The sequence below is a fragment of the Pseudoalteromonas sp. c7(2019) genome, from assembly GCF_011378625.1.
In the GTDB taxonomy this organism is placed as follows: Bacteria; Pseudomonadota; Gammaproteobacteria; order Enterobacterales; family Alteromonadaceae; genus Pseudoalteromonas; species Pseudoalteromonas arctica.
Genome location: NZ_WTKS01000001.1, coordinates 115,344 through 346,029 on the forward strand (window position 1 = coordinate 115,344; position 230,686 = coordinate 346,029).

The following is a 230,686-nucleotide window of genomic DNA, read 5'->3' on the forward strand; positions in this document are numbered from 1 at the left end:
GGCTGGCTTCGTACTTGTGCTTGCGGCGTCTGCGTTGAGATACTTTAATACCTAGCAGTTCTTGCTCGGTAATAATAGAAAGGCTTGGTTTAGTACCAAGTACTACACTTTGTTCAAGCGGGCTTACTATTAAACCTACATCACTCGCGCTTTTTGTAAATTGTTCGAGTGTTTCAAATTCTTTAAATTTTAAACCGCTTGGTTTTAGAATGCTCAGTAATGATTCGCGACGACCATCGGATTCAACACTGAGTAATATGCGGCCTTTTTTCTTTTTTTGCTCTGCTACATAATTTATAAACGCGGCATAAGGTTCATGCTGCTTATGATCAATTCTAATCGCTGGCAGCTCGCTAACGCTTAAGTTTTTATTGCCCGCTTTAGTACCAAGCTTTGCAAGAGATAAACGAATACGTGCAAAATTGCCTAAATTAGAAAACAGCTCTTCAATAGGCTGATAAAGCGCATTGGGTTCAAGTAATGGACGAAGTGGGTCAACTCTGCGGTTCTCATAGCGTACATTTACATCGTGCCAAAAGGTGTCTGCCGCGTGCTCTAAATCACCCAGCTGCATAACAGTTGTCGTATCTGGCAAGTAGTCAAAAATAGTCGCTAGCTTTTCAAAAAACAACGGCATGTAGTATTCGATACCAGCAGGCCAGTTACCTTTGCTTACTTGCATGTATACAGAGTCTTGCTGCGAGCTTGCACCAAATTTTTCGCGGTAGCTTATTCTAAAACGTTCAATATCAGCGTCGTTAGTAGGAAATTCATGCGCTGGAAGTAGCTCAATTTTATCTACTTTTTCATCAGAACGCTGCGTTTCTACATCAAATAAGCGAATTGTGTCGAGTTCGTCATCAAAAAAGTCGAGTCTAAATGGGTGCGGGTTACCCATTGGGTATAAGTCAACGATAGAGCCGCGTATAGCGTATTCGCCGTGCTCCATTACTTGTTGAACATTTAAATAACCGGCTTGCTCTAAATTGTCACGAAAGTTATGCGTGTCTAGTTTGTCGCCTACTTTAAAGTTTATTGTTGAACCGTAAATAAATGAGGCCGGGGCTGTGCGCAACATTAAAGTAGACACAGGCACAATTAACACACTTTGTTGTTCTTTTTTTAAGGTGTTTAAAGTGGCCAAACGGGCTGAAATAATATCTTGATGGGGAGAAAAGTGATCGTATGGCAGAGTTTCCCAATCAGGAAATACCATTACTGGGTTATCGGGTAATAAATATTCTAATTCTGTTTCAAGGCGCAGTGCGCTTGGTGTATCAGGCGTAACAATCAATACTAAGTTGTCTTGTTGTTTAACGCCTTCAGCAATGGCAATACTTAAACCACTTCCGCTTAGCTGGCCCCATTGAATTTTATCTTTTTGAGATTTTACCCAAGGCAAGGCTGCCCATTGCTCAAACGCCATTTATTACTCCATTTATAGTTGGCTCTTAGCAAGTAAGAGCCATCTTGAGTTAAGATTACCTAGTCTCGGTATATTTTTGTTAGGTCTTTATAGTGATCTATTCTACGGTCACGCAAGAACGGCCAGATACGTCTTACGTTTTCTGAGCGTTTTTGATCAATTTCAACCACTAAAATTTGCTCATCAGTATTATTAGCCTCAGCTAATAATTCACCTTGTGGGCCTGCAATGAACGAATTCCCCCAAAACGCAATACCATCGCTTTGCGCACTTGGGTCACTTTCATGGCCGACACGGTTACAGCTAATTACTGGTACACCATTGGCAACAGCATGGGCACGCTGACTAATAACCCACGCATCTTTTTGACGAGTTTGCTCAGCAATGTCGTCGTTAGGATCCCAACCAATAGCGGTTGGGTAAATTAACACTTCAGCGCCTGCCATTGCCATTAAGCGGGCAGCTTCAGGAAACCATTGATCCCAACATACTAGCACGCCTAATTTACCCACCGAGGTTTGAATAGGCTCAAAACCGATATCACCAGGGGTAAAGTAGAATTTTTCGTAAAAACCTGGATCATCAGGAATATGCATTTTGCGGTATTTACCCGCAATACTGCCATCTTGTTCTAATACAACCGCGGTGTTGTGATAAAGGCCCGTAGCGCGTTTTTCAAATAAAGAGGCCACAATAACAATGCTTAGCTCTTTAGCAAGCTCACCTAAGGCGTTACTGCTAGGGCCTGGAATGGTTTCGGCTAAATCAAATACGTCAACATTTTCGGTTTGGCAAAAATAGAGGCTTCGGTGTAGCTCTTGAAGTACAACCAGTTTTGCACCTTTTTGAGCGGCTTCACGAATGGCACTCATTGATTTTGCCATATTGTGCTGAGCGTTATCGGTATTGCTTTGTTGCACTAACGCAACGGTTAATTTTGCAGGGCTTGTCATTGTGCTGCTCCAGCTAAAAATCCACGAGGTAATTGCATTGTAATACAGTGCAGGCTGCCAAATTGTTCAATAATTGGTTGGCAATTAACGCCAATAATAGTGTGTTGTGGGTATGCTTTTTGAACTTGTGCTAGAGCACGTTCATCATTGGCATCATTATACGTTGGCACAAGCACAGCATTATTAATAATTAAGTAGTTAGCGTAGGTAGCCGGTAAGCGTGTTTGCTCATCGTCATACGCGGCTTTTGGCCACGGTAACTCAATTAAGTTATATGGGGTGTTATCGGCAGTTTTAAAGGCTTTTAGTTGTTTTTCCATTGCATCAAGTGCGCTAAAGTGCTCATCAGTTTTATCGTCACACTGCACATATACAAGGGTATTATTTGGCGCAAAACGCACTAAAGTATCAATGTGGCTGTCGGTGTCATCACCCGCTAAATAGCCATGATCAACCCATAAAAAACGTGTTGCTCCCAAGTGCTCTTTTAAAAGTATTTCTATGTCAGCAGGGTTTAAATCTGGGTTACGGTTTTTGTTAAGCAAACATTCGCTGGTTGTTAGCAACACACCATGCTCGTTTATTTCAATACCGCCACCTTCAAGTACCATATCGAGCGCTTGATATTGGTTGTTTGTGCTACTTAGCTCTTTTACCAAAGTACGATTAATTTGATTGTCTAATGCGCTTTCAAATTTATTGCCCCAACCATTGAAAGTAAAATCGTATACTTTTAACTGCTCTGGTGAATCAATAGCGGCGCAAGTAAGCGGACCATGATCGCGCGCCCAGGTATCGTTGGTAGGCGTTACTACAAAATGAACACGATTAAGAGAGATGTTAGCGCTATTTAGCAATTCTGTAATATGCATTTTTAAGGCACTGTTATGCGCCACAATAACAAGCTGTTGCTGCGTTGTTATATGCTTAGCAAGCTCAATATATACAGGTTCTACACGTGCTAAATTATCAGCCCAATCTGTGTCTTTATGAGGCCATGTAAGCATAACAGCGTCTTGCTCGGCCCATTCTGGTAAAAGTCTAAAGTTCATGAATTTTATATACTAATTAAGATGACGCTAGTTTAGCATTTTACATAAAGATGTCAGCTAATTATCACTGTTTAGATCGGCTTGGTTTTGATCAAGTTCTTGACGTTTTTTAAGTTGGCGGGTTTGAGCATGTAAACTTGCTCTAACAATAAGTTCTTGGTCAGTGGTTCTAATTGCGGTAAAGAGCATGGTGTATTGATAATGCTCGCTATCTTGTTTTTCTACTGCCACAACTTCGGTGTAACAATAAACCGCAGAGGCTTCGTGGTGCAAAAACAGTTTTGTTCTAAACGCTTGGCCAATTGAGTGTACTTCGGGTGATGTAAAGCGAATACCGCCACCGCCGTAGCTATCACATTGTATTGCATTATCTTGGGCTTGTTCTGAGGCCAAAATATGGCTCATTATTAAATCTATTTTACGTGACTGCGCTTGTAAAAATGTAGCTAGCTCTTGTGCTATATCGCCCAAGTTACGCAGTGGTCGTAACGAGCTTTGCTCAAGTTCACTTACTTCATTTGCTAATCTAAATAGTGGGGGGATATCGTCTTCTAGCTCAAGCTGCGATTTAGGAACTTGTCCGTTCGATACGGCGAATAAATTCACTCTTATACTTTCATTAATTTGAAAGTACTGTTCAAACTCACCTAATCTTTCACTATTCATTATGTTCTCCACCACGTATTTATTTAATAGTAGCGTTGTGAGTACTAAATTGCTAGCAGATAAAATAACTCATAGTGGGCTAAATGCTTTGTTTACATTCAATTTTTAACATACTGATTATGAAAATAAATACACTAAGACATATTTAGGGGTAGTTATAAAAAAGCGGCCAATGTCATCCTAACATTGGCCGCTTGGGTATTGATTCATCAGCGCATACTTATTTAAGTAGAGCGGCTAATTCATGTAAATCTTTCACAACGTGATCTGGTTTTTTAGCTAATGGGTAAAGTGCTTTACCTGGGCGTGCAATGAAAGTGGTTTGTAAGCCTGCTTCTTTTGCGCCAGCAACATCCCAGCCATGGGCTGCAACCATCATAGCTTCATTTGGTGCTACATTTAGCTTTTTAAGTACCCATTCATAAGCACGTAAGTCTGGTTTGTAAATTTTAATATCTTCAATGCTGTAACGTGCATCAAAGTAAGACATTAAACCAGCGCTTTCAAACTGTGCCTTTACACCTTTGTTTGAAGAATTTGTAAGGCTTACTAATTTATAGCCCTGAGCTCTAAGTTTTGCCAGTCCTTCTTTAACATCGCTGTGTGGAGGAAGAGTTAAAAGAGGCGTAACAATAGCTGTTTTAGCTTGTTCACTTGTAATATCAATATTGTTGTTTTGAGCAACCATAAGAAGTGATGCCACCCCAATTTGCCCAAAGTCGTGATAACTACCGCTTACTGTATCTACTAATGAATGGTGCAGCATAGTCGAAAACCATAGTGGTAATAAATCTTCACGCCCGCCTAGTGCTTTACCAATAGAGGTACGCATTGACGTTAAATCAAGTAGGGTTTCGTTTACATCAAAAATAAGCACTTTGGGCTTTACTTGTTCTTTTGGTTCATCAGCGACTGCATAACCAGATACAAGGCTTGTGCCTACAAGTAGTGAAAGAGTAAGTGTTTTTAACGATTTTAAAATAGACATTAGTTATTCTCCGATTCAAGTGCTGCCATAATATCAGTAGGTTCTGCGCGTAGGGTGTAGTCTTCGTTTAAAAATGCGTATGTAATAACACCTTCTTGGTTTATCACATAAGTAGCCGGTAGCGGCAATTTAAAGCTTTTATCGCCGTAGTAGTGTTCAAAATCAATACCAAATTGTGTGTATAACGCTTGAATACGCTCATCAAGTGTAAACAATAAACCAAATTGCTCAGCTACTTTATTACTAACATCTGAAAGCACGTCAAACTCAAGATCGTTTTTTTGTGCAGTTGAGAGAGTTTCATCAGGCAGTTGTGGTGATATTGCGACTAACTGAGCATTTTGAGTTTTAAATTGCGGTAAGTAGTCATTAAGTGCTTTTAGCTCTAAATTACAATATGGGCACCAGCCACCACGATAAAAGCTAATAATTACCGGGCCTTTTTTTAATAAATCCGCAAGCTCAATGTTTTCGCCGTTATGGTTGGCTAGGCTGAAGTTTTCTACCTTTTGACCAATTTGCAACGCATTGTCTTTAATATGCTGTGCAATAAGCTCTTCGTTTGTAGTGTTCATTAATGCTAAAACGTCAGCCGGTAACTTGGCATCTTTTTGTACGTTATAGGCATCTATTTGCGCTTTTAAACTCATGATTGAACCTCAATAATTAGACTATTTGCAATTATAGTGTTTTACATATTTAAATAAACATTGCAAAACTGAAAGCTTCATTCGAAAATGTTAAACATTGAAAAGTGCACAATGGCATCTTTATGTATAATTTAAGCGACCTAGAAACATTTATAGCAGTAGTTGAAAATAAAGGGGTGCTTGCTGCTGCGCGCGAGCAGCGTTTATCGCCTGCAACGGTAAGCCATCGCTTAAGTAAATTAGAACGTGAGCTTGCAACAGTACTTGTTTTTAGAGATAGCCGACGAGTACGGTTATCTCCCGCAGGTGAAATATTTTATACGCGAGTTGGCGCTATAATGGAGGCGCTGCACGACGCTGAGCATAGTATTGGTGCGCGTAGTTCATCTGTGAGTGGTTTATTACGCGTGACTATGCCCCCTTGGATTTTTTCAAAATACGTAATGCCAAGACTTAATGAGTTAGAGCAGGCCTATCCTGAACTAAAACTTGATTTTTTAATTACTGATCATTTTGTAAATGTGGTTGATGACGCACAAGATGTGGCAATTCGTGTAGGACAATTAAATGATTCCGGTTTACTGTCACGAAAAATAGTAAACAACAAACGTATACTTTGCGCAGCTCCTAGCTACATAAAAAAATATGGCATGCCTAAAAGCTTAGCTCAATTGAGCGAACACTATTGGGTTTGCCTGCCGTGGCAGCGCCAATTAAAGCTTTTTGATGAACAAGGTAAAACACATACTTTTAATGCAAGAACACGCTTTACTATTTCTAATTCCGACAATATGACTCAAGCAGCCATTGCAGGTCATGGCATTGCAATTAAATCAATGATAGCTATTCATGAAGATATTAAAAATGGCATTTTAGTTGAAGTTATGCCCGGTGTAATGGCACAAGATGATGCACCAGTTTGGTTTTTGCGTCCGCAAAATAGCTTAACTACCCGCAAAACCGATGTATTTTATGACTTTATGAAATCACTATTTTTGAGCTGCGAATAAGCGTTTAAATGAGCGTTTTACTCCAGTTAAAAACAAATAACCAGTAAGCTCGGCAAGTAAGGCAACTATAATAGCTGCAACAATGGCGGCTATAATAGAATCTTTTTTTAAAATGATTTGACCTTCAAAGCGTTGCCACACTTGTTGCTTTACATCGCTCATGCCACTGATCATAGTAAAAATATATGGAGATTGCGCAAACCTATTTACAGCGATTTGTAAGTCTTGTTGTCGTGTGTAAAGTGTACTGATATTACTTGCACCTTTATTCACAATCCCATCATCAATATTTTTATAGTGTTTAATTAGCTTATTTAAATCATTATTAAAATACTTAGCTGCATCGCTTTTAAAAGGCGCAATGGCATTATTAGCTTCAATTAATTGGGCTGATAATGCTTGGCCAAAATCGCTTACAAATGCAGGAATTTGCACTCCAAGTAGTAAACCGAATGCAAAGAAACTAAGTCGGATATAATCTAAAAATTTACTCATTTATCTTCCTATCCATTTAAATAACCCAGAATTAACATTTGAGCTTGTTTTTATATCAAAAACTCGTAATCTAATGGGGCGTGTTGACCTTTGTGGATTGAAATTTGTTCAATCTAGGTACGATTTAATCGCGGCGCGAGGTTTGTAACCTAGCGGGCTAAGTCAAAACCGAGCAACAAAGAGTTAATCGTCCCTAGAAAGAACCCAACGGGCAGCGCATGTTTGGCATTTATGCTGCGTTATCACCTATTTATGGGGAATAACCACACTACATAGGCTCTGCCTTGCCTAAATACCAAACGTACTGCTGCAAATTCAACCACGAAAGGCCAACACGCCCTAATAATAAAAATAACAACAGGTGGATGTTAAGGATGACGAAAAAAGTAAAGTTCACGTCAACATTTGTTGATATTTCTAAACAGCTCAAACGTTTTGTATCGCGCATAGTTCAACCCGACGATGTAGAAGATATTGTGCAAGAAACCTTTGTAAAAAGCTATGAAGCTGATTTAAAGCAAGACATTCAGTTTACCCGCAGTTATATGCTTAAAACAGCTAAACACCTAGCACTAAACCATATAGCAAAGTGGGACAACAAATTTAATGATTCGTTAGAAAATGATAACGAATTACCCGTACTACTCAAATCAATGAAGCTTGAAGATGAATACACATCTAAAGAGCGCTTCTTACTTTTTTGTAGAGCTACTGAGCAACTAAACTCATCAATTCGTAAATGCTTTATATTAAAAAAAGTTTATGGCATGAGCCAAAAAGAGATCGCAGATCAAATGCAGTTAAGCCAAAGCACTGTTGAAAAACACATTGCAAAAGGATTATTACAAACCATGTTGTACATGCGTGAACATGAGCAAAGCTCTCAAATACATCCTAAAGCTCAAGCACACCCTATATCAGTTAAGAGGGTCGCAGAATGAGTAATGTTCATCAATTTAATTCAAAAGATTTAATTTTAGAAAAGTCATGTGAATGGATAAGCGCAATTGATCGTGGTTTAACTGATGATGAAAAAGAGCAATTTAAATTATGGATGATGCAAAGCACCGCCCATCAAGACTCTATATATGAGCTTGCTCAGCTTTGGGATGAACTTTCGGTATTAAATGAATTAAGTCATTTATTTCCTCAGCGTAACAATACTAAAGCAACAAAAAATAAGTGGATGTTTTCTTACTCAATTGCAGCGAGCTTATTTGCAGCGTTAATGGTATGCAGCTACTTATTAATTAATTTAGAAAATGGCTATAACCAAGAGCTTGCAAAAGTTAATTACACTAAAATTTACAAAACAAAAGTAGGCGAGCAAGCAACGTATGTGTTGCCAGATGGCACCATAGTGCAGCTTAATACTAATAGCTTGCTAGAAGTTGCTTATAGCAAAGGCCGCAGGCAGTTATTACTTAGTCGTGGAGAAGGGCGCTTTAATGTAGCAAAAGATGCCACGCGTCCGTTTAGTGTTATGGCAGGCGACAAAAGCTTTACCGCACTCGGTACCGTATTCAATGTACAGCGTAATACCTCATCAGATTTAGAGCTTGTTGTTACCGAAGGCAAAGTGATGATCACCGACCCTAGTGTAGCGGTTGATGCAAATGACTTTAAAGATTATCAACTTGCAGATAACAGCACGCAAAAAATTCGTCAAATTAATGCCAACATTGTTACCTCAGGCGAAAAGGTAGTTATAGAGCAGAGTGTTACAAAGCCAATTACCCAACTATCAATGAACGACGTACAACGCGATTTGGCATGGCAAAATGGCATGCTTATTTTTAACGGAGAAGAGCTCAGCGATGCTTTAAATGAAGTAAGTCGTTATACCGCGACACGTTTTGAGCTTTCTTCAGCCGAGCTTGCCAGTATTAAAGTAGCTGGGGTATTTAAAGCGGGTGACGTTGAAGGTTTACTAGAAAGTTTACAAACTAATTTTTCGATTGATCATGAGCGTTTAGGTGAGCATGTAGTAACGCTAAAACACCATACAGAATCATAAGTAGACGTTATGCAAATCAAACTAATGTTAGATAAAGTTGCATCAATAAAGATTGAACGTAAAAAAAACATTAAAAAAAAGAGACAAAGCCATAGAGGATTTTTGTTTGTCAGCTGTTTATATAAGTTGCGCAGTAACCAAACGCATTTATTGAGTGGATTTAGTGTGCTTGCACCGGCTATTTTTAGCTTGAGTGTACAAGCAGCAACTCAAACCACTGGGCAAATGGTGCAATTTGATATAAAAGCGCAGCGAGCAGACAAAGCCTTAATTGAATATGCTAAACAAACAGAGCAAACCGTGGTGTTTTCTTATGAGTTGGCAAAGCAGTATGACGCAAATTCAGTTTATGGATTTTACACTCAACTAGATGCCCTAGAGGCATTACTAGGTGGGACAGAGCTCGATGCGGTTGTTGATCAAAATGGTTTACTGAGTATAAAACTCAAACAAATCAACAGGAATGATAACAACATGATGAAGCTTTCAGCGGTCAGTGCAGCAGTATTACCAGCCTTACTTGCAGTTAATTCGCAAGGTGTAAACGCAGCAGAAGAAGTCGCTCAAGAAAAAATTGAAAAAATTGCTATTGTCGGTAGCCGTGTAGCAGGACGTTCAGTTGAAGATTTACCCGTTCCAGTAGATATCTTAAGTGCAGAAGCGCTTGAAAATACAGGCCAAACAGAAGTTGGTCGTATGCTACAGTCTATCGCTCCTTCATTTAACTTTTCAAGCTCTGCAATTAGTGACGGTACTGATGCTTTAAGACCTGCAACACTTCGCGGTTTAGGCCCCGACCAAACATTGGTGTTAATTAACGGCAAACGTCGTCACCAAGCAAGTATTATTCATATTAATGGCTCTGTTGGGCGTGGTACTGCAGGTACTGATATGAATGCAATTCCAGCCTCTGCAATTAAACGCATTGAAGTATTACGTGATGGCGCTGCTGCTCAGTATGGTTCTGATGCGATTGCTGGTGTTATTAATATTGTACTTAAAGATGGTAGCGAAGGCGGTAAAGCGGCTATTAACTACGGCCAATATTCAGAAGGTGATGGCGAAACCATCAACCTTGATTTTAATAAAGGCTTTGCGCTAGGCGATGACGGTTATTTAAATACAACTATCAATTACCGTGACCGTGCACCGACTAACCGTGCAGGTTTACATGGCTCTTGTCAGTTTTATGGTTGTACAGAGTTAAGTGACGGTACTTTACTTGCTGGCGATCCGCGTGAACTGACAGCCGATCGTGATACTTTTAGAATTGGTGATGCTGATTCTCAGCAGTTTGGTTTAACAATTAATACCGGTTACGAGTTAGGTGATGGCGAGCTTTACGGCTTTATTACTTACTCAACACGTGAAAATGAGTCGGCTGCATTTTTCCGTCATAATGCAAATGCAGGTGGCAACCCAGTACTACAAGATAACGATGCAACGATTCCATTAGGTTTCTTACCAAAAATTAATACAACTATCGACGATATCTCGTACAACTTTGGTTATAAAACTGAGTTTGATAACGATGCAAGCCTTGATTTATCTTACACCTATGGTGAAAACAGCATTGATTACACGACAAGTGACACTATCAATGCCTCATACGCTAACTTTTTACGTTATGATCAAGGTCTAAGTGCTGCTGATATTCGTACAACCATCCCACGTGAAGCATACGCTTACGGCATGGAATTATCACTACAAACAATCAATATTGATTTTACGCAAAACTTTGATGATTATTCTTTAGCAATGGGTGCAGAAATCCGTACTGACGAATATCGCATTTTAGAAGGTAATGAGTACGCATACCGCGATTACGATACAACCAACGGTGTAAGTATTTACAACGGCTTAAGTGGTGGTGTTGGTTCTGAAGATGCATCAGGTGGTTCACAAGGTTTTGGTGGTTCAGCTCCTGCGTCATCAGTTGATGAATCGCGTGATGTAATTTCATTTTACATAGATGCAGAAGCTTATGTGATTGAAGATGTAATTTTATCGGGTGCACTTCGCTACGATAACTACAAAGGCTTTGGTGATACAGTAAACTTTAAGCTTGCTGGTAACTGGTCTGTAACCGACGATATTTCACTACGTGGTGCATTAAGCTCAGGTTTTAGAGCGCCTTCAATGCAGCAGCTTTACTTTAATAACGTAAGTACGCAATTTGTTGTTGGTACTAATGGTAATTTAGTTGCAGAAGAGGTTGGTACATTTAGAAATGATTCAACACTTGCGCAAAGCTTAGGTATTCCAAAGCTTAAAGAAGAAAAATCACAAAACCGTAGTTTAGGTATTGTATATAACGTTACAGATAATATTAATGTAACCGTTGATTACTACTCAATTGATATTGACGACCGTATTGTAATTAGTGACCGCTTAGGTAAAGGTTTATCTACAAGCCTTGATGCTGCACTAAATAGTGCGGGTGCTGGCGTAGGTCAGTTTTTCTTAAATGGTGCTGATACAGAAACCCGTGGTGTTGATTTTGTAGCAATGTGGAACACTGAAGGTTTAGGCGGCACGCTTGATTTTACACTTGCAGCTAACTTTACCAAAACAGATGTTGTATCGTTATTTTCGCCTGCTGGCTCAAGCCTTGAGACAGTAAACGTAGAAGATATATTTTCAGCTGAAGACATCTCTATTATTGAAGAGTGGCAACCAGAGGATCGTATTAACTTAAGTGCACTTTATCAACGTGATGATTGGACAGTTAACCTGTCACTTAATCGCTTTGGTGAGTACACAGTAGAAGATGGTGGTCGTCAAACGTATGGCGCAGAAATTTTAACTGACGTTAAAGTTAACTACTTCGTTACTGAAGATTTATCGGTAAATATTGGTGCAAATAACTTGTTTGATGTTTACCCAGATAAAAACGAAATAGGTAACTCTCGCTCAGGTACTATTGTGGATGCTAGTGGCAACACAGTAATAAGTAGCTCAGGTGTGTTTGACTACTCACGTCGTTCTGCTCCATTTGGATTTAACGGTGCTTACTACTACATAGGCGCAGAATACCGTTTTTAATTAATAACCTCCCTTTCGTTATTTAACTCAAAGGGCCGTAAGGCCCTTTTTTTGGTTTTATATTGGGCTGTTTTATTTAGAAATCAAACTTATTGAATAATCATCGTATTGCTTAATATTATTCATTACACTCATTAAAGTATTATGTGTACTGTTTTCGTCTGCGGTTATAAGTACCGAACTTATTTCATATTTAGCCGCGAACATCGCTAAATTAGTCGCAACTTGCTCTAAATCAATTAACCTCCCTGAAAAATATACTGCGTTACTTTCATCAATTCTAAATAAAGCATTTTTAACAGGCTTATCTATTTGAGGGCTGTCGAGTGGTCGGTTTAATTCAATAGCCACAGGTTTTACAAAAGATGTAGTTACAATAAAGAAAATTAGTAATATGAACACTATGTCTAACATCGGGGTCATATCTACATCAGCATTATTTTGCAGTTTAGTTAGGGCGTGTGAATCTTTGTGGATTGAAATTTGTTCAATCTAGGGGCGATTAAATCACGGCGCGATGTTTGTAACCTAGTGGGCTAAGTAAAAACCGAGCAACAAAGAGTTAATCGTCCCTAGAAAGAACCCAAAGGGCAGCGCATGTTTGGCCTTTATGCTGCGTTATCGCCTATTTATGGGGAATAACCACACTACATAGGCTCTGCCTTGCCTAAAAACCAAACATACTGATGCAAATTCAACCACCAGAGATCAACACGCCCTAGCTTACTTTTCATATTGGACCTTATTTTTAATTAAATGCTGCGGCGCCACAGCAAGGTTTTAGGTACCTAATAACAAAATTAGCACAGCAAAAATAAAGCGTGGTTAAATAAACATTCTAATAACATTAAATTTTTGTATTTATTATGTATTTAAAATGTGGCGAAATAAGGTGGTGTTTATAGCAATCTGCTTATATATGGGGTCTATTTAGCATCGTTATAGAGTAATTTAATTCGTTAAATTGCTTAAGGATTTATACAGATTGGTATTAGAGGCAATAAAAAACCCAGCGCTAGGCTGGGTTGTATTTATGCGTTATGTAAGCTTACTGCTTTTGCATACGGCTCATTTCTGCATGGCAGCTTTGCATTGTTAATAATGTTTTAGCCAGTGCAGCTTCGCAATCAGCCGGTTGTGGTTTATCCATAGCGGCTTTAATTTCTACAAGCGTTTTATCTTCTACTTCTTCAAGCTCTTTTACATACGTGCTGTCGTTATGTGAGGTGAATGTAGTAAGTAAGGCTGTGTATGCACGTCGTGCTTCAACTGCGAAAGATGAACCATCTTCGCGTTCGCCTTTTTCATTAATTGCATATGGCTGCAAGCGCTCAACACTCACTTTTCGGGCATCTATCATACGCTGAAAAAGTGCGCCAATAGCAGGGTCTTCAACTTTTTCCTGTGCTTTTTGATAAAAGTCGATGCCGCTGTTCATAACTTGAATGATGTCAGTAATATGATTTACTTCTGATCCTTGATGGGTGTTCATAATGACCTCTTTTATTAAATGAATGTATAGTTCAATTTAATAAAAGCAATGTATGTTCCATGTTTTTATTTTCATGTAGTCATTTGATTTTATTGGTTTAATTTTATTACAGGAAGGGGCTAAGTTAATGAGGAAAGTATTAACCTAGCAATTTTTACATTATATTGTGTAATAAAGTTATTTTAGCTCTTCAGCTACTTCAGCTACTTTTTGGCGTAACCAGATATGGCTCGCATCGCGATGTAACAGTGGGCTCCAAATCATATCAAGCTCAAAAGGAGGAATTGGAAACGGTGGCTCTAAAATTTTAAGCCCCGGATCATCTAAGTATATATTTGCGGCTTTTGAAGGAAGGGTCGCAATCAAATTTTTCTCTTTAGCTAAATGAATCGCTACATGGTAGTTACGCGTAAAAGTGGCAATATTACGATGTTTACCAAAGTGGGCAAGTGCTTCGTCAACCCAACCAAGTTTTTGCACATCTTTAGGGTCCATGCCCACGCCTACACCAAAACCTGTTTTACTCACCCATATATGGCGTGCTTTTAAGTAGCTGTCGAGGCTAAAGTTTTCAATAATAGGGTTGTCGGCCTTAACTAAGCAGCAAAAACTGTCTTTCCAAATACGTTTATGATGAAAAGACTGAGGTAAGTTTTCAAAACGGTTGATTGCCATATCTACTTTACCGTTTTCTACATCATGAAAGGTTACATCACTTGGTGTGAGTATATCTAAAGTAGTATCGGGGGCTTCTTCGTGTAGTTTACTTAAGAGCTTTGGCGCTAACGTACTTGCAGCGTAATCACTGGCCATTATTCTAAATACACGTTTACTCTGGCTTGCCTCAAATTCTCGATTAGGTGCTAGGGTTTCTTCAAGCGTCATTAATATGCCGCGAATAACGGGTTGTAACTCTAAAGCGCGCTCTGTCGGGACCATACCATCGCTGGTACGAACTAAAATAGGGTCGTTAAATAAGTTACGAAGACGTTTAAGGCCATTACTCATTGCGGGCTGCGTAATACTCAATTGATTAGCAGCGCGTGTTACGTTGCATTCTCGAAGCAATGTATCGAGATAAACGAGTAAATTTAAATCTATTTTACTTATATTCATTGTGTGTCCTTTGCGTCTACCAGTGATGGATAAATCGCTGTGCTGTCGGGTAAGGGTAAATATGACTTACCTGCCCATTTTTTATATTTTGTTGCGCCTGCTTCCAAAAGCTAACATCTATAAGCTCTGGATGAGTGCTGAGAAAAAACTTTTTATACATAGGATTAGGCATTACAAATGTACATAACTGCTCTGGGAATACATCTTGTGGTGCAACAGAGTAACTTTGTTCATCCATTAAATAATCGTCGTAGCTCTTTGCTTTTGGTAATGCTCTAAAGTTCATATCGGTTAGGTATTGAACTTCATCGTAATCGTAAAAAATAATACGTTTGTGCTTACTTACACCAAAGTTTTTTAAGAGCATATCGCCAGGAAATATATTAACGGCAATCATTTCTTTTAGAGCTTGCCCGTATTCTTCAATCGCGTCTGCGGCACTTTCTTCATCAGCATTTTCTAAAAATAAATTGAGTGGTGTCATGCGCCGTTCAATATATAAATGCTTGATGATCAACCATTCGCCTTCAATTACCATTGATGAGCCAATTGTTTTATGTAATTGCGCAAGTAAATTACTATCAAAACGCGCCAAAGGAAATACGACGTTAGAATACTCTATGGTATCGGCCATTCTGCCAACGCGATCATGGTTTTTTACTAGTTGATAACGCTTTAATACGGTATCACGGCCGAAGGGCTTACTTTCACCAAATTTGTCTTTTATTACTTTAAAAACATAACCAAATGAGGGAAGGGTAAATACCATCATCACCATACCGGGAGTACCCGGTGCAATTGTAAACTCATCACTAGAGTGAGATAAGTGATTTAAAAACTCTCGATAAAACTCAGTTTTACCCTGCTTATGAAAACCCACTGCGTTATAGAGCTCAGCAAGTGTTTTGTTTGGCATAAGCTGATTCAAAAACCGGACAAGTGCTGAAGGTGCATGAGTCTCTACCATAAAGTAGGCACGGGCAAAGCCAAAAATGACACGCATTTGAGATGATTTAGTTAAAAGTGCATCTAAATATAATCCGTTATCTTCATCGTGTAACACGGCGATTATAAAAGGCTGAACCCCACTTTTTGAAACAACACGACCAACAATATAAGCTGCTTTATTACGATAAAAAGGTGTGTGTAAAATATCAAAGCGCATTTGCCAAGGTTGATGATGTGTATCGGGGGCTTGTTTATAAAATGCTTTAACAAGAAGGCGAATATCACGCTCTAAATTTACAAATGGGGCTTTAAAATCAAAATGATTAATAATGCGCTTTATTGTTGGCTTTAGGCCATCAACTACTGGAAAGTATGTCCTATATTCGGCCTCAACAGGTACTGAAGGAGCATCTTTCAAAGTTGCTTCTACAAATATAAAGTCATTATGAAAATAGCGCCTATGGTACAGCCGGCAAAATACAGAGTTATAAAAGGTTTCGGCGAGTTCTGCTTGAGGGTGGAAACATAAAAAATGCTGATATATCTTTTTAACTTCGAGCCATAGGCTTTCATCTAATTGCTCTGTTGGGGTTTCTTTTTTTAGCGCTTGTGTGGTTTCGTTAACACGATCATCATAATAGCTGATACGCAAACGGCTGATATCATTAATTGCTTGCCAATCTTTTTTTGCAAAGGCGAGAGGGGCTTTGGCCGTTGTTTTTTGAAATAGCTGATAGTGCCTTTTAAAACCCGTTAAAATTAATTCAGCAATATGGCGAGGCTGCATTTGCACTCCTTAATAGTCCCTAGAGCTTATACTCTATTGTGTTAAGGGTATGTTATTTTAAGTTTAAAACCAAGATAAATATTACTTGCTAATTAAGAGTGATTTATTTGTATTGAGCTATCTTTTTTTCGAGAATTTTAATTTGTTTAGTAATAATCAATACATCTTTTTTGTACTCTTTATTAATTATTTTTAATTTTTTAGTAATGTCTTTGGTAATACGCTTTTTATCATCAATGGCTAGAATATGATTTAACCGTTCTTGTTGTTTATATTCAGCACGCTCTTTATTACGATCAAGTATTGTTAGTTTATGGTTATTACTGCGAAGCTCTGCCTGTAAGCCAGATAGAAGCCTTTCACGCTCAAGTTCGTTTAGTTGTTTAGTGTAGTCAACCTTAGGACCTGAATACTGATTACCCGTTGTGTTAACTTTATAAGTCGTTGCTTCGTCGTCACACGGCAGTTGAGAGAAGATTGTGCCTTTTTCTGTTACACATTTGTAGTAAGTGGTATCGCTAAAGCTAAAAAAACTGATAAGTAAAAAGCTAGAATGGAGAATATAACGAGAAGTTTTAAACATACATGTCATCCTTGGTTTTTATATCTAACAACAATATAAAACTATAACCTAGCTTGGTGGTATATCAAGCTAGGTTAGGATAACTGTTATTGGGTAAAGGTTTTGAGCTTTTTAATACTCTGTACTAAAAATGGTATATCTAAACCTTGTTCAATAGAAAAACCTTCAGCGGCGGAAATGTTTTTAAAGTTACCATCTGAATCTATTAAGGTAATCCTATCTTTTTTATAGGCTATAACGACACCCTGAGAGTAGTTAACGCCCATATCATCTTTTTTCTTGTATAAATTAACGCCCAGCATTGTTTGCTTAGCAATGGCTTTACAATTTAAATATTGGCCAACACTTGTTGCAATTAAATCGCTAGGTTGAATAAGTCCATCTACTTTAGAAATACGTTTGTCGGAGCTATATAAAGTTGATGTTGTTACTACTTCTTGCTTGTTATTGGCAAGACTAAAAGCAAAAACCTGTGTTTTATCATCTCGTACAACGGCGTTATCGCTACTTTTAATAACTCTAATTGCGCTAGAACTATGTGCTTGATCATTTATAAAACTAAGTTCTTCCACGCCGGTTACTTCAATGCTGCGGCGCTGACTTTGCCATGCGGGAAGAGTTTGATCTCTTAAAATTGCTGCTTTATAAAAAGCTGGCAAACCATACACTAAGCTAAATAGCATATCGTCGTGATTAGTTGGCTGTAAAAACTGCTCTGTTTTGTGTAAGTTTTTATTATCGGCAACAAATTTAGCGAGTTGTTGCTGGGTTTCAAATACAAAAATATCTACATTGGCTTGTGTGTAGTCTTCACACTTATCAAGCGGGCTTGGCATTTGATAACTAATGTTTTGGTTATTAATTTTTACGTTATGTGCTTGCTTATAGCTTTCTATATCAAGCAGGTCATTTTTAGCCAATAAACTTTTAGCGGTAGTAGGGTATGACAGTGGTAGTACATTATCTTGCTTCGTTACGTCAAAGTTTAAATTTGCGTCGGCCCAAATATGAATACTGTGACTAAGTGAAAAACACACTATTAAAAATGAAATTGCGTAACGTGCAAATTTATATTGTTTTAAGCGCTCAAGGTGTTGCCATGTGTAATTACTCACAAGTAGCTGAAAGCCTAAAATAAGTAATACAATCCCACTGGCTAAAATGGTTGTTAAAGCAGGTGAACTGGTTAAACGATGCCACAGTAGAGAAATAATCTCAGGTAAGGCAGATATACTTAGATGATAACCCAAATTAACGTAAACATAAGCATCAAGGGTAAGCAGTGAAGCGCCTAGTGTGGCTATAACAGCCGCCATGCCTCGTATATGTCGTGGGTAGGGGAATATTAAACTAAGCGGAAATACCGTCAGCACAAACGCTAAAAAGGCGATAAAACTAGTGTGGCTTAACCACGTTACTAGCATATAAGTAATGCCCATAAAGCTTGTTGGTGGCGAGTCGGCAAATAAGTAGCTTAAGCTAATAAATAGCGCCAAGCCAATATTGGCAAAAGTAAACCAATGGCCCCAGCTTAATAGCTGACTCGCTTTTGATGAAAACTGATTGTGCTGCGATAAATTCATAGAGTTTATTTAACCGACTGTGATAGAGCTTTTGCAAAGTTCTCAGTTACGGCTTGTCTTTTCCCTGTTGGTACATGCTCTTTTAAGATATGCGTGATAGAATTTCCTAAACACATAAGGCTTAAATCTACCGGCGCATTGTGTTTAGTTAGCACATCAATAAGCTGATCGACGATTTGTTCTACTTCTTCATTAGAGTATTTTGATAAGATTGGCATCAGTTGGTTCAATAAAATAGTTATATTCTCGTATTTTAACACTAGAGGCGTGAAAAACAAAGATGACAACAGACGTTAAAAAATTAGTCGTTCATTATGTAGACAAAAAAGACGGCGATACGCAAATTCACCTTCGAAATGATGAGATGGTAATTAACGATAAAGTAGCCGTTTTTATCGAACAATTACATCATGCATACAATGGTAAGCCAGGTAAAGGTTACTGTGCTTTCAGTGGTGATAAAAACAGTGTTGTAGCATCTGCAATGCAAAGCTACCGTAACGATGAGCTAGGCTTTTGGCATATGACCGAGCAAGCCTCAACGGTTTTAAAAGAAGAACTTGATAAGTATGCATTTAGTGAAACAGGCTATTTAGTATTTTGTCATTATCAGTATGTTGCTACCGATTACATGTTAATTGCGATGATTAACATTAAAGAGCATTACTCTATGACGTCTGAGCTTGATTTAGCGGCTTCTCGCCATTTAGACATATCTCGCATGCAACTCGCTGCTCGTATCGATTTAACAGCGTGGGATACGCAAGCAGAAGATAATCGTTATATTTCGTTTATCAAAGGACGTGCGGGTCGTAAAGTTGCTGACTTTTTCTTAGACTTTTTAGGCTGTGAAGAGGGTATTGATTCAAAACAGCAAAGCCAAGTAATGCTTAGCGCAGTAGAGGATTATTTATCAGAGCAACAGTTTGATAAATCAGAAAAAGACGATTTACGTAAACAAGTATTTGATTACTGTAATGATTGCGTAACCACAGGCGAAGATGCAAGTGTGAGCGATCTATCTGCAACGCTTACAAAAGGCGATGACAGCCCGTTTGATAGTTTTTGCAAAGAGCAAAGCTATGACTTGGAAGAAACTTTCCCCGTTGATAAAAAAACAGTAACCAGTATGGTTAAGTTTTCAGGTCTTGGTGGTGGTGTAAGTGTCAGTTTTGAACGTAAACACTTAGGTGAGCGCGTAACGTACAACGAAGCAACCGATACACTAGTGATTAAAGGTATTCCGCCAAACTTAAAAGATCAGCTACAACGTTTTATGGAAAATGAAAAAGAGTAAACTCATTTGAGCGAGTTGAAAGTTGATTCAAGAGCGCGATATTTATATTGCGCTTTTTTTTACTGGTATCGAAATTCATTGAATCGGAACAGAGCCACTTAAAGATCTATTTCACAAAGAGAAGTGAAAGAAGAGTAAGTGAGAAACACAAGCTAATCTTATTCACGGTGTTAAATTTCGGCTGTAGGCGTGAAGCTTGCTTACGCAAAAAGCACCGCTTCTGTTTACTTAATTTCTTTGCTAACAAAACCACTTAAAGATCTATTTCACAAAGAGAAGTGAAAGAGGAGTAAATGAGAAAAAACAAGCGATGGTTTATTAGCGGAGCTCTTTCAATTTAGCTTTATTGTTACCTCTAAAAGCGCAGCGTCTTTTAACCTCTTTGTGAACAAATCGCTTATTACGGACGTTACTCGTCACGACAATAAGTTGTGCTTCTACAGGTTAATTTGTACTGGATATTTAATTCCGGCTGTAGGCGTGAAGTTTGCTTACGCAAAAAGCACCGCTTCTGTTTATTTAATTTCTTTGCTAACAAAACCACTTAAAGATCTATTTCACAAAGAGAAGTGAAAGAGGAGTAAATGAGAAAACACAAGCGATGGTTTATTAGCGGAGCTTTTTCAATTTAGCTTTATTGTTACCTCTAAAAGCGCAGCGTCTTTTAACCTCTTTGTGAACAAATCGCTTATTACGGACGTTACTCGTCACGACAATAAGTTGTGCTTCTACAGGTTAATTTGTACTGGATATTTAATTCCGGCTGTAGGCGTGAAGCTTGCTTACGCAAGAAGCACCGCTTCTGTTTATTTAATTTCTTTGCTAACAAAACCACTTAAAGATCTATTTCACAAAGAGAAGTGAAAGAGGAGTAAATGAGAAAACACAAGCCATGCTTTATTAGCAAGACTTAGCCTTATTACTACCTCTAAAAGCGCAGCGTCTCTTAATCTCTTTGTGAATAAATCGCTTATTATGGGCGTGAAGAAACTTTAATAATTATTCAAAGTATGTAAACAAAAAAGCCCCGCTATTTATTAAATAGCGGGGCTTTTAAATAAGTGTTAGTAATTAATCAACACTCAATGTTTTAGTCATTGCAGAACTTGCACGACCAGCAGGTTTGATAGAACCCGCACGTAAACCACTGTCTGGTACTAGGTCACGTTTATCGTGAGCCATTGCTACAGATGTGTGTTTTACTTCGCTATCAGCTACAGGAGTAGGCTGTGCCATTGGCGCACTTGCAGACCCTTGAGTAACCGCTGTTTTAACATGCGGTGCTGATTTTTCAGTTTTCACTTTTGCTTCAACTTTAGCTGGCTCTTCAGTTACTACTGGAGTTTCAACTTTAGCTGGTTCTTCAGTTACTACTGGCGCTTCAACTTTAGCTGGCTCTTCAGTCACTACTGGCGTTTCAACTTTAGCTGGCTCTTCAGTTACTACTGGCGTTTCAACTTTAGCTGGCTCTTCAGTTGCTACTGGCGCTTCAACTTTAGCTGGCTCTTCAGTTACTACAGGAGTTTCAACTTTAGCTGGCTCTTCAGTTGCTACTGGAGTTTCAACTTTAGCTGGCTCTTCAGTTGCTACTGGAGTTTCAACTTTAGCTGGCTCTTCAGTTACTACAGGCGCTCCAACTTTAGCTGGCTCTTCTACAGCTTCAACTTTTGCTAAGTCTTCAACTGCAACGGCTTGTTCAATTTGCTGCGCTGCATCCACAGGTGTTTCTTCAGATTTAGCTTTAAGTTCTGCTTCATATTCTGCAGCAGCTTGATCAGCTACTGGAACAAATGCAGGGGCTTCGTCAGATTTAACTTCTGCTTCACCTTCAGGACGTCGACGACGTTGACCTGATGCACGAAGATGACGAGGAGAACGGCGTGAACGTGTACGTGTTTGCTCTTGCTCGTCTTCAGTAGTTGCTGCTTCATCGTTAGAATCAACAACGTCAACTTTCTCTTCTTTAATGTGAGCTGTTTTTTCTGCCGGAGTTTGTGTTTGCTTTTCTACAACAGGCGCTTGCTCTTGAACTTGTGGAGTATCAATAACTACAGCTTGTTCAGGTGTTTGCTCTGTTGAGTTAGCTTGCTCAGCGTTTTCATCTTGCAGACGTACTTTTTTACGTATGTTACGACGTTGACGGCGAACCTTAGGCTTTTGCTCTTTAGGCTCTACAGCTTGAGCTGGCTTAGAATCAGTTTCTACTTCTACTTCTGCTTTTACAGGGGCTTCAGTTTTAACTTGATCTTTTTCTTCGCTTTTATGCTCTGGGCGCTTACGAGAGTTAGGGTTACGACGACGCTTATTGCGGTTCTCGTTTCTCTCTTGAGTCTCGGTGCTTGTTGCTGCTGGTGAGTCTGTTTTAACTTCCTCTTCAGCTGCAGGACGCTCATTGCGTGGTTTATTAGTGCGCGGGTTATTATTACGACGACGTTGGTTGTTATTACGACGACGATTATCGTTACCACGGCGAGCGTTATTACGCGCTTCTTGCTGCTCTTTTTCTACAGCTTCTTTTTTCTCTTCTACTGTTTCGCTTGCAAATAACGATTTAAACCATTTAGTGATTGCTTCAAACAAGCCACCTTCAGTTTTAGTCTCTGTTACTACAGGCTGAACTACTGGTGTAGGCGTTGCTTGTGGAGCCGGTGTAGAAGGCATTACAACACCTTTTAGCATTGGCTCTTCACGTACTGGTGCACTTGGTGATTTTGACATCTCAAATGCTTCAGGTTCTGGCGCAACAACTTGTCCGTAACTTACCGTTTCAAGTGTTTCGTCTTTACGTAAACGCATAACTTCGTAATGTGGTGTTTCCATATGTTGATTAGGAATAATCACTACGTCACATTTATGATGTTTTTCAATGCGATGAACACTACGACGTTGCTCATTTAATAAATAAGCAGCAACGGCAACAGGCACTTGTGCATTTACTTGTGCTGTGTTGTCTTTAATTGCTTCTTCTTCAATTAAACGAAGAATAGAAAGCGCAATTGATTCGTTTGAACGAATAGTACCTTGTCCACTACAACGTGGGCATGGGCCTTGGCTTGCTTCACCTAATGAAGGACGCAAACGCTGACGCGACATTTCAAGTAAACCAAAGCGCGAGATTTTACCAATTTGAACACGAGCACGATCTGGACGAGCAGCATCTTTTAAACGATTCTCTACTTCACGTTGATGGCGTGGAGGCGTCATATCGATAAAGTCGATAACAATTAAACCACCTAAGTCACGAAGACGTAATTGACGTGCAATTTCATCGGCTGCTTCTAAGTTAGTATTAAGTGCTGTTTCTTCAATATCGCCGCCTTTAGTTGCTTTAGACGAGTTGATATCGATAGACGTTAGTGCTTCAGTTGGGTCAATTACAATTGAACCACCAGAAGGCAAACGTACTTCACGCTGGAACGCAGACTCAATTTGGCTTTCAATTTGGTAATGCGTAAATAAAGGAGTGTCGCCTTGATAAAGCTTAACACGGCTCATAAAGTCAGGACGAAAACGCTCAATGTGCGCTTTAGCTTCTTCAAAAACACGTGGTTTATCAATTAAAATTTCGCCAATATCACGACGTAAATAATCGCGTATCGCACGGAATATTACATTGCTTTCTTGGTGTATTAAAAATGGCGCTTTAGCACTATCGGCTGCTTGTCTAATTGCTTCCCAATGTACTAATAATGCTTTTAAATCGTAGTTTAATTCTTCAAACGATTTACCAACACCCGCTGTACGAACAATTAAGCCCATACCTTTAGGAAGTTCTAAACGACCCAATGCTTCTTTAAGTTCAGTACGTTCATCACCTTCAATGCGACGAGAAATACCGCCAGCACGAGGGTTGTTAGGCATAAGCACTAAGTAGCTACCAGCAACACTGATAAAAGTAGTTAACGCAGCGCCTTTTTGGCCACGCTCTTCTTTATCAACTTGTACTATAACTTCTTGACCTTCTTTTATTACGTCGCGGATGTTAGGGCGACCATGAAAAGTGTAACCTGCAGGGAAGTAAGTACGGGCAATTTCTTTTAAAGGAAGGAAACCATGGCGGTCAGCACCGTAATCAACAAATGCTGCTTCAAGAGATGGTTCAATGCGAGTGATTTTGCCTTTATAAATATTGGCTTTTTTCTGTTCGTGACCTGGGCTTTCGATATCTAAATCATAAAGGCGCTGGCCATCAACCAGTGCTACGCGCATTTCTTCTTGCTGCGTTGCATTGATTAGCATACGTTTCATATTGTTACTCTACTTATTTATGTCGCTGACATGACGATGTTTTTCTCGCCTGTTCAGTTGTCCCTATTTTTAGAATGTGCAGCCTCACGACTGGGTCTTTAACGGAACGGCTCTGTTTCTCGTATGCAGTATTTTAAATGCTGGCAAACAATAGCAATTATTATCGCTATTAAATTCTTAATGGTGCTAAAACTGTCGGCTTTTCAGCTACGTTTACAAGTTTTACCCAGAAGTCGGCCTGTCATATTAATCTTACTAAATATCATTCATATTAGGCGCGTAAGGCTCATTAAGTTGGTGAGCAATACATACTGATGTATCGCTAATATCCGTTTTAAGAGCAAAAATCGCTGCCGATGTTAATGAACGCTTATTTATTAGATTTTTTTAGTTCTAAATAAGCTGCTATACGTTACTACAATAATTGAGCTAGTGCTGAACGACGTTTTTTACGTCGTCACTATCAGACAAATTATCTGTTCATTGCTTTCTCTAGCACGTTAAAAGTCGCTTCATGTTCAAACTTAACCAGCAATATATTACGCGCATTGCCGTTAATTGATCGCACGTGTTAACTGAGGAGGCATAAAAGCTTTGGAAAACTTAACTCGGATCTGTATGATCGGCTACCCAGAATGTGCATCACGAAAGTTTTAATGTGTTAAAAAGCACCGTTGTTATTTGCAAATACTAAATATTTGCGCTGCTGATTATCCCACTATTATTACAGTGTTAGCAACTAAATTATTTTACTTAAATTAGTGATTAGGCAATGTCAGAAAAAAACGACTTACAAGTAACTTATGTCACGATCAACGAAGACCATTTAGGTCAGCGTATTGATAACTTTCTTATTACCCATTTAAAAGGGGTGCCTAAAAGCGCTATTTATAAACTTTTGCGCAAAGGTGAGGTACGCGTTAATAAAAAGCGTATTAAGCCTGTATATAAACTACAGCTTGAAGATGTACTTCGTATTGCACCTATCAGGGTTGCTGAGCGTGAAGAATTTGTTCCATCAAAATTAGACAAAGTAACTCGCCTAGAAAACGATATTTTATTTGAAGATAAATACCTTATCGTAATAAATAAACCATCAGGTATGGCTGTTCATGGCGGCAGTGGTTTAAGTTATGGCTTGATTGAAGCTTTGCGAGCACTTCGCCCAGAGGAACGTAGCCTTGAGCTAGTTCATAGGCTTGACCGTGATACATCAGGTTGTTTACTTATAGCGAAGCGTCGTTCGGTGTTAACAGCGTTGCATGAACAACTTCGTGAAAAAACAATGGAAAAAAATTACTGGGCACTTGTAGAAGGGCAGTGGGACTCTAAAACTAAAAACGTAACCGAAGGGCTGCGTAAAAATACACTTAAATCGGGCGAGCGCGTAGTACGCGTAGATAACACTGAGGGAAAACCTTCACATACGCGTTTTAAAGTACTTGAACGTTTTAACGATTGCTCACTTGTACAAGCATCGCCTGTTACAGGGCGTACGCACCAAATTCGTGTGCATACGCAATGTAAAGGTCACCCAATAGCGTGCGACGATAAATATGGCGATCAGGGTTTCGACGATTCTATGCGTAAAGTTGGGTTAAACCGATTGTTTTTACACGCACATGATTTAAGTTTTTATCACCCTAAAAACGAAACAACTATGCGTATTGAAGCACCGCTAGATAAAACGCTTAAAAATACATTACTAAAATTACGAGATGCAAAACTGTGATTGCAGTGACTCCAATTAAAAAATATAAGCTCGTCATTTTTGATTGGGACGGCACTGTTATGGATTCAGTCACTAAAATAGTTAACTGTATTCGTAGTAGCGCCGAGTCACTTAATTTAGTGCCACCTAGTGACGAAGCCATTAAAAACATTATTGGTATGTCGCTTGAAAAAGCAATTGACGTTTTATTTCCTGATAATGTAGCGCAGCACCAAGCGTTAATTTCAGGTTATAAATATCAATACAGTGTGGATACTACTCCCACGCCTGTATTTGCTAATGTTGTCAGCGTTTTAAATGCCTTAAAAGAGCAGGGCATTGTTTTAGCGGTTGCAACAGGTAAAGGTAGAGGTGGATTAGAGCGTTTGCTTGATCAAAGCCAACTTAGACATTTTTTTAGTGCAACACGTACAAGCGATGAGGCACTGTCCAAACCGTCTCCAGATATGTTGTATCAATTGCTTGAAGAACTCGGCATAAGCGCTCAAGACGCTGTAATGATTGGTGACACTCAAATAGACATGACCATGGCAAAAGCTGCTGGCATGGATAGAATCGGCGTAACAATGGGTGTACACAACGCACACCAGCTAAATAAGCTTAGCCCTGTTGCAACAGTAGATAATTATCTGCAACTGCAACAGGTTTTGCTTGGCTAATTTATTTAACTAAAACTTGTTTTGAGCAGTAAGTACATCAATACCAAACTCAGCCAGTAGCTGGCTGAGTTTAATTAATGGTAATCCAATTAAGCTATTAGGATCGTCTCCGCTTAGTTTTTCAAATAAACAGATACCCAACCCTTCACTCTTAAAGCTGCCAGCACAGTTATAAGGCTGCTCAGCATCGCAATAAGCGCTAATTTGTGCATCACTGAGTGTTTTAAACGACACATTAAAAGGTTCTACGCAGGTTTTTTTAGTGCCAGTTACAATATCGTAAACACAAAGCCCTGTTAAAAATGTTACAGTATTACCGCTAAATAAATTTAGTTGTTTTACGGCATTTTGTTTATTATGTGGTTTACCTAAAATTTGATTATTAAACACAGCGACTTGGTCTGATCCAATAGCTAACCCTTTGTTAAAGTGTTTATTAGCCGCTGAGGCTTTTAATTCACTTAAGCGCTTAACCAGTTCGGTAGGTGTTTCGCATTCAAGTGCTGATTCGTCAACATCTGGTGAAAACGTATCAAATGGTAAATTAAATTTTTGTAATAAAGACTGCCTAAAAGGCGAGCTTGACGCTAAAATGAGTGGATGCTTCACGGACTGTTTTCCTACGATAATTCAGATTGAGTTAGGATAAATCAGATCCGAGAGTAAAACACGTTAAAAACCAAGTAAAAATGGTTTTTTACTTTGACTAACAAACTAACTATCTATATGATGCAGCCCCTATGCAAAAGGTGAAAATTCCCATCACTCTTCATCCAGGCAAAGCAGCGCAGCACCGTTTAAAGTATGACGGAATTGTACCGCTTGAAAAACTTACTCGTTTAGAGAAAGTTGTGCAGGAAGAAGTAGGTGAAATAGCGGTAAAAATACATTGCAAAAACGATGATCAAGGTTTCGCTGTGATTAGAGGCAATTTGTCCACACACGTTACTGTCATTTGTCAACGTTGTAATGGTGATTTAGGGTTGGATTTGGTTCAAGACTTTGCATATTCACCAGTAGGTGAAGATACAGAGTTAGATATTTTTCCAGAAGACTACGATGAAGTAGCGCTTGATGAAAATGGTGAAGTTAACGTTTTTAATTTAATTGAAGACGAACTAATTTTAGCAATTCCATTAGTGGCTACCCACAACGAAGCTTCATGCAGTTATTCAGCAAAGCCTGCCAGCTTTGGTGTATTAAAGGCGGAAGATGATAAACCTAATCCATTTGATATTTTGAAACAACTTAAGAAAGATTCTTAGGAGAAGACTATGGCTGTACAAAAAAGCAAAAAGTCTCGTGCAAGACGCGGCATGCGCCGTTCACACGATGCGATCAGTGGTCCAACTTTAACTGTAGATCAAACATCTGGTGAGACTCATCGTCGTCACCATGTGACTGCAGATGGTTACTACAAAGGCGTTCAAGTAATTTCTAAATAAGAGATTACTTATATGCTGAAAGATCTAACCATAGCGTTAGATATGATGGGGGGCGATTACGGCCCCCGTTCATCTATTCCTGCTGCCGTTTGTGCAGTAAATGCTCATGCCAATTTAACTCTCATTTTATGTGGCAATGAACATGTTATATCTAAAGAACTCGAATCCCTCGATTCTCTACCTCATCCTAGACTCATAATTCGTCACTGTAGTGAAATAGTCACCAATGCCTGTGAACCTGCAATTGCTGTGCGTTCAAAAAAAGATTCATCTATGCGTGTTGCCCTAGATTTAGTTAAATCGGGCGAGGCTCAAGCATGTGTTAGCTCAGGTAATACCGGCGCTCTATTTTTTATGGCTCACTATGTATTAAAAATGCTGCCAGGTGTTAAACGTGCCGCACTCATTTCATCTGTTCCTACAGAGCTTAAAAACCCAGTATATTTACTCGACTTAGGTGCTAATGTGCATTGTGATGCGCAAATGCTCTATCAGTTTGGCATTATGGGCTCTATTGTTGCTGGACAAGCACTTGGTTTGGATAATCCTCGCGTTAGTCTATTAAATATTGGCGCTGAGGACATTAAAGGCCACGACGACATTAAACAAGCTGCACAATTAATGCAGCAAAGCCCACATATAAATTATATTGGTTACAGCGAAGGAAGTGATATTTTTTCGGGTAAGGCTGATGTCATAGTATGCGAAGGATTTGTGGGTAACGTGGCACTTAAAACATGTGAAGGCATTGCCAAGCTTATTATGAATAAGTTTACAACCGCGCTCGAAAAGCACCTTTTATATAAATGTATGGCGTTTATATTGCGCCCAATAATAAAAAAACTCTATAAAAGGGTGAACCCCGACCAGTATAACGGTGCTTCTCTGGTAGGATTGCGCGGTATTGTCGTTAAAAGTCATGGAAATGCGTCAGCTAAAGCATTTCAAGCAGCAATTGATGAAGCGGTAAAAGAGGTTGAACGTCAACTTCCTGATAAAATAGCCGCTATTTTCGAAAAAACACATTCTAAAGACACGGCGGTTAATCAATAATTGATGTGCCGTGTATTTCATTATTTATTTGTTTAATTAAAAAGAGCAAAGTATGGCACAAAAAATTGCACTTCTATTCCCAGGTCAAGGCTCGCAAAGCGTTGGTATGTTACAAGAACTACTAGAGAGTTCTGACATTGTTAAAGCAACATTTGCAGAAGCGTCAAATGCACTGGGTTACGACTTAGCAGAGCTAGTTCTTAATGGCCCAGAAGAAAAATTAAATCAAACCCACCGCACACAACCTGCATTACTAACTGCAAGTGTTGCTATTTACCGTGATTGGTTAGCAGCTAACCCTGATGCAGACGTTATTATGGCGGGTCACAGCTTAGGTGAATACTCAGCGTTAGTATGTAGCGATGTATTAAGTTTGAGCGAAGCCGTAAAGCTTGTTGAAAACCGTGGTTTATACATGCAAGAAGCCGTGCCAGCAGGCGTAGGTTCAATGGCTGCTATTATTGGCTTAGGCGATGAAGAAATTAAAGCGGCTTGTGCTGCTTCAGCGCAAGGTGAGGTTGTATCTCCAGTTAACTACAACTCTCCTGGTCAAGTTGTTATCGCAGGCCATAAAGCAGCAGTAGATAGAGCATCGCAAGCATGTAAAGATGCCGGTGCTAAACGTGCATTACCACTTTCTGTTAGCGTACCTTCACATTGTGAGTTAATGAAGCCAGCAGCTGACAAGCTAGCAGCTGACTTAGCCGCTTTAACATTTAATACACCTAAGTGTGATGTAATTAATAATGTTGATGTAAAAGCTGAAACGTCAGCTGATGCAATTAAAGACGCACTAGTACGTCAGCTATACAGCCCAGTTCGCTGGACAGAAACAGTACAAGCCTTGGTTGCGCAAGATGTAACACAAAGCTACGAATTTGGTCCTGGTAAAGTATTAACAGGACTTGCTAAACGAATTGATAAAGCAATGATCTGTGGCTCAGTAAACGACGCCGCTTCAATTGATGCAGCTAAATAAGAGTATATAAAATGTCTAATTTATTTTCATTAGAGGGCAAAGTTGTCCTAATTACTGGTGCCAGCCGTGGTATTGGTAAAGCAATTGCAACAACATTAGTTGCACAAGGTGCAAAAGTTGCAGGTACTGCGACAAGTGAGTCGGGCGCTGCTAAAATCAGTGAATACCTAGGTGACAATGGTAAAGGTTATGCATTAAACGTAACCGATCCTGCATCTATTGAAGCAACACTTGCTGCAATAAAAGCTGATTTAGGCGATATTGACGTACTTGTAAATAACGCAGGTATTACACGCGATAACTTATTAATGCGTATGAAAGAAACTGAGTGGGACGATATTATCGACACTAATTTAAGCTCAGTTTTCCGTTTATCTAAAGCGGTACTTCGTCCAATGATGAAGAAAAAGAAAGGCCGTATTATTAACATTGGCTCAGTAGTGGGTACTATGGGTAATGCAGGTCAAGCTAATTATGCAGCGGCTAAAGCGGGTGTAATTGGTTTTTCTAAGTCACTTGCGCGCGAAGTTGCATCACGTGGTATTACAGTTAACGTAATCGCACCTGGTTTTATTCAAACAGACATGACTGATAATTTAACTGATGAGCAAAAAGCAGCAACACTTGCAAATGTTCCAGCAGGGCGTTTAGGCCAACCAGACGAAATTGCTGCTGCAGTATGTTATTTAGCATCTGACGCGGCTGCGTATGTATCAGGCGAAACTTTGCATGTAAATGGCGCGATGTACATGGTTTAATCGCCATTGTACCTAGATTGCTACTTGATAAAGTTAAGTAAGTTACCTCAAAAACATTGAATTATTTGTGAACTTGCTTTAAACATACTTGAAATCGCTGCGAAAATAAGCGATAAAAGACAAAACAGACACTCAGAGGTTTGACCAGACAATTATTTATGGTCAAATCATTGAATCAGAGAATTATGCGGCGTAAACTACGCCGCAATCTGAAAATAACGCATTGGCGTTTTTAATAAAGGAAAGAAGAATGAGCGATATCCAAGAACGCGTAAAGAAAATTATCATTGAACAACTAGGTGTTAAAGAAGAAGAAGTTAAAAATGAATCTTCTTTCGTAGATGACCTAGGTGCAGATTCTCTTGATACTGTTGAACTAGTAATGGCTCTTGAAGAAGAGTTTGATACTGAGATCCCAGATGAAGAAGCTGAGAAGATCACTACAGTACAAACTGCTATCGATTACGTTACAGCACACGCTGAGTAATTAATCGCACGTTAAAGGCAGCATCCGCTGCCTTTAATTTTTTATATCCAAACCACCTCAAAGTTCGTGATTCAAAACTTAAATCTCTATGCTCAATTTTAGCTAAAAAATAATTTTGATTGTGTTATGCGTTTTTAATCTATTTTGGGACTAGCACTTTGAGGTAGCTTGGGTATGATCATCCCCTTGTAAAATATCCCTTATTGGAGGCAAACCGTGGCTAAACGTCGAGTCGTCGTAACTGGCTTAGGAATGTTGACGCCGCTAGGTAATGATGTTCAATCAACCTGGCAAGGCTTATTAGATGGTAAAAGTGGCATTCAAACAATAACGCACTTTGATACATCAAAATTTGGTACTAAATTCGCTGGTTTAATAAATGATTTTGATGCAACTGCATACATGTCAGCGAAAGATACTAAAAAAATGGACTTGTTTATTCAGTACGGCATTGCAGCGGGTGTTCAAGCCTTTAAAGATTCAGGCCTTGAAATCACTGAGCAAAACGCAGCACGCATTGGTGTAGCTGTAGGTTCAGGTATTGGTGGGCTTACGTTAATTGAAGAAAACCATATTAAGCTATTAAATAGTGGTCCGCGCAAGTTATCGCCATTTTATGTGCCGTCTACCATTATTAATATGATCTCAGGTCATTTATCAATGATGCATGGACTTCGTGGTCCAAATATTTCAATTGTAACTGCCTGTACTACTGGTTTGCATAATATTGGCCATGCAGCGCGCATGATTGCCTACGGTGATGCAGACGCAATGGTTGCTGGCGGTGCAGAAAAAGCGTGTACCCCAATTGGTATGGGTGGCTTTAATGCTGCGCGTGCACTTTCAACCCGCAATGACGATCCACAAGCGGCTTCTCGCCCTTGGGATAAAGACCGCGATGGCTTTGTGCTTTCTGACGGCGCTGGTGTTGTTGTAGTTGAAGAGTACGAACATGCTAAAGCACGTGGCGCTAAAATTTATGCTGAGCTTGTAGGCTTTGGTATGAGTGGCGATGCGTACCACATGACATCACCACCAGAAGATGGTGCGGGTGCTGCACTTGCAATGCAAAACGCACTAAACGATGCGCAAGTAAACGCTGAGCAAATTGGTTACATTAACGCACACGGTACATCTACAAATGCAGGCGACAAAGCAGAAACTGCCGCTGTTAAGTCTATTTTTGGTAATGCAGCTAAAGATGTAATGGTAGGCTCGTCTAAATCGATGATGGGTCACTTGTTAGGTGCTGCAGGTTCAGTTGAATCGATTATTTCGATTTTATCGCTGACAGATCAAAAAGTGTCGCCAACTATCAACCTTGATAATCCAGACGAAGGGTGTGACTTAGATTATATTGCTCACACTGCACGTGATGCAAAGTTAGACTTTGCACTGTGTAACTCGTTCGGTTTTGGTGGTACTAATGGCTCGTTGCTATTTAAAAAGGTATAATCTTTTTTAACAACGAATCAAATTATAAGAGCTCAGTTGTTTAACTGGGCTTTTTTTATATGCCAAACAAAATGCAAACAATAATAGCAGTAGATCAAAACAGCACTTTAAGCACGCGTGACAGGGGCTTAAATTACGGTGATGGCTTTTTTACAACCGCTAAGGTTGTTGATGGGCAAGTACAGCATTGGGCTCATCATAAAGCGCGTTTGATTGAATGCGCACAGCGTTTGGGTTTTCCTGAGTTAGACTTTAATAGCCTTGAAAATCAAATTGCTTTGCATATAAACGCTGCACCACTAAACGTGCTTAAAATACTTGTAACGCGAGGCGAAGGCGGACGTGGTTATGGGCTGCCAAGTGAGTGTAATGTCACTATTTTATTGAGCGTGTTGGACTACCCTAGTAATTACGAAGCGCTTACTAAAAAGGGTGTAAATCTCGAAATAAGCCCGATTAAATTAGCGGCACAGCCTTATTTAGCGGGCCTTAAAACATTAAATCGACTTGAACAAGTGCTAATTAAAAAAGCGATGCAAACGCAAAACTGCGATGATGTGTTAGTGCTTGATTACAATAACAATGTAATTGAAGCTTCAGCAGCTAATATTTTTGCGATTAAAAATAAGTGTGTGTTTACGCCATTGCTTGATGAGTGCGGAATAAAGGGCGTTTATCTACAATCGTTATGTGATAAATTGCCTGTTGAATTTAAACGCGTGAAAGTAGAAGATTTAATCCAAGCAGACGCCGTATTTGTGTGTAATAGCTTAATGGGAGCAGTACCTGTTAAAAGTATTGAGCAACAGGTATTTAATACAGACGACAGCCACGCATTACTAACTAGATTATTAGCCAAGGAGGCTGAGTGTTAAAAGTTATTTTATCGGTACTTTTTTTAGCTGTTATAACCACTGCTATTGGTTACCAGCAATTACAAGCAACAATAAATAGCCCGCTAAAAGTAGCACAAAACACACAATTTGAAGTTAAGCATGGCACTGGCTTTAATAAGTTATGTCAGCAGTGGCAAGCTAATAACTGGGTGGAAGGCTGCTGGCGTTATCAAGTAATTGCCAAATTAGATCCCACACTTACCGACTTAAAAGCGGGCCTTTACGAGCTAACAGCCGATAGCGTTATCAACAACGTAAAAAAAATTAATCAAGGCCAGCAAATCAACTTTAGTTTTACCATAATCGAAGGGCAAAACTTACGTGAAGTACTAAGTGCTATTAAAAAAGCTGATAATTTACAAAACGATTTAAAAACTGACGAACTAAGTACTCAAATACTGGGTAATGACACGCACTTAGAAGGCTGGTTATTCCCCGACACTTACCATTATCATAATAACGATACTGCAAGCAGTGTATTAAAACGAGCAGCGCAAAAAATGCAGCAAACGTTAGACGGTGCTTGGCAGCAGCGCGCAGCTGAGCTCCCTTACAAAACAGCATACGAAGCACTTATAATGGCTTCAATTATTGAAAAAGAAACAGGCCTTGCCAGCGAGCGTCCGTTAATTGCATCAGCGTTTGTTAATCGATTAAACACCAATATGCGCCTACAGACCGATCCAACCGTAATATACGGATTAGGCGCTGATTTTGATGGCGATATTAAACGCAAAGATTTACGCGATTATACGCCTTACAATACGTATCGTATTAATGGTTTACCACCAACACCGATTGCAATGCCATCAAAAGCCGCTATTTTAGCTGCAGTTAATCCGCCACAAAGTGAATACGTTTACTTTGTATCAAAAGGCGATGGTAGCCACCAGTTTTCAACCACGTTAAAGCAGCATAACGCGGCAGTTAAAACGTATATATTAAATAAAAAGAATTAATTTTTATGAAATCAAAATTTATAGTAATAGAAGGGCTAGAAGGCGCGGGTAAATCAACCGCTATTTCGTTATGCCAAGACTTTTTAAACAAACAAAAAATAGACTTCATTAACGTCCGCGAACCTGGCGGCACACCGCTTGCTGAATCGCTTCGTACGCTTGTAAAAGCAGAGCACGAAGAAGAAATTGCCTTTGAAACCGAGTTGCTTATTATGTACGCAGCACGTTCGCAATTAATGCACAATGTTATTACCCCAGCGCTTGATAAAGGTCAATGGGTACTTGCCGATCGTCATGACTTATCGTCTCAGGCGTATCAAGGTGGTGGGCGTGGTATTAGCTCAAATACATTAGCTTCACTTTCGTCAATGGTATTAAAGGGCTTAAAGCCTGATTTAACTATTTACCTTGATATTGATCCAGTGATAGGCCTTGAACGTGCAAAAGGGCGTGGTGAGCTTGACCGTATTGAACAAGAAGCCATTGAGTTTTTTCAGCGTACACGTATGCGTTATGTTGAACTTGCTAATGACGACAACACAATTAAAACGGTTGATGCAAACCAAAGTATTGATAAAGTACATCGCGATATAACCAATGTACTGCATTCATTTTTTGAAGGCCTAAAATAATATGCCATTGCCGTGGCTACATGATACCCAAGCACGTTTAGCGCAAAGTTATCGTGCAGAGCGTTTTCATCATGCGCAATTATTTTGTGGGCCTGTTGGCGTAGGTAAGTTTGAGTTAAGTGATGAGCTTGGTAATGCTTTGTTATGCCAAAATATAGCTAAGCAGGTAGCTGCGCAAAACAGTATGCTAAAACCTTGCGGGCATTGTAAAAGCTGTTTACTTACTCTTGCGGGTACTCATCCCGACAAGCGTTTAACGCAAGTCGACGGGCAAAGCATAGGCGTAGATGATATACGCGGCATTAGTGATTTTATGAATCACTCAGCAGCGCAAAATGGTAATAAAGTAGCGATAATCGAAAATTGCGAAAAAATGACTACTGCAGCAGCTAACGCATTATTAAAAACACTTGAAGAGCCAACTAATAGCCGTTTTCTAATATTAACTACAAGCCAACCAGCACAGCTCCCTGCAACTATTTTAAGTCGATGCGCTAAAAGTGACGTAAAAATAACAAATACAGCCCTTGCTCAGCAATGGTTAGAGACATTAGATATTCCTAACTATAGTTGGTTAGCACTATTTTATAACCAACCGCTGCAAGTAAAGCATTGGCAACAGCAAGACCAGCTGAAAAATATTGATACACTGTATAAGTTTGCAACTGAGTTTAAACAAAGTCATAATTTTAAAGCGTTAGTCGATATAATAAATAAACAGCCTGAACTTGTTCGTATATTTACTTTGTTTTTAAGCGTGCAACTAAAGCATCAATTGCTGCAAGGTATGAGTTTTGACGCTTATCAAAGTGCGCAAAATGCATTAGGCGAGTTTTTACAAAATAACACACAAGTACTTGGCCTTAATTTACCGCTAGCTGTATCACGATTAGCATACACATTGCGAAATTCTTAAAAGGATTAATCATGCAAGAACTACTAGTAGACATAGACGATTTAGACGAGTTATACCGTTGTTATATGCCTTACTTAAAAAAAGGTGGCTTATTTGTACGTACTAATATGCGCTACGAAGCAGGGCATTCATTAGCCCTTAGAGTTACCTTGCCCGATGCCTTAGAAGATGATGTAGTAACTGGTAAAGTGTCGTGGATCACGCCACAAGGGGCACAAAGCTCTAACCCTCCAGGTATTGGTATTAGCTTTTTAGACGATAAAACAAACCTAAACGCTAAAATCGAAAAGCTCCTTGGGACTATGTTAAACTCAGGCGATCAAACATATACCATGTAGTTATAGGGTCGGTTTTTCATTGAGATTAACGCGCCCTATATTGGGTTCTTTTAATTGCTAACATAATAAATTAAACGAACAAATTTAAACCCTGAACATAATACAGGCCTTATAGTGATTGTAGATTCTCATTGCCATTTAGACCGTCTTGATTTTGATAAATTAGACTTAAACCTTGACCAAGTTCTTGATAAAGCGCGTGCAAAGCAAATAGAGCATTTTTTATGTGTAAGCGTAACGCTTGATCAGTTTCCAAGCATGCTTGATAAAATTAAGCATTATGACGATGTATCAGCCTCATGTGGTGTACATCCACTTGATCAAAAAGACGCCCTTAATAAACAGCAATTAATCGACTTAGCCTCACACGAAAAAGTTGTTGCCATTGGCGAAACGGGCCTTGATTACTACTATTCAAAAGATACTCACGCAGTGCAGCAAGCAAGTTTTGTTGGGCATATTGAAGTAGCTAACGAATTACAAAAACCGTTAATTATTCATACTCGTGATGCTCGCGCCGACACCATTAATTTAATGCGTGAGCACAAAGCCGAAAACTGCGGTGGTGTACTACATTGCTTTACTGAAGACTGGGATATGGCTAAAAAAGCGATAGACATGGGCTTTTATATTTCTATTTCGGGCATTGTTACCTTTAAAAATGCATTAGAGCTAAAAGAAGTAGTAAAACAAATCCCGCTAGATAGATTACTAATAGAAACCGACTCGCCTTATTTAGCGCCGGTACCGCATCGTGGGCAAACAAATCAGCCAGCGTACGTAGAAGATGTTGCTTATTACATTAGCGAACTTAAAGGCATTAGCTTTAATGAACTTGCTAAAGCGACTACCGAGAACTTTTATTCTTTATTTAAATTAGCAGCTAAAGGCTAAATACATGATTACTCACACGGCAAACCTTCCTATTTTACTAATGGGGCCAATGGTGCGCCGTGCAGAGCAAACTGGAGTTTGTATTCAGTTTGCTACCTCCAAGCCTGCAAACTGCCAAATAACACTTATAAATTACGAATGTTATAGCGATCAACACACTGTTTCTTTAGGGGAACATTTGTACCTGCATTTCGTGATTATAAAGCCAGTAAATAATAAACTTCCTGTAGATAGCTTATTAAGCTATGAACTTATAATTGACGATACAGCAATCGATTTATCGCCGTGGTGCTATAGCAATCAAACAACGCCTGCATTTGTAATTCCCAATAAACTCAGTGATATTTTGCATGGCTCGTGCCGTAATGCACATCATCCAGCAAAAGACAGCTTAGTGTCTGCAAGTCACTGGCAAAATACTCAGCGTGGTAATAATAACCAGGGCGCACAATTGCTATTACTCAGTGGTGATCAGGTGTATGCCGACGACGTAGCAGGGCCCATGTTGCTAGCTGTTCATCAGTTAATTAAAGCCTTAGGTATTTATAAAGAGCAACCACTTGCCATTGAGCTACCTGATGATATAAATGAGCAACTTTATAATCGCCATTTGTTTTTACCAAAAACGCCTTGGCAAAAACGCTCAAAGTTAGGTGTTGGTTACTGGCTAAAAAAAGACGAACCTCATTTTTCAAGCGTAAAAGCCTACAATCACCTTATCCATTTTGAAGAATATATAGCACTGTATTTATTAAATTTTAGTGCTGCTGCTTGGCAATGCGTTGATATACAAAACACAACGTATTCAGGTCAAAACAAGCAAAACAAAACTATTTTTGACGCTGAAAAAACAGCACTGATTGATTATGCAAAAGGCTTAAGTGAAGTAGAGCGATTGTTTGCCAATGTATCTACATTAATGATGTTTGACGATCATGATGTAACTGATGATTGGAACCTCACCGCTGGGTGGGAGCAAGCTATAAATGAAAATCCAAGTAGTAAACGGATCATCAATAACGGCTTAATTAGTTATTGGCTTTTTCAAGGAATGGGGAACGATGCACTAAATAAAACAGGCGAGTTACTAACACCTTTTAAGCAAAGCCGTACTGCTAATAATTTATGGCAGTTTAAAGCATTTGATAAACCACTAAACGATTTTAGTTTTTGGCATTATGAGTTAACTACAACCCCAAAAGTAGTGGTGCTAGATACACGTACGCACCGTTGGCGAAATGAGCAAAACTTTAATGAGTCTTCAGGTCTACTTGATTGGGAGCGTTTAACAGAGCTTGAAGAAAGCCTATTAAGCCACGATCAGGTTATTATTGTATCGCCAGCCCCTGTATTTGGTGTTAAATCAATAGAAGCCATTCAAGCCATGTTTAACATATGTGGCCAACCGCTCATGGTTGACGTAGAAAACTGGATGGCGCACGAAGGATCAGCCAAAAAGCTACTCGATACCTTTAGACGAACCGACACCCCAAACGAAACGCTTATTTTATCGGGAGACGTACATTACTCATTTTGCTTTTCGGTGCAAAAACGTTTTGGCGATCACCCCAATCGAATTTGGCAACTTACCGCCAGCGGTATTAAAAATGAGTTCCCGCGTAAATTAATAAACATACTCGATAAGCTCGACTCAATTCTATACGGCCCAAAAAGCCCATTAAACTTTTTTACCAAACGCAGGCATATGGAAGTAGATAAACACCAAACAATAGGTGAAGGGCAAAAATACTTAGTAAGCGACTCTGCTATTAGTTTAATAACACTAGAGCAAGGGAATTTAGCCCGCTACCAGTTAATACACGGTGAAGGGCATTTAACCGAGTTTGATTTAGAAGAACAGTAATTCTTAATCAATTGCTAAATTAAAGGCCTATTTGCACAAAGAGAAACAAAAGAGGAGTAAATGAGAAAACATAATGCCAATCAGGATATATTATCGGTTTTATTTCTTCTCTAAAAGCGCAGCGCCTGATATCACTCTTAGTGAATAAATTACTTATAACGGGTACGCTTGTTACGAAAGTCACGCTTAAATTATTTAATCCATTCACCAATAAATCAATTAAAGATCTATTTTCACAAAGAGAAGCGAAAGAGGAGTAAATGAGAAGACACGATGCCAATCAGAATACAGTTTCGGTGTTTATTTTCTTCTCTAAAAGCGCAGCGCCTCATAAACTCTTTTTGAATAAATTACTTATTACGGAGTAAGGTTGTTAAGAAAGCAACGCTTAATTTATTTAAAAACCAGCTAAAAACCTATTTGCACAAAGAGAAGCGAAAGAGGAGTAAATGAGAGACATAATGCCAATCAGGATATATTATCGGTTTTATTTCTTCTCTAAAAGCGCAGCGCCTCATACCCTCTTAGTGAATAAATTACTTACACGGGGTAAGGTTGTTACGAAAGCAACGCTTAATTTATTTAAAAATCAGCTAAAAATCTATTTGCACAAAGAGAAGCGAAAGAGGAGTAAATGAGAAGACATAATGCCAATCAGGATATATTATCGGTTTTATTTCTTCTCTAAAAGCGCAGCGCCTCATACCCTCTTAGTGAATAAATTACTTATACGGAGTAAGGTTGTTACGAAAGCAACGCTTAATTTATTTAAAAATCAGCTAAAAACCTAAGTAAATAATTTTTATGAATTAAAGCGCTTTATGCCATCGACTAGCTTTAGAACATTGAAGTTTATTAGTAAACCAGTACTTATTTCTGCAAGTTTCATATAAGTTATTAATTGTGCGGAGTGAATTGGAATAAGCTTATCAACCGCCTTTAGTTCAATTATTAATTTATTAGGCAATAAAATATCTAACCGGTAACCTGTATTTATATATTGATCTTTATAATATATAGGTAGCTCAACTTGGTTTTTAGCAGATAAGCCAATTTTATTTAATTCATATATTAAGCAAGCTTCGTAACTTGATTCTAATAACCCAGGCCCTAAATTCCTGTGTACTTCTATAGCGCAACCTATTACTGTTTTTGTTAATGTATCAGTATCCATAGGTATCCTTTTGCTTAATCTACAAGCATTTAATTAACTAAGAAACAGTTTTAAAATAAGAATTAAGTGTAGTACAAATAAAATAGCAAAATTGAAGACTTGTAGGCTATATGAAGCAATCTATTAAGTTGTCACTCGTTTGTTGATCTATTTACTAATAAAATCAATCAAAGGTCTATTTGCACAAAGAGAAACGAAAGAGGAGTAAATGAGAAAACATAATACCAATCAGGATATAGTTTCTGTTTTATTTATTCCTCCAAAAGCGCAGCGCCTCTTAACCTCTTAGTGAAAAATCACTAATTACAGGCGCTGCTGTTACAAAGCAATGCTTAAAATTATTCAATTTATTTAAAAACCAGCTAAAGAACTATTTGCACAAAGAGAAACGAAAGAGGAGTAAATGAGAATACATAATACCAATCAGGATATAGTTTCGGTTTTATTACTTCCTCTAAAAGCGCAGCGCCTCTTAACCTCTTAGTGAAAAAATCTCTTATAATGGGTACGATTGTTACGAAAGCCACGCTTAAATTATTTAATCCATTCACCAATAAATCAATTAAAAATCTATTTGCACAAAGAGAAACGAAAGAGGTGTAAAGGAGAAGACATAATGTTAATCAAAACTGTGTTTTATGTTCATTCCCTTCTCTAAAAGCGCAGCGCCTCATAACCTCTTAGTGAATAAATTACTTATAACGGGTACGCTTGTTACGAAAGTCACGCTTAAATTATTTAATCCATTCACCAATAAATCAATTAAAGATCTATTTGCACAAAGAGAAGCTAAAGAGGAGTAAATGAGAAGACATAATATTAATAAAAAATGCGTTTGGTTTTATTTCCTTCTCTAAAAGCGCAGCGTCTCTTACCTCTTAGTGCATAAATCACTTATAACGGGTACGCTTGTTACGCCAACAAGCGGAGTTTTTCAAGTTAACCGTGAATTGTTGGCGTAGACGCTGAGCTTGCTCGCGTGAGAAGCGCAGCTTCTAATCACTCTATATTAGGTAATTGCTTGGCTTTGTATTTAACCATGCTCTTTTCGACTTCGTTTAGACGCGGGTAATTTACTACTTAATATTGCCAAGCATAAAATAGCCATAAACAACATTGAGTTTGCACCCGCTTGTAAAGAGTAATCTACCAACGAATGCAGCAGCATATCTATAATTGCAATGGCACAGCCAAAAGCAACGCCCTGAAACAACGCTGTTTTACGCTTTCGCATAGTCGCTATACATAACCATAAACAATAAAGTATAAGTGAGCCCAGTGCAGCTGTAGTGGGTATACCCAGCTCTACTGCAAACTGTATGTAATCGTTATGGGCGTTATCGTAGTAACCTGAATAAGGCTCAGACTGATACGCCGGAAACGCAGTATAAAATGTACCCCCACCAGAGCCCAACAAAGGCTTATCTAAAATAAGGGGTATTGAATCACGTACAACTTCGTCACGGGTTTCTGATGAAATACTGGTTTCGCTAATACGCTGTTTAACTTTTTCTACATCAAATATAGCACCAATGATAATCAAATCGATTATAAAAAAACTTATTATAAGTAGTTTAAACGCTTTAGGTTTTTGCTTGTAAATAAAAAACGCGAGTAAGCTAACAACCATTAATGCAATAAAAAACGCCGAGTTACCCATACGGCTACGGGTTAAAATTAACGCCACAATAATAATAATTAACGAAATACGTAAAATTATTTTTGAGCTCAAAAGTATTTCAGTCCACGCACGAAGTGTTTGTTTTAATGTTTGTTTATAATCGCTAGTTGAGCGTTTTAGCTCGCTCACTAAAACACCAATACCTAAACATAAACATAAAGCTAAAAAGTTAGCTAAAAAGTTAGAGTAGGTAAATGTACCAATAGCACGTTCGGTATGTTTATAGCCAAATAGCGGGCTAATTATATCTGGCGATAGGTTTAAATAAGTGGCATACAAAGCTTGAAAAACGGCTGCACTTATAATTGCATATATTAAATTTTTAATACGCTTTTCAGTATTACAATAAATAAATAATAGCCAACAAAATAAAATCATAAAACTTGTTTTTATAAGCATTTGTTTTGTTTGAAACGGGTCAAGGCTAACGCTAAATATTTGTATAAAGCAAATTAAAACAACAGCACCAAGTGCAACAAATAACGGCCAGGAATACAATGGAGGATAGAGGGGCTGCTTATTATTTATAGCGCTATTAATTAAATGAACTAAAAAAGTGGCACCAATCAACAAACCAATAGCTAAAATAGCCCAAGGGCGGTAGCTACCTAAGGGAATAGGTAGTAAAAAAAGTATTGCGCATAGCAACAAAAATATAAAACGATTCAATGTAAACTCATAAAGTAAAAACGCAGCCATAGGCTGCGTTTGTATTATATTTTAGAAGAGTGTTTAGTTACCAACTTCAGATATACCAGCATCACCACCAGTACCACCCGTACCAGGCGGTACAGTAACTGTAGGTAAAACTACAACAGGCGGGGCTGCAACCGGAGTACCATCAGTAGGACCCGCAGCAGTAGCTTCAGATGCAACGGTGGCATCTATACCAGCAGTGATTGCAGCAATAGTTACCGCATCACTATCAGCACCAGCAGTTACTAAGGCTGCTAAAAAGTCAGAAATTAACGCATTATCTGCACCTAAAGAGGCAACAACCGCGTTAATTAATATATCAAGTTGTTCAGCAGAACACGTGCCGTTTGCAATAGGCGAATCAAGGTCAATAGGCCCCATATTTTGACAAAATTGCTCAATAGCAGCAACTAACTCTCTTTGTAATTCTTCTGGCGTAATATCATCAGGAGCATTATTTAAAATATTAAGTAAATTAGTAAGGCTGTCAGATTGTACTACAACGTCAGAATCTGCTTGTGAGTAAACTGGTGAAACGGTAAAAGCCATTGCACCTATTAATAAACTCTTTAAAAAAATTGATTTCATCTTGTGTCCCTTTAAGTGAGTATCTAATTACAGAATTTTAGCGTGTCTGCGCAAAAAGTAAACTCTTTATTAACGTTACCACGGTTCTTATTTGTAAGTACTTTAGAAGGCTCCATAATTAAATTACCTTGTACACCATCACAGCCTAAATTTTCAAGCATTTTTAATGTTTCGGGTTTTTCAATTAAGCATGCCAACACCTTAATACCAAAGCCATGACAAATATTATTAACGGTTTGAATAAAAAATTGGCTTTGAGAATTATCTAACAAGTCTTGAATATAACTGCCATCAATTTTTACATATTCAATATCAAGGCCTTGTAAATACCTAAACGACGTTAAGCTCGTTCCAAAGTGTTCTATACACACATTAATGCCAATATCTTTAATTGCATCTATATGTTTTGAGGCTATGTGTACATTATAAAGTAAACTAATTTCATGTAACTCAAATATAAGGTTAGTTTTAATAACAGGTTTAGTGTGGGCATAAAGAGTAAGCCATTGTATAAAATCAGCCGAATATAAAGACGCCTTACTTACGTTTAAAGCAAATACGTCATCAGGGTATTGTTCTTTAACGTTTACAAAGTTACGAATTATTTTTTTGTCTAACTCTTCGGTTAAATTAAGCTTTTCGGCCATAGCAAATAAATGGCCATTGTTTACCTTTTCACCTTCATGGGTAAAGTGGGCAAAAGCCTCAAAGTAACACTGCTTATTTTTTGAGTTAGCGCGTTTAACTGGCTGCACCGAAAAGCTTACCTCACCAGAGTCAATAATCGACTGAATAAGTGTACGCCATTGTTTAACACTAAATAGCGTGTCTTTATCTATTTTGTTAGTTTCTATTGTATCGCCAATAGTACTACCTGTATCTAAAGCAGATAAAACACTACCAATAGACGAGCCTTTATTCACTTCTAATATTGCAAAATTAGCAAACCCATTAACGTGTAAGCTATTTTTTTGTTTACTAAAAGCATCGGTAATTTCTAAGCGAGTTCTATTTAAAAACTGCGTATCGTAAGGTATAAGGGCAATAAAAGTACTACCATTTAACCTAAATATTTTAGAGTTAGTAAGGTTACCAATAATTTTAGTAAGAATAACGCTCACATCTTTTACATGCGCGTCACCATCTTGATAGCTAACAGTTTGGTTTATATTAGTAAGTGAAGGTAGGGTAATCATCATTGCAGTAAGTGGCGCATCGGTGGTTATTGTATCAACAACCGAGCTAAAGTGATTTTCAAACAACTTTCGATTACCTAACCCTGTTAAAGAATCAATATAAACTTCTTCTGTTAAGGCTTGGGTTTGTTTAGTTAAAGAATCAAAAGTACTTTGTAAGTTAATAACCATATTATTTATAGCTTTGGTTACAGTGCGCAGCTCTCGTGCAACAGGTATTTCTTCGTTTAACGTAAAGCGCTTACGAGTAACAAGGTGAGCTTGATGCTCAACTGCTTTTAAAGGCTTAAATACTTCGCGTAATATTAAAAAGGCAACTGCAAGCGAGGCAATTAGTATTAAAAAAGAACCATAAAAACTGCGTTTTGTATGCTCCCACAACGTAACATAAGACTGCCCAGTATGGCTTGTAACCTCAAGTATACCCGCCATAATCCAACCATTATTTAGCTCAGACTGCATAGTGGGTGCTTTTAAACTACTTAAAGCAATAAACCAATTAGGCACAGACTCAACACGCTTAGGATTTTCCAGATCAAATACAACCTGACTTTGTGAATTTGTAAATTTAATTTCTTTGTAGTAACCAGAATCAAAAATAGCGGTAGCCATTGTTTCAGCTATTACTAAGTTTTCTGGATCTAAATAAGGCGAAATAGAAAGCCCTAAGCTGGTAGCTGTGTCTTGGGCATGGCTTCCCATTTGGGTTTGTAAGTAATCGCGAGTAGTTTCAACATCTGTAACTACTCGAACCACAAATGAAACAACCGAAATAACGATTATTAAACCATAAACTTGGGTTTTAAGACTCAATCCATTTTTAAAAAGTCGAGACATAACTGGTAGTTCCTTTAATGTTACTTTTAATGGGAGCAAGCTCACCTTGTTCAATTCGCTCTAGCATAGTATTCCAAGCCGACACACCACGGCTATTTTTTACTTTATTGCCTAACCCTTTCGATTTAGCTAACCAAAGCCCTTGACCATTAAAACTGTAAATAGGCGTTAAATCGGGGCGTTTATTAGCGGGCAGCAGTTTAGTATTAAAGTTACCTAAAACAAAGGGAATTCTGTTTGGATCTTCTATATATATAAGTACCATGTGGGGTTGGTTTACTGTGCGCTGTCGTACATACATTAAACGTATTTTATCCTCCGGAACACCTAGCGCTATTAACGTAAAGTATTTAGCAATAACGTAATCTTCGCAATCACCCATACCAACACCTAAGCTCTCTAGCGGGGTAGCCCAGTAATCTTTTTGCTGCCAAAGATCTTCATCGCTTTTGTATTTAATGTGTTTATTAAAAAAATCGTTAACAAGGTGAATTTTTTTCCATTCGCTTTCACCAGCCGAGTCATCAATAAAATTAAGCCAATCTTTAATTCGTTTATGGCCTTCGTTGCCATACTGTTGCTGTGCACGGGTAATAATATCGCTATTACGCAAATACAAAAGCATATCTTGTGCACATACAAAAAACGACACAATAAATAAAATGCAAAGCCCTAAGCGCACAAATGTTCCTTAAGTTAGTAATCCTTAATAAATAACTATACCAGTATAGTATTATTACTTTTAAAAAGGTAGATCATCAAAAAGAATTAGATGCCCCAATGTAACTCACCCTGACTAGTTTGGTGCAACATAAAATTAACAGAAAAACAATCTAAAAGGATGCTTTATTTATTGAGTCAAACATTATGGTGTGTATAATAATGCTAACACAAGGTATGTGAAGCACGTTATATGGAAGTTAACTTTAGTTTCTTCTTTATATATTTACAAAATAATAATGAAAGGAATTAAAGTGAAAGTTTTAAAAGCCGTATTACCTGTAGCTGGTCTTGGAACACGTATGTTACCAGCCACAAAAGCCATTCCAAAAGAAATGCTGCCTCTAGTAGACAAACCACTAATTCAATATGTAGTTAACGAAGCCGTACAAGCAGGTATTAAAGAAATAATACTTGTTACTCACGCTTCAAAAAACTCAATCGAAAACCATTTTGATACCAGCTTTGAGCTAGAAGCCACACTAGAAGCACGTGTAAAGCGTAGCCTACTAGAAGAAGTTCGCTCAATAGTACCAAAAGACGTAACCGTAATTTCGGTTCGTCAATCTGCACCTTTAGGCCTGGGCCACGCAGTACTTGCCGCCAAGCCAATAGTAGGCAACAACCCATTTGCAGTAATGTTACCTGACGTAATTATTGATAAATACAAATCAAATCCAAAAACCGATAATTTAAGCCAAATGATCGACCGATTCGACCAAACAGGCCACAACCAAGTAATGGTAGAGCCAGTACCAAAAGAACAAGTACATCAATATGGTGTGGTTGACCTAGCCGGTATAAAAATTAACGCGGGCGAAAACGCAATAATTAAAAACATGGTAGAAAAACCAAATACCGATGAAGCACCAAGCAACTTAGCTATTACGGGCCGTTATGTTGTATCGCCTACTATTTGGGATTTACTAGAGTACACACCTCCTGGTGCCGGTGGCGAAATACAACTTACCGATGCATTACTGCAATTACGCCACCTAGAAACACTTGAAGCATACCATTTAAAAGGCCAGTCGCACGATTGTGGTTCTAAATTAGGCTATATGCTTGCCAACGTAGAATATGCAATGCAATCAAGCCATATGGGTGAAGAGTTTACTAAAGCCGTTAAAAAATTGGTTTCGTAACTTACTTATATAAATCACAACCAAATTTAAAGGATTCTTACAAATGAAATATCTTGTAACTGGTGCCGCAGGGTTTATCGGTAACTTTGTAGCTGAACGCTTATGTAACGATGGCCACGAAGTAATAGGGCTAGATAACCTAAACGACTATTACGATCCGGCATTAAAACATGCAAGGCTTGAGCGTATTAAACACCTTACTCAATTTCGTTTTGTAAAAATGGATTTAGCCGACAGAGACGGCATAGCAAATTTATTTAAAGATGAAAAGTTTGACCGCGTAATACACCTAGCAGCACAAGCTGGCGTGCGTTACTCAATAGAAAATCCAATGGCATACATTGATTCTAATTTAGTGGGCACTGCTACTATTTTAGAAGGTTGTCGTCATAATAAAGTACAGCATTTAGTATATGCATCATCAAGCTCTGTTTATGGTATGAACGAAAAAATGCCCTTTTCGACTGACGATGCAGTAGATCACCCGGTATCGCTGTATGCAGCAACTAAAAAATCAAATGAGTTGATGGCGCATAGCTATAGCCATTTATACGACCTGCCAACAACAGGGCTGCGCTTTTTCACAGTGTATGGCCCTTGGGGTCGTCCAGATATGGCCCCTTACTTATTTACCGACGCAATATTAAATAACCGTGAAATTAAAGTATTTAATAACGGAAAAATGAAACGCGACTTTACCTACATAGACGACATTGTAGAGGGTATTATTCGCATTCAAGACGTAGTTCCAAAAAGAGATCCTAACAATAGCAATACCTCCCCAGAGTCAAGTAAAGCACCATATCGAGTGTTTAATATTGGTAATAACGAACCTATCGCTTTAATGACCTTTATTGAATCAATTGAAAAAGCAGCAGGTAAAGTGGCTGATAAAAACTATATGCCAATGCAAGCAGGAGATGTTCCAGCAACATTTGCAGATATAGATAGCTTACAAAAAGAAGTTGGCTTTAAACCTAACACAAACATTGCATATGGTATGCAACAGTTTGTTGATTGGTACCGGAGTTATAACTCTGGGAAGTAATCATGAAATGTATATTTATTGGTGGGGCAGATAGAAGCGGTACAACAATGCTTGCTTCTCTGCTTTCTACTATTGACCAAAGTGTTGTAACCCCTGAGTCTTTATTTAAAAATGAAGTTTTAGCTGAACAACCATTTTGTACAAAAATATACTGTGATTTATTGGAAAATAACGAGAGGTTTAAATCTTGGGCACTAGATATTACTTCTCTCAAAAAGGTAGAACATAGTTCGGTTGAAGATTTTTATAGCGACTTAATTGATTTGTATAATGAGAGAAGAGGTGCTCAGTACTGGATTGACCATTCACCTAATAACTTAGTTTATTCTAAATGGCTAAATGATGTTTTTAGTGAATGTTACTTTATACATATAGTTCGTGATGGGCGTGCGGTGGCGCAATCACAAGTCCCACTCGAATGGGGGGCAAATACTTATTTAGACGCATCTAGAGCTTGGAACAACAAAATATTATATGGGTTTATTACTCAAACTTTATTCCCTAATAAAACTATTTTAGTAAAGTATGAAGATGTACTCCATAACGAAGTAAATGAAATAACCAGAATTATGAATTTTTTAAATAACCCAAATATAATTGAATTAACTAACATCAAGAATGAATTTTTACCCGAATTTACTAAATCTCAACATGCTTTAGTCGGGAAAGCGCCTGATGCTAGCCGAGCAAGCGCATGGAAGGGGAAAATGACAAAACAAAACATAGCAGACTTTCAATACTACGCTAAAGATACTTTAAATTTACTTGATTATAAATTAATAGAAACTGATGGTTTTAAAGTAACTAAATTACACTTAATTAAAGAGTATTTAAAAGAAATCTGGTTCAAAAAATTTGTTAACCCAAAAAAATATACAGATAAAAGAAACAAATGACATTAAAAAATAAAATTGTTAGTGGCTCCTTATGGAGTTTTATAGGTAATGTTTCATTTCAATTATCTGGGTTAGTAATATTCATAATTCTATCACGTATATTATCTCCTGTTGATTTTGGTACTGCAGCATTAGCTGTCGTTTTTGTTGAGCTAACAAACACAATTGTTAAGTACGGATTAGTAGAAGTAGTTGTACGTAGTAAAAATAACTTAAATGTAGAGAATAGTATTTTCTTCGCCACTTTAATAATTGGAATAGGTTCGGCTCTATTTTTTATTTTTGCATCTACTTATTTAGAAGTGCTATTTGAAGCTCCAGGCCTTGCAATATCATTACAAATACTTTCAATCGTACCTGTAATGCAAGCATTATCTACAGTACCAGAAGGGTTACTAAAACGTGATTTTAAATTTAAAGCACTTGCTATAAGATTATTATTTTCGTCATTATTTTCCGGTGCTGTAGCTATTTACCTTGCGTATGCAAGCTATGGTTTTTACAGTTTAATAATCCAGAAGATTTTATCAATTTTTTTATCATTATTACTTGTGTGGAAGGCAATTTGCTGGAGGCCTGTATTAAGTTTATCCGTAGGTGGTATTTTAAATACATTAAAACAAGGCCAACCTATATTATTAAGTTCACTGGTTGGGCAGGGAATATTTAGATTTGTTGAACTTATAATAGGTTTTTTTCTAGGAGTAGTTGCATTAGGTTACTTTAAAATTGCAGGTAAATTGCTCGACGTTATTGTGCAATTTACAATAAGACCAATTGTAGATGTCTCTTTTTCAGCATTTGCTACCTTACAAAGCGATAGTAGTGAGTTAGAAGCTTGTTTTATTAAATTTATTACTACAACTGCATTATTTTCGTTACCTATATTTATTGGTGGTTTTATTATTGGTGACGAAATGGTGTACTTAGTTTTTGGCGATAAATGGTCTGAAAGTGGAGTGATATTTTCTATATTATGTTTAAGTGGCTTTAGTGCATCATTTAATTATTTTTTTGCACCACTCTGTCACGCAACTCATAATTCAAACATCCCATTTAAGTTAAGAGTTGTAGAATTTATTATTACGATCTCCGTTGTTAGTTTTTTTTCTCAATACTCAATTTTTCATGTGGTTTTTTCTAATGTTGTTATTGCAAGTATTTTAACTACGAGTATGTTATTTATCTTAGGAAATAAATTTTCTTTTTCTATTAAATCCATGATAATAAGTTTGTCACCAACGATAGTGTCTTCTTTCATTATGGGAGGAGTATTATACCTTGTAGATTATTTTATTTTATTTGAAGAGCAAGCGTTAGTTAAAGTGGTTTTAATTATTCCAATGGGACTGTTGTTTTATTTTGTATTTTACAGGCTTGTATTCCCTGAAGTAGTGTTGGAAATAATAGATAATATTAAAAATTTAAAGAATAAAAAATAGTTTTTTTACAATGCTGGATTTGATTTTTAAGTGGGTTAGTTTAAGTAATTTGAAATCTTAATTTTATAAAATGGAGTTTAAGATGTTTTTTTTAAATCTCGATAGATTCAACGAAAATGTTGCTATAATAAGCGGGTCAGAAGAGATTACATATAGAGAGCTTGCAGAAAAAATAAATAATAATAGTGCTTTGAAAGTTCCTTTTAAGTCATTAGTATTTATAAGGGCAAGTAATGACTTGGAAACAATTATTGCTTATTTAAGTAATTTAGTAGCGGGTAATATTATATATCTATATGACAGTAACAATAAATCAGTAGTTAATAATTTAATTGATATTTATAACCCTAACTATCTATTTGAAAATGGCGAATATACAACACTGCATAGCGACAAGTTATCTTTGCACTCCGAAACTTTACTGCTACTTTCTACTTCTGGCAGTACTGGAACTCCAAAGTTTGTTAGATTAACCGGTTCAAATATTGATAGTAATGCTGAAGCTATTGCTGATTATTTAGAACTAAGACCCTCAGATAGAGCTCTGTTGCATTTAAAGTTACATTACTCTTTTGGGTTGTCAATACTGAATTCGTACATGTCAGTTGGAGCCTCAGTAGTTCTTACAAATAACACTGCTATGGATGAAAGCTTTGGTAAGCTTATAAATAAACATAATATAACTAGTTTTTCAGGCGTTCCATTTATATTTCAGACACTTGATAAGATTTCCTTTGATTTGAGCCAGTACCCTTCTTTAAGGCAAATAACCCAAGCTGGCGGGAAGATGTTTAAAGATGATGTACTAAGATGGAGTAAAGAATCTAATAAAAACGAAATAGAATTTTTTGTTATGTATGGGCAAACTGAAGCTGCACCAAGAATATCTTATTTACCTCCTAAGTATGTAGAACAGTACCCAGATTCTATAGGGTTTGCAATTCCCAATGGAGAAATTTTACTAGTTGATGATAAAAAGAATATTATCAGAGAGCCTAATGTTGAAGGGGAACTTGTCTATCGTGGTCCAAATGTTATGCAAGGCTATGCTTCATCTCTAGATGACTTGAGCAAAGACAAGGTTGTTTCAGAATTATATACTGGTGATATAGCGAAGTTTAATGATTTAGGGTTGTTTACTATAGTAGGGAGGAGTTCACGATTTGTTAAGTTATTTGGTATCCGCATAAACTTGGACGATTTAGAAGAGTATTTTAATAGCCTAGGTCAGGATGTTGTTTGTACCGGAGATGATACTAAAATTATAATAGCACATACAGGAGTGCCAAACCCAAATGCTGCTATAAGTAAGCTTTCAAAAAAAATAAACATACCTGAAACATGTTTTCAAAATATGCAACTAAAAGAAATGCCAATCTTGTCTAATGGTAAGGTGGATTACAAATCTATTAAATCTTTAGCGCATAAAAATAACAAAAATCATTTTAGAATATTTAAATTTATTTTTACTAAGTCTTTTTGGAAAGATTACTTTAAAGAACTTTTCACTACACTAGGGTTTCTAGATAAAAGCTTAACTGTTAAAAAACTTTTTTTTCGCGAATTCCCAGATAACACTAGTGAAACAGCTTCATTTAAAGACCTAGGCGGTGATTCTATGACATATGTGACAATAAGCATGGAATTAGATGAAATAATTGGTTTTCTTCCAGAGCACTGGGAATCATTAAGTATCAAAGATTTAATCGAACTTGAAGCTAGGGGAGGTGAGCTATGAAAACAATGGATGTGAACTTATTTATAAGAGCTCTAGCAATTATTTCTGTTGTTTTTAATCATGCTTATATAGATAGGTACTATGAAGCTTATGGTTCAGTTGAAGAAATATTTTTTGGTCTATCTTTAGCTGGAGGAGCTAATGTTTTATTACTAATTTCAGGCTTTAACTTTGCTGAATTTATAATGAGTAAAAGTGATGTTTCATCCTTAAAAATTTCACTGGTTAGGTTTGCAAAAAAAATAGCAATACCTTCTTTACTTTTAACTGTTTTTTTCTTTGTTATTTTATCGAAATTCAATATATATGAATTATTATTTATTAGAAATTTCGTAGATAATGATAGGATTTCTAAGTTCCCAATATGGTATCCGCAGGTGATGCTGCAGATGCTTTTAGTTCTTTACCTTGTTTTACCATTGGTATTTGGATCTATTAAGAGCAAACCTTGGGTTTTATCCTTGTTATTTTTAATGACGACTATTTCCTCAGCTTTAATTGGTATTTATATATTTGAGTTAGATATGCTTGAATATAAAGTCCCACAATTGTACGCATGGGTTTTTGTTATGGGGTGGGTTTTTTATTATGCAAAAGTTAGTGAGTCACTCTTAAAGAAGGTCTTTGCTTTTATGATATTAACTTTTTCCTGCTTATTAATCATAGGCCCATACGACCTTAATTTTTATTGGCTCTGTTCCGCAGGGTATCTATTAATTTTTTATAAAACCATTGTTATTGGTAAGCATTTTAAAAAAATACTTACGTTAGTAGCTCAAGCAACTTTTATAATTTTCTTATTTCATCGATTTTTCTTTGAAGTATTAGAAAAGTTATCTCCCTTTAGTTATGGATATTTAACTTTATTCTTTTTTAGTATCGGTGCAACTATAATGTTGTGGGCATCAGCTACCTCATTTAGTAGGGTTTATAAGAAAAACTTAGAGAGCGTTGGGTAATTAATGAAAATACTAATGTTAACATGTCAGTACATGCCAGATGTATTTGGTGGAGCTGAAAAACAATGCGGGCGAGTTTCTAAAGGAATCCAAACTGAGGGAGTTGATGTTCACATATTAACATCACGTCAAAAGTTTAAAGGCAAAGCAAAGGAGGTAATGAACGAAGTACCAGTAACGCGTTTATATTCGCCCATAGCACCTGACTTACTTGGTCGCTGGTTACCCTTTTCGGTATATTGGTTAATACGGGTATTAATTTGGGGTATGTCTAATAATAAAAGCTTTGATGTAATACATTGTCACCAAGGTAAGTTTGGTGCTTTTGTAGGTTGCTGCTTGGCACGTTTATTTAAAAAGCCAATATTAATTAAGGTAGGTAACTCTAACCAGTTCATGGATTTCAAAGCATTAAAAGCTAAAAAAGTTATTGGGCCAATAATGGCTGATTTTGTATTAAAAACAAACCCTACAATAGTCGCAATATCGGGTGTTATCGCCCAAAACTGTAAAGAGTTTGGCTTTAAAAATATTATTAATATACCAAATAGCATTGATAAAAGCTTAATTAATGTTGATAGCCCAGTTTTAAAGGATAAAAATGATTCTGTAATAAATCTTTTTTATCATGGTAGGTTAGAGCAAATTAAAAAAGTAGATGTATTAATGGAGGCGTTTGCATTGCTTACTAAGAAGCATGATCAAGTGCATTTTCATTTAATAGGCAGTGGTAGTGTACTACCTAGAGCAAAAAAATATATTGAGATAAATAACCTGCAACACAAAATAACATTTTATGGTGAGGTTGACGACCCGGTAAACTTTATTAAGCAATTTGATATTTTTGTAAATGCCTCGGAGGCTGAAGGATTTTCGAACTCATTACTTGAGGCTTTGTTAGCTGGAAAGGTATTAGTGTCGACACCTGTAAGTGGAGCAAGCGATGCCATTTTTACAGATAAAAACGGTTATATTGCAACTGGCTTTAGTGCAGTTGAAATTGCTAAAAGTACAGAAGATGGCATTGCATTACATTATAAAAATAATGGTGAAGTGCAAGCTTTTTCTGAGCAATTAATAGCATCTAACTTTACAGTAGATGTAATAGCTAAAGAATACGTAAAGCTTTATAAAAAATTACTTGGAGCTTCATAGATGAAGGTTTTAATAGGGATGACGCGTTCGGATACTATTGTATCTGGTTCATTTAAACATATTTGCCAAATTGGCGAAAAGTTTAGAGACGAAGGTGCAGAGGTTGTATATGCACTAGGTGGCGACGGCGATGCGATAACTAAATTGCGAGCAGCTGGTTTTAAAGTGCATGCTTTAACTAATTTAAAAAGAGATTTAAGCCCGCTGAGCGACATTTGGTCATTGTTAAAATTAATATGGTTAATTATTTCAGAAAACCCACAAGTTTGTTCTTGGCATACAGCTAAAATAGGTGCGCTTGGGCGTATAGCTGCAATGCTTACTTTTAAACGCTCTTATTATGTTCCTCATGGTGTGCCTTTTGTTAATACACCCGAAAATAAGGGCTTTAAAAAATATGAGCGACTTGAAAAGTTACTATCTTATTTACCTTCAAAAATAATAGGTGTGTGCGAGTTCGATAAAAATGAATATTTACGAATAGGCGTGCCCGACAAAAAGTTGTTAGTGATACGTAACGGTATGCTCGGCAAATTTAACGATACGTGGGAGCTAACCGACAAACCCGTTAATTTTATAACTGCGGCTCGTTTTGAAGATCAAAAAGACTACACTACGCTCGCTCAAGCGTGTGGTTCTTTATTAAGCCAAGGTAAACCCTTTACTTTAAGCATATATGGCGATGGTCAGTACGAAGCTAAAGTAAAGCAGTTGTTTTCTCATTTTCCTGAGGAAGTAATAAACTTTTGTGGCGTGGTTGACAACTTTGCTGAAAAACTAACTCAAGCTGATGTATTTATACTTTCTAGCTTTTGGGAAGGCTTACCACGAAGTATTATTGAAGCAATGGCATGTAAAAAAGCAGTAATTGCATCTGATGTTGGTGGCTGCTCTGAGCTAATAACAGAGGGCGAATCGGGCTATTTAATCCCTATTCGTGATGCATCTACAATGACCAATGCTATGAGTGAATACATTAATAACAAAGCCAAAACAGTGTCACATGGTGATGTTGCTTATGAATTGTATAAACAAAAATACTCGCTACCTGTAATGCTAGAGAGCTACGCAAAAGAATATGGCGTAATAAAAAATGGTGTAAATAATTAATATGCCTATTAAATTATCACTTATATGCCCTGTTTATAAAGTGGCTGAATTTATACCTGACTTAATGCAAAGCTTACTGCAAGGTGTTAATAGCGATCAAGTTGAGATTATTTTTGTTGACGATTGCTGCCCCGAAAATTCAATAAGCCTGTGCGAAAGCTTTATTTTAGAGCATAAATCAAACATAAAATTTAATTCAACAATAATTAAGCAACCCATTAATAAAGGCCAAGCTGCTGCTCGCAATGCCGCATTGCTAATTGCAGAAGGCGAATATATTGGCTTTATAGATTCTGACGATGCAATTGCATTCAATTATTGGGATGTACTCTCATCTTATGTAACAGTCGGGGCAAAGGATATAATTGAGTTCGCTTTTGAAGAGTTTAACTCTGTTTTACCGTTAAGTGTTAGCAATACAGTTATTGAGACTGAGTCCACTAATACAGTGTTATTTGACACTGGTTTTTTTGTTTGGACAAGGTTATATAAGAAAGAAATGCTCAAAGGTCTTAAATTTCCAGAGGGTGTAATCTATGAAGATATTTATTACAACATTTATGCATTTTCTATGGCTGAATCAATATTGAGACTTTCTAATACTCTTGTTTATTATCGAAAAAGAGCAGGTTCTACCACAAGTAGTAGAACATCATCGTACTCTAATTTATTGCTTAATATGACGAACGCAGTTAAAGCAACATTAAATAGCTTTGATAATAAAAAAGAGGTTGTTGCTCAAGTTGCAAGATACTCTCTGCTAGTGAGTTTAAAAGGGTATACGATTAAAGATCGCCTAGACCGAAAATTATTTTTTAAAAACTGTAAACATATAAACGCAGCTTTTAAAAATACTTTTAACAAATACAATAATTCGCTAGTAGCAAAGCTTAAGTTTATAGCTTCTAGATTTATTTGTTATGTGGGAAGGTTTCTATAATGAATTTATCGCAAATAAAAATTTTAGTTAAGTCTGACTTATATAGATACACGAAAAAAACAAACAAAAAAGTATTTATTAAATACTTAATAAAAAACAGCTATTTTAGATTTCAAGTGTATTTAAGGATGTCTAAAATAAACGGTACTATATTACCTTTTGTATTTAGGTTACTTAAAGCAGGCTTGGGGAAAAAAGTTAATATACAGCTAAATTGTAATGTACCTATAGGCTACGGTTTGTACATACCCCATGGTAATGTTGTTATTAACTCTCAAGCAACAATAGGAAACAATTGCAGTTTGTTACAGTTTGTATCTGTTGGTGCAATACATAATGGCAAGTCTGCAACTATTGGTAATAACGTTTATGTAGGACCTAATGTAAATTTAGTTGGAGATATTTGCGTTGGAGATAATTCTGTTTTGGGTGCAGGCGCTGTAGCAGTAAAAAGCATCGACAGTAGTAAAGTTGTTGTTGGAGCGCCATGTAAGGTTATTAAAGATGTAATTGATATAAACATGTACTGCGATAACTTATGTGATGATACTTGGGCAAGGAAGCTATAAAAATGAAAAAAATAGTACACATTACAAACGATCTACAGCGTTTAGGCGGTGTGCAGCGCTTGCTTGTTGATTTAATGACGCTACAAAACAGTGACTTTAAGTTTGAAGTGATTTTAACACGTGGTAAAAACGAATACGTTGATGAGTTAAAAACTTTAGGGGTAGAGGTATTCCATAAAAACGACTTAGGTTTTTTTGGTGTTATAAAGCGCTTAAATACAGCGGATTTAGTGCATACCCATTTATACCCATCAATCTATATTGCGTACTTTACAAATACGCCAACAATAGTTACAGAGCATAACCCACATTACAGGCGCCGAGATTTACCTTTTATAAAAACCCTTGAAAGCGTTATTTATAAAAAGTTTAAAAAAATCATTTGTATATCTGAAGGTGTTAAAACTAAATTTTTAGAAAGCATTAAAGTTAGTAGCTCAAAAGCTTATGTTATAAATAATGGCGTTAATTTAGAGCGATTTTCTCAAACGGCTAAAACACTAAGTGCTGACTCAAAAGTTATTAATATAGGTATGGTTGGACGATTTGCACCACAAAAAGATATTAAAACCTTACTAAAATTAATGACTCTGCTTGATGATCGGTTTGTACTTAATTTAGCGGGCGATGGCGAACTAAGGTCTGAGTATGAAGCTTTCGCTTTAAGCCTAGGTGTAAGTAATAAAGTTAAATTTTTAGGCCAAGTTAACGATATACCCACTTTTTTAGATTCACTAGATGTATATATACAATCTTCCCACTGGGAAGGGTTTGGTATTGCAGTAGTAGAGGCAATGGCAGCCGGGCTCCCATCATTTGCCACTAATGTTAAAGGTTTAAATAATGTAGTTGTTGAGCAAGGATTGTTTGAAGTAGGCGATGCACATACATTAGCTGCTAAAATAAACACGTTGGTTGATGATACTAATTATTATAATGAACAATCTGTAGCAGCGCTTAAAAAGGCTGCGAGTTTTTCAATTAAAAATACAGCTATTGAGTACACTAAAATTTACAGAAGTGTATTAAACAATGTTTAGTATTAAAGTTAAAAGCCTTGAATATGTACTTTTTGTGATTAGTGCCATGGTAATACCATTGTACTTTACTGACTTTAGGTTAGACGCTGGTGGTCTTATTGTAAGGCTATCTGATATTTTAGCCTTATTTTCGATTTCTATTTTTTTATTACTATTATTAAAAAATAAAATAGCAATTAAGTATCCCGTTGGTTTTAACTATATATGTATTTTTGTAATCTATTGTTTTTTTAATGCGCTAGCGCAGGTGGGTTTAACTAAGGCCATTATTGCTACTGTACAGTGGATGCTAATTCTTTTTACTTTAGTTGTGGTATATACAAATGCGGTGAAAAACCCAGAAAAGTTTAGAGCGATTTTTATAAAAACTTTACTAGTTATATGTTTTGTTACGCTGGTTTATCACTTAATGCACGGTCACTTAACAAGCTATAAGTTTTTAGGTGACGCTAGATATTCTTTTGCATTGACTGGGGTTATACTTTTAAGCTGTGCTTATTATTTTGACGATAAAAGCTACTTAAAGCCATTGATGTTTTTATACCCAGTGATATTGCTCTCTCTAGAGCGAAAAGGGATTTTGGCATTTCACCTGGTTGCCTTTTTTTATATTTTTATTAGTTTAAAGCCATTATTAAAATTTGTTATGTTAGCGTTGTGTAGTTTAACTTTATTGCTGTTGGCGTTATTTTACGATTTGTCGTTTTTAAATACATTTACTTTTTTTGAATATTCAGATCTCGAAATGCTCTACCTAGATGAAGAGCAAGCTTTATGGATATCTAACCTGCACAGACAATCTTTAGTTACAAATGGCTGGGATATATTTACCACGCATTTTATTTTTGGTGTAGGGCCAAAAATGCTACCAGTGTATATGGGAGAATTTTATATAAATCAAGGGCTTGCCCTTTATACGCACAATGTTTTTTTAGATACATTAATCGAGCAAGGATCAGTTGGATTATTTTTATTAATTTTGCCTTATTTCATTTATGTTGTTCATGGTCCCAGTCTAAAAAAACCAAAAGATAAAGCGATGTTTTTTGCTTTATGCTTATACTCTGTTTTTATGTTGTTTTTTATGTCTGGCGGTGCGCCTTCAATGATTATTTTTTACTTACCTATTTTTAAAGGCTTTATTGCTAATAAGGCGAGCAATTAAATTGTTGCATTTAATTAAATATTTAACAGAGTGGAATAGTTAATGCCTACTTTATCTGAAGACCCAGCGATAAGAAGCTTACTAAATAGAATGCCCAAAGGTGTGCAAAATAGCTTTACTGAAGAGCAGTTGTCTCACCTAAAAATAGCTATTGGCGCTAGGCAGTGGGGTGCTCATACAGTTGATTGCAGAGGCGTTGTTAGATTATTTAAATACAGATATTACTTTGTATTATTAGCGGGTCGTAATAGGCGGCAATTAAGTGCTACCGAAAAAAAAGCCTCTGCTATAGCCCAAGCCACAGTAGTTACTTTAGGGTTTTTTATACTGCTACTCTTAATTTATTTATTAAAATCGGCGTTAGGTATTAACCTGTTTGAAGGTTTTTCATTAGGTATATGGAGTTATGTTAAAAGTTTATTTTTATAGTTTAAATATAAACAAAATTTAAATGTTTATATTTGTTTATATTTTATCATTCATAGGTTAATTTGGCTGCGGACTGTTACACTAATTTAAGTTTTTAGAGCGGCATTATTGAATACAGATAAGTAATACGTTAATATTAATTTATAACTATGTGGATATTTATTCACTGTACTTTACTTAGGGACTAAAAGTATGAAGTCGTCAAGGACGTTTAAGCCTAATAGCTCATCCGATGCTAGTTTTTATCGTTTATTCGATATATTTGCTTTATTTTTAGCCTTTCAATGCTCTGCGCTCTTTTATAGTTTTGAGCTGACAGCTCATTATATGGTGGCGGTTTTAACTGTTGCATTAAGCTTTTTATACTGCGCCGAAATATTTTCTGCTTATCGCTCTTGGCGTGCTGGTAAATTTAAAACTATGGTCTTATGTGCTTGGGGCTCTTTATTTGTTGCCTTTAGTATTCTATTTATTATATCTTTTATGTTTAAGTTTACCGAATCGCTTTCGCGTATTGGCTTAGGTTTATGGTTTTTACTTAGTGTGGTTTATTTGTATATATGGCGCTTTGGGGTGCAATTATATAAACGAAATCGCCGTAGTTTAGGCATGAACTTACGTAACGTTGCAATAGTAGGTGCTACAGAGTCTGCGGTTTATTTGTATGACGAGATAGAAAAAAACGATGAGCTTGGTTTTAAGTTTTTAGGCTTTTTTGATGACCGTAAACCAGAGCGACTATTTAATAATGTTAAAACGTACGAAATATCCGGAACTATTCAAAACGCTATATGTGCTGCCCGCGAAGGCAAAATTGACATACTTTATATAGCACTCCCAATGAAAGCCGATAAGCGTATAGCCGATTTGTTATTGCAGCTTGGCGACACCACGGTAGACGTACACTTTATACCTGACTTTTTACTCTCAAACTTAATACATGCCCGTGTTGAACACGTTGGCGATGTAGACACACTAAGCGTTTTTGAATCTCCTTTTATTGGTGCTCGTGAGTTTATTAAACGCACCGAAGACATAATCGTGTCGTCCATTATTTTACTGCTTATATCTCCTATGCTTATTGCTATAGCGTTTGCTGTTAAGTTTACTTCAAAAGGGCCTGTAATATTTAAGCAAGACCGTTATGGGCTTGATGGGCGTAAAATTAAAGTATGGAAATTTCGCTCAATGTCGGTAACCGAAAATAGTGCAGTGGTGACTCAAGCCACCAAAAACGATGCCCGTATTACAAAGTTGGGTGGGTTTTTACGCCGTACTAGCCTTGATGAGTTACCACAATTTATAAATGTGTTAAAAGGCGATATGTCGATAGTAGGCCCTCGCCCACATGCAGTTGCCCACAACGAAGAGTATCGCAAAAAAGTTGAGTTTTACATGTTTAGGCATAAAGCTAAACCAGGCATAACCGGATGGGCACAAATTAATGGTTGGCGCGGCGAAACCGATACGCTTGATAAAATGGAAAAACGTGTTGAATACGATTTACATTACATAAAGCATTGGTCTTTATGGTTAGATGTTAAAATAATTTTTATGACAATTTTTAAGGGATTTAAAAATGCAAATGCATACTAAAAAATCAGTTATACCTTGTGCTGTAGTTTTATTTTCGGCAACGTTGTCTGCTCCTGCATTGGCCGAATTTACGCCAGGCAGCTTTATGACCAAAGATGGTGCCGAAATTACTCCGGTTTTGCAAACAGGCTTAAGCATTAACGATAACATTTTTAATACACCAACCGACGAAGAGTCACGCGTAATTTGGACTATTTCGCCAGGGGTTGCAGCTGTAATAGACGATGGCCCCGACAGTTATAAATTAAACGTCGGTACCAGTAGCTCTTTATATAATAAAGATTCTGTTGATAACTTTACGCAAGTTAATTTGGGTGCTGGTGTACATAAAGAGCTTACCAGCCGACACATTTTTGATATAAACGGCACAGCTGATTGGTTGTATGAGCCACGTGGCGCTGGTTTAACGCAGGGCTTGGGCGATATTGTTGACGAGCTAATAAAATACCAACAGCAAGATATTACCGGTACTTATCAGTTTGGTTCGCAAACATCTAAAGCACAATTAGAGTTGGTTTCTGGCTTTTACAGTAAAAAATATCAAAATTTTAGAGCTACATCACAATATCGTGATTACGATAAAACGTTAGTTGGTGCAAAAGGGTATTATAACACGCAAGCTGCAACACGAATGTTTGTAGAGGTAACCCGCGATGACTACCGTTACGACGTTTTAGAGTCTAATGGTGTTTCACGTAACTCTGACGATATTAAAGTACTTTTTGGTTTGGAGTGGGAAGCAACGTCACTTACCTCAGGGTCATTTAAGTTTGGTTACCAGAACAAAGACTTTGACGATAACCAACGTGAGAGCTTTAGTGGCTTAAGCTGGGAGGCTGGCATTACTTGGCAACCTTTAACCTATTCTACGTTTGACTTTACAACCAGTAGAGCGGCAACCGATCCACTGCTTGAAGGCGATTACATTAAAGAAAGCACTTACGGCGTTAAATGGAAGCACGATTGGAGTGATTACTTAGCCTCTGTAGCAAGTGTGAGCTATATAGATGAGCAATACACTGGCGATATTGGGCGCAACGATGATACAAAAAGCGCTCGACTTGGCTTAAATTATCAAGCTAATAACTTTGGCTTAATCTCGACTTATGTTGACTTTGTTGATAAAAACTCAAACCAACCATTAATTGAGTTTGACCGAGTAATAGTAGGTATTAATTTTACATTTGCTTTAAAGGCTAATTAATGAATTGTAAATTTTTTTTTAGTGCTGTTTACTTATTTTTAAGCGCAACTTGTTTTGCACAAACGGCGCAAGACTATGTATTAGGCCCAGGTGACAAGGTAGAAATAAAAGTATTTGGTGAGCCCGATTTAGAGGTAACTGCGCTACTAGGTAATAGTGGAGAGGTTAATTACCCATTTTTAGGGGCGCTTAAACTTGCCGGGCTAACTACCTTTGAGGTTGAAAAGTCAATTGTTAATGGTTTGCAGCCTGATTATTTAAAAACCCCAAGTGTATATGTTCAGGTTGTTGAGTATAGGCCTTTTTATATACATGGTGAGGTTAAATCTCCAGGTGCTTACCCTTACCAGCCAGCTATGACAGTTAACCAAGCTGTTGCATTAGCGGGTGGCTTAACTGAGCGGGCATCAACCGATAAAATTTATATTTTTAAAGAGCAAACTAAGCAGCAGCAACAAAAAGGCACTCTTAACAGCCAAATTGCAGCAGGCGATACAATAAAAATAGAACAACGCTTGTTTTAAGCAGTTTTAAAGGCAGTAAATAATGAATAAGTTTGAGAATAATTCAATTGATAGTGAAGATGTTATTGATTTCACTGTTTATCTAAAAGTTATACAGCGTGCTAAATGGCGTATTATTGGCTTTTCGGTAGTCGTTACGTTGTTAACAATAATGTTTGCTTTAACACTTGTGCCGCAATATACGGCGTCTGCTACTTTACTTATTGAATCAGAGCAATCTAAAGCGGTTAGTTTTGAAGAAATTTATGGTCTTGATACCACAAAAAAAGAGTATTACCTAACGCAGTTTGAAATACTTAAGTCTGACAGTATTGGCCGAGAAGTAATTACTAAGCTTAATTTAGAAGAACATGGTGATTTTATTCCTAAGCCTAGCTTAATGGGCGAAGTTAAAGGCTATGTGAAAGGCTTACTGCCTTTTTTAAATAAAAACGAAGAAAGATATTTATCTGCAGAAGAAAAAGCAGAGCAAAAAATGCTTTTTTTACTGAGTATTTATAAATCTAAGCTAGGTATTGAACCAATCAGAAATACCCAACTAGTAAATATAAGCTTTGAGTCGAGCGATCCCGCGTTAGCCGCTTTAGTTACCAATGCTGTAGGCGATATATACATAGAAAGCCAAATGCGTGCCAAAATGGGAATAACTCAACAGGCTTCCAGTTGGTTAAACTCGCGGTTATCGCAACTTCGTATTCAGCTAGATGACTCAGAAGAGCGCTTACAAAACTTTAGAGAGGATCAGCACCTTATTGATATTGAAGGTATAGCAGGCCTTGCAACACAAGAGCTTGAGCAAATATCGGCTCAGCTAATTGAAGCGCGCAACGAAAAAAACAAGCTTGAGAGCATTAACAGAGTTATAACTGAATACGGTAACAATAATCTTGAGTTATTAGGTAGTATGCCTGAAATAACATCGCATAATGTTATTCAAAACGTAAAACGTGACGTGGTTATCGTTGAGCGTAAATTAAGCGAGTTAAGTGAAGTTTATGGCCCTAAACACCCTAAAATAATATCGGCTAGTGCTGAGCTTATTACCGTTAAAAATAATCTTAATAAACAAATTAAAGGCCTAATTACGGGTATTGAAAAAGAGCTCAATAGGGTTACAAGAACCGTAAGTGCCCTTGAAAATGATTTGAGTAATATTAGAGCGCGTTACCAAGATATTACCCGTAAAGAAACTCAATATAACCAGCTAAAACGTGAAGTAGAAACAAACCGCAATATATTTAATACGTTTTTATCACGATCTAAAGAAACCGAAGTAACAAGCGATTTTACCTCTGCTGCAGCGCGTTTTACCGACCGAGCTTATGCACCAAATAACCCAAGTAAACCTAATAAAAAGCTTATTGTTGTGCTTGCATTTGTAGCGAGCTTTATTTTTGCAATAGTTATGAGCTTTATTTTTGATGCCCTTAACGATACCGTTAAAACTAAACCTGATGTTGAAAGCAAGTTAGCTCAACGAATGCTTGGCTTATTACCGCAGGTAAATTTACCTAAAAAAAGCGTTTTGCCTATGCATGCATATCTTGACGAAACGTATAGGCGCTTTGCAGAGTCAGTACGAACATTTCGTACCAGTTTACTTTTAACTCAGCTTGATAAACAGCATAAAATAATTGCGGTTACTTCCACAGCACCAGGTGAAGGTAAAACAACTACATCTTCTAATTTGGCAATATCTTTAGCTCAAATGGGTAAAGTATTGCTAATTGATGGTGACTTACGTAAACCAACTATCGCTAAGCGATTTGAAATACCGGTTTATCATCCTGGTTTAACAAATTTAATAGTGGGTACAGAAGAGCTTAGTGAATGTGTTCACATTGATGAAAAATCAGGTGTAGTAATAATGCCAAGCGGGCAAATACCAAGTAACCCACTTGAGTTATTATCAAACATTAAATTTGCACAGTTGATTGAACACCTTAAAACTCAGTACGACCACATAATTATTGATACACCACCAACACAAGCTGTGAGTGATGCATTAGTAATAGCTCAAAGTGCTGATTCGGTAATATATGTTGTAAAATCAGACGTTACACGTATAAAACCAATTAAGGCAGGCCTTGAGCGGTTATTTGAGGTAAAAGCGCACGTAGCGGGTGTGGTGCTAAATCAGGTGGATATGAGTAAGTCTAACGATGAGCATAGCTATGGTTATTACGACTACCACGATTATTCTAAAAAACCTGAACCAGAAAATACTTAACCGGCCTATTACATTGTGATTGATATACACTCACATATTTTGCCAGGCATTGATGATGGCGCTAAAGACTTAAACGAGTCTTTAGCGCTATTAAAAATGGCGCAAAGCGACGGTATAACACATATTGTTGCAACCCCACATATTCATTTAGGCCGATATAATAATTCGGCTCCCCAACTTTTTAATGATTTAGCCCTATTAAAAGCAGCTTGCTTAGCTCAAAATATTAATATAAATATTGCACTAGCTGCTGAGGCTCGCCTTGATGTTGAGTTAATGCCGCTTGTATTAACTAATAAACTACCGTTTATTGGCAAAAAAAATGGCTTTAATTATTTATTGTTAGAACTACCTCATTCACATGTGCCTCAAGGGTACGACAAATTTATTACTTGGCTCGCTAAACAAAATATAAAAGTGGTTATTCCGCACCCAGAGCGAAATCGTGATATTCAATCAAACTTATTTTACATCGAAAAACTAACACAGTTAGGATGTGAGTTTCAGTTAACAGCGTCTAGTATTGAAGGCCTTTGGGGAGAGAAAGCTCAATACATTAGTGAGCATATGCTTAAAGCTGATTTAGTGAGCTATATTGCAACTGACGCTCATTCGGTTAATCGCAGGCCACCTATTTTAAGTAAGGCAAAAAAACGAGTAACCGATATGCTTGGTGAAAGCAAGTCGCATGCACTGTTTGTTACAAATCCTAAGTGTTTAACTGAGGTGTTGTTTAATGATTGAACAGCTGGTTATTAAGCGATTACAACTTGCTCTGTTGGCAATAGTTACAATCATTATTTGTTATTTTAGTTTACAAAGCATGCGCGCTAATGCCTGGTATTTTAGCTCACTAAATACAGTACAAGAGCTCAGTAACACCTCACCCATTGATTCACCTGAGGTTTATAATAATGAGCTCAACAAAGCCCAAAATGCTATTAAGTTAGCCATAGAGCTTGAGCCCGAACATGCCCATTATTTACATTTTTTAGCGTATATTAAGCTTCTAGCTTTAGCTAACACCGATCAAGCTCAAACTGAGCAAAGTAAGCTAGATACTGAATATAAAGGGATACAATCGCTTTTACTTCATTCTACCCAGATTAGAAGTTCATGGGCTGAAACTTGGATTGAGCTAGCTAAAGTTACTAGTTACCAAGAGGGTCCAAGTAAACAAGTTTTAAAGTATATTGATCAGGCTAAAAAAGTAGGCCCATACAAACTTGAGGTGCATTTAGGTATTATAGAAATCTCGTTAGCAAATTGGCAGCACTTACCTCCTGAATATAAAGCATTGTACGTAAACTCTCTAAGCATGGCTGCCCAATATGGTTATCGGTTTAACCGTATTTACACTATTGCTAAACAATTAAACCAATTACCTACTTTGTGTATGTCACTACAATTTGGCGCTGCATACAAAAAACTTAAACAGCGTTATATTTACAAACAAACCTGCAAATAAAAATGCCCAGAGGTTAAAAGCCTCTGGGCTGTAAAGTGACTCTAAATTGAGTCTAGCGTTAACTAAAACACTTTCTAGGTTCATTAGGGAGAAGAAAGTATTTTAAGTGTAGTAAAAGTTCATAATTAAACATAACTAATTTTTTAATATAGTTATGTTTATTGATAAAGCTTTAGTTAGGGCGTGAAGCTTCAGCTGACCTTTGGTTGAAAACCCTTTCATTTTATCTAATTACAAATATATTATGCTGAGGATAATATTTTGCATTTTAGAAAAGATATAAATGGTTTAAGGGCTGTAGCTGTAATAGGGGTAGTATTATTCCATTTTAACTCATCTTGGATGCCTGGAGGATTTGCTGGGGTTGATATTTTTTTTGTTATATCGGGCTTTTTAATGACCGGTATAATATTTAAAGGAATAGAGCAAAAAAACTTTTCTATAATGCGCTTTTATGTTGCGAGAGCTAATAGGATAATTCCAGCACTAGCGGTACTTTGCTTCGTTATGCTTCTTTTCGGTTGGCTTTATTTACCCCCTTTAGATTATCAACTTCTTGGTAAACATGCTTTAAGTAGCATTAGTTTTTTATCTAATATTACATACTGGACTGAAGCAGGTTATTTTGATGCTGCATCTCACGAAAAGTGGTTGCTACATACCTGGTCACTTTCAGTTGAGTGGCAATTTTATATAATTTATCCACTAGTATTGGTGTTTATTCATAAGTTCACAACTATTAAATTAATGAACTACTCAATTGTAGCTGCAACTTTTTTAGGCTTTGTATTTTGTGTTTTTGCTAGCTTTAATTGGCCGAATGCTGCTTACTATTTATTACCTACTCGAGCGTGGGAAATGATGATAGGCGGTGTAGCTTATTTATTTCCAATAGTGATCAGCAATAAAAAGAAAATACTTTTAGAGCGATTAGGTTTGGCGTTAATTGTGGGTTCTTACTTTATAGTTACTAAAGAAGATATATGGCCAGGTTATGCTGCTTTGTTCCCAGTTTTGGGTGCCTTTTTTGTGATTCTGGCTGCTCGTGATGGGAGCTTCGTTACAGGAAATGTAGTTTTTCAGAAGATAGGTGCATGGTCATACTCAATTTATTTATGGCATTGGCCGTTAGTTGTTGGTATTTACTACTACACATTAGACGATAAGTATATCTACTTAGGGATAGCACTTTCTCTGTTTTTAGGCTTTTTAAGTAACAAGTACATAGAGCAAATAAGATTCAAAAAAGATTTCGGTCAAATTAAAGCTTATTTAAAGTGTAAGCCTATCTATATTGCTTTAGGAATTTCAGTACTTTCATTAGTTATTTTTGGCAAGACAAGATATTTTTATAATATGCCAGATGATATATATAATGCTGTTACTGTTAAGCCGACAACCGATAATAGCGATTATACCTTTGATAAGTTGAGAGAGTTAGAGGGTAAGACAACTTTTAAGGATGTTAAATACAAATTTTTAATTATTGGAGATTCGCAATCTGGAGATTTTGTAAATTCGTTGTATGAAACAGGCTTGAGTAATAATGTTGATGTAATTTCAAGAATAGTAGCAGCGAGGTGTCAGGTATTTGCGCTTGACGAAGAAATGCTTAATAGATCTTTCAAGGTTAACGATAATATTTCCAATGGGTATATTTCTAAAAAAAGGTGTCAAAAACAAATATCTAAAATACAGGCTGATGAAGCTTTAGAAAAAGCCGACGTTATTTTAGTTTCGATGTTCTGGAAAGATCAAAGTTTACCTTATGTTTTTAAATCCATTGAAAATATAAGAAGTAGAAACAAAAGCGCGAAAATTTACGTTGTTGGTGGTAAATCTTTCAATAAATCAGCACAAGATATCATTTATAAATCGTACTATGAAAATACTGATATTAGTGCGGCTGCCTATAAAGAAATCGCAAATAACGACAGTGCTAAAATAGATTTTCAGAAAAGTGAATTTATTAAATATCAAAAAACATTGGATTTTAAATTTTTGAATATAATAGACTTCTTTTGCTCTGGTGGTGAGTGTACTATTTTAAATAGTAAAAATCAGCCTTTATACTTTGATGGTACACATACAACTCAGTTTGGGGCTAAGTACTTGGGGGTTAAAGTTAAGAATAGTAATTATTTTCCTAAGGATTTTTATCAATAAAAATAAACCTAAAAATTTAGGAATGAATAGTAATGATAAATTGTAGCCTAGGTATTTTAATTTACTTTTAGAGTATATCTTGTAATTTACATTCTTGAATTACAAGATATTTTACCATGGGGTTGAACAATTTTGACATTAAGTTTTTTAAAATTATAAATTTAACCCCAACTTATTAACTGCGTATTTTGCACTAAATCTCGTGGTAGTGAATTTTTGATCTTATTTTTTTGCCATTTACCTAAACCAATAGGGCAGCCGCACAGCGTTAATACCACTTCACCTATTGTTTGAGTTGCCTCAGTTAAGCGTATATCTTTACCTTGAAAATAATCATTGGCTTGCTCGTTATTTAAAGCAAATACATTGGTTTTACACTCATTGCCAAATACGGTTGCAAACTCGTGCGTTAGCCTTACGCCGTTTTTATGAATAATTCCAATTTGAATGCCTAAACGTGCGTATTTAATTTTATTTTGCACGGCTTCAAACCCTTGTGGAAATAACCACAGCTCTTTATCGCGCTGCATTAACTTGCCAGGTAGATTAGTTAACCCAAAGTGCTTTTTAAGCGATTGCATAAACGCGGCACTTTGTTTTTTATCAAACTCGTTAAACGGAAATGCGCCTTTTTTAACTGTCTGATTTGGGTTGTTGCAACTTGCGTGCTTTTTAAATTTAGCAATAAAAAAGCCTTCGCTATCGTATGTTTGCGGCCAAACATGCAAATAGCCTTCACTTGTTGTTGCTTTACTTGCACCTTCAAATAAATCACTTAGTGATTGTGGGGCAATATAGTCACCAAACTCACTCAGTAAATAATCACACACTTGTTGGTTTTCGAGCGGGGTAAGTGTGCAGGTTGAATACACTAATGTGCCACCTGGCTTTAATGCGTAAAATGCACTTTTAATTAAGTCTTTTTGTACTTGGGCTATTTGTATGTTTGATTCTATTGACCAATTTTTTAGTGCGTCGGCGTCTTTACGTACTGTGCCTTCGCCAGAGCATGGCGCGTCTAGGAGTATGCTATCAAAGCATTCAAACATGTAGTTGCCAAATATAACGCCATCAAAGTGCGAAAGTGCACAGTTACCAACCCCCATGCGTTTTAATGTAGCGCTGAGTACCTTTAAACGAGATGACGAAAGCTCATTTGCAACAAGCACGCCTTGGTTATCCATAATAGCTGCTAGCTGCGATGTTTTAGAACCTGGCGCTGATGCCATATCAAGTATGGTGTTATTTTGAGAGTCTGCGAGTTTAATACTTTGTTTTAATGCGACAGGGGGCAGCATTGAACTTGCTTCTTGTACGTACATCGCACCGCTTAAATGCAAGTCGGTATTACCTAGGGCTAGGTTTTGCTCTTCATCGCTTGGGCGCTCTAACCAAAAACCTTCACTGCACCATGGGATTGGGGTTAGCAGCCAATTTTTTTCAGTTGCACGTTTTACAAATTCTTCAATGCTAATTTTTAAAGTATTAACGCGGATAGATTTTCTGAGCGGCCTGCGACACGCATTTAAAAAGTCATCTAAGTTTAGATGCGCTGGTAAATAGGTTTTTACGTCATCAATAAAGTGCTCAGGAATAAAAGTGTTGGCGTTCACGCGTTAGCTCATACTATAAAAATAAAGCGCGATAATAACATTTATATAACGCATTTTCAGCGCTTAAAAACGTAACATCCAATTTATTACTATGTCGACACTTTATTGGTTCGGCCTATTTTAAAGCGTACTTTATACGACTTTAGATTAATAGTGTCGACAATGGGTGTGTTTTTTAGTCGTTTTGATAGGTTTAAGGGTTGACATGATTTTTTAATAAGCCCATAGTAACCACATTAATTGTCGACAATCTAAAAAATAACTTATGACACATACATTTTTAAACGAAGCGCCTATAACTACCGCATCAGATCAAGTATTTGTAGATATGCGCCGTGAGATTGTTGAGGGCAGCATAGTTCAAGGCAGTAAAATATCAGAACCTGAGCTTGCCAAACGCTATGGTGTAAGCCGTGCAACGCTTAGAGAGGCGTTAAATCGCCTAGAAAGTTGTTACCTTGTTGAGCGTAAAGCTAACGTAGGTTGCCGAGTAGTTGCTCTTACCGCTGAGCGCTTGATTGAAGTGTACCAAGTTCGCAGCTCACTTGAAGGCTTAGCATGTAGGCTTGCTGCCGACAATATGGAACCCGAAGAAGTAAAAGGCTTAAAGCAATTACTTAATCAACACCTACAAACACAACGTGTTAAAGAGGGCGAATCTTATTATCAAGAAGCCGGCGATTTAGATTTTCATTATCGTATTATTCAAGGCAGTAAAAACGCGCATTTAATTCATTTACTGTGTAATGAGCTTTATCAATTAATACGCATGTACCGTGTACAAATGGGCATGGTGGGGCCGCGTGTATCAAAAGCGTTTGATGAGCATTTAGCTATTATTAACGCCATTGAAAACCACGACGGCGAACTGGCCGAAATGTTAATGAAGCGCCACATCAGTGCATCGCAAGCAAATATTCAAACCAAATTTGATTTATTAACTGCTAAAAGCTAGCAAGAGCAGTTAAACAGTCACAATTACATATTAAAACTATAAGTTACTCCACGTAGCAACCGTTCAAAGTGAGGAGAAAGTAATGTCAGCAGGATTAAAGTTTAAACACGCTATTGCCAATAACCGCCCGTTACAAGTGGTAGGTACTATTAACGCCTACACAGCGATGATGGCAGAAAAAATGGGCCACCAAGCTATTTATCTCTCAGGTGCCGGTGTTGCAAATGCCTCGTTTGGTATGCCTGATTTGGGTATGACAAGCCTTGATAACGTGCTTGAAGATATTCGTCGTATTACAGGTGCGAGCGATTTACCGCTGTTAGTTGATGCCGATACCGGTTGGGGCGGCGCGTTTAATATTGCACGCACAGTAAAAGAAATGACTAAAGCGGGTGCAGCTGGTTTTCATATAGAAGACCAAGTAGCCCAAAAGCGCTGTGGCCATCGTCCTAATAAAGAAATTGTAAGCCAAGGTGAAATGGTTGACCGCATTAAAGCGGCGGTTGATGCAAAAACCGATAGCGATTTTTATATTATGGCCCGTACTGATGCATTTCAAAAAGAAGGTTTAAATGCTGCTATTGACCGTGCAGCTGCCTGTGTTGAAGCCGGTGCTGACGCTATTTTTGCAGAAGCCGTACACGACCTTGCTGATTACCAAGCATTTGCAAAAGCGATTAACGTTCCAATTTTGGCAAACATTACTGAGTTTGGCCAAACACCTATTTACACAAAAGAGCAGCTAAATGATGTAGGTGTTGAAATGGTGCTTTACCCATTAAGTGCATTTAGAGCTATGAACAAAGCGGCACTTAACGTGTATTCAGCAATTTTGAATGAAGGCTCGCAACAAAGCCAAATTGAAAATATGCAAACGCGTTCTGAGCTCTACGACTTTTTAGATTACCACACGTACGAGAACACACTCGATACCCTTTTTTCATCAAAATCTGACAAATAATAACTATTAAAATAGATACCACACACAAATTATAGATAGGAGAAGATCATGGTAGATAAAGCATTAGGCGGCGCGGGCTTACGCGGACAAGTTGCTGGTCAAACAGCATTGTGTACTGTTGGGCAAAGTGGTTCTGGTTTAACGTATTGTGGTTACGATATTAGCGAACTTGCCGAAAAAGCGCAGTTTGAAGAAGTGTCTTTTTTACTTTCACGCGGTGAGTTACCTACAACAAACGAACTGGCTGAGTATAAAGCTAAACTTAAAAGCTTACGCGGCTTACCAGATGCACTTAAAACTGTGCTTGAAAATATTCCTAAAGACGCGCATCCAATGGATGTAATGCGCACGGGCTGCTCAATGTTGGGTAACCTTGAGATGGAGCTTGATTTTAACCAAGCCAACGACGCAATCGACCGTATGATTGCAGTGTTCCCAAGTATTATTTGTTACTGGTACCGCTTTACACACGATGGCGTACGCATTGAAACACAAACAGATGATGACTCAGTTGGCGCACATTTTTTAACGCTGTTACACGACAAAGCACCTAGCGAGTTATTTGCACAAGTGATGAACGTATCACTAATTTTATACGCAGAGCACGAGTTTAATGCTTCTACATTTGCGGGTCGTGTGTGTGCATCAACGCTTTCTGATATTCACTCTTGTGTAACAGGTGCGATTGGTACGCTACGTGGTCCATTACATGGTGGTGCTAACGAAGCCGCTATGGATATGATTCAAGGCTTTACAAGTGCTGAGCATGCTGAGCAAGAAGTAATGGGTATGCTTGAACGTAAAGATAAAATAATGGGCTTTGGTCATGCTATTTATCGCGAGTCTGATCCACGCAATGTAATTATTAAAAAATGGTCTGAAAAACTAGCGGCAGAGGTGGGCGATACCGTGCTTTATCCTGTGTCTGTTCGTTGTGAAGAGATTATGTGGCGCGAGAAAAAGCTGTTTTGTAATGCTGATTTTTTCCATGCATCTGCTTATCACTTTATGGATATTCCGACTAAGTTATTTACGCCAATATTTGTAATGAGCCGTGTTACTGGTTGGACTGCGCATGTAAAAGAGCAACGCGCTAACAACCGTATTATTCGCCCAAGTGCCGATTACACAGGGCCTGATGCACGTAGTTACACACCAATCGAATCAAGAAGTTAATTATTTTTAACTAAGGTGAGCCAATGGCTCACCTTTTACGGCTTTAATGCTTTATATAATAAAAACAACTACAAACCTAAAGCCTTTCTTGAAAAATACCAATTGCACCCTCCATAAAATTGGTATTACATCCGTCACCAAATTAGCGAACCCTTATTATGACCATAATTAATAATACCCAATACCGTAAACCTCTACCGGGCTCAAATGTCGACTATTACGATACCCAAGAAGCCGTAGATGCAATTAAGCCAGGTGCATACGCCACGCTACCTTATTCATCACGTGTATTTGCCGAAAACCTAGTACGCCGATGCGACCCTGCTATGTTAACCGATGCACTTAACCAGCTAATTGAGCGCAAACAAGATTTAGATTTTCCGTGGTATCCGGCGCGTGTGGTCTGCCATGATATTTTAGGCCAAACAGCGCTTGTTGATTTAGCTGGGCTTCGTGATGCAATTGCAGCCAAAGGCGGCGACCCCGCAAAAGTGAATCCGGTAGTACCTACGCAGCTAATTGTTGATCATTCACTAGCGGTAGAGCATGCCGGTTTTGATCCTGATGCGTTTGAAAAAAACCGCGCCATCGAAGACAGACGAAATGATGACCGTTTTCATTTTATAAACTGGACAAAAACTGCGTTTAAAAATATTGACGTAATTCCACCGGGTAACGGCATTATGCATCAAATTAACCTTGAAAAAATGTCGCCGGTTATTCAAAACCGAGATGGCATTGCATTCCCAGATACACTAGTTGGCACCGACAGCCACACGCCACATGTCGATGCGCTAGGTGTTATTGCTGTGGGCGTAGGCGGGCTTGAAGCTGAAAGCGTAATGCTTGGCCGTGCTTCTTATATTCGTTTGCCTGATATTGTCGGTGTTGAATTAACAGGTAAGCGCCAACCCGGTATTACCGCAACCGATATTGTGTTGGCCATTACTGAATTTTTACGTGAGCAACGTGTTGTTTCTACTTATTTAGAGTTTTACGGTGAAGGTGCCGACGCGCTTACACTTGGCGACAGAGCAACCATTTCGAACATGACGCCTGAATTTGGTGCAACCGCAGCCATGTTTTATATCGATGATAAAACAATAGATTACTTGCGATTAACAGGCCGTGAAGAAGAACAAATTGCTCTTGTAGAAAACTACGCAAAAACGGCAGGCCTTTGGAGCGATAGCTTAAAAACCGCAAAATACGAGCGCGTACTTAAGTTTGATTTATCAAGTGTGGGGCGCAATATTGCGGGTCCATCTAATCCGCACCGCCGTGTATCGACAAGCGATTTAGCTAAAGAAGGTATTTCGGGCGTTGTTGAAAATGAAGAAGGCTTAATGCCAGACGGCGCATGTATTATTGCCGCGATTACTAGCTGTACTAATACTAGTAATCCACGCAATGTAATTGCCGCTGCACTACTTGCCCGTAACGCAAATGCTAAGGGTTTAATGCGCAAACCTTGGGTTAAAACCTCATTAGCACCAGGCTCAAAAGCGGTGCAATCATACCTTGAAGATGCAAACCTACTAACAGAGCTTGAGCAACTTGGCTTTGGCATTGTTGGTTTTGCGTGTACTACCTGTAATGGTATGAGCGGTGCCCTTGACCCTGTTATTCAAAAAGAAGTAATTGATCGCGATTTATACACTACAGCGGTGCTTTCGGGCAATCGTAACTTTGATGGGCGGATTCATCCTTACGCTAAGCAAGCATTTTTAGCGTCACCTCCTTTAGTCGTTGCGTACGCTATTGCAGGTACTATTCGCTTTGATATTGAAAAAGGGATACTAGGGCAAGATCAACAAGGCAACGATATTACGCTTAAAGATTTATGGCCATCAGACGAAGAAATTGATGCAGTTATTAAGCAAAGCGTTAAGCCAGAGCAATTTAGAAAAGTATACGAGCCGATGTTTAATTTAACCGTAGATTACGGTGAAGATAACGACCCACTTTATGACTGGCGCCCAGAAAGCACCTACATTCGTCGCCCTCCTTATTGGGAAGGTGCACTTGCTGGTGAGCGCACAATGACCGGTATGCGTGCGCTTGCAGTACTTGGCGATAACATTACAACGGATCATTTATCGCCATCAAACGCGATTATGGCCAGCAGTGCCGCTGGCGAATACCTGACCAAAATGAACGTCCCAGAAGAAGACTACAACTCGTATGCAACGCACCGGGGCGATCATTTAACAGCGCAGCGCGCAACCTTTGCAAATCCAAAGCTGCTAAATGAAATGGTACTTGACGAAAACGGCGCAGTTAAACAAGGTTCTTACGCACGGTTAGAGCCACAAGGTACTAATACCCGTATGTGGGAAGCAATCGAAGCCTACATGGAGCGTAAGCAACCGCTTATTATTGTCGCCGGTGCCGATTACGGGCAAGGTTCGTCGCGCGATTGGGCTGCAAAAGGCGTAAGACTTGCAGGCGTTGAAGTAATAGCAGCTGAAGGTTTTGAGCGTATTCACCGTACTAACCTAATTGGTATGGGTGTTTTACCGCTTGAGTTTAAAGCAGGCACAACGCGTAAAACTCTAAAGCTGGATGGCAGTGAAACGTACGATGTAGCAGGCGATTTAAAACCAGGTGCCACCGTTAATTTAAGTATTACCCGTAAAGATGGTGAAGTACTCATTGTGCCTATGAAGTGCCGTATTGATACGCAAGAAGAGCTTTCTATTTACGCGGCTGGTGGTGTGTTACAACGCTTTGCACAAGACTTTTTAGAAGCAACGCAATCTGCATAAGGGCAAGCATTATGTTTAAACCGCAAATTAAAGTGCCTGCAACCTATATGCGTGGCGGCACCAGTAAAGGTGTATTTTTTAATTTAACTGACTTGCCAAAGCCTGCTCAAGTAGCAGGCGAGGCGCGCGATAATTTATTACTGCGCGTTATTGGCAGCCCCGATCCGTATGCTAAGCAAACGGATGGCATGGGTGGTGCTACATCAAGTACCAGTAAAACTGTAATTTTAAGTAAAAGTGAGCAAACTGACCACGATGTAGATTATTTATTTGGTCAAGTGGCGATAGATAAACCTTTTGTAGATTGGAGCGGAAACTGCGGCAATTTAACGTCAGCAGTCGGTGCTTTTGCCATTAGTAATGGTTTGGTCGATAAAAACCGAGTACCTAATAACGGTGTTGCTATCGTGCGTGTGTGGCAGGCTAATATTAAAAAAAGCATATTAGTGCATGTCCCCATGACAAATGGCGAAGTACAAGAAACCGGCGACTTTGAGCTCGATGGCGTTACATTTGCAGCAGCTGAAGTAAAACTTGAATTTATTGACCCCGCTGATGGCGATGGCGCGTTATTTCCAACAGGTAACGTAGTTGATGACTTAGAGGTTCCAGGTGTTGGTACTTTAAAAGCAACAATGATAAATGCAGGTATTCCTACTATATTTATTAACGCCACAGATATTGGTTATACTGGCACAGAGCTGCAAGACGATATAAATAACGATGTTGCAGCGCTTGAAAAGCTTGAAACCATTCGTGCTTATGGCGCCGTTAAAATGGGCTTAATCACTAACATTAGTGAAGCGCAAGCTCGCCAACATACGCCTAAAGTTGCGTTTGTTGCATTACCTTTAGATTACAAAGCATCTAGCGGAAAGCTTATTGAAGCTGCAAATATCAACTTGTTAGTACGTGCTATGTCGATGGGTAAACTGCACCATGCCATGATGGGCACAGCTGCTGTTGCTATTGGCACGGCTGCAGCAATCGAAGGCACACTCGTAAATATAGCCGCTGGTGGCGGCGCATTGAGTGAAGTTAACTTTGGTCATCCGTCGGGCACGCTAAAAGTAGGTGCTGAGGCTAAAAATAATGCTGGCAACTGGCTAGTTACCAAAGCAAGTATGAGCCGAAGTGCACGCGTATTAATGGAAGGGGTTGTAAGAGTCCCTCAGTAATTACTAAACATTTACTTTAGGTAAGTAAACAAGTTTTATAAACGTTTGCTTAGCTAAAGTAAAACCTACTAACATTCATTATAAACAATCCTTTTTCATTAATTTTTCGAATTATCCTCTTTTTTAGCTCTCATCCATCGCATTTACTTGAAGAATATAATTAACAAACTAGATTGTATGTAATATTCATTTAATAAAGTGAATATATTGTATCAATATGTGCTGGTTCTTTATGAGTGTCTATAGGTTATTGAATAATAGAGATGCTGATAAAGAAGTAGCTCATAGAATAAAGATAAATACTTCTATAAAACGTATAAATATGTAGCATAACTATATAGCTTAATGGTATTTTTAATGTTCTGGTAACAAAGGTTATGATTGTGTACTTTTTTAATGCTTTTTAAACATAAAAGCTTACACAAGCCACTATCAACTAAACTAATTTCTGATACTCATTCCAGGCTATCAAGGAGAAATAAATGGTAAAGCGTACGATCAAATTTACACCTATTGCAGCTTCAGTTGCACTTACATTAGGCTTAACAGCATGTGGTTCGGACAATGACAGAAACATTCCTGTTACACCTGTAGAATCTTTTACTGCAACAGGTGATGCACAGTTCAACATTGAAGTAACTGGTAAAGCAGTTAAAGGTTCAATGAAAAGTGCAGTAGTAACTGTAATGACTTTAGATGCATCTGGTCAAAGCGTTCCTGTTGCGTTTCGCTCAGCTGCTTCAGCAGAAGCAGAGTCTTTTTCTGAAGAAGCATTATCACAAAGTGCTGCTGATGCTGCAGTAGAAGCAAGTAAAATTGCTGCTAACCCTGAAGTATTAACTGATGAAAGCGGCCGTTACAGCATCTACTTAGATGATGACTTTACTGGACCAGTTTACATTACTGTTAAAACGTCTGCAGAAGGCGATGATAGCTTTTTACGTTGTGATGCTTACGTAGGTTGTGGCGATTACGATGTAGCGCCAGAAGAAGATGACGTAAATGATGGCGATACTGCGATTGAGTTTGGCGAATGGTACAAAACTGACCTAGAGCTTTCAGTTGTTAAATTTGTTCCAGCTGTTGAAGCAGATACATCTGGAGTAAGTGGTTCTGCAGGCGATGCTAATGTAGAAGCTTCTTATAAAGCTAATGTTACTTTCTTAACATCGTTAGTGGCGGCTCTTCTTCTTGACTCAGGTTCAAGTGTAGATGAAGACGCAATTGCTAAAGCAAGCTTAGATACTGTTGTACAAGTAATGGGTCAAGACGCTGCACTTTTACTTTCAGCTATTATTGGTGATTTATCTAACGGCGGCGCTGTAGATTTAAGTGATGTTGATGGCGAAGAAGAACTTACTGACGGTATTTTAGCAATTGCACAGCTTTCATCTTCAATTCAAGGTTTACCTTCAATTGGTGATGTAATGAGCAGCATTAAAGCTGGTATTAAATCAGGCCAGTTTAAAGGTAATGCTGATGCTAGCATTGCAGCAATAGCGATAATGTTACAAACAGCTATTACAAATACTGCAAATGTTTTTGTTGCCATTGCTACTGGTACTGAAGATGACATTAAAACTGCATTAGAAGCCGCTTTCGCAGCAAAAATTCCAGCTCCTACTGCTGGTGAGATAGTTGCATTTGCTGCTAACTCAGCTGATGTTGCTAAAAAAGCAAAAGCTGCTAAAGATAAAGCTGTTAAAAATGGTGCAGCAACTGATGCTGGTCTTGCAGCCGCTGCAGTGAAAATTAAAAAAGCACTAGAAGTAATTGGTTGTACTGGCGCAGAATGTACAGTTGGAGATGACTTTTATACAGCTCTAGCAGCTGCTTTAACATTAGAAGTTACTGCTTCTCAAACTGCACTTACTGCATTAGAAATGAACATTGAAACAGCTCAAAGCTCACTTGTAGATGTTCAAGCAATGGGTGGCGATGCTCTTACAGCTGATAACGCAGCTGCATTTGTAAGCGCTGTTACATTACTGAAAAATGAAGCTACTACGGCTGATTTAACAGCTAAAGCAGACTCTATTTTTGTTAAATCACAAGGCTATGTAACTGCTGCAAAAGCGTTAGTTACTCAAAGCTCTGATTACCAACAAGTTCTTGATTCTGCAACATCGTTGCAAACAGATGCATCTGTTGCTGTAACTGACACCGCTGCATACGACGCGGCACTAGCTGCACTAGTAGCTGAAGCTGAAGCAGCGATTACAGAGTTTGATGTGGCTCTTGCTGCTGCAAAACTAGTTGCTGAAGACACTGCAGACGTTGCTGATGAGAAAAAATCAGTAGCAGACACAGCTGAAGCGGCTTCTACTAGCGCACTTGCTAACGCAGAAAATGCAATGGTAGATACTGCTGCAAACGCTGCTGAAGCAAAAGAGCTTGCGATGACTGCAGTTACTGCTGCGTCTGATTTTGCTGCTGCTGTAGATGCACTTGAAATTGCTATTGCACAAGCACTTGTTGCTGCGAATGAATACTTAGAACTTGAAGGCGAAGGCGCACAAGCAATGATTGATGCGCTTACAGCTATGCAAACAGCTGCTGTAGCTCAAGGTGAACTAGCTAGCGAGCAATTTGTAACAGCTTATAATCTACAGCTTGCTGCTGAAACTGCAGTTGCAAAACTTGAAGTACTAACTTCTGTTAAAGCTACATCAGAGTCATTATCGACTATGACTGTGCTTACAGGCACTGGTGCTGATGCAGTTGCTGATGCAGCAGACATTCTTGCAGACGTAATTGATGAATTAGCTGAAATGGGTAATAACTCAGGTACAGGCACATCAACTCGCAATGCTGATTGGGACTATGCTTACAGCTTAGATGATCTTACGCTAATGCTTAGCAATGCTACTACAGGTGAGATGATTAATGCAGCGGCTTCTTATGAAGGTGACAAGCTTGTTGTTGCTTGGGGCGCTACTTTAAAAGGTGAGAATGACGTATCTGTTGAGCTTGTTACTGCTGCTACACAAACACAAGCACTTACAGATTGTGTTGATTTTGCAGCAGGTACAATTGATGCTACTCAAATCGATTCATGTTTAGTATTTACTTTTGATGGCGCAGTAACTGCTGACAATGTAGATGATGCAGAAATCATAATGACTGAAACGGCTAACCATGTTGAAATCATGGATGGTGATTCTGGCTTCACTGGTATGTTAAGTATTACAGCTGATGATGCAACAGATTCAGGCTCTATTACATTAGAGGGTGTTTCTGGTGATGTAGACTTTAAAGTAATGACTACATACCTTGACAGCGACATGGAAGAAGCAAGTGCTTTAGATATTACAGTAAATAATGCAATGGGTTACACGTTGTCTATTACTGGTAATGAAAGTGCAGGTTACACTGGTGACGTTATGGCTATGTACAATGAGATGATGATGTCTTTTGGTACTGCAACTAAAACAACAAACGGTCTTTCAATTACTTACATTGATGGTGACGTAGTTGATTACACTGATGTTGATTTAATTGATTCATCTAAGTAATATTTAAACTATAAAAGGGGAAAGCAGTGCTTTTCCCTTTTTTTATAGAAAGCGATTAAATTATGAAAAAAAAAATTCTCTTGTTAGGATTTTCAACAGCTTTTATTTCTCCTCTTGCTTCCGCAGATAACCAATTTCAAATTTTTACCCACTTTGACGCAGAAATTTATACTGAAGCACAACCAGTACAAGCTTTTGTAGATGATTTTGATGCTCCATTAAAATCGGGTGACAGTGCATTTACCTATAATATATTTGAAGTAGGTGTTGGCTACGGTAATTTTAAGGTAGGTTTACAAAGTCGTTACGACTATGTCCTTAACTTTGATCCTGATACAGCTAAATATACTCATACCGAAAAAAATGATCTAGAGTTTGAAGATAGATTTTATACATATTACCTTGATGCTAAACAAGCAACGTCTAACGGTGTATTTGTATCTTATGATTTTAAATTTTTAGATAAAAATGCATTAACAATAACACCTAAACTTTCTGTTTTTGCCAGCTCACACTATCAAGATGCCACTGTAAATGGTGAAATTTATAGTGATGAAGTTGAAGGCGCTGTAACTGTTGATTACAACTTTTCAAAAGATATATTATTTAAAAAGTTTTCACCTTCAGAAAAGCCTGAAGGGCTTGGCTATAGCCTAGATATTTTTGCTGATTGGCAAGTAAATGATGAGCTTCAGGTTGGCTTTAGCGTAAAAGATTTGCTTTATAAAACAGAGTATGAAGACAGTGGCTCCGTAAAAGGTCAAACTACTGAAATTCCATTTAGCGAAGATGACAACGGCGATATTATTACTCAGCCAACAGTTTCATTAAAAACATCTGCATTTGGAAATACGGTATCTCATGATTTAGAAATGGAAATGCGACTACAAGCATTTGCCGATTACAGAATAAACGACCGATTTTCGACTCAGTTAACTTTAAAACGTTACGACAAAGACACGTTCAGCCAATTAAAAGGCCGTATACACTTTTGGGATCATTGGAAAGTACAGGCAGGCTATGAGACAAAAAGTGAAGCATTTTTAGTTGGTATAGAAAACGAGTATTTTGGTCTTAATTTACAAACTGATAGCCTAGATTTAGATAAAGCCTATTATGCTAATGTGAATTGGTACGTGAACATTAAGTTTTAAGGAATGAAGATGTTAAAACAAATTATACCCTTAGGGGTAGCTATTGCATTGGTAGGTTGTGGTTCTTCATCAGACAGTGACAGTTCAGAGTCTGTTGCAGTGAGTGAGATTGCTACATCTTCTTCTGTGAGTTTTTATGTATCTAATTGGCAATCACCACAGGGCACGCTTAATGTTTTAGATAGCGACGGGGTGGTGCAAGAATCAATTGAAGTTGAAAACATCAATACTGCGAGTGTAAGTGTAACTCCACTTACTTTTAATAGTTTTGAGTTTATACCGAGTGATACTGCTCTACCTTGTCCTCGCTTTACAGGTTGTGGCAGAACAGTTCGTGGTGATGTAAATGACTTAAACGCAAACCGTTTAATAGACTACCAAGAATTGACAGCCGTTACTCTTAATTACAAAGCAGATGCATTTAGTGCACCAGGTGTAAATACGGTTTATTTATCGCCATTGAGTAAAGCAATTACAGATGAAGGCTTTAGTGCTACGCAAGCTAGTTTATCAGCCACGCCTTTTTATCATTTAACGCACAGCAATTTAAATGCAAGTGTTGAAGCAGAAATGGTTACTAATGCATTTACTTATGCGGCAATTTTAGCTGGTGTTGCTGATAGTACGTTTAGTGTTGAAAGTGCTTTTAATGCATTTACTAACTTAGAGACTGACCAGCAAGCATGGCAAGATTATAGCGATTTAGCAGCGCAGTATGTTACAGATAACTTATTTAGCGACCAAGGTAATGCTTTGCTGCAAAATGTAGCTGGTCAAGTTAAGCAAACAATTGCAAGTGTAACTACATTTACAAATTGGCAGGCTCGCTCAACAGAAGCTCAAAGCTTAGATTCTAGAGAGTTACTTGTTGATACACGAAATATTATAGGTGCTGCAAGACTTCAAGAAAAAAGCTATTCAGATGAATTAGACGTAAAATTTGCTGAGCTTGAAAGTGCGTTTGATGAAGACACACAAAGAACCCTTGATGCACTTACTAATGCTTTAAACGAAGTTATTACAAATTATTCACCACTAGCTGATGGCTCTACACCATCAGGACAATATAAACTTCGTGACTTAGATATTGATTACAGCCAATCACCTTATACTTGGGCTATAACTGGCACATATGATGATTTACCTATAACAATTGATTTATCAATTCCAACATTTAGAGTAAGTGGTGTATTAGGTAATAAAATTGAAGGTGTAATGAGCGCAACAGTCACAAATGGTGCTACGGTATTAAGTGTAGATGTAAGTGAGTTGCTAATTCAGTTTGATGGTATAGATGCTCAAAGTGAATTAAATCCAGAAGCCGACACAGGTATTACACAGGTAACTACCAATGTAATTATCAATAAAGCCGCTGGTAAACTTGAAGGTGACTTATCACTAAACTTAAATCGCTTTGTTAATTCATTAGGTGAAGAGTCTACGACGTTATCTACTTTTGATTTTAATGGTGATTACGTAAGTGACATTCAAGACACTGCATTTCATATCACTGCAGTAGAGGCTTCGCCTTTTATTGGTGAAGATAATGACGATTTAGCATTTACTTTTGAATTAGATTTTCCGTTGAGTGGTGCAAGCGATTTTAAGTTTGCTTACGTGGGCGATGTTGAAAACTTATCAGAACTTACCTCTACAGATATATTTGTTAGCATAAAAAACCGTGCGTTAGATTTACGTATTCGTGATGTTAGTGGCAACATTAATCTAATAGCGAAAGGCGAAAATGGACGTTGGTTAGATGTAAAGCAAAAGGGCCGTAATTACAGTGGCGGTTTATATTTTGGTGATACTAAACTAGCTGATGTTACTGCAGTACGTGGTATTCCTGGTGTTTTATTTCCAAATGGTGAGTTTGAATCGTTATTTTAACCATTAGTTAAGTGGTTTTAGAAATATTCAAAATCCGATATTAGTTTTCTAGTATCGGATTTTTTAATGCTTGTTATATTAGTTAAATGCGCCTGAATCAAGGTAGCTGCCGATCCCGAGTGTAAACATCCATATCCCCCATAAACTATGCTCAATAACACACACGACGGTTGAGCGGCTTTGTGCATAGGTATAAGCAAACAGTAAGCCACCTAAAAATGCTAAGGCTACTGCAATCCAATTTGCATACACAATATGCGCCAACGCAAATACACTTGCACTAACTACAATACGCACTGCTTTTTTGGGCATGATGCGTTTATAACGATGAAAAAAATACGTTCTGAATATTAACTCTTGAGGAATAACCGACAGTATTGGGTAGAGCAACAACAGTAAAAGCCAATCATTAAACGAGTTGCGGGGAAGGGTAAACCAGTTGCCCTGATGAATAATCCCGTAAAACATACCCGAGAACAGCGCACCTAAAAAAAAGAAGCTAAACACACGTTTTTTAACAGCAGAAAATTGCCCAAGGCTTGTAAGCCTAAAACGTTTAAAATGCGGATCGCCCAGTAGCAACATACAACACACGCTCATTAAAATAATAAGCGCAGGAATAAGCCAGTTAGCTAAATGCTCGCGTAATCCAAAACCCAACAAGGGGAGTAATACAAAAATAAGGGTAAATTCAAACCAGCGATATTGATTGGCGTTCAAGGTCGTCTCAACTTGTTTTTTTAATAAGCTATCAAGCTAAGACGACATTTTTATGACGAGATTAGTAATCTACAAAGTGATCTATAAAATTATTTTGCAGGTTCTTCTTCACTAGGGAGGTATTTGTACAAGGCAATAATAGTGGCAAAAATACTCACAAAGGTAATACCCATTAAACCAAATACTTTAAAGTTGACCCAAAAGTCGAGCGAAAAGTTATACGCAATATAAATATTCAGCCCAGCGATACCAGCAGTAATAGCAACCCACATTAAGTTAAGCTTATCCCATAATGGCTCTGGAACAACAATAGCTTGTTTTGTATCGTTAGCGTTTTCGAGAATTGAACTAAGCGCTTTTTTAACGAGATTTTTTTTAAGTACATAACGGCTAACAAGTAACGCTAAACTTAAACCTGCGTATATGAGTGTTGCTTTCCATTTTATGTATTGCTCATCATGAAGTACCAGCGTTAACGTACCAAACACAGCAGCAATGCCAAAAAATATCCACTGACGAGTAGGCACAGCTCCATGTTTAAAGTAGCTATAAGCAACTTGAATGAGCGTAGTGGCCATTAATAAACCGGTAGCCCAGTAAATATCGACTAGCTTAAAAACTGCAAAAAACAGTATGAGTGGGATGTATTCAATTAATGCGTGCATAGCTTACCTAAATTATACAAAAAAGAGTCAAAGGCTTTTTACCACATAAAGCTTAACAACTACAAGGTTGACTTGTTGCCCTGTAACCCTTAGCCTGCGTGGCTTTATTGCCAATTTGGTTTGGTATTTTTTATATCATCATATTCCCACGCTTAACCAACACTGATTTGGCGTGTATTTAGGAGCCTAAAATGAATAAAGCAGAACTCGTTGCTGCCATTGCACACAAAAGTGAATTAACAAAAAAAGATTCTCAAGCGGCACTTTCAAGCTTGCAAAAAGTAATTACTAAATCGCTTTCTGAGGGTGATCAGGTTCAAATAAATGGCTTTGGTACGTTTGCACTAAGTTATTACCCAGCGCGTACTGGACGTAACCCGCAAACAGGTGCTGCAATTGAAATAGAAGGCGCTAATAAAGCGGTTTTTAAGCCTGCTAAAGCGTTAAAAGATCTACTTTAATTCTATTTAAGGTTTTAAACCCCGTATTGATAGATAAGTTACATGAGCGCGAAGTAAATTCGCACCTACGGGTATATGTTGTAGGTGAGGTTTTATACCTCGCGTTTGGTGGCTTTAAATTATATGAGCTGGAAATAAATTCGCACCTATGTAGATTATTCATAATCTCTAAATGATTTACATGGCATTATAAATCCCACTTACATTAAATCCTTTATTTTCAATTGCTTGTTATCGGCATGCATTATGCTGTTTAACTGTGTGTTTCGAACATATTTTTAAACAATACCAATCTGCTTATATATGGGGTCTATTGAGCGTTAAGAAAATCACGCTAGAACTAGGCAAAAATTTTTCGTATTTAGTTGTTCTAAATGAAAGGTTTTTAACGACGTTATAGTGCGATTTAATTCGTTAAATTGCTTAAATATTTATGCAGGTTGGTATCAAATAAGGAGATCTCAATGAGTACATTACAAACAAGCACACGTTTACAAGGCAAAAAAATTGCAATTTTAGCCACTGATGGATTTGAGCAAAGTGAGCTTTTATCTCCACGCAGCGCATTACTTGATGCCGGTGCAGACATCGAAATAGTATCAATTAAAGAAGGCCAAATTACGGGCTGGGATGAAGACAAGTGGGGCGATAAAGTAACAGTAGATAAACTAGTTACAAACGCGGATCCCGCTGACTATGACGCGCTTATGCTTCCTGGTGGTTTATTTAACCCAGACAGTTTACGCCAAGATAAAGATGCTAAAGCCTTTATTGATGGCTTTTTTGGCGCAGAAAAAAATAAACCCGTTGCTGCAATTTGCCATGCACCGTGGTTACTAGCTGAAATTAATAAATTGCGCGACCGCACCATTACCTCTTTTCCAAGTATTAAAAGCGATTTAATTAATGCAGGCGCTAATTGGGTCGACCAAGAAGTATGTGTAGATAAAGGCTTAGTAACAAGCCGAAGCCCAGCCGATTTAGAAGCATTTAATGCTAAATTTATTGAAGAGATTTTAGAGGGTAAACACCAAGCTCACTAATTTTCTTTTTTAAAACGTTTGGTTATTGATACAGCGTTTGATTTTAAAAAACAAAAAAGGGCATTTTAAATGCCCTTTTTTTAATGCGTATAAAACACGCCCTAGTTAGATTATAGCGATGTAGCTGCTTTCATATCGGCTACAAAAGCTTTTAGATGCGCGGTCATTACAGGTAAATCATTAAGGTTAGCTTCAATAATTTTAACCACGGCAGAGCCTGAAATAGCACCGGCTGCTCCTGCATTAAGAGCCGCTTTTACATCATCTGGCGTTGAAATACCAAACCCTAAAAGAGCAGGGGCTGCATGGTATTCTTTTAATTTAGTAACAATATTACCAGCAGGCATTTGTGCTTTAGTATCGGTACCGGTAACACCTGCGCGCGATAGTAAATACGTATAACCACGACCGTAAGAGGCACACTGGCGAAGTGTGTCGTCATCTGCATTTGGTGTTGCAATAAAAATTGGGTCTACACCGTTATCCATTGCTGACTTTCTAAACATTTTAGATTCATGCAGAGGCACATCAGCCACTAAAATTGAGTCTACGCCTACTGCTTTTGCATCTTTATAAAATGCTTCTATACCGCGTTTAAACACAAGGTTTGAATACAATAATAAGCCAATTGGAATATCGGCATTATACTCACGTATTTCTTTAATAATATCAAAGCAATCTTGTGTATTAATGTGCACATCGAGGGCGCGAATATTAGCTTTTTGAATTACTGGACCATCTGCAATTGGGTCTGAAAACGGAATACCAAGTTCAAGCGCATCAGCGCCGCCGTCAATTAGACTTTTAATAATCGCAATACTTTGCTCTTTACCTGGGTCGCCAATCGTTACAAATGGTACAAACGCACCTTGTTTTTGCTCGTTAAGCGCTGCAAACATTTTGCCGTAACGATCCGTTTTTACTTGGCTCATAGCTGACCTCTTTCAGTTAGTACATTGTGAACGTGTGCTAAATCTTTATCGCCACGACCACTTAAATTAATCACTATAACACTTTCCTCGGTTAGCTCCTCTGCGTACTTAAGGGCATAAGCTAACGCATGGCTTGATTCAAGTGCCGGAATAATTCCTTCATTTTTAGCAAGCGATTGAAACGCATCAAGCGCTTCTGTATCGGTAATACCCACGTATTGAGCGCGACCAGTTTCGTGTAAAAATGCATGTTGAGGACCAACAGCTGGGTAATCAAGACCCGCTGATACAGAGTAAGACTCTTCAATTTGGCCATCATCATTTTGCATAATGTACGTATAAGTACCGTGCAATATGCCTTTTGTGCCTTTACAAATTGTTGCACCGTGCTCATTTGTATCAAGCCCTTTACCAGCAGGCTCAACACCAATTAATTTAACGCCTGGCTCGTCAATAAAGTCAGTAAACATACCAATTGCGTTTGAACCACCACCAACACAGGCAATAACAGCGTCAGGTAAACGACCTTCTGCTTTAAGTACTTGTTGCTTAGCTTCTTCACCAATAATTTTTTGATACTCGCGTACAATTGTTGGGAATGGGTGAGGACCCGCAGCTGTACCTAGTAGGTAATGTGCGTCTTGGTAATTTGCTGACCAGTCACGCAGCGCTTCATTTACTGCATCTTTTAATGTGCCAGAACCCGCTGTTACCGGAATAACTTCTGCGCCCATTAACTTCATTCTAAATACGTTAGGTTGCTGACGTTCAACGTCTTTTGCGCCCATATAAATACGACATTTTAAACCCAGTAAGGCACATGCAAGCGCTGTTGCAACACCGTGTTGACCGGCACCTGTTTCAGCAATAACTTGTTTTTTACCCATACGCTTAGTAAGTAACGCCTGACCAAGTACTTGGTTTGTTTTATGTGCGCCGCCGTGTAGTAAGTCTTCACGCTTTAGGTACAGTTTTACTTTTGGATTTTTAACTAAATTGCGCGTTAAAGTAAGTGGGGTAGGACGACCCGCATACTCGTTTAATAATTTACTTAGCTCTGCCTGAAACTCAGGATCTTTTTGTGCTTTGTTAAATTCATTTTCTAACTGCTTAAGCGCAGGGACAAGTAACTCGGGTACAAACATACCGCCAAACTCGCCAAAATAAGCTGGATTTTGCATTTTAACCTCAATAATTTCTGATGCTTGTGAAAGCATTATGTAACTTGTTAGGGCACTTTTTACCCGCAGATTCTTCAACGCCTGAGTTTAAGTCAAGGCCTAAGGCACCTTTAAAAAGCGCATCTTTAATATTGTCTGGATTTAAGCCTCCAGCGAGCATAAATGGTGTAGTTGCGCCGCTAAGCACCGACCAATCAAATGCTTTACCAGTACCGCCAGCTTGTGTATCACTGTGCGTATCGTAAAGGTGTCGATCAACCCCATTTACAGGCGTTGGCAATGCATCTTTTATTGCTTGGGCTTTCCAAATTTCGCAATTAGTTGGAAGTTGTGTACGCAGCGCAGCAATGTAATCGTCACTTTCTTGGCCATGTAATTGAACTGCCGCTAATTTTAGCACACTTGCGTATTGAGCAACTTGCTCAATGGGAGCATCTACAAATACACCAACAAAGTTAAGTGGTGCGCTTTGGCTCAGCTCTCTTGCACAATCTAAATCGACATAGCGAGGCGATTTAGGATGAAAAATTAAACCACCATAAACAGCACCGTTTTGATATGCCGCTTGTGCATCTTGGCTACGTGTTAAACCACATACTTTATTGTCGCCTAAAATAACACGGCGACATGCTTGCTCTAAATCACGCTCGCCCATAAGTGAGCTGCCAATTAAGAAGCCATCGCATAATGGAGCTAAACGTTTTACGTCTTGATGGGTGTAAATACCCGATTCCGAAATAACCACTTTATCAGCCGGAATAAGCTTTCGTAGTTTTTCAGTAGTGGCTAAATCGGTGCTTAAATCGCGTAAATCGCGGTTATTAATACCAATAATTTGTGCATCAAGTGCAAGTGCGCGGTGTACTTCTTCTTCATTACTTACTTCGGTTAACACCGACATATTAAGTGAATCGGCAACAGCATGCAGTGCTTTATAGCTTTCGTCATCGAGTACCGAAAGCATCAGTAATATAGCGTCACCACCATAAATACGTGCCATATACACTTGGTACTCGTCTATAAAAAAGTCTTTACAGATAAGCGGTTGTTCTACTTGGCTGCGCACAAATTCGAGGTAGTCAAAGCTGCCTTGAAAATATTTAGCATCAGTTAACACACTCATGCAGGTAGCATATTTTTTATAAACTGAAGTAATTTCAGTTAAATCAAATGGGTTTCTAATTAACCCTTTTGAAGGCGATGCTTTTTTACACTCTAAAATAAACTGAGTGCCAGGTGCTGCAAGTGCTTTATAAAAGCTACGACTTGTAGGCACTGCAAGATGCCTAAAGCTTTCAAGCGGGCGCGCAGCTTTTCTTTCAATTAGTTCTAATTTTTTATCAGCAACAATTTTGTCTAATACATTAGCCATTACTTACCTCAATAATTGCACTTAGTGTGTTCATGGCTTGCCCTGAACTTAATAATGTTTGTACTTGTTTTGCCCCTTCTTTTAACGTTTCTGCTTTACCTGTTAGGTATAAAAGGGCAGCTACGTTAACCACAATAGCAGCATTATGTGCATCTGTGCCTTTGCCTTGCAAGATGGCGAGGCTAGCATTTGCGTTGTATTGTGGGCCTTCACCAGCGAGTTGTTCAAGTGAATAGTTTGCAAGGTCAAAGTCGCTTGGGTTTAGTGTGTACTGCGTAATCTCGCCATTATTTAGCTCAACTACCATTGTTGGGCCGTGTAGGGCTATTTCGTCAGTGCCCGAGCCGTGAACAATCATAGCGCGCTTTGTGCCAAGGGTTTTAAGTGTTTGTGCCATTGGCATACACAACGCTTCGTTATACACACCTAACAATTGCACTTCAGGTGCTGCAGGGTTAGCAAGCGGACCTAAAATATTAAAAATAGTGCGTGTTTTAAGCGATGTTCGTACGCCCATCGCATGGCGTACGCCACTGTGATAGTGCGGTGCAAACAAAAAGGTAAAATTGGTTTGCTCAAGACATTTTGCTGCTTGCTCTGGGCTCATATCTATATTAATGCCCAGGGCTTTGAGTAAATCGGCTGAGCCTGAATTACTCGATACACTGCGATTACCATGTTTTACCATGTTAATACCAGCAGCAGCGGCAACAATTGCAGCCGTTGTACTTATATTAATTGTGTTTGAGCCATCGCCACCAGTGCCACAGCTATCGGCAAGTTGCGTACTGCTGGTAGTAAAAGCAACGGCGTTTTCGCGCATTGAGGCTGCAGCGCCTGCAATCTCGTCGCTTACTTCGCCTTTAATTTTAAGGCTTATAAGTAGGGCGGTTAGCTCAATTTCACTCATGTTACCTTGCATTATTTCATCAAAAAGCGCTTTGGCGTCTGCGTAGCTTAATGATTGCCCCGTAATTAGTTGCTCAATAGCGTGTTGAACATTTATGGGTTGTTCTGGTTGTGTACTCATAATGTCCTCTTTTATTTAGCGCGTGTTAAGTAAGCGACACTTTGCTGAAGTAGCATTGCGCCGTTTGGCGTTAGTATTGATTCTGGATGAAACTGGTAACCCAATGCGTTGTCATCATGATGATAAATAGCCATAGGGATATCTTCGTACTGGGCAATAACCTCAATATTATCAGGCACTTTTGTTGCCATTAATGAATGGTAACGTGCCACAGGCATTGTATTTCCCATACCATCAAATACAGGGTGCTCGCCTAAATTAATAATTGAAGACTTACCATGTACGGTTTCACCCGCGTGACCGATTACTCCACCGTAACTTTGTGTTAATGCTTGTTGGCCTAAACAAATGCCTAGCATTGGGAAGTGGCCTTTAGAGAGCTCAATAAGCTCCATTAAACAGCCTGCATCGCTTGGTGTTCCAGGGCCTGGCGAAAGTACTAATAGCACTTGGCCTTGCTCTTGGCGCATTTTGTTAAAAATAACCTCAGCGCTAATGTTGTTTCTGTAAACAACCAGTTCGCAGCCAAGCATCGTTAGCTCATCAACAAGGTTATATGTAAATGAGTCAAAGTTATCTAAAAAATAGATTTTAATAGGATTCGCTTTACTCATTCTATACCGCCTTATACGTAGATTTTATGGCGGTGATAACCGCTTGTGCTTTAGCGCGAGTTTCGTTTGCTTCTGAAATAGGATCTGAGTCAAACACCACACCGGCACCTGCTTGCACATACGCTTTGTTATTTTTAACAAAAGCTGAGCGAATAACAATACAGCTATCCATTGCGCCATCACCGGTTAAGTAACCTACTGCGCCGCCATAGCTGCCACGGCGCTTCCCTTCAGTTTGACGAACAAGCTCAGCAGCACGAACCTTTGGTGCACCAACAAGCGTGCCCATGTTCATACACGCTTGGTAAGCATGCAGTGCATCAAGCTCGGGTTTTAATGTGCCTACAACGCGCGATACTAAATGCATTACCTGTGAATAGCGGTCTACTTTTAATAGCTCTTTGGCAAAACGAGTACCTGCAACACTAATACGTGCTACGTCGTTACGGGCTAAATCGACAAGCATTAAATGCTCGGCGCGCTCTTTTTGATCGTTTCTAAGTTCAAGCTCAATGCGGCTGTCTAGGTCTGGGTTTATTTGCCCATTAGCAAATTTGCCACGTGGGCGAGTGCCAGCAATTGGGTATACTTCAACTTGCTGAGATTGCACTGTGTATTTAAGTGCTGATTCAGGCGATGCGCCAAATAAAGCAAAGTCTTCATCGCGCATATAAAACATATACGGACTTGGGTTTTGCTTTTTAAGCTGGCTATAAGCGTGCAGAGGATCAGGACAAGGTAGTGAAAATGTACGCGACGGCACTACCTGAAAAATATCACCGTCTACAATATTCTTTTTAAGCTTAACCACTTGCTCGCAGTAAGTGTCATCGTCAATATCAACGCTTACCTCACATTGTCCACTTTGCATATCCGCACTAAATTCTGAAGCGTTATCGCACAGCGTATTTAAGCGCTCTAGCTCTTTACCTACTTCAAAGCAGTTAGCGTGTACGTCTGGGCCGTTAAATACATTACCAATGAGTTCGGTTGTTTGTTTTTGATGATCAATAACAACTAAGGTTTCGGCTAAATAAAATACGTAATCTGGGCAGGTATTTTCGCCATCTGGTACATCACTTAACTGCTCAAAGTTTGCTACCATATCGTAGGCAAATACACCGCCTAAAAATAACGAAAATGGATTGTTAGTTGTGCTTTTTATACTGTTAATACAAGTACGAAGGGCGCTAAATGCATTATCTGCAATTAGTTTACTTGCTTCGTCAGTATCGCCGCTAGTGTCTAAATAACACAGGGTAAGTGTTGCGCCGTCTAAAGTGGCATCACAGCTTTTAACATTTGCCTGCAAGTAGCTTAGAAGCTGTTGCCCATTATTAGATTGAGCAGTAATAGTAACTGTTTTACCTTGGCATACGATGCGCAGGGCACAGTCGACTAAAATTAAACTTTTAACACTGTCTTTAGAATCAATCTCAGCCGATTCAAGCAGTAGTGAGTTAGGCTTATCAAGTGCCGCGTATAATGCAAGAGGACTACTAATATAGTCGCGTACTTGCGTAATGCTTGTTACTTCGCCTGGTGTGGTAGTTATATGACTAAAAATCAAACCTCATTCCCTCAAAAAATTAAACCCCGCAATGCTTTAGCAATGCGGGGTTTGAATAACGATATCTAAATTACAAACAGATCATTACCGTCCCGCTATATCAGGCGCCACCACCAACGATGTGTAAGAGTAAGACCGTTATTCATGTTTTTCTGCCTCAAAATTTATTAAATATTTTTAACGTATACGTTTCGTAAAATTTAGTTATAAAAAAACCCGCATAGTTGCGGGTTTTGAATTTTTGTTAGACACGACAATTCATCACCCGATAATTACGAGTGCCACCACCAAATAGTGTTTAAGTTTGAATTGATCATTATTGTTAATTCTAATGTGTCTGAAAGTGGCTACAGTAAAACGTATCTTATGCTTTTGTGTCAAGTGTTTATTTAAAACAATTTAGTCAAAAAAGTTGTTATACTTACATAAACACCAGTAACCCTTAATTTTAAGCAGTTTTCTTTTGATAAAATATGATTTACATAGCCATACCACACATTCAGACGGGCGTTTAACGGTTGAAGAATTATTGCATCGCGCTGTTGATAAAAATATTGATGTGTTTGCTATTACCGATCATGACACTGTGGCGGCTATTAAGCCTGCGCAGCAACTTATTGAAGCAGAAAACTTACCGCTTTCATTAATAACGGGTACCGAAGTGTCTACTAAATGGGAAAGCTTCGAAATTCATATTGTAGGTTTAAATATTGATATTAATAATATTGACCTTACCTCTTTATTATCAGCTCAGCAGCAAAAGCGAGAAGAGCGTGCACTAGAGATTGGTGTTCGCCTTGCAAAAAATGGCTTTGATGGCATTTACGAGCAAGCTAAAGAGCTGGCAAAAGACGCGCAAATAACGCGTGCACATTTTGCACGCGCCCTTATTGAGCGCGGTGTTGCTAAAAATTTCCCGGGTGTTTTTAAAAAGTACTTAGGGCGTGGCAAAACAGGCTACGTACCAAGTTGCTGGTGCACCATGCAAACCGCTATTGAGGCCATACATGCCGCTGGTGGTGTTGCTGTACTTGCGCATCCAAGTAGCTATCAAATGTCAAACAAGTGGCTACGCAAATTATTAGTAGAATTTAAAAGTGTAGGAGGGGACGCAATGGAAGTTGCACAACCTCAACAGGCGCCAAGCGAACGTCAATTTTTAGGTGAACTCAGCCGTGAGTACGAACTACTTTGCTCTCAAGGGTCTGATTTTCATTTTCCGACAAGCTATTTAGAGCTTGGCAAAAATTTATACCTACCAAAAGACTGCCAAGGTGTTTGGCAAGCTTGGGAAGGAGAAGAAGGGGCATTAACATGAGTCAATTATTTCATATTCATCCTGATAACCCGCAACCGAGACTAATTAGTCAAGCCGTTGATATTATTAAACAAGGCGGCGTTGTTGTTTACCCTACAGATTCGGGCTACGCCATCGGTTGTAACATTGGTAATAAGCAAGCCAAAGAGCGCATAGAGCGTATTCGTGGTATTGAAAAAAACGATAATTTTACGCTAGTTTGTCGTGATTTATCGGAGTTATCTACTTATGCACGCGTAGATAACCAGCTATTTAGACTCATTAAAAATAATACGCCAGGGCCATATACCTTTATTTTTAAAGGCACAAAAGAAGTCCCTAAACGTTTATTAAACGACAAGAAAAAAACCATTGGCATGCGTGTAATTGAACACCCAATAGCCTGTGCGTTGCTTGCCGAACTTGGTGAGCCGTTAATGTCGTGTTCTTTAATTTTACCAGGTGAGCAGTTTACAGAATCAGATCCTGATGAAATATTAGAGCGATTAGATAAACACGTCGATTTAATTATTCACGGTGGCCACTTAGCCGAGCAAGCAACCACGGTAATCGATTTGTCGGAAGATGAAGTCAAGATTTTGCGTGTTGGCTGTGGTGATACAAGCCCATTTGAATAATAAGTAATGAGCGAAAGCACTGCAAATACAAAAAAAATTGAAAAGCCAGTGCAGCAAAAGCTGCCACTGGCTTTTTTGCATGGTAAAGCGGTTGTAGACAAACCAGAAGATTTATACATTCCACCTGACGCGCTCGAAATAATATTAGAAACCTTTGAAGGCCCGCTCGATTTACTGCTTTATTTAATTAAAAAGCATAAGCTTGATGTACTCGAACTTTCTATTTTTAGTATTACAGAGCAGTACGTAAGTTATGTAGAAATGATGACCGAGTTTCAGCTCGAACTTGCTGGTGAATATTTAGTAATGGCTGCGTTACTTGCGCAAATTAAGTCGCGCTTATTATTACCTGTACACGAAGAGCTTGAAGAGGAAGAAGATCCTCGCGCTGAGCTTATTAAGCGTTTACAAGAATATGAGCTATTTAAACAAGCCGCCGAAAACCTCGACGATATTCCTCGTGTTGGTCGTGATATTTTTATAGCGCATGCCGCTATGCCAATAAGTGAAGATACAAGTCAAAACCTCCCCGATATTGAACTTAAAGACTTAATGCTGGCGTTGAGTGATGTAATGGCGCGAGCAAAAACGTTTGAGCATCATCAAATTACTGCTGAAGTACTCTCAACCCGAGAGAGAATGAGCCAAATATTACAGCAACTATCGCAAGCAAACTCGGCAGTGGTATTTAATGCGCTTTTTACCCCAAATGAAAGGCGAAGTGGTGTAGTGGTTAGTTTTATAGCTATGCTTGAGCTTATTAAAGAAGGACTTGTTACCTGTTTGCAAGTAAGCCCTGAGAGCTTAATTTATGTCAGCTTAAGCGAACAATCCACCCTATAAACTTATCTGTTTAATCATCTATTTGCAAAACTGACTTTAAATAATAAAGTTCTGTGCGTATACGCACGTAAAGTGTTTGTAAATGTTATTTTCATTTACGGCTGTGCACTATATTGTAACGTCATAGCATTATAGGAAGTTACACATGTTTAAAAATACACCTTCATCTTACGGACTTGTCGCTATTATTTTACATTGGCTCATGGCGCTGACTATTTTTGGCCTGTTTGGTTTAGGTTTATATATGGTTGAGCTTACTTATTACGATAGCTGGTATAAAGGTTCACTCGATTTACATAAGAGTATTGGTATTACGCTTGTGGCCGTATTTTTATTTAGAGTTTTATGGCGTGCTTTATCTACACAACCTAAGCCATTAGGTGAGAGTAAAGGCATGAACCAATTAGCGCATACGGCGCATATTGCTATGTATATTATTTTGGCTGTTATTGTTGTTGCAGGGTATTTAATATCAACCGCAGACGGGCGTCCAATAGAAGTATTTACTTTATTTAATGTATCAGCGCTTGATTTTGCCTTTGATGACCAAGCCGATATTGCAGGAAAAGTACATTATTACGGCGCGTGCACATTAATCGGGTTTGCAGTATTGCATGCACTAGGGGCGTTAAAACATCACTTTATCGATAAAGATAAAACCTTAATTAGAATGATCAAACCATTAAAGGATGATTAAAATGAAAAAATTATTAGTAAGCACAGCCGTTTCGGCTGCAATGATGTTATCGGCAACAGCCGCCAATGCAGCTGATTATGTAATTGATACAAAAGGCGGGCACGCATCTGTTAACTTTAAAATTAAACACTTAGGTTACAGCTGGTTATATGGTCGTTTTAATACTTTTGACGGCACATTTAGTTACGATGCTAAAAACCCTGATGCGTCAAAAATTATGGTAAACATTGATACCACAAGTCTTGACTCTAACCATGCAGAGCGCGATAAGCATTTACATGGTAAAGATTTTTTAAATGTAGATAAATACCCAAAAGCGACATTTAAAAGCACGAGTATTAAATTTGATGAAGACGGCGAAGAGGCTGATGTAACCGGTGAGTTTACGCTGCACGGCGTAACAAACACTATTACTTTTGAAATAGATAAAGTGGGCGAAGGTAAAGATCCGTGGGGCGGCTACCGCATAGGTTTTGAGGGCGAAACCAGCCTTAAACTTACCGATTACGGTATTGATTACAACTTAGGACCTGCATCTACTCATGTTGATATTATCTTATCAATAGAAGGCGTTCGTCAGTAATACCATTATTAAATATAAAAACGCCACTTACTGTGGCGTTTTTTTTGCTTAACAGAAACTCAAATTAAGCGACTTCGAATTTGCTTATTTTGCGCTATTAATACGTGACTGTAATAGCGGCCTTAAATGCTCGGGCAACCAGCGCATGAGTAAATCATTATAAGCCTGCGTTTTTTTAATAACTTTAAGCTGCTCATTAAGAAGAGCAATGTCTTCTGCGCCTTGCTCGTTTTTAGTACAGCCAATAAAACCATAACTTAACGCGGGTGATTCGGTTAATGGACGCTGCGTTAAGTTCTCTTCAAAGTGCATTGATTTAGCTAAATAGTAATGCTCGCTTGGGTAACCCAGCAAAATATCAATTCGTTTTAGGTTAAGCATATATGTGAGGCTCGCTAGGCTATCGCGAGTGGGTCTAATTACTAAATCTATATTAGGCGTACTGTTTATCAATGTATCTATCTCTTGGCCATAAGAGCGGCTCATAGAGATCCCAAGAGTTAGTTTTTTATCTTGTATTAAATCTAATAGTGATACTTCTTTTGATTCCGCTATATTTAGCGCTTTGGCGAGTCTTTTGTGCATTGCTATTGAAGGCGAGAGGCCCGTTGTTGAGCTCTCCTCTGTAAAATAAATATGCTCTTTTCTGTAATCATTTTTATAAAGCGATAACGCACAAACATTATTTGAAGTATTAGATAGCTCTTGGATTACTTTACCTGAAGGGATAAGCATGCGGTTAAAGGTAATATTAGGAAGTTGTTTTTCAAGTAATGAAATTATGCTTTCGTCACGGCCTTGGTGTTGATATTGACCATTTAAAATATAATAGGGTGCAAAATCGTGCGCTAGCCAGTTTATGGTTCTAGCGTTGCCTATTGAGCTCAGACAGAAAAAAAGTAAGAAAGTTAAAAATATACGGAGCATTACAACAGCTGCCAGTAATTATTATTGTAAAACTATTGTAACCAATAAAGAGCTAAAAAGTAAAATGCCAGCAACGAGGCTGGCATAATATCTTATCAATAATTGCAATAATAAAAGGGCAATTAAAGTTATGTGTTGCTTAGTTAGCTTTTAGCCACTTAACAAACTGGCGTGCATCACTCGCTTTTTGAAACAATGCATTTTTTAAACCTTGTGTATCACTAAAGATTACACGATGTTTGTTTACTGAAATTGATTGCACTGGATGTGCGATTTGGATCATAGACCCATTATATTTATAAGACATAATAAAACTCACTTTATTCTTGTTATTTATTCTGCGCTATATTTTTATAGCAAATTGCAGTTAATAAATTAACGATGTTGTGTTTAGCTTCATTACAGTGTTGACGATCTTTATGACACTTTTGCGATGATAGTAAAAAATCATCTCGGTATTATTCAAGGGGTTCTCGCCGTACAATAACTTAGCTTTCAAATATACGTTTTGCGGGGCTTACTGGATCAGGGTAAATGGTTAACCGCGGCGGTTTCTTTAAACCAGAGAGGGAAGGTAACTTATATATAAATTGTGTGCAAGCTATTTTTGTAAAAATATTTATAATAAATCTTATCAACTGCTTACAAAGCCCATTTTTAGTTACCAAAGGATAAGTATGAATTACCTAATAGTGAGTGATATTTATGGTTTAACCCCTGCTTTAAGGAAGTTATCACAGGTAATTAGTTCAAATTTAGTTATTGTTGACCCTTACAATAACAAGTTTCAAGCTATTGAAAGTGAACAAGATAGTTACAATAATTTTATACAGCAGTGTGGCCATGATAAATACACCGACAAACTTCAAAAATGCTTTGAGAGTTTAAAATTGCCAACGACGTGTATTGCTTTTAGTGCAGGGGCAAGTGCAGCATGGCGGGCACAGTTATTAACAGGCAATACACACCTTAAAAAGTTAATTGGCTTTTATCCGTCGCAAATTAGACATAATTTAAATTTAAGCGCAAAAGTACCCTGTGAGTTCATATTTCCAGCAAGTGAGAGTCACTTTAATGTTGATGAAGTTATTAAAGCTTTAAGCACCAAAGCGGATGTTAAGTGCTATAAAACCAAATTTTTGCATGGCTTTATGAATGAGTGCTCAACTAATTTTAATGCGCAAGGACTTGTTGAATATAGTAACTATATAAAACATAGCAGCCGTTAAAGCGTGTTTAGCCGCTCTTTACTAATATCAGGAAAATCGGTGCGGGTATTATATTTTGCATATAGCGTTGTAAAAACGCTACTACCGGATAGCTTATCTAACTCTTTTATAAAGGTTTTCGCACTAGAGCGAGCGGGTCTACAGCATACTTGATACTGTTTTATTATACCCGCGACAGATAAACCTTGTTTTTGTAGCTCCAAATCGGCCTGTGCAAAAAAAGCCGCACCCGTCCAATAAACACGTTGCTGGGCTCGTTGTTTCCACATATCGGCAGAGAGCTTATTAAGTGGCTGTGTTTTAGTTTTAGTTTGCAGGCGGGCACGATCAAATCCTGCATTTAAACGTTGTACAAATTGCGGCTGGGTAATTATACCGCTGTCACGCATTATTACGTTTTGCATATAACTGGCAAAACCCTCGCTAAGCCAAAAACCGGAGTAGGGAAGTAGCGGCAAATATAAATGCGAAAGTTCATGGTATAGCGTCCAATCTTTAGTGAATGCATTTAAACTGGCATAGCGATCTATATGTAGTTCAAGCCCATCGGGGTTATTGCGCTTAACTGTAGCCCAAGGTACAGGCTCAAAAGCAAAGTATTGCGGTTTTAAATAAATAGGCAATGTGGTTTGTTTTAAAGGTCCCAGTGTATTTTGTGTTTTTTCAACACTTTGATTAACCCATATAGACACCGTATTTTGAGCATTACTTGAGAGCGAGCTAAGGTTATGTATGACTACTTCAACGGCTAATGCGTTAAAAGAGCTGATTAATAGTAGCAGTACAAAAAAGAATTTCATTAAAATGCTCCACTGTAATTTAATAATTGGTACGAAAATTCTAATATACAAGACCAACTAAATGGATAAATAATCACGCCTAATTCTTTATTTTTTAAAATGATAGTAACTATAAAAGTACAAATACAGACACTCCTAGCTAAGCATGGTTTAATCAATTAATCGTTATTTTAAGTTAGGTTTAGCCATGACGTATCAGCATATTCACGTTCCTGAGCACGGCCAAAATATCACTATTGATGCACAAGGACATTGGCAAATACCGTTAGAACCTATCATTGCATTCATTGATGGCGATGGCGTGGGGCTAGATGTTATGCCGGTAATGCGCCACGTTGTTGATAGTGCAATTGAGCATTGTTATAAAAGCGCACGGAAAATTCATTGGATGCAGGTTTATAATGGCGAGCAGGCCGCAAAGCTGTATGACGGTGATTGGTTCCCGCAAGAAACAATTAACGCGGTACGTGCCTGTAAAATTGCCATAAAAGGGCCGCTAACCACACCACTGGGTGGTGGCTTTCGATCTCTTAATGTTGCACTCAGGCAAGAAATGGATTTGTTTGTAAATATGCGCACTATAAAAGGCTTTAGTGCACTCCCTTCTCCTTTAAAAAACCCTTTTTTAACAAACATAACAGTTCTTCGTGATAGTAGCGAAGACGTGTACTCAGGTATTGAGTGGCAAGCAGGCAGTGTAGAAAGCGAAAAAATGCTCGATTTTTTATGTGAGGAAATGGGCGTAACCCGCCTAAGGTTTTCACAAGAGTGTGGAATTGGTATTAAAAATATATCTAAAGAAGGCTCTGAGCGATTAATGCGCTTTGCAATTAACTATGCACTTAAAAACGATAGTGAATCATTAACGCTAGTACACAAAGGTAATGTACTTAAATTTACCGATGGGGCATTTAAGCGTTGGGGGTTTGCACTTGCACAAAACGAGTTTAATGCCACTGCACATGAAAATGGGCGTTGGTTGCAAATAGAGCGAGCACACCAAGCGCCCTTAATTATTAAAGAAGTCATAGCTGACAACATGCTGCAACAATGTTTAATGCATCCAGAGCAATTTGATGTAGTGGTGACGACTAATCAAAATGGTGACTTTTTAGCAGATATGCTCAGTGCACAAGTTGGTGGTGTTGGCATAATGCCTGCTGCAAATTTAAATAACGATGTCGCATTTTTTGAGCCTACACACGGCACGTTTGAACGTATAGCAGGGCAAAATAAAGCAAACCCCAGCAGTAGTATTTTAAGTGCGGTATTAATGCTTAAATTTATGGGGTGGGACGAAGCCGCATTACTCATAGAAAATGCGTTAGAGCAAACATTTAAAAGCGGTGAAGTAACCTTTGATTTAGCGCAAGAGCAGAGCGATAACTCAAGTATTCATAACTCGACAACCTTAACTTGTACTGGCTTTGCAAAGAAGGTTATCGAGCACTTTTAAATACATCCATTATTAAGCTGCTGAGGCAGTTTTTACTCTGTGCATACAAGGGCGGTTGGTTAACTGCGCTGCACGATGGTAAATCTCATGTGCTTGGGGTTCATCGCACTGTGTACCACTAAGCGTATCCATTAACGCAACAACAATAATTGCAGGAACCTGGCAGCAATATTCGTCTAAAACGGCTTCCGTAGTTTGTGCATCAACATGGCAAAGTGGATGATTTTTAAGTTGGTATGCGTTTAATAATGTATCAACTTCTAATACATCATCTGGTTGATGCTTTGTTTTACGGCATTTGCAACCAAACTCATCAACTAAAGTAGCTAACGCTTGGTAAGTTTCAGTGGTGTTAGCTTTAGTGCATAACTGCTCTTCAATGTACTGATGTAAGTTAGCATCGATGAATAATCCGTCTTGGCGTGTGAAAGAAGCTGTTGTCATAATAATTACTCTTAGTTTGTTGGCTTAACTTCACTCTAGCGCTAAGTGTATTATTAATAAAATTGTTGTTTTCAATAACTGATATTGATTTTATCAATAGTAAGATTTAATGGTTAATAGAACGCAGAAAACAATCTTAAATAATACTAATTAATTTGGTGCAATGCGGTGAAAGTGTGCACAAAACTGGAACAAAGGGAGGAGTTGAGGAATAAAGAAGGAATCTTAGTTAATTGTTTTTATTGAATTTTAATTATTTTATGAAGTTGGTACTAAGCTTGCTTATGATACGCTGTAGGTAGATTCCTATATCGACGATTTCCAAAAGCGCCACGGTATTTTCCCAAAGTTGAATACCGTGGCGCTTTTTTATTTTTCGCGTGTATTTTATTTATCCGTCACAATAGCAATAGCAATAGCAATAGCAATAGCAATAGCAATAGCAATAACAATAGTAATGTTAAATTTTAATAAAGTAGGGAATAGCTACTAAAATACCGCCTACAATCAACAGCATGCTAACACTGGTCATAAAGTACGGAAAAACCAATAATGACAAACCAATACAAAGTGGCACTACGGCTTTTTTTCTTCGCCCGTAAGTAAGGTAGCCAATACCTATGCCGCCAAACAAAACACTCCACGCAATTATTGATGCACTATCCATTTATAAATTACCTATTTTGAAATACTGATTTAAATTACAACCGACATAGCCAGTTTTTCAATACCATGTGAAGGAGTCCATCTTTTAAATTCCACGAAGCCATGCTTTTTATATAAATTTATTGCAGGAGTATTAGCAACCGCAGTCTCAACTCTTGCATGAGAAAAATCATCCATTGCTAAAACATAACTTATTAGCTTACTTGCGATACCTTTTTTAAAATGACTAGGATCAACGGTTAAACTACAAATATCTAAACACTCGTTGTTTGTATCTACTTCAATAACAGCTACTAAACATTCTTTTTCGCTGTAGCCATAAAAAGTTGTTTCTGACTTTTTTATACCTTTAATATTACGCGCTAAAGGAGGGAAGTTATGCGCGCCGATCAGTTTAGCCTCAATAGCATAGGATTTTTGAAAGACAGCAAAAATTTTATTTGCAGTATCGTTATTCTTATTATTAAGTTTGTTTATCATTGTCTTCTTTTTTAGAAAATAAAGCATGAATACCATATGCCGTAATAAAACCTCCGGCACTAATTGTGAAAAAAAGAAATAAATAAAACTTTTTCGGGTTATTTTCTAAAGATGCCACTGCCGGCTCATTGTATCTCTTATAAATGACACCACTTTCGTAATTAAAATAGCTGCGCAAAAGAATAAACAAACCTAAAACAATACACAGGAGCGCTTTACTTGTTTTCTTAGTGTTCTTTTTAGCTATTACTATTTGTTGCGCAGCTTTTGGCTCGTTACGATTTGGTTTAGCTAATTCATCTTTAAGGCGTTTGTAGTTCTCTGGATATTTATGTGAGTCAATACTTTCAATTGCTTCGTTTAATTCACTAAGTGAATAAGCAGAGTAATCAATATTTATAATAATCTTCCTTAAAAGGCTCTTAAATAACACTTACACAGCAAGGTTTTTAAGTTGTTGTTATTTAATGATATTTTTATAATCCGATTAAGTTTATTTTAATGTAGCAAAGACTTGAGGTTAGTCACTTTTACTTTCATATTTAAACTCGAATGAAACTATTGCAGCCAATATACCTCCAGTCGCTAATATAGCAGCGCTAAATAACATCTCCCATAATAATTTTTTCAACAGTAGAGTCTGATGAATATTTGTAAATATTACGCTCCAAGTTTGTTCAAAGTTGTATAAATTAACAACTTCATGAACATCATATAAAAAAGCACCTAACCCATTCAAAAAGTATGCAAGAGCTATATAAACAAAAAATCGTGCAGTAAATAAGAGGGTTTTTAAATTATCAGTTTCAACTTTAGAGAAAGGAAGAAAGCTAATTTTGGTGACCTTGCTCATTATAAGTGAACACTTCAAATATAGGTATTGGTACATAAAATTCCATTTTTTAATATGTCTTAGGTTATTGATAACGAGTATCTAAAGTTATTGACTTTATATCACTAATTAAGAATAACGCAGTACCTATTTTGATTCAATTCTTCAGCGAACACTGTATTTGAGTTCTAGCTTTTTCATTAGATAGTTTTTAACTCAATGTATTTAAAATGCTAACCAAGCTATTAGCTCAAAATAAGATGATTCAGTACATAGCACAGGCACTCGCATTAGGCTCTTGAGTACTAATCAAAGGTTTGCTCTTAATTACCTATCTGCAATCGTTTTAGCAAACGCTAATAATTCACGCCTTAACCATTGGTGTGCAGGCGCGTGGTGTAGTAGCGGGCTCCATATCATTTTTACCTCAATAGGCACTATTTGAAATGGTACAGGGCTGATTACTAAATCAGTATGAGAGGTTAACAATTTAGCCTGCCTGCGCGGTAGGGTGGCAATAAGTTGCTCTGATTGGCAAAGCAGGCTTGCGACCATGTAGTGGCGAGTAAAAACACGTATTTTACGGGTTTGTTCTAGTTGCCAAAGCGCTTCGTCTACCCAGCCTAATTTTTGCTTTCCCGATTTATTAGTAACAGCGGCCTCCGGCCCCCAACCTGCACGGTTTACCCAAATATGTTCTTTTTGTAAGTAGTCGTCTAACCCTGATTGTTGTAAAAATGTATTTTTAGGATGGGTTAAACAACAGTAGTTATCTCGCCATACACTGGCTTGATGAAACGAGCGTGGTAGGCCATTAAAGCGGTTTATTGCTAAATCAATAGTGCCTTTTTCCATGTCTTGCAGGTTTACGTCGCTTGGGCTTAATACATCAAAATTAATACCTGGATTTTTACTAAGCTGCGCCGTTATAAAAGGGGCTATTAAGGTCGACTCTATGTAGTCGTTTGCCATTATTCTAAACGTAACTTCAGCAGTTGCTGGGTTAAACTGCTCACTAGGCTGCGTAATAGCTTCAGCCATTTTTAATAGGGCCTCAACTTCAGGCTTTAATGCAAGTGCCTTTGCCGTTGGCGTCATAGAGCCTGCGGCACGCACAAGTAGCGGGTCGTCAAATAAATCGCGCAAACGTTTTAATGCGTTACTCATAGCCGGTTGAGTAAGCGCGAGTTTATTTGCAGCTTTTGAAACACTTTTTTCATCGATGAGTACATTTAAGTAAACTAACAAGTTGAGGTCGACGTTTCTTATATTCATATGGGCGTGTTGGCCTTTCAGGGTTGAAATTTGTTCAATCTAGGGGCGATTTAATCGCGGCGCGAGGTTTGCCACCTAGTGGGCTAAGTAAAAATCGAGCAACAAAGAGTTAATTGTCCCTAGAAAGAACCCTATGGGCAGTGTGTATTTGGCCTTTATGCAGCGTTAAAGTACATTTATGGGGAGTCACCACACTACATGTACTTTGCCTTGCTTAAAAACCAAATACACGGCTGCAAAATTAACCTCGAAAGGTCAATACGCCCAATAAATTCTATTTATATGCTTTATTAATTATCTAAATTAAAGCCTGCTTGCTAAGGTGTAAACCATTAATAAAAAATAACCGCCATAACTGGCATCAATATAAGTGCTGTATTTATGCAAAATAGGCTAACAAATCAATCTAATAATGCGCTACAACACGTTGTAGCCAGTAAGCTTGCACGATCTGTTTTTGCTGGATTTGAGGCGATGTTTTCGCAATTTTTAAATATTACACTGGGTGCACAAAGCCGTTTTGAACAACGACAGTATCACAGTGTACAAAGTGCTATGCGTGAACGTTTACAAGTGTATGAGCGCGAAGTAAAAAACGTGAGTGAAGCCGTGAGAGTTATTGCTTACGCTGAACTTACTTGCCCGCAAACGTGGCAGTTAGCTAAAAATATTTATGGCGATATGGTACAAAATCACGAAAATAAACCTATTGCGCATACCTTTTTTAACTCAACGTTTGGCGCAATTTGGGACGATAAAAAAATTCGTACTGTGCATTTATTTGTATTAAAAGCAAAGTATCGTAGTGAGCCACGCTCTTATGAAAGCTTAGTGAGCAGGGTATCGCTACATAATGGGTTTAATAACGCCGTTAAAACGCTTATCACTAATCAAGTATTTAGAGTGCCGTTTAGTCATTTAGAACGCGATGTAGCCACATTACAAAGTACGTTAATGCAAGGCGCTAAGCAGCAATGCAAACAGGTGTACGAACTTATAAATTTAAACGATGGGTATATTGAATACGCCAACTCATTATTTTTTAGAAACAAAGCCTGTTATTTAATTGGGCGCTGCATTGCTAAAAATGGCGACAATATGCCTTTTGCTATCGCTATTTTAAATACCGATGAGGGACTAAAGCTTGATGCTGTAATGATGGGCGCCGATCAATTAAGTTTATTATTTGGTTTTGCACGCACCTATTTTATGGTTGATACCGATAAGCCCGCTCGTTATGTAGATTACTTAAGTGTGTTAATGCCACATAAACAACGCTTTGAGTTATTTAACGCCATTGGTTTTATAAAGCACGCCAAAACTGAGTTTTATCGACACAAGGTTGATACGACTAAAAATAGTCCAGCCAACTTTAAGTATGTCACAGCACCAGGGACGCCAGGTATGGTAATGCTGGTATTTACTATTGAAGGGCTAGATTACGTTTATAAAGTAATTAAAGACAAATTTAGTGCGCCAAAAACAGCCACCAAAGCACAAGTGAAAGAAAAGTATAACTTTGTAAAACAAGCCGATAGGGTTGGTCGTTTGGTAGACACACACGAATTTAGATATTTAGCGTTTGATTTAAGCCGTTTTAGCGACGAGCTGCTTGAGCAGATGAAAAGCCAAATTGGTAGCAGCATGGTTATATCTGGCAAGGCACTTATTTTAAAGCACGTTTATGTTGAGCGTAAAATGACCCCGCTTAATTTATATATTACCCAATGCGATAACAAAACCTTAGAGAGAGTTATGCATGATTACGGTAAAGCAATTAAAGAATTAGCCGGTGCTAATATATTTCCGGGCGACATGCTAATGAAAAACTTTGGCGTAACGCGATGGGGGCGAGTTGTGTTTTACGACTTTGACGAAATTTGCCCACTAACCGATTGCAACTTTAGAGAGGTGCCACAAACCCAAAATGCACTTGAAGAGCTAAGTAGTAACTCGTATTTTGATATAGCTGAAAACGATATATTTCCGAGCCAATTTAAGGTGTTTTTTAGCGCCAACGAGATTGCGTTTAATTATTTTAATAATGAGCACAGTAACTTGTTTTTAGCGACGTTTTGGCAAGGTTGTCAGCAACAAGTACACAATGGTTATCTACCCGATGTTTATCCTTACAAACAAAGTTGGCGCTTTTGAGGTTGTTTGAATCTGTGTTCATCCCCATCTATATGTTATTACAGTTTTTAAACTTGGAGCAACAATGAAATATATTTCTCATGAAGATGGTAATCTTGCATTTAGTGAAACCGAAAAGCCGGTTTTAAAGAGCCACGAAGTACTTGTTAAAGTTGCAGCAATAGGTGTAAACCGTGCAGACAGCATGCAGCGCCAAGGTAAATACCCGGCCCCTGCGGGAGATAGCCCTATTTTAGGTTTAGAATGTGCCGGTGTTGTTAGCGATATTGGTGGTAAAGTTGATAGAGTTTGGCTTAATAAACGTGTTTTTGCTTTGTGTTCTGGTGGCGCTTACAGTGAATATGTAGCCGTTGATGCAAAGCAGCTTATGGAATTGCCCGATGATGTAACAATGGCTGAAGGCGCAGCAATAAGCGAAGTGTACCTAACAGCATTTGGCGCGTTATTTGAGCTTGGTAAATTGCAAAAAGGGCAAACAGCGCTTATTCATGCAGGTGCTAGTGGTGTGGGCGGTGCCGCAATTCAAATGGCTAAAAGCGCAGGTGCTACCGTGGTTATTACCGCAGGTACGGATGACAAATGCCGACACGCAAAAGAACTCGGTGCCGATCATGCAATTAACTACAAAACCACCGACTTTGTAGAATATATGAAAGCAAATGAGTTAACAGCAAATGCAATTGTAGATCCTGTTTCGGGGAGTTACTTAAATAAAAATGCCGCTATTGCAGCGATGGATTGCCAAATTGTGATGCTTGCATTTTTAGATGGACGTTTTGCAGAAGTTGATTTTGCCGCGCTTTTACGCAAACGTATTTCGTTTCATGCCTCAACGCTTAGAAATCGTAGTATTGAGTTTAAACGCCAGGTGCGCGACGACTTTGTAGCGCGTTTTTACAATGATATTGCCACTAAAAAGTACGACTTTAACCTGTATAAAACATTGCCTTGGAGCGACGCAAACGAAGCTCATGCTATTTTAGAGCGTAATGAAAATGCTGGTAAAGTTGTTTTACTTGTAGAGTAACTCTTTAATTTTAGGGTTTAGCCCATATACTAAGCCCTATAAAAAACACTTAAGGTTTAATAATGAATCCAATACTAGCAATACTTAAAGAGCACAATGTAAGCGACGAAAAAGTAAAAGCATTGTTTGAAGCGTTTACTCAAAACCCAATGATGGCAATGGCGCTTGTTCAAGAGCTTGGTATTCCGCCAGAAAAACTACAGCAACTAATGGCAGTCGTAATGACTCAACCGCACCTTATTAAAGAAGCGACTGACGAACTTGGTTTAGATTTTGAAAAAGTAAAAGAAGCGAAAGAAAAACTAAATCAATAATTTTTTATGTGATGAAACAAAAATAAATAAAAGAGCATAAGTATTTACTTATGCTTTTTTATTTGGCTTATTCTTTTATGACTACTCTTTTGGAAGTAGTACTGTGTCGATAACATGAATTACGCCGTTGCTTGCTTTTACATCAGCTTTTACAACTTTAGCGTCATTTATCATTACGCCCATGCTGTCGGCTTTAACCATAACTGATTGGCCTTGTAGTGTTTTCGCACTGTCTACATTCATTACATCGGCTGCCATCACTTTTCCAGACACTACGTGATAAGTTAATACCGCCGTTAGCTTGTCTTTGTTTTCAGGCTTGAGTAGCATTTCTACAGTGCCTTCAGGTAATTTAGAAAATGCAGCATCTGTTGGTGCAAAAATAGTAAACGGTCCTTTACCTTGCAGCGTTTCAACTAAACCTGCGGCTTTAACAGCAGCAACAAGAGTAGTGAACGAACCATTTTCAACGGCTACTTCAACAACGTCTTTTTTCATACCATGGTGATCAGCATAAGCCATTGTAGTAAATCCAAGGCTTGCAGTTGTAAACAATAATGCAGTAGTAATTTTCTTAAACATTTTATTTTCCTTTAAGTTAATACCCGTTGGTTTCGTTAAATGTTACGACGCTCTAAATTTAATCGATCAATTAAAATTAGTAGTCAACATGTTTTGTTACATCATTGATTGAACTGCAGCTAATTAGCAAAGTCATATAAACAGTTACTCAATTAAAGACTTGTTCAATTGAAGGGAATAGGCATGAAATTAGTTTATAAGTTTTGGAAAAATAACCGCTCTCTTATCGTATTTATTGCACTGATGAGCGTATTTAGAAGCGCTGTTGCCGATTGGTACGAAGTGCCAACAGGTTCAATGAAACCGACAATTCAAGAAGGTGACAGAATACTTACCGATAAAATGGCCTACGATATTCGCGTCCCATTTACGCACATAAAATTACTTAAATTAGCGGATCCACAAGCTGGTGATATTATTGTTTTTGATTCACAAGCTGCCGATAACCGTTTAATTAAACGTGTAATTGGTGTGCCAGGAGACACCGTTGCGCTTGAAAATAATGAGCTCATTATTAATGGTAAAAAACTTAATTATGCAGATCAGCGAAGCAACATAGACTCGCTTGATAAAATTGAATATTTAAACGGATTAGAGCATTCGATAAGAGTGGCAAATATTCCTTCACGTTTATCGGGGTTTGATGCAATTACAATTCCTGATGATTATTACTTAGCAATGGGCGATAACCGCGACAATAGCGCTGACTCGCGTGTAATAGGTTTAATTCCGCGTAACGAGTTATTAGGAAAAGCAGAGCGCGTTATAGTGTCACTTGATTACGATAATTATTACCTACCAAGAAAAGATCGCGTATTGAAAAAGCTGAATTAATTAGTAGTAATTAATTTTGTATAGCGCCCAATCAAATTTTATGAGCACACATTTGGCTATTTTATAAATAAAATAAACTGCCTATTTAGGCAGTTTACTTATATATTTTTTTACAAGCTTGGTAAGGTAGCTACGCTCTTGTTCGGTATTTAATACCTTACAAAAATCGCCACTTACTGCCGCGCCACAAGCACCTGCTTCAAACCATTGTGATAAATTATCTAAATTCACACCACCAACAGGTATTAATTGTGCTTCTGAAAATGGACCTGTTAATGCTTTAAAGTAACCAACGCCCATACTGCCTGCAGGAAATACCTTAATAATGTCTGCCTTATATTCAATTGCATTTGCTACATCGGTAGGTGTTAGCGCGCCCATTAATACTGGTAACCCGTGCTGGTGGGCAAGTTCGACAACCGATTTGTTGGTATTTGGCGTTACAATAAACTGCGCGCCTGCATCAATTGCTTGCTGAGCAAGGGTGGTGTTAATTATTGTGCCTGCACCAATAAGTGCGTTTTTATGAGCTGCACGAGCTTTTACTATTTCTTGCTCAAAGCCCGGTGTATTTGACGTGATCTCGAGTGCGTTTATGCCCGCATTACTAGGGCCTGTTGACCTTTCAGGATTAAAATTTGTTCAATCTAGGGGGTATTTAATCGCGGCGCGAGGTTTGTAACCTAGTGGGCTAAGTAAAAACCGAGCAACAAAGAGTAAATTGCCCCTAGACAGAACCCTTCGGGCAGCGCATGTTTGGCATTTATGCTGCGTTATCGCCTATTTATGGGGAATAACCACACTACATAGGCTCTGCCTTGCCTAAACACCAAACAGTCTGCTGCAAATTTAACCTCGAAAGATAAACAGGCCCGAAACAATCAATTAATGGTGCTACATCACCTTGTTGCTTTAAGCGCAGTATGGCGACTAATTTGTGTTGTTTTATTTGGCTACTTACTTTTATTCTGTTGGCATCTAAAATTTGGGTCATAATTACAATTCACTTTATTTAATACAGAGGCATTCGTATTGAATATACGACTAAACATTGCTTTTGCCCATAAAAAAACCGCTGATGTATCAGCGGTTTTTATTGTATGAGTAATATTACATTACGCGCATACCAGGCTCTGAGCCGTCATCTGGGTTAAGAATATAAATTTCTTTTCCGCCAGGACCTGCTGCTAATACCATGCCCTCAGACATACCAAAGCGCATTTTACGAGGCTTAAGGTTAGCGACCATAACGGTTAACTTACCTTCGAGATCCTCTGGTGCGTAAGCTGATTTAATACCTGCAAACACTTGGCGAGTTTCGCCGCCTAAATCAAGTGTTAGCTTAAGTAGTTTATCAGCGCCTTCTACGTGCTCTGCTTTAGCAATTTTAGCTACGCGTAAGTCTACTTTTGCAAAGTCATCAAATTCTATTTCGTCGCTAATCGGCTCTTTTGCAAGTGGGCTGTTAGGGTCAATAGTTACTTTTGGCGCTAAGCTTTCTTTAGATTCTTCAACCATTTTATTTACTTTATCCATTTCAACACGCTGCATTAACGGTTTAAATTTATTGATAGGGTGGCTTACGAGAGCATTTTGAACGCCGTCCCATGCAAGGTCGTCATTTAAAAATGCTTGTACGTTGTCGGCCATTTCTGGTAGCACTGGTTTTAAGTAAGTAATTAAAACGCGGAACAAGTTAAGACCAAGAGAACACACTTCGTGTGCTTCTTGTTGCTTAGTTTCGTCTTTAATTAATACCCAAGGTGCTGCGCCATCAATAAATTGGTTTGCTTTGTCGGCAAGCGCCATTATTTCGCGAATTGCGCGGCTGTAATCGCGGTTCTCATAGTGTGTTGTAATGCTAGGTGCAGCCGCTTGAAACTCTGCTAACAGCTCTGGTTGCATAATAGTGCTGCTTAGCTTGCCATCAAACTTTTTAGTAATAAAGCCAGCACAACGGCTCGCTATGTTTACTACTTTACCTACTAGGTCCGAATTTACGCGTTGTGCAAAGTCTTCTAGGTTTAAATCAAGATCAACAATACCGCTGCTTAATTTTGCTGCGTAGTAGTAACGTAAGTACTCTGGGTTTAAGTTATCTAAATAAGTACGCGCTTTAATAAACGTACCCTTTGATTTAGACATTTTTTCGCCATTTACAGTAACAAAACCATGAGCGAATACGTTAGTTGGCTTTCTAAAATTAGCGCCTTCTAACATTGCTGGCCAAAATAAGCTGTGGAAATAAATGATGTCTTTACCAATAAAGTGATAAAGCTCAGCGTCTGAACCTTCAGCCCAAAACTCATCAAAGTTGATGCCTTTTTTATCACATAGGTTTTTAAAGCTCGCCATGTAACCAATAGGTGCATCTAACCAAACGTAAAAATATTTGCCCGGTGCATTTGGAATTTCAAAACCAAAGTAAGGCGCATCACGGCTAATATCCCACTGCTGCAGGCCATCGGTAAACCATTCGTCTAGCTTGTTAGCCATTTCTTGTTGAATAGTGCCCGAGTGTAACCACTCTTTTAGCATGCCTTCAAATGCTGGCAGGTCAAAAAAGTAATGTTCAGAATCTTTAAGTACAGGCTCTGCACCTGACATTACAGAACGCGGATTAATGAGTTCGGTAGGGCTGTATGTAGCACCACACGAATCACAACTGTCGCCGTTTTGGTTTTCAGATTTACACGTTGGGCAAGTACCAGTTACAAAACGATCGGGTAAGAAAATACCTTTTTCTGGATCGAATAATTGCGAAATAGTGTGCTTTTTAATATGACCGGCATCGTTTAGGCGGTTATAAATAAGTTCGCTTAATTCTTTGTTTTCTTGGCTATGCGTACTGTGGTAGTTATCAAATTTGATATTAAAGTCAGCGAAGTCGCGTTGGCGCTCTATGCTCACTTGTTTTACCATTTCTTCAGGCGTGATCCCTTGCTTTTGCGCATTAAGCATAATTGGCGTGCCGTGGGCATCGTCTGCGCAAACATAATAAGCTTCGTGGCCCTGTAGTTTTTGAAAACGTGACCAAATATCAGTTTGAATATATTCCAATAAATGACCTAAGTGAGTAGGGCCATTTGCATAAGGTAATGCGCTGGTAATCAGGATCTTTCGCTGCGTCATAATCATTCCGAATTGAGGATAAAACGCCGTTTTTATTATACAAACGGCAATTATCATTAATTTATCTACAAGCTATCTGCTTAGAGTGCGCACAGCTTATGGATTTTTATTAATTGACTGGTGTTAATGCCCTGAATGTTACATAATTCCGTGGCACTTTTCATCAAAGAAACGCTATTTAATTGCTATGTTTGGACTGTCGAAACTATTCTCTTCTAAATCGGTGCAAAAACAACCGATTATTACTGCCTTAGCGGCATATCGTAGTGCGGCTTTTGCCGTCGGTATTGACGAAAGCTTCATTAATACTATTACTCAAAATGACGATAAATCACTACATATTAAATTAACCCTGCCATTTGCTGGGCAATCAGAAATGCCTTTAGTTGAGCAACACGTAAGTGAATGCTTAAATGTGCCTGTAACAATTAGCGCCAAGGTTATCATTAAAGAGGCAGCTAAGTTTAAGGCGATTAAACATATTGTGCTTATTGCCTCAGGCAAAGGCGGAGTAGGTAAGTCGACTACTGCCGTTAACTTGGCGGGCGCGCTTAAAAATGAGGGCGCAAAGGTCGGTATTTTAGACGCTGATATTTATGGCCCATCTATTCCAATGCTTTTAGGCTTGGTAGGCGCAGAGCCCGTCACTAAAGATAATAAACAGCTACAGCCTTTTGATGCAAACGGCATTAAAGCGCAGTCAATTGGCTTTTTAGTCCCAAGCGATGACGCCACCGTATGGCGCGGACCAATGGCGTCAGGCGCACTTAGCCAATTGCTTAACGAGACTGATTGGGGTGAGCTTGATTACTTAATTGTGGATATGCCACCGGGCACCGGTGATATTCAACTAACAATGAGCCAAAAAGTACCAGCGAGCGGCACTGTTATTGTCACTACGCCGCAAGACTTAGCTCTAGCCGATGCGCAAAAAGGCATTGCTATGTTTAATAAAGTAAACGTGCCAGTACTGGGCTTAATTGAAAACATGAGTTATTACATTTGCAGCCACTGCGGTGAAGCTAACCACGTATTTGGTAAAGACGGTGCACAAAAACTGGCGCACAAGCACGGCGTGCCCGTACTTAGCCATATTCCGCTTGCAATAGATATACGTGAGTATTCTGAGCAAGGAAAACTTATTGCCAACGATAACGACGCGGCGATAAGCAAAACATACAGCGCAGCAGCGAGGCTTATAGCCAGCACGCTCTATTATCAACAGCATCACAATGCAATTGAAATTGTGATTACAGAAGATTAATAAATAATGAGACTTTCAGACACACATATTAATGAATACCTAAGCGATGGTCGCATTGTTATTGAGCCTGCGCCAACAAGTGACATGATTTCAGGCGTAACTGCCGATTTGCGATTAGGTAATAAATTTAGAACTTTTAATGCGCATAATGCAGCATACGTGGATTTAAGTGGTCCAAAAGATCAGTTAAATAAAGCCATGGAATCAATCATGAGTGAAGAAATAGTGCTTGATGAAGGTGAAGCATTCTTTTTACACCCAGGTGAACTTGCACTTGCTATAACACACGAAAAAGTAACTCTGCCAGCAGACATAGTAGGGTGGTTAGATGGGCGCTCATCGCTAGCACGTTTAGGTTTAATGGTGCATGTAACTGCGCACCGAATCGACCCAGGCTGGAGCGGTAATATTGTTTTAGAGTTTTACAACTCAGGTAAATTACCACTGGCGCTTCGCCCACTGATGAAAATTGGGGCTATGAGCTTTGAAATGCTATCGGGCCCGTGTGAAAACCCATACAACATCCGTAAAGATGCAAAATATAAAGATCAAAACAGTGCAGTAGCAAGTCGTATTAGTGACGATAAGTAATCACCAAATATAGACATTACTCGTCTATTTTATGAAGCGCATAGCCCAGTAATTCAAAATACTGGTTAAGCGCTTCATTTGCTTTATTAATATGCTCAACATTTGGGTATATTAAATTACTGCTTTTTAAGCCTCCCACTAAAAAACTATTTTTTATATTTGAATGCTGCTCAATACAGGCTTCAAAACAACGTGCGGCAAGCTCCTCTGGCATACTCATATAATTCATATTGTGAGCTTTATCGTGTTCTATGCATGTTTGTACAAAGTTATTAGCATCAACGCTGTGCTCATCTAAAAATACATTTTTATAAAAACTGTTCAAAGCATTATTAAGTGGATGCGATAAATTAGGCGTGTTTGAAAGCCATAATTTTGAGGCAAAACCAAATCGTGGTTTTGCTGCAAATAAATGCTCGCTTATATGATGGTCAAACGCATGAAACCATTCGTGAGCAAGTGCACCACCGCCTGCATTTTTTGCAAGGGCAAGCGTTTGAGAGGCTGCATTATAATGCGCTTGTACACCTTTTTGACCACCATGACCAAATGCAAAATTAAGTTTGCCACGAAGACCAATAGCTTTGGGCGGTAAATGCAGTATTTGTGCAAGGTCGGCCAGTGCATCGTAAATTAAATTAGCGCTAATGTAGCGCTCTTCTTTAGTTACCCATTTACCGACGACCATTGACCTAAAGCCAAAGGTATCTCTTATATCGCTAAAGTCGACTTGGTCGTCAAAGCGATAGTCGGGGCCTTGGCGAGTAAAGCCACGTTTTAGCCTGTTTGGGTAGTTACGCATTGCAAGTTTCATATAGTAACGAATTTAATCTAAGTAACGTGCTTTTACGTGCTCGGGCATGTGATGGGTTTGTTTTTGTATTAATTCATCAAGCACATTATAAAGTGGTGCAGGATTTAACTGCTCTATTAAAAACAAACTATGCGCTACGGCTTCAAGTGTGGATAGGCTGTCGGCCCTAGGGGCTTTACGAATAGCATAACGATTTTTAGGTAACTGTTTAAAACTGACCGTTTTGAATTGATTTAGCAATGTGGTGAGCTGCAAAATTTTGTAGGCTTTTTTCCATGTACCATCAACCACGATTAAATGGGTGATGTTTTTTATATTAGATTGCTCAGCGCTATCGTCTAAATTTACAGCGTGTTCGTTAGGGTAGAGCAAAACAGTTGAGCTTACTGGCAGTGATTTAAGAATAGAAAAGTCGTCATTATTTTCGCCTTTGACTATTTGGCAATCAGTTAGACACAAATTGAGTAGTTTAGCGGTATTTTTTGCTATTTTTTCTTCGCTTGGGTGCTGTAGAATAATAACCTTAACTTTGTTGTTTATATTTGTAATTGCGCTGCAAATACAGGTGTTAAGTGCAAAGTTACAATGATTACAAAGTGTGCGTGCCATTTAATAAACTTTTTGTTGCCAGTATGATCCTCACAATTATACATTTATAAGGTAATTAAGTTGGTTTTTTTTACGCATCAATATAAAGTAGTACTATTAAACTGTAATTTACATGGATTGTTTTAAGGGCTTAAAATATGACAGAAATAAATATTGATACATCAGCATTAGAGAGTATGGAATCGTTATTGGGTGAGCAGTTTGCTGATACACTTGATTTTTGCTGCTCGGAGTTTGAGCGTTTAGGCTCTGAAGTTTTAGCAACCATTGGAAAAGACAGAGAAGCGGCGATTCGTCATTCTCATAGCTTAAAATCTAACGCTGCGCAGTTTGGTGCTTCAAGCCTTGCTGAAGTATCTCGCGTTATTGAACAAAATTTAAACCTAGATAACTTAGCTGAAGCCATCGACGCATCTAATAGCTTAATGGCTCAAGTAACTGGCTCTCAAGCTAAGCTAAATGAATGGTTAGCATCTCGTTAATTATTGAAGCTGAAACGTGAATTTATTTCAGTATTAAGCGTTTAAATACACTGGCATTTTACGCCTTTACTAGGTTAGTCTAAAGATTCACTAGTCGAGGTAAAAATGTCTGATATTAAAAAGAGTCACAAATTAGAAGGTGTATGTTATGACATTCGTGGGCCGGTTTTAGCGCAAGCTAAAAAAATGGAAGACGAAGGTCAAAAAGTATTAAAATTGAATATAGGTAATCCGGCTGCTTTTGGTTTTGATATGCCAGAAGATATGCACCGCGATATTATCCGCAACTTATATTCAGCCCAAGGTTACTGTGACTCTAAAGGCCTCTATTCAGCCCGTGTGGCTATTTATCAGCATTACCAACAACGTGGATTACATAATTTAGATGTAGATAACATTTATATTGGTAATGGCGTAAGCGAACTTATTCAGATGATCACCCAAGCGCTATTAAATAATGGTGACGAAGTGCTTATTCCTGCTCCAGATTATCCACTTTGGACTGCTTCGGTCACGTTATCGGGTGGTAATCCGGTACATTATTTATGTGATGAAGAGCAAGATTGGTTTCCGGACATTGCCGATATAAAAAGTAAAATCACGTCTAAAACTAAAGCTCTGGTATTAATTAATCCTAATAATCCTACTGGTGCGGTTTACAGTGATGATTTGTTAATGCAATTAATTGATATAGCGCGTGAACATAAACTGCTGTTATTGAGCGATGAAATTTACGAAAAGATTTTATACGATGGTATAACGCATACTTCAATCGGCTCACTTTGCGACGATGTGCCTATTATTACTTTTAATGGTTTAGCTAAAACCTACCGTGCAGCGGGGCTGAGAATGGGGTGGATGGTTCTAAGCGGTCGTACCTCGGTAATGGATGATTTACGCAAAGGCCTAGAAATACTTTCATCTATGCGTTTGTGCGCAAATGTACCTGCACAGTATGCGATTCAACAGGCTTTGGGCGGCGTGCAATCAATTGATAGTCTAATAAACCCGGGTGGTCGCTTGTATGAGCAGCGTGATATTGCATGGCGCGGATTAAATGATATTGAAGGCATTAGTTGTAAAAAACCTAAAGGCGCACTCTATGCGTTTGCCAAAGTAGATACAGCACTTTTTAACGTCAAAGATGATGAAAAGATGATGTACGATTTGCTAAAAGCCGAAAAAATATTACTTGTACATGGCAGGGCGTTTAATTGGCCAGATCCTGATCATTTTAGGTTGGTCTTTTTACCAAGCAAAGATGATTTATCGGATGCGATGTTAAAAATGAAGCGGTTTTTTAAAGACTATCGCCAAGTATAGTTATTAAAAAATAATAAAAAAACGAGCCAAATTTGGCTCGTTTTTTACTTTAGTCATGAATATATTAACAGGGCGTGTAGATCTTTGTGGATTGAAATTTGTTCAATCTAGGGGCGATTAAATCGCGACGCGAGATTTGTAACCTAGTGGGCTAAGTAAAAACCGAGCAAAGCTTCCGCGTCCTGCTCACGCCCCTTACCTACATCCATGTAGGCAACAAAGAGTTAATTGCCGCTAGGCAGAATTCTTCGGGCAGCGCATGTTTGGCATTTATGCTGCGTTATCGCCTATTTATAGGGAACAACCACAGTTCATAGGCTCTGCCTTGTCTAAATACCAAACATTCTGCTGCAAATTCAACCACCAAAGTTCAGCACGTCCTAGTACGCTTTATCTACACGCACGGTGTTGTCGTTCAAGTACACTAATCTTACGTTATCGCCTTTGCTAAAACGCATTGATTGGTCCTGATCTTGAACAACCATAAACTGGTCGCCATTTTCAACTTGTATTAATAACTCTACAAAGTGATTTTGCTGATAATGACTTTGCTGCTGCCTATTATGTGCAACACTGCCGCCAATTACCGAACCTAATATTGTTGCTACTGTGCGGCCGCTACCACCACCAAACTGGTTGCCTACTACGCCACCGAGTAATGCACCGCCGAAGGTTTTCCAGCCGTTGTTTTTGTCTTGAATGATTTCTTGTTCGGTAATATTGCGTACCGATTTTACGTCACCAAATAAAACTTGCTGCACAGGGACTGCTTTATTGCGCTCGTATTTAGCAAACGTAGGCGCGCTTATTGTAAGTAAAGCGCACATAATTACAGTAATTGCTTTCATAACTTGCTCCTTTTATATCAACCTGCATAAATCTTTGATCAATTTAACGAATTAAATTGCGCTATAACGTCGTTAAAAATTTTTTATTTAGAACAACTAAATACAAAAATTTTTGCCTAGTACTAGCGTAATTTTCTTAACGTTAAATAGACCCCATATATAAGCAGATTGGTATTGGCTACCAGCCAAAGGTTGATTTTTCTTTAGTTTTACGAATTTCAGTTTCGTCTGCCCACTCAACTAGGCCGCTTTCCATATCCATTAAACGCATTGTAAATTTGTAGTATACGTCTGATTTGTCGGCATTTGATTTAACAATACTTGATAAGTTTCCATATAACATATATTGCGCACCAATTTGTTTACCAAATGCAACGGCTGTTGCAGGGTTAACAAGAGCATCTTCATTTTGAAACGTTAATTGCTCACGTACTGACTCAACACGGGTCATATCTACAAAACGGAACTTACCGCTGCGTAGCATTTGTGTTGAGATTGAATCGGTGATTGATTCTGTATCAATGTGCTCGCTGGTTTTATTTTTAATACGTTCAACAAATACTACAGGGCGTTTATTAGCGGTCATTGTGCCAACAACAGGTGAGCTGAGTAATGAGTCGGTCATTTGGCTCGCTACTTTTTGTAAGTCGGTAGAACCAAAATTAATATCTGTTGTTTCTACTGCTTGTGCATCGCCATAACTTACTACAGCTTTATTAGCACAGCCACTTAATACTAAAGCGCTCAAGCCAACTAAAGCGTAAGTTGATGCTGTTTTAAATTTGTTACTGATGATCATGGTTGTTTCCTTTAATCTTTAAATTCTTGTGATTCGGTAGACACTTCTCTTACTGCTAAAGAAAAGGTAACCGCATCAGAGCTAGGTGCTAAGCCCGGTAATTGTGTTTTTGCAAAACCAAATAAGGTGAGTGCTTGCCAAGGTGAATGATTGCCTTTAATAACAAAGCCGTCTTTATCAAACCAATTAAATTGATACTGCAAATACTGTGATTTTTTATACTGGCTCGAAAGTGTCACTACTACATCGGTTAACTGGTTGGTTTGACGTGTTTTAACATCAGTAATGGCCAGCTTTTTACCGAGCTCTGGGTTATCTACACGTAATTGCTCATTAAACTGATTTTTATTTTGTTCAACAGAAATACCCGATGTAACCGGTTTGCTGGAACATGCACTGAGCATTAAGACTGCTAATAATGGCGCTATGTATTTCATGATGGCTCCTAAAGTTGAACTACGTGGTAATTAAAGTAGTTATTAACGGAGGTTAAGTAAATTAACGTTAACCCTTGCTTACTAACGGTAAAATTTATAGGTGCTTGTGTGCCTATATGCAGAGAATGCTCACCTGTATTTAGGCTTTGCCTTGCAACACTTATTTGATTTGGAAGTGTAAGCCAGCTACGTGTATCAGCTTGCTCAGACGCCAAATTATAAATATTAGCAAGTATGTTACCTACATCACCGGCACTGCGAGCAAGTTCTGCACGCACTTTCTCTTTAGCTACTAATCTAAGTACTTGGCGAGCTACTTTTGCAGGTATTTGATCTTCTAATGTTTTTGCTGCAAGTGCTTCAATGTGTACTAATGGGCTCAGCTCTAAGCTTTGTGCATCTATGTTTATATTATTAAGGCGGCGTACATAGGCATTATCTTTATATACTGGCATTGCAAGGCTGTAAAAGCGTGCATCGCCGCGTGATGAATAAATTGGTAAGCGCAGTTTAAATTCATCTTGTTTTGGTACTAAGCCTTGTTCAAATAAAACAATTACTTCGCCTTGCGTTGCAGAAATTGTGGGTGCATCACTAAAACGTTTTTTAAATTCGCTTAGGTCTTGGTCAAACCCTTGTTTTTTAGCAAGGCGTATTACGTCCTGCTGTAAATAAATATTGTTAGGTTGTATAGCCAGTGCTTTTTTATAATCAATATAAGCATCGTCATACTGTTTAGCACTTTGGTAAAGCAAAGCAGATAAATAAAATGTGTAGGCATTTTGAAAGCCATTTTTTACATCTCTGGTTACATTGCCCATGCTAGGGTAGTGCTGCTGCGCTTCCTTAACTGTTGAGTCGCCATCTGTTTTATTTTCGCTTAGTGCATCAACTTGTACTTTATTAGCACGGCGAATTTCGACCAAAGCGCCTTCTACATCATTTTTATACACGTAGTTAAGTGCTTTATAACTATGAAGCATACTCATTTCGTAAGCCGGTGGTACATAAGTAATTGCTGAGTCGTTAGTAAATAACGCATTGCTTTGCTCAAGCCCCGCACTTACTTGTATTTTGGCGGCTTCGCGTTTTTTTTGCATTTGCGTATACACGTTCTCAAATTTACTTTGTGCCTCTTGTGGCGTATTGGCTAAGTCGTTTAAGCGAGCTTGCTCAAGTTGGTTGAGTAAGTAGCTGCTGTGCATGGTGCTATTATTGGCAATAAGGGATTGCGCTTCTTCGATATTGTTTTTCTCGATCGCATTTCTTATTGGTGTCATTTGCGTGGCATAGTCATTAAATAGGTCATTAAAGCCCACTGTGCTACACCCACTTAAAATACAACAAAAGCTTAAAATTATACTTAGGCGCACTGCGCACTCCTCTCAATTCACCTGTATACATTAACATATTATTTTTAGCTAAATGTGTGAAATATTGTAAAAAATCGTAGAGTAAAACTGCCTGCTAATAAAGAAATATAAAATGACATTGGTGAACAAAGTGTGAATTTTCTTGTTGGGTAACAATATTGAAATGCTTAAGGTACTTTATTGGTCTTATTGAATACAATGATCCCTAAAGCGTAATGATAAATGAATTTTTTAAATGAAGTAATTGCTATTCACTAAGTCGTATACGAAAAAGACTAAAAGGATATCTTGTGTTGTAGACACCGTATTTTGCAAATGCGGCTAAGATTTGAGTATAAATGATCTAATTTATTAAAACTAAATACTCTCTTTGCACAGTTATACCAATCCTGTTTAAATGTGCTGCTCAGTAAGCGGTTTTATAGGCGCTTATGACAATGTTTTTAGCTTAGTAGGTTAATTAATTAATTGAAATAACGCTGTAATTTGTTTTTATTGCTAAGGAATTTTTTTGAAAGCTACGTTGTATACAATCATTGCTTTAATTGCGTTTGCTGCAAATTCTCTTTTTTGCAGAATGGCTTTAGCCGAAGGCTATATAGATGCTTGGAACTTTACAGTTATTCGCTTACTCAGTGGTGCTGCGTGTTTGGGCATTATAATGGCTATTTATACTCATAATTTAAAACGAAAAGGCACATTTAACCCCGCTATTTTAAGTGATAAAGGAAGCTGGCGAAGCAGTATAAGCCTTTTAGTTTATGCACTTTGTTTTTCGATTGCATACGTAGAGCTAGATACAGGCACCGGTGCACTGATTTTGTTTTCAGCCGTGCAACTCACTATGATTGGCTGGGGTATATATCAAAAAGAGCAGTTGAGTGTGCTTCAGTGGTGCGCGTTTATAGTGGCGCTAGGTGGGTTTGTATATTTAATGCTGCCATCTGCTGCTGTACCTTCATTATTAGGTGCATCACTCATGGCACTCAGTGGTGTGGCATGGGGTATTTACAGTATTCGCGGTAAAGTGTGCGTATCGCCACTGCGTACTACAGGGTTTAACTTTATAAGAAGCTTAGTGGCTATCCCTGTTTTATTACTTGTTGGTATGAGTTATTTAAAAAATATGAGTATTGAAGGGGTTTTGCTTGCATGTGCCTCGGGTGCGATAGCTTCTGGAATTGGTTACAGTGTTTGGTATGTGGCTATGCCACTGCTTAAAAGTACCCAAGCTGCTGTTGTGCAGCTTTGTGTACCTGTACTTGCAGCCGTTGCCGGGGTCTTGTTTTTATCAGAGCAGGTAACAATGGAATTTATAGTAGCAAGCTCGTTAATATTAGGGGCTGTGCTGGTATTTATCTTAAATAAAAAGAAGGTGTGATACCACTTAAACAAGTTCTTTATGGCGAACTAACGTTCGTTACAAAGCGTGTATAAATAGCGGGTAAGTTATCAAGTATTGCCTGCTTACCCTGTAGTTCACTGTTTTTTATGCATTCAAAAAGTACTTGTTCGCTAAGCTTATTAACTAATAATTGCGATTGCTTAATATGGCTTATATGCCAAAGCTCAGGTGCGACACCACCTAAATCATGCTGGTAAGGGCGATAAAAGCCAAATTTATCTAAGTTAGTATCAAGCCAATTACTTAAAGGCGCAAACGGCCCACTTTGCAGGTATTCATCAGGTGTTAGCTGTAGTTTATAATCATCACTTACCGCAGCTTTATCAAACACGTCTAAATCGGTGCCTAAATGGTGCCTGCTGGCCCCAGGTAATGCAGAGTAGAGCATTATTGCTATGCATTTATCTACATCATTTAATTTAGTTAAATCTACAACCTTTTGCTGTTTATTATAAACAGGTCGAATACCTAAAAACTTATTATTCCAAATAATTGATTGGCGATTAAAGTCGCGAAAACTTGAGGCAATAGTAAGCTCAAATCCCGCTTTTTGTGCTGCACTTTGCAGCGCTAAAAAGTCGCTGATAATAGCGCTGTGCAAGCGATGATTTTGTATATCAGTTAAATGTGTATCACTTTGCCCCGTGATACACATTATTGGTGTTGGTTGAGTGACATCCATTATGCTAAAAGTTGCTCTAGTATTTGCTCGTAAATGTCGGTAAGGGCTATTAAATCATCGGTACTTACGCATTCATCTACTTTATGAATAGTGGCGTTACGTGGACCAAGTTCAATTACTTTAGCACCTGTTTGCGCAATAAAGCGACCGTCAGATGTGCCTCCGGTAGTTTCTAGATTCGTGGTTAAACCGGTTACTGATTTAATCGCTTTAACTGTGGCATCAACAAGCGGGCCGTGCTCGGTAATAAAAGGTAAGCCATTTACTATCCAGCTTAATTCATAATTTAAGTTATGCTTTTGTAGAATGTCATTTACACGCTGTTGTAATTGCTCATGTGTTACTTGCGTGCTAAATCTAAAGTTAAACTGTACTTCTAGTTCACCCGGGATCACATTACCTGCACCTGTGCCGCTATTAATATTTGAAATTTGAAAGCTGGTAGCAGGGAAGTATTCATTTCCGTTATCCCACACCGTTTGGCTAAGCTCAGTAAGTGCAGGCGTTGCTAGATGAATTGGGTTTTGTGCTAAATGTGGGTAGGCAACATGACCTTGTACGCCTTTAACCGTTAGGTAAGCGGTAAGTGAGCCTCTTCGGCCATTTTTAACAACATCGCCTAATACATCTCGTGATGAGGGTTCGCCTACTAGGCACATATCTATTTTTTCACCACGGGCTTCTAGTGTATCTATTACACGTGTTGTGCCGTTTATAAACGGTCCTTCTTCGTCAGAAGTGATTAAAAAAGAAATAGAGCCTTTATGATCTGGATGTTTAGTAACAAAACGTTCGGTTGCTACAAGCATTGCGGCTAATGAGCCTTTCATATCGGCAGCGCCACGCCCGTGCAGTAGGCCGTCTTTTATTAATCCTGAAAACGGCGGGTGTTGCCAATTTTTTTCAGGGCCTGTTGGTACAACGTCGGTGTGACCAGCAAAACAAAAGTGCGGCGATTGTGTGCCTTTTCGAGCCCAAGTATTAAGTGTGTCGGTAAAAAATAATGATTCTATATTAAAACCAACCGCAGCAAGGCGATCGTTCATCATTTGTTGGCAGCCAGCATCTTCGGGCGTTACCGATTCACGTTGGATTAGCGCTTGGGCGAGTTGAATTACGTCATTAGTCATTATTTAAAAATCTCGTCGTATTGGGCTGCTTTAAAACCTAAATGGTAACTGCCATTGTTTACCAGTACTGGACGTTTGATCATGGCAGGTTGTTCAACCAACAATGGGATAGCACTTTCTTTAGTTAGGCTTTGTTTTTGCTCATCAGTTAATGCGCGATAAGTTGTTCCACGTTTATTAACGAGTTGTTCCCAATCGAGCTTGTCTGCAAATTCACTCACCATTTGCTCATTTACGCCATCTTTGCGGTAGTCATGAAACGTAAATTCGATGTTGTTATCAGTTAAATGTTTTTTAGCTTTTTTTATCGTATCGCAGTTGCTAATACCGTATAGAGTGATCATAAATCTAGTTCTTCTTAATAATAGTTAATAGGGTGTCTTCACCCGCATTTACATGCGAATGCGAGTAATGAAATGTGCCAAGGTTATGGCCGTTTAGTAAAATTAAACTAGCAAGCATTGGAGTATCAAGTTCTCGTAAATCAAAATAAGCAAGGCGTTGACCTTTGCATATTTTGCTACCATTGAGTTGCGCAATATGGGTATGCGTAATTGATTGCGAATCAAAAATGGTTAAGTTAATCAAGACTTTTAGACCATTATTAGCTTGTAGAATAAACTCAGTACCTGCATTTTTTACTTGTAATAAAGTTCCATCAAACGGTGCTAAAATTTTATGACTTGTTAGTTGCACCATAATACCAGGGCCCAGAGTGCCAAAACGAAAAAAAGGTTCTGGGTGCTCTTTCAGTTCAATTACTTTACCTGTAAATGGGCTGGTTATATTTATTGCATTAAGAGGCGTTTTATTTTGAGCTAAATAGTCAATTTTTTGAGCTTTCATAAGTTAGTTTCCCACCACGTTATAACCCTCTTTTTTTAAAGCGGAAATAGCATTTTCTGCAGTGTGTTTTTTTATGAGAATATAATCAGTATCGTAGGTTGAAATTGAAAAGATAGAAATTTTAGCGCGCGCTAATACCCCTGAAATATTAGCCATAATTCCGGTTAACGAAAAGCCAAGTGGACCTACAACCTCTAAAGCTTGCCAGTCGGGTTCGGTATCCAGGCTTTTTACTTCAAAATCGCTTGGGCATACAATTGAAAGTTCATCATGGGTTTTAGAAATAAAAAACAAAGATTGCTTTAAAAGTGCCGCAGGTATGTCGGCATCTACATCTAAACTGTGTATAGATAAAATGGTGCTGTGTAATTGTAATGTTTGTTTTGACATTAAAAGCCTGCGAACAGCAATATTGATAGCTTTATAGTATAGATTATTGGCTTTAAATTAAAGGTGTAACAACGACTAACTCAGCAGTAAATAAGTAGATAAAAGAAGGGAGTAAAAACTTACCCACAATTTCTGTGGATAAGTATGGGGGTTGCAGGGTATAAATAACCTAACTAGTTAATTATTAAATAAATAATAGCTAGGCTATAAAAAGCACACGTTACGTTTAATGAGTAATTAGCGCTTCTGTTTGAGCTGCCTGAATGGCAGTTAAGGCGATTGTATACACAATATCATCAACTAATGCACCACGGCTTAAATCGTTTACAGGTTTACGCATACCTTGCAGCATAGGGCCAATACTTATCAAGTCGGCACTACGTTGTACTGCTTTATACGTGGTATTACCCGTATTTAAATCTGGGAATATAAATACGGTCGCTTTACCGGCTACAGGGCTGTTAGGTGCTTTTTTAAGTGCTACGTTTTCCATTATAGCGGCATCGTATTGTAGTGGGCCGTCGATAATTAGATCAGGACGTTTTTGTTTTGCAATTTTTGTGGCTTCACGTACTTTTTCAACATCGGCACCTGTACCAGAAGTGCCCGTGCTGTAGCTGATCATGGCAACACGCGGCTCTATGCCAAATGCAGCTGCAGAGTCGGCAGATTGAATCGCTATGTCTGCAAGTTGTTCAGCATTAGGGTCTGGGTTAATCGCACAGTCACCGTAAACTAACACTTGGTCAGGCAGTAGCATAAAAAATACAGATGATACTAGTGATGACCCTGGTGCTGTTTTAATCAATTGCAGTGGTGGGCGAATTGTATTTGCCGTAGTGTTTACTGCACCCGATACTAAACCGTCTACTTTACCTTGCTCAAGCATCATTGTACCCAGTACGACGTTATCTTGTAGTTGCTCTTGTGCTACTACGGCAGTTAGGCCTTTGCTTTTACGAATTTCGACCATAGGCGCAATATAATCATTAATAATGCTTTGAGGCTCGATAATACTTACATGTTCGTTTAGCTCAATACCTTGCTGCTGTGCAATACGCATTATTTCTTCGCGATCGCCTAGTAATATAGTTTTAGCAATTCCGCGTTGACCACAAATAGCAGCCGCTTTAATTGTACGAGGTTCATTACCTTCTGGTAGAACCACGGTTTTACCTGCTTTACGCGCTTTAGTGGTAAGTAAGTAACGAAATGCGGGTGGTGATAACTTACGAGTTTTACCCACACTTTTAGCTAGAGTATCTAGCCAGCTTGAATTGATATGCTCTGCGTTGTGATCTTTTACTTTTTCGATACGTTGGTCATCATCATTTGGTACTTCCATATTAAAGTTATGCAGTAGTAATGATGTACGCCACGTGTCTGCATCGGTTGCGAGTATTGGTAAGCCGGTTTGCATGGCTTGCTCACACAAGGCCATAATACGTGGCTCTGGCTCAAAACCACCGGTGAGTAATATAGCGCCAAGTTTAGTGCCGTTCATAGCAGATAAGCACGCAGCAACAAGTATGTCAGAGCGATCGCCCGGTGTTACTAATAAAGCGCCTGGCGTAAAATAATTTAAAATATTTGAAACCGTACGAGCACAAAAAGTAATACGGCGCAGACGACGATGAAGCATATCGCCTTCGTTAATAATCGTGGCTTTTAAGTATGCGCTTAAGTCTTTTACGCGCGGCGCTACTAAGTCAAAATCCCACGGGATTGCACCAAGTAACATAAACGGATTTTTTTTAAAAATAGGTAGGGATGCTAAACGATTTAACTCGTTTTCAAGCTCTTCAGGTTTATAGGCATCGACTAAATCGGCGCGTGCACGACCTTCTTCATCAAGTGGCGCATTTACTTTATTAAAAATACAGCCCAGTACGCGAGGGTGATCGATACCACCATAGTTACCTGCTGCAATTTCAAGGCGGTCTTCTATTTGAGTAATGGTGTAATTACCTGGGGTAAGTACAAATACAATTTCGGCGCCGAGTGTTTGCGCAATTTCGCGGTTTACACGCCCAGCATAAGGTTGACGACGAGTAGGTACCATACCTTCAATAATAGCGACTTCGTCGTCGTTTATTTTACTTTCAAAGCGTTCAACAATTTCCTCTAGTAGGTCATCACCTTTACCGTCGCCAATCATTTGCTCAGCATAATCAAGTGCAAAAGGCATTGGTGGGTTAATAGGTGAGCCTTGAGTGACTATTTGCGTTGATTTTTCAGGGCCTGTTTCACCTGAACGTGGCTGAGCTATTGGTTTAAAAAAGTTAACTTTAACTGTTTTTTGTTCAAGTGCACGCACTAAACCAACTGATACCGACGTTAAACCCACACCGGTAGAAACAGGAATTAACATAATACGACGTGCCATATTAAAGCTCCTTTACAATATTTGCAGCATCAAGGGCAATAACCCATTCTTCATTAGTTGGCATTACTACTGCTTTGACGTGTGAATTTTTACAGCTAATAACGCCTTCTTGACCAAAGCGCGCATTGAGGTTGGCTTGCGGATTACAATTAATGCCTAAAAAGGCAAGTTGTGTAATTACTTTTTCACGAATAATATCTGAGTTTTCACCAATACCACCAGTAAATATAACAGCATCAAGGCGCTGTAATGGCACCATATACGCCGCGATTTGTTTTGAAAGTCGGTAGCAAAACATTTCAATTGCGAGTATCGCTTTTTTATTCCCGGCCAAAGCGGCTTCTTCAATGGTACGGCAATCGTTAGAAAGCTCGCTAATACCTAACAAGCCACTTTTTTGATTTAGTAGGTTATCAATTTGCTGGGCTGTGTAATCAAGTTGAGTGGTTAAAAAGTTAAATAAACCAGGGTCAATATCGCCGCTACGTGTGCCCATTATCAGCCCCTCTAGAGGCGTTAGTCCCATGCTGGTATCAACACTCTTACCATTTTTAATAGCGCATACAGAACAGCCGTTACCTAAGTGGGCACTAATAAAATTGCTTTGCTCGATAGGTTGCTTTAGCAGCTTTGCTGTTTGCCCTGCAACATAAAAATGACTTGTGCCGTGAAAACCATAACGCCTAACACCAAACTCGGTGTACAACTTATATGGAAGAGCGTAAAGAAAGGCAACTTCATTCATAGTTTGGTGGAATGCAGTATCAAACACCGCGACTTGTGGCAAACCTTCAAACGATGCCTGCGCCGATGAAATACCTAGTAAATTAGCGTGCCCATGAAGCGGCGCAAGCGTTGCAGACTGTGTAATGCCTGCAATTACTTTTTCGTCAATCAATACCGATTGCGTAAAGTGCTCGCCGCCATGTACAACACGATGGCCCACTGCGATAAGTTGCTCGTCTAAGTTGTGATCTTTTATTAAGCTTACAAGCGTATTTATAGCCTCAGCATGTGCTTGATTAGCCGCTAAGTCGATAACTGTTTTAGTACCATTAAATTTGTATTTAATAGAGGGCGATTTGTCGCCTAAGCGTTCAGCAAGACCTGAAATGATTTCGTGACCATCGTTCGCATCAATAATGGCAAACTTTAAGCTAGAGCTACCACAATTTAAAACTAAAACGTGTTGTGATTCAGGAGGGGTTGTTGGCATAGATTCAATTTCCATAAACAAATTTAGTAAGTAAACGTTAATACGTAATCGTTACACTTACGGTATTAAATAAAGCTAAAACAATTGAATGTTCAATTGCAAAGTGGTTAACGCAATGTTAATTACTTTACCTTAATTAAGATGTTTAAGTTAGGATTGTTCGCCATTAAAAGGTAAATTTAAGCTGTTTTACTGAGAAAGTGTAACTCTTTCATTTTGTGTTACACTTTGAGTATAGCTCGTTTTTCCATTGTATTTAAAAGCAGTATCTGTGAGGAGTCATGATGCAAAAAAGTGTGATGTCACAATTACAAACTGGCCGTTTGTATGGTAAAAAATGGCCAATGCGCAAAGAGCTTGCGCCTTTGTTTTTAGAGTTTAGAGTAATTAGAGCGACTGAGCTTGCCATTACAGTAATGCCAATCTTAGCCATGCTAACATTGTTTTTTCAGCTAAATTACTTGGGTTCTGATTTTTTACCGCAAGCCATTGCAAGTGCATTATTTTTTATATCTTTACCATTACAAGGCCTATTTTGGTTGGGTAAGCGGGCGCAAACGCCTTTAGAGCCTGCGATGCAAAAATGGTATAACGAGCTGTACACTAAAATGGCAGCTAATGGATATCAAACGCAGTTAAGTGAAAACAAGCCCCGTTATATGGAGCTTGCCAATTTACTTAAAGATATGTTTGATAAAATGGACAGGGCGTTTACTAAAGAGCAGTTTTAGAGAGTTACATCATTATCTATTTTGGTAAACTGAGTAATATAAAATGATAAGGTGACAGTGTGTTCACCTTTTTCTTCGAGTGCTGTCCAGTGCTCGGGTCTAAATTTCCATGCAAATGGCGTCATCATTATTAAGTTTTTAATATCAGTAAAGCTAAGCGCTACATGCTCTGTTAAAAGGATCTGCTCTGATTTTTGAAACCCTTTTGGAGTGGCTATTTCAGTATGTTCGTTTACTTCTGAATATATATACGATTTTAGCTCTTTTAAATGACAAGGTCCTGGGCTTGCAACCACTAATGTTGCGTTTTGATTTGCTAGGCGTTCAAGCTCTTGCTCAAATAAAGGTGCAAATACGCTAACAAGTACATCAGCAAATTGGCTTTTAAAGGGGGCTTGGCTGATTGATGCCACACTAAAATGGCAATTAGGGTAGCGCTTTGCTGCATATTTAACCGCTGATTTTGAAATGTCGACACCGTATACAACAGCATTTGTTTTATTCGCGATTGCTTGGGTATAAAACCCTTCACCGCATCCTAAATCAATAATAGTATTCGCACTTATTCGACCGACTAAATCGCTAAGATTTTGTTGTAAAAAGCGGTAGTATCCACGCTCTAAAAATGCACGTCTGGCTTGTACCATTTCAAGTGAATCACCCGGTTGTTTTGAATTTTTCTGTTGCACAGGCAATAAATTAACATAGCCTTCTTTAGCAAAATCAAAGCTGTGGTTGTTAGCACAACGAAGTGTTGAATCAGTTTTCAAAAGTGCTAGGTTACAAAGCGGGCATTGATATTCAAGACTCATGAGCCTAGGTAGTCCTTATCGTAAAAAGTTTTTACCCAATGCGGGCGATAGGTGATCATAATTGTTATAGCCATGCCGTTGAGCATTGCTTCAGGAAACCAAATTATGGCACTTAAATAAACGTAGTTATCTGCAAGTTCTTGCCAATTGTATTGCCCTATAGCTAAGTAAAATAAAGCACCTAGGCCTATTTTTATACAGGCTATAAATCCTGCGGTTATAAACGCACAAACAAATATATAAACAAAAAAATGACGAGGTAAATATTGGTAACTAATTATAAAGCCAAGATAGCTCAATAAAATAGGAATAAACGCACCAATAAGCAGTTGTACTGGTAACAGCTCAAGTTCAATTTGACCAAAGGCAGCGAGTAGGGCTGTGGCAAGTAGGCTACTTAAAATAGTCAACCGCCAGCCTAAAATTAATGTAGCAGCCGTAACACCTAGGATGTGTAAATCAAGGCCAGTTAAAATGCCAGCCTTTATTCGCCAAAGCACTGCAAACACTAACGCACACGCAAGTACGCCAGTTTGACGGACTGGCGTATTAAGCAATGTTTTATATGTTTTTTTATCAAAGCTTAATAGAACAATAATAATTACAAGAGCCCAAAGTAGCCCCTGCATTGTTAGGCTGAGCATAATAATTACTTAAATGTTGACCATATAGGGGCATGATCTGACGGTTTTTCAATACCGCGAAGTTCGTAATCAATACCTGTATCTATGCAGCGTGCTGCAAGCTCATTGGTTGCAAGCACTACATCTATACGAAGTCCTCGATTATCTACAAACCCTTTAGAGCGATAGTCAAACCATGAGTATTGATCGTCTGTTTCGGGGTTTTGCTCTCTAAAGGTGTCTTTAAAACCCCAATTGAGTAATGTTGCAAGCCATTCACGCTCTACCGGTTGGAAAGAACATTTACCCGTTTTTAACCAACGTTTAGCATTTACTTCGCCAATACCAATATCTAAATCGGTAGGTGATATGTTGATATCACCCATAACGATAACGTCTTGATCGGGTGTGTGATTGGTTTCAAGGTGTATCATTAAATCTTTATAAAATTGACGTTTATAAGGGAATTTAGTTTCGTGATTAATATTATCACCTTGTGGGAAATAGCCATTCATGACAGTAAGGTCGCGACCGTTTTCTTGTTCAACAGTGACGCTTATCATGCGTTTTTGCGATTCATCTGTATCGGTGTCAAAACCTTTTAAGACCGATTTAGGCTCTTTTTTGCATAACATAGCTACGCCATAATGCGCTTTTTGACCATGAAAGTAGACGTGATATCCCATTTTTTGTACATCTTCTAATGGGAATGCTTCGTCGTGAACTTTAATCTCTTGCAAGCCAATAACGTCTGGTTGATGTTTGTCGATAATTGCTTGTAATTGGTGAAGACGAGCACGCAGACCATTGATATTGAAAGAAATCACTTTCATAAAATTTACCTTAAAATTGGTTCTATTTAATAGATTAAATTGTATCAGTAAATACGCGTACATAACATGACTGAATTGAGATAATAGCTGCGCAAATGTTGATCAAATGATGGGTAAAGTTTAAACATTGTGAATACAATATTAATTATTTAAATAAATAAAAAATTCAATTGAACTTAACTTTATTGAATATATAATGCGCGAAATTCACTTGTTTAGCTCGTTCAAATAGGAACTCTCATGAAAACTCAACTACTTTTAGCCACTGCTTTACTAGCATCTGCAACTGCGTCAGCTCAAAGCAATACTTACTTTAGCCAAGATAACAAAATTGAGTCTAAGTTATGTGTACTAAGTGCAAACGAAGGCTTTAGCGTTGCTCGTAAAGAAGCTGCCCAGCACGGTGTTTACCTATCTCGTTTTTCTAAAAGCATTTTATGTAATGGTGAAGATATTCGTGATATTGCTAAAAAAACGACCTTAAGCAACGCATCAGTTGAGAAAGTAGAAGTATTTGCAAAAGACGCTCAACAAGAAACTCAATTATGTATGACGGCTTTAAAACAAGGTTTAGCACCTGTTCGTCAAAAAATTGGTAACCTAAACTCATTAAAATGTAATGGTCAAAACGTTACTGAGTTTGTTAAGCGCTACCAAAACGCAGCAATCTAATTATTAGCTTAACTATATAAGTAAATTTGAAATGCCTGGTTTCTACCGGGTATTTTTTTGCAAAAATTACAAGGTTGTTTGCAAAGCTTGCAAGCTTAACTTATTGAAACTGTTTAATAAATATACCGGTCGAGATTAAGTTATTGATTATTATAAGTTAACTATTATTGGCATTGGATTTGTATTAGTTAAAGTGACATTTAATTAATTACGAAGGATACGTCTTATGAAAAAGTTAACATTAGCAGCCACTATTTTAGCATCATTAAGCCTAGCGGCTTGTTCATCTAATCAAGGTCTTGAAAGAATAGACAGTGACTTTGCAAGTTTAGATAATGATAGCGATGGCTACATCTCAAAAGTTGAAGCTGATGACGATAGCATTTGGGGCCATTTTTCAAATATTGATACCAATATGGATAACGAAATTAGCCGCAAAGAATTTAACACTTATATGAAGCTTAATAATGGCAAAGTAGCCACTGATTCTGAAGTAAGTGAGTCGGCATTTAAAGCTGAAATTGCTAAATTCGATAAAATTGAAAGCAGCTTTGCAAGTCTAGATAACGACAGCAATGGCTATATCTCGGTAGTTGAAGGTAACGATGATGATATTTCAAATCATTTTGGTTACATGGATAAAAACCAAGATAAGCGCATCAGTAAAAGCGAGTTTATGGGTTACATTAAAAAATACGGTAACGCAGTAGCTGAAGATGATGCATTAGAAGCTTTTAAAAGTAACTAATAGTTACCATTTTAATAAGTAAGATTAAAGCCAGTGCTAGTCACTGGCTTTTTTGTGTTTTAAATTTAGTTATTTGATAGATATATTTTCCTAGTTTGGTGTTGTTCTGTCATAATAGATGGCTGTGTATTTTTATTTGTTAAGAGTGTGTATGGCGGGTCGGCGAATTAGTGATGAACAACTAGTTGAGATCATTGAAGCAGCTATTTTTGTTGCAGATAAGCCTGTTAGTAAACGCCACCTCAAAGACATCGTATTAATAGATTTAGCTATTTCTATGACGCGAATAAATGACGCAATAGATACAATACAAGAGCATTTTCAAACTCGTGGTATTCGCTTAGTTGAAGTGGGTAGTGGGTATCGGTTTCAGGCATGCAGTAGTTTAAGCCCTTGGTTAAATAACTTGTGGCAAGAACGCGCACCAAAATACTCGCGTGCTTTACTGGAAACATTATCACTTATTGCATACAGGCAGCCCATTACACGCGGCGAAATTGAGCAAGTAAGAGGTGTTACTACGGGTTCGAATATTATTAAAACCTTACTCGAAAGAGAGTGGGTTAAAGTGGTAGGGCATAAAGAGGTTCCGGGAAAGCCGGCTTTATATGCAACTACTAAGCAATTTTTAGATTATTTTTCGTTAACTGGACTTGAAAATTTACCTGCGTTGCCAACAGAGCAGCAAAGTAAAATTAACCAGTTATTGAGCGATCCTTCTGTGAGAGAACCATCCGAATGAGTATTATACAAGGTGAAAAGTTACAAAAAGTCTTAGCCCGTGCAGGCGTAGGCTCACGCCGTGAAATGGAAAAATACATTGACGCAAACCGCGTTAGTGTAAACGGTAAAGTGGCAAAGTTAGGTGACCGTGTTGAAGAAACCGATTTGATTCGTGTTGACGGACACAGTGTAAAAATCGAAGAAAAAGCAGACCGAATCTGTCGTGTGATTATGTATAACAAACCAGAAGGTGAGTTAAGCACACGTAAAGATCCTGAAGGGCGTCGTACTGTATTTGACCGACTTCCTCGTATTGATGGCGATCGCTGGATTGCGGTTGGTCGATTAGACGTTAATACATCGGGTTTAATGCTTTTTACAAACGATGGTGAACTGGCAAACCGTTTAATGCACCCAAGCTATGAAGTAGAGCGTGAATACTCTGCACGTGTATTTGGTGAAGTAACCAACGAGACGGTTAAAAACTTACTACGTGGTGTTGAACTTGAAGATGGTCCAGCCAAATTCACGACTGTAACCCCTATGGGTGGCGAAGGCGTTAACCGTTGGTTTAACGTAACGTTAAATGAAGGGCGTAACCGTGAAGTTCGTCGTTTATGGCAGTCTCAAGATGCGGAAGTATCTCGTCTTATTCGTATTCGTTACGGTAAATTAGAGCTTGATAAGCGCGTGCCACAAGGTGGTTGGATGGAGTATGATTTAGAAACAGTAAACTACTTGCGTAAAACCGTTAAATTAGGCCGCGAAACACAAACTAAGCTTTCTGTTATGCCTGAAAAACGCAAAGATAAACGCGCCAAAATCAACCAAATTCGTAAAGCAGTTAAAAAACACAATCAGCGTGTTAAGCCGACTAAACGTAAATAATCAATTAATTATTTATTGAACACAAAAAAGCCGCTAATTGCGGCTTTTTTAATGTGCTGTTTAAATTATTTAAACTCTAAATTACTTTTTTACTTGAGCATCTAACGATTCGCCATTCACTTCACTAGAATCGTCACTCATTAGATATAAATATGTAGGCATTAAATCCTCTGGTGTAGCAAGTGCGTCTCTATCTTCACCTGGATATGCAGCAGCTCGCATTGAAGTGCGAGTAGCGCCTGGGTTAATACAGTTTACACGAATATTCGTTTTACCTACTTCACATGCCCATGTTTGCATCATACCTTCTACTGCAAATTTTGAGATGGCATAAGGCCCCCAAAATTCACGACCTTTGCGGCCTACACCTGATGACGTAAATACTATCGATGCATTATCAGACTTACGAAGAACAGGAAAAAGTGCTTTAGTGATCATTGCTTGTGCAGTCACGTTTACTTTCATTATGTTTTCGAACGTAGATGAGCAAAAATGTTCAAGCGGACCGAGTGACCCTAAAATACCTGCATTATTAAGCAACCCGTCAAGGCGTCCAAACTGATATTCGATTGTTGCAGCAAGGTCACGGTAGTTTTGCTTCGTTGCGCCTTTTAAATCCATAGGGACTATTGCAGGTTTAGGGTAGCCAGCATTAACAATTTCATCGTAAACACATTCAAGTTTATTAGTTGTTTTTCCTAACAAGATAACTGTAGCGCCGAATTTTGCATACGTAATTGCTGCAACTCGGCCAATACCATCACCGGCGCCTGTTATTAAAATAACTTTATCTTTAAGTGCGTTTTCAGCTGCTTGATATGTGTGCATAAAAGTACCAATTCATATAATTTTTTTGATTTTAACATAGCGAAACGTGAAGTAATCGAATTTATTGTAAAATTAGGTGGCGAAAATAGAAACTTTACGTTAAGTTTAACTGGTCTAATGTCTCATTAATAACCTGATTACATTGTTTTAACTTAATACACTGATTAAACACACTATAAAAATAAAATACGTGCGGAGCCAACAATATGAAAAAAATGCTACTTTCACTCTCGGTTACAGCTGCTTTAGCAGGTTGTGGCGGTGGAGAAACGTTAACAGATGTCAAAAACGACACAGCACCAGTTATCCCAACAGCAACAGTTACATTTGATCCAGCAGCAGGTATCTTATCGGTACCTAATGATTTATTAATGAGTGGAACTCAAGACGGTACACTTAATATTCCTGGTGAATTAGATGACAACAATGTGTCTATTTCGCGCGCAGCTTATGCAAACCCTCAACTTGCACTAGGTGCACTTGATGGTTGGTCTTCGCAGGTTCCTTATAAAATCGATTTAACATTCCCACCAAATGTGAGTTTAGATGAAGCGTCTGCTGGGACCCCTGGTACAGTAAGAATTTTTGAAGTTGTAATGGGTGCAAGTTTAACTGATGCAGAATGTTCAGTTGTAGCTGCCGGTACTGCTTGTAAATTGGTCGGTGAGCTTACTTTTGGTGTTGACTTTGTTACTCAAGCTTCAGGTGATGGCGTTGCAATTATTCCTTTAAAACCATTTACCGCAGGTAGCTCATACATCAATGTATTAACTACTGGTCTTAAAGATTCATTAGGGCGCTCTATTGAGCCTTCTTCTACTTATGGGCTGGTTAAACAAGAAGCGCCATTAATTACAGAAGCTCAACTTGGTTTGCAGGGTGCTGTTAACAGTTACGAAAATGTAGTTGTAAGTTCAGGAGATATCGCAAAAGAAGATATTATTTTTTCTAGTGCGATGACTATTCAATCAGCAGGCCCTGTACTTGGGACAATTAAAAAGTTACTAGCTGCAAGCTTGCAACAGCCTGCGTTACCAACTCCTGCGCTTCAAGTTCCTGAACAGCCTATGGTAAATGTACAACAAGTATTTGCTTCTCAGGGTGTAGAAGTCTCTGCTGCTTTCTCTGGTGTGCAATATCAAAAAGGTAGCATTATGTTACCGATGTATTTAGGTACGCCAACGGGTACTGATATTAGTGATTTAAGTGATACATATTGGCAAGGTATGTGTGATAACGCGGTGGCAATAATTGGTTATAAGGCCGTTGCAGGCGATGCATTTCCGACAAATCCTATTAGTGAAAATGATGGTTTATGTTCTGCATTAAGTGACGGACAATTACGTGACTTAGGACTAGACAGCACACGTCATTTAACAAAATACAACTCAATTCCAAAAGTACAAAGCATGGCAAATGTGCCAGTGCAAGTTACTAAACCTATTTTACCGATAATTAATGGTGTCCGTGCACAGTTACAATTAGATCCTATCGCAATGCCTGAAGGTGGATGGCCTGTTGTGATTATGCAGCACGGTATTACAACACAAAAAGAAAGTATGCTTGCTTTAACTGCGCAGCTTTCTATTCAAGGCTTTGCAACGGTTGCTATTGACCATCCAAGACATGGTGAGCGCGGAATAGATGTTGATGGTGATGGAACAGACGACTTTAATGCAACAACGGGTTCTGTGCTTAGTTACATGAACTTAAGTTCATTACTTGTTGCACGTGATAGCTTACGCCAATCGGCTGCTGATTTATTAGGCCTTCGTTTAGGCTTAAACTTTATTAACGATACAACTATTAATAGTAAAGACGTTACCTACATTGGGCATTCGCTAGGTTCTATTGTTGCTCCAGCATTTATTGCTCAAGCTAATACGCCAATGGCAGAAACGCTTGATCCGCTATTTAATGTAAACACGGTAGCGCTTGCAAGTGGTGGTGGCGGTATAGCAAGCTTCTTACTTGAATCTGCTGCGTTTGGTCCATTTATTCAAGGTTCAGTACTTTCACAAGCGGGTACAACAGAAGCTGATGAATTTACTGCATATTTACAAGGAGATGCAGTTTCTAACTGTGGCTCATTAATACCAGACATGGAAGCTTACTTGACGTGTGGCTACAACGAATATATTGCATCACTTACCACTGCGGGTGAAACGACTAAACTTACTAACATTCAAGGTGTATTTACACAGTTTGCTTTTGCGGCGCAAACAGCGCTAGATAGTGGCGACCCAACTAACTACGCAGCCACTGTGAAAGCATTAGGTACTCCTGTTTATACTAATGTTGTTGTGGGTGATGGTGTTGATAACAAGCCTGACCAAGTGATACCACCAATGGCAGCTAATAATCCTATTTCTGGCACAATTCCATTAGCTAACTTGATGGGTCTTGAGACAGTAAGTTCTTCGCAAGCATTGAGTGAAACACCAGCAAGCTACTTAGTTAAATTTACTAAAGGGCATCATGGTTCTATATTAACACCAGCTCAAGATGCTGCACAGGCTGCAACTGTTGAAGGCAGTGCTGCCGCTAATGCAGAAATGCAGTTGCAAGTAGCTACTTACTTAGCTGCTCGCGGACGGATGTTATTAGTCTCCAACCCTGAGGTTGTGACTGATTAATAACCAGTAAAATAATTAACCTTTAAAAGCCACTGAAAAGTGGCTTTTTTTTGCTTTAAAGCATGCTAAATTAGCTAAAATTTATAAATGGAGAAACCAGTTGGAATTTTTATACGAATACGGTTTGTTTTTTGCTAAAACAGTTACTTTTGTTATCGCTATAGCAGTTATTTTAATGCTAATAGTTGGCGCTGCAGTTAAGCCAAAGGCCAAAAAAGGTGAAATACAAATTGACGATATATCAGAGCAGCTAGTTGAACTTAAAGAAAGTTTTTTACAAAATACGTTGGGTAAAAAAGAGCTTAAAGCGCATCAAAAACAACTTAAATCAAAGAGTAAAAGAGCAGATAAAGATGAGCCTAAACCTCGTTTATATGTAATTGACTTTGTGGGTAGTATGGACGCTCATGAAGTAGAAAGCTTACGAGAAGAAATAACGGCTATTATCTCTATTGCCGATACAAGTAAAGACAAAGTACTTATTCGTTTAGAAAGTGGTGGCGGTGTTGTACATGGCTACGGACTTGCTGCATCTCAGTTACAGCGTATTAAAAGTGCGGGTATTCCTCTGAGTGTTGCAATTGATAAAGTGGCAGCAAGTGGTGGTTACATGATGGCGTGTGTCGCGGACGAGATACTTGCAGCGCCTTTTGCAATAGTTGGATCTATTGGTGTGATAGCTCAAATACCTAACTTTAATAAAATATTAAAGAAAAATGATGTTGAATTTGAGCAAATAACAGCAGGTGAATTTAAACGCACACTTACTTTATTTGGTGAAAACACAGATAAGGCCCGTGAAAAATTTCGTGAAGAAATTGAACAAACACATGGTTTATTTAAAACGTTTGTAAGCACTCAACGTCCAAGCTTAGATATAAACTTAGTTGCGACAGGTGAGCATTGGTTTGCAACTCAAGCAATTGATAAAGGCTTGGTAGATGTTATAAAAACAAGTGATGATGCATTGCTAGAGCAGCAACATGAGCGCCAAATTTATAAGATTAAATACAAAGTTAAAAAAGGGTTGAGCGATAAGCTAGCTCTTGGCTTGAGTAGTGGTGTAAATAAAGTGGGAATAAACTTACTTTCTAAGTTTAAGTCGTTAAATCCTTAGATTAGAATCTTTTTCAGGATTCAGTTTAATTATTTTTACTCGAAAAAAAAACCTTGATGGATTGCATCAAGGTTTTTTTATAGCTATATAAATGTAGCTTATGAATCAATAGATTTATGATAATCTTCTAAGTCTTTAGCTGCATTAGGGTCGTTAAAGATGCTCTCATCTAGCTCACCTTCAGACTTGGCAACAACACAGGTAACCATACAATCGCCGGTTACATTAACTGCTGTACGTGTCATATCAAGTAATCTATCTACACCGATAATAATTGCAATCCCTTCTACAGGTAAGCCAACTTGGTTAAGTACCATTGCCAGCATTATTAAACCAACACCAGGTACGCCTGCTGTACCTACAGAGGCAAGTGTTGCTGTTAATATAACCATTAAATAATCAGATATTGTCAAATCGACACTAAACACTTGTGCAATGAACACGGTAGCCACACCTTGCATGATGGCAGTGCCATCCATGTTAATGGTAGCACCCAGTGGGATAGTAAATGAGGCAACCGAGTTATTAGCACCTAACTTTTTAGTAGCAGTTTCAAGTGTAATAGGCATAGTTGCGCTTGAGCTCGAGGTACTAAATGCAAATAAGCATGTGTGCTTCATTTTTGCTAAGAAAATAAGCGGGTTTAAGCCCGTTAATATTTTTAAAAGCAATGTGTAGTTTACAAAAGCATGTAATAACAGTGCAAGCACTACAACGCCAAAGTACTTCGCTAAGCTCACAATTAAGTTAAGCTCAATTGTTGTAAACAGTTTTGCCATTAAAAAGAACACGCCATAAGGGGCAATATTCATTAAAAGCGTAACTAGTTTTAAAATCACAGTGTTTAAATCTTCAAATACGGTAGCAACACGTTTTCCTGCTTTACCACTTAATGCCATTGCTACACCAAATAAAAGTGCAAACACAATAACTTGAAGCATATTGCCTTTGGCCATTGCTTCAAAAGGGTTTGTAGGAAACATATCTATAATTACACGGGCAAGAGTAGGCGCTTCTTTAGCATCATAAGTTGCATTAGATGGCAAGCTGATGCCCTCACCAGGGCTAAATAATAAGGCAAGCGTAATTGCTACTGTTATAGCAATAGCTGTAGTTAATAAATATAAACCAATAGATTTACCACCTAATCGACCTAGTTTTTTAGGGTCGCTTAAGCTACAGGTACCACAAACAAGCGATACAAAAACAAGAGGCACAACTAACATTTTCAAGCTGGCAATAAATATTTGACCACCAACATGGAAAATACCATCAACAAAAAAGGCTTTAATTGGCAAAGAGAATAACCCAAGTGGTATTAGATAATCGTCTTCACCAGCTAATATAGCCTGAAATATAAAACCTACTGCAACCCCAAGCGCCATACCAATCATGATGCGAGTGGTTAAACTCATTGAACGGATTTTTGACATATTTCCTGATCTACATTTTTATAAATTTGCCATAGACTACCAGCAAGGAAATATTTACTACAGAAAAAGTTAGTATTTATTTAAAAATATTTTGCACAAAAAAGTAATAAAAAACTGTGATTTTAGACTAAGTTATAGGTTAATATTAAGTGTAAATTAATTTTGATTATAATAACAACGCTAGGGAGAGGTTCATGCCTTTAATGCGACTGCTCGGCATTTCATTGCTAAGTTTTTTACTCACAGCCTGTGGTGGCGGTGGGTCACTTGAAAAAGACGGTTCTATTAGTGATGGTGATTCCACTACAGAGACTAGTACATATTTGGTTTCACTGAAGGGATATTCTCAAACAGACGCAACAGAGTCAAATTCTGTTACCGCTACCTCCTCTTTAGATTTACGTGCAACTCTTACTCAAGACGGGGTAATTGTCGCGGGTAAACGTATTACTTTTACATTAGAAGATGAAATTGGTGAATTGTCTCCATCAAGTGCATTAACTCAAAACGATGGTATTGCAACGGTTGAACTTACCGCCGGTACTGAAGCCGGTGCGGGTGAAGTAACTGCTACTTATACAGTCGATGGTGAATCTTATACAAGTACTTTTGCTTTTCAATCAAGTGGTGGGCAAGGTGATGATACGGGTGTTAGTGGTTCAACAACCTTAACGGTAAATATAGTCGATGAAAATGGTGCTAAGTATTCGGATACAAACCCGGTTACAACTGACAACTTAGGCACGGTTACAGCGACTTTAAAAAATGATGGAGTTGCACTTAGCGAGCAGCTTGTTACTTTTACTACAAACTTCACAGGTAAAATAACGCCTGACTTAGGTACTGCAATTACTAACTCAGCGGGTGAGGCAAAAGTAACTCTCTCTAGTGGTAGTTTTAAAGGTGCAGGTCAAGTTGTTGCTACTTATAACCCTACTAACTCTACAGAAGTGAGTAATACAGCTGTATTTTATTCATCAGGTGATTCTGCACCAGTTGATTTGGCACAATTCTCTATATCAGTAAAGCTTTTAACAGGCTGTAACGTTGGCTGGGACGATAATCGTTCTAGTGTAAAACTTGACCCTACACAAGCCGCATCGGGTTGTACGGTAGCTAATACTATCTCTTCATCAGAACTAGGTGAATTATTTGTTGAAGTCATTGATGAGCAAAGTGGTGAAGGTAGTAAAAATTCGCTTGTTAATATTTCAACAAATTTAGGTTCTGTTCTTCCTTCATCTGGAACAGCCCTTACCGATAACTTTGGTATTGCTTTACTAAAATTGCAACCTGGTAATACTGGTGGCGCAGGTACTGTTACTGTAACGTCTGTAGGTGAAAGTAATTCAACTAATTTTGCTGTAGGTATTGCTGATTTAACCCTAGAGGTTGATAACGGGCTTAATACAGATACTTCAGGAAATGTTATCCCTTTAAAAGCAGGTGGTAGTACAGTTATTGAAGTAACACTTTTAGATGAAGATGGTAATTTATACTTAACTCCAACAGATGTTGAGTTCAGCTCAACGTGTGTAATTAGCGGCGACTCAGTAATTGATGCATCAGTAAAATCATCAAGTGGTATCGCAACATCAACATACCGAGCTACAGGTTGTAGTATTGATGATGATATTAATATCACGGTTGAGACAGGTGGTAAAAACTTTACTGCTACTACGATTATTCCTGTGGAAACATCAGCGGTACAATCAATACAGTTTGTTGATGTCAGCGAAACATTTATTGCATTACCTCCAGGTGAAGGCGGCGCCCCGACTCAATCGATTGTTAGATTTAAGCTAATAGATGCGGATGGCCTTGCATCCACGCAGCAACGTATTGATTTCAAGTTAACAGATTCAGTGGGGGCAGCTAAACTGTCACTTAGAACAAGTGATACAAATAATGAAGGCTTTGTTCAGACAACGGTTGAATCTGGCATAGTGCCTGGTCCATTAGTGGTAAAAGCGTGTTTTATTTCTAAAGAAGATGTTAATAATTTACCTGAAGGTGATGATTTAACGTGTTGGGTTGATGATGTAGAACTGTGTACATCAGAACCAAGCAATGAAATTTGTCCAGACGGAACACTTACTTTAGTACCATTGAGCGAGCAGATAAGTTCTGTATCGGCTCAATTAACACTGGCTTCGGGCGTAACAGACCAAAACAGTTTTGATGCAAGCCCAAATACGTTTAATACTAACTCACTTAATTATAACGGTGTTTTAAATGATATTACGGTATATTTTGGTGACCAATTTAATAATTATAACGGTGACGGTGTAGAAGCAACTATTTTAGCTGAAGCTGGTGTTATTGGCTCATCTAGCAATGAAGTTACTTGTAAAACTGACGATGCTACCTGTGTTGTAACCTGGCGCTCTCAAGGAGACCGTCCATTTTATGATTACAAATGGGGTAACCGAATTGGCGATATTGATGGGGACGCAACAACTACTGAAGGTATTAATCCAAAAACCGGTATTATAAATTGTGACCCATATTTTGGTATTGCAGCTCCTTGTATAAATGGTATTACACGCGCTAAAAATAATGCTGATGGCGTTGTTATGGGAGGGCGTGTAAGTGTTCTCGCTGTTACTAAAGGACAAGAGAATTTTGTAGATGAGCAAACCAGTGATGATGTTAAACGCACTAATGGCTTGTTTGATATTGGCGAGTATTACGCAAGTTATGACTTACCAGAGGCATTTATTGATCATAATGAAAATGCAAGCTTTGATAAAGTCGATTGTAGTGATGCGCGTGGTGGTGATTATAATGCTGATGAGGATGCGTGTTCAGAGAAAAACTCACGGGGCGGCCATAATGAAACGTGGCGCGATTTAGACAATAACGGTACTTATAACTTCGCTGATGGCTTATATAACGGTTTGTTATGTAGTGAAGCTGCACAAATAGATGAAAAATGTTCTCGAGAGCTAATTGAAGTACGTAAACAAATAGAATTGGTTATGTCTGGAGATGATCCATACGTTCGTTTTTCTGTACTGAAAACTACGGATATTCTTGATGCGCCGTATCCTGTTTACGTACCAGCAGATTGCTCAAGCTCTATTGTTGCTTCTCTGGAAGGTTCTGATGTGCTAGAACGTTGTGATGCTGAATCTATTAATTTATCTACGGTTAACGTTATTATTGATAACCCAGATTATGATGATACGGATCCAGATGAAACAGATCCTGAAACACTTACTATTGATATAGGTTTAAGTGGTATTACAGTTCGTATTCACTACACAGATGAGTTTGGTAATCCACTACCAGCGGGTACAACTGTATCTATAGCCTCTACAAATGGCGACTTATCTATTATCGAAAATAACGCTATTATTCCAAGTACGAATACGGATAAACCGATGTATTCAGATGTTCGTATTTCTCGTGAAGCGGATGGTAATGATAAATTTGACGGTGTACTTTCAATAACATTTGAGTTTACTACTCAGGCTGGTGGCACTAAAACAGTCTCCAAGGGAATTGAAATTTACGATAGTAAATAAGGCTTTATTTTAAAAATGCCAACCTTTAGGTTGGCATTTTTGTCTCTGTTCTATATATTCCACATCAATTAATCTAAAAACACCAGTTTGTTTAATTTAACGACAAAAATTGTTCGTTTATTCAGTAAATACTGAAAAGTTTGTATTAAAAGCTTGTAACAACTAGTGTTTGTAGATATACCTATAAATATTCGCGCCGCTTATGTCGGCAAAACACATTTTCAATATTTGGTTAGAAATAGGCAACTATGGGCAAATCGCTAGTAATTGTAGAGTCTCCTGCTAAGGCTAAAACAATTAATAAATATTTAGGTAATGACTTCATCGTAAAGTCCAGTATTGGGCATGTACGAGATTTACCTACTTCAGGTTCGAGCAAAGCTAAAGTGCCGGCAACTAAAACGCCAGCAGAAGTTCGTAAAATGGAACCTGAAGAGAAAGCAGCGTATAAAAAGCAACGAGATTATACAAACTTAGTCGCGCGTATGGGTATTGATCCAAACCAAGGCTGGGATCCGCATTACGAAATACTGCCTGGTAAAGAAAAAGTTGTTCAAGAATTACAAAAGCTGGCTGAAAATGCAGACCAAATATATCTCGCAACGGATTTGGATAGAGAAGGGGAAGCAATTGCTTGGCACCTTCAAGAAATCATTGGTGGTGATCCTGCTAAGTATAAGCGCGTAGTTTTTAACGAAATTACTAAAAACGCAATACAGCAAGCGTTTGAAACACCTGGCGAGCTTAATACTGATATGGTTTATGCTCAGCAAACACGTCGCTTTTTAGATCGTGTTGTTGGCTTTATGGTATCACCTTTGTTGTGGGCTAAAGTGGCCCGTGGACTTTCTGCAGGACGAGTTCAGTCTGTTGCGGTACGTTTATTAGTAGAGCGTGAACGTGAAATTAAGGCGTTTATCCCTGAAGAATTTTGGGATATTCACGCTGACGTTAAAAATACTGAGTCTGAGTTACGTTTAGAAGTAGCCAAACAAGCAGGAAAGCCTTTTAAGCCTGTAAATGAAGCTCAGGCTAGCGCAGCGGTTAAAAGCCTTGAGAATGCAGAATACAAAGTAATTAGCGTTGAAGAAAAACCAAGTAAAAGTCGCCCAAGTGCGCCATTAATTACTTCAACCATGCAGCAAGCGGCAAGCACACGTTTAGGTTATGGCGTTAAAAAGACCATGATGCTTGCTCAGCGTTTGTATGAAGGCGGTTATATTACGTATATGCGTACCGATTCAACTAATCTTTCAAAAGATGCCGTTGAAATGTGTCGTGAGTATGTAACAAACGAGTTTGGTGCTAAATACTTACCAAAAGATCCAATTAGCTACAGCTCTAAAGGCAATGCACAAGAAGCGCATGAGGCAATACGTCCTTCAAGCGTTACCGTGTTATCTGGTCATGTTGAAGGTGTAGACGCCGATGCTAAAAAGCTGTACGAGCTAATTTGGCGTCAATTTGTAGCGTGCCAAATGGTACCTGCTGAATACGATTTAACAACACTAACTGTTGCAGCTAACGACTTCCAGCTTAAAGCGAAAGGCCGTGTGCTCCGCTTTGATGGTTGGACAAAAGTACAACCTGCAATACGTAAGAAAAACGAAGAAGATCAATCACTACCGGCTGTTAAAGAAGGTGAAGTCCTTACTTTAATCGAACTTGATCCTAAGCAACATTTTACTAAACCGCCAGCGCGCTTTAGTGAAGCAAGTTTAGTAAAAGAGCTTGAAAAACGCGGTATTGGTCGTCCATCTACTTATGCGTCAATTATATCAACGATTCAAGATCGTGGTTATGTACGTGTAGAAAACCGCCGTTTCTTTGCTGAAAAAATGGGTGAAATAGTTACCGATCGCTTGGTTGAAAACTTCACTGATTTAATGAACTTTGATTTTACAGCTAAAATGGAAGGCCGTTTAGATGATATCGCTGAAGGCGAGCGTGTATGGACTCAAGTTCTTGATAAGTTTTATGCTGATTTTTCAACGCAATTAACTGTCGCTAAAGACGAGCCAGAGAACGGTGGTATGCGTCTTAATGAGATGGTTGAAACTGATATTGAGTGTCCTACGTGTAGCCGAAAAATGGGTATACGAACGGCATCAACTGGTGTTTTCTTAGGGTGTACTGGTTACAGCCTTCCGCCAAAAGAGCGTTGTACTACAACAATGAACTTAGTGTCGGGTGATGAAGCAGTTGCAGCTGATGTAGAAGATGTCGAAACTGAAAAGTTAATGCAGATGAAGCGTTGTCCTATTTGTGAAACTGCAATGGATTCATACCTAATCGACGAAACCCGTAAATTACATGTGTGTGGTAATAACCCCGCATGTAAAGGGCATGTAGTTGAAGAAGGTACCTTTAAAATTAAAGGCTATGACGGACCAATTATCGAATGTGATAAATGTGGCTCTGACATGGAACTTAAATCGGGTCGTTTTGGTAAGTACTTTGGCTGTAATAATGACGAGTGTAAAAACACACGTAAACTACTTAAAAGTGGCGAAGCTGCTCCACCAAAAGAAGATCCTGTTCACATTACTGAGTTAGAGTGTGAAAAGTCAGATGCGTATTTCGTATTACGTGATGGCGCCGCTGGTATATTCTTAGCTGCAAATACTTTTCCTAAGTCTCGTGAAACACGTGCACCTAAGGTAGAAGAGTTAAAACGCTTTAGAGACCGTATCTCGCCTAAGTTTTATTACTTAGCAGATGCACCTGCTAAAGATCCTGATGGTAATCTTGCTGTTGTACGCTACAGCCGTAAAAATAAAGCTCAGTATGTTATGACTGAAGTTGACGGTAAAGCTACTGGCTGGACTGCTCATTATGAAGCAGGTAAATGGACAGAAGAAGCGAAGAAAAAGGCAGCACCTAAAAAGAAAGCTGCTGCAAAAAAGGCACCAGCTAAAGCAAAGCCTAAAGCTAAAGCTAAAAAAGAAGATGAATAAGCACGTTATCGCTTATTCATAACTTTTTATAGGCTTTAAAAAACCATAAAAAAACCGGAACGCACAGCTTGTGTCTATTCCGGTTTTTTTGTGCCTAGTTAAATGTTTTCGCAACGGCTTTATTAGCAGTACATTCAACTAAGCGTATTGGAGATACCAATTTTATTAAAAAAATGGTCATTATATTGCACTAAATAACCCACTCACTGCGTTAAAAAACATTCATATAAAACAACTATATGTCATGCTATTTCACTTGCTATTGAGCTATTTTCTTAGCGCAAAAATAGATCACTAATTTAATGCAATTGGTATGATTAAATCTTAACAGAAGATACTTTTTTATAGCCTTCAGATTCAAGCTCATCATTTACGCATTTTAATACGTAGGCATTTAGCTCTTCATTGCTTACGTCATCATCTTTAGCCCAGTTAACACACATTTCTGTGTATTCTTTTACCATTTCGGCTGAAGCTGTTGGCGCATCGTCTGCTACCGCGTAAGTCGCAGATACTGCAAATAGTGGAGCTACGATTAATGCTAGCAATGCTTTTTTCATTCGTTTATTCCTAAAAAAATGGTGTGATGACTGATTTACCCAGTTTAAGATTAGGTTTAAACCAGTAGTGCCCAATCCAGAACAACTCTGTTGGTACACTGATTTTTAAACGAAAACGAAATAAAAGATAACGAAATTTTTTTATCGTGAGGATGAGTAATTTACTTGTCAGGATTTCGCAGCATTGTGTTGCAGTGGTTTATAAGCTAAGGTCGCTTTTTTTAATTAAAAGACAAACCAATGTCATCACACACCCCTAATAAAAAACCACGCCAAGCTAATAAAGTAGAGCATGCATTAGAATCTTTTATTTTTAAAGGGCGTTGGCTACTAGCCCCATTTTTTGTGGGTTTACTATTTGCAGTTGTACTGTTGTTAATAAAGTTTTTTAAGCAGCTTTATTTAATGGGTATTGCGACATTTACAGCAACCAATCAAGAGTTACTTGTCGGTATTCTAACTTTAGTTGATACGGCATTATTAGCGGGGTTATTGCTGATCATTACATTTAGTGGTTACGAGAACTTTGTTTCTAAGCTTAATATTGATAATCACGAAGACAGACCATCTTGGATGGGAAAAGTTGGTTTTTCAGGTCTAAAGATGAAATTAATAAGTGCGATAGTCGCTATTTCGGCTGTTGAGTTATTAAAAGTATTTATAAACTCAGGCGCATATCCAAGTGATGAGCTACTTTGGAAAGTGACTATTCATGTCACGTTTGTAATGTCAGGCGTTTTATTTGCTTTAACTGACTACTTAAACAGTAAAACCCAAAGTCATTAGAAAAATTAAACGCATAAAAGAGCCCAAGTAATTTACTTGGGCTTTTTATGTTTAGAGCTTAGCTGTAATATTAAGTGTAATTATTGATGTCATTAACACTTTGCATAAAAGCAAGCGAAAGGCTCAAGTGTTAGTGTGTCTTGGCTTAATTTTGCGCTGTGGTGGCTAAGCTCATTGTATTCTTTAACGATTGATGTTGGCATATCAATACTTGTTTGTTGAGAGCTTAGATTAAACATGCACAGCATTTTTTGCGGTCCAAGCGTTCTATAAAAAGCAAGCACAGGCTCAGGCGTTTCAATAAACTCAATATCACCCTCAAGTAAAACAGTTTGGCTTTTGCGCCACGCCATAAATTCACGGTAGGCGTTTAAAATTGAGTTGCTATCATTAGTTTGCACAGCGACTGATTGCTGTTTGTGTGCATTATCAACGGGTAGCCAAGGTTTTACATCACTAAAACCGGCATGAGATGAATCAACTTGCTCCCAAGGCATTGGCGTTCTACAGCCATCACGCCCTTTAAAGTTAGGCCAAAATGTAATGCCGTATGGGTCTTGTAAGTCTTCAAAGGCGACAGATGCTTCACCTAAACCTAATTCTTCACCTTGGTACATACACACACTGCCACGAAGGGAAGCAAGTAGGGCGGTTAGCATTTTACATTGCTGAGGGTTTATTTCGCCATTTTCGCTCCAGCGACTTGCTACGCGCTCTACATCATGGTTGCTAAATGCCCAACACGGCCAACCCTCAGTCATACGTTGTTCAAGAGTTTGAACCGTAGTTCTAATATATTCACTTGAATAATCATTTGTTAAGAGCTCAAAGCTATATCCCATGTGCAGCTTATCGCCACCTTGGGTGTATTGCGCCATTGTCGCCAATGAATCTTCTGATGAGATTTCGCCAAGCGATACAGTACCTGGGTATTTATTAAGTAATGTGCGAATGTCTTGCATAAACTCAATATTTTCTGGCTGAGTGTTGTTGTAGTAATGATACTGAAATGCGTATGGGTTATCTTCACTAAAACCACGACCCTGGCGCTTATCTTTTGGTTTAGCTGGGTTATCGCGAAGTTGTGCATCGTGATAACAAAAGTTAATAGCATCTAATCTAAAGCCATCAACACCTTTTTTAAGCCAAAACTCTACGTTATCAAGTACAGCTTGTCTTACGTCAGGATTATGAAAGTTTAAATCGGGTTGTTCGGTTAAAAAGTTATGCAAATAATATTGCCCACGGCGAGGTTCCCACTGCCACGCGCCACCACCAAAAATAGACAGCCAATTATTAGGTGCTGTGCCGTCATCTTTAGCTTCAGCCCAAACATACCAATCTGCTTTATCGTTATTTTGATTTTCGCGGCTATCTGTAAACCATTGGTGTTGATCTGATGTATGGCTTAGTACTTGGTCAATTATAATTTTAATATTGCGATCATGGGCTTGGCTAATAAGTTCATCAAAATCGTTTAAATCACCAAAAAGCGGGTCAATGTCACGGTAGTCACTAATATCGTAGCCAAAGTCTTTCATCGGCGATTTGAAAAAAGGTGAAATCCAAATTGCATCAACGCCTAAGCTTTTAATGTAATCAATACGATTAATAATCCCTTTTAAGTCACCAATACCATCGTTGTTGCTATCTTGAAAGCTACGCGGATAAACTTGATAAATAACCGCACCTTTATACCACTGCTTTTGGGTCATGCTTTTCTCCGTCATTCCACACAGTATTTAGACTATTCTTCATTGTGATTACGATTAATCACGTTATTTTCAAAAAGCATACGTGAAGCCTGTAATTCTGTAAAAAGTCTGCATACGTATGCACTAAAAATAATGCAATAAAATTATTTAAAATAAGCGCTTAGCGCATCTTTAGCGGTGTTCGTTTTGTGTGTTTAATGTTTACCAATTATGTTATTCATTCATTTTTTAGTTAAATTTAACCTAACAGTTTGTACTATAAAGGAAATATACCCTTGGTTTTACTAGAAATGGTCTGACCAATTTAACACTTAGTAAATGTGCAATTATTTAAACGTTATATAACAGCGCTAATTAATTTCATCTTGTTTACATTCAAGTAGGAAGGCTATTAGTTTTCTACAGAATAGATTTAATCTATCATGCCCTTTCAGTGTTTTTTGTTTTGTTTATTTTTAATAAAATCATATGGTTAAAATTATATGCGTGTAATGTATGTTAATGTTAGGCTACATTGAAATTGTTGAATACGTATGCATAAAGTTGTTAATAAAATAAATCTGGCGTTAATATTCATCCTGACAACAAAATTAGCTCGCCTTGTTTAACTATCACTTAAACATTGAACGCGGGTATCACAATATGGGTAACGGGAAAACATTATGTCTATGTTCAAACCAAGTATATTAACTTTGGCATTAACAGCTGCAGGCTTATCAAGCTTTGCTACACAGGCTGCTCAAGAAGATACAATAAAAAAAGATGATGTAGAAGTTATCGAAGTTAAAGGCTTTCGTGGCAGTGTTGTAGAATCAATCAACACAAAACGTTTTTCTACACAGGTTGTAGAATCTATTTCTGCAGAAGATATAGGTAAGCTGCCAGACTCTTCAATTGCTGAATCGATTGCGCGTTTACCCGGTTTAACCGCACAGCGCTTAGACGGCCGAGCAAGTCGTGTCTCTATTCGTGGTTTTGGCGAGAATGAAAGTGGCACAACGTTTAACGGTCGTGAGCAGGTATCGATTGGTGATAACCGTGGTGTAGAGTTTGACCTTTATCCATCAGAAATAATGAGCGGTGTAACCGTTTATAAAACGCCAAATGCAAGTATTGATGCTGAAGGTATTGCCGGTGTTATTAATATGCAAACCGTGCGCCCTTTAAGTAAAGGCGAACGTGTTGTGCAAGTAAATGGGCAGTATGAGCAAACCAGCTTTGGTAAATTAAATCCAGACGGTAATGATGACGGTTACCGAGGCACTATTTCATACATTGACCAGTTTGCTGACGATACAATTGGTGTTGCCTTTGCTTTAAATACAATGAGTTCACCAAATCAAGAAAAACGTTGGAACTCATGGGGCTACCCAGAATTCACTGAAAATGGTAACGATTATTCAATTTTAGGTGGTGCTAAACCTTACGTGCGTTCATCAACGCTTGAGCGTGATTCTGCAATGCTTGTTTTAGAAGCGGCGCCTACTGACAAATTAAACATGACGTTTGATGCGTTATATGTAGATTTTACAGATGAAAAAATTCTACGCGGTATTGAAGTTCCATTTGCATGGGGACAAGGCAGTATTGATGCAAATAGTGTTGTAGTTGATGAAGCATCTGGCTTTATAACAAGTGCAGTAACACAAGGCCAACGTGTAGTAGTTCGAAACGATTATGAAGAACGCGAAGCCGAACTTACAGCTTTTGGTTTTAATACTAAATACGATATTGACGATTCGTGGTCAGTAGAGTTTGATGCAAGTTATTCACAAGTAGACCGTAAAATCTGGAGTGTTGAGAGCTACTCAGGCACTGGCCGTGGTGATGCTCGCGGTGTTGCAGATAACTTGGGTTACACATTTAATGGTGGTAACACTGGGGCTACTTTTTCACATGATTTAGATTATAGCGATTATGGTTTAATACAGTTAGGTGGCCCGCTATCGTGGGGTGCAAGCTCTGCACTTAACGATAAATATGGTTTAACTGGTACTGAGTATGAAAACCAAGCGCAAGATGGTTTTATTAATGCACCGACCATTGAAGATGAGCTATCAACATTAAAAATAGCGGCTTCAAAGGTATTAGAAAACGAGTACATAAGCTCTATTGAATTTGGTATGTCTTACAAAGAACGTGAGAAAACAAAAGATTCAGAAGGTTACTTTATGACGTTATCTAGCTTTTCGCTTGATAACCCAGGCATGCTTAATGTGCCAGAACAGTACCGAAACGGAAGTGTTGATTTAGGCTTTATAGGCATGGGCGATATGATTGCTTATGACGTAAATGGCTTAGTTAACGACGGTTATTACGACTTACTGGCAGAGAGCTTAACAAATACAAGTCATGCGACTAAATCGTGGACTGTAAAAGAAGAAATTACTTCTGCATTTATTCAAGCAAATATTAATGCTGAAGTAAGCGGTCTTGCATTAACGGGTAATGTGGGCGTGCGTTATGTACAAACTGATCAATCATCACAAGGTAATGCATTTAGTACTGTTGATGGTGTGGTTGTTACATCACCTACAAACATAAGTCATGATTACTCGCACGTATTACCTAGCTTAAACCTGTCACTTGCGATTGATGAGCAACAAACGATACGTTTTGGTGTTGCTAAAACAATTTCTCGTGCACGCTTAGACGAAATGAATTCATCAGTTAATGCTTCATATAATCAAACACCTGATGAAAATGGTAACTACTGGTCTGTATCGGGTGGTAACCCAAATTTAGAACCTAAAGAAGCAACCGGCTACGATTTTACTTACGAGAATTACTTTAGCGATGAAGGTTACTTCTCTGCTGCGTTTTTCTATAAAGATTTAACTCAGTGGATTTTTGACGGCACGTATGCAATTGATATGTCAGGCGTAGCTGACCCTTCAACAGGTGAAGTTCCTGCAACATCATCAGGTACAGGCAGCGGTAAAATAAATGGCGGCGGTGGCGATTTATATGGTTACGAGCTTTCACTAGCGTTACCATTTAAAATATTCCATCCATCTCTTGAAGGTTTTGGTTTAATTGCCAGCCATACTGGTATTGAGTCTGATATTGAAGATCAAAACGGTAACGATTACGAGCTACCAGGTCTTTCAGATAAAATTCAAAGCTTAACGGTTTACTACGAAATGCATGGTATGCAATTACGTACCAGTATGCGCAAACGCAGTGCCTTTAAAGGTGATGTATATGGTTTAGGTTTTAACACTGAACAAGTTGATATTTTAGGTGAAACTATTTGGGACGTTCAAGCAGGTTATGACTTCTCTGAGGCCGGCATTGAAAGCCTTGAAGGTTTATCTGTTCAGTTTCAAGTACAAAACTTAACTGAAGAACCGTTTACGTCACTTTCTGGCGATAATGCTCTACAAGTACGTGACTACCAAGATTACGGTCGTACTTACTTGTTAGGCTTTAGTTACAAGCTATAATAAAAGTTGTGTGTAGAAGCCCTTGTGATTTGTTTTACAAGGGCTTTTTTATAGCTAATTTATCAAACACTGATTAATACCAATTCGCTTAATTAAGTTTATTGAGCGCTGTATTAAAGCGTGGGCAATAATATGAAACCAATAAAACATGTCGTAATTGCAGGCGGTGGTACCGCAGGGTGGATAACAGCAGCACTGCTTAATAAAGTGTTAGGTAAAGTAATTAATATCACACTAATAGAATCATCAGCTATTGGTACGGTAGGAGTGGGTGAAGCAACGATACCGCCCATTATACAACTTAATAACGCGCTGGGTATAAACGAGCAAGATTTTATTAATGCCACTAATGCTTCAATAAAATTAGGTATTGAGTTCGAAAACTGGAAAACGCCAGGGCATAGCTACATGCATGCGTTTGGCTCGTTAGGTAAAGATTTTCCCTTCTGCGATTTTTATAACTTTTGGCTAAAAGGTCAAATTACGGGTTGCGAAGACGACTTATGGGATTTTTCACTCAATTACCAAGCGGCTAAACAGCATAAATTTGCACCCCTCAATACAATTCCTAATACCCAACTACCTGGGCTGAGTTACGCATATCATTTTGATGCGACGCTTTACGCTGAATACTTAAAAAAGTTGGCTATATCGCGCGGTGTTAAACACATAGATGCAAAAATAAGCCATGTTGAACAATGCGATACAGGCAATGTTAAAAGCCTAGCACTGGATAACGACAGTCAAATTAGTGGGGATTTATTTATAGATTGCACCGGGCTGCGTGCACTATTAATTGAACAAACACTAAATACAGGGTTTATTGATTGGTCTCATTACTTACCATGCGATAGTGCAGTAGCCGTACAAACAAAAAGTACTCATGAGCTTAAGCCCTATACGCGATCTATTGCACATAGTGCTGGTTGGCAATGGCAAATACCACTGCAAAATCGTATTGGTAATGGCCTTGTTTATTGCAGTAGATACTTGTCAGATGATGATGCTAAGCAGTTACTGCTAAAAAGCGTACCCGCTGAGCCAATTACAGAGCCCCGTATTATAAAATTCAAAACAGGTCGGCGTTTAAAGCAATGGCATAAAAATGTGGTGTCGGTTGGCCTCTCAAGTGGTTTTTTAGAGCCGCTAGAGTCAACCAGTATTCATTTAATTCAAACTGCGGTTACGCGTTTAATTAAGCTATTTCCACACAACGGTATTAGCGATGCGTTAGTAACGCAGTTTAATAAACAAAGCGTTATTGAATTAGAACACATACGTGATTTTATTATTTTGCATTATAAACTCACCGAGCGAGAAGACTCCCCGTTTTGGCGTCAATGCATGCAAATGGATATACCAAATTCCCTTACCCATAAACTGAATTTATTTAAACACACAGGCAAAGTAATACGTGAAGATGATGAACTATTCGCCGAAGTTGCTTGGCAGCAAGTCATGATAGGGCAAGGGCTTATCCCTGATGACTATAACAGTATTGTTGATTCACTAAGTGATGATCAACTGAGCGATTTATTTTCTACTTTAAAAACGTTGATCAGCTCAACTGTAACGCAATTACCAACTCACCAGAATTTTTTAGCCAGCATTAAAAAGGTATAACAATGCGATTTTTAAACACACTTTTACTAGTAAGCGCATGTAGCTTACCAAGCTTTAGTTATGCACTTAATGTAGAGCCTGCCAATTGGTGGGTAGGCATGAATAAAAATAACATTACAGTACTCGTGCATGAGCAAAATATAGCTAACGAAGAATTTAAATTAGATAAGTATAAAGGGGTTGAACTTAATAACGTAACACGTACCGACAAGCCTAATTATGCTTTCCTACATTTAAATATTAGCGATAACGCAAAAGCAGGAACGCTCAAGTTTAACAGCACTAATACAGCGCATAGCTTTGAGTTTCCTTTATTTACCCGAGATAAAAATAGCGCGCAACGCCAAGGTTTCACAAGTGCAGATGCTTTATATTTAATTAACCCAGATCGCTTTGTAAATGGCGACTCCACAAATGACACCGTTAAAAGCATGCTAGAAGCTGCAAACCCAGGTTTTAAAGGCGGGCGACATGGAGGGGATATTCAAGGTGTTATTAACGCATTACCGTATTTAAATAATTTAGGTGTAACACAGCTTTGGCTTACTCCAGTGCTTGAAAACAACATGCCAGATTACTCTTATCATGGTTACGCGATTACAGACTTTTACAACGTTGATCCGCGAATGGGATCAAATAATTTATACAAAACGTTATCAATAAAGGCTAAAGAGCAGGGCATTGGGCTTGTTATGGACATGGTGCTTAATCATTTTGGTTCTGAGCACCTGTGGATGAAGGATAAACCAACTCAAGATTGGATTAACTTTAATGGGCAGTTTGAAAATGGCAAAAATGCCACAAGCCATGCGCGCCAAACAATTCAAGATCCACACGCAAGTAACTACGATAAACGCCAGTTTAGCGATGGTTGGTTTGTCGCTAGCATGCCCGATTTAAACCAGCGCCAACCATTATTAAATGAGTATTTAATTCAAAATGCAATTTGGTGGATTGAATACTCAGATTTAAGCGGTATTCGTGTAGATACCTATTCTTATTCAGATAAAGCGTTTTTAAGTGATTGGACCAAGGCCATTATGGATGAATACCCACACTTTAATATTGTTGGCGAAGAGTGGACTTCAAACCCTGCAATAGCGTCGTATTGGCAGCGCGGTAAAGTTAATCAAGATGGGTATGTGTCAAGCTTACCCAGTGTGATGGACTTTTCGTTGCAAGAGGCGGTAATTCGAGCTTTAAATGAAGATGAAAGTTGGAGTACAGGCTGGGTTAAAGTATATCAGTCATTAGCTAACGATTTTTTATACCCAGACACCAATAACATTATGGTGTTTGCTGATAACCACGATATGAGCCGTGTATATACGGAGCTTGGGCAAGACTTAGCTAAAACTAAAATGGCGATGACTTTGTTTTTAACAACGCGCGGCATTGCACAAATATATTATGGAACCGAAATATTATTAGATAACACGCCGAGTAAAGATCATGGTGATATACGCATTGATTTTCCAGGTGGGTTTAAAAATCAAAACGCCAATGCGTTTACTGGAATAGGTTTAAGTAAAGAGCAGCGCGATATGCACAAGACTATAAGCACGCTACTTAACTTTAGAAAGCAAAGCCCGGCACTTACAAAGGGTAAGCTCGTTCATTTCAGCCCGAACAATGGTGTGTATAGTTATGCTCGCGTTAGTGATACGCAAACAGTATTAGTTTTTATGAATAAAAACAAAGTAAAACAAAAGCATAATCTTGATTACATGCAAGAAGTTATACCAAAAAATGCCAATGCGAAGGCATTATTCACACAACACACTTTTAAACTAACTAACAGTATTAACTTAAAGCCAATGGCTGCTACGGTATTAGTGATTAATACGCCGTGAATGTTTAAGTGAATACGTATGCAGCAACTGTATGCTTGCTGCAGATATCTTTAGTATAAAGCTATAACACTACTGACAAAAAGACACACAATGAAAAAATCAGTTTATGTACCCGCATTACTGTGCAGCGCACTTATAACAAGTGCGTGCTCAGACAATAATGAAACCGAACAACAGCAAGCGCCTAAACAGGCGCAAAATGAGTTAACAAAGCCTGTTGTATACCAAGTATTTACACGCTTATTTGGCAACACACAGACCGCGAATGTGCCTTGGGGTACAAAAGAGCAAAATGGTGTAGGTAAATTTGCCGATTTTAACGATGCTGCACTTAAAGGTATTAAAGAATTGGGGACAACCCATGTTTGGTATACCGGTGTTTTACATCATGCGCTAGTGGGCGATTATACCGAGTATGGAATTACGCAAGATGACCCTGATGTAGTTAAAGGCCGTGCAGGTTCACCTTATGCAATAAAAGATTACTACGACGTAAACCCAGATTTAGCCATAAATGTGACCAATAGAATGGGTGAGTTTAGTGATCTGATTGAACGCACTCATAAGCATGGCATGAAAGTGGTTATAGATATTGTACCTAACCATGTGGCTCGTAATTATAAATCAGTAGCAAAACCCAAGGGAATAAATGACTTTGGTGAACAAGACGACACCAGCAAAGAGTACGATAAAAATAATAACTTTTATTATGTACCAGGTCAGTCTTTTCAGGTTCCAACATCACAAAGCTATCTAGTTTTAGGGGGGAGTACTCACCCTTTAGCTGACGGTTTTTTTGATGAAACCCCAGCAAAATGGACGGGTAATGGTGCGCGTGCACCAAAGCCAGATATTAACGATTGGTACGAAACCGTAAGAGTGAATTATGGCGTTAAGCCTGATGGCAGCTATGACTTTCCTGCATTACCTAAAGAACTAGAAAACCAAGATTATCGCGCTCATTATGCGTTTTGGCAAAATAAAGAGCTTCCTAATAGTTGGTATAAATTTAGAGACATCACTTTGTACTGGCTTGATAAAGGCGTAGATGGCTTTAGGTACGATATGGCCGAAATGGTGCCGGTTGAATTTTGGAGCTTTTTAAATTCATCAATAAAAATGCAAAAGCCCGATGCGTTTTTATTGGCTGAAGTTTACAACCCACAAATGTACAGAGCGTATATTCAGCAAGGAAAAATGGATTACTTGTATGACAAAGTCGGCTTTTACGACACATTAAAAGCCATTATGCAGGGTAAGCAAGCTGCTAATACTATTTTTGCAGCCCAAAGCCAAGTGGCTGATATTGAAGCGCACATGCTGCACTTTTTAGAAAATCACGACGAACAACGCATTGCGAGCCCTGATTTTGCAGGTGATGCACGCTGGGGGAAACCAGCAATGGTCGTTTCTAGCTTAATGAGTCGCGCACCTACTTTATTATATTTTGCCCAAGATGTGGGGGAGGACGGATCTGAAAACGCAGGTTTTGGCACATCTACCCGCACCAGTATTTTTGACTACATTGGTGTACCAGCGCATCAAGCATGGATGAACAACGGCAAATTCGACGGCGCTAACTTATCGAGCGAGCAAGCATCACTTCGTGATTATTATAAGTCAATAATGGCTCTCAATAGTTTGCCCGCTGTTGTAGGTGGAACCATGTCAGAGCTTTCACTTAGCAATAGCGAACGCGTTGTTGGTTTTGTACGCTCGCTGGGACAGCAATCTATTTATGTTTTTAGTAATTTTAGTGAGGAGCCACAAACGGTATTAATTAATTTAACACCAGAGCAAGCAAATACCTTTGAGCGAAATAAACCGCTACACGACTTACTTGAGCAAAATACGGTAAAGATCATCACTGACAAAGAAGTTACAAAGCTTATGCTTTCGCTAGATGCATTTAGTAGCGCAGTTTTAACTAATAAGGCTAATCATGAATAATCAAAATAATAATTATGACAGCAACAAACCAAATCTAAGTTTTTGGCAAATATGGAATATGTGCTTTGGCTTTTTAGGTATTCAATTTGGTTTTGCACTACAAAACGGCAATGTGAGCCGTATTTTTCAAACCCTAGGCGCACAAGTGGATGATATTCCTATTTTATGGGTTGCAGCACCGCTAACGGGCTTAATAGTGCAACCAATAATTGGTTATTGGAGTGATAAAACATGGGGGCGTTTTGGTCGTCGTCGTCCATTCTTTTTCATAGGGGCGGTACTTACTACTATCTCACTCTTTATCATGCCGCATTCACCAACCCTTTGGATTGCTGCAGGTATGTTATGGATTATGGATGCCTCAATCAATGTCACTATGGAACCTTTTAGAGCACTTGTAGGCGATAACCTGCCAGAAAAACAACGTGCTACGGGCTATGGCTTGCAAAGCTTTTTTATTGGTATTGGTGCGGTATTAGCCTCAGCGCTACCATGGATGATGACCAATTGGTTTGACGTAAGTAATACCGCTGCGCCAGGGCAAATCCCTGAATCTGTTAAATATTCATTTTATTGGGGTGGGGTCGTATTGCTAGTCGCAGTTCTTTGGACAGTTATGCGAACCAAAGAATATAGTCCTGAGCAATTAGCTGCTTTTGAAAACCACACTGCCAAACCGACTAACACTGCATTAGTAGATATCAACTTTAATAAAGGTGCCATTATTTTTGTGGTGCTAGGTTTAGCAACCCTTGCATTAGTAATGGGTTTATCGCTTGAAAAAGAGTTATACCTACTTGCTGGTGGCTTACTAGCGTTTGGTATTGTGCAGTGGATAGCAAGCGCATTAAAGGCTGCTAACAAAATACAAGGCGGTTTTTACCAAGTAGTACAAGATGTATTTACCATGCCAGAGGCAATGAAGCAGCTTGCTTGGGTGCAGTTTTTTAGCTGGTTTACGTTGTTTGCTATGTGGATATACACCACAGCCGCAGTAACAAGCTTTCATTACGGCAGCAGTGATGCAACAAGTAAAGCCTTTAACGATGGGGCTGATTGGGTCGGTATTTTATTTGCAGCTTACAATGGCTTTGCGGCTATTGCCGCTATGTGTATTCCATTCTTAGTTAAAAAGATGGGCTTAAAAGGCGCACATTGCTTTAACTTACTACTAGGTGCATTAGGTCTTGCGAGCTTTATGTTTATAACAGATCCAAAAATGCTTCTTATTCCAATGATAGGTGTTGGCTTTGCATGGGCTTCTATTTTATCGCTTCCTTATGCAATGTTAAGTAATGCATTACCGAGTAATAAAATGGGCGTGTATATGGGTATTTTTAACTTCTTTATTGTTATACCGCAATTGCTTGCTGCTAGTATTTTAGGGCTTATTTTACGCCACGTATTTTCTAACCAGCCTATTTACGCATTATTAATTGGTGCTGCATCATTCGTTGTTGCTGCGATTGCTGTAATGCGCGTTAAAAATTCAAACTAAGGGTCACACAATGAAAAAATATAACCTTATTACTACCGCTCTTTTAACTTTGGGCTTAACAGCCTGTGGTGCACAAAATACGAATAACGAAAATATTGACGCTACAGTTTCAGCAGCTCCTGGCGCACCAGGTGCTGAACCATATTGGGCTTACGCGGGTAAAACCGGAATTGGTACTTCTTTTGAGCAATACCAAAACGGCCAATATAATAACAACGCTGCGACAGGTGAAGTATCAAAAGTATGGTTTTCAATTGCCAAAGGTATGATCACCGAAACTATGTTTGGACTCATTCACCAAGCTCAAATTAAAGATATGCAGTTTGTAGTAACCGGTAAAGATTTTACAGTCACTGAAGCTGACGACTTAGCCGTTACAATTGATTACTTACATAAAGACGATAAAGGCAGACCACTATCGCTTGCTTACAAAGTAACAAGTACAGATAAGAAAGGGCGTTTTACCCTCGAAAAACACATATTCACCGACCCTGACGGACAAACATTGTTTGTACGCAGTATTTTTAATACATCACTTAAAGGCGTGAAAGCGTATGTTGCTGTTAATCCTTATATAAACAACAACGGCTTAGGTGATTTTGCAAAAACCACTGAGCAAGGCTTAGTAGCATGGGAAGATGATAATTTTTTAACGTTGCAATCATCTACGCCATTCAAAATGCAAAGTGTAGGCTTTACAGGTGTGAGCGATGGCATCACCTCACTTAAAAAACAACACACACTAAGCAAAAAATATTCAAACACAGGCGATAAGGCCGGTAACGTCACTCTGCTGGGAGAGCTTGGTAATATCGATAGTAATACCACATTTGATTTAACACTAAGCTTTGGTAAAACGCAGCAGCAAAGCCAGCAACAAGGTGCACAGAGCTTATCTAAAGGTTATCAAAATGTGCTTGATGCCTACAACGGTAAAGGTGATGCGCTAGGCTGGGAAGATTATTTACAAAGCCTTGAGCCATTAAATACAATGGTTAAGCAAACAGCCGATGACGGTAAGCTACTTTACACCAGTGCAATGGTACTAAAAGCGCAAGAAGACAAAACTAATGCGGGTGCGCTCATTGCCTCACTTTCTAATCCTTGGGGTGAAACTGTTTCAGCCAAAGAGGGTTCGACTGGTTACAAAGCGGTATGGGTTCGTGATTTTTATCAAGTAGCTATGGCATTTATGGCCTTAGGCGATACCGCCACTGCAAAAACGGCCTTCGAATACCTTGAAAAAGTACAAGTTACTAGCAAAACCCCGGGTAACAATGGTGATACAGGATGGTTTTTACAAAAAACACATGTTGATGGTGAACTTGAATGGGTAGGGGTACAGCTAGATCAAACGGCTATGCCAATTATGCTCGCGTGGAAGTTACATCAAGCAAACGTACTAAGTGATAACGAACTTAAAGATTGGTATGCACGCATGCTAAAACCGGCAGCTGACTTTTTAGTTGATGGCGGAAGAGCTAAAATTTTATGGAACGACATGCAAATCACTCCACCCGCAACACAGCAAGAGCGCTGGGAAGAGCAAAGTGGTTATTCTCCCTCTACAACGGCTGCCGTTGTTGCTGGCCTTATAACAGCCAGTGACATAGCAACACTCAGTGGTGATACTCAAAATGCAGATCGTTATTTAGCAACGGCTAAAAAGTACAACCGTGATATAGAATCGCAAATGTTTACCACCGAAGGTAATTTAAAAGGTGATAGCACCGATGGCGAGTATTTTATTCGTATAGGTCAAGACACCGACGCTAACTCTAATACTAAAATTAACGCCAACAATGGCCGTGAAGGTTTTAACAAAAAGCAGATTTTAGACGGTGGTTTTTTAGAATTAGTCCGCTATGGAGTAAGAAGTGCCAACGATTCAAGTATAGTTAAAACCCTACCTGAGTATGACGACGAAACGCTTGAAGATAACTTACAAGTTAAATACAGCTTTAACTTTACCGATGGAAGCGGCACATTTGCAGGCTATCGCCGTTATGGCAACGACGGTTACGGCGAAGATGAAACCACAGGTACTAATTACGCCGAAAGCGGGAGCAACACGCCAGGCCAACGTGGTCGTGTATGGCCATTTTTTACAGGCGAACGCGGACACTATGAAATAGCAGCTGCAAATGCAAATAATGCGCTTGATGATGCAAAACAAGCGGACATTAAAAATAGTTACGTAAAAGGTTTAGAGCAGTTTGCTAATAGCGGCATGATGCTACCTGAGCAAGTATGGGATGGCGTGGGTGTAAATAAAGCAGGTTATGCGTTAGGTGAGGGCACAAACTCAGCAACACCTCTAGCTTGGACACACGCAGAATACATTAAGCTTGTACGCTCACTCAGTGATAAACAAGTTTGGGACTATTATCCGGTGGTTGCCGAGTCTCTAAAAAAATAATATATAATACCAATTCGCTTAATTAAGTGATCTATTTTGAGGCAGGAAAAACGTGTTGATAGCTAGGCAAAAAATTCGCTATTTAGTTGTTCTAAATAAGAGTTTTTTAACGCAGTTAGCGACACGTTTAGCCCCGCAAAATGATTAAGTATTATTGCGGATTGGTATAAAATGCTGTAGTTATTAAAAAAGGCTTCTAAATTTATTTAGAAGCCTTTTTGTTATGTACTCACTTAATATTAAAACAAAAAAATGCTCTTCAAATAAAATGAATGTCACTTTTTAGTTACATTATTTGAGGCCACACTTATTATCAAACCATGATAACAACTCGGTATAAAATTCTTTTTTATGATCGTAGAAAAGCGTATCAGAAAAGTGATCGGCATCTTCAAGCTCAATATATTTAAAGTCTTTTTTGTACTTTTCAAGCTCAGATACGAAGTCTCTACTGTGTTTTACTGGAACACGACTGTCGATATCACCATGCACAACCAGTATCGGAATATTTACTTTATTTACTTGCTCTACAGGGGATACACCTGTAATCGTAGGGCGTTGTAAAATACTTAAAAAGCGATTTTCGTTAAGAGTTGCATTGATACGACTTAAATCACTTACACCCGCACCGGCAACAACACATTTATATATGTTGTTTTCACGCATAGATGCAGCAAATGCAGCATAACCGCCATAACTCCAACCAAATAAAGCGAGTTTATCTTTTGTCGCTAAGCCTTTATCTATCAAATATTGTGCGGCGTCGTCTAAATCATCTTGTTTTTTCAAGCCCCAGTTATTATCACCGGCTATCCAATGCTCCAGACCGTACCCCGTAGATCCACGATAGTTTGGTTGAATAACTACGTAACCATGATAGGCGAGTAACTGCGCCCAGTCATCAAATACAACAGAGTCACGCACCCAAGGACCACCGTGAGGAAGTACTATCGCAGGGTAAGGACCTTTAGTCGCAGGGATGGTTACATACGCTTTTATTTTGCGTCCATCTCTTGCTTTATAAGAGATATATTTAACGGATCCTAATTTACTTTTATCAATAAACGGAAGTCGGTCACCAATTTTAGTCAGCTTCTGCTTATTAGTAACAATGTAATAGCTGCCTGGGTTATCGTCAGCAGATACTCTCACCACTAATACGTTATCGTTATCAGAGCTACTAATGATTTGTACAAATTTATCTTTAAATAAAGAAGCAACAGATTCGTTAAGTGCTTGAAGGTTTGGGTCTGTGAAATAAAACTTAGGCTGCTTGGTTGTATAGCGAAAGCCTTGTAAAGTACCGTCGGTATCAAGTATAACACCGTCTGTATCTACAGATTTAAGACCAAATTGACGTTCAGAATACTGACCTGTTTTAATATTGTAAATATAAATGCCAGTCGTATTTTCGCCTAAGTTGGCGTTAACATAAACTTCGTTAGGGTTACCTTTTGCAAATCCTAATATCTCAAAGTTTTCACGCTTTTTAGGACTAACTTGCTTAATTACTTTCCAATCATCATTGCCTTTATCTCGGGCATAATAATCGATTGCGTTATCAGATTTATTCCAACCTTGGGCTATTCTTATTTCACCATCGTAGTCAGAAACAAACGAGCCTGATACTTTTTCATTTCCGCGCATTACAGTAACGCTTCGTCCAGTGTTAATATTAAATCTCACTACATCTGGAATGTAGTTATTATTAATATCAACCTCTACAAGTACTTCATCTTTTTTGTCTGGAAGTATATTTATTATATTAAATTGAACATTTCGCTTTTTCTTAAATGGTAATAACCAGTCGCCTTTACCATCAGCATCAGTTATTGCAAACTTATTAACCCAGTATTTGCGACTTCCATCTTCTAGTATTTGTCTAAACATAACGCCAATTTTTTCATCGTTTAACCATACGATGGAAGATATCAGCATTTTATCAGCGCCCAACCTTACGGGGTCTGCTTCTAGGTTATTTGGATCTCTTATCTCAATTATATAGTCACCATTTTTGGTAGTCGCTCTTAAAATAGCAAGCTTCTTACCATCAGGTGATGCTACAACACTACGGATAGCCGATGACATTGAGAAAGCATCGATACTGCTTACTTGTGTCGCATCTTCAGTTTCGCTATTAGCGAAAGAAGATAGGCTTAGTAAGGTAAATCCTACTAACATTCTTTTTTTAAGTTTCATTTTTTATTCCCTCAAAAAAAATGGCCTAAAATTTTAGGCCATCTGGATTGAATATATACTCAGCCAATTCTAATTAAAAAGAAGCTGTAAAACTGATGTATGGGCTACGTCCTGATGTATCATAACCAACACCTAGAGGGATGTTAGTATTTGAGAAAGAACCATTTGGATCTACTTTTGGTGGAGCTTCATTAAATACGTTACGTACACCAAAGTTCACTTTATACGCATCGTTAGACCAAGTCATACCGATGTTATGTACAAAGTAGTCATCAGTGAAACCAACAGGGCGACATTTAAGTGGAGCACCATTTGCGTCAGTTAAACCACGACAACCTGCAGTACCTTCTTCGAATTCACCTAAATCATCTTCATCTTCACGACCTTTACCGATGAAACGTGTTTCCCAGTTAAACCTAAAATCAGAATATTTAAGTTGTAAGCGTGCTGTACCGCGCCATTCTGGTGAATCTGGCTCACCCATATTGTCATCAATAGTACCAAGTACATCAAAAACTTGCTCTGTCATACGCGTAGCTTGAAGGTCTAGTGTAATACCTAAGTTTTCTTCTGCAATTACCGTATCTGTTTCAAAGTAGATATTGTAATCAAAACCTTTAGAAGAGATTAAACCAATATTGATAAAGCTAGCATCAACTAAATCAATTTGACCATTTTCGTCACGGCCGATACGGCTACAAAAAGCATCATTACCATCAGCAGAATAACACTGACCAATACTGTAGAAAGCACTTGGCTCTGCAATACTATTTGTTACTTCAATATCAAAACGAGTTAATGACATTGTTAAATCAAATGCATCAGTGAACGGTTGTTCAAAGATAAAACCGTATGTTTTAGCCACTGATGTTTCAGCACTAAGTTCAGTTGTACCGCCAGTTTCAATCTCAGCGCTGTAAGTAGCAGTATATGAATCAGTCCCACCTTGACCTAAACCAAGAGTAGTTGGATCAATACCTGATGCTTGACAAGCGTTTAGTACCGCTGTATCGCGTGTTTCTTCAGCTGCATTATATGTAGCTGCTGAACCTGGGTTCAATGGGTCAATATTACGAGCATCTTCCGGAACAACACATGGATCGGCAACTGTATTAAAACCAGACGTACCGTTTAAGAAACGTTCACGTAAGTTTGGCGCTCTATAAGAAGTACCTTTTGTAGCACGAAGAGTAAACCAATCAACAGGACGGTAGATAGTTTTAAGACTATAAGTTGATTCAGCATCGTAGAAAGATTCTTCAGAAACACGGCCAGAAGCTGTAAATGTAAGTTCTTCAGCACCTTTAACTCCTTTAAGTAAAGGGAAGTCAACTTCTGTGAATATTTCTTTTAGATTACGAGAACCATCAGCGCCTTGGTCAGCAAAGTAGCCCCATAGTAAGCCTTGTGATGCTGCTGCATTAGGATTTGATTCAATCTCATCACGACGATATTCAATACCAACGATACCTGCAACAGTTTCGTTATTCCATGGTAGTGCGAAGAAGTCACCACCCATGAATGCATTAAAAACAAACTGGTTTACTTTAGTTTCGATGTCGCGGTCAATAAATAAATAGGCCGCTTCTTCAGGTGAAAGCGTACCGCCACCTTCTTGGTAAATACTATCTGCAAATAAATTAACAGGAACACATCCATCAGAACCGGTACCACAGGTAACAGTACCATCATCATTAAGAACAGCGGTTTCTAATGAGTTAATTAAGCGTTCTTCATCAATACCAACACGGTGGTCAGTACCTTTAGATGCGCTGTACGATACAGACGCGTCGTAGTACCAATTGTCTAAACCAATGTTTTCGAACATACCAAGATTACCAGTAACACCGGTAACTAAACGATATTGTGAAACTTCAACTTCAGTTTGATCACGGTCACCACGAATATTGATGATTGGCTGAACGGCCTCAGGTCCACCAGGGCCCACACCTAACACGCCAAAACAGTCAATACCGTTTGTTCCACAAGGGTTATATGGGTTTGATGCCGCTACTTGTTGAAATATTTGTGCACCAGGGCTAAAAATTGGTGATTTACGACTCGCATATAAACCTTCGTAGTAGAAAGTTGTATCGTTATCATCTTGGAAGTTATATTCACCATTAAGCATTAATGAAATACGTTCATTTTTACTTCTGTAATCACCACTTTTGTAGTAATCAGATTGTTGGAAAGCGTATAGAGGGTCTTGGAAATCAACGTCACGGAAACCATCTCCGTTACCATCAACAAATACACCATCATTAATACCATCGCCATCGAAATCGCCAGCTACCCATGAAGGTAAAAATCCTTCAAGACTTGATGGTACAGTTGATTCGCTGAAGTTTGGAATACCAGTGTTTGTAAAGTTAGGAGTGTAATAAACACTACCAAAGAAAGAAGGTACGCTAATACGATTTGTTAGAGGGAAAATATCACATGAATCTTCACCACTCGCCACAGGACCATAGCCACTGTTTCTCGTTACGATACTGCCATCTTCAGCTTCCCAAATACGCTCTTCACACCCTTTAACAAAAGGGTTACCAGATAAAGATTGAGATTTTTGTTCTGAATATTCAACGCCTACAGTGATAAAACCATTATCCATGGTTTTGCCCCACATACCCGAAAGTACAGTTTCTTCACCGCCTTCACCTTTAGGTTGACGATAAGATGCATCAAAAATAAAACCTTCCACATCTTTTTTCAATATTACGTTAGCTACACCCGCTACCGCATCAGAACCATAAACGGTTGATGCGCCATCAAATAAATTCTCTACACGCTCAATCATTACGCCAGGTATTAAATTTAAATCAGGTGATGTTGGTGCACCACCAACGCCAGCAGGAGCCATTCTTCGGCCATTAATAAGCACAAGAGTTCGTTCAGCACCTAAACCACGAAATCCGATTGTTGCAGCGCCCGGACCGTTATCTAGTACAAAACCACCAAATGTATTATCTATTTGAGCACCAGCCGCTTGGCTGGTCGATTGAAGCATTGAGCCTGCATCAAATAAACCCATTTCACGAGATAAGTCGCCATTGATAATTTGAATTGGTGATGCATTTGAAAATTCAGCTTTTCTTATACGTGAGCCTGTTACAACTATTCGTTCAGGTGCTTCTTCTTCTAATTCTACGTCTGAATTCAAGTCGTTTTCTTGAGCTAGCGCGTTAGGCGCTAAGGCTACAGAGCCTAGCAATAAAGAGTACCTTATTGCATTTGATAGAGCTTTAGTTTTAAACATATGTAAATCCCTGAGATATTATTGTTATTTAAGCTATAAAGTTACAGAGTAAGGTTATAGCGGCACAATAAATTTACATTACAGAAACAGAATAGTAAATACAGTTAACAGTTTGCTGTTGCTAAGGAATGTGTAATTGATGTTTTTTTGATGAAAAAGTATAGTTTTTTGGGTGGTGTTTTTTTTAATTTATTGTTTATTATATGATTTTGTTGTTTGTAAATGAATGTGAACAGATGTAATCAGTATTTGCTTAATAAAGAAGGCTCAGCTTGACCTTCTAGGAGTGAGAATAGGATTTAATAGGGCACTTTGTACTTATTCACCACATATCAATTTTAATAAGTTCTCTACTACATTTGCCCAGCAACAGTGGTGTTTCGATCTATTGTAGTTAGTTGTGGGTTTACGTAACTTGTAATGACTGTAATAACAAAGCCGATGCAACAAATTTTGGTACGTTAATATTAGCTTCTTTAAGCGCACGAATAACAAAATAGCAACTGAATTGCTTGCAGCAAACAATGCGTTAAATTTTATGTTATTAGCGATAAGTGAACGGTGTGATACCTCAATTATTCAGTGGGTATAGTATTAGCCATTTTTCGCTCTCTTATTTTAACGTTATTAGCAAGTAATGCGCTAAATGATGTAAAACAAGCTGATATTAAAAATAGTTATGTAAAAGAGTTAGGGTAATTTGCTAATAGCGGCATTTTTTTACCAAAATAAGCGTGGGATGTATAGGTGTAAATAAAGCAGGTTATAAGTTGGGTGAGGACACAAACTCAGCTACACCTGAAGTTTGGATACATGCAAAATATATTAAGCTGGTACGTTTACTCAATGGTAAACGAGTTTGGGATCATTATTTGGTGGTTTTCGAGTCATTTAAGTAATGATTTTGAAATTATATGACATAAAAAAAGATTTTAATTAGGCGTTTTTTTTTCTAAATTAAATTCCGTTTTTTGCAACGGTATAGGGTTTGTGAAGTGTAGTGTGAATATTTATGCTAATTAAGTGGGATAGTATTTTGATAGGGGTTTTAAGTGAATTGTATAAGAGTTGTTCTTTAATGGTGTTTATGGCGCTGTTTTTATAAATAATGGAGCCTGCTTTTTATTCATTTTGTTGGTTTTGCAAACAACCAACAATGTAAATTATATGTTTGTTTTTTTGTTTTTATTTTGTTTTTTGGTTTTATCCTTGTTTTTTTGTTAATTTATTGTTTTTTATGGTGATTTTCCTGTTAATTGCTGTCGCATTTTGTTGGCAAGTTTGTTTTTATTGTGTTATTAATTTGTTTCTCCTTACACGTTAAGGGGGTTAAATACTTTAAATTAGTAGGCGTTATATAAAGTATTTAACGTAAGACATAAAAAATAATAATCTAATTATCTAGGGATAAATCAAAAATGAACCATAATTTTTCTAAGACATTTAAACGCTCATTCACTGCTGCAGCCGTTGCAATGACGTTAAGTGCGGCAATGCCAGCAATGGCAGATAACGTTAATGGCGCTATCAAAGGTAGCTTAACAGCTCAGTCAGGTGTTTCATTAGCGGGTGCATCAATAACAATAACAGATGAAAGCAAAGGTTATTCTAAAACACTAACTGCTGATGCAAATGGTGAGTTTGATCTTAAGCAAGTGCCTGTAGGTAAGTATGATATTACAGTATCCCAATCTGGTTTTGACCAAGCTCAAGTTAAAGATGTTGTTATAGGGGTAGGTAAAACAGCTCTTATTGAAATTCCACTAACCACAGGTAATATCGAAAGAATTGCTGTTGTAGGTGGCTCTATTCGTGCAATAGATGTTTCTGCATCAGAGTCTTCATTAAATATTAGCTCTGAAGAATTAGCGCTACTACCAATATCTCGCTCAGTAACTTCAGTAGCATTGCTTGCGCCAGGCGCAACTGAAGGGGACAGTCGTTTTGGCGACCAAGCTTCATTTGGTGGTGCTTCTGTAGCTGAAAATGCTTATTACGTGAATGGTCTAAATATGACTAATTTCCGAAATGGTCTTGGCGGTGCAACAATCCCATTTACTGCGTACGATAGCTTCCAAGTTAAAACGGGTGGTTATTCTGCAGAGTTCGGGCGTACTACCGGTGGATTAATCTCATCAGTTACTAAATCTGGTTCTAATGATTTTCACTTTGGTGTTGAAACGATTTATTCATCTGACTCGTTAAGTGAGCAAGCTCCTAACTCACTTTACAAACAAAATGATCGTTGTGAAGATGCAGACGGGCACTGTATTGGTGATTTATATGTTAATAACCAAGACGACTACGACAATTCATTTGAAACAAGTATTTATGCTTCAGGTGCGATAGTTGAAGACACATTATTCTTCTATGGTATTTACACTGCAAGAGATAATGACTACGAATACGGTAATGCATCTCAAACAGATTTAACAGTTGAAAAAGATGATGACCCATATTACCTAGCTCGTTTTGATTGGAATATTAACGAAGATCATCAACTAATGCTTTGGGGCTTTAGTGATAAGCGAACTTATTCAGAAAAAACAATTTCAGATCCTGAAGGAAATGGTAATTATACTGAAGATGGCGGTACAGCTTTTCACAAGCGAGGCGGAGAAAGTTTTGCAGTTCGTTATACTGGTAATCTAACAGATGACCTAAGTATGTCAGCAATGTATGGTCAGGTTAAGTTTTCAGAAACTGATTACTCAGACTTTGATGATTGTCCTACAGGTTATGATGCCGATTTAGGTGAGGATACTACGTGTTATGTAAACTTTACCGTTGGTGAAAATGAAGATAAACGTGAGCAATTGCGCGTTGACTTTGATTATTACCTAAACGATGAGCATACGTTAAAATTTGGCTATGATTCTGAAACTAATACAGCTGATTCAACAACACAAAACTCTGGTGGCGTTTACTACTATTATCGTACATATGAAGAAGGCGCTAGACTGGCTAACGGTTATGTCTTACCTGAAGAAATGAAGACAACACGTGTACGCGATTATAAAAATGGCGGTTCGTTTGAAGTAGAAAACTGGGCTATTTATATTGAAGATCAATGGTCAGTTACTGAAGATTTAACATTAACACTAGGTCTTCGTAATGATAGTTTTACTAACTACAATGCAGATGGCGAAGAGTTTGTTTCTATTGATAACCAAATTGCCCCTCGTATAGGTGGTTCTTGGGATATTAATGGAGATGGCGATAGTAAGTTATTCTTCACTGCTGGTCGTTATTACCTACCAGTAGCAGCTAATACAAATATTCGTTTAGCGGGTGCAGAAACATTTATCCAAACTTGGTACGCTTTTGAAGGGTTAAATGCTGACGGAACTCCTGTAGGTTTAGGTACTCAGCTAGGTGATCCAGCTATTTCTAATGGTGGTGACGGTACTGCGAAACCATCAAATACCTTATCTGATAAAGATCTTGAACCAATGTATAACGATGAGTATATGATTGGTTATCAAGCAGCAATTAATGATGATTGGTCATGGGGTATCAAGGCAACTTACCGTGTTTTAGGTAATCAAATTGATGATGGTTCTTATATCTTTAATGATGAAAATGGTGAATATTTAGGTGAGAACTGGTTCTTATTTAATCCTGGTAATGGCGCTACTTTCAATTTCGATCTTGATGGTGACGGCACCACTGAAGAATATAGCTTTACTGCACAAGAGTTAGGTTACCCGGAAGCTAAGCGTAAATACGCATCAGTTGATTTAACATTAGAAAAAACATGGGATCAGGTTTGGTCTTTAAAAGCGCTATACACATGGTCTCACAACTATGGTAATACAGAAGGTTTTGTTAAATCTGATAATGGTCAAGATGATGCTGGTCTTACGCAAGATTGGGATTACCCTTATTTAATGGATGGTGCTAATGGTAATCTACCTGCAGATCGTCGTCATAACATTAAAATTTATGGTGCTTTTGCTGTTACAGAAGACTTCTTAATTGGTGCTAATGTTAATATCGCATCTGGACGTCCTTGGACTGCTTTAGGCCAAGGTTATACTCCAGATCCTGATCAATACCAATATGGTGATACTTACTACGTAGGTGACAAACGTTTCCCTCGTGGCAGCATGGGTACTACACCATGGACAGCACGTTTAGATCTTAACTTTACTTATAACCTTCGCTTTAACGATCAGAAAGTTCGTTTAGCTATGGATGTATTTAACGTATTTGATGCTGCTACTGAAACTCGTTACGACGAAGCTGCAGAAATAGCTGCTGGCGATGGAAATGCTACATTTGGTTTAGCTCAGTCTTACCAGTCTCCTCGTAGAATTCAATTATCAGCGTCTTACGATTTCTAATAACTTGTTAGTATGAGTTAAAAGTTGTTTAATAAAAAAGCCTCGTTAGAGGCTTTTTTTATATCTAAATTTTGAATTTTTGTGAGGTATGAATACATCAGAAAGAAAAGTGAAATGAATAGATAAAAATATACTGAATAAAATTTAAGTAGTTGTAACTGCCAATTAAAATGGTTTGTTAATTCTGCTTTATTTTATCAGGCAGGCTCAGCTTGACCTTCTAGGAATGAGAATAGGAGCTAATAGGGTACTTTGTACTTCTTCACCACGTATCAGTTTTAATAAGTTCTCTACGAGCATTTGCCCAGCAACAGTGGTGTTTTGCTCTATCGTCGTCAGCGGTGGATTTACATAACTAGCAATGGCTATGTTATCAAAGCCGACTACCGCAACATCTTTTGGCACGTTAATATTTGCTTCTTTAAGTGCACGTATAGCGCCAATAGCAATTAAGTCGCTTGCAGCAAATAAGGCGTTAAATTTAATATTATTAGCAATGAGTGAGCGAGTGGCGTGATACCCAGATTCTTCAGTTGATATAGCATTAGCCATTTTACGTTCGTTTATTTTTACGTTGTTAGCCAGTAGCTCATCTTTAAAGCCCTGAAAACGACTAAAGAATTCAGGGCTATGATCAGATGCATCACCAATAAAAGCGCAATCAGTTCTGCTGTGTGCAATAAAGTGCTCAGCGGCGAGCTTACCGCCACCGTAGTTATCACAACAAACAGTTAAATCTGGGCGATTATCAACCGTTGCACCCCAACAAACAAACTTAGTGTTTTGTTCAAGTAAGGTGTTAAATTTTGGTTGGTAATCAATGTAATCGCCATAACCGAGTAAAATAATACCATCGGCTCTGTGGCTATCTTCATAGTCTGCTTGCCAATCAGCACTGGCTGATTGAAATGATACTAATAAATCGTAACCTTCTTTAGCGCAAGCACGGGTAATGCTGCCAAGCATGGCTAAAAAGAAAGGATTAATTTGTGACTCATCAGAAGTAGGGTCTTCGAAAAGAAGTAATGCAAGTGTGCTGCTTTGTTGTGTACGCAAGTTGCTGGCATTTTTATCAACTTTATAATTAAGCTTTTTAGCTATATCGAAAACACGCTTACGTGTTTCTTCATTAACAAGATGGCTGTTACGTAAAGCGCGAGATACAGTTGATTGAGATACCCCTGCATAGTGGGCAATATCAAATGAGGTGGCTTTACCTTTCATTGTTACAACTTAATTAATTTGATAAATAATTGTGTCATTTTCGTTTATTAATGAATAATTTCAAGCTTTTTGTGAATTAACGTATATTTTTATTGATAAACGGCTGACACCGGTGTCATAATATAAATGTTTTATCATTTTGTTGTCAAAACGTATTCGCTGTTTATATATTTTATAGGCAGCATTTTTTACTGTGATAGCTACTTTGAGGTGATAGCTCAAAGTATAAATAACAATGGTATACCATTGTAAAATAATAAGCACGAGTCGCTTAACAAAAGAGATAATACTATGAGCCTAAACTCTTCTGCCCAATTTGATCCCATCTTAGTTGCTGATGTTGGCGGCACCAATGCCCGCTTTGCTTTAATAACTGCTTTTAATGAGCACACTAACCAATTTGTAATAGAGCACATTAATATTTTTCCTAGTGCTAATTTTGGTTCACTTGAAAGTGCGCTTGAGCAATATTTACAAACAGTCTCGCATATTACACCCAAACGCGCATGTTTAGCCGTTGCAGGTCCAATAAAAGCTGGGCAGGTACATTTAACCAATTTAGGTTGGCATTTTAGTGTTAGTGAATTTAAAGCACACTTTAATTTACTTCAATTAGAAGTCATTAACGATTTTGCTGCCTTTGCATATGCGGCTCCTTACTTAGATCCTAAACAAAATGTCATTGTTAAATCAGGTCAAGCTGATGACAATGCTAACATTGGCGTTATAGGTCCAGGTACTGGTTTTGGTGCCGCGTGCTTAGTTAGAACGTCGCAATCTACCGCTGTTTTAAGTTCAGAAGGGGGGCATATATCGCTTGCACCTGTTAATGAACTCGATACTTTACTATTAAATGAATTACGTAAAGATCATCCCCATGTTTCTATCGAAACTGTATTTTCAGGCCCTGGCATAACGCATTTATACAAAGCGATGTCTGCGGTTAAGGGGGTAACAGCTAAAAATTTAGATGCTGCGCAAATAAGTAGTCTAGCAAATAGCGGTGAATGTGCTGTCTGCGATGCAACGCTTAATCAATTTTGTGATTGGATCGGCAGTGTAGCCGGCGATTTAGCCGTTGTTTACGGCGCTTTAGGCGGACTATTTATTGGCGGTGGAATACTGCCTCGTATGCAAGCAAGACTTCTAGAAAGTCGTTTTGTTGAACGATTTTCGCAAAAGGGTATTATGTCGCAATACGCAGGGCAAATTCCTGTAATACTTGTAACACAAGATAATATTCCACTAATTGGTGCCGCAGCGTGTTTGCACAACAGCAAATAAGGAGCTTTCCTTGTTCGCATTTGGAAAAATAGAGTGATGAAAAAAGTAACAATAAACAGTGTGGCAAGTCATGCTGGTGTTTCTAAAAAAACCGTATCACGCGTTTTAAATAACGAGCCTAATGTTAGTGCTGCAACCCGAGAAAAGGTGCTTGCGGTATTTAAAGAACTCGATTACACCCCAAATCCAATTGCACGAGGCCTTGCACAAAATCGTAGCTTTATTATTGGGTGTCTTTACGATAACCCAAGTAAAAGCTACATTACTCGCGTGCAAACGGGTGCTTTAGAAGCATGTAAAGAAAATAACTATAATTTATTGATACATCCTTGTGAGTTTCGTGGTGAAGCCCTTATAAATAATATTGAGCAATTACTACAGACTTCTCGATTAGATGGCATTGTGCTAACACCTCCTTTTGGTGATTTTGCTGAGCTTGTTGCTTTTTTAAAATCTAAAAAAATTCCTTACGCAAGAGTTGCGTCAGCTTTACTTCAAGATGATTCTATTTCGGTTCGTAGTAATGATGAACAAGGCGCATTTGAAATTACTGAGCATTTAATTAGCCTTGGGCATAAATCTATAGCGTTTATTAAAGGGCACCCGGATCACAGTGCTACGCAACAACGCTTTAAAGGTTACAGGCGCTCACTTGCAAGCCATGGGATAGAGTTTGATGAACGATTAGTAGAGGAGGGTAACTTTAGTTATCATTCTGGTGTAGATAGTGCACGTAGCATATTAGATTTGTCCCCTAGGCCAACAGCTGTATTTGCATCAAACGATTACATGGCGGCAGCGGTATTAAAATTAGCTACTCAGCGCCAATTAAAAGTGCCTGATGACATTTCAATAGCTGGTTTTGATAATGCACCCATTGCGCGTCATATTTGGCCTGGTTTAACGACTATTGCACAGCCCGTTGAAGAGATGACTAAACAAGCCGTAACTCAACTTATTTCACACATAGCTCAACCGCAAGAACAGCCGTATCAGGTAACGCTTGAGTCGCGCTTAATTACACGTGAGTCTACCTCTGCGATAAAATAGTGAGTTAAAAACACTTTCACAGTAGCCCGAATATGAGTGACGCTTATTCGGGCTTTTTTTTGCTCTGAACTTGCTAAAATATACTTTGTGCCTAAAAATCAATTAGGTCATTATTCGGTCATGTTAAAATATTAAACTATTTTTGTTACCCGGGGTTGACACCGGTGTCATTGCTATGCGTTAATACAGTGACACCGGTGTCAGGGCTGTTGTGAGAGGCTCCCTGGTAGCGTACCTTTGAACGGGTAAATCAAAGATGCTCAGTACAGTTATTTACGTGGAGTCTGTAGTTGCTACTGAGCCTTTATCCTCTAACTAATAGAGATGAGTTAAATTATGTTACATCCTCGTATTCAAGAAGTTACCCAGCGCGTTATCGAACGCAGTAAAAATACCCGTCAAGATTATTTAGAACGTATTTCGCACGCAAAAAAACAAACAAGAGTTCGTGCCGGTTTAGGTTGCGGAAATATAGCCCATGTTATGGCTGCATGTAGCAGTGATGACAAAGCGCGCTTAAAGGCTGATGAGCAGCCAAATCTTGCTATTATCAACTCATATAACGATATGTTATCGGCTCATGTGCCATACAAAGACTACCCAGATTTAATTAAAGACATTGCTACCAAATACGATGCTACAGCACAAGTTGCTGGTGGCGTTCCTGCAATGTGTGATGGTGTTACGCAAGGGCGTGACGGCATGGAACTTTCGCTTTTTTCTCGTGATGTAATTGCTATGTCTACGGCAATTTCTCTTTCACACGATGTGTTTGATGGCGTTTTTTGTTTAGGCGTTTGCGACAAAATCGTTCCGGGTTTATTAATTGGTGCATTGTCGTTTGGTCATTTACCTGTGTTCTTTTTACCAGCAGGTCCAATGCAATCAGGTATTCCTAATAAAGAAAAAGCACGTATTCGTCAAAAATTTGCACAAGGTCTAGTAAGTCGCGAAGACTTATTAGAGGCTGAAAGCGCGTCTTACCACAGCGCAGGTACTTGTACGTTCTACGGTACTGCAAACTCAAACCAAATGTTAATGGAAATAATGGGCTTACACCTTCCAGGTAGTTCGTTTATTAATCCTTACACTGAGCTTCGCGATGGTCTTACAGGTAATGCTGTAGAAACTATGCTTAAGCAGCTTACAGATGATAAAGAAAGCCCGTGTTTGGCCGATGTGATCAGCGAAAAAACGATTATAAACGGTTTAGTAGGTCTTCTTTCTACAGGTGGTTCTACTAACCATGCAATTCATATTGTTGCGATAGCAAAAGCGGCGGGCATTCAGGTTACGTGGAAAGATATGTCTGATTTATCGGAAGTTGTACCACTACTTACACGTATTTACCCTAACGGCTCTGCAGATGTAAACCACTTCCAAGCAGCTGGTGGTATGGGTTTCTTAATGCGAGAGCTAGCAAGCGCTGGTTACTTACACACAGACGTTAAAACAATGCTAGGCGATGGTTTAGCACCTTACATGACAGAGCCTCGTTTGGATAAAGACGATAGTCTGATCATGAGCAACTCAACCGGCCCAACTAAAGTTAAATGGGTAGATTGCCCAGCAAACTCACATGATGAAGAAGTACTTCGTCCAGTGAGTAACCCTTTTAGTAAGCAAGGTGGTTTGCAACTTCTAACGGGTAACTTAGGTAAAGCTGTTATTAAAGTGTCAGCTGTTGCTATTGAACATCAGGTTGTTACTGCTCCTGCGAAAGTGTTTAGCTCACAAAGTGCTCTGCAAGATGCATACACGCGTGGCGAATTAAACCAAGACTTTATTGCCGTGCTAAAAGAGCAAGGCCCTAAAGCGAAAGGTATGCCAGAGCTACATAAATTAACGCCAGTAATGGCAACGCTTCAAGATGAAGGCTTTAAAGTAGCCATTGTTACTGACGGTCGTATGTCGGGTGCATCAGGTAAAGTACCAGCTGCTATTCACTTAGCACCAGAGGCAGTAGAAGGCGGCATTATTGCTAAAATCCGAGAAGGTGATTTAGTGACACTTGATGCGCCAAACGGAATATTAAAAGTACACGTTAGCGACGAAGAACTTGCTAAACGTGAAGCAGAACTTAGCCTGCCAAGTGCAACATTTGGTACAGGTCGCGAATTATTTACTGGATTTAGAAATATCGTAAGCAGTGCCGATTTAGGCGCGAGTGCTTTTGGACTTGAATAAATATTAGCCATACTGGGTAATGAGGAACAAGTAATGAGTATTGAAAAAATCTTAGCATCGGCACCCGTGGTGCCAGTGGTTGTAATCGAAAAATTAGAAGATGCAGCACCACTTGCAAGAGCGTTATATAACGGTGGCTTAAAAGCCTTAGAAATAACACTACGTACACCTATTGCTGCAGAAGCTGTAAAGCTGATGAAAGCAGAAGTACCTGAAGCCTATGTAGGTACTGGTACGGTAGTAGATAAAGCAAGTTTTGATCTTTCGGTTGCCGCTGGTGCAGATTTTATGGTGAGTCCAGGTGTGAGCGATGAGCTTATTGCTTTGGCTAAAACATCAGATATACCATTTTTACCAGGCGCTGCAACTGCAAGTGAAGTTATGCAACTTGCGTCGCATGGTTTTACGTATTTAAAATTCTTCCCTGCAGAAGCTGCAGGCGGAACAGCAATGCTTAAATCAATCGGTGGCCCATTACCACATATTACTTTTTGCCCAACTGGCGGCATTAGCCTAGCAACTGCACCGAACTATTTAGCGCTTAACAACGTTATTTGTGTTGGTGGTACGTGGATGCTAGATAAACAACTAATTGAAAATAAAGACTGGCAAGCAATTGAAGCGCTTGCTCGCCAAGCAAGTGAACTTAAATAGGAGTCTAAAATGATTAATGTAGCAATTAACGGTTACGGCCGTATCGGTAGAAATGTTTTACGTGCACTTTATGAGTCAGCTCAAAACAGCGAAATTAAAATTGTAGCAATTAACGATTTAGCACCTGCTAACGTTAATGCCCATTTAACGCAGTATGACTCAGTTCATGGTCAATTTTCTAAAAAAGTAACACTTGAAAATAACACCATGTTAATTGACGATGACGTAATTACGTTAACGCAAGAACGCGACCCTGCAAATTTACCGTGGAAAGCACTAAACGTAGATATCGTTTTAGAATGTACTGGTTTTTTCACTAAACGTGATGACGCTGCTAAGCATATTACAGCGGGTGCTAAAAAAGTAATCGTTTCTGCTCCAGGTAAAGATATGGATGCAACAGTGGTTCATGGTGTAAACAGCGATGTAATTAACGCTGATAGCCAAATCATCTCAAATGCATCGTGTACTACTAACTGTTTAGCACCACTTGCAAAAGCAATTAACGACACCGTAGGTATTGAAAAGGGGAGTATGACAACGATTCATTCTTATACGAATGATCAAAACCTATCTGACGTATACCACCCAGATCTATACCGTGCTCGTAGTGCAACTCAATCTATGATCCCAACTAAAACAGGTGCTGCGGCAGCTGTTGGTTTAGTATTACCAGAACTTGCTGGTAAATTAGACGGTATGTCGGTACGTGTACCAACAATCAACGTATCTTTAGTTGATTTTACGTTTATTACTAAGCGCGATACGACTGCAGAAGAAATCAATGCAATCATGAAAGAAGCGTCAACGGGTTCAATGAAAGATATTTTACAATATAATGAGCTTCCGCTTGTTTCTATCGACTTTAACCATAACCCAGCGTCATCTATCTTTGATGCAACGCAAACTAAAGCCGATGGCAATCTAGTTAAAGTAATGGCTTGGTACGACAACGAATGGGGTTTCTCAAACCGCATGTTAGACCAAGTTAAAGCATTAGGTGCGTTTTTATAATACAGCCCTAATGATGTAAAGTTTTAGCTTTATCCAACCAAGCCACGCATTGCGTGGCTTTTTTGCGTTTGGTTTATCTGTATATTTGCAACTCAGACTATGGAGGGAACTATTTGTATTTTTTATACCCTAAATTTTGTTAATATGTGGGTGTGTAAATCAATGGAATTTCGTTGTATTTAATCAACTCAACGAAGCAAGGAATAATAAAAATGATCAGAGCTTTATCACGAAAGGTATTTCGCACAAATCATCTTCAGATAGGTGAGGGCAACATAAGTGGCTACATAGCCTGCTTTTTAGCAATACTGAGTTGCTTAGGCGTATTAGCGTTTCACTTTCCTGAATACTTAACCACACCAGAACTACGCAAAAGCTACAGTGTCGACTTTTTACGTCAGCTTATGTTTGCATCATTATTGGTCTCGGGCAGTTTAGGGCTACTTAACTTTGTACGTAATACCAATAAACGCTTAGGAGCTACAGCGTGGTTTTTTATTTTACTCGCTATTATGTTTGGCGGACCAAACGTTGAGGTAAATGAGTTTGCTAGCGACACACCTTACATAGGGCTAGATTGGTTTATTTTAGATTTACTCGGCTCAACACTCATATTTATTGTTATTGAAAAGCTGCTACCCCATCGAAAAGAGCAAAAAATATTACGTAGCGAATGGCGAGGCGATTTAAACCACTTTTTCGTAAACCATTTAATTATTGGTTTTGTATTACTCGTTACTAACCACTTTGTGCATTATGGTTTTGGCTGGGCTGTATCATCTACAGTACAAGGTTATATAGAGCAAACACCATTTGTAGTGCAGTTGTTTTTAATAATACTCGTGGCTGATTTAATGCAGTATTGGGTGCATCGTGCTTATCACGAAGTCCCTTTATTATGGCGCTTTCATGGCGTACATCACAGTGCTAAAGAAATGGATTGGTTAGCGGGCTCTCGCCAACATATTCTTGAAATACTCGTAACTCGCAGCTTAGTGCTCACACCCATATTTGTACTTGGATTTTCACAGCAAATAATTAGTTTATACGTAATAATTGTGGGTTTACAGGCTGTGTTTAACCATGCAAATGTACGTGTGAAATTTGGTTGGCTAAAATATTTTATGGTTACACCGCAGTTTCACCATTGGCATCATGCGTCAGATAAAGCCGCAATTGACCGCAATTACGCTGCGCATTTTTCGTTTTTAGACTACGCGTTTGGTACTGCTGTTAAAGGCCAAAAAGAGTGGCCAGAAGCGTATGGTGTAGTCGGGGATTACATGCCGGTAGGTATGCTTAAACAACAGGTTTACCCGTTTAAGCGCACTAAATGAGCTCGATTAATTCAATAAACATAAACTAAAAAAAGAGCAACGTGCTACACGTTGCTCTTTTTTATGACTCTACTTAATTATATATTTAGCTCTTCTAATAACTCAGTAAGTGTAGGTCTTTGATTTAATGAAGGTTGCATAGCATATTTTGCCATATCGGACATTTTAACAAATAGCTCACTTTGCCTATCATCACCGGTTACCGTGCCTAATAAGTCTTCAATTAAACAGCCCAAAGCTCTTACTTCTATCAACTCTAGTTGCTTTTGCTGATACTCACTTAGCATCGTTAAATTAGTTGCAGCACCAAAATCACCAAACAGAACGTCATGGTTTTGGTTAATCATAGTGTTATGCGCATAAATGTCGCCATGACTTACTTTACGAACATGCAAGTGATGTAAGGTACTTACCATTTGCTGTGCAATTTTTAAAATAGCGTGAGTTGAGTAATGGCAATCATTGTTAAAGGTATCACGCGTACAGGTTTCAAGGCTTGGAGGCAGACCTAAATTAGCGAAGCTTTTATCTATTAGCTCCATTACTAAACCCAACTGAGCACTTTGCTCAATGTAGGCAAGTACTTTAATTAAATTAGCGTGATCGCCTGCTTGTAAGCAGCAATTTACTTCATCAAGCGGGTAGCCGTCGCTGGTAATTGCACCTTTAAATAATTTAATCGCTACAGCGCTATCAGCAGCTTGTGCTAAATGAATAACGCCCGATGCACCTTGGCCAATAACATGACTAAGAGTGTAATCGTTAAGAGGTTTATTTTCTAAGCTGCACTTTGTAAGGCACTGGGCTTTATTAAAATCGTTACCGGCAAACGCAAGCCAAGCAAGTTTAGGCAGTTCAAACAGCCAGTCGTCTACGTGTGTTAAGTTATTAGCAGAGAGCCTAACAAGCTCGAGGTTTTTACACTGCGCCATGCTACTTGGCAGTTGCTTAAGTTGATTGCCCGCAAGCGCGAGCTTTTTAAGTTGGGTGTAATTACCAAAGTCTTCAGGCAATTCGCTTAACGTATTATCGGTGAGTATGAGCCACTCAATATTTTTTGGCAGGCTGTTTAAAGCAAACTCAGAAATTTGGTTACCCTTAAACGCGACCATAATTAAAGCAGGGCATTTAGCCAGCACAGTAGGAATATGCTTAAACTGATTAAACGATAAAAATACTCGCTTCAGGCGTGTTAAACAGGCAAATTCATCAGGTAGTGTTGATAAGTTATTATTTGATAAATCGAGTACTTCAAGCGTGTCAGCTAAGCTAAAAATCTCTTCCGGGAATATTGTTAACTCTTCTACTAATTGCAGGTGAGTAGCACCAGCAAGTTTGCCACTTTTAAGCTCTTTAAGGGAGTTCATATTAATACCATGTTCTAAAAATGAAAAAGCCAACATAGCTGTTGGCTTAAAGTCGTTCTAACTTAGTAAATCAGGTTTTAGAATTGCGCGTTATGGTAAACGTTTTGTACGTCGTCGCAATCTTCTAGCATGGCTAAAAAGCGTTCCATAACTTCAACGTCTTCGCCTTCAATCGGCGTTTCAATTTGTGGCACAAAGCTAATTAGGTCTTCGTCAAACTCAGTCACGCCCATTTCTTCAAGCGCTGTACGTGTATTGTTGTACTCTGTGTGAGGAGCAAAAACAGTGACTTTACCGTCATCTACTTCTACGTCAGTTACATCAACATCAGCCATCATTAATGCTTCAAGTACTGCTTCGTCGTCATCACCGTCAAATACAAAAATAGCAAGGTGATCAAATAAATGTGAAACAGAGTTTTGAGCGCCAATTTTAGCATTTGCTTTAGTAAAACAAACACGTACATCAGCAAAGGTACGCTTGTTGTTATCTGTTAAACAGTCAACAATAATCATACAATTACCAGGGCCGTAACCTTCGTAACGTGTTGCTGAGTAGTCTTCACCGCCGCCACCTTTTGCTTTGTCGATTGCGCGGTCAATAACGTGTGCTGGTACTTGGTCTTTTTTAGCGCGTTCAATTAAACGACGTAATGATAAGTTACCATCTGGATCTACACCGCCGTTTTTAGCACAAATATAAATTTCTTTGCCGTACTTAGAATAAACTTTAGTTTTAGCACCCGCAGTCTTAGCCATTGAATCTTTTTTGTTTTGGTAAGCTCTTCCCATCTGCGTTTCGCCTTAATATATGTAAATAATAGAATAAAATTATAATGCGTATTCTAAAGGTAAATGCATTCAAGGGCTAGTAAGTATTAAAGCCGATTAAAACTGTAGCGTTTAAAGTCCATCTAAAGTGTATTTTAGTGAGGAGATTATCGAGGGATTTAGACGTTGGAATTATATCTATTATTGTAAATTTAACTCAATAAAAAAGGCAACCTGTATAACAGGTTGCCTTACTAAGTAATAAAAAGTAAGTATTACTTACCAAATACGTACACGTTCATCTTCAGGAAGGTATAACTCATCGCCTGGTTTTACATCAAACGCTTTGTACCATGCATCGTGGTTGCGTGGCGCTTGTGCTCTAAAGCGACCTGGGGCATGTGTGCCACCACGAAGTTGGTTAAGCATGCTTTGCTCAGTACGTTTTTCTTTCCATACTTGTGCCCACGCAAGGAAGAAGCGCTGATCGCCAGTAACACCGTCAATAACAGGCGCTTCTTTACCATTTAAACTTAGCTTGTACGCGTGATAGGCCATTGATAACCCACCCACATCACCAATATTTTCGCCAAGGCTATTGCGACCATTAACAAAATTACCTTCAATTGGCTCGTATTTACTGTACTGCGCAGCCAGTTGATCGGCTTTTTTGTCAAATGCAGCGCGGTCAGCATCAGTCCACCAATTACGTTGCACACCGTTTTCGTCTGATTTTGAACCTTGATCGTCAAATCCATGACCCATTTCGTGACCAATTACAGCGCCAATACCGCCATAGTTTACAGCCGGATCGGCATTTGGATCGAAAAACGGCGGTTGTAATATCGCAGCCGGAAATACAATTTCATTAAACGAGCTATTGTAGTAAGCGTTTACGCGTTGTGGCGTCATGCCCCAGCGGTTACGGTCTGTTTTTTGTAGCTCTTTTTCAACACTTTCAGCGTGGAAAAACTCACGCATGTTTTTCACATTACCGATTAAATCGTTTTTAGTAATGCTTAAACCTTCATAAGACTGCCAAACATCGGGGTAACCAATTTTTGGTACAAATGCAGCAAGCTTAGCGCGCGCATTTACTTTAGTTGCATCGCCCATCCACTCTAGGTTATCAATACGTTCACCAAGGGCTGTACGAAGGTTTTCAACCAGCTCTGACATTTGTTGTTTTGATGACTCAGGGAAGTAACGCGCTACGTATATTTTACCAATAGCAAAACCAAGCGAACTTGTGCCTGACATTTCACTTATTGCACGTTTCCAACGAGGGCGAGGCTCTTGCTGTCCGTTTAGTTCTTTACCAAAAAAAGCAAAGTTAGTATTAAATACGTCTTCTGATAGTAAACCTGCGTTACCGCTAATAGCGTGATACGTTAGGTAGTCTTTCCATACTGCAATATCTTCTTGATTGATTAACTCAATCATCGCTTTTATTGGCTCAGGCTGAGACACATTTAACTGAGGTACTTTATAACCTGTTTGCGCAAAGTATAAATCCCAGTTAAAGCCAGGATAAGCAGTGCTTAAATCAGCACGTTCAACTTGGTTTAAGGTTAAATCGCGATTACGACGCTTTTCACGTGGCCAGTGACCTTGTGCAATTTTGGTTTCAAGATCAACAATTGCTTGAGCGCGCTCAGCGGTATTTTCGACTCCTGTAAACTCAAGCATGTCAGCAATGTGAGCAACGTAAGCTGCACGCGTTTTTACAAAGCGCTCAGCGTCTTCAAGGTAGTAAGAGCGATCTGGTAAGCCTAAACCACCAGCACCTAGTGACATTTCATATTTATTAGGGTCTAAGCGGTTAAACCACATGCCGCCACCCAAAGGGGCTTTATTACCGGTTAACCAAGACTTTCCAAACATTTCAGCTAAATCGTCAGTTGACGCTATATCACTAATTTCACTTAACAATGGCTTGATAGGCGCTACACCTAGTTTATTAAGTGTTTCGGTATCCATATACGCATTGTAAAAATCAGCAACGAGTTTTTCTTCTGCGTTTAAATCTTTACGTGCTGCTATTTCTTCAATAATAGCTTTAACATCGCCTTCGCTGCGCTCAGCTAATCCTGAAAATGCACCGTAGCGGGTTTTATCTGCAGGCATTACGTAGTTGTCATACCACGTGCCACTGGCATACATAAAAAAGTCATCGCCTGGTTTAACGGCTTCGTTACGCGCTGTTAGGTCAACACCAAAACTACCTAACTCTGCTTTTTCTGTTACTGCTGCAGTGGCTACTTTAGGTTGTTGCTCGTCTGTTTTTGTTGTTTGCGGCTCTGAACAACCGGTAATAAATGTGGCAGCTAATGCTGCGGCAATTAAACTCTTTTTCATTACTTACTCCTGAGTATCACTGATTGAATTAAAGCAGCAGTGAATCATTTTTATTGTTACGAATATTTAACTTATCGATTGTTATTGATATTAATCATACAAACAAACCTTTTGAGGTGAATCACCACAGTGCTCGATAAAACTAATATAGAGGAAAAGAGAAAGGCTAATAGGCGCTATAAAAGCTTTATTTAGCTCGAATACTTGAAAGTATCCGAGCTAAGAGGGGTCACACACTATTTATTTTGTATGCTGAAGCTCCCACATACGGGCATATTCTCCGGCGAGTGTAAGTAACTCATCGTGCCTACCTTGCTCAATAATTTGTCCGGATTTGAGCACAATAATGGTGTCTGCATCGGTAATAGTAGAAAGGCGATGAGCAATAACAATACTCGTATGGTTACTGGCAACTTCACGCATTGCAGCAAGTATTGCTTGCTCAGAATGAGAATCGAGTGCAGATGTTGCTTCATCAAAAATTAAAATAGGGGACTTTTTCAAAATGGCGCGCGCAATAGCAATACGCTGTTTTTCGCCGCCGGATACTTTTAAACCGCGCTCGCCAACCAGTGTTTTATCGCCTTTACCAAGAGTCGCTATAAAGTCTTTCAAATGCGCCATAGCAATGGCTTCGTCAATTTCAGCATCACTTGCTGATGGTCTACCATAAGCGATATTTTCACGAATGGTGGTGTTAAACAGCACGGTGTCTTGCGGGACTATTGCAATGGCTTTTCGTAAACTATTAAGTGTAACTGAGTTTATTGCTTGATTATCAATACTGATTTCACCGGCGCTTACATCATAAAAACGATAAAGCAGTCGGGCTAATGAGCTTTTACCAGCCCCACTGGCCCCAACAATAGCTACTTTGCTGCCTGCTTTAACACTAAAGCTAAGATTATTAAGAATAGGGCGATGGGCATCGTAACTAAAACTTACATTGTTAAATGTTATTTCACCTTGGCTAATATTGAGCTCTTTAGCATTAAGTGCATCGGTTATTTGTGGCTTTTTATTTAATAATCCAAGCATATTTTCAAGGTCGGTTAGGGCGCGCCTTATTTCGCGGTACACAAAACCTAAAAAGTTAAGTGGTAAAAACAATTGAATCATATACGCGTTAATCATCACAAGTTCACCAATAGAAAGCGTACCTGCAACTACCTCGGTTGAGCCCAACCACATTAACGCGGTAATAGCACAAGCAATAATAAGTGCTTGGCCTGAGTTAAGAGCGAGCAACGACATTCTATTTTTTAAACGGGCTTTTTCCCAGTTTGCTAAAAAGGTGTCGTACGTTTTTGCTTCAAACTGTTCGTTATTAAAATACTTTACAGTTTCATAATTAAGTAGGCTGTCTATGGCGCGGGTATTACTTTGATTGTCGGCAGCATTTGCTTCTCTAATAAAGCGGTTTCGCCACTGAGTAACCACCACAGTAAAGGTAATATAAATGGCGACTGCCAGTAATGTAATAAGCGCAAACCAAACAGAAAACAACGTGCCAAAAATAATCGCAACGGTAAGTATTTCAAACAAAGTAGGCACTATATTAAACATTAAAAAGCGCATTAAAAAGCTTAACCCGCTCGTACCGCGTTCTATATCGCGGCTAATGCCACCGGTTTGCCTATCTAAATGAAAAGCCAGCTCAAGTGAGTGCAAATGCTTAAATACTTTTAAACCAATATCACGCATAGCGTGCTCGGTTACACGAGAAAATACAGCATCTCTTATTTCACCTAAAAATACGCTAGCAAAACGCAGTCCACCGTACATCAATAATAATAAAGCAGGAATAACTAACAGTGGGTTAATGGACTTATCTACCGAGTCTATTATTTCTTTAAGTGCCCAAGGCATTAAAAGCGTGGCACCTTTTGCGCCTATAAGCGCCATAAGTGCAATAAAAACACGGCCTTTAAATTTTGTAAGGTAGGGCCACAGTGTTTTTACACTTTGGCGTAAATTCATGGCGTCTGGTCGTTTTTCACTGCTTTGTCTGGGGCGCATTCAGTATCTCAGAGTTGGTATATGGGTAAATAAACTAACTTATAAGCTAACAAGCTCAGTAAATTGAAATAAGGAAAGGTATTAGTTTAATTTTAAACATTAAAATGCGTTTACCAAATTAATGTTTTCTAAAATAGCAGTATATATTTTCCGGTAAAATATATCTCATGTAGCGTTTTCTGAAACCAGCTTTCCATAATGATTTGCAATAGGCTTGCTTAAACTTAATCGGGTTAAGAAACATTTTTAATGGATCGGAAGTTTTAGCAAAGTAACTTTCATGGCTATTTGCTCCCACGTATTCAGAGTGTTTTAGATTACCAAAGTTTACAGATTCGCTATAAGTAGGAGTTTTTAATAATCGAGATATAGGTTTTATAGCGGTTTCAGGAGCGATATTTATTTTTTTATAGTCCCTCTCAATAGCCATAAAATCAGAAATAAAGTCCATAGCCCCTTTTTGAAATTCGTTTATTGTATTTAGCTTATCGTTAGAAAAGTCATTAGGTTCGAATATAGCTACTATGTCATCATTTTTTTTATCGAATTTAATTACAGAGCCGTGAGGTGCCGAAAAAATAAATTCGAGCATATGCACACCTTCCGATAATACTTGAAAATTATTTTTAGGTTCTGAAAAGTTACACATATAGCCAGACATCGGAAACCCTTTTTCAGCAAACTTCATTGCAGTTTGAAATGTGCCTAGGTAATAACCATGAATATCTATTTCATTATTTTCTAATAGCATTAGCTTATTCAGTGAATTCTGGATTGTCCCTTGCCATCCAATGTCAACAATCGCGACTTTTTTGGTATCCATAAACCCAATTTGATCCAGGTAAGTTAATAGGTTTTCTCTTTCGACCGCTGCATTACTACATATATCATCAACTAATAAATGAAAGAGTTTTGCTAATTTATCCTTATCGCTATCTGTTTCTATTGTATGATTTTGATCAGAAAAGCCTACTTTTTTTATTTTTTCAATATGTTTTTCCGCTTCTATATCAACTCTATCAAGGTAGTTTACGACGCTCAAATTAGGAACAAAATGACAAAGTACCTTTATCGAATATTCATCGATGCCATTGTATATAGTGGGGATGTTTATAGCTCGCCTTGATGCATACATATATTTACTAACAGGGGTTTTAATTCCTTGATTCATAAGGCTATACACTTTATGCATTATATAGCCGTCGCGCGCAAGGAAAAATATATGTTCTATTTCTTGATGTATTACCTGACTAGTAAGCCAGCGAGTTAAGCCAAAATATATTATTCCACAATAAACATAACCGAAGTCGTACCAAATATTTTCATTGTTATTATTTCTTTGGGTAAACGTTTTGTTGATGATAGTCGCAAAATAAATAGATTCTTCTATAGAGAGTTTTGAAGGATATAGCTCCCTTAGCCTTTTAAATGAATGATGACTAAGCGCATATTCACTGGTTTTTTTGTAATAATAAGGTTTGATGCCTTCTTTCATCGCATTAATTACATCGGCGAAGTAATAATCGCCAATATGTAATAGCTTAGATGGTTTACAGGATAGTTCTTTAAGTATATGTGGATATAATCCACCTTTAGACTTTGATTTACGGATTACAGAAGATAAAAATAATTGATGGAATTTTGTATAACCATTATCGTAAAGAATTTTTTTTATCACATATTCTGGTAAGTACATGTCTGAGGTGAAAATTACCTTTTTATCACTATCAATACAGTATTGATAAAAAGAGTGCATATATTCATTTTTAACACAAAATTTTAATTCTATTTCGATTTCTAGCGCTTTCAATATATTTATTGTTTTGCTGTCTAGATCTTGTGTTTTTTGTATGTGTGCATATATTTCATCCAAGCCTATGGATTGGGTACCATCAAGCTCAGTTAGTATCTTTGTCGCTTCTGGTTCTGCTTTACTTCGGATACTTTTAAAATCTATGTCTAGCTTTTTATGTTCATCATTATATAAATTTTCAACTATTGTAAAAATATCAGCTGGTTCGAGGACTTTTCTGAGGATCACTGTATCGAAAATATCGAAAGAGACTATTTCACTGTTGTTTATTAGCTTTTTTAGGTCAGTGTCATTACTTAGGGTATTTATTAGCTTTAAGCTTTTATTGTAAAATTTTGCGACAATTTTACTAAATATGTTTTTTTTCATAATGACTTTCCCTGCCTTATTTACTATCCATAACATAATTAAGAAAATCAAAATTTAGCTATTTGTTTACATTTAATTATACTAATTTCGTATATCCGCTGCAACTTACGCATTTAATAGTACGAAGCATCATAGGTTACCTGTTATTTTACCAAAAAAAACTACTAAATGAATGTTAAATGAATAATAAAACTGCAAATATTAGATGGTGGGTAAGCCTAAATAATTACTCAATTTTCATGAGGTAAGGGGAAGGTATGTTGCCGAAGTCGTAGATTTAAACGTAACATATTTTGTAAATTAGATTTTCAAAAGAAAATTTAAACAATTCGCTCGACCTAAAGTAACTTAAGCGCTCAGAGGCGAAAGGAAAGCTACGGGGAAAATCAAACTAAATACATAGAAGACTATTGTATTTCAAATACTAGCCCTTATATACTACGCATCACTTATTTTAGTTTTAAAACGTGAATGTTTAAATTTAGAGTGTTTTTAACTGCCTTTTTGCTACTTGCTGCACTTTTTAGTGTGCAGAGCAATGCTATGGGCGCCTCACAAAATTTAAATATCAATATTAGTACGCAGGTTTCGCTTACTGATATTGCCGATTTAACTAAAATACAGCCTATTAGTAAGTCTGTAGATACTTCGCAGCATAAAAAAACGCATCAAACCGATTTTGACGCGCACCAACCAAGGTTAACAGCCAATAATTCATCATTGTTTTTGCACACTGTTCAAAGTGAGCCAGAATACGATGTGGTTTTTGAATTTTTTGCTCAAAATCTTGTTAGGCATATATTCTTACGACCAAGAGCAATTAATCCTATACAGCCTTGGTATACGCTTGTAACTAATAGTAAAAAGTCGCGCTTGAGTGGCTGGAAAGACGTAAACTTACTCTACAGAGCTGTAACTACCTACCACGCTTAATTTTCCTTATTTAATTTTATTAGGTTTTAACTTTTAAAGTTTTAGCCTGCAGATTAATTGTGCTTTTAAAAAGCACGTTGCTAGCTTTGCTGGCAATAAGGATTCAACATGTTAAGTTTTAAAAAAGATAAAAAGCCGTCTTCGGCTAAGTTCAAATTAAGCTATATAGCCATGCTAATAGTATTGGTTTTATTAGCTATCAGCGCATTACCAAACCTATATCCAAATAAATCGTGGTTGCACGTAAGTAGTACGCCGCACAGCGAAACGCAATCTTTACCGAGCACTAAAACGCTAGTTACTTTTTTAAATAAACAAGGGCTAGAGGTTGAGCAGGGTTTAGATAAGCAATCGACTATTAATATACTTTTAAACGAGCCAACTAAAAGCGCTCAGGCGCAAGCGGCTATAAAAGCGCAATATCCAAACACGCAAGTTAAAATTGTTGAGCATGCAACCAGCCCAACATGGTTACAAGATTTTGGTTTATCACCAATAAAGCTGGGCCTTGATTTAAATGGCGGTGTGCTATTTGTACTAGACGTAGATTTAGATAAAGCCGTTGATGAGCAATTAGTCAGTGCGTATCAACAAGCTAAATCAATCATCATTAAGCAAAAAGCACATGGCGTAAAAGCGCAGCAAACTCAGCACGGGTTTGAAATAAACGCATTGCCTAATTCAACCGACAAGTTAACCCCAGTTATTGAAGAGCTACAAAGCCGATTTGCTAATTTAGCCGTTGTAACAAGCAATAACGGCAGCGTTAAAACTGCCAAATTTAGTTATTCAGAGCAAGGCCGCAGCAGCTTTGATAAAGAAGTAATGGGGCAAACACTCACAACCCTTCGTTCACGTATTGAAGAGTTAGGCATTACCGAAGCGGTAACACAGCGCCAAGGAAAGCACCGCATTCGTATAGAGCTACCAGGCGTGCAAGATCCAACCGAAGCAAAACGTATTATTGGTGCAACAGCATCGCTTGGTTTTTATCAATTAAAAGAAATTGGCGGGCAAACATTTAATATGCAATCGGGCGGAACCATAAAGCTCGATCCTGTGCCAATTTTTACAGGCGATCATATTAATAATGCAAACATAGGCCGCGACGATTGGGGTAAACCACTTGTACAACTAAGCCTAGACGGCCAAGGCGGGGATGCAATGTCGGCGTTTTCAAAAGCCAATATTGGTAAGCCAATGGCGACGGTTTACTCTGAGTACTCTCAAAACGCTAAAGGTGAAGTAGTTAAAAAAAGCGAAGTTATTAATGTTGCCAATATTGCTCAGCATTTAAGTTCGCGTTTTAGTATTACCAATATGAAAAGCCAACAAGCGGCAGCCGATCTGGCATTGTTATTACGTGCAGGCTCGCTTACAGCACCCGTTACAATTGTGCACGAACAAACAATAGGGCCAAGCCTCGGCAGCGAAAATATTAGTAATGGCTTAGCCGCGCTTATGTTAGGCATGGGTATTACGCTTGCATTTATGGCGCTTTGGTATCGCCGTTTAGGCCTTATTGCAAACGTAGCACTTATATTAAATTTAACGTCGCTTGTGGGCTTAATGTCATTATTACCAGGGGTTGTGTTAACGCTTCCGGGTATTGCAGGTCTGGTGCTAACCATAGGTATGGCGGTAGACACTAACGTAATAATATTTGAACGCATTAAAGAAGAACGTCGCCAAGGCCGTGCACCATATCAAGCTATTCAAGAGGGTTATAAACAAGCCGCAAATACAATATTTGATGCCAATATAACCACCATGATCACCGCACTTATCTTATACGGCATAGGCTATGGGCCCGTTAAAGGTTTTGCCATTACACTCGCACTGGGGCTTTTAACGTCTGTATTTACAGGTGTGTACGTATCAAAAATATTAAGCCAAACGTTGTATTTAAAAATGGGTAAAAAAGTAGGAGAAAAAGCACATGCTTAATTATTTTTTGAAAGGTGAAAAGGGCACACGTTTACGCTTTATGGGTATGCTTTTAAGTGCCATTTTAGTGCTGCTATCCGTATTTACGCTTACGCAAAAAGGTCTAAATTTTGGCCTAGATTTTACCGGCGGTTATTTAACTGAGTTTACAACCAGCCAAAGTGTTGAACTAAAAGAGCTTCAATCGTTTATTGCTAAAAATCACAACGGTGAGTTTGAGCTAACCGCGCAAGGTAATAGTCATTTTCAATTAAGAGAAGCGCCAAGTGCATCAACAACAGCTAATAGCCTTGATTGGCAAAGCGCTGTTACACAAAACGATGATATAAACGCACAGGTATTATCGTCAGCTTATATTGGCTCACAAGTGGGCGATGAGTTATTTGATCAAGGCTGTTTAGCAATGTTTGCTGCAATGATTGCGGTAATGATTTACCTTGCAGTGCGTTTTGAATGGCGCTTAGCACTCGGCTCTGTGGTAGCGCTAGTGCACGATTTAATACTCGTACTTGGGTTATTTTCACTATTACAAATTGAGTTTAACCTAACCGTACTGGCAAGTTTACTGGCTATTATTGGTTACTCACTTAACGACTCAATAATAGTAGGGGATAGAGTACGCGAGCTTTTACGTGTTCAATCAAACAATGTACTTAGCCCAGCGACTATTATTAATAATGCGATTAAAAGCACACTAACACGTACCTTAATAACGTCGGGTACCACACTTGCAACGGTTGCGAGCGTTTGGTTGCTTGCAGGTGCACCACTGCAAGGCTTTGCTATAGCATTATTTACCGGCATTGTAGTGGGTACTTTCTCGTCTATTTGTATAGCGGCAACCTTGCCAGAGCTATTGGGCTTAAGCGCTAAAAACTACGAAGTTAAAGTAGATGCCCACACGCAAACATTATTAGATATGCCATAAGGTTTTTAATAAAACACAAGCAAAGAGCTGCACCAACCAACGGCTCTTTGTTAGTTTAATGCAAATTTAAGCCCCGCTAGTATTCCCACCAAACTTGCGGGGTTTAAAACAATGGTTTTAAGCCTAGCAAAAATGTTAAACTAGCTGCCTTATTTTTACTGCCTGTATTGTATTAATCCCAATGAATAAAACCCACGTTATCGAACATCTTCGTTTTGCACTAGAAGCGCAGCTTACAACAGCAAAAGTAGCGGCAAAAACTGCGCACGACACAGCCACACATGAAGAAAACATAGCTGAAAATAAATACGATACCCTCGGACTCGAAGCCGCTTATTTAGCACAAGGCCAAGCCCAGCGCGTAAACGATTGCTATAAAAGTATAGAATTGTTTGAGCCTGCCTTTAACGAAAAACCAACCGACAAAATAATAGTCGGATCGCTTGTATGTTTAGAGGATGATAAAGCAGCCCCAAAATGGTTTTATTTAGGCCCAGCAGCTGGTGGATTAACAGTAAATGTTAAAGAGCACGCAATTGCCGTTGTAACACCAGGCGCACCAATGGGTAAGCAGTTATTAAACAAACAATGTGATGATGAAATTACGTTAACAATCGCAGGTAAAATCCACGAATATGCGGTAGTAGAGATTTTATAAAGTTTTGTTTTTGTAATCGAAACGTTTGATGACAAGAAAGCACCAACACAACTATATTTAAAAAAACGTTATCTTAATTTTCGGATTGTAAGATGAGTTTATATTTATAATATTTTGAAACTATGGGATATTAAATAATGACTCAACATAGATAAGCATTCTTGAGAAGTATCAATATTTAATCTCACTTTCCATGTAAATCTAATGGGAATAGCAAAAAGCTAAAGATAAAAATGGCATGAAGGAATTATGTTAAAGAAAATTCGCTTAGATAAAACTCGCATTTATGAGATAGCACTAGCCACAAATTATATTGCTACAATGTTGGATGCCTTTATCGAAGGCAGAAATCATATTAAATCATTAGGTTGTGAACAAGGAGATTTAGAAAAGTGGGATGATTTAGTTTTAGAATTAGATTGTGGTGTTCTTGAACATATACAGGTTAAAAGGCAGCTTACTCCTTTTTCAACCTTATCCGTTGTGAGAGGGGTAAAAAAGACAGGGAAAGATGAAAATATAGGAAATCCACAAGATCGCTCCCCATTGGATGAATCACTTGTCGCTCTGGCACAATGGTCAAAAGATAAGAGTTCGACCGAACTTAATACCCGCCGCTTTGTTATTGAAGTACCTGATTATACAGTTGAAATAAAAAAAGATTATTCCATTCGACATTTCGTTGACTTAAGTGTGCAGCATGTAACAAATTCAGTTACAGAGTTGGCACTTATTGACCTTGCTAATTTAGATACTAATGTTAAAAAAGGCTTTGATTGGTTAACTACCTGGTGCGACTTCGATGATTGGACACATATCATTAAAGCATTAAATAGATTAGAAATAAGGGTTTCAGGTCTTGAGAGTGACTTAGAGGATAAAACAGAAAATATTTTAGAACGTCACTTTATTGATAAAGGTAAAGCTAGACAAAAAATAAGTTCATATATCGATGAGAACTCCAGCTATACAGCAGCTATAAAACCAAGAACTCTCCTTGCTGAATTAGAAACGGAATTAATAAGAGAGAGAGGCACATGGTCTCAGTACGACAGAGTCGGTACTACTTGGGGGATATCAGGTACAACAAATTTGCGACACTCTATGATTGAAGAACCACAAGATTTAACTAGAAAATTTTGGGGTGAAAAGGATATAACATCTTTAAGAGTTATGACTCAACAGCAATCTCACAATGCACCATGTAAGCTAACATCTTCTCTTATACGTTTTTCGCTACACTTTGAAGGAAACTCAAATGCGACATTTAATGAGCTTGGTGTATGGACAGCACAGGCCCAGCAACTTATTGGAGGAACATTAGGGATAAGTGATCATGATTTCAAAGGATTAAATTGGAGACAAAGTAACTTAGGGACTATCAAATCAGAAAATAGAGCTTTAACCTTTTCCTTTGAACGAGATGCAGAGGCAAAAAAACTCTCAGATGAGATGTATAGAGTATGTTGGGATCAAGTTTGCAACTTGTTGGAAAGTAAAAATTCAGCGTTAACAAATATTCCACTTAGAGATGCAATTGAAGAAAGATGGGTTTCATGGAAAGTTTTATTTAATTCAGACGTTGATGATAGAAACCTATTTTTGAAGAATATGCTCAGCCCAAAATGCGAAGGTGATGATATATTTACGGATCTAAGAGTTGGTCCTAAAACAGTAAATATACTTGCTGATGGTATTAAATTTTTATTAATCGTATCTACAGCCTTATACGATAAGGCAGATTGTTGGAATATTACAAATGATGGACGTGAAATTAATACATTAGCACTGAATTATTGGGCAGGTCCATCAGGTATGGGGCGTTCTTCGAGAGAAATCACGGATGAAAATGGAATAGAAACACTGCTCGGAACTGAGCTTGATTCTATACTTATTATGTCTCAAGTCGCGTCTTCACCTAGTGATGTATTAAATGAGAGTTTAGCTTTTGACATGAGTGAGAAGGATAGCCTTGCTACATCCAAAACTCCTGATTTATTAATTACTAATTCGATGAAATTTAAACGATTAGTTAATAAAGGTTCTTTAAAAGAAATAAGAGATTTTTTTGAACAAAACTTAAGGTCTAGAGAACTAATAAAAGAAGAAAGTATTCAAGGAGTGATCAGTGTTTAATATAGCAAAGCTTATTTTAGAAATTGAAAATATTACAGTAAATAGATTTGATATCCAAAAAAATAGTGAAGTAATTGACGATATATTATTATCCTCAGACGATCCCTTTATCGAGAAAACATCAGTGCGAGTTCGAAGGAGTAGCAATAACTCAGGGGGCTGGAGAACAATATTACTTGCTTCTATCTCCGATAAAGAAGAAATACTCAATGTAATTAAATGGGCTGCTGCGTGTAGAGATCTACTTACAGAACCAGAAGCTTCAGATTTATACCTTTTTATTGAAGGAGCTAGATGCAACCTTAGTCTTGAGGAAGCAACTAAGATTGAATCTAGTGAGCAGTTTTGTAGGAAGTATGTCACTCGACCTGATGAACTGCTACCTGAGTTTTTAAAAAGAACCTTTCTTCAGCCCTTAATTGGTGATGACTCGGACACAAGAATCTCAGATCCTTTATTGGATGCATTAAAGAAAACAGGTGAAGAGCACTCATGGTTTATTGAGAAAGAGCAGATGCTGTGGCGAAACGCCTTTCTTTCTGGGAAGACTGGTAGTGATCTTGTTGACGAATTATTTGAACCAGCCATTACATTGGGTGACTTTTAATGACAAAACTAAAATCTCTAACGCTAAGTAACTTACGACGATTTGGTGACAATACTAAAATTAAATTTGGTGAAAAAGCAACTATTATAATTGCTCCAAATGGAACAGGAAAAACATCAATATTTGAAGCTATTGAACTTGTATTGACTGAGAAAGTTAGTCGATTAAATGAACTTTCTACATTAGTTAGAGATAAACAGGCACAAGCTAATGTTGCGCTGGAGTTTAGCTGTTTGACGAAGAAGTCAGTGAAAATAACTAACGATGGTAAAACCAAATTTTTAGGCGATTTAAACAGTATATTAAATACAGATGATTTCGAAGGTTTGCCTTACTTATTAAGGCTTACTCATATGTTGGATCAGCGTGGAAGTGATTGGTTTGTACAATCAAGTACTGCCGGAGAACAATTGAATAAGCTGCCCATTGGACGAGATGCGTTTAGTGTTAATAAGCTAATTACGAGTGTAAAGCGTTCGTCGAATTCATATAGCAAAGATAAAAATAGAGACTTAATCGAGGCGCAAGACCAAGAAGATAAGTTTAAAGATTTAATAACACAGAAAGTTGCAATTGAAACTGATTCTAATCGGCCTTTGGTTCCTATTGAAAGTTTGATTTTTCAGTTACAGGAGATTGCAAAAAATTTAAATCATGATTGTCTATTTACAGGAGATAATATCGAAGGAGTAAAAGACAATACCATTAAGTTAAGGGCGAATGCTGAATTAAAACTTCAGGATAGTGCGGATAGAAAAAGCAAACTCCTTGAAATGAGAACTTTAGTTGAAAGTTATCCCGATTCAGTTTCTAAACTTAAATCTGCAATGGAGGAAAATGAAAAGCATAAAAAATCATTACAGATAAATAAAGAAAACTTAGAATCAAAGCAATTAGAAGAAGCCTCAAAAAATGCAATCTATAAAAAGAAATTTGAAGAACTTAATGTATTAAAAACTGTGATGGATAGAATAATTTCACATGACAGATTGATAGATAATGTTGGTTTTACTAATAAAAATCTGATTGCGATTTCTTTTGAGTTAGAAAAGTGTGAACGAGAAGAATCCGAGCTAAGGATAAAATATTTAGCCCAATGTGATATACAAAGCAAATTAGCGAACAATGATAAAAATTTAGATTTATTTAAACGTGAAGAAGATTTAGCGAGCAGAGCTAAAATCAATTTAGAAACCGTAAGAGAGTTTTACGCGCTGCAAATTGAGAATCAAAATATATTAAAAACAGCCGAAATAAGTCGTCTTGAATCCATAGAAAAAACTCAATTGCAATTTGAACTAAAGAATAAAGCTAAGTCAGAGTTAGAGCGTGAAGAGCTTCACTTATCTCAACTAACAAAAACAACTGATGCAATTCGTTCTGCAGTAGGTATTATTTCTTCCAATTTACCAGCCAATCAAAATGACTGTCCTGTATGTGGTGAAAGCCATGGAGTGGTAGAGCTTAGAAAAAGAATTAATATAGAATTAGACAAAATAGACCCTTCAATTGCCTTAATAACTAACAATGTAGAGAAATTAAAAGATAATCTCAAAATCAATGAGCGCCTTGAAATAGAGGCTAATGAAAAACAGTCAAGGGTTGATAATTATTATCAAACGGTTCTTAAACAGACTACTAGCATTGAATTACGCATTAAAGGTTTGGTTGAAAGTATAGAGTTGCCTGAGCGTTTTAGTGATGTATTATTGAAAATTAAAGAACTTAGTAGAAATAAGCTTCTAAATGATGCAGAAGAGGCTTTAAAATCAGTATTTAAAAAAATAGCGGAAGACATCGCTAATTTATTAGTTCAAAAGAAGATTTTAAATTTAGATTTTGATAACAAGCTAAGTGAGCTCAAAGAGTCTTTAACACTTCTTGAAAACAAAGTACTTGGCCTGAAGACTCATAAAGAGGAGCTAAATCGAAGTTTAGAACAGAAAAAAATAGCATTAGACTCAAGTGTTGTTACAGATTTCGATAGGTTAAATATAAAAAAAATTGGCGATATAGAAAAAGAAATTAATGAGTCAAAAGGAATAACTCTTAAGTTTAAGGATGAACTAGATAGGATTAATCTAATCATAGAAAGAAATATAAGAGACGAACAACAAGCCCAAATAATTACTTCTGGATATTTAGAAATAGTTAATAAGACGAAAGCTACTTGGGAAAATGCGAACTTAAAGGGTTCTCCTGATGCTATTCAGCTATCAATAGAAATGGACAGAATTAAGGAACAGTTGGATAACATTTATAAAGTAAAGGAGCTACTAGATAATATCCAAATTGAAGTTACGAGAAGAAATGAGAACACAAACTTTAAAAATTTACAAAAGAATATAGACGATATTAAAGGTCAAATTGAAGAAAATATTTTTTTAGATCAATTGGTCACAAAGCGACACAAACTAGAAGGGAAATTTAATGTATTGGAACAAAAAATAAACACACTTGATTCCTTCTCTAATAATTTAGCTAGTGAGCTCAAAACGGTTGATAGCAGAATTAAAGAAATTGAGCCAATATGGCGTTCCTTACTTAGCCGCATAGTACTTGACCCACGATACTCTAAAACAGAACTAGATATTAAAACTAAGTATAAAAAGCCAGTCGCAACAATTTCCGCTCCTCTACATAATGGAGTGACTCCTGTGAGTGCACTTGCGAGTGAAGCGCAGATAACCGATTTACAATTAACATTTCTTATGGCTATGGCACAAAAACAGAACTGGTCTCCATGGAGAGCTTTGCTTTTAGATGACCCTACTCAACATCATGATTTGGTTCATTCCTCTTCTGTATTTGATTTGTTAAGAGACTTTATAGTCGAAGGTGGGTTTCAACTCATATTAACCACTCATGATAAAGTACAAGCTAATTTCTTAAGAAGGAAGCTCGAGAATGATGGTGTTGCTGTAACTATGTGTCATTTAATTGCGACAGATGAAGGTGTTACATCGAAAGAATTAATGATTTAGTTTTATAAAACCTCTTAATACTAGAATGATTCAAACGGAATTAGGATGACGCCTAGGTAATTAGGATGGCACCCATCCTAATTACTAACACAATAAACGCGCTTATTAATATTCATTAATTAATTGTCGGATGACATGGCTTCGCCATTTATCCGACCTACTCAAACTAGTTCGCCTTTTTCACAAATTTCGCTGTTACCATCATTTCGCCAATGCCATCTACTTTACAATCAAGTTCGTGATCTTTTTTATCAAGCACTCTTCTAACTACCGCTTTGGTGCCAATTTTAATTACTTGCGAGCTGCCTTTAATTTTTAAATCTTTGGCTACTGTCACTTTGTCGCCATCACTTAGCACAGTGCCGTTGGCATCTTTAACTAAAATTGCGTCTTCATCGTTTGTATTATTTGGGTTCCACTCATGAGCACACTCGGGGCAAATAAGCAGTTGTTGGTCTTCGTAAACATATTCACATTGGCATTTTGGGCAAGCAGGCAGCGACATTTTTAACTCTCATAAGGTATTGTTTTGCGTATTTTAATCTGCGTTATTAGTTAATCAATATTTTTTATCTTCACGCTAAAAATATCTCGTTTGTGCGTTTTTAAAAAAGGGCATATAAAGCACATGTCGCTTAAGCAATTTAAGCGCTAACTCGTACAGTAGGTACCTGTTAAAGCACCCATCATATTAAGTGATTCGCGCAATGCCCACTTAGTACGATGGGTGTTTCTATTTATAATGCTTAGTATTTTACTAAGCATGCTTTTTATATTTTGACTTAACTAGGAAAAGTCGTGTTTAAAACCTTAATTGTGGTTGATAACAACGAGCAAACGCTTGCTCAATCGTTCGAAAATGTAATTACGTTTAATACCTACTTACGTGATTACCCAAAACATAACGAACCAAAAACACGCATTATTAATCTGTGCGACTCAAGCCAATACTTGAGCAAAGGTTACTATTGCTCGTTACTTGCTGAGGCGCGCAAGCACCAAGTTTTACCCAGTGTAAAAACCATTAATGCACTTCGTAGTGGCCAAGCTCCTATGTTAAATGTGGGCCAAATAGACGGCACACTTTACTTTGGTAATGCCCAAAACGATTTACAATCAAAAGCGGCAAAGTCGGTATTTAAACAATACCCAACGCCTATTTTATTTGTTGATGAGCAAGGCTTATTACAACAAGGCTCGATGTCGTCTTTAAACGAGCAACAGTACAGCGAATTTGTAGCCAAGCTAGATAACTTTACTAAAACGCAGTGGCGTATTAGTTCGGTACAACGTCGTTTTAGATGGGACATGGCAATACTTGTTGATCATAACGAAAAAGTACCACCGAGTGATAAAGACGCCATTGCACGTTTTATTAAAGCAGCGGCTAAACACGGTATTAATGCACAAGCATTAAGCTTTGACGAAATTGATAACATTGCCCAGTTTGATGCGTTATTTATTCGCCAAACTACAGCGATTGACCATCCAACGTATCGCCTTGCAAGCAAAGCGCAAAGCCTTGGTTTAGTGGTTATTGACGATGCTGAGTCTATTTTACGTTGTTGTAATAAAGTGTATTTACACGATGCGTTTAATTACCAAAAAGTGCCAAGTTTAAAAACGGTTGTAGTGGCTGATCAAGCAAATGAAACGCTTGAGCAATTAGAAGAAGCGTTTACGTATCCGCTTGTTTTAAAAATGCCTGAAGGGTCCTTTTCAAAAGGTGTGTTTAAAGTTTCAAACCGTGATGAGCTTGCCGCTAAGCTTACAGAGCTGTTTGAATATAGCGCATTAGTGCTTGCACAAGAGTACATGTATACCGAATACGATTGGCGAGTGGGTGTGTTAAATGGCCGTGCAATTTATGCATGCCGCTATTTAATGGCGCGTAACCATTGGCAAATTTATAACCACGACGCTAAACGGTTTTTCTCTGGTGGCTTTGAAACCTTGCCAACCTTTGAGTTACCAAAAGCGGTATTAGATGCAGCATTAAAAGCATGTAAAACAGTGGGTAGGGGTTTATATGGCGTAGATGTTAAAGAGCATCAAGGCAAAGCATACGTGCTTGAAGTAAACGATAACCCAAGTATTGATCACAAAGTAGAAGACGGCTATTTAGGCGATGAGCTATACATGATCATTATGGATGAGTTTAAACAACGCTTAGAAGCACGAGGCCGTGGGTAATAACATGAGCAACCTTGTTATTCGAAAGGCGCTTAGCAGTGATTTAAACGCACTGATTGACGTTGAAAACGCCTGCTTTAATAACGATAAATTGAGCCCGCGCAGTCTAAAACGCTGGCTTAGTGCAAAACACGGTATTTTACTCGTTGCAGAAAGTGGCGAGCAAATATGCGGCTATGGGCTAGTATGGTGCCATAAAGGGACTCGCTTAGCGCGTTTATATTCGCTTGCTGTTTTACCAACTATGCAAGGTAAAGGCATTGCAAAAGCACTGCTTACTAGTCTAGAAAAAGAAACGTGTGAGCGGGCTCGTATTTACCTTCGTTTAGAAGTGGCTGTAAATAACGAAGGTGCGATTGGGCTTTATCAAAGCTTAGGCTACAGAGTGTTTGGTCAATACAGCGATTATTACGATGACCACAGTGACGCACTACGAATGCAAAAAAACATTCGACAAACAAGTGAGTTAAGAGTGGCGCGTTTAACGCCGTGGTATCAGCAAACAACTGAGTTTACGTGCGGACCTGCTGCGCTACTAATGGCAATGGGGGCACTTGAGCCAGCTACTGAGCTTAGCCAATCACATGAGCTGGCACTTTGGCGTGAAGGTACCACCATTTTTATGACATCGGGTCATGGTGGTTGCCATCCATTTGGTTTGGCACTTGCCGCTCATAAGCGGGGTTTTAAAAGCGAAGTAATGGTTAATACCACAGAGCCTTTGTTTTTAGATGGCGTACGCAACGAAAACAAAAAAGTGGTACTTGCCACCGTGCATCAACAATTTGTAGATGGTATTGCACAGGCAAATATACCCCTTACACATAAAGATGTAGAGCTTGAGCATATTGAGCAGTGGTTAAGTAAAGGCTTTAGCGTGCTGTTATTAATTAGCACATATAGTTTTGATGGTAAAAAATCACCACATTGGGTGTGTGTTACGCACCTTGATGAGCACTGCGTGTATGTTCACGATCCGTTTTGTGAGCCCGGTAACGATAAACAGCTCGCAATAGATTGCCAATATGTACCTATTGCACGAAGTGATTTTAGTAAAATGTCAGCGTTTGGTAGCCAACGTTTAAGAACGGCGGTGGCTATAGCTAATAAAATATAAGGTTAACAGTGACTTTTTTAGATTTAATTGATGTAGCCCCGTATTCGTGGGCAGCTATTGGTACTGCGGCTTTTTGCGGTGCCATTATTGGTATAGAGCGCCAATTGCGCGGCAAACCTGTAGGTATTCGTACATCAGCCCTGATAACCTTGGGTACATATTTGTTTTTATCCACTGCGTTTAATTTACAAGGGGATGTAATAGATCACTCTCGTGTGGTTGGGCAAATAATTACAGGTATTGGCTTTTTAGGGGCAGGCGTTATGCTTGCTAAAGATGGTGCGGTAGTTGGCGTTACATCAGCCGCGACTATTTGGGTGCTTGCATCAATAGGCGTTATGATAGCGACCGAAAACCTTGGCGCTGCAATAAAACTCTCGGTGCTGGTGGTCGGTATTTTATACGGTGTTGACGTACTTGAGGCTAAATTTAAAAGCTTAAGTAAAGGTGTACACACTAAAGTAAAAAACTATCAAAAGCGCTATTATCGAAAAGAATTTAACGACACAGAACGCCACTAAAAGTGGCGTTTTTTAGTGCTATTGAAATTAGTACTACTCGAACAAGCACTATAATTAGCCAAATAACTTTCGTCTAACTACTTTTCTATAACCACTAGGTGTTTGGCTTAATACTTTTTTAAACACGCGTGTTAAATGACCTTGGTCGTTATATCCCACTTCTAAAGCCACTTCTTGAATTGATAAATTTGATGATGCTAATAACTCCTTCGCACCTTCTACGCGTAATTGTTGCCAATACTCAATAGGGCTTTGATTAGTGGCGGCTCTAAAACGGCGGGTAAAAGTACGGTAGCTCAAGCTAAATTGGGCAGCGACTTCTTGCAGGTTTAACTCGGTGGCTAAATTTGTTTTTAGCCAAAACTGAATTTGCGCAATTAGCTCGTCTGGGTGACGGTCAACTGCACCTTCTAAGTAGCGTTGATCTTCGTAGGGTTTACGTATTTCGTGCGAAAAGTTTCGCTCTACATGTTGAGCGGCGGCTTTTCCATAGTACTGACTAATAATATGTACGATCACATCTGCAAGGGCATTAAGGCTTGCTACGGTGTACATGCGTTCTGACTGGGTTATAAAAAAGTCGGGTTTTAAACGCACTAACGGGTAGTCGTGGCTAAATTGATTGGCGTAGTGCCAATGGGTTGTAGCAGGGTGCCCATCAAGTAAGCCAGCCTCAGCTAGTAAGCAGTTGCCAGTGCCTACACCAATTATATGACTGCCTGCGCTAAAGCTCTCGCTTAGCCAATCAACTACGTCTTGATTTGTACGCATTACAGGGCGTGGGTTTCGCCAAATTCCGGGCACTATAATTAAATCGCTGTAGGGCGCATTAGTTGTTATGCAATCAGGAATTATCGCAAGGCCTGCGCGAGTAGCTATAGATTCTGCATTTTTAGCCACTAAATTTATAGCAAGCGGTCTAAAGCTTTGCTTATCAATATGGCCTTTAGCAAAGGCCTCGCCGGCTCTTAACATCTCAATAGGCAGCGTTAAACTGGTAACTAATAAATGCGGATATACCGCTATAGCAATGTTTAGTGGTGGATTAGTGTTTTTTTCAGTCATATAAATGCTCCGACCAGTGCCTTTTGGCCTTTTGTGCTGAATATTTGGCTATTAAAGCACAATGTATAGTGCATAATCCATTTAAACTGCCTCTTCTTCTAATAACACGTTTTTAAAGGTAAATTATGACTGCATTACCCGTTATAGTAGGCATGGGTGGCATTAACGCCGCTGGCCGTACTTCTTTTCATCAAGGTTATCGCCGTATCGTGTTAGATAGTTTAAATGCTCAAGATCGCAGTGAAACATTCTTAGGCCTCGCCACACTGATGAATCTAGTAAGCGTTGTAAACGGCCAATTACAAGATACACAAGGTAATAATGTTGAGCAAAGCGACATAGAAGCACGCTTTGGTGAGCAAATTATTGCTGGTACTCTTATTCGTAAAATTGAAAAAGAACACTTTGATGCAGATGCCACACCGTGGCAGCAAAAAATGACGCTAAACGCATCAAGCGATAACGCAATTGTGTTTGAAACGCGCGCTCGCGACTTACCTACACCTGTTCCAGCTAGCTGGCAAGTTGAAGAACTTGAAGGCAAAAAAGTAAAAGTAACTATTGCAGCCGACTTAGATGTTAAGCATGACTCAACACGTGATAACCCGATTAAATCTGCAGGGCAATTTCCGACTGGGTTTGATCCGTCTGTTATGTATAACAGCCGCTATCAGCCTCGTGGTCTGCAAGCTACTATTTTTGCAGCTACCGATGCTATTAAATCAACAGGGCTTGATTGGCAGCATATTATGAATAGCGTAGAGCCAGATAAAATCGGTACCTATTCAGCATCGGTAATTGGCCAAATGGACGACAAAGGCCTAGGCGGTTTAGTAAAGGCGCGCCAACAAGGCGACCGTGTTAGTACTAAGCAGTTAGCACTGGGCTTAAATACAATGTCGACCGACTTTATTAACGCGTATGTTACGGGCAATGTAGGGACTACGTTTTCGACCTCGGGCGCCTGTGCTACGTTTTTATACAACTTACGTGCAGCGGTTAACGACATACAGGCAGGGCGTACACGCGTTGCGGTTGTCGCAAGTGTTGAGTGTGCTATTACACCAGAAGTGATTGAAGGCTTTGGTAACATGAGCGCACTTGCAAATGTTGAAGGTTTGCGCCGTTTAGATAACTTATCAAGTGATGAAGAACCAGATTATCGCAAAAGTAGCCGCCCATTTGGCGACAACTGCGGCTTTACATTAGGTGAAGGCGCACAAGTTGCTATTTTAATGGACGATGCCTTAGCCCTTGAACTAGGCGCTGACATTATGGGCTGCGTACCGGATGTATTTGTAAATGCAGATGGCATAAAAAAATCAATCACGTCACCTGGTCCTGGTAACTATATTACCATGGCTAAATCGGCTGCTTTAGCAACGAGCCTTTTAGGCAAAGAAGCTTTGCAAGAACGTAGCTTTATTTTAGCGCATGGCTCAAGTACACCACTAAACCGCGTAACAGAGTCGCTGATATATCACAAAGTGGCACAAACGTTCGCTATTGATAATTGGAAAGTGACAGCGCCAAAAGCCTATGTTGGTCATACTATAGCTCCTGCAAGTGGCGACCAATTAGCGATAGCTCTAGGTGTATTTAGCCATAATATTATGCCGGGTATTACCACAATTGATAAAGTGGCTGATGATGTTTACACCGATCATCTTGATATTCGTAATAGCCATTACGAATGCGCCGATATGGATATTGCTTTTATAAATTCGAAAGGCTTTGGCGGTAACAATGCAACAGCTACCGTACTTTCACCAAAAGTAACAATGCAAATGCTCGCTAAGCGCCATGGCGATGAAGTTATGAGTAGTTACGCGCAGAAAAAAGTGGCAATTAAAGCCGCGCAACAAACGTATCAAGCTCAAGCAGATTTAGGCCAATATGAGCTTATTTACCGCTTTGGCGACGGACTTATTGACGACAACGACATTGTAATAGACGAGCAAAGTATTCAGTTACCTGGCTTTGAAAAAGCAATTACGTTTAGCACAACAAATTCCTATCAAGATATGTTTTAAGCACACATACTTGTTAGCAAGGCGCTTTTAAGCGCCTTTTTTAATGCCTCAAATATATTTATCTATTAAGTTTTTTCTAAGTGAAGCTCATTAAATGAACTGATTTTTTGTATTTACACTTGCTTTTATGTTGATCGTTTGTTTCTATTATATAAACACTATCTAGGATGGATAAAACTGATGAAAAAACTCATATTAGCGCTTTCTTTAACTTGTACTTTTACTCAACTCTCTGTTTTTGCAGACGACTTTATTCCTGCAGAAGTGATTAATAAAAACTACGATCAGCTCACTAATACTTCTTCGCGCGCTTCGAGGTTAGAGGGGATTAATTTGAGCAGTTACGTGGTTGATAAAAGCGGGCAGGTTAGTGATATAGAAATTGTAGCTACGGTTGGGCAAAAAAAGTATCAAAGAGAAGTAATGGATTACGTGTCTAAGCTCAACTACCAAAGTGCAAAATTAAATGGTGAGGCTATACCTGTAGCAAAAACCATTACTGTAAGTTCGCAAAATTTACATATTAATTTTTCAAACGATAAAGCGTCTCGCGGCTTTTTTAATGATTATGAGCAAGCTAGTAAATTAATCGACGAAAAGAAATACGATGAAGCTAAAAGCCGTATCGATGAATTAGAAAATGAACATACAAAAAATACGGTTGAGATTGTTTTGCTTGCATGGCTTAAAAGCCAGCACAGTTATTTTGTCCAAGACTGGAAGAGCTTTGATCAGCATATCTACGAAGCGTTTTTATTTAGAGCTAATCTACCGGATCAAATTCAAAAACGTGTGATTAAAAACGCTTTACAGTGGTTTATATCAAAACAAGATTATGTACGTGCTTATGATGCAATAGATGCACTAGGCAATATTGAATCCATAACCTTTACAGAGCAAAACAAGGAACAGTTGTTAACTCAAGTGAACGATATTTATAAAAACTCGGGAGATATTAAGCAACAATTTAGTTTAGCTTCAGAACAAGCTGTAATGCCTATGATGTCGAAGTCTGAAGTTAAATTAGAATCAGAATTACCACTGAGCAAAGTGCAACTTAGATGCGAAAACAAAGTCGTTGACTATGACACTAATACAATTGATAAAATTGTTATTTCGAAAAATGATTTGCGTTGTGGATTATTAATAAAAAGCGCTCAAGCACAAACAATTACACTTAAGCAAAGCGGTGAAAGCTTTTTATAAAAATTGTAACTCCCCACATATAAATTATGGGGAGTTATTGCATTAATAAGTTTTGGCTATTCAAATAATGCATTGGAATTTTGCTGCAATACTTATTAAAAAAACTGTTACTTAAACTTTTTTACATACCTAAGCGTTATAAAATTAATAATGGCAAGTAAAATGGCTATTTCGTAACGGCTGTAGGCTACAGCTATACCAATTAAGCCCATATTCCAAATACTGGCTGCGGTTGCTGTGCCGGAGGTTGATTTGTTATTTTTCAAAATTGCGCCACCGCCAATAAAACCAATACCAGTAATGATGCCTTGCAACATTTTTGATTGAGCTTCTGCGCCATCTAAAACCGACATAGCAATTAATGCATACCCACACGATGCAACAGCAACAAGAGGAAAGGTACGAAGGCCTGCGCCATCATTACTACGCTCTCTGTCGTATGCCATGGGTAGTGCAAGTAGGTATGCAATACCTAAGTGTATTAAGTTATCAATGATTTCATTCCACTGTAAATCAATTTCCATTATTGAGCCTGTGCTGGTTAACTTTGTTAATAATAAGCAAACAGCAAGCCATGGAATAAATGACTAGTAATCAATGGTTTATTGTTAATATCTATATTTAACAAGAATTATTGAGGAAACTTTTACATGTTTTTATTACTATTTTACGCAATAGTTAATTTGATCTGAGTTTTAAAGCCCCGTATTCTTTTATCCAGACTAAAAGACACCTATGTGAATCTCTTGCCTTTAAATAAAACATTAAGCACACCCACTAAGCTTGAAAAAACAGCCTTACTATTTTGCGTTGTGTTATCTGTTATTGCTTTTTTATTTCCTGAATTACTCACAGAGCACTTACAACCCGCTATTAATAAAATTTTAGGTTATTTAGGGTCGCCATTTTTTATATTGGTAAACTTGTTACTTTTTTCTGTGATAGCTATTGCTATAAGCCCATTAGGGCAACGAAAAATAGGAGGAGCGCAAGCACTTGTTGAGTTTAGTACCTTTGGTTGGCTTTCTATGTTGTTTGCAGCAGGGATGGGCTCAGGACTTATATTTTGGGGAGTAGCAGAGCCTGCACTACACACGGTTAACTCGCCTTTAAAGCAAAGCTTGTATCCCAACCACCAAACAAGTGGTTTGGCGCTTACCTTAGTTAATTGGGGCGCGCATGCATGGGCGCTCTATGCAGTATTTGGCTTGTTATTAGGTGGGCTTACTCGCAATAGTGGTAAAGCGGGCGATATTAGTGCTCCTGTGATCAGTGCAACTAAAGGCGTTATTAATCGGGCTTGGCAGTTACAGCTGAGCTTTAGCATTAAATTAATTGCCATACTTGCAATATTTTTTGGTGTCGTGGGCACAATTGCTAATTCAACTTTATTACTGCGTAAAGGGCTCGAGCTTGAGCTAGGGGTTGAGTCTGCTTTATTTTCGGGGCTTATTATTATTTTTTTAATTGCGCTGCTTTATACCATTTCTGCAAAGTTGGGGCTTAAAAAAGGAATTCAAACTCTTAGTAAGTTTAATGTGTTTTTAGCATTTGCACTTATAGCATGGCTATTAATTTTTGTGCCTATAAAGCCAATTATAGACATAGCTGTAGGAGGAACATGGGATTACATTCAGCTCATAACCACAGGTACATGGCAGTTTGAAAGCGTACTTAATGACCCCGCATGGGCAACAGGTTGGACATACAATTACTATTTTTGGTGGTTAGCTTGGGGCCCGTTTGTTGGTGTGTTTTTGGCAAAAATTAGCCAAGGACGGCCGGTTTGGCAATACATTTTAGGTGTCGTATTTGTACCAACCTTTGTGACTATTATATGGTTTAGTGTGTTTTCGGGCTCTGCAATTGCGTGGGATCAAACTCACAATGCAGGCATTTTAGAGGCTATTAAAGCCGATTATACGCAAGGGCTGTTTGTATTTTTCGAGCAATTAGGCTGGCAAGGCGGTCTATTAATTTGGTCAAGTTTATTGCTTCTACTCATTTTTGTAGCCACATCAGCAGACTCTGCTGTTTTGGTTATTCGCCAATTAAGTGGTGCAAGTGAAGCTCAAACATGGAGCTTGTATGCTTGGTCGTTTGCACTAGGTTTATGCGCTTTTGTTTTGTTAGTACAAAACAATGAACCATTAAAAAGAAGCGTTGCTATTATTGGAGCGCTTCCTTTTTTAATTATATTTATATTGCAATTAATTGGTTTTATTAAAGAGTTCATACGTGAATTTAAGCACTAAGGCTTATATTTTTTTACAATGCTATTTTTAAAATTGTATATAATTTAGGTAATTATATTGGTGGGGTTAATAATGCGTACTTTATTGATTATTCTATTTTCAAATGTATTAATTGGTTGCGCTGCTGCGGGTATAATTTTAGATGGGGCAGCGCGCTCTCAACCTGGCCCAGTAAATGCGGGGCCTGTTGTAAAAGATAAAGAGGGCTTTAGCTTTACTAAACTCGGTGTTGAAGCCGATATGGCTATAGTTGAATTTATTAAAGGTAAGGGCAATAACAATACGGTACAAGTATGCAGGCAAGTGAGTAAAGTATTGAAAGAGTGTGTAGAGTTAGAAAAGTCATCCCTACACACTAATGAGCCTATGCAGTTAAAAACTGATGATGAAATAATAAGTGTTGGTCAATAAAGCTGCTTATAAAAAAGTAGCTATGATCGTAGCCTGCTTGCATTTCAAGTGTAAGTGGGTAGCCTTTTTTATCAGCAATAGCGACTAAGTTTTCTGGCTTAAGTTGCTCTTGTAAAAAGCCATCAGCATCACCTTGACTCACTAACATGGGTAAGTAATGAGCTTGCTCTGCGTTTTTCATCAACTCGCAGCTATCATATTGTGCCCAAAGCGCTTTGTCATTTCCTAAATAACCAGTAAATGCTTTTACACCCCAAGGGCATTCAATCGGATTTACAATAGGGCTAAAAGCCGAGGCACTTACAAACGAAGTCGGGTTTTTAAGTGCAACCATTAATGCACCGTGCCCGCCCATAGAGTGACCACTAATTGCTTTTGTGCTTGTAATCGGAAAATGTTGTTCAATAAGTGCTGGTAATTCACTAACAACATAATCGTACATATTAAAATGAGTGTTGTAAGGAGCTTGCGTGGCATTTACGTAAAAGCCTGCGCCTTGTGCAAAGTCGTAGCTGTCTTCATTGGGGACGTTTTCGCCGCGCGGGCTAGTGTCAGGCGCTACAATAGCAATACCCAGCTCAGCTGCTTTTTTAAATGCGCCGGCTTTTTGCATAAAATTTTCGTCTGTACAGGTTAAACCTGATAGCCAATAAAGTACCGGTACTTTGTTTGTCTCACTTGCGCCAGGTGGTAAAAATACGGCAAAGCGCATAGTGCTATGTGTACTTTGCGAGCTGTGAGTATATTGTTTATGCCAACCGCCAGACACTTTTACACTTGAGATATTTTCTAACATACTTAATCCTTAAAAGCCGTAAACTTAAAAGTATTACGGCTTATTAATAAGCTATTTTACGAATGCAGTTTATTAGTAATGAATGACTGTACGAATACTTTTGCCTTCGTGCATTAAGTCAAACGCTTCATTAATATCTTCAAGGCCCATTGTATGAGTAATAAAGTCGCTAAGAGCAAATTCACCCGCCATGTAACGCTCAACAATTTCAGGAAGTTGTGAACGGCCCTTAACACCACCAAATGCGCTACCACGCCATACACGCCCAGTTACCAGTTGAAACGGACGGGTTGATATTTCTTGGCCAGCACCCGCCACACCAATAATTACCGATTCTCCCCAACCTTTATGGCAACACTCAAGTGCTGAGCGCATAACGTCAACATTACCGATACATTCAAACGAGTAGTCAACGCCGCCGTCTGTCATTTCAACAATAACTTCTTGAATTGGCTTGTCGAAATCTTTTGGGTTAATTAAATCAGTTGCACCTAGTTTTGTAGCTAAATCGAATTTAGTGGTGTTTATATCAACACCAATAATACGACCCGCACCAGCCATTTTTGCGCCAATAATCGCAGACAAACCAATACCGCCTAAGCCGAATATAGCAACAGTGTCGCCAGGCTTTACTTTAGCAGTGTTGGTAACTGCGCCCATGCCTGTTGTTACACCACAGCCGAGTAAGCAAATCTCTTCTAGTGATGCTTCTTTATTTACTTTAGCGAGTGAAATTTCTGGCAATACAGTGTACTCAGAGAACGTTGATGTACCCATGTAATGATAAATTGGTTGGCCATCTTTAAAAAAGCGTGTAGTGCCGTCTGGCATTAGGCCTTTACCTTGTGTTTCGCGCACGGCTGAACACAGGTTAGTTTTACCTGAAGTGCACATTTTACATACGCCACATTCTGCAGTGTATAAAGGAATAACATGATCCCCAACTTCAACACTCGTTACGCCTTCGCCAACAGCATAGACAACACCAGCGCCTTCGTGACCTAAAATAGCAGGAAATATGCCTTCAGGATCTTGGCCTGATAATGTAAATGCATCGGTATGACACACACCTGTAGCGGTAATTTTTACCATTACTTCGCCTTTTTTAGGCATCATCACATCAACTTCTTCAACACTAAGTGGTTGATTAGGACCCCAAGCAATGGCAGCTTTTGATTTAATAAATTCAGACATGTGTTTTATTTCCTTTAACTGGCTATTAAAAAATAATTGTAGACCCAATTTGCTTGGGTGATGGGCTTATTGTATTTGTTTCTCAAATAATGATAATCTCAATTTTATTAAAACACTTTTACAGTATGGTAATAATGGCGCGTTGGAATGGAATAGATGAGTTTATAGCTGTAGGGGAGGAGGGCAGCTTTACTGCGGCTGCAAAAACGCTTGGGCTTTCGGTTGCGCATATTAGCCGCCATGTTACGGCGCTTGAGCAACGTTTAAATACCCAGCTTTTAACCCGTACTACTCGTAAAGTGGTTTTAACTAAAGAAGGCGAAGTGTATTTACATCAAATAAAGCACTTACAACATGCTATGGATGAGGCAACTCAAGGTCTTGCCACGCACCAAACTACACCAAAGGGTAAAATTAAGCTCACAGCCCCTGTTATGTATGGGGAAACGTTCATTATGTCTATAGTGCATAATTTTATGAAGGATCATCCCGAGGTCGAAGTTGTTGCCACACTAAGTAACGAGCAAGAAAACTTATTAGAAGGAGGATTTGATTTAGCAATAAGGCTTGGGCATTTAAAAGATTCGAGCTTAAAAGCGCGTAGGTTAAGTGCGCGGCGTTTTATTATGTGCGCGGCACCACAGTATTTAACGCGATTTGGTGAGCCGCATACTTTAGGCGAGCTAAACAGCCATGAATGTTTAATTGGGAATAGTAGCTACTGGCGCGTAAACGAAAATGGGCGCGATAAACACATTAAAATAGCGGGGCGGCTACAGTGTAATAGTGGTTGGGCGCTGGTGGATGGCGCAAAAAAGGGGCTCGGTATTGTACAACTCCCAGACTACTACATTGAAAACGAAATTAACTCAGGACAATTAGTGCCTATTTTAACACCCTATCAACCACAGCAAGAAGGAGTATGGGGCGTGTATCCGCCAAGGCAGTTTGTGGCCACTAATGTACGGGTATTGCTCGATTATTTAGTTAAAGGGCTGAAAACTTAACCGCGAATTAATGGTTAAACACGTATTGCTGTAAATATAGCCAAGTATCAGATTTTTAAATTATTTCTTACATTTTACGCCATACCCAAAGGCACTTTTTTCGTGCTACTATTGCTCAATACTTTTACGATAAGTGTTAAAAATAATATGTTTCAACCGGTTAGCTTATTTATAGGGCTTAGATATAGTCGCTCCTCTAAAGGAAATGCGTTTATATCGTTTATTTCGTTTTTTTCTATTGCCGGTATCGCTATTGGTTTAATGGCATTATTTACGGTAAGCAGTGTAATGAACGGGTTTGAAAATAGCCTAAAAACCAATATGCTTGGACTTATTCCGCATGTTGAAGTTAGCGCAGGTAAAAACACTGCCACCCAAATGAACACCCTAAAAACCGACCTCGAACAATCTCCTTATGTTGATCATGTAAGCTTATATCGCCACGGTGAAGCTATTTTGCAAACGAATAAAGACTTGCACGGCGTTTTATTACAAGGCCTTTATAACGATAGTGGTTCTTTGTATAGAATTACCGATAAAATAGTGCAAGGCGATTGGAAAACTGTATTAAACAAAAATTACAACATTGCTATAAGCCGTTATTTGAGTCGTAAATTAGGCGTTAGCGTGGGTGATAAGCTTCGCGTTATTATGCCTAATGCTTCAACGTATACACCACTTGGGCGAGTACCCAGCCAGCGTTTATTTAAAGTTGCCGCAATATACGAAACCGGATCTGAGATAGATATGGCGCTTGCGTTTACGAGTGGCGCTTCACTACAACGGGTGTTAAAGCTGGATAAAAACACTGCCCCAAATTTAAGTGTTTCATTGCACGAACCTTTCGAACTAGATGAGTTTATTGAAGCAAGCCAGCGTATTTTACAAGATCATAATTATAGTGATTGGCGCAGTACCCAAGGTACTCTATTTGCAGCCGTTGCTATGGAAAAGCGCATTATGTCTATGTTGCTTGCCCTCATTGTATTGGTGGCTGTATTTAATATTGTATCGGCATTAACCATGATGGTAAGCGAAAAACAAGGTGAAGTAGCCATACTACAAACGTTAGGTTTAACACCTTCGCAAGTGCAAAAAGTGTTTATGGTGCAAGGCCTATATAACGGCGTAATTGGTACCGCAATAGGCGCATTTTTAGGTGTAATATTTAGTTTATATATAAATGAGCTACTTGCATTAGTTGGCTTAAACTTATTGGCGGGTATAGAGCTTCCGGTAAAATTTGATATTTTGAGTTTAGTAATAATAGCGTTTGCCAGTATTGCTATGAGCTTTTTAGCTACCTTATATCCTGCGCGTAAAGCCGCAAAAGTAAAACCAGCAGAGGTATTACGTTATGAATGATTTAGTAATTAGTTGTGAAAATTTAAGTAAGGTTTATCAAGATGGCAGCAACCAAGTTGAAGTATTAAAAGGCGTTGATTTAGCGCTTCAGCAAGGTGAAATGCTCGCTATTGTGGGGAGTTCTGGCTCTGGTAAAAGTACGCTTTTACACATACTTGGCACATTAGATACCGCAAGCTCAGGTAGCGCTAAAATTAAAAACCAAGAAGTTGCAAAACTTTCGCGAACAGAGCAAGCCGCATTTAGAAACCAAAATTTGGGCTTTATCTATCAATTTCATCACTTATTAATGGAGTTTAGCGCAGTCGAAAACGTGGCTATGCCATTATTAATTAAAGGCTTGAGTGCAAAAGAAGCCAAAGCTCAAGCGCTCGATATGCTCGAAAAAGTAGGCCTTGCACATCGCAGCTCGCATAAACCGTCTGCGCTTTCTGGTGGAGAGCGCCAACGCGTGGCTATTGCCCGCGCACTGGTTACTAAACCTGCGCTTGTGCTTGCTGATGAACCAACCGGTAATTTAGATAAACAAAATGCGATTAAAATTTACGATTTAATAAATGAGCTTAACCAAAGCTTAAACACGAGTTTTGTGGTAGTTACACACGATTTAGAACTTGCCGATAAGCTAGGCAAAATAGCTTATTTAGACGATGGAAAACTAGCTATTAAAGAGTCGCAGCATGTTGCTTAGTGCATTTTTAAGTAAACGTTTTAGAGCCTATTCAGGCCACAAAGATGAAAAAAACGGCTTTGTTAGTTTTATCGCTAAAGCGTCGACTATTGGTATTTTATTAGGTGTCGCGGTTTTAATTGTGGCGCTGTCGGTAATTAATGGTTTTGAGCAGCAACTAGTACATAGATTGCTAAGTGTTGTGCCGCAGGTTGAATATGTAGCACCAAGTAGACCCATCGCGAATTGGTCGCAAAAAGTTGAGGATTTACAAACACAACCGCATGTAACAGGGGCTGCGCCATTTATTGCAGTGAATGGGATGGCGCAATATAAAAGCCAGCTAAAAGCGATAGAAATTCGAGGTGTTGAGCCATCGATCGAGAGTAATGTATCGGCGGTAAATCAGTTTACCAGTGGTAAGTTAGTGAGCCAGTTAGGCCTTGACGATGTAATTTTAGGTAAGCAAATAGTAAAACAGTTAGATGCAAAAGTAGGCGACAACATTACGTTACTTATTCCGCAAATAGGCCAAAAAGGTCAGTCATTATTAGCGCCTAAACGCGTAACACTTAACCTTGCAGGTGTTATAGAAATGGGCGGCCCCATTGATAGTACCGCTGCGTTTATACATCTTAATAAAGCGCAGCAAACATTGGGTTACGATGAAACTCAAGTAACAGGGCTGCGGTTAAGTGTTGATGATGTGTTTTCGGCGCACCAAATAGCGCTAAAAGTGGGCCAAACTATTGACGACTACGTGTATGTTTCCAGTTGGTTTAGAACCCAAGGCAGCCTTTATCAAGATATTCAAATGGTACGTACCATTGTTTATATTGTGGTGTTTTTAATTATAGCGGTAGCCAGTTTTAATATTGTGTCCTCCTTGGTAATGGAAGTACGCGAAAAACAAGGCAATATCGCAATTTTAAAAACCATGGGCGCGAAAGACAGTACTATTTTAGCCACCTTTGTAATGCAAGGCTTAATGCAAGCATTTGTAGGCGTGGCACTAGGAACACTAATTGGTGTGGTATTAGCGCTTAATATAAGTGAGCTTTTTACGTGGATAAGCCAATTATTTGGAGCCAATCCACTTGAGGGCGTTTATTTTATAGAGTTTTTACCAAGTAAATTAGTACTTGAAGACATTGGTATTACAGTGATTGTTACGTTTGTGCTTGCGATACTTGCCACTATTTATCCTGCATGGCAAGCAACGCGCGTAGATCCTGCCAAGGTGCTTGGTAACTAGGTATAAGAAGCTCAGATAAAAATTAATAGGGTGGTATTAGTAAACCTGTTAAACTAGGTGCTTATTTAAAATTAAGCAATAACTGCTTGGTTGCTATACCTCACTTTGGGATTTACTTTGACTAATAACGATATTTTACGCCGCATTCGCTACACTTTTAACTTAACTGATACTGCTATGGTCAATGTTTTTGCATCAGCAGAGCATACGGTCACCAAAGAGCAAGTAATTGCATGGTTAACTAAAGAAGGTGAAGAGGCTTTTACCCCAATAAGTGATACTGAGTTTGCTAGCTTTTTAAATGGGTTTATTAATACCCAACGTGGCAAACGCGAAGGTGAGCAACCAGAGCCTGAGAAAAAGCTAAACAACAATATTATCTTTATGAAGCTACGTATTGCTTTAAATATGAAAGCAGAAGATGTTATAGCAACACTTGCACTTGTTGATTTTGATCTAAGTAAGCATGAGTTAAGCGCGTTTTCTCGAAAAGTAGATAACAAACATTACCGTGTTTGTAACGATCAAATATTACGCTTGTTTTTAACCGGCGTACAAAAGCAGCACCGTCCAGAAGAGCCTGCTGAGTAACTGGTTTTAGCTAATTAGCTTTTAGTTAATGGGTTTTTTGCGAGCGCAATGCAGTATAAAGCCCATTAATTGTTATATTTTTAAACAAATCCACACCTAACCTAATACTTCTAAAACTCCCTTTTGAAAATATAAAAACTCACTTGGCACTGTTTCGATTTTAAATCTGTGAATTTAAATTCATCTTTAATAAATAAAAATCAAACTTCCAATCAAAAATAATTCACGTAGCTGGCGTTAAATATCTCAATTTTTCATGCTAAGGTAATAGTTAATTATATTAAATTAAGACCTTAAAGCATGAATCATAAACTTGATCACGTTTACTTTAACATCTGATAAATACTTTTATTATTAACACGGAAGAATAATTATGAATTATATCCATAGCACAATCGCACAATTAAAAAATAGTAGTCCTGCACAATGCGAGTTTTATCAAGCTGTTGAAGAAGTACTTGAATCACTCGAACCTATCTTAGAAAACTCAGAAAAATACAAAAAAAATGCCATTATACAACGCTTAGTTGAGCCCGAACGCCAAATTATGTTTAGAGTTCCCTGGGTTGATGACGAAGGCAATATTCAGGTAAATAAAGGCTACAGAATTGAGTTTAACTCTGCACTTGGCCCCTATAAAGGTGGCTTACGTTTTCACCCAAGTGTGAATGCCAGCATAATTAAATTTTTAGGGTTTGAGCAAATATTTAAAAATGCTTTAACAGGTTTACCGATCGGTGGTGGTAAAGGCGGGGCAAACTTTGATCCAAAAGGGCGCTCAGATGCTGAAATAATGCGTTTTTGCCAATCATTTATGAGCGAGCTCTATCGCCATATTGGCCCTACAACCGACGTACCCGCTGGAGACATTGGAGTAGGGGCAAGAGAAATAGGTTACTTGTTTGGTCAATATAAGCGTTTGACTGGGCGCTATGAAGGTGTTTTAACAGGTAAAAGCTTATTGTGGGGTGGATCGCTAGTACGAAAAGAAGCCACTGGATACGGCGCTGTTTATTTTGCTGACTACATGCTGCAAGCGCGCGGCGATAGCCTACAAGGTAAGCGCTGCTTGGTCTCGGGCGCAGGTAATGTTGCTATTTATGCCATGGAAAAGCTTTATCAAATGGGGGCAACACCAGTAAGTTGCAGCGACTCTCGTGGCACTGTGTATCATGAGTCGGGTATAGATTTAAATCTTATTAAATGTTTAAAAGAGCAATCGCGTGATTGCTTGAGCGTATATAAACAAACTCACCCCGATGCTATTTATATTCCTGTAAATGACTACCCTAAAGATGGGCATGCTGTTTGGCGCTTTAATGCCGACGCTGCTTTTCCGTGCGCCACACAAAATGAATTAACACAGGCAGACGCTAACGCATTATTATCCGGCGGTTGTTTATTAGTAAGTGAAGGCGCAAACATGCCTTCAACAAAAGAGGCTATTGATTGCTTTATTGCTGCAAAAATTGCGTATGGGCCAGGTAAGGCCGCCAATGCTGGCGGCGTTGCAACAAGCCAATTAGAAATGGCGCAAAATGCGAGCATGCAAAGTTGGACCTTTGAAGAAGTTGATGAAAAGCTAAAACAAATTATGAAAAATATATTTGTTACCGCTAACGACACCGCTACAGAATTTGGTGAGCCTGGAAACCTTTTATTAGGCGCTAACATTGCAGGCTTTAGGCGCGTCGCCGATGCAATGATTGAGCAGGGTGTCGTTTAATATTAAAGCTGAACAATAAGGCTTTAATATAATGTGATTTTAAAACTAGCCATAAAATTGAGTATATTATGGTTAGTTTTAAATATTAACGCCATTAGTGAACTATAACCCTATAAAGCTGGGCTATAACAGCGTAGGATCAAGTTACTTTCGAATGAAAATTAGGTTTGCACTTTAGGTGCATTAAGACAAAAAATTATGCAACTAACTGCAAAACCATCACTTCCTAATGCGTTACTTATTTCTATTAGTACACCACAATTTAAAGGTGACGAAGCAACAGAATCGCTTGCAGAGCTTGCTCGTTTGGTAACTACGTTAGGCTTTAAAGTAGTAGGTACACAATCGCAAAAGCAAAGTTCTACCCAAAAAGTTAATGTACTGGGCTCAGGAAAACTAGCTGAAATAGCACACCTTACCGGCAATAAAGGGATGGTTGAAAACGAGCAAGAAGATGATTTACTTGATGAAGACCCTTTAACCGAAATATCCTCAGAAATTCCATCAGACGAACTTGATTTTGCATGTGCTGATGTAGTGGTATTTGACTGTGATTTAACGCCTTCTCAACTACGTAATGTTGAGAACCAGCTGGGTGTAGAAGTATTTGATCGCACCGGTATTATCATTGAAATATTTAGCCGTCATGCGCGTACTAAAACTGCAAAATTACAAGTTGAAATTGCTCGCCTTAATTATGTCGCGCCACGACTGCGTGAAACATCAACAGGTGATAAAGAACGCCAAATGGGTAAAGGTGCGGGTGAAACCACACTTGAGCTTAATCGCCGTAAGGTGCGCGATCAGTTAGCAGAATTAAAGCGCGAACTTGTTAGTGTTCAAGATGTAATGATGGACAGACGTACGCAGCGCTCTGAGCTATTCTCAGTGGCTTTAATTGGTTATACCAATGCGGGCAAGTCATCAATGATGCGCGCAATTACAGGTAGTGATGTAGAAGGCGAAAATAAACTCTTTGCAACGCTAGATACCACTGTTCGCGCGCTGTATCCGATTACGCAGCCACGTATATTGGTTTCAGATACGGTTGGTTTTATTAAAAAATTACCTCATGATTTGGTTGCTTCATTTCATTCAACGCTCGCTGAGGCACATGATGCGTCGTTATTGTTGTATGTTGTAGATGCTTCAGATCCTTCTTTTCGCTCACAACTTGAAGTAGTACATAAAGTATTGGCAGAAGTTGGGGTGGAAGGCAGCAAAAAATTATTAGTACTGAATAAGTCAGACCAATTAAGTACTGAGCAGCAGAAGTCGCTAATGGATGAATTTCCTGATGCGATGATGACCTCTACACGTAATCCAGATGATATTAGTAAACTGCACAAATACATTATTGGCATTGCTCAAGAGGACATGATTGAAGAAGAGATTGTTATACCGTACACAGCTAAAGGTATTGTGGGCGAAATTCGATCGAGTATGAGTGTTGTTAAAGAAGAATATGAATACAGCCACATTAAATTAACAGTGCGCTCGAGTGCGATTGATTTAGAACGTTTAAAAAAGAGAATGCTGAATTTATAATAAATTCAGTACAATTCAGTACATAAAAAGCACAGCCAATTGGCTGTGCTTTTTAGTATTAGTCCTAACATACGTAAATTTAACGCTGTTAGCTCTGAACATAGCTCTGAGATAAATTCCCTATCCAGAGCCTCAGTTACTTAGAGACGAAACTAGGAAAAAGCGTTGTCGCTTAGCTCTTCTTGCATTTGCTCACGCATTTTAAATTTTTGCAGTTTACCTGTTACTGTCATTGGATAGTTTTCTACAAAACGGATATGTCGTGGCATTTTAAAATAGGCTAGTTTGTCTTTTAAAAACTCACGAATTGCTTGCTCATCAAGCACAGCGTCTTCTTTTGGTTGGATCCAAGCGCACACTTCCTCGCCATACCTTTCATCTGTTATACCAAATATGGCAGCATCTTGAATGCCCGGGTAGGTGTAAAGCACTTCTTCTATTTCGCGCGGATAAATGTTTTCGCCGCCACGAATAATCATATCTTTAATACGGCCAACAATAGTGACAAACCCTTCTGTATCCATGACACCTAAATCGCCAGAGTGTAGCCAACCGTTGTCATCTATTGTGGCTTTTGTTTTAGCATCGTCATTCCAATAGCAGCGCATTATACCTGCACCTTTACTACACACTTCGCCAGGTTGACCAATTTGTTGAATGTTACCCAACTCGTCAATAATTTTAACCTCGGTATGGGCAAGTGCGCGGCCAACCGTCGTTACTTGCCGCTCTATTGAAGAGTCTGTTTCGGTAATGTTGTTTATGGGGCTGCACTCAGTTTGCCCGTAAGCAATCAGTACTTGATGCATGTTCATTTGTGTTTGTACTTTGCGCATTACTTGCTCTGGGCATGTAGAGCCTGCCATTACACCCGTGCGTAAAGTACTTAAGTCATAATCGTTAAAATTACTTAGCTCAAGCTCACTAATAAACATGGTAGGTACACCGTGCAGCGCTGTACATCCTTCTTGTTGAACTACATCTAGTGTGGTTTTTGCATCGAACGAATCACCTGGGTAAATGGCTGCTGCACCTTTACTAACACACAATAAGCTACCCAATACCATTGCAAAGCAATGATATAACGGGATAGGGATACATAACTTGTCATCGCTCGTAAAGTGCATAGATTCGGCGACGAATAGCGCATTATTTAAAATGTTTTTATGAGTGAGCGTTGCGCCTTTTGGGTTGCCTGTTGTGCCTGATGTAAATTGTATATTGATGTCTTGCTCAGCATTTAAGTTTGCACCTATTACTTTTAATTCAAGCTCATGTGCTGGTGTTGGCAAGTTAATAACATCATTAAAAGAGTACATACCAGGAGATGCTTCATCGCCAATGCGGATTATATTTTTAAGAGTGGGCAGTGCTTTTAAATTAAGTGTGTCTTTATCGCAAGTTGCAAGTTCTGGAGCCAAACCATTGAGCATTTCTAAATAATCACTGCCTTTAAAGTTTGATGCTGTGATTAGAGTAGAGCATTCAACACTATTTAAGGCGTATTGTAATTCGTTAGGGCGATATGCAGGGTTGATGCAAACCATTATTGCGCCAATTTTGGCGGTTGCAAATTGGGTTAAGCACCACTCAATATTATTAGGAGACCAAATACCAACACGCTCGCCTGGTTTCACGCCAAGTGCCAGCAACCCCATAGCAAGTTGATTAACTTCTTTTTGAAATTCTTTATACGTTAAGCGAATACCCTGGTGATGAACTACAACAGCTAACGCCTCTGGATTTTTGTCGACAATAAAGTCAAAGTACTCCCCGATAGTCGAATTTGTTAAAGGTGTGCTTTGTATACCTTTAAAATAGCTTTGCGATAACGGTAAGTGATTTATTTGTTCTACTTCTTTTACCGCAATAGTGTGTGTGTGCATTGCTCTCTCCATGAAAATGTGTGTGAGTTATGTAAACTACAAAGTTAAAATAAGCACATATTGTCGACAAAGAGAAGTGCAGTTAGACTAATGTATTATTAGATTAATAAAAGCTAATACTACTTTTTAGACACAAAAAAACGCGTCTTACAATGTAAGTACGCGTTTTTAAACGAGTAATGAGTTTACATTTCGTCGCTGCGGTATGTTTTTTTCATTATGTAAACGTAAGCGTTTACAAATGCATTTTCTTGGTACTTTTTAAGACCTGTTTCTTCAAAATCAATAGGAATAGGATTACGCTTTACCTGTTCTTTAATTTCAGTTGTGGTAAATAAACGTACGTCTAAATTGTCGATTAATTGAATCGCAGTTTCCATTTTGAATCCCTTTGCGCTGCCAGCAAATTTACCTTTAGGCTGACGCTCACGGATTGCAACAGAATCAATTTGGTAATCTTGCATTAGTTTTGCAAAATCGAATTGAAATTTACGCATTACTTCAGTGTCGTTACCGTTACCTAAGGTAAAGCGTGTTTGGCGCACATCGCGAATATCAAATACGTCATTATCTTTACTTAAAATACAAAGTAGTACATCACTACCGGTAATTTCTACACCACATGTTCTCATGTCTATTCTCTAAAATAACTTAATTACGCAGTATTATACGCAACACACATTAAAATGCGAGTGTAGGTATAGTTGTAGGTGCGTAATTAGTGCGTTGATGCTTTTATATTTTAATGAAATGATTTTTTTTGCTCTAAAAGTTACATTTTGTGCTCAAAACGGGTGGATTTCACCCCTTAAAACTTGTAATTAAATGCGCAGCACGCGACAATATATCTTTGTAGTTGAATAGACTCTGCATCTACATTTATTAGTCAATGCTTATTCGTAAAAGCGTTGTCGAGTCATTCTCATTTAATTTATTAAAAATACACGTGATACATTGTAGGTGTCACCACTGTAGCAAGGATTTATAATGCCAGTTATTACTCTTCCAGACGGAAGTCAACGTAGTTTTGAAAACCCTGTAAGCACGCTTGATGTTGCAAACGATATTGGCCCTGGTTTAGCTAAAGCGACCATTGCGGGTCGTGTTAATGGCGACCGTGTTGATGCATGTGATTTAATTAGTGAAGACTCTCGTCTTGAGATCATTACCGCTAAAGACGATGACGGCCTTGAAATCATTCGTCACTCTTGTGCTCACTTAATTGGTCATGCAGTTAAGCAACTTTTCCCAGACGCAAAAATGGCAATTGGTCCTACCATTGATAATGGCTTTTACTACGATATCGATATGGAACATTCATTATCACAAGATGATCTTGAAGCAATTGAAAAGCGTATGTTGCAACTTGCAAAAACCAACTACGACGTAGTGAAAAAAACAGTAAGCTGGCAAGAAGCACGCGATGCATTTGAAGCGCGTGGCGAAACATACAAAATAGAAATTCTGGACGAAAACATCGCTAAAGATGACCGCCCAGGGTTATATCATCACGAAGAATATGTAGACATGTGTCGTGGACCTCACGTTCCTAACATGAAATTTTGCCAAAACTTCAAAATAATGAAAGTTGCGGGTGCATATTGGCGTGGTGATTCAGAAAACAAAATGCTACAACGCATTTACGGCACAGCGTGGGGCGATAAAAAGCAACTTAAAGCGTATTTAAAACGCCTTGAAGAAGCTGAAAAACGCGATCACCGCCGTATTGGTAAAGCGCTTGATTTATGGCATTGGCAAGAAGAAGCGCCAGGCATGGTATTTTGGCACAACGATGGTTGGAGCATTTACCGCGAGCTTGAAGAATTTGTACGTGAAAAGTTACGCGAATATGAGTACGAAGAAGTAAAAGGTCCAATGATGATGGACCGTTCACTTTGGGAAAAATCAGGTCACTGGGAAAAATATTCAGAAGCAATGTTTACCACTGAGTCTGAAAAGCGTGAATACGCGATTAAACCAATGAACTGCCCAGGACATGTGCAGATCTTTAACCAGGGTTTAAAATCGTACCGTGATTTACCACTTCGTATGGCTGAATTTGGTTGTTGTCATCGTAATGAACCATCAGGTGCACTACACGGTTTAATGCGTGTACGTGGCTTTACACAAGATGATGCTCACATTTTCTGTACCGAAGAGCAGATAATGGACGAAGTTTCAGCGTGTATTAAGATGGTTTATGATACATATGAAACATTCGGATTTGAGAAGATTGTAGTTAAGCTATCTACTCGCCCAGAACAACGCATTGGTGAAGACCATATGTGGGATAAAGCAGAGCTTGCTTTAGCCGAAGCACTTAAGCTAAACGATATTGAATTTGATTATCTTCCGGGTGAAGGCGCGTTTTATGGTCCAAAGATTGAATTTACTTTATACGATTGTTTAGACAGAGCGTGGCAGTGTGGTACAGTGCAATTAGACTTTGCATTACCGGGTCGTTTAGGCGCTACTTATGTAGCAGAAAATAACGAACGTCGTACACCTGTAATGATACATCGTGCTATTTTAGGTTCTATTGAACGCTTTATTGGCATTTTAACTGAAGAGTACGCTGGTTTATTCCCGACGTGGCTTGCGCCAAAGCAAGTGGTAATTATGAATATTACCGATAAACAGGCTCCTTATGTTAAAGAAGTTGTACAAAAATTAAATAAACTTGGAATTAGAGCCGCTGCTGACTTGAGAAATGAGAAGATTGGCTTTAAAATCCGTGAGCATACACTGAAGCGTATTCCATACTTGCTTGTTGTTGGCGATAAAGAAGTTGAACAACAAGAAGTAGCAGTGCGTACTCGCACAGGTGAAGACCTAGGCAAATTTAATGTCGATGATTTTGTAGCTAAAATTAGCGAAGAAATTAAAAATCGACAGTAAAAATCGAGCGTGTAAGGCATTAACAAACAGCCAATTACACGCTTATATTATTGATATTCTTGGAGGAACGTACTATTAGAGGCGGCAAGAAAGGGCAACAAACAGCTCAAAAAAATCGTATTAACGAAGAAATTACAGCGCAAGAAGTTCGTTTAATTGACATTGAAGGCGAACAAGCTGGAATTCAGTCATTACAAGACGCGCAAACTATGGCCGATGCAGCGGGTGTTGATCTTGTTGAGATCAGTCCAAACGCTGAGCCGCCTGTTTGTAGAATCATGGATTACGGTAAGTTCATCTTTGAAAAAAGCAAAGAACTAAAAGAGCAGAAGAAGAAGCAAAAGCAAATCCAGATAAAAGAAATCAAATTCCGTCCTGGTACGGATGAAGGTGATTATCAGGTTAAGCTTCGCAACTTACGTAAGTTCTTAGAAGCTGGCGATAAAGCTAAGATTACTATCCGCTTCCGTGGTCGTGAAATGGCTCACCAAGAAATTGGTATAGAATTATTAAACCGTATCAAAGCCGATTTAGAAGAACTTGCAGTAGTTGAGTCTTTCCCAAATCGTGTTGAAGGTCGCCAAATGGTTATGATGATGGCGCCTGTTGCTAAAAAATAATTTTTAAGCGATAATACGCACCGAAATTAGCTCAGGTCTGCAAGTAATATGCGAATATTCACCTGAGTTAACCGGTATTAAAGTAAGATTGCGGCATTTATGTTGGGTCTTCACCGGAACATGGCAGTAAGTTAGGCCTAAAAGTGGAGCTATAGAAATATATCTCACGCCTGCTTACTAATTTAAAAGCAATACAATTTGGAGTTATTGCAATGGCTTATAAGCTAAAAAGTCACAGTGGCGCTGCAAAGCGTTTCAAAAAGACTGCTTCTGGCGGTTTCAAGCGTAAACAAGCGCATCTTCGTCATATTCTGACTAAGAAAACTTCTAAGCGTAAGTTACACCTACGTCCTAAGATGATGGTTCATAAAAATGACCATGGTCTAGTTTCACGTATGTTACCGTTCGCTTAATAGGGGTTTTTAGAAATGGCAAGAGTTAAACGCGGCGTTGTCGCACGTGCACGTCACAAAAAAGTTTTAAAACAAGCAAAAGGTTACTACGGAGCACGTTCACGTGTTTACCGCGTAGCTTTCCAGGCTGTTACTAAAGCGGGTCAATACGCTTACCGTGACCGTCGTGCGAAGAAACGTACTTTCCGTCAATTATGGATTGCACGTATCAATGCTGCTTCACGTCAAAATGGTCTGTCTTACAGCCGTTTTATCAATGGTCTTAAAAAGACATCTGTAGAAATCGATCGTAAGATCCTTGCAGATATCGCTGTTTATGATCAAGTTGCATTCGCAGCGCTTGTAGAAAAAGCAAAAGAAGGCCTAGCCGCTTAAGCTTTTTCATATAAGTATTAAAAAGGAGCCTATGGCTCCTTTTTTTGTGCCTGTAATTTAATAACTTACACTTTTTTAATAACTTACACTTTTTTTATAGCTGAGCTAAATTAGTTTTCTCAAATTAATACCTATTTGCTTATATGAGCTCTATTTATCGATAAAAAAATACGTTAGAGCAGGGCGAAATTCACTATTTAGTTGTTCTTGGCAATTGCTCCATCATTGCTCACTCTCCTGGATCCATGCAGACGTATATCAGACATTTTTGACGCTGTTAGCGTCAGATGTAATCCTTTAAATTGATTAAGTATTTTTACGAGTTGGTATAAATAGTAATGTAATGAATTACTGTACATTAATAATGTTATATAGCCTTAAAATACAGGTGTGAATGAGTGACATGTAGTTGGCTGCATTTTTTTGTTGAATCACCGCAGTTTCCTCATTATAAAAAATTTAGTTGATATAATTTATATAATTAAGGCGTTTGTTAGAGAATTTTATGTTTGCAAGTTTACTAGTTTTATCTGCAAGTGTGGCGTATGACGCACACTTACCTCCATTAATTGAGTGGCAGGGGAAAAGCGTAGAGCTTTTACAAAAACAAGGGCCGTTAACTACAGATTTTGAGCTGTCAGCAGGTGAAGCGTCGCCAGATTATGTAAATACAATGGCATTTGTGGATAGGTTAGTTGCTGCAAACCCTACTCAGTTTCAATCTCAAACCATTGGCTATAGTAATAGCAAGCGTGCAATAAAAATGTTGATTGCCAGTGAACAAGGTTTTTTTGAAGCAAGGCAAATGGCTAATAGTACTAAGCCAACTATTTTTATCCAGGCAGGAATACATTCTGGTGAAATAGACGGTAAAGATGCCATGTTTATGTTGCTTAGAGATATAGCGACGGGTAAGCGCCGTGACATTTTAAAAAAGGTAAACATATTATTTATTCCTATTTTAAATGTAGATGG

General features: G+C 38.4%; 194 protein-coding genes and 1 pseudogene (2 of these 195 only partly in view). 117 read left to right on the top strand and 78 right to left on the bottom strand.

Annotated features, from left to right (window positions below; genetic code table 11):
- From mfd to GQR38_RS00540, 6 genes are all read right to left on the bottom strand, one after another.
- A protein-coding gene (mfd, locus tag GQR38_RS00515; protein WP_165722268.1) for a transcription-repair coupling factor crosses the window boundary here: on the bottom strand, positions 1-1,426 show its 5' end (the start). The gene continues 2,048 nt to the left of window position 1, outside the view; only the first 1,426 of its 3,474 coding nucleotides appear in the window; its start codon is at positions 1,424-1,426; the stop codon falls past the left edge of the window.
- Positions 1,427-1,485: 59 nt separating this feature from the next.
- Positions 1,486-2,379: a carbon-nitrogen hydrolase gene (locus tag GQR38_RS00520; protein ID WP_024608294.1), complete on the bottom strand. Its 894-nt coding sequence runs from the start codon at positions 2,377-2,379 to the stop codon at positions 1,486-1,488.
- Positions 2,376-3,431 (bottom strand): agmatine deiminase family protein, encoded by a 1,056-nt coding sequence (locus tag GQR38_RS00525; protein ID WP_165722266.1) that lies wholly within the window; start codon positions 3,429-3,431, stop codon positions 2,376-2,378. Before GQR38_RS00525 ends, GQR38_RS00520 begins: the two co-directional genes overlap by 4 nt.
- A 57-nt stretch (positions 3,432-3,488) precedes the next feature.
- Positions 3,489-4,097 carry a PilZ domain-containing protein gene (locus GQR38_RS00530; protein ID WP_007585675.1) on the bottom strand — a complete coding sequence of 203 codons (609 nt, stop codon included), beginning with the start codon at positions 4,095-4,097 and terminating at the stop codon, positions 3,489-3,491.
- 220 nt (positions 4,098-4,317) lie between these two features.
- The gene (locus GQR38_RS00535) at positions 4,318-5,085 is read right to left on the bottom strand and encodes a haloacid dehalogenase type II (protein ID WP_024590458.1); all 768 of its coding nucleotides are present in this window, start codon (positions 5,083-5,085) and stop codon (positions 4,318-4,320) included.
- Positions 5,085-5,735, bottom strand: a complete 651-nt coding sequence (locus GQR38_RS00540; RefSeq protein ID WP_007585680.1) for a peroxiredoxin-like family protein — start codon at positions 5,733-5,735, stop codon at positions 5,085-5,087. The genes GQR38_RS00535 and GQR38_RS00540 overlap by 1 nt, the downstream gene beginning before the upstream one ends.
- A gap of 122 nt (positions 5,736-5,857) precedes the next feature.
- Between GQR38_RS00540 and GQR38_RS00545 the strand changes: the two genes are divergently transcribed.
- On the top strand, positions 5,858-6,745 hold the full coding sequence (locus tag GQR38_RS00545) for a LysR family transcriptional regulator (protein ID WP_007585683.1): 888 nt from the start codon (positions 5,858-5,860) through the stop codon (positions 6,743-6,745).
- Here the strand turns inward: GQR38_RS00545 and GQR38_RS00550 are convergent.
- The gene (locus tag GQR38_RS00550) at positions 6,725-7,240 is read right to left on the bottom strand and encodes a DUF2937 family protein (RefSeq protein WP_024590457.1); all 516 of its coding nucleotides are present in this window, start codon (positions 7,238-7,240) and stop codon (positions 6,725-6,727) included. The two genes, GQR38_RS00545 and GQR38_RS00550, sit on opposite strands and share 21 nt — an antisense overlap.
- A gap of 374 nt (positions 7,241-7,614) precedes the next feature.
- On the opposite strand from GQR38_RS00550, the gene GQR38_RS00555 reads away from it, so the two are divergent.
- Genes GQR38_RS00555 through GQR38_RS00565 form a run of 3 tightly spaced genes read left to right on the top strand, consistent with a single transcriptional unit; the run spans position 7,615 to position 12,302 of the window.
- Positions 7,615-8,181, top strand: a complete 567-nt coding sequence (locus tag GQR38_RS00555) for an RNA polymerase sigma factor (protein WP_024599128.1) — start codon at positions 7,615-7,617, stop codon at positions 8,179-8,181.
- Positions 8,178-9,257: a FecR domain-containing protein gene (locus GQR38_RS00560; protein WP_076923828.1), complete on the top strand. Its 1,080-nt coding sequence runs from the start codon at positions 8,178-8,180 to the stop codon at positions 9,255-9,257. Before GQR38_RS00555 ends, GQR38_RS00560 begins: the two co-directional genes overlap by 4 nt.
- 9 nt (positions 9,258-9,266) lie before the next feature.
- A complete protein-coding gene (locus GQR38_RS00565) occupies positions 9,267-12,302 on the top strand; it encodes a TonB-dependent receptor (RefSeq protein ID WP_165722265.1) in 3,036 nt (1,011 codons plus the stop codon).
- Positions 12,303-12,374: 72 nt separating this feature from the next.
- Here GQR38_RS00565 and GQR38_RS00570 read toward each other — a convergent pair whose 3' ends face one another.
- The 7 genes from GQR38_RS00570 to GQR38_RS00600 all read right to left on the bottom strand — a co-directional run bounded on the left by GQR38_RS00570 (position 12,375) and on the right by GQR38_RS00600 (position 19,029).
- A complete protein-coding gene (locus GQR38_RS00570) occupies positions 12,375-12,779 on the bottom strand; it encodes a biopolymer transporter ExbD (RefSeq protein ID WP_331458557.1) in 405 nt (134 codons plus the stop codon).
- A 571-nt stretch (positions 12,780-13,350) separates the two neighbouring features.
- On the bottom strand, positions 13,351-13,794 hold the full coding sequence (locus GQR38_RS00575) for a PA2169 family four-helix-bundle protein (protein ID WP_007585695.1): 444 nt from the start codon (positions 13,792-13,794) through the stop codon (positions 13,351-13,353).
- A 177-nt stretch (positions 13,795-13,971) separates the two neighbouring features.
- Positions 13,972-14,910, bottom strand: a complete 939-nt coding sequence (locus GQR38_RS00580) for a LysR family transcriptional regulator (RefSeq protein ID WP_002961484.1) — start codon at positions 14,908-14,910, stop codon at positions 13,972-13,974.
- A gap of 16 nt (positions 14,911-14,926) precedes the next feature.
- A complete protein-coding gene (aceK, locus tag GQR38_RS00585; protein ID WP_007585698.1) occupies positions 14,927-16,645 on the bottom strand; it encodes a bifunctional isocitrate dehydrogenase kinase/phosphatase in 1,719 nt (572 codons plus the stop codon).
- A 103-nt stretch (positions 16,646-16,748) separates the two neighbouring features.
- Complete coding sequence (locus GQR38_RS00590; RefSeq protein WP_165722261.1) at positions 16,749-17,228, bottom strand: DUF4124 domain-containing protein; 480 nt, start codon at positions 17,226-17,228, stop codon at positions 16,749-16,751.
- Between the two features lie 86 nt (positions 17,229-17,314).
- On the bottom strand, positions 17,315-18,811 hold the full coding sequence (locus GQR38_RS00595) for a DUF3413 domain-containing protein (protein WP_007585701.1): 1,497 nt from the start codon (positions 18,809-18,811) through the stop codon (positions 17,315-17,317).
- A 5-nt stretch (positions 18,812-18,816) separates the two neighbouring features.
- Positions 18,817-19,029 carry a DUF1414 domain-containing protein gene (locus GQR38_RS00600; protein WP_007375276.1) on the bottom strand — a complete coding sequence of 71 codons (213 nt, stop codon included), beginning with the start codon at positions 19,027-19,029 and terminating at the stop codon, positions 18,817-18,819.
- A 62-nt stretch (positions 19,030-19,091) separates the two neighbouring features.
- Here GQR38_RS00600 and yejK point away from each other — a divergent pair, with 62 nt between their 5' ends.
- Complete coding sequence (gene yejK / locus GQR38_RS00605) at positions 19,092-20,108, top strand: nucleoid-associated protein YejK (protein WP_024599121.1); 1,017 nt, start codon at positions 19,092-19,094, stop codon at positions 20,106-20,108.
- A gap of 1,071 nt (positions 20,109-21,179) precedes the next feature.
- On the opposite strand, the gene rne is transcribed toward yejK, so the two are convergent.
- Entirely contained in the window at positions 21,180-24,356 is a 3,177-nt protein-coding gene (rne, locus tag GQR38_RS00610) for a ribonuclease E (protein ID WP_165721444.1), read from the bottom strand.
- A gap of 772 nt (positions 24,357-25,128) precedes the next feature.
- Here rne and rluC point away from each other — a divergent pair.
- On the top strand, positions 25,129-26,088 hold the full coding sequence (rluC, locus tag GQR38_RS00615) for a 23S rRNA pseudouridine(955/2504/2580) synthase RluC (RefSeq protein WP_010554171.1): 960 nt from the start codon (positions 25,129-25,131) through the stop codon (positions 26,086-26,088).
- Positions 26,085-26,747: an HAD-IA family hydrolase gene (locus GQR38_RS00620; RefSeq protein WP_197183869.1), complete on the top strand. Its 663-nt coding sequence runs from the start codon at positions 26,085-26,087 to the stop codon at positions 26,745-26,747. The genes rluC and GQR38_RS00620 overlap by 4 nt, the downstream gene beginning before the upstream one ends.
- 9 nt (positions 26,748-26,756) lie before the next feature.
- On the opposite strand, the gene GQR38_RS00625 is transcribed toward GQR38_RS00620, so the two are convergent.
- Complete coding sequence (locus GQR38_RS00625) at positions 26,757-27,356, bottom strand: Maf family protein (RefSeq protein ID WP_121954231.1); 600 nt, start codon at positions 27,354-27,356, stop codon at positions 26,757-26,759.
- A 131-nt stretch (positions 27,357-27,487) separates the two neighbouring features.
- On the opposite strand from GQR38_RS00625, the gene yceD reads away from it, so the two are divergent.
- The 14 genes from yceD (at position 27,488) to GQR38_RS00695 (ending at position 39,423) form a co-directional block, all read left to right on the top strand.
- The gene (gene yceD / locus GQR38_RS00630; protein ID WP_007585727.1) at positions 27,488-28,012 is read left to right on the top strand and encodes a 23S rRNA accumulation protein YceD; all 525 of its coding nucleotides are present in this window, start codon (positions 27,488-27,490) and stop codon (positions 28,010-28,012) included.
- A 9-nt stretch (positions 28,013-28,021) separates the two neighbouring features.
- On the top strand, positions 28,022-28,192 hold the full coding sequence (gene rpmF / locus GQR38_RS00635; protein ID WP_002962381.1) for a 50S ribosomal protein L32: 171 nt from the start codon (positions 28,022-28,024) through the stop codon (positions 28,190-28,192).
- A gap of 12 nt (positions 28,193-28,204) precedes the next feature.
- A complete protein-coding gene (gene plsX, locus GQR38_RS00640) occupies positions 28,205-29,245 on the top strand; it encodes a phosphate acyltransferase PlsX (protein ID WP_007585728.1) in 1,041 nt (346 codons plus the stop codon).
- Between the two features lie 52 nt (positions 29,246-29,297).
- A complete protein-coding gene (gene fabD, locus GQR38_RS00645; RefSeq protein WP_024590366.1) occupies positions 29,298-30,224 on the top strand; it encodes an ACP S-malonyltransferase in 927 nt (308 codons plus the stop codon).
- A gap of 11 nt (positions 30,225-30,235) precedes the next feature.
- Complete coding sequence (fabG, locus tag GQR38_RS00650) at positions 30,236-30,982, top strand: 3-oxoacyl-ACP reductase FabG (RefSeq protein ID WP_101217158.1); 747 nt, start codon at positions 30,236-30,238, stop codon at positions 30,980-30,982.
- Between the two features lie 250 nt (positions 30,983-31,232).
- Positions 31,233-31,469, top strand: a complete 237-nt coding sequence (gene acpP, locus GQR38_RS00655; RefSeq protein ID WP_002962377.1) for an acyl carrier protein — start codon at positions 31,233-31,235, stop codon at positions 31,467-31,469.
- A gap of 216 nt (positions 31,470-31,685) precedes the next feature.
- Positions 31,686-32,924: a beta-ketoacyl-ACP synthase II gene (gene fabF / locus GQR38_RS00660; protein WP_007585731.1), complete on the top strand. Its 1,239-nt coding sequence runs from the start codon at positions 31,686-31,688 to the stop codon at positions 32,922-32,924.
- A gap of 59 nt (positions 32,925-32,983) precedes the next feature.
- Positions 32,984-33,799 (top strand): aminodeoxychorismate lyase, encoded by an 816-nt coding sequence (gene pabC / locus GQR38_RS00665; protein ID WP_165721445.1) that lies wholly within the window; start codon positions 32,984-32,986, stop codon positions 33,797-33,799.
- On the top strand, positions 33,793-34,779 hold the full coding sequence (gene mltG, locus GQR38_RS00670) for an endolytic transglycosylase MltG (RefSeq protein WP_165721446.1): 987 nt from the start codon (positions 33,793-33,795) through the stop codon (positions 34,777-34,779). Before pabC ends, mltG begins: the two co-directional genes overlap by 7 nt.
- Positions 34,780-34,784: 5 nt before the next feature.
- Positions 34,785-35,411, top strand: a complete 627-nt coding sequence (gene tmk / locus GQR38_RS00675; RefSeq protein WP_007585737.1) for a dTMP kinase — start codon at positions 34,785-34,787, stop codon at positions 35,409-35,411.
- Between the two features lies 1 nt (position 35,412).
- Positions 35,413-36,327, top strand: a complete 915-nt coding sequence (locus GQR38_RS00680) for a DNA polymerase III subunit delta' (RefSeq protein ID WP_165721447.1) — start codon at positions 35,413-35,415, stop codon at positions 36,325-36,327.
- Positions 36,328-36,338: 11 nt separating this feature from the next.
- On the top strand, positions 36,339-36,665 hold the full coding sequence (locus GQR38_RS00685) for a PilZ domain-containing protein (RefSeq protein WP_002962367.1): 327 nt from the start codon (positions 36,339-36,341) through the stop codon (positions 36,663-36,665).
- A gap of 114 nt (positions 36,666-36,779) precedes the next feature.
- Entirely contained in the window at positions 36,780-37,559 is a 780-nt protein-coding gene (locus GQR38_RS00690; RefSeq protein WP_165721448.1) for a YchF/TatD family DNA exonuclease, read from the top strand.
- A 4-nt stretch (positions 37,560-37,563) separates the two neighbouring features.
- A complete protein-coding gene (locus GQR38_RS00695) occupies positions 37,564-39,423 on the top strand; it encodes an alkaline phosphatase D family protein (RefSeq protein WP_165721449.1) in 1,860 nt (619 codons plus the stop codon).
- Between the two features lie 802 nt (positions 39,424-40,225).
- Here the strand turns inward: GQR38_RS00695 and GQR38_RS00700 are convergent.
- The 5 genes from GQR38_RS00700 to GQR38_RS00720 form a co-directional block, all read right to left on the bottom strand.
- Positions 40,226-40,597: a GxxExxY protein gene (locus GQR38_RS00700; protein ID WP_165721450.1), complete on the bottom strand. Its 372-nt coding sequence runs from the start codon at positions 40,595-40,597 to the stop codon at positions 40,226-40,228.
- Positions 40,598-41,630: 1,033 nt separating this feature from the next.
- Positions 41,631-42,977 carry an O-antigen ligase family protein gene (locus tag GQR38_RS00705; protein ID WP_165721451.1) on the bottom strand — a complete coding sequence of 449 codons (1,347 nt, stop codon included), beginning with the start codon at positions 42,975-42,977 and terminating at the stop codon, positions 41,631-41,633.
- A gap of 33 nt (positions 42,978-43,010) precedes the next feature.
- Positions 43,011-43,562, bottom strand: coding sequence for a hypothetical protein (locus GQR38_RS00710; RefSeq protein WP_165721452.1), 552 nt, complete (start codon positions 43,560-43,562; stop codon positions 43,011-43,013).
- Positions 43,563-43,585: 23 nt separating this feature from the next.
- Positions 43,586-45,595 (bottom strand): EAL domain-containing protein, encoded by a 2,010-nt coding sequence (locus tag GQR38_RS00715; RefSeq protein ID WP_165721453.1) that lies wholly within the window; start codon positions 45,593-45,595, stop codon positions 43,586-43,588.
- Positions 45,579-46,277 (bottom strand): transglutaminase-like cysteine peptidase, encoded by a 699-nt coding sequence (locus GQR38_RS00720; RefSeq protein WP_165721454.1) that lies wholly within the window; start codon positions 46,275-46,277, stop codon positions 45,579-45,581. Before GQR38_RS00720 ends, GQR38_RS00715 begins: the two co-directional genes overlap by 17 nt.
- 292 nt (positions 46,278-46,569) lie before the next feature.
- Between GQR38_RS00720 and galU the strand changes: the two genes are divergently transcribed.
- The 20 genes from galU to GQR38_RS00820 all read left to right on the top strand — a co-directional run bounded on the left by galU (position 46,570) and on the right by GQR38_RS00820 (position 69,139).
- Entirely contained in the window at positions 46,570-47,460 is an 891-nt protein-coding gene (gene galU, locus GQR38_RS00725) for a UTP--glucose-1-phosphate uridylyltransferase GalU (RefSeq protein ID WP_165721455.1), read from the top strand.
- Between the two features lie 43 nt (positions 47,461-47,503).
- On the top strand, positions 47,504-48,508 hold the full coding sequence (locus tag GQR38_RS00730) for an NAD-dependent epimerase (protein ID WP_165721456.1): 1,005 nt from the start codon (positions 47,504-47,506) through the stop codon (positions 48,506-48,508).
- 2 nt (positions 48,509-48,510) lie between these two features.
- Positions 48,511-49,404: a sulfotransferase gene (locus tag GQR38_RS00735; protein ID WP_165721457.1), complete on the top strand. Its 894-nt coding sequence runs from the start codon at positions 48,511-48,513 to the stop codon at positions 49,402-49,404.
- Positions 49,401-50,846 carry an oligosaccharide flippase family protein gene (locus GQR38_RS00740; protein ID WP_165721458.1) on the top strand — a complete coding sequence of 482 codons (1,446 nt, stop codon included), beginning with the start codon at positions 49,401-49,403 and terminating at the stop codon, positions 50,844-50,846. Before GQR38_RS00735 ends, GQR38_RS00740 begins: the two co-directional genes overlap by 4 nt.
- Positions 50,847-50,928: 82 nt before the next feature.
- Positions 50,929-52,584: an AMP-binding protein gene (locus GQR38_RS00745; protein WP_165721459.1), complete on the top strand. Its 1,656-nt coding sequence runs from the start codon at positions 50,929-50,931 to the stop codon at positions 52,582-52,584.
- Entirely contained in the window at positions 52,581-53,543 is a 963-nt protein-coding gene (locus GQR38_RS00750; protein WP_165721460.1) for an acyltransferase family protein, read from the top strand. The genes GQR38_RS00745 and GQR38_RS00750 overlap by 4 nt, the downstream gene beginning before the upstream one ends.
- Before the next feature lie 3 nt (positions 53,544-53,546).
- The gene (locus GQR38_RS00755) at positions 53,547-54,698 is read left to right on the top strand and encodes a glycosyltransferase family 4 protein (protein ID WP_165721461.1); all 1,152 of its coding nucleotides are present in this window, start codon (positions 53,547-53,549) and stop codon (positions 54,696-54,698) included.
- Positions 54,699-55,808 (top strand): glycosyltransferase family 4 protein, encoded by a 1,110-nt coding sequence (locus tag GQR38_RS00760; RefSeq protein WP_165721462.1) that lies wholly within the window; start codon positions 54,699-54,701, stop codon positions 55,806-55,808.
- A 1-nt stretch (position 55,809) separates the two neighbouring features.
- Positions 55,810-56,748 (top strand): glycosyltransferase family 2 protein, encoded by a 939-nt coding sequence (locus GQR38_RS00765; protein WP_277344162.1) that lies wholly within the window; start codon positions 55,810-55,812, stop codon positions 56,746-56,748.
- Positions 56,748-57,317 carry a serine acetyltransferase gene (locus GQR38_RS00770; protein WP_165721464.1) on the top strand — a complete coding sequence of 190 codons (570 nt, stop codon included), beginning with the start codon at positions 56,748-56,750 and terminating at the stop codon, positions 57,315-57,317. The genes GQR38_RS00765 and GQR38_RS00770 overlap by 1 nt, the downstream gene beginning before the upstream one ends.
- Before the next feature lie 2 nt (positions 57,318-57,319).
- Positions 57,320-58,357 carry a glycosyltransferase gene (locus GQR38_RS00775; protein WP_165721465.1) on the top strand — a complete coding sequence of 346 codons (1,038 nt, stop codon included), beginning with the start codon at positions 57,320-57,322 and terminating at the stop codon, positions 58,355-58,357.
- Positions 58,350-59,522, top strand: coding sequence for an O-antigen ligase family protein (locus GQR38_RS00780; protein WP_240917389.1), 1,173 nt, complete (start codon positions 58,350-58,352; stop codon positions 59,520-59,522). The genes GQR38_RS00775 and GQR38_RS00780 overlap by 8 nt, the downstream gene beginning before the upstream one ends.
- 42 nt (positions 59,523-59,564) lie before the next feature.
- The gene (locus GQR38_RS00785) at positions 59,565-59,951 is read left to right on the top strand and encodes a 3-phosphoshikimate 1-carboxyvinyltransferase (protein ID WP_165721466.1); all 387 of its coding nucleotides are present in this window, start codon (positions 59,565-59,567) and stop codon (positions 59,949-59,951) included.
- A gap of 192 nt (positions 59,952-60,143) precedes the next feature.
- Entirely contained in the window at positions 60,144-61,547 is a 1,404-nt protein-coding gene (locus GQR38_RS00790) for an undecaprenyl-phosphate glucose phosphotransferase (protein ID WP_165721467.1), read from the top strand.
- Positions 61,531-62,751 (top strand): outer membrane beta-barrel protein, encoded by a 1,221-nt coding sequence (locus tag GQR38_RS00795; protein WP_165721468.1) that lies wholly within the window; start codon positions 61,531-61,533, stop codon positions 62,749-62,751. The genes GQR38_RS00790 and GQR38_RS00795 overlap by 17 nt, the downstream gene beginning before the upstream one ends.
- Positions 62,751-63,275, top strand: a complete 525-nt coding sequence (locus tag GQR38_RS00800) for a polysaccharide biosynthesis/export family protein (protein WP_165721469.1) — start codon at positions 62,751-62,753, stop codon at positions 63,273-63,275. Before GQR38_RS00795 ends, GQR38_RS00800 begins: the two co-directional genes overlap by 1 nt.
- 22 nt (positions 63,276-63,297) lie before the next feature.
- Positions 63,298-65,505: a polysaccharide biosynthesis tyrosine autokinase gene (locus tag GQR38_RS00805; RefSeq protein WP_165721470.1), complete on the top strand. Its 2,208-nt coding sequence runs from the start codon at positions 63,298-63,300 to the stop codon at positions 65,503-65,505.
- Positions 65,506-65,520: 15 nt separating this feature from the next.
- On the top strand, positions 65,521-66,249 hold the full coding sequence (locus GQR38_RS00810; RefSeq protein ID WP_165721471.1) for a CpsB/CapC family capsule biosynthesis tyrosine phosphatase: 729 nt from the start codon (positions 65,521-65,523) through the stop codon (positions 66,247-66,249).
- Positions 66,242-66,973 (top strand): VpsP family polysaccharide biosynthesis protein, encoded by a 732-nt coding sequence (locus GQR38_RS00815; RefSeq protein WP_165721472.1) that lies wholly within the window; start codon positions 66,242-66,244, stop codon positions 66,971-66,973. The genes GQR38_RS00810 and GQR38_RS00815 overlap by 8 nt, the downstream gene beginning before the upstream one ends.
- A 261-nt stretch (positions 66,974-67,234) precedes the next feature.
- Positions 67,235-69,139 (top strand): acyltransferase family protein, encoded by a 1,905-nt coding sequence (locus GQR38_RS00820; RefSeq protein ID WP_165721473.1) that lies wholly within the window; start codon positions 67,235-67,237, stop codon positions 69,137-69,139.
- Positions 69,140-69,300: 161 nt separating this feature from the next.
- Here GQR38_RS00820 and rsmF read toward each other — a convergent pair whose 3' ends face one another.
- Positions 69,301-70,752 carry a 16S rRNA (cytosine(1407)-C(5))-methyltransferase RsmF gene (gene rsmF / locus GQR38_RS00825; protein ID WP_165721474.1) on the bottom strand — a complete coding sequence of 484 codons (1,452 nt, stop codon included), beginning with the start codon at positions 70,750-70,752 and terminating at the stop codon, positions 69,301-69,303.
- A 265-nt stretch (positions 70,753-71,017) separates the two neighbouring features.
- Here rsmF and GQR38_RS00830 point away from each other — a divergent pair, with 265 nt between their 5' ends.
- The 8 genes from GQR38_RS00830 (at position 71,018) to GQR38_RS00865 (ending at position 84,349) form a co-directional block, all read left to right on the top strand.
- On the top strand, positions 71,018-71,707 hold the full coding sequence (locus GQR38_RS00830) for a GntR family transcriptional regulator (protein WP_024590401.1): 690 nt from the start codon (positions 71,018-71,020) through the stop codon (positions 71,705-71,707).
- 82 nt (positions 71,708-71,789) lie between these two features.
- Positions 71,790-72,668, top strand: coding sequence for a methylisocitrate lyase (gene prpB / locus GQR38_RS00835; RefSeq protein ID WP_076923873.1), 879 nt, complete (start codon positions 71,790-71,792; stop codon positions 72,666-72,668).
- A gap of 48 nt (positions 72,669-72,716) precedes the next feature.
- Entirely contained in the window at positions 72,717-73,844 is a 1,128-nt protein-coding gene (gene prpC / locus GQR38_RS00840) for a 2-methylcitrate synthase (protein WP_165721475.1), read from the top strand.
- 158 nt (positions 73,845-74,002) lie between these two features.
- Positions 74,003-76,612 carry a Fe/S-dependent 2-methylisocitrate dehydratase AcnD gene (gene acnD, locus GQR38_RS00845; RefSeq protein ID WP_165721476.1) on the top strand — a complete coding sequence of 870 codons (2,610 nt, stop codon included), beginning with the start codon at positions 74,003-74,005 and terminating at the stop codon, positions 76,610-76,612.
- Between the two features lie 11 nt (positions 76,613-76,623).
- A complete protein-coding gene (gene prpF / locus GQR38_RS00850) occupies positions 76,624-77,790 on the top strand; it encodes a 2-methylaconitate cis-trans isomerase PrpF (protein ID WP_165721477.1) in 1,167 nt (388 codons plus the stop codon).
- Between the two features lie 482 nt (positions 77,791-78,272).
- A complete protein-coding gene (locus tag GQR38_RS00855) occupies positions 78,273-81,305 on the top strand; it encodes a hypothetical protein (protein ID WP_165721478.1) in 3,033 nt (1,010 codons plus the stop codon).
- Between the two features lie 62 nt (positions 81,306-81,367).
- The gene (locus GQR38_RS00860; protein WP_165721479.1) at positions 81,368-82,459 is read left to right on the top strand and encodes a hypothetical protein; all 1,092 of its coding nucleotides are present in this window, start codon (positions 81,368-81,370) and stop codon (positions 82,457-82,459) included.
- A 9-nt stretch (positions 82,460-82,468) separates the two neighbouring features.
- Entirely contained in the window at positions 82,469-84,349 is a 1,881-nt protein-coding gene (locus tag GQR38_RS00865) for a hypothetical protein (RefSeq protein WP_165721480.1), read from the top strand.
- A 78-nt stretch (positions 84,350-84,427) separates the two neighbouring features.
- Here GQR38_RS00865 and GQR38_RS00870 read toward each other — a convergent pair whose 3' ends face one another.
- Together GQR38_RS00870 and GQR38_RS00875 are read right to left on the bottom strand one after the other, a co-directional pair.
- Complete coding sequence (locus GQR38_RS00870; protein WP_165721481.1) at positions 84,428-85,069, bottom strand: CPBP family intramembrane glutamic endopeptidase; 642 nt, start codon at positions 85,067-85,069, stop codon at positions 84,428-84,430.
- Between the two features lie 89 nt (positions 85,070-85,158).
- Positions 85,159-85,734, bottom strand: a complete 576-nt coding sequence (locus tag GQR38_RS00875) for an inner membrane-spanning protein YciB (protein ID WP_165721482.1) — start codon at positions 85,732-85,734, stop codon at positions 85,159-85,161.
- Between the two features lie 191 nt (positions 85,735-85,925).
- Here GQR38_RS00875 and GQR38_RS00880 point away from each other — a divergent pair, with 191 nt between their 5' ends.
- Together GQR38_RS00880 and GQR38_RS00885 are read left to right on the top strand one after the other, a co-directional pair.
- Positions 85,926-86,195 (top strand): HU family DNA-binding protein, encoded by a 270-nt coding sequence (locus GQR38_RS00880; protein WP_007375441.1) that lies wholly within the window; start codon positions 85,926-85,928, stop codon positions 86,193-86,195.
- Positions 86,196-86,659: 464 nt separating this feature from the next.
- On the top strand, positions 86,660-87,238 hold the full coding sequence (locus GQR38_RS00885) for a type 1 glutamine amidotransferase domain-containing protein (protein ID WP_165721483.1): 579 nt from the start codon (positions 86,660-86,662) through the stop codon (positions 87,236-87,238).
- Positions 87,239-87,348: 110 nt separating this feature from the next.
- Here GQR38_RS00885 and trpA read toward each other — a convergent pair whose 3' ends face one another.
- From trpA to GQR38_RS00915, 6 genes are read right to left on the bottom strand one after another with little or no spacing between them, the layout of a single operon-like run.
- The gene (trpA, locus tag GQR38_RS00890; RefSeq protein ID WP_121954218.1) at positions 87,349-88,170 is read right to left on the bottom strand and encodes a tryptophan synthase subunit alpha; all 822 of its coding nucleotides are present in this window, start codon (positions 88,168-88,170) and stop codon (positions 87,349-87,351) included.
- Positions 88,167-89,351, bottom strand: a complete 1,185-nt coding sequence (gene trpB / locus GQR38_RS00895) for a tryptophan synthase subunit beta (RefSeq protein ID WP_010554212.1) — start codon at positions 89,349-89,351, stop codon at positions 88,167-88,169. Before trpB ends, trpA begins: the two co-directional genes overlap by 4 nt.
- A gap of 7 nt (positions 89,352-89,358) precedes the next feature.
- Positions 89,359-90,723: a bifunctional indole-3-glycerol-phosphate synthase TrpC/phosphoribosylanthranilate isomerase TrpF gene (gene trpCF, locus GQR38_RS00900; protein ID WP_165721484.1), complete on the bottom strand. Its 1,365-nt coding sequence runs from the start codon at positions 90,721-90,723 to the stop codon at positions 89,359-89,361.
- Complete coding sequence (trpD, locus tag GQR38_RS00905; protein ID WP_165721485.1) at positions 90,716-91,753, bottom strand: anthranilate phosphoribosyltransferase; 1,038 nt, start codon at positions 91,751-91,753, stop codon at positions 90,716-90,718. Before trpD ends, trpCF begins: the two co-directional genes overlap by 8 nt.
- Before the next feature lie 11 nt (positions 91,754-91,764).
- Entirely contained in the window at positions 91,765-92,367 is a 603-nt protein-coding gene (locus GQR38_RS00910) for an aminodeoxychorismate/anthranilate synthase component II (RefSeq protein WP_007582498.1), read from the bottom strand.
- A 1-nt stretch (position 92,368) separates the two neighbouring features.
- Positions 92,369-93,937, bottom strand: a complete 1,569-nt coding sequence (locus GQR38_RS00915) for an anthranilate synthase component 1 (RefSeq protein WP_165721486.1) — start codon at positions 93,935-93,937, stop codon at positions 92,369-92,371.
- 463 nt (positions 93,938-94,400) lie between these two features.
- Between GQR38_RS00915 and GQR38_RS00920 the strand changes: the two genes are divergently transcribed.
- From GQR38_RS00920 to GQR38_RS00940, 5 genes are all read left to right on the top strand, one after another.
- Complete coding sequence (locus GQR38_RS00920; RefSeq protein WP_165721487.1) at positions 94,401-95,255, top strand: PHP domain-containing protein; 855 nt, start codon at positions 94,401-94,403, stop codon at positions 95,253-95,255.
- The gene (locus GQR38_RS00925) at positions 95,252-95,872 is read left to right on the top strand and encodes an L-threonylcarbamoyladenylate synthase (protein WP_024590418.1); all 621 of its coding nucleotides are present in this window, start codon (positions 95,252-95,254) and stop codon (positions 95,870-95,872) included. Before GQR38_RS00920 ends, GQR38_RS00925 begins: the two co-directional genes overlap by 4 nt.
- A gap of 6 nt (positions 95,873-95,878) precedes the next feature.
- Entirely contained in the window at positions 95,879-96,715 is an 837-nt protein-coding gene (locus GQR38_RS00930) for a ScpA family protein (protein ID WP_165721488.1), read from the top strand.
- Between the two features lie 145 nt (positions 96,716-96,860).
- Positions 96,861-97,412, top strand: coding sequence for a cytochrome b (locus tag GQR38_RS00935; RefSeq protein ID WP_165721489.1), 552 nt, complete (start codon positions 96,861-96,863; stop codon positions 97,410-97,412).
- 1 nt (position 97,413) lies between these two features.
- On the top strand, positions 97,414-97,995 hold the full coding sequence (locus tag GQR38_RS00940; RefSeq protein ID WP_165721490.1) for a YceI family protein: 582 nt from the start codon (positions 97,414-97,416) through the stop codon (positions 97,993-97,995).
- An 84-nt stretch (positions 97,996-98,079) separates the two neighbouring features.
- On the opposite strand, the gene GQR38_RS00945 is transcribed toward GQR38_RS00940, so the two are convergent.
- Positions 98,080-98,922, bottom strand: coding sequence for a transporter substrate-binding domain-containing protein (locus GQR38_RS00945; protein ID WP_165721491.1), 843 nt, complete (start codon positions 98,920-98,922; stop codon positions 98,080-98,082).
- Between the two features lie 139 nt (positions 98,923-99,061).
- Positions 99,062-99,229, bottom strand: coding sequence for a hypothetical protein (locus GQR38_RS00950; RefSeq protein ID WP_002961566.1), 168 nt, complete (start codon positions 99,227-99,229; stop codon positions 99,062-99,064).
- A 370-nt stretch (positions 99,230-99,599) separates the two neighbouring features.
- On the opposite strand from GQR38_RS00950, the gene GQR38_RS00955 reads away from it, so the two are divergent.
- Positions 99,600-100,151 (top strand): hypothetical protein, encoded by a 552-nt coding sequence (locus tag GQR38_RS00955; RefSeq protein ID WP_165721492.1) that lies wholly within the window; start codon positions 99,600-99,602, stop codon positions 100,149-100,151.
- Here the strand turns inward: GQR38_RS00955 and GQR38_RS00960 are convergent.
- On the bottom strand, positions 100,148-100,951 hold the full coding sequence (locus tag GQR38_RS00960) for a hypothetical protein (protein ID WP_165721493.1): 804 nt from the start codon (positions 100,949-100,951) through the stop codon (positions 100,148-100,150). The two genes, GQR38_RS00955 and GQR38_RS00960, sit on opposite strands and share 4 nt — an antisense overlap.
- Before the next feature lie 187 nt (positions 100,952-101,138).
- Here GQR38_RS00960 and icd point away from each other — a divergent pair, with 187 nt between their 5' ends.
- Positions 101,139-102,407, top strand: coding sequence for an NADP-dependent isocitrate dehydrogenase (gene icd / locus GQR38_RS00965; protein ID WP_165721494.1), 1,269 nt, complete (start codon positions 101,139-101,141; stop codon positions 102,405-102,407).
- A gap of 12 nt (positions 102,408-102,419) precedes the next feature.
- On the opposite strand, the gene GQR38_RS00970 is transcribed toward icd, so the two are convergent.
- The 6 genes from GQR38_RS00970 to GQR38_RS00995 all read right to left on the bottom strand — a co-directional run bounded on the left by GQR38_RS00970 (position 102,420) and on the right by GQR38_RS00995 (position 106,104).
- On the bottom strand, positions 102,420-102,851 hold the full coding sequence (locus GQR38_RS00970) for a hypothetical protein (protein WP_165721495.1): 432 nt from the start codon (positions 102,849-102,851) through the stop codon (positions 102,420-102,422).
- A gap of 460 nt (positions 102,852-103,311) precedes the next feature.
- Entirely contained in the window at positions 103,312-103,518 is a 207-nt protein-coding gene (locus tag GQR38_RS00975; protein ID WP_010554223.1) for a hypothetical protein, read from the bottom strand.
- Between the two features lie 29 nt (positions 103,519-103,547).
- Positions 103,548-103,997 carry a GNAT family N-acetyltransferase gene (locus GQR38_RS00980; RefSeq protein WP_101216729.1) on the bottom strand — a complete coding sequence of 150 codons (450 nt, stop codon included), beginning with the start codon at positions 103,995-103,997 and terminating at the stop codon, positions 103,548-103,550.
- Positions 103,981-104,430: a hypothetical protein gene (locus GQR38_RS00985; protein WP_101216730.1), complete on the bottom strand. Its 450-nt coding sequence runs from the start codon at positions 104,428-104,430 to the stop codon at positions 103,981-103,983. The genes GQR38_RS00980 and GQR38_RS00985 overlap by 17 nt, the downstream gene beginning before the upstream one ends.
- A gap of 87 nt (positions 104,431-104,517) precedes the next feature.
- Entirely contained in the window at positions 104,518-104,850 is a 333-nt protein-coding gene (locus tag GQR38_RS00990; RefSeq protein ID WP_165721496.1) for a hypothetical protein, read from the bottom strand.
- A 306-nt stretch (positions 104,851-105,156) separates the two neighbouring features.
- Positions 105,157-106,104 carry a LysR family transcriptional regulator gene (locus GQR38_RS00995; protein WP_024608962.1) on the bottom strand — a complete coding sequence of 316 codons (948 nt, stop codon included), beginning with the start codon at positions 106,102-106,104 and terminating at the stop codon, positions 105,157-105,159.
- A gap of 381 nt (positions 106,105-106,485) precedes the next feature.
- On the opposite strand from GQR38_RS00995, the gene aceK (GQR38_RS01000) reads away from it, so the two are divergent.
- The 3 genes from aceK (GQR38_RS01000) (at position 106,486) to GQR38_RS01010 (ending at position 109,599) form a co-directional block, all read left to right on the top strand.
- Positions 106,486-108,258 carry a bifunctional isocitrate dehydrogenase kinase/phosphatase gene (aceK, locus tag GQR38_RS01000; RefSeq protein WP_165721497.1) on the top strand — a complete coding sequence of 591 codons (1,773 nt, stop codon included), beginning with the start codon at positions 106,486-106,488 and terminating at the stop codon, positions 108,256-108,258.
- Positions 108,259-108,322: 64 nt separating this feature from the next.
- Positions 108,323-109,285, top strand: coding sequence for a zinc-binding dehydrogenase (locus GQR38_RS01005; RefSeq protein ID WP_010554229.1), 963 nt, complete (start codon positions 108,323-108,325; stop codon positions 109,283-109,285).
- Positions 109,286-109,347: 62 nt separating this feature from the next.
- Positions 109,348-109,599, top strand: coding sequence for a DUF2999 family protein (locus GQR38_RS01010; protein WP_007582532.1), 252 nt, complete (start codon positions 109,348-109,350; stop codon positions 109,597-109,599).
- Positions 109,600-109,680: 81 nt separating this feature from the next.
- On the opposite strand, the gene GQR38_RS01015 is transcribed toward GQR38_RS01010, so the two are convergent.
- Positions 109,681-110,181 (bottom strand): fasciclin domain-containing protein, encoded by a 501-nt coding sequence (locus GQR38_RS01015; RefSeq protein ID WP_149592549.1) that lies wholly within the window; start codon positions 110,179-110,181, stop codon positions 109,681-109,683.
- A gap of 183 nt (positions 110,182-110,364) precedes the next feature.
- On the opposite strand from GQR38_RS01015, the gene lepB reads away from it, so the two are divergent.
- Positions 110,365-111,015, top strand: coding sequence for a signal peptidase I (gene lepB / locus GQR38_RS01020; RefSeq protein ID WP_165721498.1), 651 nt, complete (start codon positions 110,365-110,367; stop codon positions 111,013-111,015).
- Positions 111,016-111,096: 81 nt separating this feature from the next.
- On the opposite strand, the gene GQR38_RS01025 is transcribed toward lepB, so the two are convergent.
- The 3 genes from GQR38_RS01025 to metG all read right to left on the bottom strand — a co-directional run bounded on the left by GQR38_RS01025 (position 111,097) and on the right by metG (position 114,147).
- Positions 111,097-111,612 carry a bifunctional 4-hydroxy-2-oxoglutarate aldolase/2-dehydro-3-deoxy-phosphogluconate aldolase gene (locus tag GQR38_RS01025; protein ID WP_165721581.1) on the bottom strand — a complete coding sequence of 172 codons (516 nt, stop codon included), beginning with the start codon at positions 111,610-111,612 and terminating at the stop codon, positions 111,097-111,099.
- 205 nt (positions 111,613-111,817) lie between these two features.
- Positions 111,818-112,009, bottom strand: coding sequence for a hypothetical protein (locus GQR38_RS20445; protein WP_029753733.1), 192 nt, complete (start codon positions 112,007-112,009; stop codon positions 111,818-111,820).
- 116 nt (positions 112,010-112,125) lie between these two features.
- Positions 112,126-114,147: a methionine--tRNA ligase gene (gene metG, locus GQR38_RS01035; RefSeq protein WP_007582537.1), complete on the bottom strand. Its 2,022-nt coding sequence runs from the start codon at positions 114,145-114,147 to the stop codon at positions 112,126-112,128.
- Between the two features lie 187 nt (positions 114,148-114,334).
- Here metG and apbC point away from each other — a divergent pair, with 187 nt between their 5' ends.
- Together apbC and dcd are read left to right on the top strand one after the other, a co-directional pair.
- Positions 114,335-115,411 (top strand): iron-sulfur cluster carrier protein ApbC, encoded by a 1,077-nt coding sequence (apbC, locus tag GQR38_RS01040; protein ID WP_101163617.1) that lies wholly within the window; start codon positions 114,335-114,337, stop codon positions 115,409-115,411.
- A 6-nt stretch (positions 115,412-115,417) separates the two neighbouring features.
- Entirely contained in the window at positions 115,418-116,002 is a 585-nt protein-coding gene (gene dcd / locus GQR38_RS01045) for a dCTP deaminase (protein ID WP_007582539.1), read from the top strand.
- A gap of 16 nt (positions 116,003-116,018) precedes the next feature.
- Here dcd and GQR38_RS01050 read toward each other — a convergent pair whose 3' ends face one another.
- Together GQR38_RS01050 and GQR38_RS01055 are read right to left on the bottom strand one after the other, a co-directional pair.
- Complete coding sequence (locus GQR38_RS01050; RefSeq protein WP_165721582.1) at positions 116,019-116,804, bottom strand: CLCA_X family protein; 786 nt, start codon at positions 116,802-116,804, stop codon at positions 116,019-116,021.
- A 24-nt stretch (positions 116,805-116,828) separates the two neighbouring features.
- Positions 116,829-117,425 carry a tRNA-uridine aminocarboxypropyltransferase gene (locus GQR38_RS01055; protein WP_007582541.1) on the bottom strand — a complete coding sequence of 199 codons (597 nt, stop codon included), beginning with the start codon at positions 117,423-117,425 and terminating at the stop codon, positions 116,829-116,831.
- 137 nt (positions 117,426-117,562) lie between these two features.
- Here GQR38_RS01055 and GQR38_RS01060 point away from each other — a divergent pair, with 137 nt between their 5' ends.
- Both GQR38_RS01060 and GQR38_RS01065 read left to right on the top strand, forming a co-directional pair.
- Positions 117,563-117,907, top strand: a complete 345-nt coding sequence (locus tag GQR38_RS01060; protein ID WP_007582543.1) for an Hpt domain-containing protein — start codon at positions 117,563-117,565, stop codon at positions 117,905-117,907.
- A 105-nt stretch (positions 117,908-118,012) separates the two neighbouring features.
- Positions 118,013-119,230, top strand: coding sequence for a pyridoxal phosphate-dependent aminotransferase (locus GQR38_RS01065; RefSeq protein ID WP_010554238.1), 1,218 nt, complete (start codon positions 118,013-118,015; stop codon positions 119,228-119,230).
- A 380-nt stretch (positions 119,231-119,610) separates the two neighbouring features.
- Here the strand turns inward: GQR38_RS01065 and GQR38_RS01070 are convergent, their stop codons facing one another.
- The 4 genes from GQR38_RS01070 to GQR38_RS01085 all read right to left on the bottom strand — a co-directional run bounded on the left by GQR38_RS01070 (position 119,611) and on the right by GQR38_RS01085 (position 122,687).
- The gene (locus GQR38_RS01070) at positions 119,611-120,078 is read right to left on the bottom strand and encodes a glycine zipper 2TM domain-containing protein (RefSeq protein ID WP_008134100.1); all 468 of its coding nucleotides are present in this window, start codon (positions 120,076-120,078) and stop codon (positions 119,611-119,613) included.
- 178 nt (positions 120,079-120,256) lie between these two features.
- On the bottom strand, positions 120,257-120,877 hold the full coding sequence (gene lpoB, locus GQR38_RS01075) for a penicillin-binding protein activator LpoB (protein WP_007375407.1): 621 nt from the start codon (positions 120,875-120,877) through the stop codon (positions 120,257-120,259).
- An 11-nt stretch (positions 120,878-120,888) separates the two neighbouring features.
- Positions 120,889-121,314, bottom strand: a complete 426-nt coding sequence (locus GQR38_RS01080) for a YcfL family protein (RefSeq protein ID WP_007582549.1) — start codon at positions 121,312-121,314, stop codon at positions 120,889-120,891.
- 8 nt (positions 121,315-121,322) lie between these two features.
- The gene (locus tag GQR38_RS01085) at positions 121,323-122,687 is read right to left on the bottom strand and encodes an adenine DNA methylase (protein WP_165721499.1); all 1,365 of its coding nucleotides are present in this window, start codon (positions 122,685-122,687) and stop codon (positions 121,323-121,325) included.
- A gap of 511 nt (positions 122,688-123,198) precedes the next feature.
- Between GQR38_RS01085 and GQR38_RS01090 the strand changes: the two genes are divergently transcribed.
- Positions 123,199-124,068, top strand: a complete 870-nt coding sequence (locus GQR38_RS01090) for a DMT family transporter (protein WP_024590438.1) — start codon at positions 123,199-123,201, stop codon at positions 124,066-124,068.
- Between the two features lie 19 nt (positions 124,069-124,087).
- Here the strand turns inward: GQR38_RS01090 and GQR38_RS01095 are convergent, their stop codons facing one another.
- The 7 genes from GQR38_RS01095 to GQR38_RS01125 form a co-directional block, all read right to left on the bottom strand.
- The gene (locus GQR38_RS01095; protein WP_165721500.1) at positions 124,088-124,774 is read right to left on the bottom strand and encodes a M15 family metallopeptidase; all 687 of its coding nucleotides are present in this window, start codon (positions 124,772-124,774) and stop codon (positions 124,088-124,090) included.
- Positions 124,774-125,904, bottom strand: a complete 1,131-nt coding sequence (dapE, locus tag GQR38_RS01100) for a succinyl-diaminopimelate desuccinylase (protein WP_165721501.1) — start codon at positions 125,902-125,904, stop codon at positions 124,774-124,776. Before dapE ends, GQR38_RS01095 begins: the two co-directional genes overlap by 1 nt.
- Positions 125,904-126,248: an ArsC family reductase gene (locus GQR38_RS01105; protein ID WP_024592532.1), complete on the bottom strand. Its 345-nt coding sequence runs from the start codon at positions 126,246-126,248 to the stop codon at positions 125,904-125,906. Before GQR38_RS01105 ends, dapE begins: the two co-directional genes overlap by 1 nt.
- Positions 126,249-126,252: 4 nt before the next feature.
- Entirely contained in the window at positions 126,253-126,750 is a 498-nt protein-coding gene (locus GQR38_RS01110; RefSeq protein WP_007582561.1) for a PTS glucose transporter subunit IIA, read from the bottom strand.
- 3 nt (positions 126,751-126,753) lie between these two features.
- Positions 126,754-127,140, bottom strand: coding sequence for an ACT domain-containing protein (locus tag GQR38_RS01115; protein WP_024592533.1), 387 nt, complete (start codon positions 127,138-127,140; stop codon positions 126,754-126,756).
- A 226-nt stretch (positions 127,141-127,366) separates the two neighbouring features.
- Positions 127,367-129,526 carry a phosphate acetyltransferase gene (gene pta / locus GQR38_RS01120; protein WP_165721502.1) on the bottom strand — a complete coding sequence of 720 codons (2,160 nt, stop codon included), beginning with the start codon at positions 129,524-129,526 and terminating at the stop codon, positions 127,367-127,369.
- Position 129,527: 1 nt separating this feature from the next.
- Complete coding sequence (locus GQR38_RS01125; RefSeq protein ID WP_165721503.1) at positions 129,528-130,742, bottom strand: acetate kinase; 1,215 nt, start codon at positions 130,740-130,742, stop codon at positions 129,528-129,530.
- Positions 130,743-131,026: 284 nt separating this feature from the next.
- On the opposite strand from GQR38_RS01125, the gene yfbV reads away from it, so the two are divergent.
- Positions 131,027-131,473 (top strand): terminus macrodomain insulation protein YfbV, encoded by a 447-nt coding sequence (gene yfbV, locus GQR38_RS01130; RefSeq protein WP_007582569.1) that lies wholly within the window; start codon positions 131,027-131,029, stop codon positions 131,471-131,473.
- On the opposite strand, the gene GQR38_RS01135 is transcribed toward yfbV, so the two are convergent.
- Genes GQR38_RS01135 through xthA form a run of 3 tightly spaced genes read right to left on the bottom strand, consistent with a single transcriptional unit; the run spans position 131,470 to position 133,741 of the window.
- Entirely contained in the window at positions 131,470-132,285 is an 816-nt protein-coding gene (locus tag GQR38_RS01135) for a putative RNA methyltransferase (protein WP_165721504.1), read from the bottom strand. The genes yfbV and GQR38_RS01135 overlap by 4 nt on opposite strands.
- Positions 132,282-132,929 (bottom strand): energy-coupling factor ABC transporter permease, encoded by a 648-nt coding sequence (locus GQR38_RS01140; RefSeq protein ID WP_165721505.1) that lies wholly within the window; start codon positions 132,927-132,929, stop codon positions 132,282-132,284. Before GQR38_RS01140 ends, GQR38_RS01135 begins: the two co-directional genes overlap by 4 nt.
- Positions 132,930-132,934: 5 nt before the next feature.
- Positions 132,935-133,741 (bottom strand): exodeoxyribonuclease III, encoded by an 807-nt coding sequence (gene xthA, locus GQR38_RS01145; protein ID WP_165721506.1) that lies wholly within the window; start codon positions 133,739-133,741, stop codon positions 132,935-132,937.
- A 240-nt stretch (positions 133,742-133,981) separates the two neighbouring features.
- Between xthA and GQR38_RS01150 the strand changes: the two genes are divergently transcribed.
- The 4 genes from GQR38_RS01150 (at position 133,982) to rluB (ending at position 136,772) form a co-directional block, all read left to right on the top strand.
- Entirely contained in the window at positions 133,982-134,413 is a 432-nt protein-coding gene (locus tag GQR38_RS01150) for a hypothetical protein (RefSeq protein WP_007582577.1), read from the top strand.
- Between the two features lie 226 nt (positions 134,414-134,639).
- Positions 134,640-135,161, top strand: coding sequence for an EF-hand domain-containing protein (locus GQR38_RS01155; RefSeq protein ID WP_165721507.1), 522 nt, complete (start codon positions 134,640-134,642; stop codon positions 135,159-135,161).
- Positions 135,162-135,312: 151 nt separating this feature from the next.
- Positions 135,313-135,903: an SMC-Scp complex subunit ScpB gene (gene scpB / locus GQR38_RS01160; protein WP_024592539.1), complete on the top strand. Its 591-nt coding sequence runs from the start codon at positions 135,313-135,315 to the stop codon at positions 135,901-135,903.
- Positions 135,900-136,772, top strand: a complete 873-nt coding sequence (gene rluB / locus GQR38_RS01165) for a 23S rRNA pseudouridine(2605) synthase RluB (RefSeq protein ID WP_007582584.1) — start codon at positions 135,900-135,902, stop codon at positions 136,770-136,772. The genes scpB and rluB overlap by 4 nt, the downstream gene beginning before the upstream one ends.
- An 81-nt stretch (positions 136,773-136,853) precedes the next feature.
- Here rluB and GQR38_RS01170 read toward each other — a convergent pair whose 3' ends face one another.
- Positions 136,854-137,600: a YciK family oxidoreductase gene (locus tag GQR38_RS01170; RefSeq protein WP_165721508.1), complete on the bottom strand. Its 747-nt coding sequence runs from the start codon at positions 137,598-137,600 to the stop codon at positions 136,854-136,856.
- A gap of 206 nt (positions 137,601-137,806) precedes the next feature.
- On the opposite strand from GQR38_RS01170, the gene GQR38_RS01175 reads away from it, so the two are divergent.
- Together GQR38_RS01175 and sohB are read left to right on the top strand one after the other, a co-directional pair.
- On the top strand, positions 137,807-140,236 hold the full coding sequence (locus GQR38_RS01175; RefSeq protein WP_165721509.1) for a VolA/Pla-1 family phospholipase: 2,430 nt from the start codon (positions 137,807-137,809) through the stop codon (positions 140,234-140,236).
- A 100-nt stretch (positions 140,237-140,336) separates the two neighbouring features.
- Complete coding sequence (sohB, locus tag GQR38_RS01180; protein ID WP_165721510.1) at positions 140,337-141,353, top strand: protease SohB; 1,017 nt, start codon at positions 140,337-140,339, stop codon at positions 141,351-141,353.
- A 98-nt stretch (positions 141,354-141,451) separates the two neighbouring features.
- On the opposite strand, the gene GQR38_RS01185 is transcribed toward sohB, so the two are convergent.
- Positions 141,452-142,786 (bottom strand): dicarboxylate/amino acid:cation symporter, encoded by a 1,335-nt coding sequence (locus GQR38_RS01185; protein ID WP_024590095.1) that lies wholly within the window; start codon positions 142,784-142,786, stop codon positions 141,452-141,454.
- Between the two features lie 194 nt (positions 142,787-142,980).
- On the opposite strand from GQR38_RS01185, the gene GQR38_RS01190 reads away from it, so the two are divergent.
- Together GQR38_RS01190 and topA are read left to right on the top strand one after the other, a co-directional pair.
- Positions 142,981-146,316, top strand: coding sequence for a hypothetical protein (locus GQR38_RS01190; RefSeq protein ID WP_165721511.1), 3,336 nt, complete (start codon positions 142,981-142,983; stop codon positions 146,314-146,316).
- 248 nt (positions 146,317-146,564) lie between these two features.
- The gene (gene topA, locus GQR38_RS01195) at positions 146,565-149,273 is read left to right on the top strand and encodes a type I DNA topoisomerase (RefSeq protein WP_165721512.1); all 2,709 of its coding nucleotides are present in this window, start codon (positions 146,565-146,567) and stop codon (positions 149,271-149,273) included.
- Positions 149,274-149,590: 317 nt separating this feature from the next.
- Here the strand turns inward: topA and GQR38_RS01200 are convergent, their stop codons facing one another.
- The gene (locus tag GQR38_RS01200; protein WP_007582596.1) at positions 149,591-149,833 is read right to left on the bottom strand and encodes a hypothetical protein; all 243 of its coding nucleotides are present in this window, start codon (positions 149,831-149,833) and stop codon (positions 149,591-149,593) included.
- A gap of 240 nt (positions 149,834-150,073) precedes the next feature.
- On the opposite strand from GQR38_RS01200, the gene GQR38_RS01205 reads away from it, so the two are divergent.
- The gene (locus GQR38_RS01205; RefSeq protein WP_007582598.1) at positions 150,074-150,619 is read left to right on the top strand and encodes a TIGR00645 family protein; all 546 of its coding nucleotides are present in this window, start codon (positions 150,074-150,076) and stop codon (positions 150,617-150,619) included.
- 92 nt (positions 150,620-150,711) lie between these two features.
- Here the strand turns inward: GQR38_RS01205 and GQR38_RS01210 are convergent, their stop codons facing one another.
- Complete coding sequence (locus GQR38_RS01210) at positions 150,712-152,334, bottom strand: alpha-glucosidase family protein (protein ID WP_024590098.1); 1,623 nt, start codon at positions 152,332-152,334, stop codon at positions 150,712-150,714.
- A gap of 662 nt (positions 152,335-152,996) precedes the next feature.
- Between GQR38_RS01210 and GQR38_RS01215 the strand changes: the two genes are divergently transcribed.
- The 6 genes from GQR38_RS01215 (at position 152,997) to GQR38_RS01240 (ending at position 165,123) form a co-directional block, all read left to right on the top strand.
- The gene (locus tag GQR38_RS01215) at positions 152,997-155,780 is read left to right on the top strand and encodes a TonB-dependent receptor (protein ID WP_024590099.1); all 2,784 of its coding nucleotides are present in this window, start codon (positions 152,997-152,999) and stop codon (positions 155,778-155,780) included.
- 132 nt (positions 155,781-155,912) lie between these two features.
- Complete coding sequence (locus GQR38_RS01220; protein ID WP_165721513.1) at positions 155,913-157,403, top strand: tryptophan halogenase family protein; 1,491 nt, start codon at positions 155,913-155,915, stop codon at positions 157,401-157,403.
- Positions 157,404-157,405: 2 nt separating this feature from the next.
- The gene (locus tag GQR38_RS01225; RefSeq protein WP_165721514.1) at positions 157,406-159,256 is read left to right on the top strand and encodes a glycoside hydrolase family 13 protein; all 1,851 of its coding nucleotides are present in this window, start codon (positions 157,406-157,408) and stop codon (positions 159,254-159,256) included.
- A 90-nt stretch (positions 159,257-159,346) separates the two neighbouring features.
- A complete protein-coding gene (locus GQR38_RS01230; protein WP_165721515.1) occupies positions 159,347-161,206 on the top strand; it encodes an alpha-amylase family glycosyl hydrolase in 1,860 nt (619 codons plus the stop codon).
- Complete coding sequence (locus GQR38_RS01235) at positions 161,199-162,704, top strand: MFS transporter (RefSeq protein ID WP_010555040.1); 1,506 nt, start codon at positions 161,199-161,201, stop codon at positions 162,702-162,704. The genes GQR38_RS01230 and GQR38_RS01235 overlap by 8 nt, the downstream gene beginning before the upstream one ends.
- Positions 162,705-162,714: 10 nt before the next feature.
- Positions 162,715-165,123, top strand: a complete 2,409-nt coding sequence (locus GQR38_RS01240; protein ID WP_165721516.1) for a glucan 1,4-alpha-glucosidase — start codon at positions 162,715-162,717, stop codon at positions 165,121-165,123.
- 291 nt (positions 165,124-165,414) lie between these two features.
- Here the strand turns inward: GQR38_RS01240 and GQR38_RS01245 are convergent, their stop codons facing one another.
- Both GQR38_RS01245 and GQR38_RS01250 read right to left on the bottom strand, forming a co-directional pair.
- Complete coding sequence (locus tag GQR38_RS01245) at positions 165,415-167,322, bottom strand: prolyl oligopeptidase family serine peptidase (RefSeq protein WP_165721517.1); 1,908 nt, start codon at positions 167,320-167,322, stop codon at positions 165,415-165,417.
- A 73-nt stretch (positions 167,323-167,395) separates the two neighbouring features.
- Positions 167,396-170,581: a TonB-dependent receptor gene (locus GQR38_RS01250; RefSeq protein ID WP_101164482.1), complete on the bottom strand. Its 3,186-nt coding sequence runs from the start codon at positions 170,579-170,581 to the stop codon at positions 167,396-167,398.
- Between the two features lie 630 nt (positions 170,582-171,211).
- Between GQR38_RS01250 and GQR38_RS20450 the strand changes: the two are divergent.
- A pseudogene (locus GQR38_RS20450) lies at positions 171,212-171,480 on the top strand (glucan 1,4-alpha-glucosidase); the annotation flags it as partial.
- A gap of 519 nt (positions 171,481-171,999) precedes the next feature.
- Positions 172,000-174,927 carry a TonB-dependent receptor gene (locus GQR38_RS01255; RefSeq protein WP_165721518.1) on the top strand — a complete coding sequence of 976 codons (2,928 nt, stop codon included), beginning with the start codon at positions 172,000-172,002 and terminating at the stop codon, positions 174,925-174,927.
- A gap of 207 nt (positions 174,928-175,134) precedes the next feature.
- On the opposite strand, the gene GQR38_RS01260 is transcribed toward GQR38_RS01255, so the two are convergent.
- Entirely contained in the window at positions 175,135-176,151 is a 1,017-nt protein-coding gene (locus GQR38_RS01260) for a LacI family DNA-binding transcriptional regulator (RefSeq protein ID WP_007582612.1), read from the bottom strand.
- A 291-nt stretch (positions 176,152-176,442) separates the two neighbouring features.
- Here GQR38_RS01260 and glk point away from each other — a divergent pair, with 291 nt between their 5' ends.
- The 6 genes from glk to GQR38_RS01290 all read left to right on the top strand — a co-directional run bounded on the left by glk (position 176,443) and on the right by GQR38_RS01290 (position 183,677).
- Positions 176,443-177,435, top strand: a complete 993-nt coding sequence (glk, locus tag GQR38_RS01265; RefSeq protein WP_165721519.1) for a glucokinase — start codon at positions 176,443-176,445, stop codon at positions 177,433-177,435.
- 36 nt (positions 177,436-177,471) lie between these two features.
- Complete coding sequence (locus tag GQR38_RS01270; RefSeq protein ID WP_010555045.1) at positions 177,472-178,485, top strand: LacI family DNA-binding transcriptional regulator; 1,014 nt, start codon at positions 177,472-177,474, stop codon at positions 178,483-178,485.
- A gap of 336 nt (positions 178,486-178,821) precedes the next feature.
- The gene (edd, locus tag GQR38_RS01275) at positions 178,822-180,672 is read left to right on the top strand and encodes a phosphogluconate dehydratase (protein ID WP_007582619.1); all 1,851 of its coding nucleotides are present in this window, start codon (positions 178,822-178,824) and stop codon (positions 180,670-180,672) included.
- Between the two features lie 33 nt (positions 180,673-180,705).
- Positions 180,706-181,326, top strand: coding sequence for a bifunctional 4-hydroxy-2-oxoglutarate aldolase/2-dehydro-3-deoxy-phosphogluconate aldolase (gene eda, locus GQR38_RS01280; RefSeq protein ID WP_024590106.1), 621 nt, complete (start codon positions 180,706-180,708; stop codon positions 181,324-181,326).
- Positions 181,327-181,335: 9 nt separating this feature from the next.
- On the top strand, positions 181,336-182,340 hold the full coding sequence (gap, locus tag GQR38_RS01285) for a type I glyceraldehyde-3-phosphate dehydrogenase (RefSeq protein WP_007582622.1): 1,005 nt from the start codon (positions 181,336-181,338) through the stop codon (positions 182,338-182,340).
- Positions 182,341-182,552: 212 nt separating this feature from the next.
- Complete coding sequence (locus tag GQR38_RS01290) at positions 182,553-183,677, top strand: sterol desaturase family protein (protein ID WP_165721520.1); 1,125 nt, start codon at positions 182,553-182,555, stop codon at positions 183,675-183,677.
- Positions 183,678-183,754: 77 nt separating this feature from the next.
- On the opposite strand, the gene GQR38_RS01295 is transcribed toward GQR38_RS01290, so the two are convergent.
- The 5 genes from GQR38_RS01295 to GQR38_RS01315 form a co-directional block, all read right to left on the bottom strand.
- The gene (locus GQR38_RS01295) at positions 183,755-185,080 is read right to left on the bottom strand and encodes a leucine-rich repeat-containing protein kinase family protein (RefSeq protein WP_240917390.1); all 1,326 of its coding nucleotides are present in this window, start codon (positions 185,078-185,080) and stop codon (positions 183,755-183,757) included.
- Positions 185,081-185,121: 41 nt separating this feature from the next.
- A complete protein-coding gene (locus GQR38_RS01300; protein ID WP_010555049.1) occupies positions 185,122-185,835 on the bottom strand; it encodes a YebC/PmpR family DNA-binding transcriptional regulator in 714 nt (237 codons plus the stop codon).
- A 258-nt stretch (positions 185,836-186,093) separates the two neighbouring features.
- Positions 186,094-188,172, bottom strand: coding sequence for a M13 family metallopeptidase (locus tag GQR38_RS01305; RefSeq protein WP_165721521.1), 2,079 nt, complete (start codon positions 188,170-188,172; stop codon positions 186,094-186,096).
- Between the two features lie 240 nt (positions 188,173-188,412).
- Positions 188,413-190,191, bottom strand: coding sequence for an ABC transporter ATP-binding protein/permease (locus GQR38_RS01310; protein WP_165721522.1), 1,779 nt, complete (start codon positions 190,189-190,191; stop codon positions 188,413-188,415).
- Positions 190,192-190,309: 118 nt separating this feature from the next.
- Positions 190,310-192,373, bottom strand: a complete 2,064-nt coding sequence (locus tag GQR38_RS01315) for a hypothetical protein (RefSeq protein ID WP_165721523.1) — start codon at positions 192,371-192,373, stop codon at positions 190,310-190,312.
- Between the two features lie 471 nt (positions 192,374-192,844).
- Between GQR38_RS01315 and GQR38_RS01320 the strand changes: the two genes are divergently transcribed.
- The 7 genes from GQR38_RS01320 to GQR38_RS01350 all read left to right on the top strand — a co-directional run bounded on the left by GQR38_RS01320 (position 192,845) and on the right by GQR38_RS01350 (position 202,566).
- Complete coding sequence (locus GQR38_RS01320) at positions 192,845-193,306, top strand: hypothetical protein (RefSeq protein WP_165721524.1); 462 nt, start codon at positions 192,845-192,847, stop codon at positions 193,304-193,306.
- A 108-nt stretch (positions 193,307-193,414) separates the two neighbouring features.
- On the top strand, positions 193,415-195,253 hold the full coding sequence (gene secD, locus GQR38_RS01325; protein ID WP_165721525.1) for a protein translocase subunit SecD: 1,839 nt from the start codon (positions 193,415-193,417) through the stop codon (positions 195,251-195,253).
- Entirely contained in the window at positions 195,246-196,181 is a 936-nt protein-coding gene (gene secF, locus GQR38_RS01330; RefSeq protein WP_165721526.1) for a protein translocase subunit SecF, read from the top strand. The genes secD and secF overlap by 8 nt, the downstream gene beginning before the upstream one ends.
- Before the next feature lie 181 nt (positions 196,182-196,362).
- Complete coding sequence (locus GQR38_RS01335) at positions 196,363-196,839, top strand: GreA/GreB family elongation factor (protein WP_165721527.1); 477 nt, start codon at positions 196,363-196,365, stop codon at positions 196,837-196,839.
- Between the two features lie 249 nt (positions 196,840-197,088).
- Complete coding sequence (locus GQR38_RS01340) at positions 197,089-198,975, top strand: ABC-three component system protein (protein ID WP_165721528.1); 1,887 nt, start codon at positions 197,089-197,091, stop codon at positions 198,973-198,975.
- A complete protein-coding gene (locus GQR38_RS01345) occupies positions 198,968-199,582 on the top strand; it encodes an ABC-three component system middle component 1 (protein ID WP_165721529.1) in 615 nt (204 codons plus the stop codon). The genes GQR38_RS01340 and GQR38_RS01345 overlap by 8 nt, the downstream gene beginning before the upstream one ends.
- The gene (locus GQR38_RS01350; RefSeq protein ID WP_165721530.1) at positions 199,582-202,566 is read left to right on the top strand and encodes an AAA family ATPase; all 2,985 of its coding nucleotides are present in this window, start codon (positions 199,582-199,584) and stop codon (positions 202,564-202,566) included. Before GQR38_RS01345 ends, GQR38_RS01350 begins: the two co-directional genes overlap by 1 nt.
- 166 nt (positions 202,567-202,732) lie before the next feature.
- On the opposite strand, the gene GQR38_RS01355 is transcribed toward GQR38_RS01350, so the two are convergent.
- Positions 202,733-203,071, bottom strand: a complete 339-nt coding sequence (locus tag GQR38_RS01355) for a zinc ribbon domain-containing protein YjdM (protein ID WP_165721531.1) — start codon at positions 203,069-203,071, stop codon at positions 202,733-202,735.
- Between the two features lie 293 nt (positions 203,072-203,364).
- Here GQR38_RS01355 and GQR38_RS01360 point away from each other — a divergent pair, with 293 nt between their 5' ends.
- From GQR38_RS01360 to GQR38_RS01370, 3 genes are read left to right on the top strand one after another with little or no spacing between them, the layout of a single operon-like run.
- A complete protein-coding gene (locus tag GQR38_RS01360; protein ID WP_101164034.1) occupies positions 203,365-204,759 on the top strand; it encodes a RimK family protein in 1,395 nt (464 codons plus the stop codon).
- Between the two features lie 4 nt (positions 204,760-204,763).
- Positions 204,764-205,876 carry a GNAT family N-acetyltransferase/peptidase C39 family protein gene (locus tag GQR38_RS01365; protein ID WP_165721532.1) on the top strand — a complete coding sequence of 371 codons (1,113 nt, stop codon included), beginning with the start codon at positions 204,764-204,766 and terminating at the stop codon, positions 205,874-205,876.
- Positions 205,877-205,884: 8 nt separating this feature from the next.
- Entirely contained in the window at positions 205,885-206,397 is a 513-nt protein-coding gene (locus tag GQR38_RS01370; protein ID WP_007582656.1) for an MgtC/SapB family protein, read from the top strand.
- A gap of 54 nt (positions 206,398-206,451) precedes the next feature.
- On the opposite strand, the gene GQR38_RS01375 is transcribed toward GQR38_RS01370, so the two are convergent.
- Positions 206,452-207,462: a helix-turn-helix domain-containing protein gene (locus tag GQR38_RS01375; RefSeq protein ID WP_165721533.1), complete on the bottom strand. Its 1,011-nt coding sequence runs from the start codon at positions 207,460-207,462 to the stop codon at positions 206,452-206,454.
- Positions 207,463-207,587: 125 nt separating this feature from the next.
- Between GQR38_RS01375 and GQR38_RS01380 the strand changes: the two genes are divergently transcribed.
- Together GQR38_RS01380 and GQR38_RS01385 are read left to right on the top strand one after the other, a co-directional pair.
- Entirely contained in the window at positions 207,588-209,495 is a 1,908-nt protein-coding gene (locus GQR38_RS01380; RefSeq protein WP_165721534.1) for a beta-ketoacyl synthase, read from the top strand.
- A gap of 180 nt (positions 209,496-209,675) precedes the next feature.
- Complete coding sequence (locus tag GQR38_RS01385) at positions 209,676-210,701, top strand: energy transducer TonB (protein WP_165721535.1); 1,026 nt, start codon at positions 209,676-209,678, stop codon at positions 210,699-210,701.
- Positions 210,702-210,808: 107 nt separating this feature from the next.
- Here GQR38_RS01385 and GQR38_RS01390 read toward each other — a convergent pair whose 3' ends face one another.
- Complete coding sequence (locus GQR38_RS01390; protein ID WP_024590122.1) at positions 210,809-211,225, bottom strand: MgtC/SapB family protein; 417 nt, start codon at positions 211,223-211,225, stop codon at positions 210,809-210,811.
- A 213-nt stretch (positions 211,226-211,438) separates the two neighbouring features.
- Between GQR38_RS01390 and GQR38_RS01395 the strand changes: the two genes are divergently transcribed.
- Positions 211,439-212,956: a BCCT family transporter gene (locus tag GQR38_RS01395; protein WP_346774067.1), complete on the top strand. Its 1,518-nt coding sequence runs from the start codon at positions 211,439-211,441 to the stop codon at positions 212,954-212,956.
- A gap of 72 nt (positions 212,957-213,028) precedes the next feature.
- Positions 213,029-213,367: a hypothetical protein gene (locus tag GQR38_RS01400; protein WP_010554463.1), complete on the top strand. Its 339-nt coding sequence runs from the start codon at positions 213,029-213,031 to the stop codon at positions 213,365-213,367.
- Here the strand turns inward: GQR38_RS01400 and fghA are convergent.
- Complete coding sequence (gene fghA, locus GQR38_RS01405) at positions 213,321-214,163, bottom strand: S-formylglutathione hydrolase (RefSeq protein WP_101164039.1); 843 nt, start codon at positions 214,161-214,163, stop codon at positions 213,321-213,323. The two genes, GQR38_RS01400 and fghA, sit on opposite strands and share 47 nt — an antisense overlap.
- 72 nt (positions 214,164-214,235) lie before the next feature.
- Positions 214,236-215,357 carry an S-(hydroxymethyl)glutathione dehydrogenase/class III alcohol dehydrogenase gene (locus GQR38_RS01410; RefSeq protein ID WP_007375333.1) on the bottom strand — a complete coding sequence of 374 codons (1,122 nt, stop codon included), beginning with the start codon at positions 215,355-215,357 and terminating at the stop codon, positions 214,236-214,238.
- A 134-nt stretch (positions 215,358-215,491) separates the two neighbouring features.
- Between GQR38_RS01410 and GQR38_RS01415 the strand changes: the two genes are divergently transcribed.
- The 7 genes from GQR38_RS01415 (at position 215,492) to hflX (ending at position 223,519) form a co-directional block, all read left to right on the top strand.
- Entirely contained in the window at positions 215,492-216,364 is an 873-nt protein-coding gene (locus GQR38_RS01415; protein ID WP_206005988.1) for a LysR family transcriptional regulator, read from the top strand.
- Between the two features lie 147 nt (positions 216,365-216,511).
- The gene (locus tag GQR38_RS01420; protein ID WP_165721537.1) at positions 216,512-217,729 is read left to right on the top strand and encodes a lipoprotein-releasing ABC transporter permease subunit; all 1,218 of its coding nucleotides are present in this window, start codon (positions 216,512-216,514) and stop codon (positions 217,727-217,729) included.
- A complete protein-coding gene (lolD, locus tag GQR38_RS01425) occupies positions 217,722-218,420 on the top strand; it encodes a lipoprotein-releasing ABC transporter ATP-binding protein LolD (RefSeq protein WP_007375330.1) in 699 nt (232 codons plus the stop codon). Before GQR38_RS01420 ends, lolD begins: the two co-directional genes overlap by 8 nt.
- Complete coding sequence (locus GQR38_RS01430) at positions 218,410-219,654, top strand: lipoprotein-releasing ABC transporter permease subunit (RefSeq protein ID WP_165721538.1); 1,245 nt, start codon at positions 218,410-218,412, stop codon at positions 219,652-219,654. The genes lolD and GQR38_RS01430 overlap by 11 nt, the downstream gene beginning before the upstream one ends.
- Positions 219,655-219,771: 117 nt before the next feature.
- Positions 219,772-220,245, top strand: a complete 474-nt coding sequence (locus GQR38_RS01435; RefSeq protein ID WP_165721539.1) for a DUF1456 family protein — start codon at positions 219,772-219,774, stop codon at positions 220,243-220,245.
- 373 nt (positions 220,246-220,618) lie between these two features.
- A complete protein-coding gene (gdhA, locus tag GQR38_RS01440; protein ID WP_165721540.1) occupies positions 220,619-221,971 on the top strand; it encodes an NADP-specific glutamate dehydrogenase in 1,353 nt (450 codons plus the stop codon).
- A 198-nt stretch (positions 221,972-222,169) separates the two neighbouring features.
- The gene (hflX, locus tag GQR38_RS01445; protein ID WP_007582678.1) at positions 222,170-223,519 is read left to right on the top strand and encodes a GTPase HflX; all 1,350 of its coding nucleotides are present in this window, start codon (positions 222,170-222,172) and stop codon (positions 223,517-223,519) included.
- A gap of 152 nt (positions 223,520-223,671) precedes the next feature.
- Here the strand turns inward: hflX and GQR38_RS01450 are convergent, their stop codons facing one another.
- Positions 223,672-225,405: an AMP-binding protein gene (locus GQR38_RS01450; protein WP_165721541.1), complete on the bottom strand. Its 1,734-nt coding sequence runs from the start codon at positions 225,403-225,405 to the stop codon at positions 223,672-223,674.
- 185 nt (positions 225,406-225,590) lie between these two features.
- Positions 225,591-226,037, bottom strand: coding sequence for a DUF3010 family protein (locus tag GQR38_RS01455; RefSeq protein WP_007582681.1), 447 nt, complete (start codon positions 226,035-226,037; stop codon positions 225,591-225,593).
- A 355-nt stretch (positions 226,038-226,392) separates the two neighbouring features.
- Here GQR38_RS01455 and thrS point away from each other — a divergent pair, with 355 nt between their 5' ends.
- The 5 genes from thrS to GQR38_RS01480 form a co-directional block, all read left to right on the top strand.
- Positions 226,393-228,303 carry a threonine--tRNA ligase gene (gene thrS, locus GQR38_RS01460; protein ID WP_165721542.1) on the top strand — a complete coding sequence of 637 codons (1,911 nt, stop codon included), beginning with the start codon at positions 226,393-226,395 and terminating at the stop codon, positions 228,301-228,303.
- A gap of 59 nt (positions 228,304-228,362) precedes the next feature.
- Positions 228,363-228,923: a translation initiation factor IF-3 gene (gene infC, locus GQR38_RS01465; protein WP_002960714.1), complete on the top strand. Its 561-nt coding sequence runs from the start codon at positions 228,363-228,365 to the stop codon at positions 228,921-228,923.
- Positions 228,924-229,135: 212 nt separating this feature from the next.
- Positions 229,136-229,336 carry a 50S ribosomal protein L35 gene (gene rpmI, locus GQR38_RS01470; RefSeq protein ID WP_002960713.1) on the top strand — a complete coding sequence of 67 codons (201 nt, stop codon included), beginning with the start codon at positions 229,136-229,138 and terminating at the stop codon, positions 229,334-229,336.
- A gap of 15 nt (positions 229,337-229,351) precedes the next feature.
- Positions 229,352-229,711: a 50S ribosomal protein L20 gene (gene rplT / locus GQR38_RS01475; RefSeq protein WP_002960711.1), complete on the top strand. Its 360-nt coding sequence runs from the start codon at positions 229,352-229,354 to the stop codon at positions 229,709-229,711.
- 505 nt (positions 229,712-230,216) lie between these two features.
- On the top strand, positions 230,217-230,686 hold the beginning of the coding sequence (locus GQR38_RS01480; RefSeq protein WP_165721543.1) for a M14 family metallopeptidase. It continues 1,348 nt past the right edge of the window; 470 of the gene's 1,818 nt are visible here — the first part of the coding sequence; it begins with the start codon at positions 230,217-230,219; its stop codon lies beyond the right edge, outside the window.

Bases quoted from the DNA above. Each gene is read 5' to 3' on its own strand.
- trpD (WP_165721485.1), bottom strand. From the start codon at position 91,753: ATGAGTACACAACCAGAACAACCCATAAATGTTCAACACGCTATTGAG.
- GQR38_RS01400 (WP_010554463.1), top strand. From the start codon at position 213,029: ATGCGTACTTTATTGATTATTCTATTTTCAAATGTATTAATTGGTTGC.
- GQR38_RS00800 (WP_165721469.1), top strand. From the start codon at position 62,751: ATGAATTGTAAATTTTTTTTTAGTGCTGTTTACTTATTTTTAAGCGCA.
- GQR38_RS01080 (WP_007582549.1), bottom strand. From the start codon at position 121,314: ATGAAATACATAGCGCCATTATTAGCAGTCTTAATGCTCAGTGCATGT.
- GQR38_RS00700 (WP_165721450.1), bottom strand. From the start codon at position 40,597: ATGGATACTGATACATTAACAAAAACAGTAATAGGTTGCGCTATAGAA.
- GQR38_RS01340 (WP_165721528.1), top strand. From the start codon at position 197,089: ATGTTAAAGAAAATTCGCTTAGATAAAACTCGCATTTATGAGATAGCA.
- GQR38_RS01390 (WP_024590122.1), bottom strand. From the start codon at position 211,225: ATGGAAATTGATTTACAGTGGAATGAAATCATTGATAACTTAATACAC.
- plsX (WP_007585728.1), top strand. From the start codon at position 28,205: ATGCTGAAAGATCTAACCATAGCGTTAGATATGATGGGGGGCGATTAC.
- GQR38_RS00680 (WP_165721447.1), top strand. From the start codon at position 35,413: ATGCCATTGCCGTGGCTACATGATACCCAAGCACGTTTAGCGCAAAGT.
- fabG (WP_101217158.1), top strand. From the start codon at position 30,236: ATGTCTAATTTATTTTCATTAGAGGGCAAAGTTGTCCTAATTACTGGT.
- GQR38_RS01290 (WP_165721520.1), top strand. From the start codon at position 182,553: ATGATCAGAGCTTTATCACGAAAGGTATTTCGCACAAATCATCTTCAG.
- GQR38_RS01050 (WP_165721582.1), bottom strand. From the start codon at position 116,804: ATGCGTAACTACCCAAACAGGCTAAAACGTGGCTTTACTCGCCAAGGC.
- GQR38_RS00760 (WP_165721462.1), top strand. From the start codon at position 54,699: ATGAAGGTTTTAATAGGGATGACGCGTTCGGATACTATTGTATCTGGT.
- GQR38_RS01070 (WP_008134100.1), bottom strand. From the start codon at position 120,078: ATGAAAGCAATTACTGTAATTATGTGCGCTTTACTTACAATAAGCGCG.
- GQR38_RS01420 (WP_165721537.1), top strand. From the start codon at position 216,512: ATGTTTCAACCGGTTAGCTTATTTATAGGGCTTAGATATAGTCGCTCC.
- GQR38_RS00745 (WP_165721459.1), top strand. From the start codon at position 50,929: ATGTTTTTTTTAAATCTCGATAGATTCAACGAAAATGTTGCTATAATA.
- GQR38_RS00520 (WP_024608294.1), bottom strand. From the start codon at position 2,379: ATGACAAGCCCTGCAAAATTAACCGTTGCGTTAGTGCAACAAAGCAAT.
- GQR38_RS01315 (WP_165721523.1), bottom strand. From the start codon at position 192,373: ATGAAAAAAAACATATTTAGTAAAATTGTCGCAAAATTTTACAATAAA.
- GQR38_RS00535 (WP_024590458.1), bottom strand. From the start codon at position 5,085: ATGTCTATTTTAAAATCGTTAAAAACACTTACTCTTTCACTACTTGTA.
- GQR38_RS00755 (WP_165721461.1), top strand. From the start codon at position 53,547: ATGAAAATACTAATGTTAACATGTCAGTACATGCCAGATGTATTTGGT.
- GQR38_RS01260 (WP_007582612.1), bottom strand. From the start codon at position 176,151: ATGAAAGGTAAAGCCACCTCATTTGATATTGCCCACTATGCAGGGGTA.
- GQR38_RS01375 (WP_165721533.1), bottom strand. From the start codon at position 207,462: ATGACTGAAAAAAACACTAATCCACCACTAAACATTGCTATAGCGGTA.
- GQR38_RS00770 (WP_165721464.1), top strand. From the start codon at position 56,748: ATGAATTTATCGCAAATAAAAATTTTAGTTAAGTCTGACTTATATAGA.
- GQR38_RS00540 (WP_007585680.1), bottom strand. From the start codon at position 5,735: ATGAGTTTAAAAGCGCAAATAGATGCCTATAACGTACAAAAAGATGCC.
- fghA (WP_101164039.1), bottom strand. From the start codon at position 214,163: ATGTTAGAAAATATCTCAAGTGTAAAAGTGTCTGGCGGTTGGCATAAA.
- GQR38_RS01015 (WP_149592549.1), bottom strand. From the start codon at position 110,181: ATGTTTAAGAAAATTACTACTGCATTATTGTTTACAACTGCAAGCCTT.
- prpF (WP_165721477.1), top strand. From the start codon at position 76,624: ATGTTTAAACCGCAAATTAAAGTGCCTGCAACCTATATGCGTGGCGGC.
- GQR38_RS00705 (WP_165721451.1), bottom strand. From the start codon at position 42,977: ATGGCTGCGTTTTTACTTTATGAGTTTACATTGAATCGTTTTATATTT.
- rpmI (WP_002960713.1), top strand. From the start codon at position 229,136: ATGGCTTATAAGCTAAAAAGTCACAGTGGCGCTGCAAAGCGTTTCAAA.
- GQR38_RS01450 (WP_165721541.1), bottom strand. From the start codon at position 225,405: ATGCACACACACACTATTGCGGTAAAAGAAGTAGAACAAATAAATCAC.
- GQR38_RS01385 (WP_165721535.1), top strand. From the start codon at position 209,676: ATGAAAAAACTCATATTAGCGCTTTCTTTAACTTGTACTTTTACTCAA.
- GQR38_RS01200 (WP_007582596.1), bottom strand. From the start codon at position 149,833: ATGAAAAAAGCATTGCTAGCATTAATCGTAGCTCCACTATTTGCAGTA.
- GQR38_RS00560 (WP_076923828.1), top strand. From the start codon at position 8,178: ATGAGTAATGTTCATCAATTTAATTCAAAAGATTTAATTTTAGAAAAG.
- GQR38_RS00950 (WP_002961566.1), bottom strand. From the start codon at position 99,229: ATGTCTTATAAATATAATGGGTCTATGATCCAAATCGCACATCCAGTG.
- GQR38_RS01105 (WP_024592532.1), bottom strand. From the start codon at position 126,248: ATGATCACTCTATACGGTATTAGCAACTGCGATACGATAAAAAAAGCT.
- GQR38_RS01175 (WP_165721509.1), top strand. From the start codon at position 137,807: ATGAAAAAAATGCTACTTTCACTCTCGGTTACAGCTGCTTTAGCAGGT.
- dapE (WP_165721501.1), bottom strand. From the start codon at position 125,904: ATGACTAATGACGTAATTCAACTCGCCCAAGCGCTAATCCAACGTGAA.
- GQR38_RS00805 (WP_165721470.1), top strand. From the start codon at position 63,298: ATGAATAAGTTTGAGAATAATTCAATTGATAGTGAAGATGTTATTGAT.
- GQR38_RS00750 (WP_165721460.1), top strand. From the start codon at position 52,581: ATGAAAACAATGGATGTGAACTTATTTATAAGAGCTCTAGCAATTATT.
- trpCF (WP_165721484.1), bottom strand. From the start codon at position 90,723: ATGGCTAATGTATTAGACAAAATTGTTGCTGATAAAAAATTAGAACTA.
- GQR38_RS00685 (WP_002962367.1), top strand. From the start codon at position 36,339: ATGCAAGAACTACTAGTAGACATAGACGATTTAGACGAGTTATACCGT.
- icd (WP_165721494.1), top strand. From the start codon at position 101,139: ATGACGTATCAGCATATTCACGTTCCTGAGCACGGCCAAAATATCACT.
- pta (WP_165721502.1), bottom strand. From the start codon at position 129,526: ATGGCACGTCGTATTATGTTAATTCCTGTTTCTACCGGTGTGGGTTTA.
- yceD (WP_007585727.1), top strand. From the start codon at position 27,488: ATGCAAAAGGTGAAAATTCCCATCACTCTTCATCCAGGCAAAGCAGCG.
- GQR38_RS00785 (WP_165721466.1), top strand. From the start codon at position 59,565: ATGCCTACTTTATCTGAAGACCCAGCGATAAGAAGCTTACTAAATAGA.
- gap (WP_007582622.1), top strand. From the start codon at position 181,336: ATGATTAATGTAGCAATTAACGGTTACGGCCGTATCGGTAGAAATGTT.
- GQR38_RS01250 (WP_101164482.1), bottom strand. From the start codon at position 170,581: ATGTTTAAAACTAAAGCTCTATCAAATGCAATAAGGTACTCTTTATTG.
- GQR38_RS01055 (WP_007582541.1), bottom strand. From the start codon at position 117,425: ATGGCACGCACACTTTGTAATCATTGTAACTTTGCACTTAACACCTGT.
- GQR38_RS01155 (WP_165721507.1), top strand. From the start codon at position 134,640: ATGAAAAAGTTAACATTAGCAGCCACTATTTTAGCATCATTAAGCCTA.
- acpP (WP_002962377.1), top strand. From the start codon at position 31,233: ATGAGCGATATCCAAGAACGCGTAAAGAAAATTATCATTGAACAACTA.
- GQR38_RS01095 (WP_165721500.1), bottom strand. From the start codon at position 124,774: ATGGATGTCACTCAACCAACACCAATAATGTGTATCACGGGGCAAAGT.
- GQR38_RS01430 (WP_165721538.1), top strand. From the start codon at position 218,410: ATGTTGCTTAGTGCATTTTTAAGTAAACGTTTTAGAGCCTATTCAGGC.
- GQR38_RS01300 (WP_010555049.1), bottom strand. From the start codon at position 185,835: ATGGGAAGAGCTTACCAAAACAAAAAAGATTCAATGGCTAAGACTGCG.
- GQR38_RS01230 (WP_165721515.1), top strand. From the start codon at position 159,347: ATGAAAAAATCAGTTTATGTACCCGCATTACTGTGCAGCGCACTTATA.
- GQR38_RS00970 (WP_165721495.1), bottom strand. From the start codon at position 102,851: ATGACAACAGCTTCTTTCACACGCCAAGACGGATTATTCATCGATGCT.
- lolD (WP_007375330.1), top strand. From the start codon at position 217,722: ATGAATGATTTAGTAATTAGTTGTGAAAATTTAAGTAAGGTTTATCAA.
- GQR38_RS01365 (WP_165721532.1), top strand. From the start codon at position 204,764: ATGAGCAACCTTGTTATTCGAAAGGCGCTTAGCAGTGATTTAAACGCA.
- GQR38_RS01115 (WP_024592533.1), bottom strand. From the start codon at position 127,140: ATGTCAAAACAAACATTACAATTACACAGCACCATTTTATCTATACAC.
- GQR38_RS01210 (WP_024590098.1), bottom strand. From the start codon at position 152,334: ATGACCCAAAAGCAGTGGTATAAAGGTGCGGTTATTTATCAAGTTTAT.
- yejK (WP_024599121.1), top strand. From the start codon at position 19,092: ATGACAACAGACGTTAAAAAATTAGTCGTTCATTATGTAGACAAAAAA.
- xthA (WP_165721506.1), bottom strand. From the start codon at position 133,741: ATGAAAGTGATTTCTTTCAATATCAATGGTCTGCGTGCTCGTCTTCAC.
- GQR38_RS00780 (WP_240917389.1), top strand. From the start codon at position 58,350: ATGTTTAGTATTAAAGTTAAAAGCCTTGAATATGTACTTTTTGTGATT.
- GQR38_RS01310 (WP_165721522.1), bottom strand. From the start codon at position 190,191: ATGCGCCCCAGACAAAGCAGTGAAAAACGACCAGACGCCATGAATTTA.
- GQR38_RS01010 (WP_007582532.1), top strand. From the start codon at position 109,348: ATGAATCCAATACTAGCAATACTTAAAGAGCACAATGTAAGCGACGAA.
- rne (WP_165721444.1), bottom strand. From the start codon at position 24,356: ATGAAACGTATGCTAATCAATGCAACGCAGCAAGAAGAAATGCGCGTA.
- gdhA (WP_165721540.1), top strand. From the start codon at position 220,619: ATGAATTATATCCATAGCACAATCGCACAATTAAAAAATAGTAGTCCT.
- GQR38_RS00880 (WP_007375441.1), top strand. From the start codon at position 85,926: ATGAATAAAGCAGAACTCGTTGCTGCCATTGCACACAAAAGTGAATTA.
- GQR38_RS00975 (WP_010554223.1), bottom strand. From the start codon at position 103,518: ATGGATAGTGCATCAATAATTGCGTGGAGTGTTTTGTTTGGCGGCATA.
- apbC (WP_101163617.1), top strand. From the start codon at position 114,335: ATGTTTGGACTGTCGAAACTATTCTCTTCTAAATCGGTGCAAAAACAA.
- GQR38_RS00885 (WP_165721483.1), top strand. From the start codon at position 86,660: ATGAGTACATTACAAACAAGCACACGTTTACAAGGCAAAAAAATTGCA.
- lpoB (WP_007375407.1), bottom strand. From the start codon at position 120,877: ATGATCATCAGTAACAAATTTAAAACAGCATCAACTTACGCTTTAGTT.
- GQR38_RS01320 (WP_165721524.1), top strand. From the start codon at position 192,845: ATGTTTAAATTTAGAGTGTTTTTAACTGCCTTTTTGCTACTTGCTGCA.
- GQR38_RS01005 (WP_010554229.1), top strand. From the start codon at position 108,323: ATGAAATATATTTCTCATGAAGATGGTAATCTTGCATTTAGTGAAACC.
- metG (WP_007582537.1), bottom strand. From the start codon at position 114,147: ATGACGCAGCGAAAGATCCTGATTACCAGCGCATTACCTTATGCAAAT.
- GQR38_RS01380 (WP_165721534.1), top strand. From the start codon at position 207,588: ATGACTGCATTACCCGTTATAGTAGGCATGGGTGGCATTAACGCCGCT.
- GQR38_RS00710 (WP_165721452.1), bottom strand. From the start codon at position 43,562: ATGAAATCAATTTTTTTAAAGAGTTTATTAATAGGTGCAATGGCTTTT.
- GQR38_RS00960 (WP_165721493.1), bottom strand. From the start codon at position 100,951: ATGAAATTCTTTTTTGTACTGCTACTATTAATCAGCTCTTTTAACGCA.
- GQR38_RS01215 (WP_024590099.1), top strand. From the start codon at position 152,997: ATGTCTATGTTCAAACCAAGTATATTAACTTTGGCATTAACAGCTGCA.
- glk (WP_165721519.1), top strand. From the start codon at position 176,443: ATGAGCCTAAACTCTTCTGCCCAATTTGATCCCATCTTAGTTGCTGAT.
- GQR38_RS00815 (WP_165721472.1), top strand. From the start codon at position 66,242: ATGATTGAACAGCTGGTTATTAAGCGATTACAACTTGCTCTGTTGGCA.
- pabC (WP_165721445.1), top strand. From the start codon at position 32,984: ATGCCAAACAAAATGCAAACAATAATAGCAGTAGATCAAAACAGCACT.
- GQR38_RS00795 (WP_165721468.1), top strand. From the start codon at position 61,531: ATGCAAATGCATACTAAAAAATCAGTTATACCTTGTGCTGTAGTTTTA.
- GQR38_RS00830 (WP_024590401.1), top strand. From the start codon at position 71,018: ATGACACATACATTTTTAAACGAAGCGCCTATAACTACCGCATCAGAT.
- scpB (WP_024592539.1), top strand. From the start codon at position 135,313: ATGGCGGGTCGGCGAATTAGTGATGAACAACTAGTTGAGATCATTGAA.
- GQR38_RS00995 (WP_024608962.1), bottom strand. From the start codon at position 106,104: ATGAATATAAGAAACGTCGACCTCAACTTGTTAGTTTACTTAAATGTA.
- fabD (WP_024590366.1), top strand. From the start codon at position 29,298: ATGGCACAAAAAATTGCACTTCTATTCCCAGGTCAAGGCTCGCAAAGC.
- GQR38_RS01350 (WP_165721530.1), top strand. From the start codon at position 199,582: ATGACAAAACTAAAATCTCTAACGCTAAGTAACTTACGACGATTTGGT.
- secF (WP_165721526.1), top strand. From the start codon at position 195,246: ATGCTTAATTATTTTTTGAAAGGTGAAAAGGGCACACGTTTACGCTTT.
- acnD (WP_165721476.1), top strand. From the start codon at position 74,003: ATGACCATAATTAATAATACCCAATACCGTAAACCTCTACCGGGCTCA.
- GQR38_RS00855 (WP_165721478.1), top strand. From the start codon at position 78,273: ATGGTAAAGCGTACGATCAAATTTACACCTATTGCAGCTTCAGTTGCA.
- GQR38_RS00980 (WP_101216729.1), bottom strand. From the start codon at position 103,997: ATGATAAACAAACTTAATAATAAGAATAACGATACTGCAAATAAAATT.
- GQR38_RS00930 (WP_165721488.1), top strand. From the start codon at position 95,879: ATGAGCGAAAGCACTGCAAATACAAAAAAAATTGAAAAGCCAGTGCAG.
- GQR38_RS01410 (WP_007375333.1), bottom strand. From the start codon at position 215,357: ATGTCTGAATTTATTAAATCAAAAGCTGCCATTGCTTGGGGTCCTAAT.
- GQR38_RS00575 (WP_007585695.1), bottom strand. From the start codon at position 13,794: ATGAACACCCATCAAGGATCAGAAGTAAATCATATTACTGACATCATT.
- GQR38_RS01220 (WP_165721513.1), top strand. From the start codon at position 155,913: ATGAAACCAATAAAACATGTCGTAATTGCAGGCGGTGGTACCGCAGGG.
- tmk (WP_007585737.1), top strand. From the start codon at position 34,785: ATGAAATCAAAATTTATAGTAATAGAAGGGCTAGAAGGCGCGGGTAAA.
- GQR38_RS01065 (WP_010554238.1), top strand. From the start codon at position 118,013: ATGTCTGATATTAAAAAGAGTCACAAATTAGAAGGTGTATGTTATGAC.
- GQR38_RS00600 (WP_007375276.1), bottom strand. From the start codon at position 19,029: ATGCCAATCTTATCAAAATACTCTAATGAAGAAGTAGAACAAATCGTC.
- secD (WP_165721525.1), top strand. From the start codon at position 193,415: ATGTTAAGTTTTAAAAAAGATAAAAAGCCGTCTTCGGCTAAGTTCAAA.
- yfbV (WP_007582569.1), top strand. From the start codon at position 131,027: ATGCAAAAAAGTGTGATGTCACAATTACAAACTGGCCGTTTGTATGGT.
- GQR38_RS00530 (WP_007585675.1), bottom strand. From the start codon at position 4,097: ATGAATAGTGAAAGATTAGGTGAGTTTGAACAGTACTTTCAAATTAAT.
- rpmF (WP_002962381.1), top strand. From the start codon at position 28,022: ATGGCTGTACAAAAAAGCAAAAAGTCTCGTGCAAGACGCGGCATGCGC.
- GQR38_RS01125 (WP_165721503.1), bottom strand. From the start codon at position 130,742: ATGCCAACAACCCCTCCTGAATCACAACACGTTTTAGTTTTAAATTGT.
- GQR38_RS01190 (WP_165721511.1), top strand. From the start codon at position 142,981: ATGCCTTTAATGCGACTGCTCGGCATTTCATTGCTAAGTTTTTTACTC.
- GQR38_RS00715 (WP_165721453.1), bottom strand. From the start codon at position 45,595: ATGTCTCGACTTTTTAAAAATGGATTGAGTCTTAAAACCCAAGTTTAT.
- GQR38_RS01255 (WP_165721518.1), top strand. From the start codon at position 172,000: ATGAACCATAATTTTTCTAAGACATTTAAACGCTCATTCACTGCTGCA.
- lepB (WP_165721498.1), top strand. From the start codon at position 110,365: ATGAAATTAGTTTATAAGTTTTGGAAAAATAACCGCTCTCTTATCGTA.
- GQR38_RS01225 (WP_165721514.1), top strand. From the start codon at position 157,406: ATGCGATTTTTAAACACACTTTTACTAGTAAGCGCATGTAGCTTACCA.
- GQR38_RS00695 (WP_165721449.1), top strand. From the start codon at position 37,564: ATGATTACTCACACGGCAAACCTTCCTATTTTACTAATGGGGCCAATG.
- GQR38_RS00935 (WP_165721489.1), top strand. From the start codon at position 96,861: ATGTTTAAAAATACACCTTCATCTTACGGACTTGTCGCTATTATTTTA.
- GQR38_RS01415 (WP_206005988.1), top strand. From the start codon at position 215,492: ATGGCGCGTTGGAATGGAATAGATGAGTTTATAGCTGTAGGGGAGGAG.
- GQR38_RS00740 (WP_165721458.1), top strand. From the start codon at position 49,401: ATGACATTAAAAAATAAAATTGTTAGTGGCTCCTTATGGAGTTTTATA.
- GQR38_RS01305 (WP_165721521.1), bottom strand. From the start codon at position 188,172: ATGAAAAAGAGTTTAATTGCCGCAGCATTAGCTGCCACATTTATTACC.
- GQR38_RS01240 (WP_165721516.1), top strand. From the start codon at position 162,715: ATGAAAAAATATAACCTTATTACTACCGCTCTTTTAACTTTGGGCTTA.
- GQR38_RS00565 (WP_165722265.1), top strand. From the start codon at position 9,267: ATGCAAATCAAACTAATGTTAGATAAAGTTGCATCAATAAAGATTGAA.
- GQR38_RS01455 (WP_007582681.1), bottom strand. From the start codon at position 226,037: ATGAGAACATGTGGTGTAGAAATTACCGGTAGTGATGTACTACTTTGT.
- aceK (WP_165721497.1), top strand. From the start codon at position 106,486: ATGCAAAATAGGCTAACAAATCAATCTAATAATGCGCTACAACACGTT.
- GQR38_RS01110 (WP_007582561.1), bottom strand. From the start codon at position 126,750: ATGAAAGCTCAAAAAATTGACTATTTAGCTCAAAATAAAACGCCTCTT.
- thrS (WP_165721542.1), top strand. From the start codon at position 226,393: ATGCCAGTTATTACTCTTCCAGACGGAAGTCAACGTAGTTTTGAAAAC.
- GQR38_RS00990 (WP_165721496.1), bottom strand. From the start codon at position 104,850: ATGAGCAAGGTCACCAAAATTAGCTTTCTTCCTTTCTCTAAAGTTGAA.
- GQR38_RS00730 (WP_165721456.1), top strand. From the start codon at position 47,504: ATGAAATATCTTGTAACTGGTGCCGCAGGGTTTATCGGTAACTTTGTA.
- GQR38_RS20445 (WP_029753733.1), bottom strand. From the start codon at position 112,009: ATGACCCAAATTTTAGATGCCAACAGAATAAAAGTAAGTAGCCAAATA.
- prpC (WP_165721475.1), top strand. From the start codon at position 72,717: ATGGTAGATAAAGCATTAGGCGGCGCGGGCTTACGCGGACAAGTTGCT.
- aceK (WP_007585698.1), bottom strand. From the start codon at position 16,645: ATGCAGCCTCGCCATATTGCTGAATTAATTTTAACGGGTTTTAAAAGG.
- GQR38_RS01270 (WP_010555045.1), top strand. From the start codon at position 177,472: ATGAAAAAAGTAACAATAAACAGTGTGGCAAGTCATGCTGGTGTTTCT.
- trpB (WP_010554212.1), bottom strand. From the start codon at position 89,351: ATGCAAAATCCAGCTTATTTTGGCGAGTTTGGCGGTATGTTTGTACCC.
- rluC (WP_010554171.1), top strand. From the start codon at position 25,129: ATGTCAGAAAAAAACGACTTACAAGTAACTTATGTCACGATCAACGAA.
- GQR38_RS00550 (WP_024590457.1), bottom strand. From the start codon at position 7,240: ATGAGTAAATTTTTAGATTATATCCGACTTAGTTTCTTTGCATTCGGT.
- GQR38_RS00555 (WP_024599128.1), top strand. From the start codon at position 7,615: ATGACGAAAAAAGTAAAGTTCACGTCAACATTTGTTGATATTTCTAAA.
- GQR38_RS00590 (WP_165722261.1), bottom strand. From the start codon at position 17,228: ATGTTTAAAACTTCTCGTTATATTCTCCATTCTAGCTTTTTACTTATC.
- rluB (WP_007582584.1), top strand. From the start codon at position 135,900: ATGAGTATTATACAAGGTGAAAAGTTACAAAAAGTCTTAGCCCGTGCA.
- GQR38_RS00775 (WP_165721465.1), top strand. From the start codon at position 57,320: ATGAAAAAAATAGTACACATTACAAACGATCTACAGCGTTTAGGCGGT.
- GQR38_RS00595 (WP_007585701.1), bottom strand. From the start codon at position 18,811: ATGAATTTATCGCAGCACAATCAGTTTTCATCAAAAGCGAGTCAGCTA.
- GQR38_RS01245 (WP_165721517.1), bottom strand. From the start codon at position 167,322: ATGAAACTTAAAAAAAGAATGTTAGTAGGATTTACCTTACTAAGCCTA.
- GQR38_RS00790 (WP_165721467.1), top strand. From the start codon at position 60,144: ATGAAGTCGTCAAGGACGTTTAAGCCTAATAGCTCATCCGATGCTAGT.
- GQR38_RS01185 (WP_024590095.1), bottom strand. From the start codon at position 142,786: ATGTCAAAAATCCGTTCAATGAGTTTAACCACTCGCATCATGATTGGT.
- trpA (WP_121954218.1), bottom strand. From the start codon at position 88,170: ATGAGCCAAGTAAAAACGGATCGTTACGGCAAAATGTTTGCAGCGCTT.
- topA (WP_165721512.1), top strand. From the start codon at position 146,565: ATGGGCAAATCGCTAGTAATTGTAGAGTCTCCTGCTAAGGCTAAAACA.
- GQR38_RS00765 (WP_277344162.1), top strand. From the start codon at position 55,810: ATGCCTATTAAATTATCACTTATATGCCCTGTTTATAAAGTGGCTGAA.
- GQR38_RS01235 (WP_010555040.1), top strand. From the start codon at position 161,199: ATGAATAATCAAAATAATAATTATGACAGCAACAAACCAAATCTAAGT.
- GQR38_RS01060 (WP_007582543.1), top strand. From the start codon at position 117,563: ATGACAGAAATAAATATTGATACATCAGCATTAGAGAGTATGGAATCG.
- GQR38_RS00910 (WP_007582498.1), bottom strand. From the start codon at position 92,367: ATGAGTAAAGCGAATCCTATTAAAATCTATTTTTTAGATAACTTTGAC.
- eda (WP_024590106.1), top strand. From the start codon at position 180,706: ATGAGTATTGAAAAAATCTTAGCATCGGCACCCGTGGTGCCAGTGGTT.
- dcd (WP_007582539.1), top strand. From the start codon at position 115,418: ATGAGACTTTCAGACACACATATTAATGAATACCTAAGCGATGGTCGC.
- GQR38_RS01150 (WP_007582577.1), top strand. From the start codon at position 133,982: ATGAAAACTCAACTACTTTTAGCCACTGCTTTACTAGCATCTGCAACT.
- GQR38_RS00940 (WP_165721490.1), top strand. From the start codon at position 97,414: ATGAAAAAATTATTAGTAAGCACAGCCGTTTCGGCTGCAATGATGTTA.
- GQR38_RS00875 (WP_165721482.1), bottom strand. From the start codon at position 85,734: ATGCACGCATTAATTGAATACATCCCACTCATACTGTTTTTTGCAGTT.
- rplT (WP_002960711.1), top strand. From the start codon at position 229,352: ATGGCAAGAGTTAAACGCGGCGTTGTCGCACGTGCACGTCACAAAAAA.
- GQR38_RS00525 (WP_165722266.1), bottom strand. From the start codon at position 3,431: ATGAACTTTAGACTTTTACCAGAATGGGCCGAGCAAGACGCTGTTATG.
- prpB (WP_076923873.1), top strand. From the start codon at position 71,790: ATGTCAGCAGGATTAAAGTTTAAACACGCTATTGCCAATAACCGCCCG.
- edd (WP_007582619.1), top strand. From the start codon at position 178,822: ATGTTACATCCTCGTATTCAAGAAGTTACCCAGCGCGTTATCGAACGC.
- hflX (WP_007582678.1), top strand. From the start codon at position 222,170: ATGCAACTAACTGCAAAACCATCACTTCCTAATGCGTTACTTATTTCT.
- GQR38_RS01295 (WP_240917390.1), bottom strand. From the start codon at position 185,080: ATGTTGGCTTTTTCATTTTTAGAACATGGTATTAATATGAACTCCCTT.
- GQR38_RS00580 (WP_002961484.1), bottom strand. From the start codon at position 14,910: ATGAATATAAGTAAAATAGATTTAAATTTACTCGTTTATCTCGATACA.
- GQR38_RS00860 (WP_165721479.1), top strand. From the start codon at position 81,368: ATGAAAAAAAAAATTCTCTTGTTAGGATTTTCAACAGCTTTTATTTCT.
- GQR38_RS00545 (WP_007585683.1), top strand. From the start codon at position 5,858: ATGTATAATTTAAGCGACCTAGAAACATTTATAGCAGTAGTTGAAAAT.
- GQR38_RS01355 (WP_165721531.1), bottom strand. From the start codon at position 203,071: ATGTCGCTGCCTGCTTGCCCAAAATGCCAATGTGAATATGTTTACGAA.
- GQR38_RS00865 (WP_165721480.1), top strand. From the start codon at position 82,469: ATGTTAAAACAAATTATACCCTTAGGGGTAGCTATTGCATTGGTAGGT.
- GQR38_RS01140 (WP_165721505.1), bottom strand. From the start codon at position 132,929: ATGCTCAGCCTAACAATGCAGGGGCTACTTTGGGCTCTTGTAATTATT.
- GQR38_RS01335 (WP_165721527.1), top strand. From the start codon at position 196,363: ATGAATAAAACCCACGTTATCGAACATCTTCGTTTTGCACTAGAAGCG.
- GQR38_RS00925 (WP_024590418.1), top strand. From the start codon at position 95,252: ATGAGTCAATTATTTCATATTCATCCTGATAACCCGCAACCGAGACTA.
- GQR38_RS01135 (WP_165721504.1), bottom strand. From the start codon at position 132,285: ATGAGTCTTGAATATCAATGCCCGCTTTGTAACCTAGCACTTTTGAAA.
- GQR38_RS00955 (WP_165721492.1), top strand. From the start codon at position 99,600: ATGAATTACCTAATAGTGAGTGATATTTATGGTTTAACCCCTGCTTTA.
- GQR38_RS00945 (WP_165721491.1), bottom strand. From the start codon at position 98,922: ATGCTCCGTATATTTTTAACTTTCTTACTTTTTTTCTGTCTGAGCTCA.
- GQR38_RS01205 (WP_007582598.1), top strand. From the start codon at position 150,074: ATGTCATCACACACCCCTAATAAAAAACCACGCCAAGCTAATAAAGTA.
- GQR38_RS00735 (WP_165721457.1), top strand. From the start codon at position 48,511: ATGAAATGTATATTTATTGGTGGGGCAGATAGAAGCGGTACAACAATG.
- GQR38_RS01170 (WP_165721508.1), bottom strand. From the start codon at position 137,600: ATGCACACATATCAAGCAGCTGAAAACGCACTTAAAGATAAAGTTATT.